The organism is Hymenobacter koreensis (assembly GCF_039541855.1).
GTDB lineage: Bacteria > Bacteroidota > Bacteroidia > Cytophagales > Hymenobacteraceae > Solirubrum > Solirubrum koreensis.
Window position 1 is genome coordinate 1 of sequence record NZ_BAABHA010000008.1, and the last position, 230686, is coordinate 230686.

194 protein-coding genes and 3 pseudogenes (1 of these 197 cut by a window edge) are annotated in these 230686 nt (G+C 59.4%); 115 read left to right on the forward strand and 82 right to left on the reverse strand.

Features of this window, described 5'->3' with window-relative positions:
• Positions 1 to 477, reverse strand: a pseudogene (locus ABD903_RS12470) (hypothetical protein); the annotation flags it as partial.
• A gap of 186 nt (positions 478 to 663) precedes the next feature.
• Between ABD903_RS12470 and ABD903_RS12475 the strand changes: the two are divergent.
• Together ABD903_RS12475 and ABD903_RS12480 are read left to right on the forward strand one after the other, a co-directional pair.
• Complete coding sequence (locus ABD903_RS12475) at positions 664 to 798, forward strand: hypothetical protein (RefSeq protein WP_345224688.1); 135 nt, start codon at positions 664 to 666, stop codon at positions 796 to 798.
• Between the two features lie 228 nt (positions 799 to 1026).
• The gene (locus ABD903_RS12480; RefSeq protein WP_345224691.1) at positions 1027 to 2136 is read left to right on the forward strand and encodes a glycoside hydrolase family protein; all 1110 of its coding nucleotides are present in this window, start codon (positions 1027 to 1029) and stop codon (positions 2134 to 2136) included.
• A 1784-nt stretch (positions 2137 to 3920) separates the two neighbouring features.
• Here ABD903_RS12480 and ABD903_RS12485 read toward each other — a convergent pair.
• A complete protein-coding gene (locus tag ABD903_RS12485; RefSeq protein ID WP_345224693.1) occupies positions 3921 to 6044 on the reverse strand; it encodes a prolyl oligopeptidase family serine peptidase in 2124 nt (707 codons plus the stop codon).
• 339 nt (positions 6045 to 6383) lie between these two features.
• On the opposite strand from ABD903_RS12485, the gene ABD903_RS12490 reads away from it, so the two are divergent.
• From ABD903_RS12490 to ABD903_RS12525, 8 genes are all read left to right on the forward strand, one after another.
• Positions 6384 to 6707 (forward strand): ArsR/SmtB family transcription factor, encoded by a 324-nt coding sequence (locus ABD903_RS12490; RefSeq protein ID WP_345224695.1) that lies wholly within the window; start codon positions 6384 to 6386, stop codon positions 6705 to 6707.
• Between the two features lie 69 nt (positions 6708 to 6776).
• A complete protein-coding gene (locus tag ABD903_RS12495) occupies positions 6777 to 7592 on the forward strand; it encodes a sulfite exporter TauE/SafE family protein (protein WP_345224697.1) in 816 nt (271 codons plus the stop codon).
• Positions 7593 to 7664: 72 nt separating this feature from the next.
• Positions 7665 to 9020 carry a rhodanese-like domain-containing protein gene (locus tag ABD903_RS12500; protein WP_345224699.1) on the forward strand — a complete coding sequence of 452 codons (1356 nt, stop codon included), beginning with the start codon at positions 7665 to 7667 and terminating at the stop codon, positions 9018 to 9020.
• 107 nt (positions 9021 to 9127) lie between these two features.
• The gene (locus ABD903_RS12505; RefSeq protein WP_345224702.1) at positions 9128 to 9466 is read left to right on the forward strand and encodes a rhodanese-like domain-containing protein; all 339 of its coding nucleotides are present in this window, start codon (positions 9128 to 9130) and stop codon (positions 9464 to 9466) included.
• A 34-nt stretch (positions 9467 to 9500) separates the two neighbouring features.
• The gene (locus ABD903_RS12510; RefSeq protein ID WP_345224703.1) at positions 9501 to 10061 is read left to right on the forward strand and encodes a YeeE/YedE family protein; all 561 of its coding nucleotides are present in this window, start codon (positions 9501 to 9503) and stop codon (positions 10059 to 10061) included.
• Positions 10062 to 10069: 8 nt separating this feature from the next.
• Positions 10070 to 10480: a DUF6691 family protein gene (locus tag ABD903_RS12515; RefSeq protein ID WP_345224705.1), complete on the forward strand. Its 411-nt coding sequence runs from the start codon at positions 10070 to 10072 to the stop codon at positions 10478 to 10480.
• A 90-nt stretch (positions 10481 to 10570) separates the two neighbouring features.
• On the forward strand, positions 10571 to 11929 hold the full coding sequence (locus ABD903_RS12520; protein WP_345224706.1) for an MFS transporter: 1359 nt from the start codon (positions 10571 to 10573) through the stop codon (positions 11927 to 11929).
• Between the two features lie 215 nt (positions 11930 to 12144).
• Positions 12145 to 12585 carry a hypothetical protein gene (locus ABD903_RS12525; RefSeq protein ID WP_345224708.1) on the forward strand — a complete coding sequence of 147 codons (441 nt, stop codon included), beginning with the start codon at positions 12145 to 12147 and terminating at the stop codon, positions 12583 to 12585.
• 153 nt (positions 12586 to 12738) lie between these two features.
• On the opposite strand, the pseudogene ABD903_RS12530 reads toward ABD903_RS12525, so the two are convergent.
• Positions 12739 to 14252, reverse strand: a pseudogene (locus tag ABD903_RS12530) (SulP family inorganic anion transporter).
• Positions 14253 to 14606: 354 nt separating this feature from the next.
• Here ABD903_RS12530 and ABD903_RS12535 point away from each other — a divergent pair.
• The 3 genes from ABD903_RS12535 (at position 14607) to ABD903_RS12545 (ending at position 18295) form a co-directional block, all read left to right on the forward strand.
• Positions 14607 to 15323: a GAF domain-containing protein gene (locus ABD903_RS12535; protein WP_345224710.1), complete on the forward strand. Its 717-nt coding sequence runs from the start codon at positions 14607 to 14609 to the stop codon at positions 15321 to 15323.
• A gap of 298 nt (positions 15324 to 15621) precedes the next feature.
• Complete coding sequence (locus tag ABD903_RS12540; protein WP_345224712.1) at positions 15622 to 16245, forward strand: NAD(P)H-dependent oxidoreductase; 624 nt, start codon at positions 15622 to 15624, stop codon at positions 16243 to 16245.
• 199 nt (positions 16246 to 16444) lie between these two features.
• Positions 16445 to 18295: a pyruvate kinase gene (locus tag ABD903_RS12545; RefSeq protein ID WP_345224715.1), complete on the forward strand. Its 1851-nt coding sequence runs from the start codon at positions 16445 to 16447 to the stop codon at positions 18293 to 18295.
• A gap of 110 nt (positions 18296 to 18405) precedes the next feature.
• Here the strand turns inward: ABD903_RS12545 and ABD903_RS12550 are convergent, their stop codons facing one another.
• From ABD903_RS12550 to ABD903_RS12565, 4 genes are all read right to left on the reverse strand, one after another.
• Positions 18406 to 19083, reverse strand: a complete 678-nt coding sequence (locus ABD903_RS12550; protein ID WP_345224716.1) for an ABC transporter ATP-binding protein — start codon at positions 19081 to 19083, stop codon at positions 18406 to 18408.
• A 2-nt stretch (positions 19084 to 19085) separates the two neighbouring features.
• Positions 19086 to 20345 carry an ABC transporter permease gene (locus tag ABD903_RS12555; RefSeq protein ID WP_345224718.1) on the reverse strand — a complete coding sequence of 420 codons (1260 nt, stop codon included), beginning with the start codon at positions 20343 to 20345 and terminating at the stop codon, positions 19086 to 19088.
• Positions 20342 to 21496, reverse strand: coding sequence for an efflux RND transporter periplasmic adaptor subunit (locus tag ABD903_RS12560; RefSeq protein WP_345224719.1), 1155 nt, complete (start codon positions 21494 to 21496; stop codon positions 20342 to 20344). The genes ABD903_RS12555 and ABD903_RS12560 overlap by 4 nt, the downstream gene beginning before the upstream one ends.
• Before the next feature lie 266 nt (positions 21497 to 21762).
• Positions 21763 to 23046, reverse strand: a complete 1284-nt coding sequence (locus ABD903_RS12565) for a hypothetical protein (protein ID WP_345224721.1) — start codon at positions 23044 to 23046, stop codon at positions 21763 to 21765.
• Positions 23047 to 23185: 139 nt separating this feature from the next.
• On the opposite strand from ABD903_RS12565, the gene ric reads away from it, so the two are divergent.
• From ric to hmpA, 11 genes are all read left to right on the forward strand, one after another.
• Positions 23186 to 23923, forward strand: a complete 738-nt coding sequence (gene ric, locus ABD903_RS12570) for an iron-sulfur cluster repair di-iron protein (protein ID WP_345224723.1) — start codon at positions 23186 to 23188, stop codon at positions 23921 to 23923.
• 108 nt (positions 23924 to 24031) lie between these two features.
• Positions 24032 to 24739, forward strand: coding sequence for a Crp/Fnr family transcriptional regulator (locus tag ABD903_RS12575; RefSeq protein WP_345224725.1), 708 nt, complete (start codon positions 24032 to 24034; stop codon positions 24737 to 24739).
• A 22-nt stretch (positions 24740 to 24761) separates the two neighbouring features.
• Positions 24762 to 25289, forward strand: coding sequence for a c-type cytochrome (locus ABD903_RS12580; protein ID WP_345224727.1), 528 nt, complete (start codon positions 24762 to 24764; stop codon positions 25287 to 25289).
• Positions 25290 to 25356: 67 nt separating this feature from the next.
• A complete protein-coding gene (gene nosZ, locus ABD903_RS12585; protein ID WP_345224728.1) occupies positions 25357 to 27354 on the forward strand; it encodes a Sec-dependent nitrous-oxide reductase in 1998 nt (665 codons plus the stop codon).
• Between the two features lie 176 nt (positions 27355 to 27530).
• Positions 27531 to 28169 carry a hypothetical protein gene (locus ABD903_RS12590; protein WP_345224730.1) on the forward strand — a complete coding sequence of 213 codons (639 nt, stop codon included), beginning with the start codon at positions 27531 to 27533 and terminating at the stop codon, positions 28167 to 28169.
• A gap of 38 nt (positions 28170 to 28207) precedes the next feature.
• The gene (locus ABD903_RS12595; RefSeq protein WP_345224732.1) at positions 28208 to 28660 is read left to right on the forward strand and encodes a nitrous oxide reductase accessory protein NosL; all 453 of its coding nucleotides are present in this window, start codon (positions 28208 to 28210) and stop codon (positions 28658 to 28660) included.
• Positions 28632 to 29897, forward strand: coding sequence for a nitrous oxide reductase family maturation protein NosD (locus ABD903_RS12600; protein ID WP_345224733.1), 1266 nt, complete (start codon positions 28632 to 28634; stop codon positions 29895 to 29897). The genes ABD903_RS12595 and ABD903_RS12600 overlap by 29 nt, the downstream gene beginning before the upstream one ends.
• Positions 29894 to 30625 (forward strand): ABC transporter ATP-binding protein, encoded by a 732-nt coding sequence (locus tag ABD903_RS12605; RefSeq protein WP_345224735.1) that lies wholly within the window; start codon positions 29894 to 29896, stop codon positions 30623 to 30625. Before ABD903_RS12600 ends, ABD903_RS12605 begins: the two co-directional genes overlap by 4 nt.
• 4 nt (positions 30626 to 30629) lie before the next feature.
• Positions 30630 to 31397, forward strand: coding sequence for an ABC transporter permease subunit (locus ABD903_RS12610; RefSeq protein ID WP_345224737.1), 768 nt, complete (start codon positions 30630 to 30632; stop codon positions 31395 to 31397).
• A 273-nt stretch (positions 31398 to 31670) separates the two neighbouring features.
• Positions 31671 to 32120 carry an RrF2 family transcriptional regulator gene (locus ABD903_RS12615; protein WP_345224739.1) on the forward strand — a complete coding sequence of 150 codons (450 nt, stop codon included), beginning with the start codon at positions 31671 to 31673 and terminating at the stop codon, positions 32118 to 32120.
• A 54-nt stretch (positions 32121 to 32174) separates the two neighbouring features.
• The gene (gene hmpA, locus ABD903_RS12620; RefSeq protein ID WP_345224741.1) at positions 32175 to 33386 is read left to right on the forward strand and encodes an NO-inducible flavohemoprotein; all 1212 of its coding nucleotides are present in this window, start codon (positions 32175 to 32177) and stop codon (positions 33384 to 33386) included.
• A 285-nt stretch (positions 33387 to 33671) separates the two neighbouring features.
• Here hmpA and rnk read toward each other — a convergent pair whose 3' ends face one another.
• The 7 genes from rnk to ABD903_RS12655 all read right to left on the reverse strand — a co-directional run bounded on the left by rnk (position 33672) and on the right by ABD903_RS12655 (position 43362).
• On the reverse strand, positions 33672 to 34094 hold the full coding sequence (gene rnk / locus ABD903_RS12625; protein ID WP_345224743.1) for a nucleoside diphosphate kinase regulator: 423 nt from the start codon (positions 34092 to 34094) through the stop codon (positions 33672 to 33674).
• 402 nt (positions 34095 to 34496) lie between these two features.
• A complete protein-coding gene (locus ABD903_RS12630) occupies positions 34497 to 35939 on the reverse strand; it encodes an efflux transporter outer membrane subunit (RefSeq protein ID WP_345224745.1) in 1443 nt (480 codons plus the stop codon).
• 246 nt (positions 35940 to 36185) lie between these two features.
• The gene (locus ABD903_RS12635) at positions 36186 to 39371 is read right to left on the reverse strand and encodes an efflux RND transporter permease subunit (RefSeq protein ID WP_345224747.1); all 3186 of its coding nucleotides are present in this window, start codon (positions 39369 to 39371) and stop codon (positions 36186 to 36188) included.
• 108 nt (positions 39372 to 39479) lie between these two features.
• Entirely contained in the window at positions 39480 to 40625 is a 1146-nt protein-coding gene (locus ABD903_RS12640) for an efflux RND transporter periplasmic adaptor subunit (protein ID WP_345224748.1), read from the reverse strand.
• Between the two features lie 68 nt (positions 40626 to 40693).
• Entirely contained in the window at positions 40694 to 40963 is a 270-nt protein-coding gene (locus ABD903_RS12645) for a hypothetical protein (protein ID WP_345224749.1), read from the reverse strand.
• 158 nt (positions 40964 to 41121) lie between these two features.
• On the reverse strand, positions 41122 to 42504 hold the full coding sequence (locus tag ABD903_RS12650) for a sensor histidine kinase (RefSeq protein ID WP_345224750.1): 1383 nt from the start codon (positions 42502 to 42504) through the stop codon (positions 41122 to 41124).
• Between the two features lie 183 nt (positions 42505 to 42687).
• Complete coding sequence (locus ABD903_RS12655) at positions 42688 to 43362, reverse strand: response regulator transcription factor (protein ID WP_345224751.1); 675 nt, start codon at positions 43360 to 43362, stop codon at positions 42688 to 42690.
• Between the two features lie 333 nt (positions 43363 to 43695).
• Between ABD903_RS12655 and ABD903_RS12660 the strand changes: the two genes are divergently transcribed.
• Positions 43696 to 45204 (forward strand): serine hydrolase, encoded by a 1509-nt coding sequence (locus tag ABD903_RS12660; protein ID WP_345224752.1) that lies wholly within the window; start codon positions 43696 to 43698, stop codon positions 45202 to 45204.
• 368 nt (positions 45205 to 45572) lie between these two features.
• A complete protein-coding gene (locus ABD903_RS12665; RefSeq protein ID WP_345224753.1) occupies positions 45573 to 46805 on the forward strand; it encodes an isocitrate dehydrogenase (NADP(+)) in 1233 nt (410 codons plus the stop codon).
• Positions 46806 to 46875: 70 nt separating this feature from the next.
• Here the strand turns inward: ABD903_RS12665 and ABD903_RS12670 are convergent.
• From ABD903_RS12670 to ABD903_RS12685, 4 genes and pseudogenes are all read right to left on the reverse strand, one after another.
• Positions 46876 to 47682: pseudogene (locus tag ABD903_RS12670) on the reverse strand (carbohydrate kinase family protein); the annotation flags it as partial.
• A 59-nt stretch (positions 47683 to 47741) separates the two neighbouring features.
• Positions 47742 to 48092, reverse strand: a complete 351-nt coding sequence (locus ABD903_RS12675; protein ID WP_345224754.1) for a hypothetical protein — start codon at positions 48090 to 48092, stop codon at positions 47742 to 47744.
• A gap of 174 nt (positions 48093 to 48266) precedes the next feature.
• A complete protein-coding gene (locus ABD903_RS12680) occupies positions 48267 to 48962 on the reverse strand; it encodes a LytR/AlgR family response regulator transcription factor (protein WP_345224755.1) in 696 nt (231 codons plus the stop codon).
• An 11-nt stretch (positions 48963 to 48973) separates the two neighbouring features.
• On the reverse strand, positions 48974 to 50050 hold the full coding sequence (locus ABD903_RS12685) for a sensor histidine kinase (RefSeq protein WP_345224756.1): 1077 nt from the start codon (positions 50048 to 50050) through the stop codon (positions 48974 to 48976).
• A 434-nt stretch (positions 50051 to 50484) separates the two neighbouring features.
• Between ABD903_RS12685 and ABD903_RS12690 the strand changes: the two genes are divergently transcribed.
• The 11 genes from ABD903_RS12690 (at position 50485) to ABD903_RS12740 (ending at position 62559) form a co-directional block, all read left to right on the forward strand.
• Positions 50485 to 51396 carry an ABC transporter ATP-binding protein gene (locus ABD903_RS12690; RefSeq protein ID WP_345224758.1) on the forward strand — a complete coding sequence of 304 codons (912 nt, stop codon included), beginning with the start codon at positions 50485 to 50487 and terminating at the stop codon, positions 51394 to 51396.
• Positions 51393 to 55013, forward strand: a complete 3621-nt coding sequence (locus tag ABD903_RS12695) for an ABC transporter permease/M1 family aminopeptidase (RefSeq protein WP_345224760.1) — start codon at positions 51393 to 51395, stop codon at positions 55011 to 55013. The genes ABD903_RS12690 and ABD903_RS12695 overlap by 4 nt, the downstream gene beginning before the upstream one ends.
• A 386-nt stretch (positions 55014 to 55399) precedes the next feature.
• Positions 55400 to 55852, forward strand: a complete 453-nt coding sequence (locus ABD903_RS12700; RefSeq protein ID WP_345224761.1) for a carboxypeptidase-like regulatory domain-containing protein — start codon at positions 55400 to 55402, stop codon at positions 55850 to 55852.
• Between the two features lie 369 nt (positions 55853 to 56221).
• The gene (locus tag ABD903_RS12705; protein WP_345224763.1) at positions 56222 to 56611 is read left to right on the forward strand and encodes a c-type cytochrome; all 390 of its coding nucleotides are present in this window, start codon (positions 56222 to 56224) and stop codon (positions 56609 to 56611) included.
• A gap of 25 nt (positions 56612 to 56636) precedes the next feature.
• Positions 56637 to 57245 (forward strand): YceI family protein, encoded by a 609-nt coding sequence (locus ABD903_RS12710; protein WP_345224765.1) that lies wholly within the window; start codon positions 56637 to 56639, stop codon positions 57243 to 57245.
• Between the two features lie 14 nt (positions 57246 to 57259).
• Entirely contained in the window at positions 57260 to 58171 is a 912-nt protein-coding gene (locus ABD903_RS12715) for a DUF5777 family beta-barrel protein (protein WP_345224766.1), read from the forward strand.
• A gap of 10 nt (positions 58172 to 58181) precedes the next feature.
• Complete coding sequence (locus ABD903_RS12720; RefSeq protein WP_345224768.1) at positions 58182 to 58613, forward strand: hypothetical protein; 432 nt, start codon at positions 58182 to 58184, stop codon at positions 58611 to 58613.
• Positions 58614 to 58643: 30 nt separating this feature from the next.
• The gene (locus ABD903_RS12725; protein WP_345224770.1) at positions 58644 to 59126 is read left to right on the forward strand and encodes a group I truncated hemoglobin; all 483 of its coding nucleotides are present in this window, start codon (positions 58644 to 58646) and stop codon (positions 59124 to 59126) included.
• 87 nt (positions 59127 to 59213) lie between these two features.
• The gene (hemA, locus tag ABD903_RS12730) at positions 59214 to 60494 is read left to right on the forward strand and encodes a glutamyl-tRNA reductase (RefSeq protein WP_345224772.1); all 1281 of its coding nucleotides are present in this window, start codon (positions 59214 to 59216) and stop codon (positions 60492 to 60494) included.
• Positions 60495 to 60760: 266 nt separating this feature from the next.
• The gene (locus tag ABD903_RS12735) at positions 60761 to 61813 is read left to right on the forward strand and encodes a LacI family DNA-binding transcriptional regulator (RefSeq protein WP_345224774.1); all 1053 of its coding nucleotides are present in this window, start codon (positions 60761 to 60763) and stop codon (positions 61811 to 61813) included.
• A gap of 206 nt (positions 61814 to 62019) precedes the next feature.
• Positions 62020 to 62559: a hypothetical protein gene (locus ABD903_RS12740; protein WP_345224776.1), complete on the forward strand. Its 540-nt coding sequence runs from the start codon at positions 62020 to 62022 to the stop codon at positions 62557 to 62559.
• A 175-nt stretch (positions 62560 to 62734) separates the two neighbouring features.
• Here the strand turns inward: ABD903_RS12740 and ABD903_RS12745 are convergent, their stop codons facing one another.
• The 3 genes from ABD903_RS12745 to ABD903_RS12755 all read right to left on the reverse strand — a co-directional run bounded on the left by ABD903_RS12745 (position 62735) and on the right by ABD903_RS12755 (position 67373).
• Positions 62735 to 64420, reverse strand: coding sequence for a sodium/sugar symporter (locus ABD903_RS12745; RefSeq protein WP_345224778.1), 1686 nt, complete (start codon positions 64418 to 64420; stop codon positions 62735 to 62737).
• A gap of 66 nt (positions 64421 to 64486) precedes the next feature.
• Positions 64487 to 65815 carry a xylose isomerase gene (gene xylA / locus ABD903_RS12750; RefSeq protein WP_345224780.1) on the reverse strand — a complete coding sequence of 443 codons (1329 nt, stop codon included), beginning with the start codon at positions 65813 to 65815 and terminating at the stop codon, positions 64487 to 64489.
• Positions 65816 to 65852: 37 nt separating this feature from the next.
• Complete coding sequence (locus tag ABD903_RS12755) at positions 65853 to 67373, reverse strand: xylulokinase (RefSeq protein ID WP_345224781.1); 1521 nt, start codon at positions 67371 to 67373, stop codon at positions 65853 to 65855.
• A 706-nt stretch (positions 67374 to 68079) separates the two neighbouring features.
• Between ABD903_RS12755 and ABD903_RS12760 the strand changes: the two genes are divergently transcribed.
• Entirely contained in the window at positions 68080 to 69219 is a 1140-nt protein-coding gene (locus ABD903_RS12760; protein ID WP_345224783.1) for a glycoside hydrolase family 43 protein, read from the forward strand.
• Between the two features lie 87 nt (positions 69220 to 69306).
• On the opposite strand, the gene ABD903_RS12765 is transcribed toward ABD903_RS12760, so the two are convergent.
• Complete coding sequence (locus tag ABD903_RS12765) at positions 69307 to 69732, reverse strand: response regulator (RefSeq protein WP_345224785.1); 426 nt, start codon at positions 69730 to 69732, stop codon at positions 69307 to 69309.
• Positions 69733 to 69786: 54 nt separating this feature from the next.
• Complete coding sequence (locus ABD903_RS12770; RefSeq protein WP_345224786.1) at positions 69787 to 72339, reverse strand: PAS domain-containing protein; 2553 nt, start codon at positions 72337 to 72339, stop codon at positions 69787 to 69789.
• 297 nt (positions 72340 to 72636) lie between these two features.
• Between ABD903_RS12770 and gntA the strand changes: the two genes are divergently transcribed.
• Positions 72637 to 73329 carry a guanitoxin biosynthesis heme-dependent pre-guanitoxin N-hydroxylase GntA gene (gntA, locus tag ABD903_RS12775; protein WP_345224788.1) on the forward strand — a complete coding sequence of 231 codons (693 nt, stop codon included), beginning with the start codon at positions 72637 to 72639 and terminating at the stop codon, positions 73327 to 73329.
• Positions 73298 to 73915 (forward strand): DUF1989 domain-containing protein, encoded by a 618-nt coding sequence (locus ABD903_RS12780; protein ID WP_345224790.1) that lies wholly within the window; start codon positions 73298 to 73300, stop codon positions 73913 to 73915. Before gntA ends, ABD903_RS12780 begins: the two co-directional genes overlap by 32 nt.
• A gap of 122 nt (positions 73916 to 74037) precedes the next feature.
• On the opposite strand, the gene ABD903_RS12785 is transcribed toward ABD903_RS12780, so the two are convergent.
• The 3 genes from ABD903_RS12785 to ABD903_RS12795 form a co-directional block, all read right to left on the reverse strand.
• Entirely contained in the window at positions 74038 to 76464 is a 2427-nt protein-coding gene (locus tag ABD903_RS12785; RefSeq protein WP_345224792.1) for an ABC transporter permease, read from the reverse strand.
• Between the two features lie 42 nt (positions 76465 to 76506).
• On the reverse strand, positions 76507 to 77196 hold the full coding sequence (locus ABD903_RS12790) for an ABC transporter ATP-binding protein (RefSeq protein WP_345224794.1): 690 nt from the start codon (positions 77194 to 77196) through the stop codon (positions 76507 to 76509).
• 237 nt (positions 77197 to 77433) lie between these two features.
• Positions 77434 to 78738 (reverse strand): efflux RND transporter periplasmic adaptor subunit, encoded by a 1305-nt coding sequence (locus ABD903_RS12795; protein WP_345224796.1) that lies wholly within the window; start codon positions 78736 to 78738, stop codon positions 77434 to 77436.
• Between the two features lie 265 nt (positions 78739 to 79003).
• Between ABD903_RS12795 and ABD903_RS12800 the strand changes: the two genes are divergently transcribed.
• The 8 genes from ABD903_RS12800 (at position 79004) to ABD903_RS12835 (ending at position 86329) form a co-directional block, all read left to right on the forward strand.
• Positions 79004 to 80386, forward strand: coding sequence for a sigma-54-dependent transcriptional regulator (locus tag ABD903_RS12800; RefSeq protein WP_345224798.1), 1383 nt, complete (start codon positions 79004 to 79006; stop codon positions 80384 to 80386).
• Positions 80376 to 81728: a sensor histidine kinase gene (locus tag ABD903_RS12805; protein ID WP_345224799.1), complete on the forward strand. Its 1353-nt coding sequence runs from the start codon at positions 80376 to 80378 to the stop codon at positions 81726 to 81728. The genes ABD903_RS12800 and ABD903_RS12805 overlap by 11 nt, the downstream gene beginning before the upstream one ends.
• A 186-nt stretch (positions 81729 to 81914) precedes the next feature.
• The gene (locus tag ABD903_RS12810; RefSeq protein WP_345224801.1) at positions 81915 to 82508 is read left to right on the forward strand and encodes a TetR/AcrR family transcriptional regulator; all 594 of its coding nucleotides are present in this window, start codon (positions 81915 to 81917) and stop codon (positions 82506 to 82508) included.
• Between the two features lie 52 nt (positions 82509 to 82560).
• A complete protein-coding gene (gene paaA, locus ABD903_RS12815) occupies positions 82561 to 83559 on the forward strand; it encodes a 1,2-phenylacetyl-CoA epoxidase subunit PaaA (protein ID WP_345224803.1) in 999 nt (332 codons plus the stop codon).
• A gap of 96 nt (positions 83560 to 83655) precedes the next feature.
• Positions 83656 to 84330, forward strand: coding sequence for a phenylacetic acid degradation b (locus ABD903_RS12820; RefSeq protein ID WP_345224805.1), 675 nt, complete (start codon positions 83656 to 83658; stop codon positions 84328 to 84330).
• Positions 84331 to 84339: 9 nt separating this feature from the next.
• Entirely contained in the window at positions 84340 to 85095 is a 756-nt protein-coding gene (paaC, locus tag ABD903_RS12825) for a 1,2-phenylacetyl-CoA epoxidase subunit PaaC (protein WP_345224806.1), read from the forward strand.
• A 77-nt stretch (positions 85096 to 85172) separates the two neighbouring features.
• Positions 85173 to 85652, forward strand: a complete 480-nt coding sequence (paaD, locus tag ABD903_RS12830) for a 1,2-phenylacetyl-CoA epoxidase subunit PaaD (protein WP_345224808.1) — start codon at positions 85173 to 85175, stop codon at positions 85650 to 85652.
• Positions 85653 to 85735: 83 nt separating this feature from the next.
• On the forward strand, positions 85736 to 86329 hold the full coding sequence (locus ABD903_RS12835) for a hypothetical protein (protein ID WP_345224810.1): 594 nt from the start codon (positions 85736 to 85738) through the stop codon (positions 86327 to 86329).
• Between the two features lie 107 nt (positions 86330 to 86436).
• Here ABD903_RS12835 and ABD903_RS12840 read toward each other — a convergent pair whose 3' ends face one another.
• On the reverse strand, positions 86437 to 88179 hold the full coding sequence (locus ABD903_RS12840; RefSeq protein WP_345224812.1) for a M3 family oligoendopeptidase: 1743 nt from the start codon (positions 88177 to 88179) through the stop codon (positions 86437 to 86439).
• 220 nt (positions 88180 to 88399) lie between these two features.
• Positions 88400 to 89509, reverse strand: a complete 1110-nt coding sequence (locus tag ABD903_RS12845; RefSeq protein WP_345224813.1) for a 2Fe-2S iron-sulfur cluster-binding protein — start codon at positions 89507 to 89509, stop codon at positions 88400 to 88402.
• A gap of 251 nt (positions 89510 to 89760) precedes the next feature.
• Here ABD903_RS12845 and ABD903_RS12850 point away from each other — a divergent pair, with 251 nt between their 5' ends.
• Positions 89761 to 90459: a peptidoglycan DD-metalloendopeptidase family protein gene (locus tag ABD903_RS12850; RefSeq protein ID WP_345224815.1), complete on the forward strand. Its 699-nt coding sequence runs from the start codon at positions 89761 to 89763 to the stop codon at positions 90457 to 90459.
• 108 nt (positions 90460 to 90567) lie between these two features.
• Here the strand turns inward: ABD903_RS12850 and ABD903_RS12855 are convergent, their stop codons facing one another.
• Positions 90568 to 91716 carry an ABC transporter permease gene (locus tag ABD903_RS12855; RefSeq protein ID WP_345224816.1) on the reverse strand — a complete coding sequence of 383 codons (1149 nt, stop codon included), beginning with the start codon at positions 91714 to 91716 and terminating at the stop codon, positions 90568 to 90570.
• A 118-nt stretch (positions 91717 to 91834) separates the two neighbouring features.
• Between ABD903_RS12855 and ABD903_RS12860 the strand changes: the two genes are divergently transcribed.
• The 4 genes from ABD903_RS12860 (at position 91835) to ABD903_RS12875 (ending at position 95323) form a co-directional block, all read left to right on the forward strand.
• Positions 91835 to 93082, forward strand: a complete 1248-nt coding sequence (locus ABD903_RS12860; protein WP_425555482.1) for an exo-beta-N-acetylmuramidase NamZ family protein — start codon at positions 91835 to 91837, stop codon at positions 93080 to 93082.
• Positions 93083 to 93207: 125 nt separating this feature from the next.
• Complete coding sequence (locus ABD903_RS12865) at positions 93208 to 93756, forward strand: hypothetical protein (protein WP_345224818.1); 549 nt, start codon at positions 93208 to 93210, stop codon at positions 93754 to 93756.
• Positions 93757 to 93803: 47 nt separating this feature from the next.
• A complete protein-coding gene (gene fmt, locus ABD903_RS12870) occupies positions 93804 to 94754 on the forward strand; it encodes a methionyl-tRNA formyltransferase (protein WP_345224820.1) in 951 nt (316 codons plus the stop codon).
• Positions 94755 to 94834: 80 nt separating this feature from the next.
• Complete coding sequence (locus ABD903_RS12875; protein WP_345224823.1) at positions 94835 to 95323, forward strand: dihydrofolate reductase; 489 nt, start codon at positions 94835 to 94837, stop codon at positions 95321 to 95323.
• A 9-nt stretch (positions 95324 to 95332) separates the two neighbouring features.
• On the opposite strand, the gene ABD903_RS12880 is transcribed toward ABD903_RS12875, so the two are convergent.
• The 3 genes from ABD903_RS12880 to ABD903_RS12890 form a co-directional block, all read right to left on the reverse strand.
• On the reverse strand, positions 95333 to 96574 hold the full coding sequence (locus tag ABD903_RS12880; protein ID WP_345224825.1) for an acyltransferase family protein: 1242 nt from the start codon (positions 96572 to 96574) through the stop codon (positions 95333 to 95335).
• A 152-nt stretch (positions 96575 to 96726) separates the two neighbouring features.
• Positions 96727 to 101928 carry a putative type IX secretion system sortase PorU2 gene (gene porU2 / locus ABD903_RS12885; protein WP_345224827.1) on the reverse strand — a complete coding sequence of 1734 codons (5202 nt, stop codon included), beginning with the start codon at positions 101926 to 101928 and terminating at the stop codon, positions 96727 to 96729.
• 70 nt (positions 101929 to 101998) lie between these two features.
• Positions 101999 to 103108, reverse strand: coding sequence for a putative type IX sorting system protein PorV2 (locus ABD903_RS12890; protein WP_345224828.1), 1110 nt, complete (start codon positions 103106 to 103108; stop codon positions 101999 to 102001).
• Between the two features lie 394 nt (positions 103109 to 103502).
• Between ABD903_RS12890 and ABD903_RS12895 the strand changes: the two genes are divergently transcribed.
• Both ABD903_RS12895 and ABD903_RS12900 read left to right on the forward strand, forming a co-directional pair.
• Positions 103503 to 103856 (forward strand): PadR family transcriptional regulator, encoded by a 354-nt coding sequence (locus ABD903_RS12895; protein WP_345224830.1) that lies wholly within the window; start codon positions 103503 to 103505, stop codon positions 103854 to 103856.
• Between the two features lie 56 nt (positions 103857 to 103912).
• Positions 103913 to 106546 (forward strand): PspC domain-containing protein, encoded by a 2634-nt coding sequence (locus ABD903_RS12900; protein ID WP_345224831.1) that lies wholly within the window; start codon positions 103913 to 103915, stop codon positions 106544 to 106546.
• A 302-nt stretch (positions 106547 to 106848) separates the two neighbouring features.
• On the opposite strand, the gene ABD903_RS12905 is transcribed toward ABD903_RS12900, so the two are convergent.
• Entirely contained in the window at positions 106849 to 108288 is a 1440-nt protein-coding gene (locus ABD903_RS12905) for a CCA tRNA nucleotidyltransferase (protein ID WP_345224833.1), read from the reverse strand.
• A gap of 176 nt (positions 108289 to 108464) precedes the next feature.
• On the opposite strand from ABD903_RS12905, the gene ABD903_RS12910 reads away from it, so the two are divergent.
• On the forward strand, positions 108465 to 109208 hold the full coding sequence (locus ABD903_RS12910) for a DUF2306 domain-containing protein (protein WP_345224834.1): 744 nt from the start codon (positions 108465 to 108467) through the stop codon (positions 109206 to 109208).
• Between the two features lie 88 nt (positions 109209 to 109296).
• On the opposite strand, the gene ABD903_RS12915 is transcribed toward ABD903_RS12910, so the two are convergent.
• Entirely contained in the window at positions 109297 to 109872 is a 576-nt protein-coding gene (locus tag ABD903_RS12915) for an L-threonylcarbamoyladenylate synthase (RefSeq protein WP_345224835.1), read from the reverse strand.
• A gap of 292 nt (positions 109873 to 110164) precedes the next feature.
• Here ABD903_RS12915 and ABD903_RS12920 point away from each other — a divergent pair, with 292 nt between their 5' ends.
• The gene (locus ABD903_RS12920) at positions 110165 to 114685 is read left to right on the forward strand and encodes a beta strand repeat-containing protein (RefSeq protein WP_345224837.1); all 4521 of its coding nucleotides are present in this window, start codon (positions 110165 to 110167) and stop codon (positions 114683 to 114685) included.
• Positions 114686 to 114752: 67 nt separating this feature from the next.
• Here the strand turns inward: ABD903_RS12920 and mce are convergent, their stop codons facing one another.
• Positions 114753 to 115178 (reverse strand): methylmalonyl-CoA epimerase, encoded by a 426-nt coding sequence (gene mce, locus ABD903_RS12925; protein ID WP_345224839.1) that lies wholly within the window; start codon positions 115176 to 115178, stop codon positions 114753 to 114755.
• Positions 115179 to 115343: 165 nt separating this feature from the next.
• On the opposite strand from mce, the gene ABD903_RS12930 reads away from it, so the two are divergent.
• The 5 genes from ABD903_RS12930 to ABD903_RS12950 all read left to right on the forward strand — a co-directional run bounded on the left by ABD903_RS12930 (position 115344) and on the right by ABD903_RS12950 (position 118818).
• On the forward strand, positions 115344 to 116558 hold the full coding sequence (locus tag ABD903_RS12930) for an IscS subfamily cysteine desulfurase (RefSeq protein WP_425555474.1): 1215 nt from the start codon (positions 115344 to 115346) through the stop codon (positions 116556 to 116558).
• Between the two features lie 111 nt (positions 116559 to 116669).
• Positions 116670 to 117086 carry a Fe-S cluster assembly scaffold IscU gene (iscU, locus tag ABD903_RS12935; protein ID WP_345224841.1) on the forward strand — a complete coding sequence of 139 codons (417 nt, stop codon included), beginning with the start codon at positions 116670 to 116672 and terminating at the stop codon, positions 117084 to 117086.
• 86 nt (positions 117087 to 117172) lie between these two features.
• Positions 117173 to 117580, forward strand: coding sequence for an ATP-grasp domain-containing protein (locus ABD903_RS12940; RefSeq protein ID WP_345224843.1), 408 nt, complete (start codon positions 117173 to 117175; stop codon positions 117578 to 117580).
• Between the two features lie 84 nt (positions 117581 to 117664).
• Positions 117665 to 117991, forward strand: a complete 327-nt coding sequence (locus ABD903_RS12945; protein WP_345224845.1) for a HesB/IscA family protein — start codon at positions 117665 to 117667, stop codon at positions 117989 to 117991.
• A 167-nt stretch (positions 117992 to 118158) separates the two neighbouring features.
• Entirely contained in the window at positions 118159 to 118818 is a 660-nt protein-coding gene (locus ABD903_RS12950; RefSeq protein WP_345224846.1) for a hypothetical protein, read from the forward strand.
• Between the two features lie 128 nt (positions 118819 to 118946).
• On the opposite strand, the gene ABD903_RS12955 is transcribed toward ABD903_RS12950, so the two are convergent.
• The 5 genes from ABD903_RS12955 to murI all read right to left on the reverse strand — a co-directional run bounded on the left by ABD903_RS12955 (position 118947) and on the right by murI (position 134550).
• Positions 118947 to 121442 carry a T9SS type A sorting domain-containing protein gene (locus ABD903_RS12955; RefSeq protein ID WP_345224848.1) on the reverse strand — a complete coding sequence of 832 codons (2496 nt, stop codon included), beginning with the start codon at positions 121440 to 121442 and terminating at the stop codon, positions 118947 to 118949.
• A gap of 696 nt (positions 121443 to 122138) precedes the next feature.
• Positions 122139 to 124328, reverse strand: coding sequence for a T9SS type A sorting domain-containing protein (locus ABD903_RS12960; protein WP_345224854.1), 2190 nt, complete (start codon positions 124326 to 124328; stop codon positions 122139 to 122141).
• 188 nt (positions 124329 to 124516) lie between these two features.
• Entirely contained in the window at positions 124517 to 128431 is a 3915-nt protein-coding gene (locus ABD903_RS12965) for an IPT/TIG domain-containing protein (protein WP_345224855.1), read from the reverse strand.
• 984 nt (positions 128432 to 129415) lie between these two features.
• Positions 129416 to 132568 carry a T9SS type A sorting domain-containing protein gene (locus ABD903_RS12970; protein ID WP_345224857.1) on the reverse strand — a complete coding sequence of 1051 codons (3153 nt, stop codon included), beginning with the start codon at positions 132566 to 132568 and terminating at the stop codon, positions 129416 to 129418.
• Between the two features lie 1136 nt (positions 132569 to 133704).
• The gene (gene murI, locus ABD903_RS12975) at positions 133705 to 134550 is read right to left on the reverse strand and encodes a glutamate racemase (RefSeq protein ID WP_345224859.1); all 846 of its coding nucleotides are present in this window, start codon (positions 134548 to 134550) and stop codon (positions 133705 to 133707) included.
• A gap of 264 nt (positions 134551 to 134814) precedes the next feature.
• Here murI and ABD903_RS12980 point away from each other — a divergent pair, with 264 nt between their 5' ends.
• On the forward strand, positions 134815 to 135054 hold the full coding sequence (locus tag ABD903_RS12980; protein ID WP_345224862.1) for a hypothetical protein: 240 nt from the start codon (positions 134815 to 134817) through the stop codon (positions 135052 to 135054).
• 29 nt (positions 135055 to 135083) lie between these two features.
• Here ABD903_RS12980 and ABD903_RS12985 read toward each other — a convergent pair whose 3' ends face one another.
• Both ABD903_RS12985 and ABD903_RS12990 read right to left on the reverse strand, forming a co-directional pair.
• Positions 135084 to 135284 (reverse strand): helix-turn-helix transcriptional regulator, encoded by a 201-nt coding sequence (locus tag ABD903_RS12985; RefSeq protein ID WP_345224864.1) that lies wholly within the window; start codon positions 135282 to 135284, stop codon positions 135084 to 135086.
• Positions 135281 to 135649, reverse strand: coding sequence for a hypothetical protein (locus ABD903_RS12990; protein ID WP_345224866.1), 369 nt, complete (start codon positions 135647 to 135649; stop codon positions 135281 to 135283). The genes ABD903_RS12985 and ABD903_RS12990 overlap by 4 nt, the downstream gene beginning before the upstream one ends.
• A 146-nt stretch (positions 135650 to 135795) precedes the next feature.
• Between ABD903_RS12990 and ABD903_RS13000 the strand changes: the two genes are divergently transcribed.
• Both ABD903_RS13000 and ABD903_RS13005 read left to right on the forward strand, forming a co-directional pair.
• The gene (locus ABD903_RS13000) at positions 135796 to 137718 is read left to right on the forward strand and encodes an ABC-F family ATP-binding cassette domain-containing protein (RefSeq protein ID WP_425555477.1); all 1923 of its coding nucleotides are present in this window, start codon (positions 135796 to 135798) and stop codon (positions 137716 to 137718) included.
• Positions 137719 to 137959: 241 nt separating this feature from the next.
• Positions 137960 to 138484: a DUF2911 domain-containing protein gene (locus tag ABD903_RS13005; protein ID WP_345224868.1), complete on the forward strand. Its 525-nt coding sequence runs from the start codon at positions 137960 to 137962 to the stop codon at positions 138482 to 138484.
• Between the two features lie 197 nt (positions 138485 to 138681).
• Here ABD903_RS13005 and ABD903_RS13010 read toward each other — a convergent pair whose 3' ends face one another.
• Together ABD903_RS13010 and ABD903_RS13015 are read right to left on the reverse strand one after the other, a co-directional pair.
• Positions 138682 to 139047: a DUF952 domain-containing protein gene (locus ABD903_RS13010; protein WP_345224870.1), complete on the reverse strand. Its 366-nt coding sequence runs from the start codon at positions 139045 to 139047 to the stop codon at positions 138682 to 138684.
• 94 nt (positions 139048 to 139141) lie between these two features.
• On the reverse strand, positions 139142 to 139522 hold the full coding sequence (locus ABD903_RS13015) for a hypothetical protein (RefSeq protein WP_345224872.1): 381 nt from the start codon (positions 139520 to 139522) through the stop codon (positions 139142 to 139144).
• 163 nt (positions 139523 to 139685) lie between these two features.
• Here ABD903_RS13015 and hppD point away from each other — a divergent pair, with 163 nt between their 5' ends.
• Positions 139686 to 140819 carry a 4-hydroxyphenylpyruvate dioxygenase gene (hppD, locus tag ABD903_RS13020; protein WP_345224875.1) on the forward strand — a complete coding sequence of 378 codons (1134 nt, stop codon included), beginning with the start codon at positions 139686 to 139688 and terminating at the stop codon, positions 140817 to 140819.
• A gap of 240 nt (positions 140820 to 141059) precedes the next feature.
• A complete protein-coding gene (locus ABD903_RS13025) occupies positions 141060 to 142046 on the forward strand; it encodes a LamG-like jellyroll fold domain-containing protein (protein WP_345224877.1) in 987 nt (328 codons plus the stop codon).
• Positions 142047 to 142140: 94 nt separating this feature from the next.
• Here ABD903_RS13025 and ABD903_RS13030 read toward each other — a convergent pair whose 3' ends face one another.
• Positions 142141 to 143847 carry a Hint domain-containing protein gene (locus tag ABD903_RS13030; protein WP_345224878.1) on the reverse strand — a complete coding sequence of 569 codons (1707 nt, stop codon included), beginning with the start codon at positions 143845 to 143847 and terminating at the stop codon, positions 142141 to 142143.
• Positions 143848 to 144075: 228 nt separating this feature from the next.
• Between ABD903_RS13030 and ABD903_RS13035 the strand changes: the two genes are divergently transcribed.
• On the forward strand, positions 144076 to 145824 hold the full coding sequence (locus ABD903_RS13035; RefSeq protein ID WP_345224880.1) for a phospho-sugar mutase: 1749 nt from the start codon (positions 144076 to 144078) through the stop codon (positions 145822 to 145824).
• A 73-nt stretch (positions 145825 to 145897) separates the two neighbouring features.
• Here ABD903_RS13035 and ABD903_RS13040 read toward each other — a convergent pair whose 3' ends face one another.
• Together ABD903_RS13040 and ABD903_RS13045 are read right to left on the reverse strand one after the other, a co-directional pair.
• Positions 145898 to 146191, reverse strand: coding sequence for a hypothetical protein (locus ABD903_RS13040; RefSeq protein ID WP_345224882.1), 294 nt, complete (start codon positions 146189 to 146191; stop codon positions 145898 to 145900).
• A gap of 83 nt (positions 146192 to 146274) precedes the next feature.
• The gene (locus ABD903_RS13045) at positions 146275 to 146577 is read right to left on the reverse strand and encodes a hypothetical protein (protein ID WP_345224884.1); all 303 of its coding nucleotides are present in this window, start codon (positions 146575 to 146577) and stop codon (positions 146275 to 146277) included.
• Positions 146578 to 146730: 153 nt separating this feature from the next.
• Here ABD903_RS13045 and ABD903_RS13050 point away from each other — a divergent pair, with 153 nt between their 5' ends.
• Together ABD903_RS13050 and ABD903_RS13055 are read left to right on the forward strand one after the other, a co-directional pair.
• The gene (locus ABD903_RS13050; protein ID WP_345224886.1) at positions 146731 to 147219 is read left to right on the forward strand and encodes a hypothetical protein; all 489 of its coding nucleotides are present in this window, start codon (positions 146731 to 146733) and stop codon (positions 147217 to 147219) included.
• Between the two features lie 50 nt (positions 147220 to 147269).
• Positions 147270 to 147806: a hypothetical protein gene (locus ABD903_RS13055; RefSeq protein ID WP_345224888.1), complete on the forward strand. Its 537-nt coding sequence runs from the start codon at positions 147270 to 147272 to the stop codon at positions 147804 to 147806.
• A gap of 131 nt (positions 147807 to 147937) precedes the next feature.
• On the opposite strand, the gene ABD903_RS13060 is transcribed toward ABD903_RS13055, so the two are convergent.
• The 9 genes from ABD903_RS13060 to ABD903_RS13100 all read right to left on the reverse strand — a co-directional run bounded on the left by ABD903_RS13060 (position 147938) and on the right by ABD903_RS13100 (position 158992).
• The gene (locus tag ABD903_RS13060) at positions 147938 to 150085 is read right to left on the reverse strand and encodes a hypothetical protein (protein WP_345224889.1); all 2148 of its coding nucleotides are present in this window, start codon (positions 150083 to 150085) and stop codon (positions 147938 to 147940) included.
• A gap of 204 nt (positions 150086 to 150289) precedes the next feature.
• Positions 150290 to 151975, reverse strand: a complete 1686-nt coding sequence (locus ABD903_RS13065; protein WP_345224891.1) for an ABC1 kinase family protein — start codon at positions 151973 to 151975, stop codon at positions 150290 to 150292.
• Between the two features lie 375 nt (positions 151976 to 152350).
• On the reverse strand, positions 152351 to 152884 hold the full coding sequence (locus ABD903_RS13070; RefSeq protein WP_345224893.1) for a phasin family protein: 534 nt from the start codon (positions 152882 to 152884) through the stop codon (positions 152351 to 152353).
• Between the two features lie 186 nt (positions 152885 to 153070).
• Positions 153071 to 154078, reverse strand: coding sequence for an alpha/beta hydrolase (locus ABD903_RS13075; protein ID WP_345224896.1), 1008 nt, complete (start codon positions 154076 to 154078; stop codon positions 153071 to 153073).
• 287 nt (positions 154079 to 154365) lie between these two features.
• Positions 154366 to 155541, reverse strand: coding sequence for a lysophospholipid acyltransferase family protein (locus ABD903_RS13080; RefSeq protein ID WP_345224897.1), 1176 nt, complete (start codon positions 155539 to 155541; stop codon positions 154366 to 154368).
• A gap of 241 nt (positions 155542 to 155782) precedes the next feature.
• A complete protein-coding gene (locus tag ABD903_RS13085) occupies positions 155783 to 156988 on the reverse strand; it encodes an aspartyl protease family protein (RefSeq protein WP_345224899.1) in 1206 nt (401 codons plus the stop codon).
• A gap of 159 nt (positions 156989 to 157147) precedes the next feature.
• Positions 157148 to 158215, reverse strand: a complete 1068-nt coding sequence (locus tag ABD903_RS13090) for an o-succinylbenzoate synthase (RefSeq protein ID WP_345224901.1) — start codon at positions 158213 to 158215, stop codon at positions 157148 to 157150.
• A gap of 102 nt (positions 158216 to 158317) precedes the next feature.
• Positions 158318 to 158569 carry a hypothetical protein gene (locus ABD903_RS13095; protein ID WP_345224903.1) on the reverse strand — a complete coding sequence of 84 codons (252 nt, stop codon included), beginning with the start codon at positions 158567 to 158569 and terminating at the stop codon, positions 158318 to 158320.
• A 102-nt stretch (positions 158570 to 158671) separates the two neighbouring features.
• Positions 158672 to 158992, reverse strand: coding sequence for a hypothetical protein (locus tag ABD903_RS13100; protein WP_345224905.1), 321 nt, complete (start codon positions 158990 to 158992; stop codon positions 158672 to 158674).
• Between the two features lie 283 nt (positions 158993 to 159275).
• On the opposite strand from ABD903_RS13100, the gene egtB reads away from it, so the two are divergent.
• The 5 genes from egtB (at position 159276) to ABD903_RS13125 (ending at position 164157) form a co-directional block, all read left to right on the forward strand.
• Complete coding sequence (gene egtB, locus ABD903_RS13105; RefSeq protein WP_345224907.1) at positions 159276 to 160589, forward strand: ergothioneine biosynthesis protein EgtB; 1314 nt, start codon at positions 159276 to 159278, stop codon at positions 160587 to 160589.
• Positions 160590 to 160710: 121 nt separating this feature from the next.
• Complete coding sequence (gene egtD, locus ABD903_RS13110) at positions 160711 to 161712, forward strand: L-histidine N(alpha)-methyltransferase (RefSeq protein ID WP_345224908.1); 1002 nt, start codon at positions 160711 to 160713, stop codon at positions 161710 to 161712.
• Positions 161713 to 161792: 80 nt separating this feature from the next.
• The gene (locus ABD903_RS13115) at positions 161793 to 163169 is read left to right on the forward strand and encodes an MATE family efflux transporter (protein ID WP_345224910.1); all 1377 of its coding nucleotides are present in this window, start codon (positions 161793 to 161795) and stop codon (positions 163167 to 163169) included.
• A 42-nt stretch (positions 163170 to 163211) separates the two neighbouring features.
• Positions 163212 to 163787, forward strand: coding sequence for a DUF922 domain-containing protein (locus tag ABD903_RS13120; RefSeq protein WP_345224912.1), 576 nt, complete (start codon positions 163212 to 163214; stop codon positions 163785 to 163787).
• Positions 163788 to 163812: 25 nt separating this feature from the next.
• Positions 163813 to 164157, forward strand: coding sequence for a tRNA-binding protein (locus ABD903_RS13125; protein ID WP_345224914.1), 345 nt, complete (start codon positions 163813 to 163815; stop codon positions 164155 to 164157).
• Between the two features lie 27 nt (positions 164158 to 164184).
• On the opposite strand, the gene ABD903_RS13130 is transcribed toward ABD903_RS13125, so the two are convergent.
• Positions 164185 to 164553, reverse strand: a complete 369-nt coding sequence (locus ABD903_RS13130; protein WP_345224916.1) for a DUF4296 domain-containing protein — start codon at positions 164551 to 164553, stop codon at positions 164185 to 164187.
• Between the two features lie 107 nt (positions 164554 to 164660).
• On the opposite strand from ABD903_RS13130, the gene ABD903_RS13135 reads away from it, so the two are divergent.
• The 5 genes from ABD903_RS13135 (at position 164661) to ABD903_RS13155 (ending at position 168892) form a co-directional block, all read left to right on the forward strand.
• On the forward strand, positions 164661 to 165578 hold the full coding sequence (locus ABD903_RS13135; protein ID WP_345224918.1) for a DUF58 domain-containing protein: 918 nt from the start codon (positions 164661 to 164663) through the stop codon (positions 165576 to 165578).
• Positions 165578 to 166528, forward strand: a complete 951-nt coding sequence (locus ABD903_RS13140) for a hypothetical protein (protein WP_345224920.1) — start codon at positions 165578 to 165580, stop codon at positions 166526 to 166528. Before ABD903_RS13135 ends, ABD903_RS13140 begins: the two co-directional genes overlap by 1 nt.
• A gap of 100 nt (positions 166529 to 166628) precedes the next feature.
• A complete protein-coding gene (locus tag ABD903_RS13145) occupies positions 166629 to 167678 on the forward strand; it encodes a VWA domain-containing protein (RefSeq protein WP_345224922.1) in 1050 nt (349 codons plus the stop codon).
• Between the two features lie 83 nt (positions 167679 to 167761).
• Positions 167762 to 168439, forward strand: a complete 678-nt coding sequence (locus ABD903_RS13150; RefSeq protein ID WP_345224924.1) for a YggS family pyridoxal phosphate-dependent enzyme — start codon at positions 167762 to 167764, stop codon at positions 168437 to 168439.
• A gap of 72 nt (positions 168440 to 168511) precedes the next feature.
• Positions 168512 to 168892 carry a DUF423 domain-containing protein gene (locus tag ABD903_RS13155; RefSeq protein WP_345224926.1) on the forward strand — a complete coding sequence of 127 codons (381 nt, stop codon included), beginning with the start codon at positions 168512 to 168514 and terminating at the stop codon, positions 168890 to 168892.
• A gap of 84 nt (positions 168893 to 168976) precedes the next feature.
• Here the strand turns inward: ABD903_RS13155 and ABD903_RS13160 are convergent, their stop codons facing one another.
• The 5 genes from ABD903_RS13160 to ABD903_RS13180 form a co-directional block, all read right to left on the reverse strand.
• Positions 168977 to 169486, reverse strand: a complete 510-nt coding sequence (locus tag ABD903_RS13160) for a DUF1573 domain-containing protein (RefSeq protein ID WP_345224928.1) — start codon at positions 169484 to 169486, stop codon at positions 168977 to 168979.
• Positions 169487 to 169598: 112 nt separating this feature from the next.
• Positions 169599 to 169778: a hypothetical protein gene (locus ABD903_RS13165; protein ID WP_345224930.1), complete on the reverse strand. Its 180-nt coding sequence runs from the start codon at positions 169776 to 169778 to the stop codon at positions 169599 to 169601.
• A gap of 257 nt (positions 169779 to 170035) precedes the next feature.
• Positions 170036 to 171484, reverse strand: a complete 1449-nt coding sequence (locus tag ABD903_RS13170) for an ATP-dependent DNA helicase (protein ID WP_345224932.1) — start codon at positions 171482 to 171484, stop codon at positions 170036 to 170038.
• Between the two features lie 108 nt (positions 171485 to 171592).
• Positions 171593 to 171814, reverse strand: a complete 222-nt coding sequence (locus tag ABD903_RS13175) for a hypothetical protein (protein ID WP_345224934.1) — start codon at positions 171812 to 171814, stop codon at positions 171593 to 171595.
• An 81-nt stretch (positions 171815 to 171895) separates the two neighbouring features.
• Positions 171896 to 172366 carry a PaaI family thioesterase gene (locus ABD903_RS13180; RefSeq protein WP_345224936.1) on the reverse strand — a complete coding sequence of 157 codons (471 nt, stop codon included), beginning with the start codon at positions 172364 to 172366 and terminating at the stop codon, positions 171896 to 171898.
• 224 nt (positions 172367 to 172590) lie between these two features.
• Between ABD903_RS13180 and ABD903_RS13185 the strand changes: the two genes are divergently transcribed.
• The 4 genes from ABD903_RS13185 to coaD all read left to right on the forward strand — a co-directional run bounded on the left by ABD903_RS13185 (position 172591) and on the right by coaD (position 175281).
• Positions 172591 to 173196 (forward strand): DUF4126 domain-containing protein, encoded by a 606-nt coding sequence (locus ABD903_RS13185; protein ID WP_345224938.1) that lies wholly within the window; start codon positions 172591 to 172593, stop codon positions 173194 to 173196.
• A 111-nt stretch (positions 173197 to 173307) separates the two neighbouring features.
• Positions 173308 to 173802, forward strand: a complete 495-nt coding sequence (locus ABD903_RS13190) for an NUDIX domain-containing protein (RefSeq protein ID WP_345224940.1) — start codon at positions 173308 to 173310, stop codon at positions 173800 to 173802.
• A gap of 60 nt (positions 173803 to 173862) precedes the next feature.
• Entirely contained in the window at positions 173863 to 174753 is an 891-nt protein-coding gene (locus tag ABD903_RS13195; RefSeq protein ID WP_345224942.1) for a DUF3822 family protein, read from the forward strand.
• 51 nt (positions 174754 to 174804) lie between these two features.
• Entirely contained in the window at positions 174805 to 175281 is a 477-nt protein-coding gene (coaD, locus tag ABD903_RS13200; protein ID WP_345224944.1) for a pantetheine-phosphate adenylyltransferase, read from the forward strand.
• A gap of 2 nt (positions 175282 to 175283) precedes the next feature.
• Here the strand turns inward: coaD and ABD903_RS13205 are convergent, their stop codons facing one another.
• Both ABD903_RS13205 and ABD903_RS13210 read right to left on the reverse strand, forming a co-directional pair.
• A complete protein-coding gene (locus ABD903_RS13205) occupies positions 175284 to 175763 on the reverse strand; it encodes a hypothetical protein (protein WP_345224946.1) in 480 nt (159 codons plus the stop codon).
• 48 nt (positions 175764 to 175811) lie between these two features.
• Positions 175812 to 176501 carry an NUDIX hydrolase gene (locus ABD903_RS13210; protein ID WP_345224948.1) on the reverse strand — a complete coding sequence of 230 codons (690 nt, stop codon included), beginning with the start codon at positions 176499 to 176501 and terminating at the stop codon, positions 175812 to 175814.
• Between the two features lie 258 nt (positions 176502 to 176759).
• On the opposite strand from ABD903_RS13210, the gene ABD903_RS13215 reads away from it, so the two are divergent.
• Positions 176760 to 177275, forward strand: a complete 516-nt coding sequence (locus tag ABD903_RS13215; RefSeq protein WP_345224951.1) for a metallophosphoesterase family protein — start codon at positions 176760 to 176762, stop codon at positions 177273 to 177275.
• Between the two features lie 124 nt (positions 177276 to 177399).
• On the opposite strand, the gene ABD903_RS13220 is transcribed toward ABD903_RS13215, so the two are convergent.
• Complete coding sequence (locus ABD903_RS13220; RefSeq protein WP_345224952.1) at positions 177400 to 177705, reverse strand: hypothetical protein; 306 nt, start codon at positions 177703 to 177705, stop codon at positions 177400 to 177402.
• 308 nt (positions 177706 to 178013) lie between these two features.
• On the opposite strand from ABD903_RS13220, the gene ABD903_RS13225 reads away from it, so the two are divergent.
• On the forward strand, positions 178014 to 179033 hold the full coding sequence (locus ABD903_RS13225; protein ID WP_345224954.1) for a threonine aldolase family protein: 1020 nt from the start codon (positions 178014 to 178016) through the stop codon (positions 179031 to 179033).
• A gap of 100 nt (positions 179034 to 179133) precedes the next feature.
• On the opposite strand, the gene nhaA is transcribed toward ABD903_RS13225, so the two are convergent.
• A complete protein-coding gene (nhaA, locus tag ABD903_RS13230; RefSeq protein ID WP_345224955.1) occupies positions 179134 to 180291 on the reverse strand; it encodes a Na+/H+ antiporter NhaA in 1158 nt (385 codons plus the stop codon).
• A 92-nt stretch (positions 180292 to 180383) separates the two neighbouring features.
• Here nhaA and ABD903_RS13235 point away from each other — a divergent pair, with 92 nt between their 5' ends.
• Genes ABD903_RS13235 through ABD903_RS13250 form a run of 4 tightly spaced genes read left to right on the forward strand, consistent with a single transcriptional unit; the run spans position 180384 to position 184155 of the window.
• Positions 180384 to 181649 (forward strand): cation:proton antiporter, encoded by a 1266-nt coding sequence (locus ABD903_RS13235; RefSeq protein WP_345224956.1) that lies wholly within the window; start codon positions 180384 to 180386, stop codon positions 181647 to 181649.
• A gap of 13 nt (positions 181650 to 181662) precedes the next feature.
• Entirely contained in the window at positions 181663 to 182142 is a 480-nt protein-coding gene (locus tag ABD903_RS13240) for a GNAT family N-acetyltransferase (RefSeq protein ID WP_345224957.1), read from the forward strand.
• A 56-nt stretch (positions 182143 to 182198) separates the two neighbouring features.
• Positions 182199 to 183455 (forward strand): serine hydrolase domain-containing protein, encoded by a 1257-nt coding sequence (locus ABD903_RS13245; protein ID WP_345224958.1) that lies wholly within the window; start codon positions 182199 to 182201, stop codon positions 183453 to 183455.
• 58 nt (positions 183456 to 183513) lie between these two features.
• The gene (locus tag ABD903_RS13250; RefSeq protein WP_345224959.1) at positions 183514 to 184155 is read left to right on the forward strand and encodes a DNA-3-methyladenine glycosylase family protein; all 642 of its coding nucleotides are present in this window, start codon (positions 183514 to 183516) and stop codon (positions 184153 to 184155) included.
• 5 nt (positions 184156 to 184160) lie between these two features.
• On the opposite strand, the gene ABD903_RS13255 is transcribed toward ABD903_RS13250, so the two are convergent.
• Positions 184161 to 184364, reverse strand: coding sequence for a hypothetical protein (locus ABD903_RS13255; RefSeq protein WP_345224961.1), 204 nt, complete (start codon positions 184362 to 184364; stop codon positions 184161 to 184163).
• Positions 184365 to 184385: 21 nt separating this feature from the next.
• On the reverse strand, positions 184386 to 185306 hold the full coding sequence (locus ABD903_RS13260) for a DUF58 domain-containing protein (RefSeq protein WP_345224962.1): 921 nt from the start codon (positions 185304 to 185306) through the stop codon (positions 184386 to 184388).
• Between the two features lie 254 nt (positions 185307 to 185560).
• On the opposite strand from ABD903_RS13260, the gene ABD903_RS13265 reads away from it, so the two are divergent.
• From ABD903_RS13265 to ABD903_RS13285, 5 genes are all read left to right on the forward strand, one after another.
• Complete coding sequence (locus ABD903_RS13265; protein WP_345224963.1) at positions 185561 to 185929, forward strand: DUF3276 family protein; 369 nt, start codon at positions 185561 to 185563, stop codon at positions 185927 to 185929.
• Between the two features lie 260 nt (positions 185930 to 186189).
• A complete protein-coding gene (gene ychF / locus ABD903_RS13270) occupies positions 186190 to 187287 on the forward strand; it encodes a redox-regulated ATPase YchF (RefSeq protein WP_345224965.1) in 1098 nt (365 codons plus the stop codon).
• Positions 187288 to 187378: 91 nt separating this feature from the next.
• Positions 187379 to 187945 (forward strand): hypothetical protein, encoded by a 567-nt coding sequence (locus ABD903_RS13275; RefSeq protein ID WP_345224968.1) that lies wholly within the window; start codon positions 187379 to 187381, stop codon positions 187943 to 187945.
• 137 nt (positions 187946 to 188082) lie between these two features.
• Entirely contained in the window at positions 188083 to 188637 is a 555-nt protein-coding gene (locus ABD903_RS13280) for a hypothetical protein (RefSeq protein ID WP_345224969.1), read from the forward strand.
• A 149-nt stretch (positions 188638 to 188786) separates the two neighbouring features.
• Complete coding sequence (locus ABD903_RS13285) at positions 188787 to 189059, forward strand: hypothetical protein (protein ID WP_345224971.1); 273 nt, start codon at positions 188787 to 188789, stop codon at positions 189057 to 189059.
• Between the two features lie 117 nt (positions 189060 to 189176).
• Here ABD903_RS13285 and ABD903_RS13290 read toward each other — a convergent pair whose 3' ends face one another.
• The 4 genes from ABD903_RS13290 to ABD903_RS13305 form a co-directional block, all read right to left on the reverse strand.
• Positions 189177 to 190169 carry a 2-hydroxyacid dehydrogenase gene (locus ABD903_RS13290; protein WP_345224972.1) on the reverse strand — a complete coding sequence of 331 codons (993 nt, stop codon included), beginning with the start codon at positions 190167 to 190169 and terminating at the stop codon, positions 189177 to 189179.
• A gap of 48 nt (positions 190170 to 190217) precedes the next feature.
• Positions 190218 to 192971 (reverse strand): cation-transporting P-type ATPase, encoded by a 2754-nt coding sequence (locus tag ABD903_RS13295; RefSeq protein WP_345224974.1) that lies wholly within the window; start codon positions 192969 to 192971, stop codon positions 190218 to 190220.
• A 251-nt stretch (positions 192972 to 193222) separates the two neighbouring features.
• Positions 193223 to 194656 carry a M48 family metalloprotease gene (locus ABD903_RS13300; protein ID WP_345224976.1) on the reverse strand — a complete coding sequence of 478 codons (1434 nt, stop codon included), beginning with the start codon at positions 194654 to 194656 and terminating at the stop codon, positions 193223 to 193225.
• 208 nt (positions 194657 to 194864) lie between these two features.
• Positions 194865 to 196328, reverse strand: a complete 1464-nt coding sequence (locus tag ABD903_RS13305; protein WP_345224978.1) for a M48 family metalloprotease — start codon at positions 196326 to 196328, stop codon at positions 194865 to 194867.
• Positions 196329 to 196482: 154 nt separating this feature from the next.
• On the opposite strand from ABD903_RS13305, the gene ABD903_RS13310 reads away from it, so the two are divergent.
• A complete protein-coding gene (locus tag ABD903_RS13310) occupies positions 196483 to 197037 on the forward strand; it encodes a hypothetical protein (RefSeq protein WP_345224979.1) in 555 nt (184 codons plus the stop codon).
• Between the two features lie 91 nt (positions 197038 to 197128).
• On the opposite strand, the gene ABD903_RS13315 is transcribed toward ABD903_RS13310, so the two are convergent.
• Complete coding sequence (locus tag ABD903_RS13315; protein ID WP_345224981.1) at positions 197129 to 198508, reverse strand: type IX secretion system plug protein; 1380 nt, start codon at positions 198506 to 198508, stop codon at positions 197129 to 197131.
• Between the two features lie 231 nt (positions 198509 to 198739).
• On the opposite strand from ABD903_RS13315, the gene ABD903_RS13320 reads away from it, so the two are divergent.
• Genes ABD903_RS13320 through ABD903_RS13330 form a run of 3 tightly spaced genes read left to right on the forward strand, consistent with a single transcriptional unit; the run spans position 198740 to position 203670 of the window.
• On the forward strand, positions 198740 to 200923 hold the full coding sequence (locus ABD903_RS13320; RefSeq protein WP_345224983.1) for an alkaline phosphatase PhoX: 2184 nt from the start codon (positions 198740 to 198742) through the stop codon (positions 200921 to 200923).
• A gap of 3 nt (positions 200924 to 200926) precedes the next feature.
• On the forward strand, positions 200927 to 201853 hold the full coding sequence (locus ABD903_RS13325) for a leucine-rich repeat domain-containing protein (RefSeq protein ID WP_345224985.1): 927 nt from the start codon (positions 200927 to 200929) through the stop codon (positions 201851 to 201853).
• Entirely contained in the window at positions 201850 to 203670 is a 1821-nt protein-coding gene (locus tag ABD903_RS13330; RefSeq protein WP_345224987.1) for a cytochrome-c peroxidase, read from the forward strand. Before ABD903_RS13325 ends, ABD903_RS13330 begins: the two co-directional genes overlap by 4 nt.
• Before the next feature lie 78 nt (positions 203671 to 203748).
• Here the strand turns inward: ABD903_RS13330 and ABD903_RS13335 are convergent, their stop codons facing one another.
• Entirely contained in the window at positions 203749 to 205695 is a 1947-nt protein-coding gene (locus tag ABD903_RS13335) for an ABC-F family ATP-binding cassette domain-containing protein (RefSeq protein WP_345224989.1), read from the reverse strand.
• A 138-nt stretch (positions 205696 to 205833) separates the two neighbouring features.
• On the opposite strand from ABD903_RS13335, the gene ABD903_RS13340 reads away from it, so the two are divergent.
• Positions 205834 to 206646 (forward strand): hypothetical protein, encoded by an 813-nt coding sequence (locus ABD903_RS13340; RefSeq protein ID WP_345224991.1) that lies wholly within the window; start codon positions 205834 to 205836, stop codon positions 206644 to 206646.
• Positions 206647 to 206801: 155 nt separating this feature from the next.
• Here the strand turns inward: ABD903_RS13340 and ABD903_RS13345 are convergent, their stop codons facing one another.
• Positions 206802 to 207125 carry a hypothetical protein gene (locus ABD903_RS13345; RefSeq protein ID WP_345224993.1) on the reverse strand — a complete coding sequence of 108 codons (324 nt, stop codon included), beginning with the start codon at positions 207123 to 207125 and terminating at the stop codon, positions 206802 to 206804.
• Between the two features lie 382 nt (positions 207126 to 207507).
• Here ABD903_RS13345 and ABD903_RS13350 point away from each other — a divergent pair, with 382 nt between their 5' ends.
• On the forward strand, positions 207508 to 208473 hold the full coding sequence (locus ABD903_RS13350) for a sodium-dependent bicarbonate transport family permease (protein ID WP_345224995.1): 966 nt from the start codon (positions 207508 to 207510) through the stop codon (positions 208471 to 208473).
• Between the two features lie 884 nt (positions 208474 to 209357).
• The gene (locus tag ABD903_RS13355; protein ID WP_345224996.1) at positions 209358 to 210068 is read left to right on the forward strand and encodes a GAF domain-containing protein; all 711 of its coding nucleotides are present in this window, start codon (positions 209358 to 209360) and stop codon (positions 210066 to 210068) included.
• 32 nt (positions 210069 to 210100) lie between these two features.
• On the opposite strand, the gene ABD903_RS13360 is transcribed toward ABD903_RS13355, so the two are convergent.
• Positions 210101 to 210973 carry a sulfite exporter TauE/SafE family protein gene (locus tag ABD903_RS13360; RefSeq protein WP_345224997.1) on the reverse strand — a complete coding sequence of 291 codons (873 nt, stop codon included), beginning with the start codon at positions 210971 to 210973 and terminating at the stop codon, positions 210101 to 210103.
• A gap of 104 nt (positions 210974 to 211077) precedes the next feature.
• Complete coding sequence (locus tag ABD903_RS13365; protein ID WP_345224999.1) at positions 211078 to 211833, reverse strand: acyl-CoA desaturase; 756 nt, start codon at positions 211831 to 211833, stop codon at positions 211078 to 211080.
• 432 nt (positions 211834 to 212265) lie between these two features.
• Here ABD903_RS13365 and ABD903_RS13370 point away from each other — a divergent pair, with 432 nt between their 5' ends.
• Positions 212266 to 215016 carry a S8 family serine peptidase gene (locus ABD903_RS13370; protein ID WP_345225000.1) on the forward strand — a complete coding sequence of 917 codons (2751 nt, stop codon included), beginning with the start codon at positions 212266 to 212268 and terminating at the stop codon, positions 215014 to 215016.
• Between the two features lie 261 nt (positions 215017 to 215277).
• Here ABD903_RS13370 and ABD903_RS13375 read toward each other — a convergent pair whose 3' ends face one another.
• Positions 215278 to 217449, reverse strand: a complete 2172-nt coding sequence (locus ABD903_RS13375) for an AsmA family protein (RefSeq protein WP_345225002.1) — start codon at positions 217447 to 217449, stop codon at positions 215278 to 215280.
• Between the two features lie 187 nt (positions 217450 to 217636).
• On the opposite strand from ABD903_RS13375, the gene ABD903_RS13380 reads away from it, so the two are divergent.
• The 9 genes from ABD903_RS13380 (at position 217637) to ABD903_RS13420 (ending at position 223910) form a co-directional block, all read left to right on the forward strand.
• Positions 217637 to 218239 carry a DUF1572 family protein gene (locus ABD903_RS13380; protein WP_345225004.1) on the forward strand — a complete coding sequence of 201 codons (603 nt, stop codon included), beginning with the start codon at positions 217637 to 217639 and terminating at the stop codon, positions 218237 to 218239.
• Between the two features lie 6 nt (positions 218240 to 218245).
• Entirely contained in the window at positions 218246 to 218794 is a 549-nt protein-coding gene (locus ABD903_RS13385; RefSeq protein WP_345225006.1) for a 2'-5' RNA ligase family protein, read from the forward strand.
• 74 nt (positions 218795 to 218868) lie between these two features.
• Positions 218869 to 219336 (forward strand): hypothetical protein, encoded by a 468-nt coding sequence (locus ABD903_RS13390; RefSeq protein ID WP_345225009.1) that lies wholly within the window; start codon positions 218869 to 218871, stop codon positions 219334 to 219336.
• 142 nt (positions 219337 to 219478) lie between these two features.
• Positions 219479 to 219943, forward strand: a complete 465-nt coding sequence (locus ABD903_RS13395) for a hypothetical protein (RefSeq protein ID WP_345225011.1) — start codon at positions 219479 to 219481, stop codon at positions 219941 to 219943.
• Between the two features lie 155 nt (positions 219944 to 220098).
• Complete coding sequence (locus ABD903_RS13400) at positions 220099 to 220266, forward strand: hypothetical protein (protein ID WP_345225012.1); 168 nt, start codon at positions 220099 to 220101, stop codon at positions 220264 to 220266.
• A 134-nt stretch (positions 220267 to 220400) separates the two neighbouring features.
• Positions 220401 to 221297 (forward strand): DUF3667 domain-containing protein, encoded by an 897-nt coding sequence (locus ABD903_RS13405; protein ID WP_345225014.1) that lies wholly within the window; start codon positions 220401 to 220403, stop codon positions 221295 to 221297.
• A 95-nt stretch (positions 221298 to 221392) separates the two neighbouring features.
• Positions 221393 to 222304 (forward strand): DUF3667 domain-containing protein, encoded by a 912-nt coding sequence (locus ABD903_RS13410; RefSeq protein WP_345225016.1) that lies wholly within the window; start codon positions 221393 to 221395, stop codon positions 222302 to 222304.
• 111 nt (positions 222305 to 222415) lie between these two features.
• Entirely contained in the window at positions 222416 to 222973 is a 558-nt protein-coding gene (locus tag ABD903_RS13415) for a hypothetical protein (RefSeq protein WP_345225017.1), read from the forward strand.
• A 343-nt stretch (positions 222974 to 223316) separates the two neighbouring features.
• Positions 223317 to 223910, forward strand: coding sequence for a hypothetical protein (locus ABD903_RS13420; protein WP_345225018.1), 594 nt, complete (start codon positions 223317 to 223319; stop codon positions 223908 to 223910).
• Positions 223911 to 223985: 75 nt separating this feature from the next.
• Here ABD903_RS13420 and ABD903_RS13425 read toward each other — a convergent pair whose 3' ends face one another.
• Both ABD903_RS13425 and hslV read right to left on the reverse strand, forming a co-directional pair.
• Positions 223986 to 224957, reverse strand: a complete 972-nt coding sequence (locus ABD903_RS13425; RefSeq protein WP_345225019.1) for a deoxyhypusine synthase family protein — start codon at positions 224955 to 224957, stop codon at positions 223986 to 223988.
• Positions 224958 to 225084: 127 nt separating this feature from the next.
• Positions 225085 to 225627, reverse strand: a complete 543-nt coding sequence (gene hslV / locus ABD903_RS13430; RefSeq protein ID WP_345225021.1) for an ATP-dependent protease subunit HslV — start codon at positions 225625 to 225627, stop codon at positions 225085 to 225087.
• A 294-nt stretch (positions 225628 to 225921) separates the two neighbouring features.
• Between hslV and ABD903_RS13435 the strand changes: the two genes are divergently transcribed.
• On the forward strand, positions 225922 to 226398 hold the full coding sequence (locus ABD903_RS13435; protein WP_345225023.1) for a hypothetical protein: 477 nt from the start codon (positions 225922 to 225924) through the stop codon (positions 226396 to 226398).
• 78 nt (positions 226399 to 226476) lie between these two features.
• On the opposite strand, the gene ABD903_RS13440 is transcribed toward ABD903_RS13435, so the two are convergent.
• The gene (locus ABD903_RS13440; RefSeq protein WP_345225024.1) at positions 226477 to 228243 is read right to left on the reverse strand and encodes a pyruvate dehydrogenase complex dihydrolipoamide acetyltransferase; all 1767 of its coding nucleotides are present in this window, start codon (positions 228241 to 228243) and stop codon (positions 226477 to 226479) included.
• A 94-nt stretch (positions 228244 to 228337) separates the two neighbouring features.
• Positions 228338 to 228952: a histidine phosphatase family protein gene (locus ABD903_RS13445; RefSeq protein WP_345225026.1), complete on the reverse strand. Its 615-nt coding sequence runs from the start codon at positions 228950 to 228952 to the stop codon at positions 228338 to 228340.
• Between the two features lie 103 nt (positions 228953 to 229055).
• Here ABD903_RS13445 and ABD903_RS13450 point away from each other — a divergent pair, with 103 nt between their 5' ends.
• Together ABD903_RS13450 and ABD903_RS13455 are read left to right on the forward strand one after the other, a co-directional pair.
• On the forward strand, positions 229056 to 229505 hold the full coding sequence (locus ABD903_RS13450; RefSeq protein WP_345225028.1) for a hotdog fold thioesterase: 450 nt from the start codon (positions 229056 to 229058) through the stop codon (positions 229503 to 229505).
• Positions 229502 to 230686 carry the 5' portion of a chorismate-binding protein gene (locus tag ABD903_RS13455; protein ID WP_345225030.1) on the forward strand. Its footprint extends 12 nt past the window's final position, so 1185 of the gene's 1197 nt are visible here — the first part of the coding sequence; it begins with the start codon at positions 229502 to 229504; its stop codon lies off the right edge, out of view. The genes ABD903_RS13450 and ABD903_RS13455 overlap by 4 nt, the downstream gene beginning before the upstream one ends.

Below are 230686 nucleotides of genomic sequence, written 5' to 3' on the forward strand. Positions count from 1 at the left end.
CTCCGTGGCCCGCAGCTGCGCCTCCTGCGCCCCGCGGCGGCGCTCGGCCCCCACCGCGTAGCGCGCCATCCAGTAACCGAGGCTGGCAAACAGAAAAAAGAAGCCGCGGTGAACCGACAGCACCCAAAGCTGCCCGTAGCTCATGCCGGGCGGCGGGGCCCAGCCCGTGAACCGGGCCAGGCCCAGGTTCAGCTCGCAGCGCAACGCGGCGTAGCCGGCCAGCGCCGCCAGGGCCGCCAGGGCGTAGAGCAGGTAGCGGCCCCGCCCCGCCAGGCGCGGCAGCAGCAGCTCGCTGTTGGCGTAAAACAGCGCCGCGTGCGGCAGGTAGTACAGGCCGAAGCTAAGCCGTTCGGGATTCGCGACGTTTATAAATAAAAAGGTGAGCTGTTCGTACAAAGCGAAGCCGAGCCAGACCAGCACGTGGAGCACGGCGGGCCGCCGCAAGGCCCGCCGCCAGTCATTAGAGCCTAATTGCATGCGGCAAAAATAAGCGGAGCGAGTGGTGGGCACTGGGGGCCGGCCCATGAAAAGAGGCCGAATTGGCCAGGTTGGTACCGCCGAACGGGGGATTGGTGTAATATTTTCCGCAGTGTACCGGGGCTAGAGTACGTTTGTTTCAAGCAACGCATCACCGCAAAATACTCTTCTACTCCTATCAATCCCATGAAAAACCTCAACGCCTCCCTCAAATTCAAAATCACCAAGACCGTTGTAACACGCTTTGCGCCGGCCCAAACCGGCAAGCGTTTTGGTGACACCACTCTTACGGATACTATCACCAGCATAAGCGGCTTTTAAGCAGACACGAGCTCCAAGCTCCACTGCTTACCCTTCCGGCTCGCCCGCGCTTTTAGCTGCGGATCCGCCGAACCGGCTGCTCCTGCTTCCCGGCCGCTTTCCGGCCGTTTCGCCTACCGGTCAGCCGCTACCATTATTCTAATGTCCTCTTCTTATCCGCCCATCGCTTCTCCCAACGGAAGGCTTCAGCCCAACAAGCCGCCGGCGCCTCCCTCACGCCTTAGCCTCATGCAAAGCTGGCGGGCCCTTCACGCCTGGCTGCTGCGCGCACACGAAGCAGGATTTACCCCGGTATCCAATGCCGACTTTACCATTTATCGCTACTGTGTCGATAAAGCGTCCGGCCACGCGCCGGACGCTGCTTTAGCCCAACGCTTCGATCAACAGTTGCCCGAACAGTTAAGCCCGCTACCACCTCCGGAGCTGGCCCGCCAACTCGAAACGCTCTGCGCAGCCGCTTGGCTTCATACTGCCTGGAGTGCCGACGGCATGGCCAGCGCAGGCGCAAGTGCCCGTATGGTGCAGCTCGACCAAGCCGTGCAACAACAAGCCCGGCAACTCGGCCACGCGCCCGAGGGCGAAAGCCGCCGCAATTTCTTTCGTAGCGTGCGCTACCTGCGCCTGCGTCTGCCCACCTCGGCGCCGCTGCTGCGGCAGCTGCTCGAAGCCAGCCTGCCGGCCCTGCTGCCGCCAGACCTCCCGACAACGCCTCCGCAGCCAGTGGAACTGGGTCTGGATGGTGGCCTGACCGCGGAGCTATTGCAATTGCTACAACTGCACCGAAGCGGCGTGCCCGTACCGGGCCTGGAGCATCACGTGCGTACGAGCCTATTGCAACTGCTGGGGGTAATGCAGCGCGTGGACTTCCAGGAAGGCCACTACTCGGTGTTTCCCTACCAGCTGCATGGGCTGGCGGGCGCCCCCACTTTTAGCGCTGAACTGAGCTGGCACCGCGGCGACCTGGGCCAAGCCCTGCTGTTTTATGAGGCACACGCTTTGCTGGGCGACAATGAATTGATTAAAACAGCGGAATTGGTGGGGCTCAACACCCTGCTGCGCACTTCGCTGGCCGCTACGCAGGTAAACACCCCCCGATGGGACCGGGGAGCCTCCGGTCTGGCGCACCTCTACGCTAAGATTCATCGCTTAAGTGGTCACCCCGCCTACTTAGCTGGTTGCCATTATTGGCTGAACCAAACGCAGCAGTGGTTACCCCAGGAGCTAGGGGCAGATCGGCAACCAACCGCTGACGCCTTATCAGATATAATCCGGGTTGGTTTAGTGCTGCTGACGGCCCTTTCCGAAGACGAATTAGCTTGGGACGCGATATTGCTGTAAGGCTTAGCTATTTAATAGTTAATTATTGAAGACGGCTTGGCGTTTTGGATACGCAGTTGCGGCCCCAGCAGCTGGGCCCTTGCATGCCGTCGTGTTAACGTCCCTGTTGGGCACCTACCAGACGACCACGGAGCCCTCGCTAGTGCTGAGCATATTTCCCTACCCCATACTAGCCCGGAGCCAGCAAACCAGCTTTGGCATTTCGGTGGCGAAAGCCGGACCAGTACCGGTCACCGTACATGCCCAAGCCGGCACCCTAGTCCGTACTCTTTCCCCGAGCCAAATGCCGGTCGGACCATATTGTACTGGGATGGTAAGTCCGACATCGGGCAGGCTGTTCATCTCGTTACCTATTTAGTTCGGTTCCATATGAACAAAGCCCCGCCACTTCCCTGTCAATTACTAGTGGATTAAATAGGTCCCGTCAAGCCTCTGGAAGCACCGGATTTCTCCGTCTGATAAACAGCACATTTGTCTAAGTAAGAACTGCGCACTAAATGGCTTGCCGTTGGCAAAAGAAAAAACACCAACGGTTTTGGGCAAAAAAGCCAACGATTGAGAGTGGAGCAGTAAAGCTAAAGCATAAATAGATGCCAGTAATAGGCTTGACAATAATCAGAAGCTAAACCCAGCGGCTTCACTAGAAGCCCCGTTTGGAAGCTACAAACGGGGCTTTTTCTTTAGCGGGCATGCAAACCCCGAATTACTTACCTATGATGACCCAAGCTGACACTAGCTCCAACCTGCTTGGTAGGTAAATATGTTCAATCAGAACTTCCGAGCGGTCAAACAGTGTGATGAAAAACGCATTTTTATCAACCCGCTATTTGACCGCTCGAAAACGGCCGTTTGGTTTCGTGATGGGCTTTGCTTTTGCGTACTTTCAACAGGCCTCTCCCCTAGTTTTTTGTAACCCACAAAAAATGGGTATTGCTGACCACCGCAGATGTTTGCAGTGGAATGGAAGGTCATCCGCCAAACCCTATTCCGTTGGGAAACAAGGCGGCCAAAATAGCGACCGATACGCCGAGCGAAACCGCGGAGCCCACGCCCCAGCCCAATAGTGCCCGCCCTCTTTTTTTTCGGTTGGATTGGTGTTCGTATCCGCTGCGGTAGTCAGGGTCCTGCAGCAGTTCAGGCCGCGGAACTTGGGCGAGCAACTGCGGCGCGCGTGGCGGAACCACCCCCAGCACCACCGCGCAACCGGTTGCCCCGGCCGCAAGCCCGGCTTGGCCGCTGATAAAGAGCGGCGGAGTTACAAAACCCAGGGCCGCGCCCGTCCAAAAAACACCCTTGGCCGGGCGGTAGTGTTGTTTGGCATCGGCGCGCCCTTGTTGCTGCCGTTGTGCAACCGAAAGGCCCCGCAACGAAACTGCGGGGCTATCCGGGGAAGATGAGGTTACAACCGGCGGTAGCGGCTCAATAGCTTCAGCTACTGCCACCGGGGAGGTGATGGCAGCATTAACTTGAGTGGCGGGTTTCGCAGTTGCGGTATCCGATTGGGCGTGGGCGCGCTGGACGCAGAGCACCACCATCCACCATAGCAAAAGCAAAAAGGACCGATACATATTAGGGGCAGAAAAATCAGGTTAGGAGAACTGCCTGAAGGATGCACTACCGCTGCCTATGGTTGGTCGCCTCGCATACATATGTGAGGACCAAAACAAAAGCAGCGCGGCCAGCATCCTGCAACACGCCTCGTGAGAAGTGCGTTGCGGATGCTGGCCGCGCTGCTTTTGGCGCACCTTCGCCGCCTGCCCGGCCGGGCAGACGGCGAAGCGCCGTTAGTTGTTCTGGTAAGGCAACACGTTCATGTTCTGGAACATGAAGGCCCACTTGTCGGTCTGCTCGCTGATTACCTGAGCCGTGGAGCGGCCTGCGCCGTGGCCGGCCTTGGTTTCTACCCGAATCAGCACCGGGGCCGGTCCCTGCTGCGTTTCCTGCAGTTTGGAAGCGAACTTAAACGAGTGCGCAGGTACCACACGGTCGTCGTGGTCGGCAGTGGTGACCATGGTGGCGGGGTAGTTAGCGGGCTTTAGGGCGTGGTAGGGCGAATACTTGTAGAGGTACTCGAACATTTCCTTGCTGTCCTGAGCCGTGCCGTAATCATAGGCCCAGCCGGCGCCGGCCGTGAACTGGTTGTAACGGAGCATGTCCATCACGCCCACCGCCGGGAAGGCCACTTTGAACAAATCGGGGCGCTGTGCCATTACGGCGCCCACCAGCAAGCCACCGTTCGAGCCGCCGGCCATGGCCAGGTAGTCTTTCGAGGTGTAGTTGTTCTTCACCAAATACTCGCCGGCGGCAATGAAATCGTCGAACACGTTCTGCTTCTGCATTTTGGTGCCGGCGTTGTGCCACTTCTCGCCGTATTCGCCACCACCGCGCAGGTTAGCTACTGCGTAGATGCCGCCGTTTTCGAGCAGCACAATGTTGGAGGTGCTGAAACTTGGCGTTACGCTGCTATTAAAGCCGCCGTAGGCGTAGAGCAGCGTGGGGTTTTTGCCGTTCAGAGCCAAACCCTTTTTGTGGGTGATGATCATGGGCACCTTCGTGCCGTCTTTGGAGGTGTAGAACACCTGCTTCGACTCAAACTTGCTGGGGTCGAACTGCACGCCGGCCTTCTTCCACACCGTGGATTTGCCGGTGGCAATGTCGTACTTAAAAATGGTGGGCGGGTAGGTGTAAGAGGTGAAGGTGTAGTAGGTTTCCTTCTCCTCTTTCTTGGTGCCGAAGCCGCCGGCCGAGCCCACCGAAGGCAGGGCGATGCTGCGCTCCTTCTTGCCGTTCATGTCGTACTGCTCAATCAGGGCGGTGGCGTCCTTCAGGTAGTTAGCGAAGATTTTACCGCCGCCGGTAGTGGCGTTGAGCACGTTTTTGCCTTCGGGAATCAGGTCTTTCCAATTGGCGGGCTGCGGGTTAGCAGCATCCACAGTTACTACGCGGTTGTTGGGCGCGTTCAGGTTGGTTTGAATGTAGAGCTTGCTGCCCACGTTATCGAGCACACCCACGGTGCTTTTCTCGTTGTCCACCACCTGCACGATGGGGCTACCGGGCTTGCTCAAATCCTGGAGGTAAAGCTCGTTACCAGTGGTGGTGTTGCGAGCCGAAATAACCAAGAACCGCTCGTCTTCGGTGAGGTAGGCGCCCACGTAGCGACGGGGTGTTTTCTCGCCGCCGAAAATCAGCTGGTCGGCACTTTGCGGGGTGCCCAGCTTGTGGTACATCAGCCGGTGAATCTGGGTTTTGCCGGCTAGCTGGCTGCCCGTAGTGGGCTTGTCGTAGGAGCTGTAGTAAAAGCCGTCGTTTCCGCGCCAGGCCGTGCCCGAGAACTTCACGTTCTTGAGCGTGTCGCCCACGAGGGACTTGTCCGCGGTCTTCATCACAATCACCTTGCGCCAGTCGGAGCCGCCTTCCGAGATGGAGTAGGCGGCCAGGCTGCCGTCTTTGGTGAAGCTCAGGCCCGCCAGCGAGGTAGTGCCGTCTTTCGAGAACTTGTTGGGGTCGAGGAATACTTCGGGGGTGCCCTTGCCCACCTGCCGGTACAGCACCGACTGGCTTTGCAGGCCGGTGTTCTTCGAGAAATAGGTGTACTTGCCTTCCTTGTAGGGCGCGCCGTACTTCTCGTAGTTCCACAGCGTTTCGAGGCGCTTGCGGATGGCGTCGCGGTAGGGAATCTGGGCCAGGTAATGCTGGGTTACCTTATTTTGCTCCTGCACCCAGCCTTTGGTGTCGGGGGCCTGGTCGTTTTCCAGCCAGCGGTACGGGTCGGCTACCTTGGTGCCGAAGTACGTGGTCACGGTGTCCACCTTTTTGGTCTGCGGGTAGGGCAGCCGCTTAACGGGCGCCTGGGCATGGGCTGGCGCACTGAGCAACGCGGCGCCCAACAGGGCAAAGAAGCTTCTCATAGGAGTTGCGTTTGGCACGGGTTAAAATTGAGTCGAACGTGAAGATCGACAAATTACAGTTCTCCCGGCTTCCTGAAGTTGCCGATAGAAAATTACGGCACCGATGCCCCTCCCAGGCACGAACCAAGCCGGGCGCAGTCCAGGGCCAGTGCGGTAGAAATCGGCTGGGGCACAGCCTTTGGCACATCCTGAATAGAATGCATAGCGCCTGGCAAGGCCCCTTTTACCCACTTGCTCGTTAGCGGCGGGCGTAATAAGAACTGAATTCAGAGCGAAGTGGAACCAACCAATGCACAACACTTGTATAAATGAACAACTGTTCATAAGTTTGCATCAACAATGACTTCCTCCACCTCGACTAGCTCCGCTGACATGAACCTCTCCGTCGAGAAAATGGAGAAGGTGGCCTTTATTCTCAAGACGACGGCCCACCCCACGCGCATTGCCATTGTGCAGCTGCTGGCCAGCCAGGAGCGCCTGTCGGTGACCGATATCAGCGAAAAGCTGAACGTAGAGCAAAGTCTGCTCTCCCACCACCTCTCGGGCATGAAGCTTAAGGGCATTCTGAGCTCCCACCGCGAGGGCAAAAACATTTACTACGCCCTGAAGATGCGCGAGGTAGTAGACGTTATTCAGTGCCTGGCCACCTGCACGTTCCTGTAGCAGTCGTGGTTTTTTTTGACCGAACACATGAACAATCTATCATAAATTCATACGTCTACCTTCCCTTCCATGTCCCAGCTCATCGGCTACTTCGCAGCCATCTTCATCGGCCTTTCTCTGGGCATTATGGGGGGCGGGGGCTCCATTCTCACCGTGCCTGTGCTGGTGTATCTGATGGGCGTAAATCCGGTGCTGAGTACGGCTTACTCGCTGTTTGTGGTGGGCTCGACCTCGGTGGTGGGGGCTTCGGGCTACTTCCGCAAGGGACTGGTGTCGATGAAAACCGCCGTGGTGTTCCTGCTTCCTTCGCTGCTGGCCGTGTTTGCGGTGCGCAAGCTGCTCATGCCGGCCATTCCGCAGGAGCTCTTCACGGTGGCCGGCATTGCCTTCACCAAAGACCTGCTGGTGCTGGTCGCCTTCGCGGCGCTGATGGTGGTGGCCGCGGCGTCGATGATTCGCAGCAAGCAGGCCGAAGAAGTATTGGACGAGGAGCTGCACCATCGGCACGCCTTTAACTACCCGCTGGTTTTGGGCATTGGTTTGGCGGTGGGTTTGCTCACGGGTTTTGTGGGGGCCGGCGGCGGTTTTCTAATCATCCCGGCCCTGGTACTGGGGGCACGCTTGCCCATGAAGCTGGCCGTAGGCACCTCGCTGGCCATCATTGCCCTGAATTCGCTTATCGGCTTCACCGGCGACCTGAGCGTCGGCACGCCCATCGCCTGGGGTTTCCTGCTCGGCTTCCTGGCTTTTGCGCTGGTGGGTATCGTGCTGGGCACCTACCTGTCCCGCTTCATTCCGGGTGCCAGGCTCAAGCCGGCCTTCGGCTGGTTTACCCTGGCCATGGGCACGTTCATTCTGCTGCGCGAGCTGGTGTTTACGCCGTAAGGCCCCGCTTGCTGCCTGATTCCCCAAGCCATTTTCTACCTGCGTTTCTTCACCTTTCCGTTGAGTTTTCTTATGAAAATCGAACAGTTTGAAGACAAGGGCCTGGCCCACTTCTCCTACGCCATCCTGAGCGAGTCGGCCCGCGAAATCGTGCTCATCGACCCGGCCCGCGACCCGCAACCGTACTACGACTTTGCCCAGGCCCACAACGCCCGCGTTGTAAGCGTAATCGAAACCCACCCGCACGCCGACTTTGTATCGTCGCATCTGGAAATTGCGCGGGCTACCGGCGCCACCATTCGCGTGAGCCAACTGCTGGGGGCCGACTACCCGCACGAAACGTTTGACGAGGGACAATCCTTCACCGTCGGGCAGCTCGCTTTTCGTGCTTTGAACACGCCCGGCCACTCGCCCGACTCCATTAGCATTGTGCTCAGCCGCGAAGGCAAAGATGTGGCCGTGTTTACCGGCGACACGCTGTTCATCGGCGACGTAGGCCGCCCCGACCTGCGCGAAAAAGCCGGCAACCTCACGGCCAAGCGCGAGGAACTGGCCCGGCAGATGTATTACTCGCTGCGCGAGAAGCTGATGGTGCTCGACGGCGCCGTGCTGGTGTACCCGGCCCACGGCGCGGGCAGCCTTTGCGGCAAAGCCCTGAGTGGAGCCAACAGCAGCACCATTGCCGACGAAAAAGCCAGCAACTACGCCCTGCGCCCGATGAGCGAAGAAGGCTTCGTGCAGGAGCTGATGGCCGATCAGCCTTTCATTCCCAAGTACTTCGGCTACGACGTGGCCTTAAACAAAGCCGGGGCCCCGGCCTACGCCCCCAGTGTGCAGCAGGTGCCTCGCCTAGCAGCTGACACCCCCATTGAGCCCGGTGTATTGGTGGTAGACACTCGTCCCGAAGCCGCGTTCAAAAAGGGGCACGTACCCGGCGCCCTCAACATTCAACAGGGCGGCAAGTTCGAAACCTGGCTGGGCTCCATAGTGGGGCCGGAAGAACCCTTCTACCTGGTGGCGGCCGACGAGGCAGCCCGGGAAGAACTGATTCAGAAGGCTGCCAAAATTGGCTATGAGTCCCTGATTAAAGGTGCCCTGGTGGGCACACCCGCAACGCAGGCAACGCTACCGAAGCTGGACGTGGAGCAGTTCCGCCAGCACCCGGAGGCCTACACCATCGTGGACATCCGCAACGCTTCGGAAGCTAAGGCCGAGCCGCTGTTTGCCGGTGCGCTAAACATTCCGCTGCCCGAGCTGCGCGAACGAGTACAGGAAATTCCCCACGGCAAGCCCGTGGTGGTACACTGCGCCGGGGGCTACCGCTCGGCTGCCGGGGCCAGCATTCTGGCGCCGGCCCTGCCTGGCACGCCCGTGCTCGATTTAAGCGAAGCTGTGAAGACCTTTCTCCCGGCCATTTCCGGCCACTAATTATCCCGGTTTCGGACGAGCCGCAGCCTGCGCAACCCAGCGGCTCTTCCAGCCTGCTCGCCGTGGCTTCTCTGCATCAGCTAACGTTCCCGCTTTTCCTTTCCGCCATGTTTGGTCTTTTTCAAGGTTCCGCATCTACTTATAAAAACCTCACTCCCGCCCAGTTCTCTGCCGCGTTGCGCCAACCCGGCGCGGTGCTGCTGGACGTGCGCCGCCCCGACGAGTTTGCCGCCGGCCACCTGCCCGGCGCGGTTAACCTGGACGTGACCAGCCCGGACTTTACCCGCCGCGTGGCGGCGCTGGACAAAACCCAACTCACCTACGTGTACTGCCGCAGCGGGGCCCGCTCCGCCACCGCGGCTGGCCAGCTCACCAAGGCCGGCTTTGGGCAGGTACACAACCTGCTTGGCGGGGTGCTCGACTGGCCCGAAAAGCTGATCCGCTAGTAGGCTCTTCGTACTCCCTCAACCCCACTAATTCATGCTTGACTTTCTTCGCCAGCCCTGGCCCTGGTATGTAGCCGGCCCGCTCATTGGGCTGACCGTGCCGGCGCTGCTGCTGCTGGGCAACAAGGCCCTGGGCATCAGCTCTTCGCTGCGACACGTGTGTGCCGCCTGCCTGCCGGCGGGTATTCCCTTCCTGAACTACAACTGGCGGGCCGAAATCTGGAACCTGTTTTTCGTGCTCGGCATTGGCATCGGCGGTTTCCTCGGCTACCAGGTGCTGGGCCACCCCGACACCATTGCTATTTCCGACGACACGGTGCGCGACCTGAAAGCGCAGATGGGCTTGACCGATTTCTCCGGCCTCTTGCCCAGGGAATTGTTTTCCCTCGAAAACCTGACCAACTGGAAAGGCTGGGTGTTTCTGGTGCTGGGTGGCTTCCTCGTCGGCTTTGGCACGCGCTACGCCGGGGGCTGCACCTCCGGCCACGCCATTTCGGGCCTCTCAAACCTGCAATGGGTGTCGTTGGTGGCCGTTATTGGCTTCTTCGTGGGCGGCCTGTTAATGACCTGGGTGTTTTACCCGCTGCTTTTTTAATCAGTCAAATGAAGAACCTGAAGTACCTGGTGCTGGGCGTGTTGTTCGGCATCATTCTTACGAAAAGCGAAGTTGTGAGCTGGTGGCGCATCCAGGAGATGTTCCGCTTTCAGAGCTTCCACATGTACGGCGTCATTGGCTCGGCCATTCTGGTGGGGCTGGTGTCCATTCAGCTTATCAAACGCTACCGCCTCCGGACCATTGACGGCGAAACCATCGCCCTCGCCGACAAACAATACAACCACGGCGTGTGGATTGGCGGCATCCTGTTTGGGTTGGGCTGGGCCCTGACCGGCGCTTGCCCCGGACCCATGTTTGCCCAGTTGGGCAGCGGCGTAGCGGGGGCGGCAGTGCTCATTCTGGCCGCGCTGGCCGGCACCTGGACCTATAGCGCCCTGCGCGAAAAGCTCCCGCACTAGGCCGCTGCCTAACGGTTTACGGCTCCGCCTGCTCTTCACCTGGATTACGGACGCCATCCGGTTTACCTTTCGGCGTACCCCGTCTTTGTTATGACGCATCAACTCGGATTGCGCGAAAACTGGCCCCAATTCAGCCTCTTGGTGCTGGTAAATGCCTTCGTAGGCGGCATGGTGGGACTGGAGCGTACCATTCTGCCCCGGCTGGCCGAGCAGGAGTTTCAGCTGGTGGCGCATTCGGCCATCCTCTCCTTTATCGTGGTATTCGGCCTGACCAAGGCCGCTGCCAACTACTACGCCGGCGCCTGGGCCAGCCGTGTGGGGCGCAAAAACCTGTTGCTGCTGGGCTGGCTCTTTGGCTTGCCGGTGCCGCTGCTCCTGCTTTGGGCGCCGTCCTGGGGCTGGGTGATTTTCGCTAACGTCCTGCTGGGCCTTAACCAAGGGTTGGCGTGGTCGAGCACGGTGGTGATGAAGATAGACCTGGTAGGTGCCAGGCAGCGCGGCTTGGCTATGGGCCTGAACGAGTCGGCTGGGTACCTGGCCGTGGCGGCCACGGCCTTTGCGTCGGGCTGGCTGGCCACCGAATACGGCCTGCGTCCCTACCCGTTTTACCTGGGCCTCGGGCTGGCCGTAATGGGGCTGCTAAGCTCCTTGCTGGTGCGCGACACCCGCCACCACGTAGCCCTGGAAGCCGCCCAGGCCCCGGCCGGCGCGGCGGGCCCTCCCCTCTCGTTCTGGGACGTTAGCTGGCGCCACCCCAACTTGGGCTCGGTTACGCAAGCCGGCTTGGTCAACAACCTCAACGACGGCATGGTGTGGGGCCTGTTGCCGTTGTTGCTAACGGGCAAGGGTTTTACGCTAACCCAAATTGGCACCGTGGCAGCCGTGTATCCGGCCGTTTGGGGACTGGGCCAGCTCCTGACCGGGCCGCTGGCCGACCGCCTTTGCAAAAAAGACCTGCTGTTTTGGGGCATGCTGCTGCAAGGCGTAGTGCTGCTGGCCATGCTTTTTACTTCGTCGTACCCCACGTTTGTGCTGCTGGCGGCCTTGCTGGGAGCGGGCACAGCGCTGGTGTACCCCACGTTTTTAGCCGCCATTGCCGAATACGCTCCCACGGCCCAGCGGGCCCACAGCGTAGGCATTTTCCGCCTGTGGCGCGACGCAGGGTACGCGGTGGGTGCCCTGCTAACCGGTGTGCTGGCCGATGCATTCGGCCTATCCGCCGCGCTGGTGGCCGTGGGCGGCCTCACGCTGCTCTCGTCGCTGATTATTCGCCGCCGCATGTACTGCTTACCGGCAACCGCGCCCGCGAAGGCGCCCCCGCAAAGCTGCGCCCGGCCCAGCGGCCTCGCCCTGTTTGCCCGATTCCGTTACGCAAGCTCCCTCTACCTCTCGGCTGAGTTTTGCCGCCGCCCGTTACCAACGACGCGGTTTTCGGGACCAACGGCATAACCAGAGGCGTACAATAACGCTTAGCGCTATTCTGCTCTTCCGCCACTACCCACGCTGCCCCCGCCGACGGTGTAGCGCGGGCCTATCAGCATGCGGGCGCCGGCCAAGCGCCAACCCGACCCACAAGCTTAGCCGGAACCCAGATGGTGCTGGCACACGCCGCAGGCCCTACCACCAACTCGCGAAAGTTTTATTACTTTTATTAAATTTTTACTATGCACCCATTGGAAGCCCCCGTTCTGTCTCGGGAAGTCCAGAACATCTTCGGCCGGGTGTTCTACCGTATTGAGTACCATGAGCGGACCAACATCGTGGAAGCCACGTGGTACGGCGCAGCTACCCAACAAGACTTAAAAAACGCCGTAGTGGCCGGTCTGGCCGTGCATGAGCACAGCCGCTGCGCTTACCGGCTCAACGACAACACCGGGTTTTCGGGGCCCTGGTCCGACGCCGTAGCGTGGCTTGAGGAAGAATGGTTGCCGCGGGCATACGCCGCCGGCATTCGGTACCTGGCCCACGTGGCGCGTCCGGGCTCGTTTGGGGAACAGGGCGGTGAGGCGATGCTGCGGGGAAAAATTGGCTCGCAGGTGGAAGTGGCCCTGTTTACCGACAAGGCTGCAGCCGCCGCCTGGCTGACCGCCAAACAAAAAGCGTAACCCCCGGCCGCCCGGCCCTGCCGTAGCCGATCTGCGCCCATGTCCGCAAGGAGTCTGATGTTCACCCAAAGCTGGGACGGCCAGTTAACAACCTGAAGCCGGTTGAAGTAACAGGCCAACAAGTGTTGCAAATATTTACGGGAGGCCTTTTGGCTAGTACAACACGTTAGCTCCCGTAACGATGTAGCGCGGATCTTCCAGGATGTTGACGTCGACCAAGGCGCCGGCATTGCCCAGCAGCCGGCGGCAGTCGGGGCTGAGGTGGCGCAGGTGCACGGTTTTGCCGGCCCGGTGGTAACGCTCGGTGAGTTTGTGCAGCGCCTCCAGGGCCGACATGTCGGCCGCGCGGCTTTAGCGGAAATCGATGATTACTTCTGCGGGGTCGCCGGCCACGTCGAATTTTTCGCCAAAGCCCTGCACCGAGCCGAAGAACAGCGGCCCATAGATTTCATAATGCTTCACGCCGGCTTCGTCCGTGTACTTGCGGGCCCGGATGCGCTTGGCGTTTTCCCAGGCAAAGACCAGCGCCGATACCACCACTCCGAACAGCACGGCCAGGGCAAGGTTCTGCGAAACCGCGGTAACCAACGTCACTGTACCATCACCAGCACATCGGTTAGCGGTATGCGGCACAGAATGCGCAGGCTGGCCCACTCGAAGGTACCGATGACCACCATAAACATTACGCCCACCAAAGCGGCCAGCGGCAGGCGCATAAACAAGCCCGAGCCCACCACCACGAACAGGCCCAGGGCCACGGCGGCCACCACGCCCGAAAGCCGCCCGCGCCCCCGTGACTCCAAGTTAACCATCGTCTGCCCGATCATGGCGCAGCCGCCCATGCCGCCCGTCAGGCCCGAGGCCACGTTGGCCAGGCCCTGGGCCAGACAATCCTGGTTGCCGCGGCCGCGGGTATCGGTCATTTCATCGACCACGGTGAGCGTGAGCAGGCTTTCGGTGAGGCCCACCAGCGCCATAATTACGGCGTAAGGCAGCACTATAACCAGCGTAGACCATGCCAGGGGCACCCGCGGCAGGTGCGGCGTGGGCAGCCCGCCGGCAATGGAGGCAATGTCGCCCACCGACTTGGTATCGAGCCCGCCCACAATAACCAGCGCCGACGCCACCACAATGGCCGCGAGCGAGGCCGGCACGGCCTTGGTCAGCTTGGGCAGAAAATAGACAATTGCCATGGTCAGCCCCAGCATCAGCGCCAGCAGTACGCCCGTAAGCCAGTGTTCGTGCCCGGCTGCATCGGGCACCTTGAACTGCTCCAGCTGGGCCATGAAAATAATCAGGGCCAGACCGTTAACGAAGCCGTACACCACCGGCTGCGGCACCAGCCGAATAAACTTGCCGAAGCGCAACAGCCCCACGGCTACCTGAATCAGGCCCATGAGCACCACGGCGGCAAAGAGGTACTCCACCCCGTGCTGCACCACCAGACTCACGATGACCACCGCCACCGAACCCGCTGCACCCGATATCATGCCCGGCCGGCCACCAAATACACTGGTAACCATACAAATAACAGAGGCAAAACCAATGCCCACCAGCGGGCTGATGTGAGCCAGCAGGGCAAAGGCTACCACTTCGGGCACCAAGGCCAGTGCAGTGGTCAGGCCGGCCAGGATTTCATTTTTAACGTTGACTTTGTACGGCAACAGATACTAAGCTACGGAGGACATATTCACGCTAAAACGGGGCAAAAGAAAAGCCGCGCGCTTTTGAGCAGAAGCGGCGGCCAGGGCAATTTACGCCGGTTGTCAGCGTGGGCTGAGCCTGAAAACGGGCAAATAAAAACTAAGCATGTAGCAGGCAAAAACAAGAAAGGGCCACCCCCCGCACGTTTCCGGCGCCTGGCGGCTGGGCACGTGCCCACCATTCGGACCTGAACCGGGAACCGGTTAATGCACTTTGTTCAGCCCCAGCCCGCCGGCAACAGCCAGGAGGAACCCGGCATTTCTTGGCACAAGCAGTTGCGTTTTAAAGTTTGTAGCTTGCTGGTGCTACCCTGTGCTATGTCCGTGTCTTCTGCTGCCCTGCCGCCCAACAACGAACCCGACCGCCTGCGCAGCCTGCGCGCCCACGAGGTGTTGCCCACCCTTATCGAGCCCATCTTCGATGAGTTTGTGGCCCTCACGGCGCAAGTATTCAGCCTGCCCATTTCCCTGATTTCCGTAGTGGAGGAAGACGAGGTGTTCTACCCCGCGAACCACGGCATGCCCGGCAACGAGCGGCAGCCCCGCGTAGAAGCCATTTGCTCTACCGCCGTGCAGCAGTCCCGGGCGGTGGTATACCACGATGTGCTGCTGGAGCAAGTGGCCACCTTGCCGCCGGAAGCCGTTCAGGCCGCCCAGGCCAACGACCTGCGCTTTTACGCCGGGGCCGTGCTGCGCCTGCCCGATCAGCACCCCATCGGCACCCTGTGCATCATCGACCGCCAGCCCCGTTCCTTTAGCGCCACCGAGCAGCAGGTGCTGGACCAGCTGGCCGCGCTTATCAGCCAGACCATTGCCGTACGCCACACCTGCCTAAGCCAGGCCCGTACCGTACCCGACCGGTGGGAGCAGCTACGCACGCTACTGCAGGAGGAGCTGCGCGAACTCACTGCCTTGGTGCGCTACCTCTACACCCGCCACGGCGTGCAAATTCCCGTATCGGCTGAGCTGCTGGCGCAGGTAGAACGCCGCCTGAACGACTTGCACGCCCTGTTAGGCGAATACAGTTGTTCGTAAGCCAGACCGGGTAGTAGTTGGGCCTGTTACCGGAAGAGGCTCTTTGCCGATGCGCATCCGGCCAACGGCCAAATGTGCCGCTGTGGCGTGAAAAAACGGTTTGAAATGCTTCGGGCGTTTGAGCAACGCGGTACGCTTTCGGCTTCTGCGGCCACCGCTGAGCCAGGCCATTACCGGCCGGAGGCCTGATGTTCGTCATTGCCCGAATGCGCTTCAGCCCCTTACTTGCCGCGCTGTAAGCCCACGCAACAACCCTTTGCGGTTTTGCGGCCTCTCTCCCATCCAAGCTCGAAAACCGATGCGCATTTACCTGCTCCTGGCGCACCCCGACAAGGACAGCTTTAACGGCCGGCTCGCCGATGCCTACGAAGCCGCTGCTACGCGCAACGGCCACGAGGTGCGCCGCCAAAACCTGGGCGACCTGGATTTCGACCCCATCCTCTGGAAGGGCTACAAGCAGGTTCAGGCGCTGGAGCCCGACTTGCAGCTGGCGCAGCAGCACCTGAGCTGGTGCGAGCAGTGGGTGATTATCTACCCGATCTGGTGGGGCTCGGTGCCGGCGCTGCTCAAGGGCTTTTTCGACCGGGTGCTGCTTTCGGGCTATGCTTACCGCTACCGGCAGCAGGGCCCGTTCTGGGATAAGCTGCTGCGGGGACGCTCGGCGCACGTAATCACCACCTGCGACGCCCCAACGTGGTGGATCTGGTGGCAGTACCGCAACAGCGACCTGAACACCGTTAAGCGGGCCGTACTGGAGTTTTGCGGCATTTCGCCCGTGCGCGTTACCCGCATTGGGCGCATGCGGTACTTAACCGCCCAGCAGCGCGAGGACCAGCTCGCAAAGGTTATACGTGCCATTCCGCTGGCTAAAAAGCCGGTTGACCAAGTAGGGCAGCCCGTGTTGGCAGCCCCACAAGCGTAAGCTACCGGAGCGGCACGTTCCTGCTTCTGCCAGTTAGTTAAAGCGGTGTAGCTGCGCGCTGCGCTTCCTGACAAAGATGGTTCGGAGTAGGATTCTGAAGCTGTTGCCAACGCTGTTGTAACCTGCTTAATCTGATCGTACGTACCACACGGGCGCACTTCGGCCCTAGCTTGGCTTCGGAAACCCTTATCTATTGCTTGTGACAGTCGATTCTGCTTTTCTTACCTCGTTTGCCGGCCAGCACGCCCCCGAACTCGACGAGCTGATTGCTGAACTGACGGCCGTGCGCCAGGATATGCTCCGGTTAGCCGCGCAGGCGGCCGACCGCCTGCAGGCAGTGCACCCCGACTTTCAACTCAGCGCCCGCAACCTGCTGCACTATTTGGCCTTGCGCCGGCAGGACCTGCGCCCCTTGCAGCAGCGCCTGGCCGCGCTGGGCCTCTCGTCGCTGGGCCGGGCCGAGGCGCACGCGCTGGCCACCGTAGATGCCGTGTTGGGCGTGCTGCACGCCCTGCGCCACCCCCAGGCGCCCGTGCCGGAGCCACCCGCCGAAAAAGCCCCGGATTTCAGCAGCGGCCCGCGCCTGCTCACCGAGCACAGCAAGGCGGCGCTGGGTCCCGCCCCTGCGGCGCGCGGCGTACGAATTATGGTTACCATGCCGGGCGAAGCGGCAACCGACTACGACTTGGTGCACGAGCTATTGCGCCACGGCATGGACTGCATGCGCATTAACTGCGCCCACGACGATGCCGCCGCCTGGCAGCAGATGATAGCGCACCTGCGCCGGGCCGAACAGGCCTTGGGCAAGTCCTGCCACGTAAGCATGGACCTGGCCGGCCCCAAATTGCGCACGGCCGGCCTGCCACCTGCTCCGGCCGTGCTGCCCGTCGGCCCCCGGCGCGACGCTTTCGGGCGCATTCTGGCACCGGCTCGGCTGTGGCTAACGGCGCAGGAGCAGCCCCAGCCCGCGCCCGAACCGGGCACGGCCACGCTGCACTTCCCGGCTACCTGGCTGAACCAGTTGCAGCAAGGGGAAACCATTCGGCTGGTAGATGCGCGCGGCAAGAAGCGCAAACTGCGCCTGCATAGTATGGGCCCGGCGGGCAGCTGGGCCGAGCTGCGCAAAACCGCTTACCTCACGCCCGAAACCCGCTTTCAAAGTGCTTCCGCCGCCGCAACTCCGCTGGGCCTGCCGCAGCTGGAAAGCCTGCTGCTGCTCCATACCGGCGACCGGCTCCGGCTCACTCGTTTGCCCCTCGCGGAGCTGGCTTCTCTGGAAACGCCGGCCATTGGTTGCACCTTGCCGGAAGTACTCGACTACGTGCAAGTGGGGGAAGCCATTTGGTTCGACGACGGCAAAATTGGCGGCGTGGTAGAGCTGGCGGAGCCCGGCACCCTGCTGGTGCGCATTACGCGGGCCCGCGCCAAAGGCGAAAAGCTGCGCAACGACAAAGGCATTAACCTGCCCGACAGCCAGCTACCGGTTTCGGCCCTGACCGACAAAGACCGGCAGGACCTGGTCTTCGCCGCACAGCACGCCGACATGGTGGCCCTTTCGTTTGCGCGCACGGTGCAGGACGTGGAGCAGCTGCGGCTGCACTTGGCCCAGCTAACCGACCGGCCGCTGCCCATCATCCTCAAAATTGAAACCCGCCAGGGCTTCGATAACCTGCCGGCGCTGCTGCTGAGTGCCATGGCGGCGGGCTCCTGCGGGGTGATGATTGCCCGCGGCGACTTAGCCGTTGAATGCGGTTTCGAGCGCATGGCCGAGGTGCAGGAAGAAATGCTGTGGCTGTGCGAAGCGGCCCACGTGCCGGTTATCTGGGCCACGCAGGTGCTGGAGAGCCTGGCGCGCGGCGGCTTGCCTTCGCGCGCCGAAATTACCGACGCGGCCATGGGCGACCGGGCCGAGTGCGTGATGCTCAACAAGGGCACCCGCGTGGTGGAAGCCGTGCAAACCCTGTCCAATATTCTGCAGCGGATGCAGGCGCACCAGAGCAAGAAAAGCCCTATGCTGCGCCGCCTGCACGTAGCCCACGCGCTTACCTGAAGCATGCCGGCACCTGGCCATCAACTACCGCCAGCTCAGGCCAAAGAGAGCGGTGCAACAGCCCCGTCACTCCCCTTTCCTGCACGCTATTCGGGGAATTCTGCGGCCATTTACCTGATAATACGCCCGTCTTCCATCTCAATGACGCGCTGGGTTTTGGCGGCAAAATCGGGGTCGTGGGTCACGATGAGCAGGGCCTGCTGGTGGGTGTGAGCCAGCTCCTGGAAGATGTCGAACACCACCTCGCTGTTCTTCTTGTCGAGGTTGCCGGTGGGCTCATCACCCATGATGATGAGCGGGTCGTTAATGAGCGCCCGGGCAATGGCCACGCGCTGCTTCTGGCCGCCGGAGAGTTGGTTGGGCAGCTTCAGGGCCTCGTCGGCTATGCCCAGGATGCGCAGCTTCTCATAGGCCCGGTGCTCCAGCTCCGGCGCGGCCAGGCGCCCCAGTTTTTCGCCGGGCAGCATCACGTTGCGCAGCACCGAAAACTCGTTGATGAGGTAGTGAAACTGAAAGACGAAGCCGATTTTCTCGTTGCGCACGCGCGCCAGCTCGGTTTCCGTCCTGGTGCCCATCACCTCCCCGTCGATTAGCAGCGTGCCCTCGTAGTCGGTGTCCATGGTGGAGAGGATGTAGAGCAGCGTGGATTTGCCGCAGCCCGACTTGCCCACCACGGAGGCAAACTCGCCGCGGGCCAGCGCGAAGCTGATGTCGCGCAGCACCTGCACCCGCACCGGGTCGGCGAAATACTTGCTGATGCCGCGGGCTTCCAGTACTGGCGTGCTCATGGTTACTTGCCGCGAATGATAACGACCGGGTCGATGCGGCTGGCCTTGCGGGCCGGAAAATACCCCGCCAGAAAGCTCGTCAGCACCGAAAACACCGCCCCGATGACGTAAAAAACCGGGTTGAAATCGATGGGGTACGTGCGCACGGCGGGCAGGGCGGCCGTGTGAAACGGCAGCTGCCCGATGAGCGCCGACAGCCCCAGCCCCAGCACCAAGCCCAGCGCCCCGCCAAATACCCCGATGGACAGGGCAATGAGCACGAAGACCCGGCGCACGTCGCGGCCCGCAAACCCGACGGCCTTGAGGATGGCAATGGAGTCCATCTTCTCGTAAATCATCATGTTCAGGATGTTATAAATACCGAACCCGGCCACGGTGAGCAGCGTCACGCCCACGGCGTAGGAAATCAGCGTGCGGATGGAGGTGCCGGTTTCAAAATCGGCGTTGGCCTGCTGAATGTCCATGGCCTGCACCTGGTAGAGCCGGCGGTACTCGCGGGCCACGGCCGGGGCTTGGGTCAGGTCGTGGAGCTTCACCTGAATATCGGTCACGTAGGCATTGGACTCGCCCAGCAGCTTGCGGGCCGTGGCCAGCGACGTGTAGCTCTGCACCTTATCGATTTCGAGCAGGCCCGACTGAAACAGCCCCACCACCTTCAGCTGCACCCGCTCGCCCTGGGGCGTGGTCACCTGCACCACGTCGCCGAGGTCGGCCAGCATCAGGTCGGCGGCGCCTTTGCCCAGCATGATGCTGTTGGGCACCGTTTGCAGGCTCTGGTAGTTGCCGGCCACCACATAGTCGCTGAAAGCAAACAGGGCGTTTTCCTCTTCCACCGCCACGCCGCTGATGGTGCCGTTGAGCGTGAGCGTGCCCACGTTGTAAAACACCTGCGTCTGGATCTTGGGCGCCACGCCCAGCACCCGCGGGTCGCGGCGGATGGCGGCCATCACGGCGGCGCTGTTGCGGATGCGCGGCAGCTCCTGGCGGGGCTTGATGGAGCGGATGAAATTGTGCTGCCGCCGGCCCTCGGTGTACAGGTCCACGGGCTGCCGGGCGGCGGGCTTCAGCTCGTTGTACAGCCGCACGTGGGGCGTACGGTTGAGCACCAGCCCGTCCAGCATCTGGTTCAGGCCCGACATGAAGCTGAGCAGCGCGATGAACGCGGTGATGCTGAACGTGACGCCGATGGCGGCCACCAACGACTGCCCCCCTCGCGCCCGCAGCAGCGAATACGCCACGTCGTAGAGCAGCGGCAGCTTCATGGCGCGGGGGGCGTAAGCGCGTCGTCGGGGCCCAGGCCGGCCAGTATTTCCACCATCTGATAATCGCGCAGGCCGGTTTTTACCCGCACGGGCTGGCCCTCGGCGTTCAGCACCGTGGAGTCGTTCACCAGCAGGCGGCGCGGAACCAGCAGGGCCCGGGCCTTGGTGCGCAGCACGATGCTGGCCTCGAAACTGAGCTGCGGGTAAAGCACCGGCGGCTGGCGCACAAACGCGGCCTCCACCACGAAGGTCTTGCTGTTGGCGTTCATCAGGGGCACCACGCTGGTTACGCGGGCCGTAAACACCTCGCCGGGGTAGCTGTCCAGGGTTACCAGCACCTGCTGGCCGGGGCGGATGCGCACGATGTCGGCCTCGTCGACCTGCATTTCCAGCACGAAGTGGCGCGCGTTGCCCAGCAACGCTACCGGCGTTTGGGGGCCGATGGCCTCGCCCTGCTTGGGGTACAGCTTATAGACCACGCCCCGCACCTGGCTGCGCAGCACAAAGTCGCGGGCTTGCTGGCGGGCAATCTGCAGGTTGGTGCGGGCCTGCGCCGCCCCAAAATCCAGCCGCTGCTGCAGGGTGTGGTAGCGCGCCGCCGCCGACTGGTACGCCGTGCGGGCGGCCGCGTACGCCAGCTCCCGCTGCTCCAAGGCCAGCTTCGTGCCGATGCCCTGGGCCCAGAGCCGGCGCTGCCGCGCAAGCTGCAGCTCGTCGTTTTGCATGGTGCGGCGCTGCAGGTCCAGTTGCTCCCGGGCTTCGCGGAGCTGATCCTGATTGGCGGCCACGGCCGCGTTGCGGGCCGCCAGCGCGGCGTTTTCCACGTTCAGCTGCGCCACGTCGGCGGCTATGGCCAGCAGCGGCGTGCCTACCTGCACGGAGTCGCCCTCCTGCACGTAGATTTCCTTTACCAGGCCGCCTACGCTGGCAAACGCCTGGTACTGCCCGGCGCTTTTCACCGTGCCGGTGGCGTATACGCTTTCGGAAATAGCCGAATACACTGGCCGCACGCGCTCGGCTTTTGGCTGGCAGCCGCTTAGCCACAGGCCCAGCAGCAGGCACCCCAGCCAACGCAAGGCGGGCAGCGCCTGCCGCACGCTCGGCAACTGGCGTACAGCCCCGGAGCTGGTTTGCGTGCTGGCCGCTCGCAAAGGGAGCAGATACCGATTACCGATCATTCCTGAAATGAATACCGCCTTAAGCATATCGGCACGGCCCTTCCGTGGCGCACACCGGAGAAAAAACGCAAGGAGCGCGGTTCCAGCAGCGCTGCCATATCGGACCCGAAGGACTGGAATATATTTCTTGTAATGAATGATTTTAGTCACCCGCAGCCCCCTTCGTTGCCTGCGGTGTTGAGTACGGCGCGTACGAACTTACGTGCCGGTATAACGACCCTTTGTAGGCCCCACAGTCATTATTCTGCTGTACGGATTGGGTGCAGGCTGGCATTCGGGCGCGGGCCGTGCGGAGCTGCCGCTTCAGCCCGGGATGCCCTAACGCTTGCTAGTAGCAGCAGCGCGCCGGCGGGCAGTGGCAGCGAGGCCAGCAGCAGCAGCAGATAATAGTGCGGCAGGAAGCTCCAGTTTAGCCAGAACATGCTACCCTGAACAAACAGCAGCGCCTCGGTGAGCAGAAAGCCCGCCAGCAGCAACCCGGCGCCCACCCGGGCTGCCGGCCGCTGCAGGTGCAGTGCCCCCACCTGGTGCAGCAGCCCCAGCAGCGTGAGCGTGGTAGCGCCCAGCGTAACCAGGTGCACGAAGCCGATAACGTAGTTGCGAACCGTAAAGGCCATAACGGCCACGTAGGGCACCGCTACCGCAGCGTGAATAAGTCCCTTAAACGCAAAGGAGCCCAGGCCCACGGCCCATAGTGCCCGCAGCAGCGGCGAGAGGCGCGGCAGCAGGGCCAGCCAGGCGGGCCACACGGCGCGTAACCAAGTGGCCAGCCCCAGCAGCTGCAGCACCACCCCCACACCCGTAACGGCATACACCAGCGGGTGACGCTCGGCCCAGGCCACGGCCAGTCCGTAGGTTAGGAACGTACTGGGCACCAGCAGCCAGAAAGCCCGCCGCAGCAGCCCGCGGTGTAGTGGCAACTGCTGCGCTTCGAAATAGCTGAGCACCAGCCCCAGCACCCCGAATGCAAACCAGCTGTTCAGCTGAAAGTGGAGAAAAAACTGAATGGCCAGGTAGTAGAGCTCAGTATTGGGATGAGGCCGGCTCATGATACCAGCCAGCGCCCAAAGCCCCAGCGTGGATACCACCACGCTGCCCAGCCCCGCCAGCAGATAGGGCAGCGCGGCCCGGCCGGCCAGCTGCCGGCGCAAATCGGGCCAGAGCAGCACCACGGCCCCGTAGGAAAGCAGCATGTGCGCGGTACTCAGGGTAATGGAAACCGCGCCGTAGCCCTGCCAGCTAAACGCCACGAACATGCCTAGCACGGTCGCCTCGGCGGCCCAGAACACGCGCCGGTACCAGCGCAGGCGCCCGGCCGCGGGCTGGGCCAGCTGCATGTAAGCGGCAAACAGCGCCAGAAACACCCAGCCCAGCATGGCCCCGTGGCTGTGCGCGTGCATTACGTTGCGGTACTCCACCCCGGGAACTTCGTGCAGAAACACAAAGCGCAGCAGCGCGCCCAGCGCCGCGGCTATGGCCAGGTTAAGCAGGGCTACGGTAAGCCATCGGGCGGGTATGAGCATAGCGGAAGCAAACTAAGAACGGTGAGCCCAGTCGCGGACGGCCGCCCAAAGCTACCTCCACACCATATGGCTCGGTATGATCTACGTCATAACCAGGCCGGGGAGGCGGCCTCTAGTTTTGAGCAAACCTTCAACCGCTATGAATCCCAACGTTCTTGCCACCCTTACCACGGCCCCGCTGCGCGAGCTGCTGCGCGCCGACATCCGCCTCACCGACGTGTTTTACCGCCACAAGCTGGACTTCTGCTGCGGTGGGCACCAAACCCTGGCCCAGGCCGCCGAGCGGGCCCACGCCCCGCTCGAGCGCGTGCTCGAAGACCTCGAAAACCAGCTGCGCTTTGGCTCGGGCAAGCCCCTGGGCGCCGAAAAGTGGCCCCTGCACTTTCTGGTGGAATACATCGAGCTGATTCACCACGCCTACACCCGCGATGCGCTGACCACCCTGGCGCCGGCCGTGGCCAAGGTGCTGCAGAAACACGGCCGCCTGCACCCCGAGCTCGATACCGTGGCCGAACTGTTCGTGGCCCTGAACGAGGAGCTGCAGGCCCACCTCCAAAAAGAAGAGCGGATTCTGTTTCCCTACATCGTGCGGCTGGAGCAGGCGGCCGCGGGGCAGCCGTTCGCGCCGGCTCCTTTTGGCACGGTGCAAAACCCCATTCGCATGATGGAGGCCGAACACGACGACGCGGGCCGGTTGCTGGAGCAGCTGGCCGAGGTAACCGGCCAGTTCACCCCTCCGGCCGATGCCTGCAACACCTACTGCTTCGTGTATCGCCGCCTGCAGGAGCTCGATACCGACCTGCGCCTGCACATTCACCTCGAAAACAACATCCTCTTTCCGCGGGCCCTGGCCCTGGAGCTGCAGCTCAGCGCTTGATACCTCACCAACACAATTGATTTTAAACAAGATCGACCTGATAGAAATCATTTTTCAGGACCTCAAACAAGTAAACCTTGTCAGCTCACTCACCGCATCTAGTCGCCGATGCTTTCAGCTGCCCACCTCACCGCCGCGCGTGCCCGTTTGCGCCGCTACCCTGCCAAGCACACCATTTACTGGGAGGGCGAGCCAAGCAGCTTTTTTTACCAGCTCCAGGATGGCGCGGTACGGCTCTATAGCTGCGGGCAGCGCCAGGACTTCGTTCACAGCCTGGTGTTTCCGGGCGAGACGTTCGGCGAAACCGTTATCGGCACCAACCCGGTAGCGCCCAGCTCGGCCGAAGCCCTTACCGATACGGCCGTGTGGGTGGTGGAGCGGGCCGAGCTGCTGGAGGTATTGCGCCAGCACCCGGACCTGCACGCGCAGTTCACCCGCCGGCTGGTGGACCTGCTTTGCTTCCATACGCACATGCGCAGCAACACCACACTGCTGCCGGCCGCCGAGCAGATTCTGCAGCTGGTTAGCTACTACGCGCATAAAATGCTGACCCGGCGAAACGCAGGCAACTGCGGCACTACCTCGGCGCAGCACTGCTGCTTCTGCGAGCGGCTGTTAGAGCAGGCCGATGGCTACATCTCGGTGCCTTTCACGCGCCAGCAAATAGCCGATATGCTGGGCCTGCGCGTGGAAACCGTGATGCGCACGGTAAAAGAGCTGGACGCCGCCGGCCGCCTGCGCCTGCACGAGCACAAGCTCTACTACCGCACGGCCCAGCCAGCTTTGGCCGGCTCCGCTATTCCCATCCTTTCCTAATCCTTCCCTAACCCCCTTTTTCATGAAAGTACTACCCACAAAGCTGCGAGGCCTGGCGGCCGCGCTGGCCACCGGCACGCTCCTGCTTGCCGCGGCCTGCGGCGGCAACGACAACACCGCTGCCGAGAATACCACGCCGGAATCGGGCGGTTCGATTTACGAGTCGGAGGCCTACAAGAAAGCCATGGAAAATGCCGATGCGGGCGGCGCCAAAGCGGCCACCGCGGGCCTCATTACCAAAGACGACGTGAAGCTCAGCCCCACCATCGACCAGGCCATGGTTAGCAAAGGCAAGAGCATTTCCGAGCTCAAGTGCCTATCGTGCCACAGCATGGGCGACAACAAAGTGGTGGGCCCCGGCTGGAAGGGCATTACCTCCCGCCGCGAGCCGGAGTGGATCATGAACATGGTGGTACACACCGACGCCATGCTGGAAACGGACCCCGCCGCGCAGAAAATGCTGGAGGAATGTCTCGTGCGCATGCCCAACCAAAACCTCACCCAGGACGAAGCCCGGCAGGTACTGGAGTACATGCGCACCCTCAAGTAAAAAGAAGTAGCGGCTACTGCTGGCAAGGGCCAGCGGCGTGACTCATTATTCCCCAACGCCAACTACCATGAACTCCTCCAAATTGCTGCTTACCCTGGCTGGAGCCGGGGCCGCAGTGGCTACCCTGCTGTATGTGCCGCAGGGGTGTACCCCTCATAAGTCGCCGGCGGCCGGTGCCGATGCCCAGGCAGCCGAAAAAGTATATGTAGCACCGGGCAAGCACGACGAGTTCTACAACTTCGTATCGGGCGGCTTTTCGGGCCAGATGTCGGTGTACGGCATTCCGTCCGGGCGCCTGCTGAAAGTAATTCCCGTGTTTTCGGTGAACCCCGAAAACGGCTGGGGCTACAGCGAAGAATCCAAGCCCATGCTGAACACCACCCACGGTTTTGTGCCCTGGGACGACAGCCACCACGTGCAGCTCAGCCAGACGAACGGCGCGCAGGACGGCAAATGGGCTTTCATTAACGGTAACAACACGCCGCGCATCGCCCGCATCGACCTGAAAACCTTCCGCACCACGGAAATTCTGGAAATTCCCAACAGCGCCGGCAACCACTCCTCGCCCTACCTCACCGAAAACACCGAGTACCTGGTGGCCGGCACCCGCTTCAGCGTGCCGCTGGGCGAAAACCAGGACGTGCCCGTGGCTTCCTACAAGAAGAACTTCAAGGGCACGCTTTCCTTCATTAAGGTGCGCCCCGAAGACGGCCGCATGAACGTGGCCTTCCAGATTCTGACGCCGGGCGTGAACTTCGACCTGAGCCGGGCCGGCAAGCAGGGCTCCCACGGCTGGTTTTTCTTCTCGTGCTACAACACCGAGCAGGCCTTTAACCTGCTGGAAGTAAACGCCTCGCAGAAAGACAAGGACTACATTCTGGCTGTGAACTGGAAAAAGGCCGAGGAATACCTGAAAGCCGGCAAGGGCAAGCGCCTGAAGTCGCCGCACGCCCACAACGTGTGGGACGAGAAAACCCACTCGGGCACGTCCACCATCGAGCAGGACATCGTGCAGCTCGACCCCCGGGAGCTGCCCGGCCTGTGCTACTTCATTCCCTGCCCCAAGAGCCCGCACGGCACCGACGTGGACCCCACCGGCGAGTACATCGTGGGCTCGGGCAAGCTGGCCGCGGTGGTGCCGGTGTTCAGCTTCCGCAAGATGCTGGCCGCCATCGAGAAAAAGGACTACGAAGGCCAGTACGACAGCATTCCGGTGCTCCAGTACGAGAACGTGCTGCACGGCGAAGTGAAGAAGCCCGGCCTGGGCCCGCTGCACACCGAGTTCGACGCCGAGGGCAACGCCTACACCAGCATGTTCGTGTCGAGCGAGATAGTGAAGTGGAATGTGAAGTCGCTGAAAGTGCTCGACCGCTTGCCCACGTTCTACTCCATCGGCCACCTGAGCATCCCCGGCGGCGACACGCGCAAACCCCACGGCAAGTACATGATTGCCTACAACAAGATTACCAAGGACCGCTACCTGCCCACCGGCCCCGAGCTGGCGCAGTCGGCCCAGCTCTACGACATTTCGGGCCCGAAGATGAAGCTGCTGCTGGACTTCCCCACCATTGGCGAGCCGCACTACGCCCAAAGCATTCCGGCCGCGCAGGTAGCGCCCAACTCGCTGAAAGCCTTTAAGCTCGAAGAAAACCAACATCCCTACGCCGCCAAGGGCGAAAAATTTGCCCGCGTGGAGCGCAAAGGCAACCAGGTACACGTGTACATGACGGCCATTCGCTCTCACCTCAACCCCGACATTATTGAGGGCGTGCGCGTGGGCGACGAGGTGTACTTCCACCTCACCAACCTGGAGCAGGACTGGGATGTGCCCCACGGCTTTGCTATTAAAGGCGCCGCCGAAAACGCCGAGTTGCTCATCATGCCCGGCGAAACGCAGACGCTGAAGTGGCAGCCCAAGCGCGTGGGCATCTTCCCCTTCTACTGCACCGACTTCTGCTCGGCGCTGCACCAGGAAATGCAAGGCTATATCCGCATTTCCCCGGCCAGCAGCAACGTGCCCCTGATGTTTACCGGGGGCCAGCAGCAGCCCGCCGCGCTGCAGTAAACCAAAGCTGTTATCTGTCAGCTGCTGGCTGTTAGCCCATGGCTGACGACAGCAAGCAACAGCTAATTGTAGCGGGTCGGGCGGTAATGACCGTCCGACCTGGGGTACGCCGACCCTAAATCGGATATAAAAGCTAACAGCTCATAGCTGACAGCTAACAGCTTTATTCCATCGCCATGTCTTCTGCTCCGCTTACGCTGGCCATGCGCCTGCTGCTGGGGCTGGGGGCGCTGCTGCTGCTGGTCACCTACTGGGTGCCCGTGTGGCGCATCGACCTCTTCGCCCCGCAATATCCCGAAGGCCTGCAGATGACCATCTGGCTGGACCATTTGAGCGGCAACGTCGACTCCATCAACGGGCTGAACCACTACATCGGGATGCGCTCCATCGATGAGAACATGTTTCCCGAGTTCAAGGTGCTGCCCTACGTGGTGGGGGCGCTGGCCGGCTGGGGCCTGCTGGCCGCGGCGCTGGGCCGGCGCTGGGCGGTGGGCGTGTGGCTCACGGCGCTGCTGGTGTTCCTGGCCGCCGCCATGGTCGATTTTTACCGCTGGGGCTACGACTATGGCCACAACCTGGACGAGCACGCCGCCATCCGGATTGAGGGCATGACCTACCAGCCTCCGCTGATCGGCTACAAGCAGCTGCTCAACTTCGAGGCCTACTCCCTGCCCTCCTATGGGGCCTACCTGATAGCCGGGGCAACCCTGCTGGCGGCGCTGGTGCTGTGGCTCAGTCGCCGGCGCAAAACCGTGGGTTCGGCCCCGGCGGTACCGTTGCCCAGCCATGCCGGCGTGGTCCGTAATCAAGCGTAAGGCACCCGGCCTTTCTCCTCACCCAACAACCCACTTCCGTGTTTCGCCCGCTGCTCCTTTTCTTACTGCTGACCGCGGTGCTCGGCCTGGGCAGCTGCCAGTCGGGGCCGCGGGCGGTGCGCCTGGGCCAGGACGAGTGCGCCCACTGCCGCATGACGGTGGTTAAGGCCGAATTTGCCGCCCAGCTGGTGACCGGCAAGGGCCGGCAGTACGTGTTCGATGACCTGCTGTGCCTGGCCAGCTTCCTGCGGGAAAACCCCGAGGTAGCCGGCCCGGCGCCCCAGCTGCTGGTGGCCGATTTCAGCGAGCCTGCTACCTGGCTGCCGGTGGAGCAGGCCCAGCTGCTGCGCAGCACGGCATTTCGCTCGCCCATGAACGGCCAGCTGGCCGCCTTTGCCACGGCCGCCGCCGCGCAGGCTGCCGAAGGGAAGCTCAGCCAGCCGGCCAAAATAATTTCCTGGAATGATGTGGGCCAACTACAAGTACACTAGCCGCTACCGGGCGCTCTGGCTGGCCCTGCCCCTGCTGCTAATGGCAGTGGGCACGCAGGCGCGCACGCTGCACGTAGGCGCCGGGCAAACCTATTCCCGCCTGCGCCCGGCCCTGGCCCGCGCGGCCGCCGGCGACACCGTGCTGGTGCACCCCGGCGTGTACCGCGAAGGCAACCTGGTACTGAACCGGCGCGTGGTGCTGCGCGGCGTGGGCTGGCCCGTGCTCGACGGCCGCCACCGCGACGAGCTGCTGACCGTGAAAGCCCACGGCTTCGAGCTCAGCGGCTTTGTGCTGCGCCGCTCCGGCCAGGGCAGCATGATCGACTACGCCGGCGTGAAGGTGTACGACAGCCGCGACGTGTACATTCACCACAACCGCCTGCAGGACTGCTTTTTCGGCATTTACCTCTCGGGTTGCGCCGGGGGGCGCGTGGAGTACAACACGCTGCAGGGCAACCCCGACCACCAAACCCAGAACGAGTCGGGCAACGGCATTCACCTGTGGCGCTGCGCCGGCATGCAGGTCCGCAACAACCGCGTCAGCGGCCACCGCGACGGCATCTACTTCGAGTTTGTCACCGATTCGCGCATCGAGCGCAACCTGAGCGAAAACAACCTGCGCTACGGGCTGCACTTTATGTTTTCGCACCAGAACACCTACCAGCGTAACACTTTCCGGCGCAACGGCGCGGGCGTGGCCGTGATGTACTCGCGCGGCGTACGCATGCAGCGCAACACCTTTCTGGAAAACCGCGGCGCCGCCAGCTACGGCCTGCTGCTGAAGGACATCAGCGACAGTCACATTTCCGACAACGTATTCGAGGGCAATACCGTGGGCGTGCAGCTCGAAAGCGTGAGCCGCTGCACCCTGCGCCGCAACCGCGTGGCGCGCAACGGCTGGGGCATGCGCCTTACCGCCAGCTGCGACGCCAACTGGCTGACCGGCAACGCTTTTATCGGCAACACCTTCGACCTGGCCACCAACGGCACGGTGATGCTGAACGTGCTGCGCGGCAACTACTGGGATAAATACCGGGGCTACGACCTGAACCGCGACCAGGTGGGCGACGTGCCCTACCACCCGCTTTCGGCCTTCAGCTACGCCGTGGAGCAGCTGCCGGCCGCCATCATCTTTTTCCGCAGCCCCATGGTGGAAATGCTCGACCGTACCGAGCAGCTGGTGCCCAGCCTCACGCCGGCCGCCCTTACCGACCCTCGCCCCCGCATCCGCTTATGATACGCATCGAAGGCCTGACCAAGAAGTTCGGCAAAACCGAAGCCCTGCGCGGCGTAAGCGTGCAGCTCGAAGCTGGCCGCGTGGTGGTCATCATGGGACCGAACGCCTCCGGCAAATCTACCCTGCTCAAATGCATTCTGGGGGTGGTGCAGCCCAGCGGCGGCGACATCCGCGTGCTGGGCCAGCCCATTGCGGGCCAGTGGCAGTACCGCGCCGACATCGGCTACATGCCTCAGCTCAACCACCTGCCCGAAAACCTGACCACGGCCCAGCTTTTCGACATGATTCGGGCGGTGCGCCAGCCCCGGCCCGGGCAGGCGCTCGACTACGAGCTGTATGAGCAGTACGCGCTGCGGGACTGGCAGAACAAGCGCCTGGGCACGCTCTCGGGCGGCACCCGGCAGAAGATAAACGCCGCGCTGGCTTTCCTGTTCGCGCCCCGCATCATCGTGCTCGACGAGCCGTCGGTGGGCCTCGACCCCGTGGCCGTGGAAATTCTAAAAGCCAAAATCCGCAAGTGCCGGGCCCAAGGGCGGCTGGTGCTGCTCACCTCCCACCTATTTGCCGAGGCCGAGGAGCTGGGCGACGACCTGCTGTACCTGCGCGACGGGCAGGTGCAGCTCGACACGCCCATTGCCGATTTCCTGGAGCTGACGCAGCAGGCCACGCTTGGCGCGGCCGTGCTGGCCTACTACCACCGCCCTTCTGCCACCTCTGTAACCCGCTGACCGTATGCTGAACCTGCTGGCTTTTATGCTGCGCGACCTGCTACGCAACCGCACCGTGCTGGCTTACGCGGGCCTGCTGCTGCTGCTCAGTACCGGCCTGTGGTGGCTGGACCCCGCGCCCGAGCGCCTGGCCCTGAACCTGGTAAACGTGACGCTGCTGTTCGTGCCGCTCTACACGGTGATTTTCACCATCACCTACTTCCACAACTCGCGCGACTTCACCGAGCTGCTGGTGGTGCTGCCGCTGCCGCGCCGGGCCGTGCTGCTGGGCCAGCTGGGCGCCGTGCTGCTGGCGTTGTCCGCCGCGCTGCTCGTCGGGCTGGGGCTGCCGCTGCTGCTGCTGGCCGGCAGCTGGCGCACGCTCACGCTGGTACTCACCGGGGTGGGGCTGACGTGGGTGTTCGTGGCGTTGTCGTACGCGCTGGTGTTGTTCGTGCCCGAAAAAATCAAGAGCATCGGCCTGGGGCTGGTTATGTGGTTTGCCCTGGCCGTGCTCTACGACGGGCTGGTGCTGGCGCTGCTCTACTGGTTCAGCGACTACCCCATCGAAGCTTTCGTGGTGCCCGTGGCCAGCCTGAACCCGCTGGATTTGGCCCGCATTGTGGTGCTGCTGCAGTTCGATACGGCCGCGCTCATGGGCTACACCGGCGCCGTGTACCAGGATTTTTTCGGTAGCCACCTGGGCATACTCGTAGCCAGCACGGTGCTGCTGATCTGGGTGGCCGTGCCGCTGCTGGTGGCCGTGCGCCGGTTTAAAAAAATGGATCTGTAGGCCCGCCGTAGGTGCTGGAAAACACTTCAGAACCTGCAGGCTTCGCGCCTTGAAACGCGGTGTTAACCCAAGGTACCGGGCCGGGAGCATGGCATCTCTCTGAACAACCTTGCGCGGCATAATGAAAGGAAGAAAGGTAAATCGTAAGCCGTATAGGCCTTTCCCAGTCTTACCGTGCTGTACCGGGCCGGGCACCCGGCGGCAGACAAGTTCACCCGCTTTATACCGGATAAATTTGTCCCTTATAAAATCAGGCAGTACCTTTGCCCCACCATGGCAATGTTCTCCAAAGCATGTGAATACGGAATTCGGGCCGCGATTTACATCGGCCAGCAGTCGGCCGACTTTGGCCGCCGCGTGGGCCTGAAGGACATTGCCTCGGAAATCGGCTCGCCGGAAGCGTTTACCGCCAAAGTGCTGCAGCAGCTGGTGCGCGAGCGGCTGGTAACGTCGGTGAAGGGCCCTGCCGGCGGCTTTGAACTGACGCCCGAGCAGCTGCGCACCGTTACGCTACGCCAGATTGTGGTGGCCATCGACGGCGGCGCCATGCTGCAGGGCTGCGCCCTGGGCTTGCCGCAGTGTTCGGCCCGGCAGCCCTGCCCCCTGCATTACCAGTTTTTGCCCATCCGCGACCAGCTTAACGAGGTGCTTGGCAGCCATACCGTTGGCGAGCTGGCCGGCAAGGTGCACGACGGACTGGGCTTTTTGAAACAGTTGAGCTAACCCTTTTTTTGCCCCTATGCCGGACAAATTTATCCGGTAATCATTCCCCTTTCTATGACTCCAGATCAGAAAGAACTCGTTACCGCAACCGTAAGTACCCTGAAAGAGCACGGCGTGCTGCTGACCACCCACTTCTACCGCCGCATGTTCGAGCACAACCCCGAGCTGAAGAACGTCTTCAACATGGGCAACCAGCAGAACGGCAAGCAGCAGATGGCCCTGGCCCTGGCCGTACTGGCCTACGCCGAGCACATCGAAGACCCGTCGGTGCTGGTGCCCGCCGTTACCAAAATCGGCCACAAGCACGTCAGCCTCGACATCCGGCCCGAGCACTACGCCATTGTGGGCCGCCACCTGATAGCCTCCATTGCGGAGGTGCTGGGCGAGGCCGCTACCCCTGCCCTGCTCGACGCCTGGGCCACGGCCTACGGCGAGCTGGCCAGCCTGATGAGCGGGCTGGAAAGCGGCTTGTACCAGAAAGCCGTAAACCAGGAAGGCGGCTGGACGGGCTGGCGCCCGTTCACGGTGAAGCGAAAAGTGGAGGAATCGGCGGAAATAACCTCGTTTTACCTCTACCCCACCGACGGCGGCAAAGTAGCCGACTATTTGCCCGGCCAGTACGTGAGCCTGCGCCTGTTTTTACCCGAGCTGAACCTGTTCCAGCCGCGGCAGTACAGCCTCTCCAGCGCCCCTAATGGCGAATACTACCGCATTTCGGTGAAGAAGGAAGCCGGTAGCCAGCACCCCGACGGGCTGATCAGCAACCGCCTGCACGACTTCGTACCCGAGGGAGGTATTGTGGAGCTGGGCGCGCCGGCCGGCGACTTCACCCTGGACGTTACCAAACCCACACCGGTGGTGCTGGTGAGCGGCGGCGTGGGCCAGACGCCGCTGCTGAGCATGCTCGACTACCTGGTAACGTCGGGCAGCAAGCGCGAAGTGGTGTGGGTGCACGGCAGCCGCAACCCGCGGGTGCACGCCTTCCGCGAGCCAGTGGCCGCGCTGGCCGCCCGCCACGAGCAGGTGCAGCACCATGTGTTTTACGATACGCCGGCTACCGGCTCCGACGAGGCAGAGGCAGGCCATTACGCCGGCTTTGTAGACCTGCGCAAGCTCAACGGAGGCACCCTGATGCCCGAGGCCGACTACTATGTGTGCGGTCCGGCTCCCTTTATCCGCAAGCAGGTGCAGGATTTGGCCGCGTTGGGCGTACCGCGCGAGTCCATTCACTTCGAGGAGTTTGGCCCGGCTACGCTGAGTGTGTAGCTTTTGGCAGCCCGCGCCAGCCGGTAGCGTAACACGCGGCTTCCGGCCCATTCGGTATAGGCTGCTCTTGTAACCTTCCCGCGCTTTGGGTTGAGCAAGGAGCATTGCTTCGCCGGACCCCTGATGAAAGAAGCAACGCGGAAGCAGCGCCCCAACCCGTCGTTTTCCTGGCCCCGGTTGGCTTATCCGGCATGTCGGACAAGCCAACCGGGGCCAGTACGCTTGCAGTCAGGTGTCGTTTCACATGCCAGAGCAACCCGGTACCCGCCGGGGCAAGTCCGCACATTAGCTTACCCAGTCGCCGGCGGCTTCGGGCTGGTGTAGCACTTTCTCCACCAGGTACGTTGCATTTCCATTGGGCACGGGCCACTCCACTACGTCGCCCACGCGGCAACCTAGTACGGCCGTTGCTACGGGGGCCAAAATGGAAATTTTCCGGTTGTTGATGTCCGCGAATTTGGGGTAGGCCAGGGTAATTTCCAGCTCCTTGTTGCTGCTCATGTCGCGGAGCTTCACCCGGGAGTTCATCGTCACTACATCCGGAAGAATGTCGTGAGAATCCACCAGCTGGGCGCGCTTGAGCTCGTAGCTCAGGCCCGCCACTCGGCCATTGCCGTGGACCTGGCGCTCCAGTTGTACCAGTTGCGTAAGCCGGTCGTAGTCTACCCGGGTGATGTAGATGGGGTTTCGGTGATACGATGCGTCCATGTGAGAAAAGGTGAAGGTTGGAAGTCAGGCACTGAATTTTCTCATCGGCGGCACTCCGGAAGCCGGACTCGGGTACCGGGCACCCCGCCGAAACACGTTATAAAGCTGATGCACTGCGGAATGCGGGCGCCGCGCACCCCTTTGTTCTACGGTGGCCTTAACGGTTTCCCACAACCCCGGCCCTCGGCCGAAAGCCCTGGCCGCAGCGGCAAAGCCGGCCAACACCTCGGCTGAATGCATTGGAATTGGCAGGCCGTCATACACGAGCGCAGCAGAATATTTCGGAGAAAAAAATCCGCGTAACGCGCCTGCAGGAGCGCTACGCAGCAATTCTTTCGGCAGGCAGAAGCAAAAAACCCGTTTCGCAGCGCGCCATGCCGTCGGCGTGTGTTTCAGCCCCGCCTATTGCCAGCCGCCGCCCAACGCCCGGTACAGATGCACGCTTTGCAGCAGCTGCGCCTGGCGCGACTCGGCAAGGCTCAGCTCAGCTTCGAGCACGCTGCGTTGCGCGGTAATTACTTCCAGGTAAGTGGCGTAGCCGGCCACGAACAGCTCATTCGAGGTGGTTACGGCGCCGGTCAGCAGGTTTACTTCGCGCTGGCGTGCGGCGGCGGCGGCGCGGTAGTTTTCCAGCCCTTGCAAGCCGTTCACCACCTCCCGAAAACCCGTTTGCAGGGCCTGCTGATAGCGGTAATAGTTTTCGAGGTTGCCGGCCACGGCCTGGCGGTAATCGGCCTTGAACTGGGCCCGGTTGAGCAAGGGACCCGCCAAGCCGGCCAGGGCACCATAGGCAAGGGAAGCCGGATCGAACAGCACGCCGGCGCGGTAAGCGTTAAAGCCGACGTAAGGCGTGAGGGTGAGCGTGGGCAAAAAAGCAGCGCGGGCAGCGTCTACATTGGCGCGGGCGGCCTGCAGCTCCAGCTCGGCCTGCCGCACATCCGGGCGACGCAGCAAGGCCGCGGCGGGCACCCCGGCACCGAGGCGAGCGGGCAGCTCCTGATTCAGCAACGGCCGCCCGCGGGTAATGGGCCGACCAAAGCGCCCGAGCAGCTGGTTTAACGCGGTTTCGGCCTCGGTAACGCGCTGCCGTGCCTCGTGCGAAAGGCTTTCGGTGCGCTCTACCTGGGCCCCAAACTGCTGCACGGCCAGCTCGGTGGCGCGGCCGGCCTGCTTTTGCACGCGCATCAAGCCCAGCGCCTCGCGTTGCAGGGCCGTGTTGCGGGCCAGCACGGCCAGCTGGTTGTCGGCCGTCAGCAACTCGTAATACAGGCGCGCCACTTCGGCCACCACGGTAGTGGTAACCAGGTTACGGCCTTGCTCCGAGGACAGCACGCGCAGGTACGCGGCCTTGCGCTGGCTGCGCAGCCGGCCCCACAGGTCTATTTCCCAGGAGCTGCGCAGGCCCACGAAGAACTCGGGCGTGACCGGGCCCGGAATGCGCTGCTGCCCGTCGATGTTGGGCGAGAGGTTGGTATCGAAGTTGCCCACGCCGTTCAGGGTGTAGCGCCCGAAACGGTCGGCGCCGGCCGATGCTACGCCGGATACGGTGGGCAGCAAGGCGCCACGGCGGGCCAGGTAGCCGGCGCGGGCGCTTTCCACGCGCTGCAGGGCCACCTGCAAATCCAGGTTTTGCCGCAAAGCCGTGTCGATGAGCGCGACCAGCGCCGGATCCTGGAAGTACTGCCGCCAGGGTCGGTTGCCAGCATTCAGGGTGTCGGCCGCGGCGGTGGGTTTGGTGAACGTAGCAGGCACAGCCGGGCCCGCGGTGGGCTCGACGGGGGCGGCCACGCGGCAGCCGGTGGCCAGCAAAAGGGAACCAGCAATAAAAACGGAAAACAGGCGCATGTATCAGGGTGATTTTCGTGAAGGCGAGGGCTCACGCTGGCACGAGTTTAGCGCAGCGTAACTCGTGACGAATAATGAGGTGGAGGCTGCGCCTCCACTGCCGCAAAAGCGGCAATGCGGGACCAGCTCGGCAGATTCGTGCTAGCTGGCATCGTTCCGGCGGGCCGTTCTGATGCGAGGCGCAGCCTCGCCCGAATAGTCGGCACGAGTTACGGCTTCGCCTAAACTCGCGCCAGTGAAGCCTGGCTAATGCGCCACCAGCTGCCGTTCCTCCCGCACTTCCTTTACTTCTTCCAACTCGTCCTCGTCCAGGTTTTTCACCTTCTCGAAGGAGGCAAACAGCACGTACAGGCCCGGAATGAGCACCATGCCGAACAGCGTGCCGATGAGCATGCCGCCCGCCGCCGCCGTGCCGATGGAGCGGTTGCCCAGGGCGCCGGCGCCGCTGGCAATAACCAGCGGAATCAGACCCGCAATGAAGGCAAACGACGTCATGAGGATAGGCCGCAGGCGCGACACGGCGCCTTCCACGGCGGCATCGAGCACCGAAGCTCCCTGGCGCCGCCGCTGCTCGGCAAACTCGATGATGAGAATGGCATTCTTACCCAGCAGGCCCACGAGCATTACCAGCGCCACCTGGGCGTAGATGTTGTTTTCCAGGCCCAGCAGCTTCAGGCTGACAAAGGCGCCGAAGATGCCCGTGGGCAGGCTCAGCAGCACGGGCAGCGGCAGCAGCAGGCTTTCGTACTGCGCGGCCAGCAGCAGGTACACGAAAATGAGCACCACCCCGAACACGTACAGGGCCTGGTCGCCGCTCAGGATTTGCTCCCGCGTCATGCCGCTCCACTCGTAGGCGTAGCCGCGCGGCAGCTCCTTGGCCGCCACTTTTTCGATGGCCGTAATGGCGTCGCCGGAGGAGTAGCCGGGGGCGGCGTCGCCGTTGAGCATGGCCGAGGTGTACATGTTGTAGCGCGTGAGCTGGTCGGGGCCGAAGACGCGCTCCAGCTTCACGAAGGTGGAAAAGGGCACCATCTCGCCGCGGTCGTTTTTCACGTGCAGGGCCAGCAAATCTTCGGGGCGGCTGCGGTACTGGGGGCCGGCCTGCACCATCACCTTGTACATCTGCCCGAAGCGAATGAAGTTGGAGGCGTAGTAAGAGCCCATCAGCGTTTGCAGCGTGCTCATGGCCGCGTCGATGGTCACGCCCTTCTTGGCGGCCATGTCCTGGTCGACGTGAATGAGGTACTGCGGGAAGTTGGGGTCGAAGCTGGTGAAGGCGCCGCCGATGGCCGGGTCCTTGCGCAGCGCCGTGAGGAAAGTCTGCGACACTTCGGCGGTTTTCTGTAGGTTGCCGCTGCCCGATTTGTCGAGCAGGCGTAGCTCGAAGCCGCTGCTATTGCCGAAGCCCGGCACCGTGGGCGGCGGCAGAAACTGAATATCGGCGTCGCTGATGCCTTTGGTTTTCTCCTCCAGCTCGGCAATGAACTGGGCCACCGACTGCTCGCGCTTATCCCAGGGCTTGAGGTTAATCATGCCCATGCCGTAGCTGGAACCAGCCACTTCGTTTACCAGGCTGTAGCCGGCCAGCGTCGATACCGACTCCACCGGGCCCAGCTTGCTGGCAATGCGCTGCACCTCGTCGAGCACGGCCTCGGTGCGCTCCACGGTGGCGCCGGCGGGCGTGGTCACGTTCACGTACACCATGCCCTGGTCCTCAGTCGGGATAAAGCCCGAGGGCAGAATCTTATTCACGCCCCAGGTGGCTACACAGAAGCCAATGAGCACGGCCAGCGTAACCATGCGGCGCCCGGCAATGGCCCGCAGCAAGCCCTGGTAGCGGCCCGAAAGCGCATCGTACCGCTTATTAAAGCCCGCGAAGAAGCGCGCCATGACGCCCTTGGGCTCGGCGCCGGCCTCCGCCGGCGTGTGCTTGAGCAGCAGCGCGCACAAAGCCGGCGTCAGCGTTACGGCGTTAATACCCGATATGACGATGGAAATGGCCAGCGTGAGCGAAAACTGGCGGTAGAACACGCCCACCGGCCCGTCCATAAAGGAAACCGGGATGAATACGGCCGACATGACGAGGGTAATGGCAATGAGCGAGGAGCTGATTTCGCCCATGGCCTCGAAGGTGGCGGCCCGCGCCGGCAGGTGCTTTTCCTGCATCTTGGCGTGCACGGCCTCCACCACCACAATGGCGTTATCGACTACAATACCAATAGCCAGCACCAGCGCAAACAGCGTGAGCAGGTTGATGCTGAAGCCCAGCACCTGCATGAAAAACAGCGTGCCGATAAGGGCCACTGGCACGGCCAGCGCCGGAATAAGCGTGGAGCGCCAGTCCTGCAAAAACACGTACACGATAACGAACACCAGCAGGAAAGCCTCGATCAGCGTGCGCAGCACCTCATTGATGCTGGCGTCGAGGAAGCGCGACACGTCGTAGGCAATGCTGTACTTCATGCCGGGCGGGAAGGAGCTGGTTTGCAGCTCGGCCATGCGCTTTTTCACGTTGGCAATAACGTCGGAGGCATTCGAGCCGGGGCGCTGCTTGAGCATGATGGCCGCCGAGGCCTTGCCGTCGGTTTTGGAGGCCATGCTGTAGGTGAGCGAGCCGAACTCCACGTCGGCCACCTCGCGCAGGCGCAGCACCGAGCCGTCGGCGTTGGCCCGCACCACGATGTTGCGGTACTGGTCGGGCTCGAAAAATTTGCCGGTGTAGCGCAGCACGTACTGCATGGATTGGGCCTTGTCGGCGCCCGAGCTTTCGCCCGACTTACCCGGGGCGGCCTCTACGTTCTGGGCCCGGATGGCGGCCACTATTTCGTCGGTGCCCACGTCGTAAGCCGCCATGCGGTCGGGCTTGAGCCACACCCGCATGGAGTACTCGCGGGAGCCCATGATTTCGGCAAAGCCCACGCCATCAATGCGCTTGAGCTCCTGCAGCACGTTGATGTCGGCGAAGTTGTAGATGAACTTCTCGCCGGCGGCCTTGTCGTCGCTCGTGATGTTGAGGTAGAGCAGCATGGAGTTGACCTCCTTTTCCGTGGTCACGCCGGCCTTGATAACCTCCTCCGGCAGCTCGTCGAGAATGGTCGTCACGCGGTTCTGCACGCCCACGGCGGCAAGGTCGGGGTCGGTGCCCACCTTGAAGAAAATGGTGATGAGCGTCACGCCGTTGTTGGAGCTTACCGAGTTCATGTAGGTCATGCCCGGCACGCCGTTGATGGCGCGCTCCAGCGGCGTGGCCACGGCTTTGGCACACACCTCGGCGTTGGCGCCGGTGTACTTGGCCGTTACCGTTACGGAGGGCGGCACGATGTCGGGGAACTGGGTGATGGGCAGCGACACCAGGGCCAGGCTGCCCAGCAGCACCAGGAACACCGAAATTACCAGCGAGAGAATCGGCCGTCGGATGAAAATATTGAACATAAGCAAGTAGCGCGGACTTTGCAGCCCGCGTCTAAGTGGATGTTTGGGAGGGAAAAAGCCCTATGCGGGCGTGGCTTTGGGCGTTACAACTGCGGACTTGCGGCCGGTTTACTGCGCGGCCAGGAGCGAGTCCAGCGCCACGGGGCGGGGCATTATGCGCTGCCCGTTTTTCAGGCTGGCTGCCCCCTCGTACACCACCTGCTCGCCGGGTTGCAGACCGGCTTTTACCACGTAAAAATCCCCCGTGCGGGTTTGCGGCGTAATGTTTCGCATGTGTACCGTATTGGCCTTGTCTACCACGTACACGTAGTTTTTGTCCTGAATTTCGAACACCGCTTTCTGCGGCAGCAGCAGGGCCGCCGGCAGGGTATTGGTCAGGCGGATGCGGCCTGAGGCGCCGTGCTTAAGCATGCGCTTCGGGTTTTCGAACCGTGCCCGGAAGGCCAGGGAGCCGGTGTTGGGGTCGAACTCGCTTTCGGTGGTTTCGATGCGGCCTGCCTGCGGGTAGAGCGTGCCGTTGGCCAGGGTGAGGCGCACCGAGTCGGAGTGACGCTCGGGGTGCAGCTGCCGCGATTTTACGTACTCCAGGTACTCGCTCTCGCCCACTTTAAAGTAGGCGTACACCTGGTGCAGGTCGGATACCGTGGTTAGCAGAGTGCCTTCCTCTACCAGACTGCCCATTTTAAGCGGAATCCGGTCGATGATGCCGTCGAAGGGCGCGCGAATGAGGGTGTAGTTCAGGTGAAGCCGGGCGGCGGCTTCGCTGGCCCGGGCTTCGGCCACGCGGGCTTCGGCATCCTGTACTTTGCTGGTGGCCAGGGCCAGCTCGGTTTTGGTAATTACGTTTTTATCGACCAGCAGCTTCACCCGGTCGCGCTCTACCCGGGCGGCGGCGGCCTGGGCCTGGGCACCGGTTAAAGCCGCCTGCGCCTGGTTTAACTTGTTTTGGTAAGCGCTGGCATTGAGGCGAAACAGCGGCTGGCCTTTTTTAACGGGCCGTCCTTCATCCACATAAATATGCTCCAGAAACCCTGCTACCTGGGCCCGCACCTCTACGTTACGCACGGCCTGCACATCGGCCACGTAGTCGTGAAACAACTCCTGCTCGGTGGTTTTCAGGGTTACCACGGGCAGCACGTCGGGGGTGGCGGCCGTTTGCGGACTCTTGCCTTCAACCGAACAGCCGCTTATTCCGGCCGCTACTACAGCCGCCAATACGCCCGCCCAATGCCGCGGGCGGAGCGGGTTTTCCATGGGTTTCAAAACGGAATACGTGCGTGGTTTCAAGGGCGTGAAGCTCATTAGAGGGCTGAAAAAACAGGTTATTGCTCGGCCAAAGCAGGTCCCGGCATTTGGGACCGGAGCAGCACCAGAAGGCTATCCTGCTGCTGGTGCTGCTTTTGGCACTGGGCCAGCAGGCGTTGGGTTAAGTGGAGGTCGGCGGTGGTGGCGGTTAGCTCGTGGTTGGGGTCTTCGGGCCAGGGCTCGGGGTTCACGGTGAGCAGCAGCACATTTACCCCAAACGACACCACCAAGGCCCCGCCAAACAGCAGGGTCAGAAAATGAGTAGCCCGGGGGGAGTTGCGCAGCATAGCAAGTGAGGCGGGTAGTGCCAATGGAACGTGGCACAAAGGAGTAGCTGGCACATGAAAATGAGATGAGAACTATATTAGAAAACATGAAAGCCCGAGCGGCCGCGCACAACTTGGCGCGGCCGCTCGGGCTTGCGGGGAACTCGCGGCAGGGTGGCTTACAGCGGCGTGGCCGGCAGCCAGATGGAGGCGGTGGTGCCCTGCCCGAGGGCGGAGGTAATTTCCAGCCGGCCGCCGTGGCGCTGCACAATGCGCTGCGTAAGCGAGAGGCCCAGGCCGTAGCCGGGCCGGGTGAGGGCGCCGGTGGCCCGGTACAGGGGCTCGTAAATGCGGTTAAGCTCGTTGGGTGCAATGCCCGGCCCGGCGTCGGTAATGCGCACCAGCAGGGTACGGGCGTCGGCGTAGTCTACTTCCACCCGCACCGGGTTAGCGGAGTACTTGCCGGCGTTATCGAGCAGGTTTAGCAGGGCCGTGGTGAGCAGCTCGGCGTTGCCGGGCAGCATAAATAAATCGGCCTCGGTTTCGGTGGGGAGCGTGCCAAACACGAGGCGCCACTCGCGGCCGGGGTAAGTGGCGCGCACTTGTACCAGGGCCTGGTTCAGGCACTCGTCGAGGCGCACGGGGGCAAAGGCGGGCAGTGCCCCCTCGGCCTTGGCCAGGTTCAGCAGGCCGTTGGTGAGCGAGCTGAGGCGGCGAGCGGCATCGAGGCTCTGGGCCATGCTCTCTTTGGCTTCGGGTAAACTGGTATCGTACTCCAGGGCGGTTTCCAGGGTGCCGGTGAGGGTGGTGAGCGGGGTGCGCAGCTCGTGCGAGGCGTGGGCCAGAAAGCTTTTCTGGCCTTCAAAGGCCTGTTGCAGGCCGCGGAGCATGGAATTGAACACCCGCGCGAGCTGGGCCAGCTCGTCGCGGCCGTTGCCTTCGGACAGGCGCCGGCCCAGGTTGGTGGCCGAAATGCGGCCGGCCTGCTGGGTAATGCGGGCCACCGGCCGCAGGGCCGATTCGGCAAAAAACCAGCCTGCCAGAATGGTGAGAATGAGCGCACCCAGGTTGCCCAGGCCCAGCAGCAGCGCCAGTTGCCGCAGGTGCGCCCACCCAACCTGATCAACGGCCGATACGATAATGCGGTACTGCTCGCCGTTGCCCGTGTCGGAAAACAGCAACCCCACCGTTTCGCGGCGGCCTTCCCGCGGAAAAGCCACCACGGGCTCCTTCACCATAAGCTGCAACCGCGCCCGGTTCATGGCTTGGCTGCCGGCATCGGCGTTGCTGTAGCGCAGGGTATTGTCGGGTCCGTAAATGCTGATTTGCTCCTGCGGCAAGGTGAGCAGGTCGGCCCAGCGCAGGCTGTTGAGCATGCGCGCTTCCAGCTTATAGGTACGCACCAGAATGCGGCCGGCCAGGGTGCCGCTGTTGGCCAGCCGGTGCTCAAAGCGCTGCGCCCGCGTGCTGGCGTTGAAGTAGTAAATAAAGGCTGAAAAGCTGAGCTGAATACCCAGTACAAGCAGGGTAAACCGGAGCATCAGCTTGTTGCGAATCAGCATAAGCAGTGAGCGTTATTCGTTGTCAGTTGTTCGTTGTCCGTTGTCAGGTTCGCTTAAGAGTCTGTCTGACAACCACCAACGCACAACCCGTTTACTGTTAAACGACTTCCTAAACGAGGGGGCCGTGCCCAAACCAGGCCGGCTGGCACGAACAGGATGGCACGCGACAAAGGGCCTCCGCTCCTACTGCTCGCGCATGACGTAGCCCATGCCCACCACGGTGTGAATGAGCTTGGGCGAAAAATTCCGGTCGATTTTCTTCCGCAGGTAGCCCACGTACACGTCGATGATGTTGGTGGTGGTGTCGAAATCCACTTCCCACACCCGCTCGGCAATATCCACCCGCGACACGATGCGGCCCTGGTTCAGCAGCAGGTGCTCGAGCAGGGAATACTCGCGGGTGGTGAGGTCGATGCGCTGCCCGGCCCGGCTCACGATTTTCGAGTCCAGGTTCAGCTCCAGATCGGCCAGGCGCAGCACTTGCGGCGTGCTCGTTTCGGCGTACCGGTTGGTTAGCGCCCGCACGCGCAGCAGCAGCTCGCGGTAGGCAAAGGGCTTGCTCAGGTAATCGTCGGCGCCGGCTTCAAACCCGGCTTCTTTATCGGCCAGACTATCGAGGGCGGTGAGCAGCAGCACGGGCACCCGCGGGCGCCGCCCCCGGATGCGCTGGCACAGCTCCACCCCGTTCAGGTAGGGCAGGTTCACGTCCAGAATCACCACGTCGTAGGGCTGCTGCTGGTAGAGCGACCAGCCCGAGCGGCCGTCGTAGGCAATGGTGAGTTCGTAGCCCTCGTTCTCAAACCCCTTCTTGACAAACGAGGCTACTTGCGGGTCATCTTCAACCAGTAGAATCTTCATGCGAACGTTTCAAAGCCAAGGCCGCTCGCCAATAAGGCAAGCTGGTTTCTGCTGATGCCCCGCAAAGGTCGTGCATCGGAGGAAAGTCAACAGCTGAAGACCCCAATTTGTGCTTTCCCGCTGCCCGGATTACCGCGCAGCTTACCGCCAGATGCATTCGGCACACCCTTTCGCCGCTGGCTCCTTTGCCGTGCCTTGCGGTGAAGCCGCCGCTCTGATTTGTTTTTACATTCAGGCAACCGAATATAAAGCCGCCCCATCTACCCCCCAGTTGCACACCGCCGGCAGAAGGCCTGGTAGCGGCTCTGCTCCTTCTCCCCTTCCCCATTCCCTATGAAGACCTCTACCTTCCGCGGCCTGAGCTACCGGTTAACCACTCTGCTTTGCGTGCTGCTGTGGAGTTTCGGGCCGATAGCCGCGGCCCAGGCCCCAGCCGACGCCCTGGATACGTTCCTGAAAGCCAAAATGCAGGAACGCCGCATTCCAGGTTTGCAGCTGGCCGTGGTGCGGCAGGGCAAAGTGGTAAAGCTGGGGCAGTACGGGCTGGCCAATTTGCAGGATTCGGTGCCGGTAACGCGACAGTCGCGCTTTTTCCTGAATTCCATTACCAAGGCCTTTGTGGGCGTAGCCGTTATGCAGCTGGTGGAAGCCGGTAAGCTGGACCTCGCGGCTCCCGCCTCCCGGTACCTCACCGGCCTGCCGGCCGCCTGGCACCCCGTTACCGTGCGGCAGCTACTTACCCATACCTCCGGCCTGCCCGACATTATGCCCGAGGACGAGATGGTGACGGAGGGCAACTTCGGCGCGGCGTGGGCAAAAGTGCAAACCCAGCCGCTGGCCTTTGCGCCCGGCGCGCAGTTTGCCTACAACCAAACCAACTACCTGCTGCTAGGCCAACTCATCGATCAACTCAGCGGCCAGCCCTTTGCCCGCTTTATTCAGGAGCGGCAGCTGAACGTGGTGGGGATGCCGCGCACCACCTCCGGCGACGCCCACGACGTGCTGCCCAACGCTGCCCGGGGCTATACCTACGCGCACTACGTGGACGGGCAGCGGCGCCGCAGCAGCCAACCCCGCAACCTGTTCGAGGTGTTTCCGCCCATGCTGCGCACGGCTGCGGGCATGAGCTCATCGGCCGAAGACGTGGCCCACTGGCTGGTGGCGCTGCAGCAGGGCAAGCTGCTGCAACCCAACAGCCTCGTTGAGCTCCGGACGCCCGGTGTGCTAACCAACGGCACGCAGCGCGGGTTCAGCAAGCTGCTGAACGGCTACGCGCTGGGCTGGCCTACCATCAACCGCTCCGAGCACCCCGCCATGGCCGCCGTGGGTGGCGGCCGCTCCGCCGTGTTCCTGTATCCCCAGGACGATATGGCCATTGTGGTACTGACCAATTTGCAGGGCGCGAACCCCGAGAGTTTCGTGGATGAAATTGCCGGCTTTTACCTGCCCGACATGCGGGCTGCCGCCGGCTTTGGCCTGCCACCCGCCATCCGTACGCTTCAGGCCGATTTGCGCCAGCGCGGTTTCGACAAAGCCGTGGAGGCCGCGAAACAGGCGAAAAAGAACGACCCAAGCTTCCACCTGGCCGAAGATGAGGTTAACGCCTGGGGCTACACCTTGCTGCAACAGAAGCAGATGAAAGATGCGCTGCAGGTATTTAAGCTGAACGTGAGCCTGTACCCCGGCAGCGCCAACACCTACGACAGCCTGGCCGAGCTTTACGCCGAGTTGGGCGACACCGCTTTGGCCCGCAAGAACTACCAACGCGCCCTCGCCCTGAACCCGAAGAACACCACCGCCGCCCAGTACCTGCAAATAACGGGCTCCAAAGCCAAGAACTAGGATTATGGCCGCCGCCTCCAGGCAGATGCTTTGCGGGCACGCGTAATGAGAGAGGTCGGTGCGAGGCAACCCTATGCATTAACCAGCATTCGGGTGCCCCGTGGCCGATATTTCACCCGCCCGCGCTACTTTTCTTGCCTTCTATTCGCCCGCCGAAGCGTCTTCAAATCTGGGACTTGAAGCCCCTTGCCAGGAATGTTCTTCGAAGTTCCAGGAGGGTGGCGTACGGTTAGCCGGTAATTCTCTATTAATATTAGCGCCCGCATTGGCCCCTGCAACGGCACGGCGCTGTGGCGGGAACACCGTGTGCCTCTAACACCGGCCCACCCAAATCCGGACACCTTACCCTTTACAATTGCCCCGAGGAAATGACCAAAATCAAAGTAGCAAACCCCGTTGTGGAGCTGGATGGCGACGAAATGACGCGCATCATCTGGAAATTCATCAAAGACAAACTCATTACCCCGTACCTCGACCTCGACATCAAGTACTACGACCTGGGCATTGAGTACCGCGACGAAACCAACGACCAGGTAACCATTGACGCGGCTAACGCCATTCGGCAGTACGGCGTGGGCATTAAGTGCGCCACCATCACCCCCGACGAGGAACGCGTAAAGGAGTTCAACCTCAAGCAGATGTGGAAGTCGCCGAACGGCACCATCCGCAATATCCTCGACGGCACCGTGTTTCGCGAGCCGATTGTGATGAGCAACGTGCCGCGCCTGGTGCCCAACTGGACCGCGCCCATCTGCATCGGCCGCCACGCGTTCGGCGACCAGTACCGCGCCACCGATTTCGTGACCAAAGGCAAGGGCAAGCTCACCATCACGTTTACGCCCGAAGATGGCGGCGCCGAGCAGTCGTTTGAGGTGTACAACTTCAAGAGCGACGGCGTGGCCCTGGCCATGTACAACACCGACGAGAGCATCCGGGGCTTTGCCCACGCCTGCTTTAACCAGGCCCTGATGAAAGGCTGGCCGCTGTACCTCTCCACCAAAAACACCATTCTGAAGAAGTACGACGGCCGCTTCAAGGACATTTTCCAGGAGATTTACGAGCAGGATTACCTCGCCAAGTTCAAGGAAGCCGGCATCACCTACGAGCACCGCCTGATCGACGACATGGTGGCCTCGGCGCTGAAGTGGAACGGCAACTTTGTGTGGGCCTGCAAAAACTACGACGGCGACGTACAAAGCGACACCGTGGCCCAGGGCTTCGGCTCGTTGGGTTTGATGACCTCCACGCTGGTTACGCCCGACGGCAAAACCATGGAAGCCGAAGCCGCCCACGGCACCGTAACCCGCCACTTCCGCGACCATCAGAAAGGCAAGCCTACCTCCACGAACCCCATTGCCTCCATTTTCGCCTGGACGCGCGGCCTGGAATTCCGCGGCATCCTCGACGGCAACCAGGAGCTCATCGACTTCTGTAAAGCCCTGGAAGCGGTGTGCATCGAAACCGTGGAAAGCGGCAAAATGACCAAGGACTTGGCCGTTTGCATCCACGGCAACAAAGTGGAGCACGGGCGCGACTACCTTTACACCGAGGAGTTCCTAGAGGCCCTGGACACCAACCTGAAAGCCAAGTTGAGCAAATAAGCCGCTTTTGTTTCGTTGAAAAGCCCGTTCGGTTACCGAACGGGCTTTTTTTGTGGCCTCTCCGCTGCCCCTACTTCGCCAGCAGTTGCGCTACGTCGGCAGCGGTGAAGGTGGGGGTAGCGCCGGCGCGGGTAGCCACCAGTGCGCCGGAGGCGCAGGCAAAGCGCAAGTTCGCTTCGGGCTGCTGGCCGGCTAGCCATCCTTGCAGCAGCGCCGCCAGAAACGCGTCGCCGCTGCCAATGGTGTCCTGTACGTTCACCGGCACGCCGGGCGCGCGGTGCAGACTGCCGTTGGTCCAGAGTAAGGCGCCGTCGGCGCCGCAGGTTACGCACACGGCCTGCAGCCCGAACCGCTCGGCCAGCCACGGCAGGACCACGGAGTACTCGGTGGGCTGCCCAAACCAGTCCATGATTTCGGTCAGCTCGTGGTGGTTTAGCTTTACCAAATCGGCTTTACCCAGCAGGTATTCCACGCCGGCGCGGGTGTAATGTGGTGGCCGCAGGTTTACATCGAACACCCGAAAGCGGGCCTGCCCGAGCAAGCGGTGGAGGGTTTCGCGGGAAACCGGACTGCGGGCGGCCAGGCTACCGAACACGAACAGCTCGGCTTGGCTTACCAGTAAATCCAGCGCTGGGTCGGGCTGAATGTAGTCCCAAGCCACGGGCTGCACGATGTGGTAAGTCACCTCGTGGGCATTGTTCACGTTGGCTTGCACCACGCCGGTTGCGTGGGTGGAGCTACGCTGCACGAACCCGGTGCGCAGCCCTTTGGCAGCGGCAAAGCCGAGCAGCTCAGCCCCGAGTTCATCGTGGCCCACGCAGCTGATGAGCTGAACCGGTACGCCAAGCTGGTGCAGGTGAACCGCCACGTTAAACGGCGCGCCGCCGGGCTACTTGCCGGTGGGCAGCACGTCCCACAGGGTTTCTCCGAAACAAACTACTGGGGCGTCTGGCATGCGGATACCCATTTTCTGGCGGTGGTCATTTTCTGGGCCGAATACTCGATGCCCCAAAACACGAACTCGGTGCCACAGCCCACGCCTTTTTCGCAGAAGCGGGTGCGCTCTATCTCGTCCAGAACCGTGGTCAAGTAGGCGCCGTCTACTGCGTCGGGTTGCGGGAAGCAAGCCGCCAATACCGCCGGTATTTCCGGGGCCTTGCTGCTGGCAAAACGGTACGCTAGTTCCTCGGCAAACCCTGCTTCGTAAGGCTGCGCTTCGGTACCAGGTGGTGCGGTTTGCTGCGCGGCAAGCTGCTGTCGGTCGGCTATTGTTGCGGGTCGCTCCATGTTTCGTGTGAACCGTGCCGCTGGAACCCGGCGGTGGGTTTTGGGGAATTTTTCCTGCGCGGCTCAACTGATTTTACTGCCGCTGCTAGGTTTCCTTTAACGAGTAATTCTGCTACCCGCGTTGAGCACCGAACCCAATCCCCATAAAGGGAAGCAGGTATGCTTCTAAGCGGCCTAGCGCGGCTTGGTACCCATAAGCTGAAGCTGAGCCACGTACGATGCCCCCACCGGCACGCTAGCGCTGCCGATGCCTAGCTGGTGGCGCTCCACTTTGTCAATTTTGTCGTTAGCCACTACAAAGGAGCGGTGCACGCGCGTAAACTGCTCACGGGGCAGCAGTTCCAGCACTTCCTGCATGGTTAGGCGGGTAAGCAGGCGCTTGCCGGTGAGTACAAAGGTGACGTAGTTGCCGGCGGCTTCCAGGTACAAAATCTCCTCAAACCGCACCTTTACCTGCTCGGTCCCAATCTTCAGAAACAAGAAATCCTTGACCGGCGGCGCCGCAGTTTGGGTGCGTAGCTGCAGCTGCTCCTGCGCCTTGTTGCAAGCCTTAACGAAGCGCGCCAACGAAAACGGCTTGAGCAGGTAATCCACGGCATCGAGCTCAAAACCGGTAACGGCGTGCTCGGCGTAAGCAGTGGTGAAAATTACGAGGGGCTTTTTAGACAGACTGCTCACGAACTCCAGCCCCGAAATATCGGGCATGTTGATGTCCACAAACAGCACGTCCACGGTTTCGCGCTGCAGGTATTCCAGGGCCTGAAAGGCATCGTTAAAACAGGCCTGCAGCTCCACAAACGGCACTTTGGCAGCCAAGGAACGCAGCACGTCCAGCGCAATGGGTTCGTCGTCGATGGCAATGGCTTTCACGGGCGCGGGTGTTACAGGTCCAGGGTCAGGTGCACGAAATACTCACTGGCCGTTTCGCGAATTACGAGCTCGTGCCGGCCGGGGTACACCAGGGCCAGGCGCTGCTGCACGTTAGCCAGGCCTACGCCGGAGTGCTCGTCCAGCCGGTCCTGCTCGGGCCGGGGGTGGGTGCTGTTGTACACGTCGAAAAACAGCTTGTTTTGGGTGTGGTACAAGGTCACTTTAATCCATGACTTGCGCTTGAGGCTGATGCCGTGCTTAAAGGCATTTTCCACAAACGGAATCAGCAGCATGGGTGCAATCCAGCTGGCCGCGGGAGCTTCTTCGAAGTGAGTTTCGATGCTGATGCTGGGCGAGGACACAATGCGCAGGCTTTGGAGCTCCATGTAATTGCGCAGGTACTCAATTTCGCGGGCCAGCAGGATGCGGGGCTGGTGGTTTTCGTGTAGCATAAAGCGCATCATGTCGCCCAGCATCTGAATGCCCTGCGCAGTTCGTTCGCTGTTTTCCTGCAGGGCCGTACCGTAGAGCGTGTTCAGGGCATTGAAGAGAAAGTGCGGGTTGATTTGCGAGCGAAGCGAGTCCAGCGTGGCATTCGACTGCCCCAGCTCTTGCTTAAGCCCCGCCAGGGCCTGCTCCCCGCGCGTGCGTCGCCGAAACAGCACCCAGCTCAGCGGCGCCGTGAGCAGCAGGTGCACCACCACGTGAAACAAGCTGTAAATCCCTAGCATGTCTTCGTCGTTGGTGGCTAGCATCAGCAGGTAGCCCAGGAGCAGCGCGGAAGCCGCCAGCAGCAGCAGCACCTTTAGCAGGTAGCGCAGAAAAGCGCGTTTGTGCCCCAGCACCGACGGAATTAAGGAATAAGCGGCGTAGCAGTGCAGCAGAATTCCCGAGCCAGCCAGCATGGTCCAGAACAACAGCAGCTTGCCCATGGCCTCGGCGGCCAGCAGCAGCAGCATGCTCAGGCCCCACAAGCCCACGCCCACCACGGCATCGCGCCAGATGATTTGTGAGGACGACGGCGGGTTTTCGCCTTGCGGCCGTAAGAACGCCCCAATCCGGTGGGCAAAGGGTGGTAAAGGAAGCATTGGGCAGAGGGAGTCAGAAAGTTAAGTAAACGACTGCCGCTCGCAGCGGCTGTGCCGGATTGGGCCGAAATGGAATTGTCGGCCGGTGGCCAAACGCTTCCGGCAGCCCTTTCATCGGCAAGGTTAGGCAGCCTGCCGCGCACCCTCAACCCAATGTGATGAATGACCCAAACAAAGTGACGAATTCCGCTTTAGGGCTGCGCTCAACGGGCCGCGCATGGCGGAAAGCTCTGTATTGCTTCGTTCTGGAAGCAGATGGCAAGGGCTCGGGAGTAAGCCGTTGGCTTTGCAGTGCCGGCGGCAGCGTCTGCCCCGGCTTTGTGGGGCTTCGTCACATTTAGTTTAGGCCGGTTGCGGTGTGGCCTATTCTTGCTCCCGGTTGGCGGCACTTCTGACAGAAGCCCCAAACGGCCCTATCCTTCACCCCAGAGCAAATGGACCTGACTATCCGCAACGTTTCCAAGACCTACGCCAACGGCACCCAGGCCCTGCGTAATGTCTCCCTAACCATTCCGCCAGGCATGTACGGACTCCTGGGCCCCAACGGCGCCGGTAAATCCACGCTCATGCGCATCCTGGCCACGCTGCAGGAACCCGACACGGGCGAGATTCACCTGGGCGGTATCGACGTGGTGCGCCAGAAACATGAGCTGCGCGGCACCTTGGGCTACCTGCCCCAGGAGTTTGGCGTGTACCCCAACATGCGCGCCGAAGAATTGCTCGACTACTTCGCCCTGCTCGAAGGCATCAGGGGCCGTCTGGCACGGCGCGAAGTGGTGGAGCGGCTGCTCCGGCAAACCAACCTCTGGGACATGCGCCGGCAAAAGCTGGGCGGCTTCTCAGGCGGCATGCGGCAGCGGTTTGGCGTGGCCGTGGCCCTGCTGGGTAACCCCCGCCTGATGATTGTGGACGAGCCCACGGCCGGCCTGGACCCGGCCGAGCGGGTGCGCTTCCTGAACCTGCTCAGTGAGTTGGGCGAAAACAGCGTGGTGCTGCTCTCTACCCACATCGTGGAGGATGTGGAGGAATTATGCACGCACATGGCCGTGGTAAATCGGGGCGAAATTCTGTTGGAAGGCGAGCCGCTACGAGAGGTGCAGGCGTTGAGCGGGCACATCTGGCGCCGGCTCATTACGCGAAACGAGCTGCCCGTGCTGGAGCAAAACCACGCGGTTATTTCTACCAAAATGCTGGGTGGCCGCACGCTTGTGCACGTCTACAGCCCTGAGCAGCCCAGTCACGCTTTTGAGCCCGTGGAGCCGGATTTGGAAGACGTGTATTTCACGGTCATGGCGGGGCTCCGCGGTCAGTCTGTTAACCAGCCGCAGCCGGCCCTCGCGCTATGAAACTCTGGGGAATTTTCTGCTTTGAGCTGGCTTATCACCGGCGGCGCCCGGCAACTTGGGTGTACCTAGCCGCTTTTCTGGGCTTGGCCACCTGGGTTACTTCCGGCTTTGTGGGCGACGCCCGCGAAGGCGGCTTTCACTTTAACGCGCCCCTGCTGGTGGCGGCCGTTACCGTTATTACCAGCTTAATCGGGCTGCTGGTTACCGCTGCACTGGCCAGCGAAGCTGCTACCCGCGACCTGCAAACCCGCCTAGCGCCGCTGCACTACACCGTGCCCGTGAGCAAAGCCACCTACCTGGGCGGCCGCCTACTGGGCGCCGTTGCCGTGAATGCGCTGTTGCTGGCGGCCGTGCCGCTGGCTATGCTGGTGGTTGCCCGCTTGCTGAAACTGGAGCCCGAGCTGATCGGCCCCTTTCGGCCGGGTGCCTACCTAAGCGCCTACTTGCTGCTGGCCTTACCGAACGCCGTGGTGAGTACCACGCTGCTGTTTGGCGTGGCGGTGCTCAGCCGGCGCGTAATGCCCGCCTACGCCGGGGCGGTGGTGTTGTTTGTGCTCAGCTTGGTCAGCAAAGAATTCATTGCCGATCATTTGGGCCAGTGGACCTTGGGCAAACACCTCGACCCCATGGGTTTCACGGTGCTAAGTGCACTCTGGCACAGCTGGTCTCCGGCGCAAAAGAACACGCATTTAGTGGGACTGGGCGACGGTTTGCTTACCAATCGGCTGCTGTGGCTGGGCCTGGCTTTGGGCACCCTGGCCCTGGCGTACCTGCGTTTCCGCTTTGCGCACCACGCTCCCGGCAAAAGCTGGCTTGCCCGCATCCGCCAACGTTTCACACCTCACTCGGCCGAAGCAATGCCCACTCGGGAGCCAGTCCGATTTTATCCGTTGGTGCCGCGCGCTTCCGCGCCTGCCGTGCCCGCTGCTACCGGTGTTACGCGCGCGCTCCAGGTGCTGGGTGTGGCGCGGCATTCCTTGCAGGCTATCCTAACCGGTTGGGGCGCCTTGGTAGTGCCGGTGCTGGCGGTGGGGCTGGTTTTGTTGGGCCCCGAGCTGCTGGAGGAAGAATTGGGCACGCCCAGCTTGCTTACCACCGGCCGCATAAGCACCCTCACCGGACACCTGATCATTCGATTAATGGTTGCGGCCCTCACCACCATGTACGCGGGCAAACTGGTGTGGCAGGAACGCGAAGCCGGCCTGAGCGAACTAGCCGATACCGCACCGGTGCCCAGCTGGGTGCTGTACACGGGCAAGTTCTTAGGGCTAGCGCTGCTGCTGGCTGGTCTACAGGTCTTGTTTATGGCCGGCGGCATGCTCATGCAAGCCCTGGACGGGTACTTCCGCTTCGAAGTGGGCTTGTACCTGCGCCTGCTGTTTGGGCTGCGGCTGGCCGATAACCTGTTGTTTGCGGTGCCGGCCTTTGCCGGGCACGTGCTGGTGCGCGACAAGTATGTGGGTCATCTGCTGGTGTTCCTGCTCTACCTGTTCACGGCCTTTGCCGAGCAGCTGGGCGTCGGGCATCACCTGCTGGCCTACGGCTCCGACCCTGGCTGGCGGTATTCTGCCATGAACGGCTTTGGTACCAGCCTCGGCCCCTGGCTGTGGTTTAAGCTGTACTGGTTTGGCTGGGCTTTGCTGCTCGGTATGGTGCTGATGCTGTTCTGGACGCGCGGACGGGAACCGAGCCTCGGCTGGCGGCTCCGGCTGGCGCGCCGCCGCTTCACGCCTGGCATTGCTGCGGCAACGCTGGGCGCGGGAGTACTGGTAGTGCTCAGCGGCGGGTTCATTTTCTATAACACCAACGTGCTGAACCATTACCGGCCCGAAGCCGCGCAACACCAACACAAAGCCGAATTCGAACGCCGTTACGGTGGGTACCGCAACGTGCCGCAGCCGGTGCTCACCGGTACCCGGCTCCATGTAGAGCTGTATCCGCAACAGGCCCGGGCGCAAGTGCGCGGCACCTACCGGCTCGTTAACCAAAGCCACGTTGCCATCGACTCCATTCACGTGGTTTCACACCCCGAGGTGCGTACCCAAGCCCTCAGCTGCGACCGGCCCACGCGCCTGGCGTTGGCCGACGAAACGCAGGGCTACCATATTCTGGCCCTTTACCAGCCCCTGCAGCCCGGCGACACGCTGCGTTTGCACTTCGAGCAGCACATTGGCACCGTGGGTTTTGCCAATTCACCCGGTAGTATAGGCGTGGTGCCCAACGGCACCTGGCTCGAGAAGGACTGGCTGCCCGCCGTTGGCTACCAGCCGAGCCGCGAGCTGCACAACGCCGGTCTGCGCCGGCAGCAGGGCTTGCCGGTGCGCCCGGCCATACGCTCGGTACACGATGCAGCGGGGAGGCAAAGCGCCAGGGGCCGGGAGCGAATCGACTTCGAGGCCACCATTGGTACCGACGCCGACCAAACGGCCGTGGCGCCCGGGGCGCTGCGCCGCAGCTGGCAGGAACGAGGGCGACGCTATTTCCATTACGCCACCCAAGCACCCATTCGCAACATTTACGCCCTGTTTTCGGGCCGTTACGCCACGCACGAGGCGCAGTGGCAAAACGTCCCGATTCAGGTTCTCTACCACCCCGGTCACGCCCACCTTGTGCCGCGCCTCGTGCGCAGCGCGCAAGCCTCGCTGGCGCACTACAGCCAGCACTTCGGACCTTACCCGCTCGGCCAGCTGCGGCTGGTGGAAACCCCGGGGGCCAGCGGCGGCATGCGCCTCACGGCCTATTCGGGCACTATTATGTACACCGAAGGCTTTGCCCTCACCAATCCCGGCAACGACCCGCGGCACCTGGACCTGCCCTTTGCCGTAATGGCGCACGAGGTTGCGCACTTGTGGTGGGGCCACCAGGTAGTGCCCGCCTACGTGGAGGGTGGCGCTCTGCTCACCGAAAGCCTGGCCTGGTACAGCGCCCTGAACGTGGTGGAAGCTTCCGACGGCCCCGAGCGCCTCGCCCACCTCATGCACATGATGCGGCGCGAATACCTCACGCCGCGCGAAAGTGCCGCCGTACCTCTGCTACGCGCCACCGACCATTTCGACGTGTACCGCCGGGGCCCTTTCGCCATGTACGCCCTGCGCGAGTACCTCGGCCACGACCAGGTGAACGGCGCCCTGCGGCAGCTGCTTCGTAAGCACGGTTCAGGCCGCCCGCCCTATCCTGTTTCCCTCGACTTGTACAACGAACTGCAAGCCGCTACCCCCGATTCGCTTCGGTACTTAGTGAAAGACCTGCTGGCCGCCAACACATTCTGGGAGTTGAAAGCCATCAAGGCCCACGTTGAGCCTGCGGGTGCTACTAGCTGGCGACTCAGTTTGACCATCAACGCCCGGAAGGTAACCGTAGACAGCGCAGGCCAGGAAACCCAGGTTCCGCTGAATGACTTCGTGGAAGTGGGCGTGTATGCCGCCGGTGAAAACGGTGACCAAGGCCGGGAATTATACCGGCGTCAGCACCAAATCCAAGCCGGAACCCAAACCCTGACGGTAACCCTCCCGCACAAACCCGCAAGTGCCGGCATCGACCCGCGCCGTTTGCTCATCGACCGGAACATAGATGATAATTTCCAGCAGATAAAGTCAGAGCAAGCGCGTAGCCTTTAAGGATAGCCCCTGTGGCCTAGTCTTGGTCAGGGGGCCTCCAAGAGTTACTGCTTCAAGCGCATGTATTCTTTGCGGATATTTTTTCGAAAAAAATCCAAACAAAATTGTGGCTTCATAAGTATTGATGCTGGATTCCCAAAACGGGAATTCCGCACCGATACCAACGGGCACCAGCAGGACTGGGCAGTTGATGCCCAGCCACGGCAAGGCCCCGTTGACATACGCTACCGCTTCCATTAGCGAAAACCTATACCTCCGCGTAGCAGGTTAGCGTGCTTGCGCCGGCTTAGCAACACCGTATCCGCATTGATACGTGGCCGCTAACCGGCAAGGCAAGTCCTTCCGAAGATCCACAATTCTCGTTTTCGAGGCTTTTTCTTTCTCCAATGAAACATTTCTGCTCCCTATTGGCTCTGGCTCTCTTTTTCGGCTCGAACTCAGCCATGGCTCAAACGGAAACGGCTCAGCTGACCGGTTCACTGGAAACAGATACGGAAACCATGTCCGTTGCCGGCTCGGCTAAACGCTTGGCCTGCTCACAGCTGGAAGGCCGGGTGCTCAACGCCGAAGGTAAGCCCCTGATTGGCGCAACCTTACTGGTAAAAGGCACGCAGTACATAACCATTACCGATCAGGATGGCCGATTTAAGCTGGAAGCGCCTGTTCAGGAAAAGCAAATACTCACGGTGGAAGCAGCCGGTTACACGCCCCTGCTGCTGCCCTTAGCGTCGTGCTCTTTACCCGATTTAACGCTGGAGCGCGACGCTTCCACGCGCATTAAGCGCAGCGGCAAGCGCGCCGGGCAAGTTACCCGTGTTGGCGACGCCTTCCTGCAATAAATTGTATTTCCCTGCTTTGCCCTCGGCGTAACCTGCTACCTAGCAGATTTCGCCGAGGGCAAAGCAGCTTACACCAAGTTCGTTTAACCTGATTTTAATGCGCTAAACGGCCTTCTACCATACCTAGTAGCCCATTTAGCGTGTGGGCCGTGGGCATTGAATTATCTAAAGATTCTAATACTTAAAAATCGTGGTAGGCCTGCGCTTATTTTAAAGAAGGAAAGCCAACCTTCAACGAGTTTATTCCCGCTTTGAGCGAAACTTTCCCGTTATGGGAATGTTTTATTTCAGCTTTACAGGACTTTTCTAATTCAGGACTGCCATACGGCTCCCTTTGGTCGAGCCCCAAACCACGTTTTTTTCAGAATAATGCAAAAAGCTCTACTCAGTACTGTGACCAAAGTCATCAGTGGCGCGTCTCTGGGCCTGCTTGTTTTGGTGTCGGCTTGTAGCTATTCCAACGGCGGCGACCCGGCTCCTTGCAATGACCCGACGCCGGTGACTTATGCGGGCGTTATATCCCCCATTTTCGACACCAACTGCCGCTCCTGCCACGGCGCCGGAGTTTACCAGACCTTAGGCGGCGGCAACGATTACAGTAGTTACCAAGCCATTAAAAACCAGTCGGCGCGGCTCATTCTGGGCTGCATCTCGCACGAAGCTGGCTACAACCCCATGCCCAAAGGCGGCGCCAAGATTTCGGCCTGCGACATTGCCCGCATCAAGTCCTGGATAGATGCCGGCCAGCCCAATAATTAAGCGGGCTGAGCCAAGCACACGTGCTATGAAACCGGGACCGGTCTGCTACTTATTGGGCTTGCTGTTGGTGCTGCTGGTTGTTTCGCAACCGGGCTGGGCGCAGGCTAAGTACATGACCAAAACGGGCCGGGTTAGCTTCTTCTCCACCAGCATCATCGAGGACATCGAAGCCCACAACACAGCGGTGGCAGCGGTGCTGGACCTGGGAACGGGCCAAATGGCGTTTTCCGCCCCCATTAAAGAGTTTACGTTCAAGCGCAGCCTAATGCAGGAGCACTTTAACGAGAACTACATGGAGTCGGGGAAATTCCCGCGGGCTACGTTCACGGGACGTTTTACGGGCGCCGACGCGGCCATGCTGGCCAAATCGGGCAGCCACCCGGTGCAGGTAGAGGGTACGCTCACGCTGCACGGCGTGGCCAAGCACGTAAAGGTGGCCGGCACCATGGAACAGAAAAACGGGCAGGTTCTCGCCTTCGCTTTTTTCAGCGTGGCCCCGGCCGATTACGGCATTGATATTCCCATGCTGGTGCGCGAGAACATTGCCAAGATTGTAAGCATCAAAGTAAGCCTGACCTGCGACCCCGCGGCAGGAAACGCGGCGCCGTTACCCAGCGCCACCAATTCCAACTGACTTTCCGAGCGTTTATGAAACCACGTCGACTCCGTTTTTCCTTTTTGCTGAGCCTGTGCGGTGCATTACTGGCCCTGGCTCCGGCGGCCCAGGCGCAGGACGACCTGCTGGGCCAGCTAGAAAAAGAAACCACCGACCCGCTTAAGCGGGAAGTGGTTACGGCTACGTTCAAGGGCAACCGCATCATCAATTCCCAATCGGTGGAAATGCCGTATGCGGGTGCCATGAGCTTCCTGATTCAGCACCGCTTTGGCACGCTGAACAGCGGTGCGTACAACTTTTTTGGCCTCGATCAGGCCGTACTGCGCCTCGGGTTAGAATACGGCCTCTCCGACCGGTTCACGGTGGGCATTGGACGAAGCTCACAGGAGAAAACCTTCGACGGTTTCCTGAAGTACCGCGCCCTGCGCCAGACCACCGGCCCTCGCCCGGTACCGGTAACGGTGGCGCTGGTAGCCTCATCGGCCATTACCACCCTCAAGTTCAACACTCCCGCGGAGCGCGACTTGTCCTCGCGCGTGACGTACGCCTACCAGGTGCTGATTGCCCGCAAGTTTAATGAAGGCTTGTCGGTGCAGGTGATGCCCACGCTCATCCACCGCAACTACGTAACCAGCTCCGTTGAAGACAATGACGTGTACGCCCTGGGGGCAGCCCTACGCCAGAAAATCACCAAGCGCACGGCTTTAACGGCCGACTATTACTACCTGCTCTCGGACCATACTGCCCAAAACTTTCGCAACGCCCTCGGGCTGGGCGTAGACCTGGAAACCGGCGGCCACGTGTTTCAGTTGCACGTGACCAATTCGCTGGGCATGACGGAGAAGTTCTTTGTGCCCGAAACCACCGGCCGCTTTTTCTCCGGCGACATCTACTTCGGTTTTACCGTGGCGCGCAACTTCACCATCAAGCCAGAACGGCGCTAAGTTTTTCTTCGTGCTTACCAAGCCTTTTTACCGCCGGCGCCGCTGGTTGGCCGGCGCAGCCATGGCCGCAGCCCTGTTTACGTGGAGTAGTTGGGAAGAGCCCAGCCTGCACGAATACGCCCCACCCACTGAATTTATTACCCTGAGCGCTCCGGCGCTGCAGGAAGGTCCGGCGGCAGTGCAGCTTCAGGCGCGGGCCCAAGCCCTGCCCGGCGTTACCGCTTGCGCGCTGCGCCCGCAGAAGCAGCTGCTCACGGTGGCCTACAACCCCGAGCGCCTAAGCGCAGCGGAGCTGTGCCGGGAGTTGGGCAACCTGCGTCCCTTGCCCGTAGCCGCACCCGACCCGGCCGGGCGGCAGTGCCCGGTGCCGCCCGGTTACGTGCAGGCCATGGAGCGCGTGCGCTTCGCGCTGAACCTGCGCCGACTGTACGTATCCATCTGATTTCCTCTTACTCCACTTTACTCCTTCCCTATGAAGCGTTCCTTACTCTTCGTTAGCCTGCTAACCGGCACCCTGCTGCTTAACTCCTGCGGCAAGCAAGAAGAAACCCCCAAGCTGTACGACCGCCTGGGCAAAACCGAGGGCATTGCCAAGATTGTTGACGGCCTGATTGCGAACGTGGGCGCCGAGTGCGGCACCCCTAACTCGCTGCTTTTCCGCACGCACGAAGCCCTGCTCGAATCGACCAAGCCCGGCTCTACCGACCCCAACCGCCTGCAGCGCCTGCGCAACCACTTCATCGACCAAGTGGGTGAGGCCACCGGCGGCCCGCTCACTTACAAGGGCCAAAGCATGCTGTCGGCACACACGGGCATGGCCATTACCCATGCTGAGTTTGCCGTGTGGCGCACCCAGCTGGAGGCTTCGTTGAACAGCAACGGCGTATCGGAAGCCGACAAAGCCGAGCTTTACCTCATCATCGACAAAATGCATAACGACGTGGTAGGCCACTAATTGGCTGACCCGGCACCGCCTACAAATTCTGTCGGCGGTGCCGGGCTGCCGAGTGCCCTTACCCTCGATTTCAACTTCTTTTGCCCCATGCACCAGCCATTTAAGGCCGTCAGTTTAACCCATAAGCACGCCCCTTTGGCCGTGCGGGAGCTGCTGTCGCTCGACGAAGCTGCGTGCCGCCGCTTATTGGGCGTGCTGCACAACGAGCTGGGTTTGCAGGACGTGCTTGTGCTGAGCACCTGCAACCGCACGGAAGTATATTACAGTGCCCCGCACGACTGCCGCGACGCCATTGTGGCGGCTTTGTGCCGGGTGCAGGGCTTGGAAGCGAATCCGCAATTCCCCGGCTTTTTTCAATCCCTGCCTACAGCAGCGGCCGCCGCGGAACACCTGTTTGAAGTGGCCATGGGCCTGGACGCGCAAATCGTTGGCGACCAGCAAATCAGCAACCAGGTGAAGCGCGCCTATCAGTGGGCCGTGGATGAACAAGCGGCCGGCCCGTTTCTGCACCGGCTGCTGCACACCGTGTTTTTCGCTCACAAGCGCGTGGAGCAGGAAACCAGTTTCCGCGACGGAGCTGCCTCCACCTCATACGCCACGCTGGAGCTGGTAACCCGACTTACGGCACACCTGCCAGCCCCCAGGGTGTTGGTGGTGGGCACGGGGGAAATAGGCGCCGATACCTGCCGGCATTTCGGCGCCAGCCGCCATTTCCCGCACGTAACCGTGTGCAACCGCACGCGGGAGGCCGCCGAAGTCATTGCTGCCGAGTGCGGTTTGCAGGTGCTGGACTTTGCCGATTTAGCCCAGGGCCTGCAGGATGCCGATGTAATTATATCGACGGTAGCCACCAGCAAGCCACTCATTACCGAGTCCCTGGTAGCTGACCTCGATATTCTAAGCTACAAGTTCTTGGTTGATCTTTCCATGCCGCGCAGCATTGAGCCGGCCGTGGAAAACGTGCCGGGCCTGTTGCTTTATACCCTCGACGAGGTGCAAACAACCACCTCGGCCACGCTGGAACGCCGGCTGGCGGCCGTGCCCCAGGTACGCGCCATCATTGCCGATTGCCTGGCCGAATTACGCACCTGGAGCGACGAAATGCTGGTTTCACCCACCATTCAAAAGCTAAAAAACGCTCTGGAGCAGCTGCGGCAGGAAGAGGTAAGCCGCCATTGCAAAAACCTGTCGGCTGAAGAGCTGGGCCGGGTAGAGGAACTCACCCGCTCCATGGTGCAAAAGATGCTCAAGAAGCCGGTGCTGCAACTTAAAGCCGCCTGCCAGCGGGGCGAACCAGGCCCGTTGGTAGAGGTATTAGCCGCCCTTTTCGACCTGGAGAGCCAGCCCGTCACGGCGTCGGGTTGGTAGCCTGGCTTGGGCTCATTCCTGCGCATCTTGACGTAACGCGACCCTGGTACAGTCGTGTTTTTGCGGCAGAACCTCGGTTATTTCGAATGTTTCTTCTAGCGTCAACGGCTGCGCTCCTTCAACGGTAAACCGCATTCGTGGCAAATACCCGCACGATGTTTGGCGCACGAAACTGAGCCAAAGTGTACCGGCCGCGGGTTTAGGCAGGCGGGCTTGCTTATCTTGCAGGCCGGCCTTTCAGGGCCGTATTCCCTGTTTTTGCTGCCATGGCCAAGTCAAACAAGCGGACTTCTATTGCCGACCTTGCACAGGAGCTGGGCCTCTCCGTTTCCACCATTTCGCGGGCGCTGAACAACGCTTTCGACGTTAGCGAAGCCACCAAAGCCCAGGTGTGGGCCCTGGCTGAAAAGCTGAACTACCAACCAAACAGCCTAGCGGCGGCCCTGCGGCGGGGCCGCAGCAACATGCTGGGCGTTATTGTGCCGCACATTAACGGCGCGTTTTTTCCGGCGGTGGTACACGGCATTGAGGAAGTGGCCAGCCAGGCGGGGTTCAGCGTGCTGATCTGCCAGTCGACGGAAGATGTAGCGCGCGAGAAAAAGCACGTGGAAGCGCTGCTGAAGGCGCAGGTCGACGGAATTCTGGTGTCCATGTCGAACACTACCCAGGACTTTGCGCATTTCGAGCGGGTACGCAGCCAGGGCACGCCCCTCGTGTTTTTCGACCGCATGCCCGATTTTCCCCAGGCCTGCGGGGTGGTGGCAAACGACTACCGCGGCGCCTACCAGGTAATGGAACACCTCATTGCGCAAGGCTGCCGCCGCATTGCCCACCTGGCCGGCCCGCAAACCGTTAACACCACCCTCGACCGTTTCCGCGCCTACCAGGATGCCCTATTGGCCCACGGCCTGCCTTACGACCCTTCCTTGGTAGTACCGCTTGCCAACTCCGGCGTAGAGGCTGGCGGCGCTGCCATGCAGCAGCTGCTGCAGCTCCCCTCCCGCCCCGACGCCGTGTTTTCGGCCTACGACTTTCCGGCCGGCGGCGCCATGCAAGTACTGGAGGAACGGGGCTTCCGGGTGCCGGAGGACATTGCCCTGGCCGGTTTCAGCAACGAGCCGTTCACGACCATGGTAAAGCCCAGGCTGACGTCGGTAGACCAGCGGGGCAAGCAAATGGGCGAAGCCGCGGTGCAGCTGTTTCTGCAGCTGGTCAAGCGCAGCGAGGTCTTCACCGGCCAGCGCATCGTGCTCAAGCCCCAGCTGGTGGTGCGCGAGTCGTCGTTGCACAAGCAGAAGGAACCGGTGCTACCCAGGTAAGGGCTTTTGGTCCGGCGTACTATTAGGGGGCACTCAGAAAACAGAAACTGTAACGCGTCAAGGGCTAAAAACGACGCTGCCCGGGTTGGGCGTCGACGCAAAGCCTGCGAGTTAGAGGTTTTTTCAATAGTTTAAGCCTATTTGTTTAACCTACAAGCTGTAACGGGTTGCCGGTAATTATTCCTCAATTTGAAATCATTTGCACCATGCAAAATTCTATGCTCCGCTTTGTGTTACTTGTTCTTTTAGCTGCCTGCTTTGTAACAGGCTACGGGCAAATCCCTCCAAGGGCCCAGCGGCTCGAAAATTTACCGGGGCCCCTTATTTTGTTGAACTCCTCTATTATTGCTAATGGCCTCTATGATCAACTCAATCCGCAGGATTTTAGGGCGATGAAAGTTTACAGAGGACAGGACATGCCTAGTTCCTTACAGAACATCAGTTTCACCGGCCTTGTCGACGTAACTTACGATAAGCCGATAAGCAGTCAACCGCTTATGGAACTCCGCAACCAGCGCGGCTTGGCTGGCCCTGTGGTGTTTGTGCTCAATGGGAACAGGCTGACCGCCGCACAAGTAGCCTTCTTGCGCTTCGTGCCCGAAGCTATTGGACAAGTGCAGGTCAGTCCTGCAAACGCCACGAATATGGAAACGGTAATCAGTATCCAAACCAACACCACTAAACCGCCTAGACAAGCTATGCCTAATGATCCTTTGACGGGCAAACCACAAGTAATTCTGCGCTAATAGCTGGCAAGGGGCGGTCAAATTATTTTACATGTTTGGGTGTGTTAATAGGCCCAAACCTTAGACTCGCATGTTTTGCATCGAATTACCGCATCGGCCCCGGCCGGCCCCTAACCCCTATTGCAGGTTAGAGGCTAGCCGGGGCCGATGCGGTTGGGCCAGTTCCTTTCGGGCTCTACCAGTAAACCGTGTAGAGCACCGTTATCAGCACGAAAACCACGGCCGAACCAATGACGAAGCTGCGCTGGGGTTTAAACATGCTTGGGTCGACTTCGAGGCCGTTGGTTTTTACGCCGCGGCTGGTTTCCAGCAGGCTGATGAGCACCATCACCAGCACGCACACTACGAACACGATGCCCATGCGGTCGAGGAAGGGAATTTCGTAGACCCCGGCCGGATTGGGCACCGCAAATCCGAACGGTGCCAGCCCTGCAAGGTTCACCATCGTGGGCAGGAACTTCAGCAGCACTGACAACAAAAAGCCGCCGATGGTGGCAAACAGGGCCGCGTTCGAGGTCGTTTTCTTCCAGAAGAAGCCCAGGATGAACATGGCAAAAATGCCCGGCGACACAAAGCCCGTGTACTCCTGAATGTACTGGAAGCCGCCTTTCTTGTCGATGCCCAGGTGCGGCGCTATGAGCACGCCCAGAATCATGGCCACCACCACGGCAACCTTGCCCATGTTCACCAGCGTCTTTTCCGACGCGTTCGGGTTGAACACCTTCTTGTACACGTCGAGGGTGAAAATGGTAGCAATGCTGTTGGCTTTGCCGGCCAACGACGCTACTACCGCCGCCGTTAAGGCCGCAAACGACAACCCTTTCAGGCCCACCGGCAGAATGCTCAGGAGCACGGGGTAGGCGCGGTCGGGATTTACCTCGCCGTCCTGCATCATTTCGGTGCTGAATACGTCGGCTTTGAAAAGCACGAAGGCCGCAATGCCGGGCAGCACCACGATTACCGGCATCAGGAGCTTCAGAAATGCCGCGAACAACAGGCCGGCGCGGGCCGTGGGCAGGCTGGCGCCCAACGCGCGCTGGGTAATGTACTGGTTGCATCCCCAGTAGTTGAGGTTCACAATCCACATGCCGCCGATGAGCACCGTAAGGCCGGGCAAATCGAGGTAGTTGGGGTTGTCGCGGTTGAAAATCATGTGAAAATGGTCGCCGGCTTGCTCGGTTAGCAGGTTAAATCCGCTTAGCACGCCGCTGCTGCCGTACTGCTCGGCAACCAGGTTCAGGGCCAGGTACGTGGTGGCCAAACCGCCCAGAATGAGCACAAACACCTGAATTACGTCGGTGTAGCCGATAACTTTCATGCCACCGAGGGTAATGACGATGGCGAAGACGGCCAGGGCATACATGCAGAACTCCAGGTTCAGGCCCGACACGCTGCTGATGGCAATAGCGCCGAGGTAGAGAATGGACGTCAGGTTCACCACCACGTAAAGCATCAGCCAGAAAATGGCCATAATCATGGCTACCGTGCCGTTGTAGCGCTGCTGCAGAAACTGCGGCATGGTGAAGATGTGGTTCTTCAAATACACCGGAATGAAGAACACCGCCACGATGATGAGCGTGGCGGCGGCCATCCATTCGTAGGTGGCAATGGCTAGTCCCATCTTAAAGCCCGAGCCCGACATGCCCACGAACTGCTCGGCCGAAATGTTCGACGCGATGAGCGACGCCCCGATGGCCCACCACGTCAGGGAGCCTTCGGCCAGGAAATAGTCCTTGGAGTCGCCTTCCCGCGTGCCGTCGTGCCCCGTTTTGCGGCGGTAGATCCAGATGCCGTAGCCAGCCACGATCAGGAAGTAGACGAAAAACACGATGTAATCGAGCGTGGAGAGCTGGTGCTGCATAGAAGCGGGCGAAAAGCAGATGAACCGGGGCAGGACGTGGCCCTGCCCCGTGGGCAAAGTAAGGCCTTAAATAAAGCGGTTGATGAGGTTTTCCAGGTATTCCTGACGGCCACTCACCACGGCTGGCTCGCCGTTTTGGGCCGCAAAGTCGCGCAGATCTTCCAGGCTCAGTTGCCCTTGCTCAAACGCCTGGCCGGGGCCGCCATCGAAGGAAGCGTAGCGCTGCCGGCGAATCTGGCGGTAATCCGACTTCTCTAGAATGGCGTCGGCGGCAACCAGGGCGCGGGCAAACAGGTCCATGCCGCCGATGTGGGCGTGAAACAAATCCTGCGCGTCGGTGGAGTTGCGGCGGATTTTCGCGTCGAAATTAATGCCGCCGCCCTGCAGGCCGCCGGCCTCCAGAATCACCAGCATGGACTCGGTCAGCTCGTAGAGGTTGTTGGGAAACTGGTCGGTGTCCCAGCCGTTCTGGTAGTCGCCGCGGTTGGCGTCGATGCTGCCGAGCAGGCCCGCGTCGGCGGCTACCTGCAGCTCGTGCTGGAAGGTGTGGCCGGCCAGCGTGGCGTGGTTTACTTCCAGGTTCAGCTTAAAGTCGTCGAGCAAATCGTACTGACGCAGGAAGCCGATGACGGTGGCCGCGTCGTAGTCGTACTGGTGCTTGGTGGGCTCCATGGGCTTGGGCTCGATGAAGAACGTGCCCGTGAAGCCGTTGCGGCGGGCGTAGTCTTTGGCCGTGTGCAGAAACCGGGCAAAATGCTCCTGCTCGCGCTTCATGTCGGTGTTCAGCAGGGTCATGTAGCCTTCGCGGCCACCCCAGAACACGTAGTTTTCGCCGCCGAGGGCAATGGTGGCGTCGATGGCAGCCTTAACCTGCGCGCCGCCGTGGGCCAGCACGTGAAAGTCGGGGTTGGTGGCCGCGCCGTTCATGTAGCGGCGGTGCGAAAACAGGTTGGCCGTGCCCCAAAGCAGCTTAATGCCGGTTTCCTGCTGTTTCTCCTTGGCGTAGGCCACCATGGTTTGCAGGCGCCGCTCGTTGTCGGCCACATCGTTGGTGTAGTCCACCACGTCCACGTCGTGGAAGCAGTAGTAGGGCAGGCCCAGCTTGGTCAGGAACTCGAAGGCGGCGTCCATTTTGGCGCGGGCCCGCGCAATGGGGTCGGCTTCGGTATCCCACGGAAACAGGTGGGTCGGCTCACCGAAGGGGTCGGCGCCCGAGCCGTTAAACGAGTGCCAGTAAGCGCCAGCAAAACGCAGCCACTCCTTCATGGGCTTACCGGCCACCACGCGCTGGGCATCGTACCAGCGGAACGCCAGCGGGTTGTCGGATTGAGGACCTTCGTATTGAATTTGAGGAATGGCGCTGAACAGGGTTTGGGCGCCGATGGCTACACTCATGGTTTCGTTGGTTTGTCGGTTTGCGGAAAACCGGCCGTTAAGCCGGGTTAAATTCAATTTGAACGGTTGATTTGAGGCTGGGCAAATGCGCCAGGAGCTGCTCTTTCCACTGCTGGTACACGGCATCGTACACCGCGGCTTCCTCGTTGGGGTGGATGCTTTGCAGGCACTGCATGTGGCGGAAGGCGTCGTCGGGGCTGGCGTACACGCCCGCGCCAATGCCCGCGCCCAGGGCCGCGCCCACGCTGCCGTCGGTTTGGTAGAGCTCCACCGTAAGGCCGGTGGCATTCACGAAGGCCTGCGTGAATACCTCGCTCAGGAACATGTTGGTTCGGCCGGCTTTCACAACGGTGGGGTGCAGGCCGTTTTCCCGCATCAAGTCCAGGCCGTAGCGGAAGGCAAAGGCCACGCCCTCCTGCGCTGCCCGTAGCAAATGATTGGCCGTGTGAACGTTCAGATCGAGGTTAAGGAAATGTGCACCTACCTGCTCGTTGGCCAGCATGCGCTCCACGCCGTTGCCGAAGGGCAGGCACAGCAAGCCCTCAGAGCCGGCCGGTACGGAAGCGGCGCGCTGGTTGATTTCGGGGTAGCTCAGCTCGTGGCCCACGGCCTGCTTTACCCAGCGGTTCATGCTGCCCGCACCGTTAATGCACAGCAGCACGCCCAGCCGGGGCTGCTGCGCGGTGTGGTTTACGTGGGCAAAGGGGTTTACCCGCGACTGACGGTCGACAAACAGCTGATCGGTAACGGCGTAAATAACGCCCGAGGTGCCGGCCGTGGCCGCCACTTCGCCCGGCCGCAGCACGTTCAACGACAGGGCATTGTTGGGCTGGTCGCCGGCTTTGTAAGTCACCGGAATGCCAGAGGTCAGGCCCAGCTCCTCGGCCACGGACGTCTTTAGCTGACCGTGCGGCACAAATACGTCGCGCACCGGCGGAATGTGCCCGCGCTCGAAGCCAAAGAAGCGGAAAACGTCGTCGGAGAGTTCGTGGCGGGCAAAATCCCAGAAAATGCCTTCCGAGAGGGCCGAAATGCTGGTGGTGGCTTCGCCGGTGAGTTGCAGGGCAATGAAGTCGCCGGGCAGCAGCACCTGGTGGATGCGGGCGTACACCTCGGGCTCGTGCTGTTTTACCCAGGCCAGTTTGGCAGCCGTGAAGTTCCCGGGCGAGTTAAGCAGGTGCGTCAGGCACCGCTCCGCCCCAATGGCTTCAAAAGCCTGCTCGCCGAAGGGTACAGCGCGGCTGTCGCACCAGATGATGGCGTCGCGCAGCACGTGCCGGTGCTTGTCTACCAGCACCAGCCCGTGCATTTGGTAGGCAATGCCAATTGCGCCAATGTCCTGCGGATTGTAGCGCTGCGTGGCGTGGGCCTGCAACACCGCTTGTTTGGCATCCTGCCACCATTGCAGCGGCTGCTGTTCGGCCCAGCCCGGTTGCCGCGTCAGGATTTCCCGCTCGGTTTCGGGGTAGCTCACCGAGGCCAGGCACTGCTGGGTTTGGGCATCCACCACCGATACTTTAACCGATGAGGTGCCGATATCAATTCCAAGGAGCAGCATGGGTAACCGGGGAAAGTTGGGTGGATTGGTAGCGGGGCAAAACAAGGAAGCTGGCGGTAAGCCCGCTTCCGAACCGAGACGATTTGCTAGCTGGCGAACAAGGCGCCTGCCTGCGGCAGCCGACCCATAAGGCAAGCCAGCAAATGGTATTTGTGGCGGAAATATAAGGCAAATCTATAAAATTGTTCTAATCGGAAACGTTTCCGCAAATACATATAAAACTTAGTTAGCTCCTTCAAAAAGGAGATATACAAGCCTAAGCCCAGCCGATAAGCCACGAGGAAAAGGCATTTATATCAGCAAGCCTGCAGCAGCGAAACGTGTAACCACGGGACTAACAAAAGGAAGAAATGAAGCCAATTTTCAACATCAACACACTTAAAATTAATAAATTAGTCACGAGCACTTCCGCACAAACAATGTGCAGAGCTCTGCTCGAATCAATAATAAACCCAACAACATAATCCAGAACCTGCAAACTTCCGGCAACGTTTCCGATAGTTTTTTATTTCAAAATAATTGACCTGCTATAGTTCTATTCTACTTACTTGACTTTATTTGTCCGAAATCGGTTTACTGGCTCTGGCTTTCGGCTTGCGCGGGGCTAACCGGTTGCTGCGCTACAAGTCTTTTTCGCAATACCCAAAACGAAACGAACGCGCCGCCTTTTGCCTGTTCCTTTCCATCGCACTACGCTTTAACCCACGTGAACCACTCCTCTCCTTTCCTGCTCGCGCGCGTTGCCACGCTTGGCTGGCTGGCCCCGTTATTATTAGCCGCCGGCTGCCAGGGTACTTCTGCCCCGGAAGGTGCTGCCGATGCGCAAGCCAACGCCGCCGACTCCACCGCACAGGCAGCCGCGGACAGGCCGACCTTTCTCTCGAAACCGCTCATCAGCGACATTTATACAGCCGACCCCTCGGCGCACGTGTTTAACGGCCGCATTTACATTTACCCCTCGCACGACATTGAAGCGGGCGTGGCGGAAAACGACAACGGCGACCATTTCGCCATGCGCGACTACCATATCCTGTCCATGGATAGCGTGGGCGGCAAGGTGACCGACCACGGCGTGGCCCTCGACGTCAAGAACATTCCCTGGGCCGGCCGGCAGCTGTGGGCCCCCGACGCCGCCTTTAAGAACGGCACCTATTACCTCTACTTCCCGCTGAAGGACAAGCAGGATGTATTTCGCATTGGGGTAGCCACGAGCACCTCGCCCACAGGGCCGTTTAACGCCGACTCCAAACCCATTCCCGGGTCTTTCAGTATCGACCCGGCCGTATTTACCGATACCGATGGGCAGAGCTACCTGTACTTCGGCGGCATTTGGGGCGGGCAGCTCCAGCGTTGGCGCACGGCGGCCTACGACTCCACGGTGGCGCCCAATCAGCCAGCGGCCGAGGTAGCCGTTGGCCCGAAGGTGGCGCGCCTGAGCAAAGACATGCGCACGTTTGCCGAGCCGGTGAAAGAGGTGCGGATTCTGGACGAAAACGGCAAGCCCCTGCTGGCCGGCGACACCAACCGCCGCTTTTTCGAAGGTGGCTGGCTGCACAAGTACAACGGCAAGTACTACTTCTCGTACTCCACCGGCGAAACCCATTACCTGGTGTACGCCGTCGGCGACACGCCCTACGGCCCCTTTACCTACCAGGGCGTTCTGATGAACCCCGTGCAGGGCTGGACCACGCACCACTCCATTGTGGAACACCGGGGCAAGTGGTATGTCTTTTACCACGACACCGAGCTGTCGGGCAAAACCCACTTACGCAACGTAAAAGTGACCGAGCTCAAGCGCACGGCCGACGGCCGTATGGAACTCATCGAGCCGATGACGAAGGGATAAAACAGGCGTGAATCGTGTAAGCAAAGGGCCCCGGCTTTCTAATAGCCGGGGCCCTTCGTGCGTTCATGGCCGCCCGCCGGCCTGCGGTTATACTGCTGGCAGCTCCCACTGAAAATGCTGTTTGAGCAGGTCGTTCAGCTTGTTAGGGGTGAGGGGCTTATCGAGAAACCCATCGACGGGGAACTGATGCACCTGGGCTACGTCGCGCGGGTGCAGCGAGGTGGTGAGTACTACCACCACGCATCGGCGTTTTTGCACCGGCACTAACTGCTGATAAGCCGCCAGAAATTCGATGCCGTTCATGCCGGGCATGCTGATATCGAGCAGCACCAGGGCGGGACAGGCGGTGGAGTCAGCCGAAGCGCAATATTCCTGAAGCAACGCCAGGGCCTGCGCGCCTTCCTGCGCCACCAATACCTGCTCGGCCACTTCCAGCCGGCGAAGCAACGAGGCGTTTAGAAAGTTGGCCGTCTGGTCGTCGTCAACCAGCAACACGCAAGGAAGCTTTTTCATCGATAAACCGTAGCAGGTGGGGCTTTTTAGCGTCCCGAAACCAGCATACGGCATTTACCGCGGGAAGTAGACCGAAAAAACGGAGCCTGCCCCCAGTTCGCTTTCCACGCTCACCTTGCCGCCGGCGTTTTCCACGCTTCGCTTTACCATGTACAGCCCCACGCCCGAGCCCTCCACGTGGCTGTGCAAGCGGCGAAACATAGTAAACAGTTGCGCGTGCTGGTGCGGCTCCAGCCCCAGGCCGTTATCCTGCACCGAAAGCACCGTGTACTGGCCCTCCTCGCGGCAGTAAATGCGCACCAGCGGAGCCCGGTTGGGGTGGCGGTATTTGAGCGCGTTGCTGAGCAGGTTGTATACTACGGAGCGCAGGTTACGGAGCGAAAACGACACGCTGGGGCACCGGCTTACATCTACTTCTACCTGCGCCCCGGTTTCAGCAATGAGCGGCTGTAGGTCCTGGCATACATCGTCAATCACGTCGGCCAGCCGAATGTCGATGGGAAGCTGCTCATGCTCTTTTTGCAGCTTGGTCACGTCGCTCAGGTAATCTATGGTGCGTTTGAAACGGTCCACGGAGTCCTGCATCATGGTTAGCACGGGCGCTACCTCGGGGTCGTTCAGTACCGAATCGGGCAGCTGCCGCTCCAGCACATCCAGCAGCCCCTCGATGTTGGTGATGGGCGCTTTCAGGTCGTGCGAGGCGCTGTAAATAAAGTTATCGAGGTCGATGTTGGTGTGACTGAGCTGCTGGTTTAGGGCATCGAGCTCGGCGTTGCTGCGGCGGAGCTGCTCGTTGGTCTCGGCCACGTATTGCCGGGCTTCCACCTGTTCCGTTATATCGGTTACCAGCGTGTAAAAGCCGGCTACTTCACCGTTTCTGATTTCGGGAATGTAGCTGGTGTGAATGTATTTGGTGAAGCCTTCCCGGTAGGGCATACGGGCTTCAAAATCCTGCCGCTGGCCGGCCAGCGCCCCTTCAATGTACTTGAGCACGGCACTGTACGCCTCCTCGCCCACTACCTCACGTACGGGCCGCCCCAGCAGCGCGCTGGGTTTTTGGTTAAACCAGGCTTCGTAGGCGTGGTTAGCAAATTGGTACTTCTGCTCTTTGTCGAGGTAACCGATGAGCACTGGCAGCGCGTCAGTTAACAACCGCAGCTGCTGGGCACTGGCGTCGCTGGCCTGCCGCGCCTGTACTTGCTCCGTTACTTCGAAGGCAAACACCAGTACCCCGTCGATGTGGCCTTCCTCATCGAAGCGCGGTTGTTGAACGTAGTTGAAGTACCGGTCTTCCAGTACGCCGTCCTCGGTTCGCACAACGGGAACGTGCATTCCCAGTTCCTCGTGCGTGATGCCCGTGCGGAAGATGCGGCGAAATACCTCCACCGACGAATGCTGGGCCAATTCCGGCACGGCTTCCAGGAAGGGCCGGCCCAAGAGCCGGCGCCCGGGCAGCAGGCGCTGGTAAGCCGGGTTTACCAAGTCAAACACCAAGTCGGGCCCCGAAAGGATGCAAATGGCGGCCGGCGCCTGCATGAACAGGCGTTCGAGGTTGGCACGTTGCAACTCGGCTTCGGCGCGGGCCTGCTGCGCTTCGTGGGTACGTTGCGTTACCCTGATTTCCAACTCCTGATTCAGGATTTGCAGCTCCTGTTGGGCACTCTGCAATTCGGCGTTGTTGGAAAGGAATTCTTCGTTGGCGGCGTACAACTCTTCGTTGGCGGCCGCTAATTCCTCGTTCAGGTTTTGCACATGCTGGCGGGCTTCCACCTGCTCGCTCACGTCGTAGGCAAAGATGAGGACACCGGTAACATTGGCCGCTCCGTCCTGAATGGGCTGGTAAACAAAGTTGAAATAGCGCGGCTCCAGGCGGCCCGTGCCTTCAATATCCAGGTAAGCCACCTGCTCACTACCATAAATAGCCTCACCAGTCCGCAGCACTTCCTCCAGCATATCGAAAAAGGGCTGGCCTTCTATTTCGGGCAGTGCATCCCGTATCGGCAGACCTATTACATCTCGTTTTCCGATTAACCGCTGGAGCAAGGGGTTAATCATGGTGTAGCGAAGCTCGGGGCCTTCCAGCTTGGCAATGTAGGCCGGGACGTTCCTAAACAATTCCTGGAGCTGCTGCCGCTGCGTTTCGGCTTCGGCCAAAGCTGCTCGCTCACGGGCCTGGCTTTCGCGCAAGGCTTCTTCCACCGGCGTGCGGTTCTGGTCGGCGGTGTCGGTAAAGCTGACCACCAGCAGCTCGCCGTGGCGCTGGGCCGATATACGGAAGTAATTATCGAGCCCGTCGTACTGGTAGTTAACGGCGTGGCAGCCCGCTTGCCCGGTTTTGTACATGTGCCGGTAGAAATCCATCACGCCGGTCTCCTCGGTACTGGGAAAGTATGTGCGGAAAGACTGCGGAGGGCGCTCTGGCAGCCCCAACATGCGCTGACCGGCTGGGTTCAGGTATTCCACCGTAAAATCGGCCGGCCCCTGGCTCCCGGACTCTGTATTTGGACGCAACAGCATAAAGGCTGTCAGCGAAACGTCGAGCAGGGTTTGGGAAAAGCCATCGGGGGCAAAATTCCGTGGCGCCATCGGGTCATTGTTTTCAGCCATATACCAATCCAGTACCCGAAGATAAGCGGAGGAACACGGCTCATACGGCCAGAAGCCGTTTTAAGGGTGAAGTGCCCAACACAAGGACTCGGAAACAGTACCGAACAAAAGATTACCGCTTTTTTCGACTGGCTTGAGCTTCAGTTCACCCAGAGGTTGTTCAGGTTAACCGAAAAACAAGCTCGTCATTACTAATATTCAATATTATCAATTAAAAACAACAATACAAGGCGGGGCGTACAGGAGGATGTGGTGTTTAACAAATAGCCACAAAATGTTTAACACAACCATACTGTTATGCTGCCATCCGAAGCCCAAGCTATATCAGAGGAATACTTAGCGTTCATCAACAACAAGGAATTCCCCTGCGTAGCCGCCAAAACCGCCCTTACCTGGAATCAAATCCACTGCCTTGTCGTCGACCACCTGGCTTGCCCCAAAGACGACGCGGATATTCTGCAGTTCGTGTACCAGTTCGTGGATGCCTACCGCAAGTCGGATAAGCTTTACCACAGCGCTGCGGTCATTTTTAAAGGACCCGAAATGCCCACGGAGCCCATGTTTGCCGACTTGTTCTGGCAACGCCTGCAGGCCCTCTCCAACCTCGATGCCCGGCAGTACGGGTACGACCCGCGCGTGGTATCCGACCCGATGTCGCCCGACTTCAGCTTCAGCCTGAAGGAGGAGGCTTTTTTCATAATTGGGCTGCACCCCGGCAGCAGCCGGCCCGCCCGGCAATTCCGGTACCCCACCATGGTGTTTAACGCGCACGCCCAGTTTGAGCAACTGCGCGATACGGGCCGTTACGAAACGCTGCAGAATACCATTCGTAAGCGCGACGAAGCGTACTCCGGTTCCGTAAACCCCATGCTGCGCAACTTCGGCCAAGCCTCCGAAGCCTACCAGTACACCGGTCAACTCCTCGAAGACGCCTGGAAATGCCCTTTTTTAAGCCAACATGGACGAACTGACCATCATACCGCCGCGTAGCGGCACGGCCTTCGAGTTGCGCAAAGGCCAGCGCCTGCGCGTGGTGGACGTGCAGGGCGAGCAGGTGTCGGATTTCGTGTGCTTTAACCGCCACGATGTTGCCGAGTACCTCTCCTCGGGCCGCACCATCGACTACGCCGAAACGATTTTCCTGACCACCGGCCACCCGTTCTACTCCAACCGCTCGAACGTGATGTTTGAGTTGGTAGAGGACACCGTGGGCCGGCACGATTTCCTGCTCACGCCCTGTTCAGCCGACACGTTTCGTATTATTTACGGCCACGAGCACCCGCACCGCGGCTGTTTTGGCAACCTAAGCGAAGCCTTGGCGCCCTATGGCATCAGCCCCGATGCTATTCCCATTTGCTTCAACATTTTCATGCACGTGACCGTGGATGGAGAAACGGGTAAAGTGGGCGTGCTGCCGCCCAAAAGCCGCGCCGGCGACTACGTAGTGCTGGAAGCCACAATGGACTTGATTGTGGGCATGACGGCCTGTTCGGCGGAAATGTCGAACAACTACGCCTTCAAGCCGATTGGCTACCAACTAGAGTCCGAAGCCCACGCCTCTGCTGGGCAAGCGTAAGCCTACTCGAAGCTCCTCCGAGCTACGTAAAACCGAAGCCCCTCTCCTGCTCCGTTGGTGTTAACCGCCGGGGCGAGTGAGGGGCTTCGGTTGCTCAGGCCAGAAAGACCGGCGTGTGCAACTCAGTCGGTCCGCAGATTCTTGATGGGATTAGCTGTGGCGGCTTTCACGGCCTGGAAACCTACCGTAAGGAAAGCCACAGCCGCCGCCAGCAACCCGGCCGCTAAGAACGCCCACAGCGGAATATCAATGCGGTAGGCGAAGTCCTGCAGCCAGCGGTTCATGGCCAGCCACGCGGCCGGGAAGGCAATAATGGCCGCCACCAGCACCAGCACCAAAAATTCCTTCGACAGTAGACCTACGATGTTGCCCACGCTGGCACCCAATACTTTCCGGATGCCAATTTCCTTTTTGCGGCGCTCGGCCGCGTAGGTAGCCAGCCCGAAAAGCCCCAGGCACCCCACAAAAATGGCTACGCCCGTGAACGTCCACAGCAAGGCTTTAAGCTTGTCCTCGGCTTTGTACATCTGGTCGAAGTTCTCGTCCAGGAACTTGTATTCGATGGGGTTGTCGGGGCTGAACTTACTCCACACCTGCTTCACGCCGTCCACCGAGCTGGCTATGTTGTCGCCCTTGATTTTCACGGCCACTTTCCAATATGCGCCGGGGAATATTTGCAGCACGGCGGGCTCCAGTTTGTCGTAGAGGCTCTTGTAGTGGAAGTCCTTCACCACCCCGATAACCTTGCCTGTTTTCAAGGAATCGGGGTTCGTGTCGCTCCATACCTGCCACTGCACGGTTTTACCCAGGGCTTTTTCCGGCGTACCGAAGCCGAATTCCTTGACGGCCGTTTCGTTGATGATAAACGCTTGGTCTTTGTCGGTTTTCAGCTCGCGCGAAAAGTCACGGCCGGTAATGAGCTGTAGGCCCAGCGTTTTGATGTAATCGTAATCGACCATCAGCTGCGTAACGCCGTAGCGCTTTTGCTCACCGTTGGTGGGCACAATCAGGCCGTCGCCGGCCACCTGGTCGCCCGGAAAGCCGTAGCCAATACTGGCCGACGCAACGCCGGGCACTTGCTGCAGCTCGTTTTTAAAAGTCTCGTACTGCTGGGTCATGTTGTCGCCGCGCATGGGGAAAAACATGATTTGGTCGCGGTTAAAGCCCAGGTCTTTGTTGTGGAGGTACGACACCTGCTTGTACACCACAAAAGCGCAGATAATCAGGAACACCGACAGCGAGAACTGCACCACAATCAGCCCGTGGCGCAGCCATTGCACCCGGCCAAAAATGCCATCCGTTACCACCGCGCTTTTCAGCACTTTCACCGGCTGAAAGCTGGACAGCACCAGCGCCGGGTAAAAGCCCGCCAACAACCCAATTACCAACGTTAACAGCGCCAGCAAACCCAGCAGAGCGGGGTTCTGAAGCAGGTTGAACGTCATGATTTTGCCGGTAAACTCGTTGAGCGACGGCAGCAGCAGCGCCGTAAGCACCGCCGACAGCGCCACGCTCACCAGCGTAAGCAGCACCGTTTCACTGAGGAACTGCAGCATGAGTTGCTGGCGGCTGGCCCCAATGGTTTTGCGAATGCCCACTTCCTTGGCCCGCTGCATGGACTTGGCCGTAGCCAGGTTCACGAAGTTAAAGCCAGCAATGAGCAGGATAAAGGCAGCAATAAAGCTCAGCGCCTTCACGTAGGTGATGTTTCCCTTAACAGATTGGTCGTACTTGAAAGTCGACGAGTACAGGTGCATGTCGTGCAGCGGCTGCAACAGCGGTACGTACTTCAGCGGCTCGGCGCCCATGGTGGGCTGAATTTTCTCCGTGATGTAAGCTTGCAGCTTCTTCTCGGTCTGCTTGGCATCGGCGCCGGGCTTGAGTTTTACATAGGTAAAAAACTGCTGCCAGCTCCACCGCTTCATGCGCTCGGGTGGTAGGCCCGCCGCTGCCATGGGCACCACGTAATTGATTTTCAGGTGGAATTTCGACAGGCTGTTTTCCAAAACGCCGGTCACCTGGAAGGTCTCTTTGCTGATCTTGATTTCTTTACCCACCGGGTTTTGGTCGCCAAAAAAGCTTTTGGCTATGTCTTCGGCCAGCACTACCGATTTAGGGTTATCGAGGGCCTTGGCTGCCGAACCGTATTTGAACGGCAGATCAAACACGCCGAAAAAGGTAGAATCGGCAACGCGGCCGTCTTCCACGTAGATCTTCTTTTCGCCCACCTCCAGCAAGTTGAGTGCGCCGGTCATCAGGACGCGCGTGGTTTGCTCAACCTCGGGAAACTCTTGCTTGAGCGTGGGCGCAAACATGGGCGACACCGGGCTGATGTACTCCGTGGCGTCTTCGTCTTTTTGCTCGGTATACACCCGGTAAATTCGGTCGCCGGCGGGCACAAACTTGTCGTATTGCAGCTCGTCGGCCACAAACAGGCCGATGAGCAGGCAGGCCGTTATGCCCAGGGCAAGGCCCGCAATATTAATGAAGGAGAAGCCTTTGTGCCGGACGATGTTCCGGTAGGCTACGAGAAAGTAGTTCTTAAACATGGCTTGGGGCTGAGCATGGTGCAGAAAGGATCAGGCGCGGGCTCAGACCGTGAAAGGCTGCTGCATGTTTTCCAGCACCACCTGCCCGTCGAGCAGCCGAATAACGCGGTGGGCGTAGCGGGCGTCGTGATCGGAGTGGGTCACCATCACAATGGTGGTGCCGGCTTCGTTAAGCTCGGTGAGTAGCTCCATTACCTCGTTGCCGTTGCTGGAATCGAGGTTGCCGGTGGGTTCGTCGGCCAGAATCAGGCGGGGGCTGTTCACCACGGCGCGGGCCACGGCCACGCGCTGCTGCTGCCCGCCCGAGAGCTGCTGCGGAAAATGGTTGCGGCGGTGCATGATCTGCATTTTCTCCAGCACCTTCTCCACTTTTTCCTTGCGCTGGGCCGCGCCTACGCCCAGGTAAATCAAGGGCAACTCCACGTTTTCGGCCACCGTCAGTTCCTCAATCAGGTTGAAGCTTTGGAACACGAACCCGATGTGTTTTTTCCGCAGCTCGGCGCGGCGACGCTCGTTCACGTTGGTTACGTCTTGGCCGGCAAAGGAAAAGTGGCCGCCGTCGGGTTCGTCGAGCAGACCGATGATGTTGAGCAGCGTGGACTTCCCGCAGCCCGAAGGCCCCATGATGGCCACGAATTCGCCTTCGTTGACTTCCAACGACACGTTGTTGAGCGCCTTGGTCTGCACTTCTTCGGTGCGGTAAATTTTCTCGAGATGTTCGATCTTAAGCATGGTCGTAAGGTTTCGGCGGGCTGAGAGTTATGGGAAGGGAGTGGTTTATTAATGGCACTCCAAAAGAGTTTTTTTGAGAAAATCCGTCCTGCTCATCTGGCGTCCGCTTGACGAAGCACCTCTGCTGCTTCGCCAGCACCCATTCACTCAACTAAATGCATCTGACTACTATCGGCAGAGATGCTTCGTCAAGCGGACGCCAGATGAGCAGGACGGTCAGTTATCAGTTCCTGTGCTTTAGTCCACTTTGGGTTTGAGCGTTAACTCGCCCATAGTTTCAAAGCCTTCGTAGCTGGACGTCACCACTTTGTCGCCGGGCTTCAGGCCTTCTAGCACTTCGAAGTACTCGGGGTTCTGGCGACCCAGCCGGATGTCGGTGCGGTAGGCTTTGGTGCCATCTTCGTTCACCTTGAAAATCCAGTTGCCGCCCGTTTTTTGGTTGAAGCCGCCCCGCGGCACGCGCACGGCCTGGGTTGGGTCGCTCAGGGCCAGGCGCACCGGCAGGGTTTGGCCGCGGCGCACATCGGTCGGCGCGGTGCCGCTGAACTCCAGGTCTACTTGCAGGCCGCTGGTTACCTGCGGAAAAATCTTGGTTACGCGCAGGTCGTAGGTCTTGCCGTTGAAGACCACCTGGGCTTTCTGGCCGGGGAAAATGCGCGAAATGTAGTATTGGTCGAGGGTGGCGCGCACTTTCAGGCCCGAGAGCATATCGAGCTGCCCGATGCGCTGGCCGCGGGTTTTCAGCTCGCCTATTTCGGCGTTTAGTGACGTTAGCCGCCCCGCCGCCGGGGCCTTGATGGTGAGGTCTTCCAGCTTGCGGCGCATCAGGGCCAGGTTGCTTTGCATGCGCCCCACCGACTGCTGCATTTGCCCGATTTGCTGGCCCATGGTGAGCGAATCCTGGCGCAGGGAACGGCGCGTGAGCTGCTGCCGGCGCTGCTGGTAGCGGTAGTTGTTCTGGGTTTGCAGAAACTCCTGCCGCGAAATCACCTTCTGCTCGTATAGCGACGAGTTCAGGTCGTGCAGGCGTTTGGCTTCGCGCAGCTGAAAGTCGATATCGGCCATTTGGTTGAGCTGCTGAATGCGGTTTTGCTGTAGCAGGTTGCGCGTGTTGTGCAGGTTGTTCATCAGGTCGAACACGGCCGTTTCGCGGTTCACCATTTCCAGCTGCAAATCGGTATTCGCCAGCTGAATAATGGGCTGTCCGGGTGCTAGCGTGGCGCCGTCTTCCACTAGAATGCGTTGCACGGTGCCGCCTTCCGGCGCATCTAGGTAAATGGTTTTGATGGGCATTACCACGCCATCAACCGGCACAAATTCCTGGAAATCCCCCCGGCTCACCGGGCTAATGGTCAGCCGCTCGGGGTCCACGTTCAGCTTGGCCGGCCCAGCCGACGACATTAATGTCGCCACTACCCACACCACTGCCAGCACCGCTATACCCAAGAGCAGTAGTTTAATTGGTGTCCAGGTCTTTTTTTGAATGGGTACGTCCATGATCTTCTTAACCGTCCGGATCGACTTCAGAAAGACGGTTGCCAAGAGCCTAGTAAGAACGATGCCATTATATCAAACAACTGTATTTCAGCTGCTTAATTTAAATCAACCTATTCTTTCCTACCAAAGTGTACGCTTTCGATACACCTAACCGTCCGGTTGTGATACACCTGTGCGCGTCCTGACTGGTGTAAAGTTGCTTTTCCCTCGCTTCAGGCAGCTTTTTCGCGGCTAGTACAGTTTATGATGGGTAACTTGGAGCTTGTCTTTCCGACAAGCAGCCGGCCCCTCGTTGAATCCCCTCGTTCCCATGGTTCTGAAGAAAGCACGCGTATTAGTTATCGACGACGACACCGACGTGCTCTTCGCCATGCGCATGCTGCTCAAAACCGAAGTGCAGGAAGTAGTAACCGAGAAGAACCCGGAGCTGCTCCTGTCCCTGCTCAGCAAGCAGACCTTCGATGTCGTTTTCCTCGACATGAACTACAAAAGCACGTTGGGCAGCGGCAACGAGGGCCTGTATTGGCTGGGGCGCATTCGCGAAAAGGACCCCACGGCCACCGTTATCATGATAACAGCCCACGGCGAGGTAAGCACCGCCGTGCGCTCCTTGAAAGCCGGCGCCACCGATTTTATTGTGAAGCCCTGGCATAATAAGCAGCTGCTGGAAACCCTGGAAGCAGCCCTGCAGCAGCGCGCCACTACCGGCAAAAATTCCGCAGCCGGTTCTGCCCCCCGTCGTCCGGCTTCTTTCGCCGAGTTCGACTTGCTAGGCCAATCCGAGGCCATGCAGGAAGTGTTTCACAAGATTGAGAAGGTGGCGCCTACTGAAGCCAACGTGTTGCTGTTGGGCGAGAACGGCACCGGCAAAGAGTTGGTAGCCAAGGCCCTGCACCAACGGTCTTTCCGCGCCGCCAAGCCCTTTATCACGGCCGATTTGGCCGCCATGAGCGAAGGCATTTTCGAAAGCGAACTATTCGGGCACAAAAAAGGCTCGTTTACCGACGCCCGCGAAGACCGCGTGGGCCGCTTCGAGGCCGCCACCGGGGGCACTTTGTTTCTGGATGAAATCGGCAACATTTCGCTACCGCAGCAGGCCAAGCTGCTTACCGCCCTGCAAAACCGCCAGGTCATTCCCTTGGGCAGCAACGTGCCGGTGCCCGTGGATATCCGATTGATTTCGGCTACAAACGCGCCGCTCTATGAGTTGGCCGCCCGCAACGAGTTTCGTAAGGACCTGATTTACCGCCTGAACACGGTGGAAATAACGCTGCCGCCGCTGCGCGAGCGGGGCGACGACGTGCTGCTGCTGGCCAAGCACTTTGCCGGACTGTACGCCGCCCGCAACCGCAAGCCCACGCCCACCTTCGAGCCCGAGGCGCTGCAAAAACTCAAGCAGCACGGCTGGCCTGGCAACGTGCGGGAGCTACAGCACGCGGTGGAGCGGGCCATTATTCTGGCGGAAGGCGACGTGCTACGCGCCCAGGATTTCCGCTTCTCTGCCATGGAAACGCCGGCACCACCTTCCGCCGCTCCGCTTCTTCCCGATGGACCTTTGCAGCTCAGTGAAGTGGAAAAAAGCACCATTTTGCGGGTGATTGAGCGCCACAACGGCAACATTACCAAAGCGGCTAAGGAGCTCGGCCTTACCCGCACCGCCCTCTACCGCCGCCTCGAAAAGCATGACCTCTAAGCGGCTGGAACTAGGCATTGCGTTGCGCCTGATCGGGCTGCTGGCGTTGCTGTGCGCCGGCCTGTATGCCCAGCAGCGAGCGGCCTACACCCTTATGGCCGGCGCCGTTGTGCTGCTGGCCGGGGCCGTTTGGGAACTGGCCCGTTACGTTACGCGCAACAACCGCGCTCTGGCCGATTACCTTCTGGCCGTGAAGTACCGCGACTTCTCCCAGTTCTACAACGAGGAGCACTCCGACCTTTCGGTACGGCCTCTGTATGCGGCCTTCAACCAAATTAACGGTACTTTCCGGCAGCTTAGCGCCGAGCGGGAAACCCAGTTCACGTACCTGCAAACGGTGCTGCAGCTCATCGATACCGGCATTATTTCCTACGATGCCGTGGGTGAAGTAGAATGGGTAAACGAGGCGTTCAAACAGACGCTGGAACTACCGTATCTAAAGAACATCAAGGCCCTGCAAAAGCGCCTGCCCGCGCTCTACGAAGCCATCGACCAACTGCAACCGGGCACGCCCGTCGTTGTAAAAATCACCGTGGGCGATAAAACCATGCAGCTGTTGTTGTCGGCCACTTCGTTTAAGTTGCAAAGCCGCGTGTTTACGCTGGTAGCCTTCAAGAATGTCAGTCACGCCCTCGACGAAACCGAAACGGCGGCTTGGCAAAAGCTGCTGCGCGTGATGACCCATGAAATCATGAACTCGGTGGCGCCCATTGCCTCCCTGGCCGATTCATTGCGCCGCAACCTCCGCCACGAACTAGAACAGGTATCAGCACCAGCTCAAGCCGAACGCGTCCTGCTCGACGACATTGCCGAAGGCATCGGTATCATTCAAACCCGCAGCGAAGGGCTGTTGCGCTTTGCCCAGGTGTACCGCGACATCAGCACCATTAGCGCGCCGCTACTTACTACGGTGTACGTGCAGGAGTTATTCGGCAGCATTAAAGGTCTGATGACTCCGCAGCTGCGCGAATCCAGCATTGATCTGTCGACCATGGTGGAGCCCGCCGAATTGCAGTTCCAAGTCGATTCCCGCCTGATGGAGCAGGTACTTATTAACCTCGTGCTAAACGCCGCTTATGCCGTGCGCGAAACTGCCCAGCCGCGCATTCAGCTTCGCGCCCGCCAAACTGAGTCTGGTCAGGTCATTATAGAAGTAACCGACAACGGCTGCGGTATTCCGGCCGAGGTGATGGACAGCATCTTCATTCCGTTTTTCACCACGCGCCGCAACGGCACGGGCATCGGGCTGAGCCTCGCCAAGCAAATTATGCACTTGCACAAAGGCAGTATCAAAGTGCAGTCGGTTGTAGGTCAGGGAACCGTATTTAGGCTGGAGTTTTAGTAGTTCATGTGCGTAATACAGATCGATTTACGCTGTTTTTGACCACGGGCACTTCAGCTCGGTAATCATTGATGCTACCCGATCTGATTTCCCAGGCGGTAACGTATTACCGGCTTCCTATAAATACCCGAAACCTCTCTTGCTAACGAACGTTAGGAACCATACATTTGTTAGCCTCAATACCCTATGGAAACCTCTGCTCCCACCCTTTCGCGCAAAGCCCAAATCGACCAGACGGCCACTCGGCTGTTTCGGCGGCGGGGCTATGCTGCCACGAGCATGAGGGAGCTGGCCACCGAATTGGGCATTGAAGCGGGCAGCATCTACTCGCACATCCGCTCCAAAGAGGAAATCCTGCACCGCATTTGCTTTCGGCTCGCCGACGAGTTTATGCAGGGCTGGCGCAACGCCACCGCCGATGCCCACGCCTCGGCTGCCACGCAGCTGCGCCGCGCCATCGAAAGCCACGTGCACGTGCTCATTCACAACGTCGATGCCTCGGCGGTGTTTATGCATGAGTGGCGGCATTTGTCGGAGCCCGCCCACGGCGAGTTTCTGCAGCTGCGCCACCGCTACGAAGCTAATTTTCGGGAGCTGATTGCCCGCGGCGTAGCAGCCGGCGAGTTGCACACGCCCGATCCTGCCTTCGCCGCTCTCACCCTGCTGGCCAGCTTGGCGTGGTTGCCCTCGTGGTACCGCCCCGACGGCAAGCTGGGCCCTGAACAGATTGCCGAACGCCTTGCCGACCAGCTTTTGGGCGGCTTGGCTCCTGCCGGGTAGCCGGTTTCATTTCCGTTACCCATTTCCCCATCAACACCACACCACCAAAGCCATGTACGGATCCGCAAGCACCCACGACATTCCGGCCAACGCCTCCACGGGCCTCGAAAACGAGGACCCGATTCTGCTGGCCGAGTTTGAAGCCCGCATTGCCCGGGGCGAGAAAATCGAGCCCGACGACTACATGCCGGCCCTGTACCGCAAGCAGCTCATTCGCATGATTGAGCAGCACGCGCACTCCGAAATCATCGGCTCGCTGCCGGAGGGCACCTGGATTACCCGTGCGCCGGGCTTCCGCCGCAAAATGGCTCAAATGGCCAAGGTGCAGGACGAGGTGGGCCACGCACAGCTGCTGTACTCGGCAGCCGAAACGCTGGGCAAAACGCGCGAGGACATGATTACCGACCTCATCAACGGGAAGTCGAAGTACTCGAACGTGTTCAACTACCCCACGCCTACGTGGGCCGACTCGAACGTTATTTCCTGGCTGATTGACGCCGGCGCCATTGTAAACCAGCTGGCCAACGCCAAAGGCTCGTACGGCCCTTACTGCCGCGCCCTGGAGCGGATTTGCGCCGAGGAATCCTTCCACCTGAAATACGGCCACGATGCCGTGGTACACATGGCCACGGGCACGCCCATTCAGCGCCGTATGATGCAGGAAGCCCTAAACCGTTGGTGGCCGCCCATTATGACGTTCTTTGGCCCGGCCGACAAAGCCAGCCAGCACACCGAAATTCTGATGCGCTGGAAGGTAAAAATGGCTTCCAACGACGACTGCCGCCAGCAGTTCCTGGACATGTACGTGCCCAAGATTCACGAAATCGGCCTGACCATTCCCGACCCGAACCTGCGCAAAAACGAGGAAACCGGCCGCTGGGAATACACCGAGCCCGACTGGGAAGAGCTGAAGCGCGTGATTAACGGCGACGGCCCCTGCAACAAGGAACGCCTGGCCGTACGCCGCGCCGCCGAGGTAAACGGTGCCTGGGTGCGCCGGGCCCTGAAAGCCAAGCAGCCCGCGGTGAAGCACGTTCGTCCGCTGGCGTAATTCACTTCAATGAGCGAATGGCTGAACCAGCTTTAAGCCTGCGGCCGGAGGTTTTCCCCACTTCGGCCGCGGCTTGGCTCGTTCAGTCATTCACTCATGATTTCCCCGCTTATGCTTACTTCCCTCGACCCGCGCATTGCCCGGCTCGGGCTGCCCGAAACGCAGCCTTCCATTGAGCCCAAAGAGGCGCTGGACCAATTTGAAACCTACGAGGTCTTTCACCAGAAGAAAGAGGGCACCGCTTACGCCTACGTAGGCCCGGTGCACGCGCCTTCGCCCGACGTAGCGTTTCTGTTTGCCAAAGAGCAGTTCAGCCGCCGCTTTGCCTGCACAGGCATGTGGGTTACGCCCACGCGCAACATCAGCCTAACGCGTTACGTGGGCGACACCGAATCGGTATACGACACGATAACCGAGGCACTTCCCGCTGATGCTACGCCCGCTCCCGACGAAAGCGTGCAGCAGGCCGAAGCCTACGCCCGCGGCGAGGAAGACTACGCCATTTTCCACCTTAAGCGTCGTGGCAAGGCTCATACCCACGTGGGCATGGTGCGCGCCGCCTCGCCCGCCGAAGCCCTGCTGCAAGCCAAAGCCGTGTTTGGCGAGCAGCGCCCCGTGGTAAACGTGTGGGTGGTGCGCTGGGCCGATGTGCTGACCTCCGACGACGAGGACCGCGACATTTGGAGCACTACGCCCGAAAAGAAGTACCGCGACGCCATTGCCTACAAAGTGCAGGACCGCATCGACCGTTTCAAGCAGGAACAGCTCTAATACCGCCCCATGAACCCCGACGCGCTCAAAGACCTGCTCTACCGCCTTGCCGACGACCAGCTCATCCTCGGCCACCGCAATTCCGAGTGGAATGGCCTCGGCCCCATTCTGGAAGAAGACATAGCGTTTTCGTCGATGGCTCAGGACAAGCTCGGCCACAGCCTGCAGCTCTACGGGCTGCTGCACCAGCTGGGCGAAGCCGAACCCGACACCGTGGCCTTCACGCGCAACGCGCCGCAGTTTCATTGCACGCAGCTGGTGGAGCTACCCATCGGCGACTACGCCTTCAGCCTGATCCGCCATTTCCTGTTCGACCACGCCGAACTGCTACGCTTCGAGATGCTGGCCACCAGCAGCTACGAGCCGCTGGCGCAGGTTGCCCGCAAACTGAAAGGCGAGCTGAAATACCACGTGCTGCACGCCAATACCTGGGTGAAGCAACTGGGCACCAGCACCGAGGAAGCCATTGACATGCTGCAAGGTGCCTTGAACTACACGCTGCCCTTCGCGTTAGGCTTGTTTGAAAAGACCGAGTTTGAAGCCGACATCGTAAGCGGGGGTATTTTTCCCGGCGAAGACGAGCTGAAAGCCCGTTGGCTGGAAAACATCAGCAAAGTGCTCAGCCAAACCAACCTGGAACTGCCCGATTTGACTACCGTAACGCCCGTGTTTGGTGGCCGCGGCGGGGAGCACACCGAGCACCTGCAGCCGCTGCTGGATGAAATGGCCGAAGTATTCCGCCTCGACCCCACTGCCGACTGGTAGCATCGGTTGTCAGTTGCGAGTTGTTCGTTTTCAGCTCGCTTAGCAATTGCCTGACAACTCTAAACTGACAACTAACCATGGACAAGGCAACCGTTCTTACGTGGCTCGACGCGGTGAAAGACCCGGAAATTCCGACGATTTCACTGGTGGACCTGGGCGTTATCCGCGATGTGCGCATTGCGGACGACGGCCACGTAACCGTGCGCATGACGCCCACGTTTTCGGGTTGCCCGGCCATGGACTACATGCGCCGCGACGTGGAGCGCGTGCTTACCGAGCACGGCGTGGAGCGGTTTACGGTGGAAATGACCATGGAAGAAGCCTGGACCAGCAACTGGGTAACCGAACGCGGCCGCGAGGCGCTACGGGCGCACCGCTTGTCGCCGCCACCGCAGCACCAAGGCATTGTGGATATCGACATCCTGGAGTATGCCGAGTGCCCCAATTGCGGCTCTACCAACACTACGCTTCGCTCACCTTTTGGCCCTACATTATGCCGCGCCCTGCATTACTGCAACGACTGCCGCCAGGGCTTCGAACAATTTAAGCCGGTATAGGTAAAGTAGCTGGTCTACATTTTCTTTCCCGAAGGCATCGGCAACGGAATATTCTTGCCTTGCGCTGCGTTGTGCTCCTTGCTATGCGTAAACTACTTCTTTACCTGCCCCTGCTGCTGCTGCTGGCGGCAGCTTCCTGCCGCAAAACGGGAGACACTCCGGTTTCTTTCGACCCTACTTCGCCTGCTGCCGCTCGCTTGCAGATTGACGTATTGCGCGACACCGTGGACCTGCGCTGGAAGCAGATGATCGACAGCGACAACCAGAAAGTGGTGGCTACCAAAGCCGTTCTTTCGGAGCTGCAGCGCCTGCCCGGGGCAAACGTAGCCCGGGCCAAGCAGTTGGATGCCGTGAACGACAACTTGCTCAGCTTGCGCTACGACCAGCAAACAATGTCGGTTTCCGAGCGCATTGATGCCTACGACATGGCCCAGGACTCTGTCCTCCGGGCTTTATACACCATCACGCAGCCGCACCTGTCAAAAAGCAAGGACGTGGAGTCTCTGACCGAGACCATAAAAGTGGCCGATAACGAAGTAGCCGGTTTCCGGGTTCGATACGACCAAGCGGCCCGCATGTACAATAATTACCTGCAAATGCACGCTGAAACCCTGAAAAAAGCCGGCCGCAAATATGCTCGACTGCAGCCCCTGCCCTTGTTCGAATTGAAGGACTGATTAGCGTTTCACCTACATAAGAAAAGCCCGGTCCTTGAAGGACCGGGCTTTTATTTTGCTCAGCGTTTGGTGCAATCTGAACCGTTTTCGTTAGCTCAAGCCAGGTTTTACAGCTGAGCCATTTCAGTACGCACGAAATCGGCGAGGCTGCGCAAGTACTCGGTGCTAAAATCGAAGCGGATGCCGGCCGCCTCGTAAATCTCGCCGATGGTAGCCGTGTAGCCCAAGGCCAGGGCCCGCTTATAGGCTTCCAGGCCGGCGGCCGGGTTATGGCGGTAGTTCCGCCACACCGCAATAGCGCCTAGCTGGGCCATGGCATACTCGATATAATAGAACGGCACTTCGTAGAGGTGCAGCTGCTTTTGCCACAGCCAGGGCTTGTATTCCGCCAGCCCCTGCCAGCTTACGGTGCGCTGGTTGAACTCGTCGAACACCTCTACCCAACGGGCCTGGCGCTGCTCCGAGGTATGGCTGGGATTTTCGTATATCCAGTGCTGAAACTTATCGATGGTAGCCACCCAGGGAAACGTTTCGAGCACCGACTCGAGGTGGGTTTGCTTGGCGCGGCGCAGTTCGTCGGCATCATGAAAAAACACGTCCCAGTGGTCCAGCGAAATCAGCTCCATCGACATGGAGGCCAACTCCGCTACCTCGCTTGGCGGGTGCTTGTCGGCGCCCATGGGCAGGCGGCGCGTGAGAAAGGAATGCACGGCATGGCCGCCTTCGTGCAGCATGGTCACCACGTCGCGCAGGGAGGAGGTGGCGTTCATAAAAATGAACGGCACGCCGGTTTCGTCGAGCGGGTAGTTGTAGCCGCCGGGTGCCTTGCCCTTACGCGACTCCAGGTCCAGGTGGCCCATTTCGCGCATGGTGCTCAGACAGTCGCCCAGGAACGGGTCGAGGCGCTGGAATACGGTAATGGTTTTTTCGAGCAGTTCCTGGCCGGTACCGAAGGGACGCAACGGCGCCTTGCCCGAAACATCCACGTCCAGGTCCCAGGGGCGCAATTCGTTCAGGCCCAAGTCGCGGCGACGGTGCTGGTCGATTTCGTCGATCAGCGGCACCACCGTGTCGTGAATGGCCTGGTGAAAGGCGAAGCAGTCCTCGGGCGTGTAATCGAAGCGGCCGAGAGCAGCGAACATGTAGTCGCGGAAATTCGGGAAGCTGGCATTCAGCGCCATTTGGTGCCGCAATTCCACAAGCTCGGTAAACAGCGCATCGAGCGGCTGACGGTCCTGCACGCGTCGCGTCTGAATGGCCATCCAAGCCTCTTCGCGCCGGGCGCGGTCGGTATCTTTTAGGCGGTCAGCGGCGCGCTGCAAGGTCATTTCCTCGCCGTCGAGGGTCACCGTCATGGCGCCCACAATGGCGGCGTACTGCTGCTGTTTGGTGCTGATGTCGGTTTTGAGCGGAATGTTCTCGGCGCGGTAGATTTCCAGCGCCCGGCGCACCGAGCGCAGAAAGATGCGGTAGCGCTGCGGGTCGAGGCCGGCGGCGAAAGGCGAAGCCACCAGCTTTTCGTTGAGGGCGTGGTCGTAGGGCGCGGTGTTCGGCTCTATCTCGCTCACAAAGTACTGGAAAGCGTCGCTGCGGGGCTGGTCCTGGGTGTCGCAGGTCATGCGGATGTAGCGCCAGGCCAAGTCTTCGCTCAGCACCGATTCCAGCTCGGAGCGGTCGAGCAGCCAGTTTTCCAGTTCCTCGGCCGAGTTAATGGCTCGGTCGCGCAACTCAATGAAATAGGGCTCAATGGTAGCCCAGTCGGTTACGGTGAAGGACTCAGGCAAGTAGCGGCGCGGCGGGCGGGCTTGAGTTGTTACGTCGGCGGCGAGTTCCGGTGTGGTGTAACTCATAGGAATAAGAAAGCAGCTCTACGGAAGGGAATCCATTTTCTACGCAAAAACCGATGGCATGGCAACGGGCCCGGCGCGAAATATACCGCAGTTGGTGAAGGTAAGAAGTCTGGCGGGTAACGCGGTGCATCCCAAGCCACGCTACTGCGGTGATGGCACGAAACACCAAACCCGAACGGGCCTGTCGACCTGCCCGGGTTTGGCAATGCTAATACGCAGGTTAGCCGATTTCGATAACCACGTCGGATGTAAGCGGATGCCCCACGCACACCAGCACGTAGCCCTGCTTCAGCTCCGAGTCGGACAGGCCTTCCCGCTCGTCGAGATGCACCTTGCCCGAGAGGCACTTGCCGCGGCAAGCGGTACACAGGCCGGCCTGGCAGCTGTAAGGCAGGTCAATATCGAGGTCGAGGGCAGCTTCCAGAATGGTCTGGTTGGGCTGCACTTCCACTTCGTAATCGGTGCCTTCGTACTGAATGGTAACGGTGCGGGCCGTAATGGCGTCGTTGTCGTCGGAGGTAACAGTACCGTGCCCGTCGGGCTGATTGGCAGCGGTTTCGGCCGAGTCGGCAGAGGCCACGAAACTCTCGCGGCGGATGCGGTTAGCGGGTACGCCCAGCAGTTCCAGCGCGGCACGGGCCTCGGCCATCATGCCCTCGGGGCCGCACATGTAGTACTCGGCTTGCTCGGCCGGGAATTGGTGGCGCTGCTCCAGAATACGCAGCAGCATGGTGCGGTTCAGGCGGCCTTTGAACTGATGCGCACCGCCCGGGTTTTTCGGCTGGCTGTACACGTGCTCCACCTGGAAGCGACCGGCGTACTGCTGCTCTAATGCTTCGAGCTGGCTTTTGAAAATCACTGAATCTTCGCTGCGGTTGCCGTACACGAGCAGAACGTGGCTTTGGGGCTCGGTTTGCAGCACCGTTTTCAGAATGGCCATGAGCGGCGTAACTCCTGAGCCGGCCCCAATGAGCACCAACGAGCGGGCCGTGCCGGGATTGGGCTGCACCGTGAAGTTGCCCATGGGCGCCATTACTTCCATTTGCTGGCCCACCTGCACGTTATCGAGCAGGTAGTTGCTCACCAAGCCGCCGGGCACGCGCTTCACGGTTACGGAAAGGCGTGGCGCTTCGTGCGGGGTGCTGCTAAGCGAATAGGAGCGGCGCTCCGGACGGCTGCCGGAGCCGCAGGGCACGATTAGCGTCAGGAACTGGCCGGGCTGGCTGGCAATGGGCTGACGGTCGGGGCGTTCGAGGTGAATGGTAACGCAGTCGTCGGTTTCGTGCGTCAGGTCGACGACGTTCAGGGTGAGGTACGGGCTGGTGCTCATGCGGTTCTCGGCCGGCGCGTAGCGCCGTGAAAACGGGGTTCGGTGGAACAGAGGGAAAAGACCGCGGACCGGGTTTTGCGCCGCGGTCCGATGTGTGTGCAAGGTACGGCAAAAGGCAGCAAAAAGGCTGAATCCGGTGCATCTTCGCATTCAGTATTCGGCCCTACACAACCTGCCGGTCGTCCGTTCCGGCAATTCCTTGCCTGCAGGGCCGCCGACTGCCGACCGCAGACAACCCAATTCCGCCATTTATGTTCGCAGCCCTTCCCGCTTTACTCCGCCGTCACCAAACCCACTTTGGCCCGGTGCTGCCCGTCGATTTAAACGGACCCGACGTCACCCGGCTCGATTTTACCGCCGCCAACCCCACCGTGCGCGACGCCGACCTACGCGACACCGCCGCCTTTAACGATTTGGTAGATGGTTTGCTGGCCGCACAAAACGCCCGTATTGGCGTGGGGGGCTACCTCGAAAACCGCGTTATCTACCGCCGCAGCCCCGGACTGTTCGGCGACCCCACCATTCCTGCCCGCTCCATGCATTTAGGGGTAGACGTGTGGCTGCCCGCTGGTACGCCCGTTACCGCCTTCATGCCCTCGGTTATTCACAGCGTGGCCGACAACAACCACTTCGGCGACTACGGCCCCACCGTAATCCTGGAACACGAGCTGGAAGGCACCCCGTTTTATTCGCTCTACGGCCACCTCAGCCGCCTGGAATGCGCCGACTTGCGCGCTGGGCAGCAGCTGGCTCAAGGTCAGGCATTTGCCACCGTTGGCCCCTGGCCCGAAAACGGTGACTGGCCGCCGCACCTGCACTTTCAGCTCATGGCCGATTTACAGGGCCGCGTGGGGGATTTTCCGGGGGTAGCGTTGCCCCAAGAACGGGAGCTGTGGGCTGAGCTGTGCCCCAACCCAAACCTAGTGCTGCAGAGCCACTGGTTGGATTAGCCACAAGCTGCCCGTGCTTAAAAGCCCGCTTATTCAAGCCCCTTATCGCAAAGAAAAGCCCGCCGAAACCTGTTCGTTTCGGCGGGCTTTTCTTTGCATCAAGGGGCTTTAGTCGAACTTAATAGCCACCACCGGCTTAATGCGCGCAATGAGGTAGGTGGGCACTAGCACGGCCAGCTGCGAGGTCAGGAACACGGCCAGGTTAATAAGCAGGATTACCGAGGGGTCCCAGAAAATGGGCACACGGTCCATGTAGTAGTTCTCGGGGTCGAGGGGAATGGGGTGGAAAAAGTACTGGATGGTGCAGAAACCCAGCCCCACCAGGTTGCCCCACAGCATGCCTTTGATGGTCAAGTCCAAGCCGCGGAAAAAGAACATGCGGCGAATCTGGTTGTCAGTTGCGCCGATGGCTTTCAGAATGCCGATCATGTTCGTGCGCTCCAGAATCATGATGAAAATGGTGGCCACCATATTAAACGTAGCCACGAAAATGATCAGCAGCAGGAAGATGATAACGTTGCGGTTCAGCAGCTGCAGCCAATCGAACAGCTGGGCGTACTGGTCGGTAATCTTATCGAGCTTCAGGTCGTAGCGGAGCGTGTTAAGCATAGTTTCGGCCACGGGCTCCAGTTGGCGGAAGTCGCGCAGCACCACCTCGTAGCCGCCCACCAGAGAGTCGTTCCAGCCGCTGAGCTCCTGCACCTGCCGAATATCGCCCATCACGTATACCTCGTCGAATTCGTCGAGGCCGGTTTGGTAGATGCCGGCAATAACGAATTTGCGGACCCGCGGCGGGTTCTGGATGAAGTAGAACAGCGCGTCGTCGCCAACTTTCAGGCGCAGCTTGTCGGCCACCTTGCGCGACACCATTACCTGCTCGGAAGCGGCGGAATCGGGGAAGGTGAGGAACTTGCCGGCCACCAGGTTGGCGCGCATCGGCGAGGGCCCCATACTTTCGTTGATGCCCTTCAGCACCACGCCCAGCACTTCGTCGCGGGTTTTAATGATGGCCGTTTTGCGGGCAAACGGCTGCGCGCCGCTGATTTGCGGAAAGCGTTTCAGTTCCTTGGTCAGCTCCGCCCCGTTAATGGGCTCGACTTCCAACGAATTGTTGTTGTCGTACTTGCTGATGGTCAGGTGTGCCCCAAAAGAAAAGATCTTGGATTGGATTTCGTTTCGAAACCCTTCCAGGATGGCAAAGGACACGATCATGACGGCCACCCCCAGCGCGATGCTGATGATGGCTATCTTTGTCACCGACGAGGTAAATGAACCTGAGTCGGCTCCGTCAATCTTGTTGGAAATGTACCGCGAGACGTTCACTGGCCGTAAAGCTACACGAACGGGCTCAGTTTCACCTTCCCCCCTTCGCATGATGGCCTCATACGTGATTTTTAGCGCTTGTTCGCTGTTTTTATCTTTTTCTGAATGCGCCCGCCCCGCAGCTACGGCTCCGGCGGCCGCACCGGCCCAAGCTTCGGCACCGGTTACGGCGTCAGCCTCAGCCGCTAACCCAGCGGCTGCACCCCTGCAAATGGGGGCCGAGCAGTTCGAAAAATACCTGCCCCTGCTACGCGGCAAGCGGGTGGGGCTGGTGGTTAACCAAACCTCGCGGGCCGGCGGCAGCCACCTCGTGGACACGCTGCTGGCACAGGGCGTAAGCGTAAAAACAATTTTCTCGCCCGAGCACGGCTTCCGCGGCGAAGCGGCCGACGGAGCTACCATCAAAGACGGCAAGGACGCTCGCAGCGGCCTTCCCGTTCGTTCGCTCTACGGCACCACTAAAAAGCCCACCGCCGAAATGCTGCAGGACCTGGACGTGCTGGTGTTCGACATTCAGGACGTGGGGGCGCGGTTTTACACCTTCATCAGCACGCTGCATTACGTGATGGAGGCCGCCGCCGAGCAGGGCAAAACCGTGCTCGTGCTCGACCGCCCCAACCCCAACGGCCACTATGTTGACGGGCCGGTGCTCGAAGCTCAGCACAAATCGTTCGTGGGCATGCACCCCATTCCCATCGTGCACGGCCTGACGGTAGGCGAGCTGGCCCAGATGATCAACGGCGAGAAATGGCTGGCCGGCGGAAAACAGGCGGCCCTTACCGTGGTGCCCGTGCGCGGCTACACCCACGCCACGCCCTACGCGCTGCCCGTGCGTCCCTCCCCCAACCTTCCCAACGCCCATTCAGTGGCGCTGTACCCCACCATCTGCCTTTTCGAAGGCACCGATGTAAGTGTGGGCCGCGGTACCGAGGCGCCGTTCGAATTCATTGGCGCGCCCACGCAGCCTACCTCGCGGCCGTTTAAATTCACGCCGCGCCCCATGCCCGGTTCTCCCACGCCGCCCCAGAACGGCAAAGAGTGTTACGGGCTGGATTTGCGGAAGCTCTCCATGCAGGAGTCGGCGGGTTTCTCACTGCGCTACCTGATCGATTTCTACCAGCAGAGCACGGCCAAAGACAAGTTTTTCGGCAAGTATTTCGAGCAGCTCACGGGCACCTCGTCCCTGCGTCAGCAGATCATTGCGGGCAAGCCGGAAAAGGAAATCCGGCAGTCGTGGGAGCCGGCGTTGGGCCAGTACAAGGCGCTGCGCAAGAAGTATCTGCTGTACCCGGAGGGGTAGAGCCTCGCCCGCATTAAGAATGCCACAAAACGAAGTGCCACATTTTAAAATGTGGCACTTCGTTTTGTGGCATATCCCGTTACTTCGCTTTTAACACGGGCTCGCACAGGCTACGCTTTTTGTTTATGGCTGACTACACACGCGACTACTTCGGGTTGACCCAGGAACGGCTGGCCTCTTGGTTGGGGGTTGAGCGGAGTGTATTGGCCCATGCCGAAATTGGCCGGCGCCCATTACCTCCGGGCTATTGGCAACAGGAGGCCCGCCTCTTGCAGGCGCGCTTTGGGTTGGTGCTGCAGGTGCAAGGTACCACCTCACCTGCCCCACCGCCGCTGCCCTTGCCGGTACCGGCCAGCGACCCGCTGGAGGTACGCCTGGACTATTGCCGGCACCATGCCCGTAGGTTGGCCCATCAGCTGAAACGTATGCGGACCAAAGCAACCGTGTACGAGGCGCGCCTGCGGGCCGTGCCTGCCCTGCGCGCCTGGACCGGCCCGGTGCCTGACCCCGCTCGCGAAGAAAACTGGCTGGCTTTGTTTGAGCAGGAAGCCGAAAACGCCCTGCTCCACGATTGCGGAGCCGGTCCCCAAAGGCTGCTGGAAGCGCGCCTAGCCGGCTTGGAGCGTGAAGCCGAACTGCTAACGGATTTCCTAAACACGCTACCCGGCGCGTAGAAAGGTCGGTATGCGGCGCTACTTTTACGCGCTCATCCTCGTCGCTAATGTCTGAAACTGCTCCCCTCCGAATCGTTTTTATGGGCACGCCCGAGTTTGCGGTGCCCACCCTGGAAGCTTTGCTGAGCTGGCCCGGCTGCCAAGTGGTGGCGGTACTTACAGCACCCGATAAGCCCGCCGGCCGGGGCCAGCAGCTGGCCGAATCGGCGGTGAAGAAAACGGCGGTGCAGCACGGCGTGCCGGTGCTGCAGCCCACCAACTTAAAAGCGCCCGAATTTCAGGAGGAGCTGCGCGGCTACGCGGCCGATTTGCAGGTGGTGGTGGCGTTCCGCATGCTGCCCGAAGCCGTGTGGAACATGCCGCCCATGGGCTCGATCAACATCCACGCCTCGCTGCTCCCGCAGTACCGCGGCGCGGCGCCCATTAACTGGGCGCTGATTCACGGCGAAAAGGAAACGGGCGTTACGTCGTTTTTCCTGCGCCACGAAATAGACACCGGCAATCTGATTTTTCAGGATGCGGTGCCCATTGCCGACGACGACGATTTCGGTACGCTCTACGAAAAGCTGAAAACGACCGGCGCGGCCCTGGCCCTGCGCACCGTGCAGGCCATTGCGGCGGGCACGGCGCCCAGCGTGCCGCAAGTTGCTTCGGCCGAGTTGCGCTCGGCTCCCAAGATTCAGAAGGAAACCGGCCGGCTCGACTTCCAGCGGCCAGCCACCGAGCTGGCCAACCTCGTGCGGGGCCTCTCCCCCATTCCCACGGCCTTCGCCACCCTGCCCGACGGCCGCACGCTGAAGGTGTTCCGCGCGCGGGCACTGGCCGAAGACGCCGCCGAAGCCACGCCCGGCCGCTGGGTTTCCGATGGCCGCACCTACCTGCGGGTGCAAACCTCGGCCGGCCAGCTGGAGCTGCTGGACGTACAGCTGGAAGGGAAAAAGCGCATGGCCGTGGCCGATTTCCTGCGCGGCTTCAATCTTTCGACCCTGCTTGGCTAACGCCAGGATCAGTCTGACGTCGCGCTTGCGGCGCGCTAGGGAGGGACGAATCAGTATTTACGCTAATTGAATAAAGGAACATGGTGGCATTGGTGGTAGCAATGGCTGAAAACGGGGTAATCGGGCGCGACAACCAGCTGCCCTGGCATTTACCGGCCGACCTCAAGCACTTCAAGCAGCTTACGCTGGGCCACCCCATTGTGATGGGGCGCCGCACGTTCGAAAGCATTGGCAAGCCCTTGCCCGGCCGCCGCAACATTGTGGTGACGCGCCAGCAGGACTGGCAGGCCGCGGGCTGCGAAACGGTGCATTCGGTGCTGGGCGCCATCGAGCTGGCCCGGGAAACAGATGATCAGGTTATGATTATTGGTGGGGCCGAAATTTACCGCCAGGCCCTGCCCGCCGCCGATACCGTGTACCTCACCGAGGTACACCACAACGTGGAAGGCGACGCCGTGCTGCCGCCCTTCACCACCGACGAGTGGCGCGAGGAAAGCCGCGAACGGCACGAACCCGACGAGAAGCACGCGTTTCCGTACAGCTTTGTAACGCTGCGCCGCCACAGCTAGCGGGCCTTGTTACGGCGCTGGCTGCCGTGCCGGTTCTATGACTTTGGGCTGAAACCACCGCTCGTACAAGTACCGCGACAATCGGTTGCTGGGCCGGATAACCCAGCGGTTCATGGCCATTGATGCCAGCACCAGTACCGGCCAGGACACCAGCACCATCAGCCCAAAGCTTAAGTGGTAGCTGAAATGCTTTTGCAGAGCGAGGAAAACCGCCGCCGATACCGAACCCAACACCAAAAAGTGCAGCAGGTAAAGGGCGAAGGAAATACGCCCCAGAAACAGCAGCCACCGGGCCTGAAAAGCACGGCGCAACCCACCCGAGGAGAGCAGTGCCGCCAGGAGCAGTGCGGCGGCCGCAATGTGAAACAGCTCCTCGGTGCGGTCGAGGCTCAGGAAAGGCAGCTTCAGCCAGCGGTAAGGAGAATCGGCCCAGGCCACGAAATACGACGTGGGAAAGGAGCCCAATACCACAAAACCCAGCACCAAAGCCGCGGTAACAAATCCTCGATTGCGTGCTGCATTCCAGCGTGGGCCGTGGCGCCGGTAATCATTCAGAGCCAGCCCCACCACGAAAGCCACCAGGTAAAAGCTCCAGGTAGACAGGCTGATCAGCAGCACGGTTACGGCGTAAATAAGCCCCCGGCGGCGGGCCGAAGCAAAAAAGGCCAACAGCGCAAACACCAGGAACGAGCCCATCAACTCCAGGTGCAGCGTCCAGAGGACAGGATTGTAAGCCGGTTCGCCGCTTAGCGGAATGTCCACCACTACGTCTTTCGCAAACTGCAGTACCGAGGGCTGCGTCTGCCAAAAACGACTGAACCAGGCCGCACCGCTGGTGGCGACTACCTCGTCGTTCAGAAACCACCCGAGCCGCAGCCCCACAAACCCCAGCAGTGCCGATACGGCCACCGGCAGCATCAGACGCACGTAACGGCGCGCGGCCTGGGCCTGCAGGCCCAGCGCACCGGGACGAGCGAAGTAGGCTTCACTCAGCACAAAGCCGCTCAGCACAAAAAACACGCACACTCCCACCCCGTTGCTGCGCAGCAAATTCAGCGGACTGGCGGCCATTGCTACCTCCGCGCCTGGCCATTGCACCACATGGGCCTTGGCTGCTTCGCCCGTGAGCATGGTGGGGTAAAACGCCGTGAGGTAGTGGTTCACCAGAATGGTGAGGGCCGCTAAACCACGCAAGCCATCGAGGTAGGGTAACGGGCGGCTTGAGTGGGCAGAAACAGCGGGAGCAGTCAAGTTGAGGCGGGGTTCGGAAGGAAGCAAAGGTAACAAGCCGACTTTCCTGGTGCGCTGTCGGGCATTTGGGTTACTCTTTGTCGGCAGTAAACGGCAAACGCCCACCGGAGGCCGGCGGGCGTTTGGGAATGGGTAAGGTAATCCGATGAGTTTTAGCGCAGCAGTACCAATTTGCCCCAGTTCTTTTTGAACGCCCAGTCGGCGGTCGTGCGCCGGTGCTCGAACTGCTTGCCGGGGTCGTCCATGAGCACGCGGTAGAGGTAAGTGCCGTTGGCCAGCCGGTCGCCGTATTCGTCGGTGCCGTCCCAGGCGTATTCGGTGATGTTGTTACCGATGCGCAGCGGGCCTAACTCGTGCTGCATGATTTCGCGCACCACTTTGCCCGTGAGGCTCATGATCTGGATTTTCATGTTGCGCGGCAGCTCGGCCCCGGTCAGCGTAAACACAAAGCGCGCTTTGCTGATGATGGGGTTCGGGTACGGATAAATATTGGAGATGGACGAGGCATTAATCACCTTGAAATCGACGGCGTAGCGCTGCTGGCTGGCGGTATTGCCGGCCATATCGGTGGCCTGAGCCTCCAGCTTGTAGTCGCCGTCGGGCAGGGTGCCTGGCTTGAAATTCACCCGGGCTCTACCAGCAGCGCGGTCCACGCTGAAGGTAACGGCAGAGTTACCCGTCATCGAAATTCGCTCGGGGGTTTGGCCAGGGCGCGTCAGGTAAAGCTCGATCTTGTTGGGGTCGTCGAGGGGAATCCGTACGTCTTCGTACTTCACGTCCACCACAATTTCCGGGTTCGGCGACACGATGTCACCGTTCAGAATGCGCGTTCCATCGAAGGCCACGTCCACCACCGGCGGCAGGTTAATGCTGGGCGCGGTAAAGGTGAGGTTTACCTCGTTGTTGAAGTAGTGCAGCTCGGGCAGCAGGCCGGGGTTTACTTCTATCCGAATGCGGCCCTCGCCCTTCACCCGGGCCAGGTTAATGCTGAAGTTGTAGGTAACCGTGGAGTCGGCCTTTAGTGCGCGGGTAGATACCAAGTTCACGGGAGCTACTGTGCTGTTGTCGGCCATTTGCACCGTGGCGCGGGCCGTTACCCGGTCGGGGAAATCTTCAGCCGACACGTTCTCGAATACCACGGGGAAGGTGATAACGCCGGTGGTGTTCAATTGCGCGTTCAGCACAGCGGGCGTGTAGGCGTTGGCCGGCGTTACCCGGTCGCGGCGCACTACGCCTTCGGGCAGGCCTTTATAGGTAACCAACCACTGCTTGAGCTGCGGAGCCGTGCGGTTCACGGAGTCCCAAACCATGACTTCCAGCGCCAAGTACGGGTATTGCTGTGCCGATACATTCGCCAGCGAGTAGCTGCGGCTGGTCACGTTCGGGTTCAGCACGGTGCGCTGGTTGGTGGCGTTGTAGCCAACCAACCGCAGCCGGTAGCCGTCGGAGGCTTCGGGTAAGCGCATGGTATGGTAAAGCGTTTGCCACTCCTGCACCGGCCCAATACGCGTGCTGGTGATGGTGCCCGCCACGCCGCGTACCCGCAGGTTCTCGGTTACCGAAACCACTTGCTGGTTGCGCGGCGTACTGGCGTTGGGGTCGGCGGTAGCCTCCTTAACAGTTGCCGGATTGCCCTTCTGGGCCAGCAACACGAACGGGTCGCCGTCCTGCAGCTGGTTAACTACCCGGGAGCCCAGCGCCGTTAGTTGAGCCTTCAGGGCCGCCGAAGCGGTGCTGAAGTTCACGCGGTTTGCGCTTACCACTGCTACGTAATGGCCTGCCGGCACATTTTGTAGCAGCTGGGCTAACTGCGCCTGCCGCGCCGCTGCGTTGATGTTGTCGTTACCAGAATTTCCAGCACTGAAGAAAAAGTATGCATCGTTTCCGGAACCACACACCTGGTAAGGTCCACCCGTAATGTTGGTAGTAACCTGCAACGTAGTGGGGTTGAACACAGCCACGTAGATGTTGGGCAGCAGTTGTCCGCAGAACGTGCTTATGGGTGTATTGTTCGATACAATACCCTGGTTACCGGGCACAAAGGTGGCAGCGGTACCCGCACCACCTCCCGTGGTACGTAACACCAGGTTGCGCACTTCTTCCGGAAACTCCCATTTGCCCGATGGCACCAGCTGGCGCACATCGGTGAGGGTGTTGCTGGCAAACTGCCCGTGGTGGCTTTGCGACCAGCCGCCCCGACTGTTGTTAATATGGCGGAAGGAGCTGGTTACCCAAGAGCCGTTTTCGTCGGGCTGCACGCTGCCGGGCTCGTAGCGCACGCGCCAGTAGTACACCACCGAGTCGCGGCCGGCTACCGGCGTGGGCAAGCCGGGGCGCCATTCGGCCACATCGATGGCGGAAATGGTACGACGGCGGGCAGCGGTGAGGAAGGGCGAGTTGAACGTGGCTACGGTGTCAATTTCAAACTCGTAGTTGCGGGCTTGTGCCTGAGGCAGGTTGCTTTGGGCCACCAGGCGCACATCGGTACGGCCTACTATGCCGAACTCCGTGGGGTTGAGAATAGTAACACCACCCTGCAGGAAGGTGTAGACCAGTTCGGCGGTATTGTTGTTTTCGTCCAACTCGGCAATACGGTTGCCGGGGTCTACTTCTACCCGGAAGGTATTGCGCCCAAAAACGGCTGCCGCGCTGGGGTTGGTAATTTCCAAAGTCAGCACGGTGTCGCGCACGGGCGAAAGGAAGCCGTAACGAACCGTCTGTGGTGCCTGGCCTTGCACGGTACGGGTAAGGCGCACGTACACCGAGTCGTTATAGCACGAGCTACCCGTTTGCTGCACGGGTACGCGCAGCGCGAAGCGAGGCGTAGAGGCCAGCACCGGGCCCGTAGCGCCGGAGCTGGCAGTATGTGCGACGCTGAGGTTGCTGCTGCTAACGGCCAGATCGGGTAGCGTTGGCGACTCCAGCTTCACGGCCGGGTCGCCCTGCCAGGTGGTGCAGAGAGACGTGATAATGGCATTCCGGTTATTGGAGCCAAAATGGGCTAGTATTCGCCGCGAAACCTCAGCTTGCACCACTGCAATGGGTTTACCGTACCATTGTGGCTCGTTAAAGAGAGTTCGGTATAATTCGGTGCTGTATTTGTCTAGTTCCGCCTCGTAGCCAAAGTCGGAGTTGGCTAAAAAGCCGATAGCTCCACGATTAGGAGCCAATACCCATTGTTCGGCGGTGGTTATAGCAGAGACAAAGGATCGGCCACCGGCACAGCCGTTATACACCATTACCGGGTATTTGCCGCGGTTGTTGTAGTTATTGCCAGGGTCATTGGGGTCGCCCAGGTTCAGATCAAAGGTGGTATTTGACCCGTGCCCGAAAAAGGTAATCATGGCCAACCCAGCATTTAGCTCGTTGGCAATGTTAATGTTTACCGGCAGGGCATCGTACTGCCCGACCGTGGTACGAGAATATGTTTTGACGACATTCCCGGAAAAGCAAGGGCGTTCTGCTATTCGCTTGTAGCCGTTCACGTTAGCCAGGAAGGCTTGTTGCTCAGCAGCATCACCGCCCCCTGATAGGTGAAGCAAATTCTTACGCCAGGGCTGAAAGCCTGGGGCTTCGTGTTCCTGGAGCTTGTTAAGGTAGTCCATCACCTGCTGCGGCGTTTGGGCCATTATCCGGCCGGTAGCCATTTGCGGGATGTACTGCCCTTGGTCCCAGCGCGCCGAGAAAAAGATGTCAGACGTAGCACGGCTGCTACTGGGTACCAAGTCCTTAACCGCTAACAGGTGCCCGCCCTTTCGATGAAAGACGGGCACAGGTTGTGTTGCTCCGGGCGGCAAATAAGTACCACCAGTCATCGGCTCCAAACCCTTACCTAACAGCAACAAGTACTTTTGACGCGTATTGTTAGCCACCATCCACAGGGCAAAGTGCCGGATGGCTATGGGCGATTTTTCGCCGTAGTGAAACTGGTCATACAGTTGCGGAGTGGTGACAACCAAAGTATCGTGTCGGCCACCGGCCGCCGACGCACGGTAATTGGCATAGGCCCGCACAGGATTAGTTACTGCCCCGGCTGGCCGCATTAGCACGCCATGGGTTACAATCAGGAAATTGTGTGCAGAAGCAGTTATGTTACGGAAGCGCACTTGACGTGGAGGCAACGGCGCGAGTAATTGCGCAACATCAGCCGCCACGTATCGGCGAGTAGTAGGCAAAGCGGTAGTATTGAAGACTAGCAATTGCTGTCCGCCTGTTAATGCTTGGGCAGGATGCCGCGTTACGGTATATGGATCGGTAATATCGTAGCCAACTGTTTGGGCTGGCGCATTACTCAATGCAAAAGCCGAAGGCACATTCGTAACGGTGGAATCGTTTTGAAAGAAATTATGACCTCCATTTATCCACTGGTTGGTTTGGGGGTAGGTAACTTTAAAATAAGAAACCCGCAACAAGCTGGCAAGTGTGCCTGGAGTAGTTGGAGCTTCAACAACAAATTTAACGTTTAGGGTGCCGTCGGCATTAATATCACTGTGTTGCAATTGGTACCTAACCCTCAGCGGGTTAAATCCAAAGAGCGTCGCTCGGCCCAAAAGCCGATCAGTGCCACCAGCCTGTACCGCATAAGTGTTAACGATATGCTGGTCGCGATACCAGGCACCGTTTAACATTATTTCAAGCTGAGGAAGAGGCCCGTTGCGGTCGTAATTGCGTAGGGAGTCAATTCTAAATGTTCCTAGCGTGACACCACTTGTGCGCCAGCCAAAGCTGGTGCTAAGAAAACCTTCTCCACCTTCAAACCATGGAAAAAACGTTTCAAATGGAGGTGGAGAACCACCATCACCCGTGTCTACGCCGGCGTTAACAGTCAGCTGGGTTCGCGTAGCCATATGGTAAGTGGGCGTAGCTACATTACCTAGGTTCAAGTTTGGTTGCGCCATGCGCTTGTTCCCGGTAGTGGCCGTGCGCCACGTTAGGAAATATGCGGCCGTATCGGTGTAGAGACTGTAGAGCTTGTTATGCCGTTTGCTCTGGTCTTTGTACATCTCCCCATCGAGCTGACCATCATTACGCTGGCCGTAAAACTCCACGAACGTGGTGGCATCTACGCTGCTGGTGTTGCCACCCACGTGAATGGCTACTTCGCGGCCCCGCCGGAACAGCTGCAGGCGCCCGGGGTTTAAGCCGGCGGGCACGCCGGCCTGCTGCAGGTATTGGTTATCGAGGCGGTAAATACCGTCTTTCAGCACCGGTATTTTGACGTACTGCTGGCTGTAGTTAATCCACTCGTTGCCGTACAGGCCGGATTGCGCCGCGGCCGAACCGGCCAGCAAGGAGCACAGCGCGCCCATCACTATCACCAGTCCCCGCCATAATCGGGAGTATTGTTGTTTCATACAGATCTATCAGTGAATGAGGCGGGCAGCTCATCAGCCCAAAAGCTGCTGCCCGCACCCACATGTGGTCTTACTTAAAGCCGTAACCCAGAGAAACGATGATGGAATTAGCCTGGCCGCTCTGCCCCAGCGACTCCACGGCAAGCCGCGTAAGCGCCAGGTCAAGGCGCAGGCCGTTGGTGGCCACGCCCACGCCCATGGTGGGTTGTACGCGCCACTTTTCCTGCCCGTCGAATGCTTTTACCTGCTGGGCGTTGCTTACGCCGCCGCGCAGGAACACCAGTTGCTTATAGCCGAGTTCCAGCCCACCGTGCGGCGCAATGCTGATGAGGCCGGTGGAAACGGGCGCGTTACGGCGGCCGTCGGTGGTCATTTCCAGATCGAGAGCGGCCAGGGCCGAGAACTGCCCCGGCAGCTGCACCGTGCGGCCCACGCCCAGGATAAAGCGGGGCAGGGTTACTTCGGTGCTGTTTTTAGGAATGTCTTCGCCCGCTGCGGCCAGGGGCGCAAACTCTTCGGGGTTGTACGACCACGCCGTGAAGGTGGTGGTGATGTCGCGGGCCATGAGGCCGAGCTGCCAGTTGTTGCGCTGGTACTGCACCCCGGCGTCGATGCCAAAGCCCCAAGCGTTGCCAAAGTTGCCGTAGTTGCGGTACACCACTTTGGCGTTTGCCCCGGCCTGCAATCCTTCAATAAAATCGAGCTTGCGGGCGTAGGATAGCAGCAGACCGTAATCGGCCACCGAGAAGCGGGTAATCTTGCTATAATCGATAAACCCGGTGAACGTGTCCACCAGGTTGAGCGTGTTGGCAATATCATCGACGCCCACGCGAATAACCGTGGCCCCAATGGCGCTGCGCTCATCGAGGGGCATGGAGAAGGCCGCGTAATCGTTTTTCACGATGCCCGAAAACAGCTCGGAGTGCATGACCACACCGTCGTACTTGGTTTTCTGACGCAACAGGCCCGCCGGGTTCCAGTAGCCGGCGGTGGCATCCTGGGCCAGAGCTACCTGGGTATTGCCCATGGCCAGGGCGCGGCCCCCCACCCCAATGTGCAGAAACTCATTGCTGTACTTGGGCGTGGCATCGGACGACGATGATTGGGCCTGAGCGGCACTGGTGGCACCAACCATAGCGCTCAGCAGCACAGCAAAACGACGCGGGAAAACGTGTGGCATAGAGGGATGAAAAGGAAGACCAGGATAAAGCTGGCTCCACAACGCAAGTTATTTATTTATAGTGCGGCAGGCGGGCCCGACTTCAAGCAGAAACCGCACCATGCTTGCCGCGGCTGCGGAGTGGCCCAACCTGGCAACAGCGTCGGCTAGAGTACTTACGGCCCCAACCCTGCCGCTGTTGAGCCCAGTTATAACAAAAATACGGTCGCATTTCCGGTCGAGCACACGCAAGTATTGAAATATTTTGCTTAGCAGCTATTAATTAAAATACTGAAAGTCAGCATTATGAAATAAAAAACATTCATCCTAAACAAATATTTTGAAACAGTACCTTGCGTTACAAAGTACCTGCCTTTATATTTGTACCATACTTCACCGACTACCGCCGAAGCCAATGAAAGTCGAAAACACCCAAGTGCAGATGCGGAAGGGCATTCTGGAATTCTGCATACTGGAAATCATCGCGCGGGGAGAGGTTTACGCCTCCGACATGCTGGAAGAACTTACCGCCGCCCGCATGCTCGTGGTCGACGGCACGCTTTACCCGCTGCTGACCCGCCTCAAGAATGCCGGCCTGCTCGATTATACCTGGAAGGAATCGACCAGCGGACCACCCCGCAAGTACTACACCCTCACGGCAGTGGGTCAGGATTTCCTGCACGAGCTGCGCCTGACGTGGGAGGAGATTGAGGACTCGATCCGCATCATCCGCACCAATCCAGGCCCTGCGGCACGGGCTGTTCAGTAGCACCGCCCCGCGCATTCCTAAATTGACTCACCGCCACTTCTAGTTGCAGCATTGCGATGAAAAAGAATATCAGCATCAACTTGCAGGGCCTCATCTTCCACATCGAAGAGGACGGCTACGAGGTACTCCAACGATACCTGCAGGACGTAAAAGCGCACTTCAATACCTACCGCGGACACGAAGAAATTGTGGCCGACATTGAAAGCCGCATTGCCGAGCTGTTTGCCGCTCGCCTCTCCACCACCAAGCAGGTTATTACCCTGGAAGACGTGGACGCCATGGTGGCCAAAATGGGCCGCGTGCAGGATTTCCAGCAGGCCGGTTCCCTCGATGACGACGACGATGCCGCCGACGTAGCCAGCTACGGAGCCCCCGTGGGTGCCGGCGCCGCTAGCGGTTACGCCGCCAGCAGTAACGCTGCCAGCACCGGCACCGCCGCCGATACCGAGCCCCGCCGCCTGTACCGCGACATGGCCAACCGCAAAATAGCCGGCGTGTGCGCTGGTTTGGCCCGCTACTTCGGCATTGAAGCTTTGTGGGTACGCCTGGGTTTCCTGATTTTCCTGATTGCCCTGCCCATTCTGTTCGACAACATCGGGGCCGACCACCTCGACGAGCAGTTTCCGCTCTGGACCGTCTTGGCTTACGTTATCCTCTGGATTGCTCTGCCCAAGCGTTACGACGGTACGCCTGAGTCGCACGAAGACCCCACGTTCAAAAAACTATTCCGCGACACCGACAACGGCAAAGTAGGTGGGGTATCGGCCGGTTTGGCTGCGTACTTTAAGATTGACGTGGTGCTGGTGCGCATCTTGTTCATCCTCTTCGTGTTTGCCGGTGGCTTCGCCATCCCGCTCTACATCGTGCTTTGGATACTGGTACCCGAAGCCAAAACCGTAGGCGACAAAATGCGCATGCGCGGCGACGCGGTAACGCTGTCCTCGCTCGACGAAACGGCCCGCAACAATGCCTTTGAAGCTGGCTATGTAGACCGCACCAACCGCCCGGTGGGAACGTTTCTGGAGGAGTTGGCCCGTAACCTTCGTCCCCTGGTGAATTTCCTGGGCACGGCCATCCGCTGGTTTGCCGCCGCCATGCTCATCATCTTTGGTTTCTCGCTGCTGGTTGGCCTCATCACCATGATGGGGGTATTCCTAGGCTGGATTCCCGAGTCGCAAAACATTCAATTCGGCGACGCCCCTGCTTTTGCTATGCTGGCCGGCGTACCCGGCTGGATGGTGGTGAGCAGCTTCCTCGCCGCGGGTATTCCCATTCTGCTGATGCTGTTGCTCGGCGTGGGCCTTATTGCCCGCCGCTCCATCGTGAGCCGCACAGTAGGCTTGTCGTTGCTGGGTTTGTGGCTACTGGGGGTGCTGGGCGCCATTATGGGCGGCATGCACCTCAGCCGTGAGTTTCAGGAGCGTGGCTCTTATACCGTAGAGCGCAACCTGGGCAACCTTGCCTCGCCCACCCTACTGCTGACCACCCGTTCGCTCGATTACGACCACGACCGCACACCCGATCTGCGCATTGTAGCGGCCGATAGCGGCAACCTGGTGCGCCTGACCGAGGAATACCAGGCCGAAGGTCCCGACGAGGCTACCGCCTCTTCCACGGCCCGCGCCAGCATTGGCTACCGTGCCACGGTACGCGACTCCAGCGTGATACTCGACGACCGTTTCACCTTCAAAAAGGGCGCGGTATACCGCAACCAGGAGCTGGCTCTTACGCTCCGTTTGCCCCGTAACAAGCGCTACCGCCTCAGCCAGGACTTTGTGTACCTGCTGCCTTCCGAAGCCTTTGTAGACGGAATTCAGCCCGAAGACGCCTGGAAACACGTGTACCAGCTGCGCGGCAACGAGCTGGAGTGCCTCGACTGCACGGCTGAAGACCTGAGCAATGGCCGCGACTCCGAAGACGATGAAGATGACGAAGACCGCGACGAGCTTGACATTAACGTGAACGGTGAGCGGGTGCGCATTTCCATGGACGGCGACATCGAAGACGAGGATGTTTCGTTCAGCACTTCGGCCGAAGAATATGGTTCGGCCCGCCGCAACTTCTCCGAGCAAGGCTTTCAGCGGCTCGACGTGTCGGGGGCTTACCGGGTGGTAGTGCGCGAAGGCAGCACGTTCCAAGTGAAAGCCGCAGGCTCGGAGCGCCAGCTGAACGACATGGAAGTAAGCCGCAGCGGCAGCGAGCTGGTGATACAGCCCCGCCGCAAAGGCATGTTTGGCAACTGGAAAAACAAGGACGACCAGCGGGTACTCGTGGAAATTGAGATGCCCACCCTGCAAGGCCTTGAAGTGTCGGGCGCGGTGCGCACCAAGGTCATGGGCTTCGAGAACCTGAACGACCTGCGCGTGAGCCAGTCCGGCGCCAGCCACCTCTGGTTCGAGGGTGACTGCCGCACCCTGGGCCTGGATTTGTCGGGAGCCTGCTACACCAACCTGAAGGGCCGCGCCAGCAAGTTGCGCCTCAATGCCTCGGGAGCTAGCCGCGTTCTGGCCGCCAGCTTCCCGGTGGAAACCGCTAGCGTAGACTTGAGCGGCGTGAGCAAGGCCCGCCTGGAGGTGTCGCAAAGCCTCGAAGCCGAGGTATCCGGCGCCAGCGAAGTACGCTACAGCGGCAACCCCAACAGCGTACGCACTGATGATTCGGGGGCAGGCAACGTGCGCCGGGTAAACTAAGCGCCACTCGAATTGTTACTAACAATCAGCTGCTTGCCTGGAGTCATTTCTCCCTTTTCGGCAGGCAACCTTTGGGCGCAGCGTCCCATCTATGCTGCAAATGCCAAGAGTTTTGGGTCGCTCCACTGTGGTGAGTGAATGGTTGACCCAGGGAGGCGCTAAGTAAAGCCGAGCTGCAACAGGCCTGCTTAGCCCTCCCCTAACTCCGGTGAAAAAAGGTTGATTGCAACAAAGAAGGCGCGCCCATTGGGCGCGCCTTCTTTGTTGCAATCAAGTTGTGAAATGTCTGTTTACTATTCGCCTCAGGACTCCGTTGAAGGCGCGGGGGTAGCGTGGTGGGTGAGGCCTTTGCGGCTGCCCAGCTCCAGCAGAAAGGGAAAGGCTTCGGCGAATTCGTTGCGCACCTTGCCGTCGAGGATAGCCTCCAGTACGGCATCCTTTAGCTCCCCTACCGTGCGCGAAGGCGCTAGGCCAAAGGTTTCCATGATGACCTCGCCCGTAATAACCGGCTTGAAGTTGCGCAGGTGGTCTTTTTCTTCCACCTCTTTCAGTTTCTCTTCTACCCGCCCGAAATTGGTGAGGTAGCGCGCCACGCGCTGGTGGTCCTTGCTGGTAATATCGGCACGGCACAGCAGCATCAGGCGGTCGATATCGTCGCCGGCTTCGAAGAGCAGACGGCGTACCGCCGAGTCGGTAACGGTTTCCTTGACCAGGGCAATGGGCCGCAGGTGCAGCTTCACCAGCTTTTGCACCATGCGCATTTCTTCGCCTAAGGGCAGCTTTAGCTCGGTGAAGATTTGCGGCGTCCAGCGGGCCCCGCGGTCTTCGTGGCCGTGAAAGGTCCAGCCCACTTTGGGGTCGAAGCGCTTGGTGGCGGGCTTGGCAATGTCGTGCAGAATGGCGGCCCAGCGCAGCCACAAGTCGCCGCCAGCCGACACCACGTTGTCGAGCACTTGCAGGGTGTGGTAGAAGTTGTCTTTGTGCGCTTGCTGCCCGCGTTTTTCCACGCCCTGAAGCAACGCCATTTTGGGGAAGATGAGCGTAAGCAGGCCCGAGCTGAACAACAGCTTAAAGCCGTAGCTCGGCTTGGGCGTCATGATAATCTTATTCAGCTCGTCGGTGATGCGCTCCTGCGACACAATCTTGATCCGCTCCTTGTTGCGGATAATAGCATCAAACGTATCGGGGTCGATGTCGAAATTGAGCTGCGTGGCGAATCGCACGGCCCGCATCATGCGCAGCGGGTCGTCGGAGAAGGTTATGTCGGGGTCGAGGGGCGTGCGAATGGTTTTGCGCTGCAAGTCGCCCATGCCGTCGTACCGGTCAACGAGGGCGCCAAAATCAGCAGCGTTCAGGCTCAGGCCCAACGCATTGATGGTGAAGTCGCGCCGGGCCAGGTCTTCTTCCAACGTGCCGGCTTCCACCTCGGGCTTGCGGCTCTCGGCGCGGTAGCTTTCCTTGCGGGCGCCCACAAATTCCACCTCAATATCGGGCGTGGGCAGCATGGCCGTGCCAAAGTTCTTGAACACGGTTACACGCGGCCGTCCCGGCAACTTGCGCCCCACAGCCTGCGCCAGCTGAATGCCGTCGCCCACGCACACTACGTCCACATCTTTGCTCGGGCGGGCCAGCACCAAATCCCGCACGTAGCCCCCAATAACGTAGGCAGGGAAGCCTAGCTCGCCGGCGGCATCGGCAATGGTTTGAAACAGCGGGAGGTCGGGCAACTGCGGGTTCTTCATGGCGCAAAGTTCGGGAACCGCGCGCTAGCAACCATACGGCGCGGGGTAAACTGGTGCTCGGTCATCCGGCTCAATTGCCGGTTCATCCGCCTGATCCGACGCTTCGGGACCGGACAGTTGGCGGCCGCGCTAGAATAGCCCAGGTTTACAACGTTTCCGTTAAACCTGCTACGGCTATGCCACTCGTTCTGCTTGACGCCCCGTTTTTTGCCTTGCCCGCCACTGCTCTACCCGTTCGCCTGGTGCTGGGACTGCACATAGCGGCTGGTACCACGGCCTTGCTGACTGGCCTTGTCCCCATGCTAGGCCGTAAAGGCGGCCTTACCCACGTGCGGGCGGGCCGCTTGTACGTGTATTGCATGTTCACGGTGGCCGTCACGGCCGTGCTGCTGTGCCTGCTGCAGCCACTCAACCTCGGCAGGCTGTTCCTGATGGGTGTGGCCCTGCTGAGCTTTTACCTGAGCTTCAGCGGCTGGCGGGCCGCCCGCCGCCGAAGTCCGGTGCCGGCCGTATTCGACATGCTGTTGGGTGCCTTTACGGCCCTGGCAGGGCTGGTAATGGTGGGCACAGGCATTTGGCTGAAGGCGGTGCTCTTCGCCTTCATCGGTGGACTGCTCTGCGTATTTGCTGGCCTGGACACCTGGCGCGCGCTGCGGCCGGTAACGGCTACCGCGGCCCAGCCTTGGGTATACCGGCATTTCATCCGGATGGGTGGCTCCTACATTTCGACCGCCACGGCTTTCGTGGTGGTGAACCTTGGGCGCTGGCTGCCCGAGGACGCCCCGCAATGGAGCGGACTGGTTGGCTGGATTGCACCCACGGTACTGGGCAGTGTGCTCATAGCGCGCACCGTGCGTCACTATAAGCGCCGCCTTCATCCCACAGGGATACCGACGATTCGCCCCGCTAGTCCTGTTTAACCGGCACGGGAATGCTCACAGTTAAAAAGGCTTCCAGCGAGAAGACCCCGCGTAAAGCGGCAGGTGCAGAATCAACTCGGTCAGGTGCTTAATCGCGCAGTACCTCCACTGAGCCATCGGGCAGCACCCGCACCACGCGCGACGGCACGTTGCGCGTTTCGTCGTCTTGTCCAATTCCCACCACGTAATCGGCCCCGCGCACAATTGAGGGGTCGATTTCTTTGTAAGTGGCCGGAGTGGGTTGGCCGCTAATGTTGGCTGATGTGGACACCAAGCCGTGCCCGAGACGGCGCAGCACTTTAAAGCAGAACTCGTGGTCGCGCACAATGCGCAGGCCTATGGTGCCGTCTTCGGCCAGCAGGTTAGGCGCCAGGAAACGGCTGCCGGGCACCACGTAAGTTGTGGGCCGTTGTTGCGCGGCCAGCAGCTCGGGTAAATTGGCGGGCACGGTTTGGGCGTAGCGGGCAAACATGGCCTCGTCGGCCACCAGTACAATGCTCGCCTTTCCGGCGGGCCGTTGCTTGAGTTTATAAATGCGCTCTACCGCCGGCGGAACTTCGGCGTCGCAGCCCAGCCCCCACACGGTATCGGTGGGGTACAGAATAACCTCCTGCAACAACAGGGCCTCTACGGCGGCTTCAACTTCTTGGTGGAACAGCTTCATGGGAAAGACAGGACGGGAAACGCAAAAATAGAGCGACTGAGTTTAGTAACGGGTGGCGTTTAAGCTCCTGCGTATTTGGCGTGTAAACCTAAACGCTGTACATTATGGACTTGAAATAGGCCCGTTTTGTAACGGGATGCATCCACCCCGTTTTCGCACCTGCTTCAGCCTTTTTCCATTGCCATCGGCCCAAAGTTGCAGGCCGGAGGGCGAGTTGCGCTCAACTACGGGAACGGTACCGTGCCTTTTTCCTTTTTGTTGCTTTTTCTTTTTCCACCCAACCTTCTCTTCTATGCCCCAAACATTACCCTGTACAGGTAGCACCCCCGTTGTGCACCCACCTGCGCATTCCCGCAACCGGCCCTGGTGGCTAATGGCCCTGCTGTGGCTGCTGGGTAGCACCGGCGCCTATGCCCAGGTCAGTGTGTATTCGTTCACCCAAACGACTGGCACCTATACCGCCGTTACGGGCGGTAACGTGGTGGGCACTACCACGAGCGACGATCAGCAGTTTAACGACCCGACCGTTCCGGCGGGGGTAACCACGGCTACGGCCGGCCCGGGTTTGCCCATCGGGTTTACGTTCCGCTACAACGGAGCTAACCACAACGTTTTTGCCATCAACAACAACGGCTGGATTGCGTTGGGCAACAGCAGCGCGGGAGCTACGGCCGTGGCCGCCCGTTTTGCCGCCGGTAGCAATTACACTCCCCTGAGCAACACCAGCACGTCAACGACCAACATTATTGCACCTCTGTCGCGCGACTTGCAGGCACAGGCCGGCGGTGAACTCAGCTACCAGACTATTGGCACGGCCCCCAATCGTACGCTGGTGGTACAATGGACCAATTACCGGCGTTTCGCGGGAACGGGTCAGTCTTACAACTTCCAGATTCGGCTGAGCGAAACCACCAACGTGGTAAGCTTCGTGTACGGCACGTTTACCGAAAGCTCCACGGTTAACGGGGCTCCTCAGGTGGGCTTGCGCGGCGCCACGGCTTCGGATTTTCTGAACCGTACGGCCGTTGCCACTGGCAGTTGGGCGGCCAGCACACCGGGCACGCTCAACACCGACGCAATGCCCCTGACCACCACGGTCTTCCCGGCCAGCGGCCTGACGTACACGTTCACGCCGCCCTCGCCTACGGCTTGCCTTCAGCCTACGAACTTAGCGGTAACCGCCATTACGTCTTCTTCGGCGCAGCTAACCTTTACCGCCGGGCAGTCGGCTACTTCTTACACGGTTACCTACACGCCGCAGGGCGGCAGCGCCCAAACCGCAACGGGCACCGGTTCGCCCATTACGCTTACGGGTCTCACGCCCAGCACTTCGTACTCGGTTTCCGTTATCAGCAACTGCGGCGGCAGCCAAAGCACGGCTGCGGCCTCGGCTACCTTCCGGACGGCCTGCTTGGCGGCGCCCTATGCTACGCTGCCCGTTAGTGAGACCTTTGAAAACACGTGGATCAGCGTTTGCGGCACGAACGACGTGCCCACCAACAACTGGCGGAGCACGCCCTCGCCAACCGACCCCGATGCCTCCTGGCGCCGCGACGACGACGGCGCGGCCGGCGGCTGGACCAGCCCCACGCTGGGCATGTACACGCCCGCCGGGGCTAACGGCAGCGCCCGTTCGGCCCGATTCCACTCGTACGGTGCCACCACGGGTACCATTGGTACGCTCGATCTGCACGTGAACCTGAGCCCGACCGGTGCCAAGTTCGTGACGTTCGACCACATCAACACGTCTGGCTCGGACACCCTGACGGTACACTTATCCACCGACGGTGGTGCCACGTTTGGCCCGGCTCTGGCGCGCTACACCACAGCCGCCACCTGGACGGGCCGTACGGTAGCGCTGCCCACTACGGCTTCTGCTACGGCGGTTATCCGCCTGCGGGCCCGCAGCGACTTCAGCACCACCGACATTGGCATCGATAACGTACAGGTGCAAGTGGTTACCACGGTTCCTGGCTGCGCTACCAACCTGCAGCCGGCTAACAACGCCACCGGTTTACCACGCCCGGTAACCATTTCCTGGGCTGCTGGCACGGGGGTTCCCAACGGATACGATGTATACTTTGGTACCACGTCTACGCCGCCCCTGGTTTCGGCTAACCAAAGCGGCACCACGTACACGCCAGCCACGCCCTTGGCCGCCAACACCACCTACTATTACCAGGTAATACCGCGCAATGCCAACGGAGCTGCTACTGGCTGTGCCGTAAACCAATTCACTACCAGCGGCACGTTCGCGTACTGCAACACCAACCTAGGTGACTACTGCGGCACTGCCGACATTACGACGGTGGCCATTCAGAACACCTCGCTGAACAACGCGGGCACAACCTGCAGCTCGGTTAACGGCAGCAGCTACACATCGTACCCGGCTTCGGGCAGCACCACGGCTACGGTTTCGCCGGGCTCTACGTACCAGTTTGCGGTAACTACCGCTGCTGCTGCTATTCTCTCGGTATGGATTGACTACAACCAAAACGGCACCTTTGAAGCCACCGAGTGGACCCAGGTGACTACTACCTCCACCGCCAACCAGGCCGCTACGGTAAGCATTACTATTCCTACTTCGGCTGCTATGGGCCAAACGGGCATGCGTGTGCGCAGCCGTAGCACCGGCAGCCCGAACGGCGCTTCCGATGCCTGCGTGCAGTTCTTCTCGGGTGAAACCGAAGACTACATCATTACCATTGCACCGGCAGCTCCTTGCACTGCACCTCCTACCCCCGGTGCGGCCACGGCCAGCAACACCAGCTTCTGCTCACCCCGCTCGGTAACTCTGGGCCTGCAGGGCGCTTCGTTTGGTACGGGCCTAACGTACCAATGGCAGCAGTCGAGTAACGGCACCACCTTCACTAACATTGCCGGCGCCACCAGCAGCAACTTCACCACGCCGATTCTCACGGCTACCACGTATTTCCGAGCCGTACTTACCTGCTCAGGCCAGTCGGCAACTTCCACGGCCGTTACGGTTTCGCTGAATGCTCCTACCTACGCCACTCTGCCCGTTATCGAGAGCTTCGAAAACAACTGGGTTGACGGTTGCGGCACCCGCGATATTCCCACGGCCAGCTGGCGGAGCACGCCCTCGCCAACCGACGCCGACGCCTCCTGGCGCCGCGACGACGACGGCGCGGCCGGCGGCTGGAGCGGCCCTACCCTAGGCATGTACACGCCTGCTGCCAGCCAAGGCTCGCGTTCGGCGCGTTTCCACTCCTACAATGCCTCCTCGGGCACGGTGGGCTTCCTGGATCTGTACGCAAACCTAAGTGCTGCCGGCACCAAGCGCCTGACGTTTGATTTTATCAACACCTCGGGCAATGACTCGCTTACAGTACACCTTTCCACCGACGGCGGCGTAACCTTCGGGCCGGCGTTGCTGCGCCTAGGCCAGAGCGGAACGGTTGCGGCGGGCTTCCAGAACCAAACGGTTAACCTGCTTACTACTTCTGCCACGGCCGTTATCCGATTCCGTGGCCGCGGCGACTTTGGCGTCACCGACATCGGTCTGGACAACGTGCGGGTAGAATCAGCTACGGGCTGCTTGTCGCCCACCAACCTCGTGGTTAGCTCCTCTACCTCTACGTCGGCGGTTATCACCTGGGCTTCGGCAGGCAGTGGTACCTATGTGGTGGAATACGGACCATCCGGCTTCACGCTGGGCTCGGGTACCACCATCCCCGTAACCGGTACTACCACCACGCTCACCAACCTCACGGCCGGCGTAACATACCAAGTGTACGTGCGCCAGAATTGCGGCGGCACGTTCTCGGGCAACGCTGGCCCGGTAACGGTGTCCACCGGTGCTTGCCCGGTGCCCACTGCCCCCATTGCCCGCAGCGTAACCAGCAGCACGGCCGTGCTGGAATGGGCTGGCGCTGCCAGCAGCACCGCTACGTTCACGGTTGAATACGGCCTCTCGGGCTTTACCGTAGGTACGGGCACGGTGGTTACCAACATCACCGGTTTAACTACTACCCTCACCAACCTGGCAGCCAACACCAACTACTGCTACTACGTGAAGCAGGTTTGCGCACCCGGCAGCACCAGCACCAGCCAGAACGCAGGTCCCATCTGCTTCCGCACGGCTCCTACTGCTGCGCTCAACAACGAGCCTTGCGGCGCTCCGGCCCTAACGGTAAACGCCAGTGGAGCTATTACTCCGGTCAGCGGCTCGAATGTGGGCGCTACGTTTACTTCCCTGCCCGGCATTGTTACGCCAGCTTGTTCACCAGCCAACGCCCCGCGTGATATATGGTACACGCTCACCATGCCGGCCAACACCACTTCGCTCGCCTTCGGCATGACAGGTGCGGCTACGGGCATGGTACGTTTGTACACGGCTGCCACTTGCTCCACCGCCTTCACCCAGGTGGCCTGCCGGGCCTCTTCCGGGGCTAACCAGTCGGTGGGCAACGTAACCTTCACTGGCCTCACCGCTGGCACCACGTACTACCTGGCAATTTCCGGCTATGGCAACGGCGATACGCAGGGCAACTTCACCCTTGGCACAGTTCTCAGCAACCGCCGTAGCCTGTCTACTGGCGTTGTTGATGTATTCCCGAACCCTACTAGCAGTGGCGAGTTGTCGGTACGCATCAGCGGTGCCGGCGCAGCTCGCAACGGTCAAGCCACGCTAATCAACGCGCTGGGTCAGGTTATGCGCACGCAGCCGCTTACGCTCACCAACGGCGGTGTGGAGCAAAAGCTTTCGACGGTTGGCTTGAGCACCGGGGTTTACACCCTGCGCCTGCAGGTAGGCCAGGAATTGGTTACCCGTCAGGTGGTAGTAGAATAAGCTACTGCACTTCACAAAAAAGGCCCGAACAGCTGTTCGGGCCTTTTTTCTTGTTCTCTTGCGTGGGCTACTCCACGTCTAAGTCGGGCGAAGTCATTTCCTGGCAGAGCTCCACCAGCACGCCGTGGGCGCTTTTGGGATGCACGAAACAGACCAGCTTGTTATCGGCGCCGCGTTTTGGCTCTTCGTTGAGCAGGGTAAAGCCTTGTTCGCGCAGCCGCTGCATGGTCGCCCGGATATCGGCTACTTCAAAAGCCACGTGATGAATGCCCTCCCCTTTTTTCGCCACGAATTTGGTAATGGCACTGTCTGGAGTAGTGCCGCCCAGCAACTCAATTTTCGAACCGCCTACTTTAAAAAACACGGTATCCACACCTTCGCTCTCCACGCTTTCGCGCTTGTAGGGCTCCATTCCGAGCAACGTAGTGTACAGAGCCGTAGCGGCTTCCAGGTCGTTTACGGCCAAGCCGAGGTGTTCCAGATTCGTGAACATAAGCGCGGGGGAAAAGTCGTTGACACGGGTAGTACCAACGTTGTTTGGATTGTGTCTACTTTTGTGCGGTAAAAGTAAACCTCCGGCCGATTTCTGCTGTTCTAGAAGCGAATCATTCTCCGCTAGCTACCTTTACGCTACCGTTCACCAGCACCACGAAGCACCATGCTGAAGCTGCCCATTTACCTCGACAACAACGCCACCACACCCATGGATCCGCGTGTGCTCGAGGCCATGCTGCCCTATTTTACCGATCATTTCGGCAACGCGGCTTCGCGCAACCACCCTTTTGGCTGGCAGGCCGAAGAGGCCGTGGATTACGCCCGCGAGCAAATTGCGCAGCTCATTAACTGCGACCCGAAGGAAATTATCTTCACCTCGGGCGCTACCGAGTCGGATAACCTCGCTATTAAGGGGGTATATGAGATGTACGCCCAGAAGGGCAACCACATCATTACCGCCACCACCGAGCACAAAGCCGTGCTCGATACCTGCAAGCACCTCGAGAAGGTGGGCGCCCGCGTTACCTACCTGCAGGTAAACGACGAAGGCCTCATCAACCTCGACGAGTTGGAGGCTGCCATGACGCCCCAGACCATTCTGGTGACCATCATGTACGGCAACAACGAAATCGGCGTGTTGCAGAACATCCGCGCCATTTCGGCCATTGCCAAAAAGCACGGCGCGCTGTTCTTCACCGACGGCACCCAGGCCGTAGGCAAGATTCCGGTGGACGTAATTGCCGACGGCATCGACCTGATGGCCTTTACCGGCCACAAAATGTACGGCCCCAAAGGCATCGGTGCTTTGTATGTGCGCCGCAAGAACCCGCGGGTTAAGGTAACCGCCCAAATGGACGGCGGCGGCCATGAGCGCGGCATGCGTTCGGGCACTCTGAACGTTCCCGGCATTGTGGGTTTGGGCAAAGCCTGCGAGCTGGCTCGCCTCGAAATGGAAGCCGACACCCAGCGCATCAGCGCCATGCGCGACCGGTTGGAGCGTGAGCTGCTGACTTTGGAAGAAAGCTACGTGAATGGTTCGCGGGAAAACCGCCTGCCGCACGTAACCAATATCTCCTTTAAATATGTGGAAGGCGAAGGCCTGATGATGGGCGTGAAGGATCTGGCTGTGTCTTCGGGCTCGGCTTGTACGTCCGCTTCGCTGGAACCTTCGTACGTACTTAAGGCCCTGGGCCTGAGCGACGACCTTGCTCACTCCTCGCTGCGTTTCGGCTTGTCGCGCTTCACCACCGACGAGCAGATTGACTATGCTATCGGCCACGTTAAGGAAGCCGTAACGAAGCTGCGCGAAATGTCGCCGCTGTGGGAGATGTTCAAAGAAGGCATCGACCTCAACTCCATTGAGTGGGCCGAACATTAATATTTAGCGTTGTCAGTTGCGAGTTATCAGTTGCCAGTCAATTTCTGACAAGGACCTGAAGCTCGATCTGGCTGACAACTCGCAACTGACAACTGACAACTGAAAAAAGCCATGGCTTACTCCGATAAAGTAATCGACCACTACAGCAACCCCCGCAACGTGGGCACGCTGGACAAAAGCAAGAAAAACGTAGGTACCGGTTTGGTGGGTGCTCCTGAGTGCGGCGACGTAATGCGCCTGCAAATTGAGGTAGACGAAACCACCAACGTGATTACCGACGCCAAATTCAAAACCTTCGGCTGCGGCTCGGCCATTGCGTCGTCGTCGCTGGCTACGGAGTGGCTGAAGGGCAAATCGGTTGACGAGGCCCTGAGCATCGACAACATGGAGATTGTGGAAGAGTTGGCGTTGCCGCCGGTTAAAATTCACTGCTCGGTGCTGGCCGAAGACGCCATTAAGGCTGCCATTAACGACTACCGCGTGAAAAACGGCCTGCCGGAACTGGAAGCCGCTAAGTCGCACCATTAACATTGTTGAATGAGTGAATGGCAGAATGAGTGAATGGACGTTTGGTTCACTCATTCTGCCATTCACTCATTCTGCCATTGAACCCGATGGAAGTTTCCAACGACGTACACGTCGAAAGCGCCCGCATTCAGCGGCTGATTGAAGACGCGCTGGGCTTGCAGCCCGGCAACCTGGTGTTCGACTTCCGCCAGCTCGACGGGCAAGTGCGCCTGGACCTGATTACCGTCAACCCGCGCCACCACCAGAGCTTTCTGTTTCGGTACGAAGTGGGCTACGACAAGCTTGATGCGTTGCGGAAGATGCTCAGCTACGTGCAAACGTCCCGCGACACCGAAAGCTCATACACCCTGCAGTGGCGCGCCCGCGGCGACAAGGAGTTGCAAACCTCGTACTTCCGGGCCCACAACGTGTACGAGGCACTCGACAAACTTTACTACGGCCGCGACCTGAACACCATTACCGTGTTCAGTGTGGTTCTGAATCCTTCTTCCTAGGAAGTTGTTAGCTAAATAGCTGTTGGCTATTGGCCTCGTTCAAAGCTGACAGCTATTTGCCTTCAGCCAAAAGCAACCAAGATCATGATTACCGTTTCCGACAAAGCGAAAGAGAAAGTAGAGAAGCTCATGCACGACGCTTCCCTCACCGACGCGTTCCGCCTGCGTGCCTCCGTGGCTGGCGGTGGCTGCTCGGGCCTCTCCTACCAGCTGGACTTCGACGACGAGGTGCGCCCCATGGACCAGGAGTTCGAAGACAAAGGCGTGCGCGTAGTTGTCGACATGAAAAGCTTCCTTTACTTGGCTGGCACCGAACTCGACTTCTCTGACGGCCTGAACGGCAAAGGGTTTTACTTCAACAATCCAAATGCCTCCCGCACCTGCGGCTGCGGCGAAAGTTTTTCGGTGTAGCGGTTCACCAGTAAACCTACCCCATGATGCCCTTTTCACCTATCGGTGGAAAGGGCATTTTGCTTTAACCACCACGCGCAAATCCCATTGCTACACTTCGCCATTGGTGAGGCGGCCGGTTATGGTTACCTTGCCGGCTTTATTTCTCCTGCTACTGCTAGCACCGTATGAAAAATGAATTGGTTGAAGCCCGACTTCGCCGCGACGCCGACTTGGTTTCTTTTTTAAATACTGAAGTCGAACAGTATGCCGACATCGAGGACGATGTGGCACCTCTGCGTCAACTGCTCAGTAGTTCTCTGAGCCAAGCCAGCAGCCTGGCTACCCAAGCCTTGACGCAACCGGAGGAGGCGGAGCGCGGAAAAGGACTTCGCAACCAACTTACGCAACTACTGCGCCGCCTAACGGCCGGACTGCACGCTGTAGCCGCAAGTACCAAAGACAACCGCTTGCTGGCCTTGGCGGGTAATGTTAACCAGTTACCCAAGCTAACCGAAACCCGGTTTGCTGAAGAAGCTCGTCGTTTGCTCAGCCTTGCGCCGGAACGCAGTGGCCCCCTCAGCAAGCGGCGCTTCCTGCCCACCCATTACCAGCAAGCCCAAGCCCTACTGGGAGAGTTGCGTAGAGCCAGCAGCAACGAAAACCCCACCGACCGTCAGTCGTTGGAGCGGTTGCTCAAGCAAAACGAACGCACCATTGAGCAGTTGCGCACTTACTTTCGCATTTTTGAGCAAGATGAACCCAGCGTGTGGCTTGGCTTTCAGGCTGCTGCAAAAGTAAAGAAGCCTACCGGTAGCGTAGCTGCTGTTACGGAAGCCCATGTTTAAAATTACGCGGGCGCTTACCAAGGCACAGACTGCTTGTAATTAAAGCTCCTGTTAAACCACAGAGCACTAAAAAAGCCTCTTCCCGACTAGGAAGAGGCTTTTTTTAGTGCCTGATATTAATATTCAGCTTAGTTCAGGTGTACAACTTTCTGCACACTGCGCTGACCGGCGCGGTTGATTTCGAGCAGGTATGTGCCAGCAGGCAGGTTCTGCAGTTCAATGCGGGTGTCGCCGGCTGCGGTGCCGCTGCTCAGGCTACGGCCTTGCAGGGTTAGCAGGCGCCACTGTACCGGCTCGGCACCAGCTTGCAGACGCGTGTACTTGCGGGCGGGGTTCGGGTAAACCGAAGCCACCAACGTTTCGGCCTTCTTAACAGCCACCACACCCGAAAGCGTAGCGGTGCCATCGGTGTCAACCTGGCGCAAGCGGTAGTAAAGCGTGCCGGTAGCCGAGGTAAGGTCGAGGTAGTTGTAGCGCAGGAGCGAAGCGCTGTTGCCGGCACCTTTTACCGAACCAACGGTCTGGAATTCGCCGCCGTTGATGCTGCATTGAATCTCAAAACGGTCGTTGTTCTTCTCCGAAGCCGTAGACCACGAAACCATTACGCCGTCCTTCTTCGAATCAGCGTTTAGGCTGGCCAGGGATACGGGCAGCGGGTTGTCGCCGTGCGTGCGGGGTACAATCGTGCTGGCTAATACAAAGGTTCCTAAAGCCGCGAAGGGGTTCGAAGACGTGATGCTGCCCGTGAGGTATACAGTACCGTCGGCAGCTACAGGAGCCGAGAAGCCTAAGTTCTCCCAGGCACTAGCGTTGCCGAGGGCAATGCGGAGTTTCGAAGGAGCGTCTACTTCATCGTCTGGGCCGTAGTAGAGTTTGATGCGACCTGCAGTGAAGGCCGAAGCGCCCGACGAAGTCAGATTGTAGTAGCGTACGCGCGAGACGCGCTGAATGTCGCCGCCCAAAGTGCGGGCAGCGGGTTCACCACGTACTGCCTCTGCGGTGTAGCCCGTAGACAATGCCGAGGTCTGGTTAATCGTAAGCGTAACAGGACGGTAGAAAGTACGCTCCCCGATGGGGAAGAACAAACCGGTACCGTTCGATTCGTCGGTGGCAACCAAACCAGAAGCCGTTTGCACCCGCGTCATGGGACCGTTCACAAACGAAGTGTTGTTCAGGTTGGTAGAGCCATTCACTACTATTACTGCAGAGGTAGCAGGTATACTTAGGATGTTAGTAGCAGAAGTGTTCAACAACCCTTTATCTAAATACAGACTTCCTTGTGATATAACTGGTCTTTGCAAGGTTACTCCACTTGCATTTACAATCCCCAAAACCACGTTAGTACTAAACGAAAGAGGAGCATTGCCGCTGATAAACTGTTCAGCATTACCTAAAAAGAACACTGCAGAATTCACCGACGGAGCAAAGGATAAGGAGCCCCCATTCACGGCAAGGTTTCCGTAAATCAAAGTACCATTGAGTGAGCCTTGACCATTTACATTCAGGGCAACCACTCCAGAAGTGACTGTCAGATTATTTAGAATAATTAAGTTTGGAGTGTTATATGGAGCACTGACTGTGGCCGATGCCTGGAACTCAAGGTTACCATACTGCTGACCGATAGACGAGAAAGTGCCTCCGATATAAACGTAGGTGCTGCCCGCTAGAAACGATGTAACATTAGAAGCGCCATTACCAAAGGGGTGCAAACCACCACGATGCTCAAAGCGCGAACCCGACTCGAAGGTAACTGAGTTAGCGGCCGCGGCTACGTCACCACTGGTGTTAGCGTTTCCTGCTGGTATGGAGCCGGTAGTGCCAAACGGGAAACCAACTACACTCTGTCCGTTGTACACCGAGCCGCTGATGAACCGAATTGCACCCGCATCTTCAGCAAAAAAGCGGTGAGGCACGATGGTGCTGCCACCCGACGCAGCGTTCATAGCAAATGTACCGCCAATGCTGGCCGTAGCTCCCGATGCGATGTTAATGTATGCCGGGCGGTTATCGGTATTGGCTCCGGAAGTAAGGTTGAGCGAGCTACCACCTTCCGTCACGAAATCATCACCCTCGGTCGAGTTGTTACCGATTACCAAAGACCCCTCACGGTTGGCGTTGCCCGGACCGTATATGGTTACGTTGGCATTATTCACCACGTAGAGCTGACCAAACACCTGTCCTTGTGCCGGTACCCCGGCGTTAGAGGAGCGGTCAATCTCGGTCAGCGACGTTCTGTTAAATACCAGCGCGTCATTCGCCGAAGGAGCAGCCCGGTTGGGCGTCCAGTTGCTGGCCGTGGTAAAATCACCAATCGTGGTGGTGGCAGCGTTCCAGGTATAGGTGGGCAACGCCGCAAAAGCACGCGTAGCGGGCGAGGTTTGACGGTAGTTGGTAACAGGCGCCACACCGTCTTGGTTGTAAGCGTACACGTCGATAACATGGCCGGAAGTGGCCAGCGAAGCGTACGTTAATCCTGTTACGGTAATTTCGGTGGGCGAAGCAGCGGGACCGGAAAACACTACAAAGTTGCCGGTTCCGGTAGTAGTTCCTGTTCCGTATACAGGGGTGCCCAAGTAAACAGCACCATCGGTGGGAGCAACAGCAGCTACGTTGCTACGACGCACTACTACTAAGTAATGCGTGGCATCACTGCCTGAAAGCTTTATCACTGCACGAGGAGCATTGGCAGTTGCTCCACTCGCAGGTTGGTAAACCAAAGAAGGCTGTGAGGTAGGCTCGGTAGCAGCCCAACCAGCTGTGGGCACTGCGGCCAGGGCCAGTACACACAATTGCCTCCTTAAGGCGTCAAAAATGCTTAAGGACGGAGTAGTTAGTTTGTTCATGCGAAAGTGGTAACAGAGGTTTCGGGTTTCTCAGGCCGGGTGTTATGAATGCGCAAAGGTAAGTCTCGATCAAGCTGCTTGACGATCCAGAAGGAATAGACAGGCTAATAATAACTTGCTAAGATGCTTTTTTTCATTCAAATGGACTCGTTTAAAGGTTGCAGCAGCATCATGAAAGCTGCTACTTACAAATAAACTACGCAATATTACAAAACAATGATGACCCGTAATACGTATTGCACTTTTTTTCAACTGAATAACTGTATTATCATATGCATAATAACGCTACTAAAGCCTCTAATAAGACATTCTCAAGCGCAGCTATCAGGTTCTTTCTCTCGGAGGAGCCCATATATTAGCACAAAGCAATTTGATTGTACACAATGGCTTGCAAATGAAATCGAAATTCCACAAAAAAGCCCCCGCGTTTGCGGGGGCTTTTTGCTAAGCCGCAGGATACAAGCCGACTGCTTGCTCCTACTGCTTTACCAGTTTCTGCACGTGGCGGCAGGCACCGGTGCGTGTTTCCACGTAGTACACGCCTGCGGCCAAGTTGGCTACATTTAGAGTGATGGTGCTAACTGCGGTGCCTTGCAGCAGCACCTGGCCCAATGTGTTGCGTACCCACCACTGCGCAGTGCTTCCGGTTTCCAGCGTCAGCAATTCGCTTGTTGGATTAGGGTATAATAACGGCACCAAACCAGTTTTACCACCGACCACTGCAATAGGAGAATGCGCCACGGTTCCGTCCAGGTCTATTTGGCGCAGGCGGTAATAGAGTATGCCGGAGGGTGCATCTGCATCAAACCAAGCATAGCGCCGAGGGATACTGCTGCTGCCTCCAGCTTCAAGGGTTGCGAAGGTGGTAAAAAGGCCACCGTCGAGGCTGCGCTGTACTTCAAAACTGGCGCTGTTTTTTTCCGAAGCCGTTTCCCAGGTTAGTGCCGATCCTTTCTCCTGCCGAGTGGCGGTGAAGTATTTCAGCTCCACGGGAAGCGGGTTGTTTCCTGGGTCGCGGGAAACCTCTGTGCTGGCTAATACAAACGTAGCCGTAAACGTAGTCATGGGTACGGTGGAGGTTATGGTTCCACTAGGAGCCGCGGTGCCCACGCCGCCCAGACTCACCCAAGCAGCACCCGAGCTTTGGGCAATGCGAAGCTTGGCAGGAGCGTCCACCTCGTCGTCGGGGCCATATTCAATGGTAACGGTACCGCTTTCTAGGTTGGGCTGCGAGCTTTCCACGGTAAAATGACGCACCCTCGATACCCGTTTAATGTCGCCGGTGTAAGTGCGGGCAGTCGGAGCCCCCGGTAGCATTTGGGCCGTGTAAATGGTATTAGCGGTGTTGCTGTGTTTCACCACCAATGTAAGGGGACGGTAATGAGAGTCGGTACCAAAAGGAAACGTAAGGGTTGTGGTGTTCACGGTGTTGATGGTTCTAGCCATGGGCCCGTCTACAAAACCGGCGCTGCTGGCGGTAATCACGCCTGAAAACGGAATGGACAAAATATTGGTAGCTGTAGTGAATAGCCGACCGTTAAGCAAGTTTAACGCGTTCGGGACCATTAAAGGCCGTTCCAGCATTACCCCTGCGGCGTTATTTATTACTACCGTTACATCGTTGCCAATCGTAAGCACCCCTACTCCCCGAACAGCCTGTAGAATAGCGCCATTAAACGTGAGATTAGCTGGAGTAGGCGGCGTAAAGGTTAACCCGCCACCCACTACTTCTATGTCTCTGCCTATGGCCACGCCACCGGTCAGGTTCATGGCTAACGTGGCAAGATTGGTTGTCGGTAGTCGCAAACTATTCAGTACCGTGAGCTGCCCCGCGCCGTTTATGCTCAGCACAACGGTCTGCGGAATATCAATTACCAGGTTTCCGTACGTACGCCCCGATGCATCCAGGTTGCCGTTGATGCTTGCGTAGCGGTATATACTTCCGCTTTGGAAGATGGCAGCCGGAGTGGCACCCGTACCAAATGGGCTGGCGCCGTCTTCCTGCACCAAGGTCGCGCCTGCCTGAAACGTGGCAATAGCACCTGCGCCCGGGTTACCGAATGGGTTTCCCTCGGCCCCCTCTGCGAGGCGAAGGGTGCTGCCGTTTGCAAAAACCACAGACCCAGTTCCTCCAACCAAACGGTGGTCGGAAATGCGGTTGCCGCTACCTGGTGCTGTGTTTTCGAAAATCAGAGTGCCGGCAATAGCTGCCGTGGCTGGGCCGTTCTCCCCACTAGTGACTAAGTTCACCGTCAGCTCATCGTTGCGGGTAGTTGAACCAAACCGCACCGTGGCGCCTGCTGCCACTACAAAATCATCGGAAGCGCCGCCATTCACGATAATGGTACAGTCGACGGAGGGTACGCTCAAGCGGGCATCTATTCCGTTTATAAAGCGTAGCTGTCCTGCATTAATGTTAACGGCAGGGTCCAGTATAATGTTGGCGGCTGATATTACAGAACCGTTAAATACCAAGACGTCTTCGGGGTCAGCCAAGGTACGCGTGGGGCTCCAGCTGCTGGCTTGGCTGAAGTTACCGCTGGCAACGTTCCAGGTATATGTGCCCTGAGCGTGGCTTTGTAGTGGGAAAGTAAGTAGGGTCAGCAGTACAACTAAGGGGCCAACGGTAAATGACAAGTGGGCGAGGCAGCGGTCGGTGTGTGTCATAGTTGAGCAGGTTTAAAGAATTGATGTATTCTATTGAAATATAGGCTTTAACCTTGGCGTAATGTTAAATTTTATTCAATTTTATATTAGAATTATATAAAATAATATGAGTGCAAACACAAAAAAGCCCCCGCGCTTGCGGGGGCTTTTTTGTGAAACATAAGGTAAGGTTCTAGTTTAATGCCGGCCTACTGCTTTACCAGTTTCAGCACGTGGCGGCGGGCGCCGGTGCGGGTTTCCACGTAGTACACGCCTGCGGGCAAGTCGGCCACGTTCAATGTGGTGGAGCCCGCCGCGGTGCCTTGCAGCAAGACCTGGCCCAGAGCGTTGCGCACCCACCACTGCACCGCACCCACACCTGCTAGGGTTACACGCTCGGTAGCAGGGTTCGGGTAGAGCGCGGGAGGCAGCGAGGCTTCGGTGCTCACGGACACAACCTGCGAAAGCGAAGCCTTACCATCGAAGTCTACCTGGCGCAGACGGTAATAAACGGTGCTAGCCGCGGCCGGTAATGCATCCAGGTAGCTGTAGTGGCTAGGGCTGCTGGTATTGCCCTGCCCTTTTACATCGGCCAAGCGGCTGAACTCGCGGCCATCGAGGCTGCGCAGAACCTCAAACCGGTCGTTGTTTTTCTCCTGGGCCGTGGCCCAGCGCAACAGCGTGCCCGGCTTGGTTAGCTCGGCGGTAAAGGCCGTGAGCGACACGGGCAGCGGGTTCTGGCTGTTGTCGGCATCGGTAGAGGCCAGGGCAAACTCACCGAATGCGTTGATCAGGCCCGAGGTGAGCGTGCCCGACACAAAGGCGTTGGTATTGGCCGTGCCGGTGCTGCTGGCGCGGCCTGCGTTTTCCCAGCCGCTGCCCCCGTTACGGGCTATTACCAGTGAAGCAGCACCCGGGTCGTTCACTTGGTCACTGGCCTCGAAGGACAGGGTAACAGAACCGCTGAAACCGGTGGGCTGGGCATCGGGGGTGATGGTGAAGTAGCGCATACGGGATACGCGCCGCAGGTCGCCGGTAAGTGTTTGGGTAGCCGAACGGCCTTCGGTTTGCTCCACGGTGTAGGTGGTGGTGGAGGTTTGCGCGGCAATGGTAAGCGTAACGGGACGGTAGCTGGTGGTTTTGCCTACCGGGAAAAGGGCAGTTGCCGCGCCGGGCAACGTTACACGCGCCACAGGGCCGCTCACGAAGCTGGTGCCGCTGCCGCCCGTTACCGTAGCGGCCGGGTACAGCGTGAGCAAGTTGGTGGAATTAGTAGTCAGGCGGCCGTTGGTGAGCGTGAGTGCGCCTTCCAAGTTTACCGGGCCGGCCAGCGTGGTTTCGCCGGCGTTGTTCAGGTTCAGGCTAAAGTAGTTGCCGGCGCTGATTATACCTGGCGTGGTGTATATCGGACGGCTAACAGCGGCACCCCAACCGGTGGCTATGCGTAATCCATCCAAGGTGAGCGTAACGGCGCTGCTGCCTCCTTGGCGGAGCGCAATGGCATTCAGCGCCAGACCGGCTTCGGTTTGAGTTGCTGTGAGTAGCGGAACACCTGGCTCAGCTTCAGTAGCTGCTCCGTCCACCATGTATAGGCTGTAGGTATTGCTGGAACCTTGCTGCTCATACTTAAGCACAACCTGGTAGTTCTTGAACAAGTCAAACACCTGGGTGCTGTATGTCGCCGTGCCCGATGTAGCCAGGCCTACCTGGAAGCCACCGGTGGTGGTACGGATAAACACGCGGCCGCGGAAAACCGTAGTTCCGGCCTCGCTGAAGTGCAGGAAGTAGTCGCCGTTTCGTGCTTCTGTTACGCGCACAATGGCCGAGGCGTAAAGCGTGGTAGCACCCGTGGGCAGCGTGAAGGGTTTAAACACGTCCTGACCTCCAGTAGTCATTTGCACCCGGCGGGAGGTAGTAGAATCCACTGCTCCAATAGTATAGTTGGTGAAAGCATTGTTGTGCGCAACCACTACCACGTTGGGACTAGCGGCCCCCTGCTCCAGCCAGCCGTTGGCGGTTAAATCGGTGCCAGCCGGGTAGTTAAAATCGTCTTCCAGCACCAGTGTGCCGGGCGCCGGGTTCTGAATGGGCGGCAGGTTTCCAAAGCCCGTAACGGTGAAGCTGTAGGAGCCCTCGTTGCTGTCGTTGTTGAAAATGATGATGGTAGCTGTGCGGGTGCCTGCTGCCGAGGGCGTGAACGTAATGCTGAACGGCTGGCTTCCGTTGGGGGCAATCGACGAATTCACGGGCTGGGTTGCGGTGAAATCGGCGCTGTTTGCGCCCGTTACCTGCACCCGCGGATTGGCGGTCAGGATCAGGAACGCGTTGCCCCTGTTCAGAATGGAAAACGAAGCCGCGCTGCTGCTGGCACCCACCAGCGTGGCGGGGAAGCTGTAGCTGCCGGTGCCACTGGGCAGCGACGCGCCGCCCTGCGTTACGTCGATTTCGGGAGCGGGAGCAGCCGTTTGCACCGTACCAAAGAGGTTGACGTTGTCGACGCTGTATGTGGACGTTGTGGACGAAACCGCATAATAAAAGCGGAACTCGATGGGCGTGGCCTCGGTAATGTTTGTGAAACCAGTTAACGCAATCGACTTGCTGCCCCCGTTGGTTGTTCCCGTCTGCAAAGCCGTAGCGAAGTTATCTAGACTAGAACGCACTTCATAGTCTTGGTTGCCGCTCGCAGAACGCTGGTCAACAAATGCGAGAGAAGTCAACGTAGCCTGATAGCCACTTTGGGGCGAAAAGGTGAACGACACGTATTTCCCTGCATTAATTGTAACAGCCCAATCACGGGAATTAAAGCGGCCTGTTCCCGCATTAGCAGTTACGCCAGTACGGCTAAATGCACTACCACTTACGTTAGCAGCGACTGTGGAAGGATTATCCGGATTGGTCGCCGATTCAAAATCGTAACCCAGCAGCGGCGAAACAGTCGTTGCGAAGGTTTCGTCGGCGCCATAAACCGTACCTAGGTTGCTAACTACATAGGCGGCCACGTAGTACGTGGTGCTGGGCGTGAGGCCGGTGAGGTTGGCCGTAAAAGGACTGGCTGTACCCGCAACCGCCAGTTGCTGCACCCCTGCCCCACCAATGCGCGGATTAGGCGCGGTTCCGTACACCACCCCCCGGCTGCTAATGGTAGCGCCGTTGGCGTTGGTGAAAGCGCCGCCGGTGGTAGCCGAGTTGAACGTAATGGCAGTGGCCGCCGTGGTGGAAACCGTGGGCGGTGCCGTTACCGTGAAGCTGCCGGTGGCCGTGTAGGTAGTGGCACCATCGGAGAGAACAACCGCGCCGGCCCCCGCTGGCGTGCCCGCCGCCACGGTAGCCGTTACGGTGGTAGCCGTGGCCGAAACGTTGGTGGCAGCCGTGCCGCCAAACGCTACATCGGTAACGGTGCTCAGGTTAGTGCCCGATATGGTTACCACCGTGCCCACCGGACCCGATGCAGGCGAGAAACCGGTAATAACCGGCCCCGGAGCCGTTACCGTAAAGCTGGCAGCCGAGGTACCCGTGCCACTTGGCGTGGTTACGGCAATGCTGCCGGTGGTAGCCCCGGCGGGTACCGTGGCCGATATCGTGGTGGCGTTGGTAACCGAGAAGGTAGTAGCGGCAGTGCCGTTAAAGGCAACGGCTGTGGCGCCGTTAAAATCGGTGCCGGTAATGGTAACCACGGTGCCCTCCGGGCCGCTGGTGGGCGTGAAGCTGGTAACGGTGGGCGCGGGTACTGGTACGGTTACCGTACCCAATAACGCCACTGTTGCGCCATCGGTGTCGCCACCACCGGCAATGGTGATGTTTACCGGCGTGCCCGCAGTGCCTTGGGCTCCGCTGCCACTGCCGCTCAACCGAACGTAAACGGTTTGGCTGGTGCCATTGAACGCCGTGAGAACCAATGGCGTGGTGGTAAAGCCGCTGCCACTCGTTAATGACAGTTCGTAGTTAGCTGGTGGCGTAAGCGTAACGTCCGTGCCATTCAGCGTGGTGCCGCTCAGGGCAAAGCTTTGCTCAGCTGAAGGTGTGCCCTGCGTGGTGGAGAAGCCAGAAAGGGTAGCCGGAGTTGCGGTGAGTGATGGAGCCGGGGCAGCTGTAAAGGGGGTTAGTGAAAAGTCATCTACTGCCAATCCATCATCAGAGTTGACGACATCAACATCAATCCATCGAATCCAAAAGGTCGCACCATTTGCAATGTTTAGGCTCGTAATAGTTGAACTGATAGAAGTGCGATTAGCTACAGCATTTCCATTGAAAGCTCCTACCGTACCAGTTGTATTTGGAGCCGTGAAAGTAAGTGCTGTTACAGCGGTCCAAGTACCATTGATAAGGCTAGTAGCATTAGTACTGTACTCGAAGTCTAATCTGTCTGCCCTACCAGTTGCACCCAGTCGCCACTGCTCGCCGATATAGGCAACATCAAGAGAGGTAATTGTTGAGCCGGTATTATTCGTGAAGGCAGCACCAATAGTTGGTACCGCTGTACCACTGCGTAAGCCTCCAAGAGCTCGATCGGAATTGCCTGCAGCTCCGTAGCTGTATGTATCTCCAGTATTAGAGCCACCTGCATCAACGGCGTATTGTTCATTGTCTCGGATTCCTCCTCCCGTTTCAGTTAGAAACCACCCCGTTATTATCAAGTCATTTGTGGTGGTACCGGCAGTGGAAGAAAGGGTATTGAAATTCTGACTAGCGGCTGCTCCTGCTGTCGTCAGGCTGACAGCCTGCCCCCACCCCACTAGCGGCAGCAGCAAAGCAAACAAAGCAAGAATCCACTGGCGGGCCGCTGGGCGAGGAGTACAAAGTCGGTTCATGCAACGCGTAAAATGGATGGATTGAATAGGACGTGACGAAGCTTCAAATATATAAAATCGGGGATACATCCTCTCCTCCAGCCCTGGTTATCTATTTATTACGCTTCGGCTTGTACTACTCAGCAAAGCCCCTCACCATACCGGCAAGGGGCTTTTTGCTTTCCAAGAGACGCGTTTACCCGCAGTACTTTTTTCGGTTGGCCAAGGGTAAGAGGATAGGTTAGACAATACCGGTGGGTACCAACGCAAACCGCCCCCTTGCCAGGTGGCAAGGGGGCGGTTTTACGAGAGTAGGTTAGCTTATTGCTTCACCACTTTGCGGCTCAGGCGCTGCTTGCCGTTCACCACGTTCACCAGGTAGGTGCCGGGCTTCAGGGTGCGCAGGTCTACTTGGCCGTTGGCGGGCAGCGGCTGGCTCAGCACCGTGCGGCCCAGCAGGTCGCTCACCGTTACACGGGCATCGGCAGCAGCGTCGCCCAACGTGATGTTCAGCACATCTACCACCGGGTTCGGGAACAGGGCCATTTCGGCGGCGTCGCCCACCACCACGGCTTGCACCGGCGAGAGGGAGAAGTTACCGTCGGTGTCCAGCTGCTTCAGGCGGTAGAACGAGGTACCGTTCAGCGGAGCGTTGTCTACGTAGTTGTAGGCGGTGCGGGCCGAAGTGGTACCGCGGCCTTCCACGAAGCCAATCTTGCTGAAGTTGCGGCCGTCGCGGCTGCGCAGTACTTCAAAGCCCTGGTTGTTCTTCTCCTGAGCAGTTACCCAGTCGAGTACCACGCGGCCGTTGCGGGCCTTAGCCGTGAACGATACCAGCTCCACCGGCAGCGGAACCTGCGGCTGGTTGTTCGGCACTTTGTAGTTCTCGGCGTTCAGCAGGCCGTCGTCGTTGAATTCGAAGGCGTAGAAGTAGTAACGTACGTTCGGGTCGAGGTTGCCCACGGTGAAGCTGTTGGCTGCACCGCTAAACACCACGTAGGTGTTCGAGGAGGTTTCGATAGCCGAGCCGCTACCAAACTGGTAGTTGCCGCCCACCGTGATACCCGGCGTAAAGTTCTGCTTGATTTGCGGGAACAAACGTACCGGCAGCTGCGAGTAGGTAGTAGTGGCAATTACCAAGCGGTTCTGACCGTAGCTCTGGCCCGCGGGCGGGTTGTCCAGGTCAAACGTAATGGTAGCTACCGTAGAGCCAGGAGCCCGCACGATGATAGCCGTCGATTGCGCACCGGGTACTTCAGCAATGGCAAAGCCACTGGCCGTACCGTTGCCGCTGGGTAGCGTGAAAGGAGCATTGCTGTACAGCGCAGCGTTCTGGAACGTTAGCGACTGGGTAGAAGCACCTACACGGGTAGGAGCGTAACGCACCAGCAGGTTGATAACGCGGTTGCCTTCTACGTTGTTGAGCAGCGTGTCGCTCTTCACATAAGTAGCACCACCATCGGTCGAAAACTCAAACTGCGGCGTGCGGTCGGGGTTACGCTGGGGGTCTTCGTTATCGTCGGGGAAGCTCAGGTTCAGCGGGCCGGTTAGCAGGAATGCCTCCAGACGTACGCTCTTCGCTGCCGACTTCGTGTTTTTCACCACGGCGTCGCCAAAGAAACCCAAAGGCTGCACCAAGCGCACGGTTGGTTCGCTGATACCCGTTACGGATACGTCGCGGTCGGGAGCAGGCGAGCTGGTGGCGCGAATCAGGGCGTTAACCGTAACCGCGTCGTTGCCGGGCACAAAGCGTACGTAAACCGGCGCCTGCAACACGTTGCCTTGGTTGTCACGACCGAAGGTAATGGACTTCGAGTAGGTGATACCGTCTTTCGACACCTCGAAGTAGAAACCGCTCGGGCCCGTTGGGAACACCGTAATGTCTTGCAGCAGGTTGGTGCCCGAAATCAGGAACGTCTGCGCTGCCGAAACCGTGGTGGGACGCGTAGCGAAGGTAAAGGTGTTGTTGTTCGGGTTCGTGATGGAAATATCCGATACGTTACCGTTCGAAGTAGCCGTAATCAACACCGTAACCGCATCGGCACCGGGGCTCGTTACCAGAATGTTCTGGTTAAAGGCGCCACCGGCAATCGGGGCCACCAGGCGCACTTCAATGGTGGTAGGGCTTACCGTACCAACCGACGAGGGCAGCAGCAAGGCCGAACTCGAGAAAGCACCACCAGCCGAAGCGTTGCGGATCTGGATATTGGGGTTCGAGGGGGTAAGGGTAATGGGGTTCGTACCAAGGCGCGTACCGCTTACCGTAAGGGTCAGGATGTTGGCCGAGCCGCTCTGGGTTACGTCACCGAAGTCCAGAGTAGTGGGCGTTACGTTCAGGGTAGCACCCTGGGGTGCCTGCGTGCCCTGGCCCGTTACGTTTACCACTTGTGTGGGGGCGTTAGCCGCCGCTACCGTAATGGTTTGGCTGCGGTTGCCGGTGGTAGTTGGCGTAAAGCGTACGTCAACGGTTACGTTGTTAACGGCGCCGCTTACGGGTGCAATGGTAGCCGTGGAGCTAAAAGCACCCGTACCAACGCGCACCTGGTAGTCGGAAGGAGCAGTAATAACAACCGGGTTAGAACCCAAACCAGCTGCGTTTACCGTGAATGACAGCGGCTGTGAAGCAGTGCCTTCCTGCGTGGCAGGAAATGCCAGCGGGTTCGGCGAGTAAGTTACCGTAAGCGAAGCCGGCACCGATTGGCCCTGACCAGATACCGCAATCGACTTGGACTGGGCGTTGGCGCTGTTCAGGATGATGTTCGAAACGAAGTTACCTACCTGCGAAGGCTGGAAAACCACGTTCAGAATACCGCCCGAAGAAGGCAAGGAAACAGTAGAAGCGTAAGGGCTGCCGTTGTAGCTTACCAGGAAGCCGGCCGGCGCCACCACATCAATGGGACCGGTGAGCGAGTTGCTGGTAACCGTAACGCTCTGCGGAGCCGACTGCGTGTTTACCACTTGCGGCTGGAAAGCCACGGCGGTGGGATTCACGAAAATCTCGGGCGGAGCCTGCAAGCCAGTACCAACCACCCGAATAGCGTTAGAGTTAACGGGGGGCGGGTTGTAACCAGCAGTCAGGAAGTCATCGTAACCTGTTGCTGCGCTGGGCGCAAAACGCAGGTAAATGGTAGTGTTGGCCAGGGTTTGTCCCGAAGTACGCGGCACCGTAATAATAGCGCCGGTGTTATCGGTGTAGCCCGTGGTGGCGTTCAAGCTACCTTGGAAGCCTTCGGGAATAAACACGTTCACCGAACGGTTTAGGTTACTACCCGACAGCGTGTAGGTTTTAGGAGCCGAAACCTGGCCAACCGTGATGGAACCGAAGTCCTGCGGGTCGCCGGCTTGGTTAGGCGTGAGAGTGATGACAGCCTGTTGTGCTATGCCCGCGAACGGGAGCATCAAGAAGATGGCCAACATCGCGCAAAGGCGAGACCAACTGGTCTGGCTCAGGGCGATTATGTAAGCGTTTTTCATATGTAAAGGTGAGTAATGGTTACAAAAAAAAGACGCGCGGCATTGTGCTTTGCTCGTCGGGTGTCCTTACGCAAGGGCAGAGAAAAGGATTGTTGAAATCAGCAATTATCATTGCAATTTTTTTAGACTCAACTACACTGCCGCGCCGGGAGGCAATCCGCGCAAACACCATAATTCGTGCCAACTCCGTGGAAGTAAGCCAAGTCAGAGTTATTTAGTCTTGAATTATTGCTATATACACCGCTTCTTCCCAACAGACTCCGACGCAAAAACGAAATATTCATATTTATTTATGATCGATTTGCCGGCGCAAAGTTGCAGTGAAAAACTGAAATCATCCGCTGTGTGCGTGTGTCCAAGTTTAGCGGCGCTGCACATACGGTCGGTTTAACACCATGGATGTTGATTGGTTCCGCATTGCCACCAGCAAAAGCAAAAAAATTACGTTGCCCCTAACGCCCCACAAAGCAAATTCGTGTCGCTGGGTTGGTAAAATTAAGAAGTCTTCACTGTTTACCTGCAGTTAATTTACACAATATCAATATCTTATATTTCAAATTCTTTACAGGCAGCCTTCCAATCGGCTGTGACAAGGAGGTTATCACGTAGTTGAACTCTGCCCCTGGCTTCTTAAAAAAACTGCACAGTATAATAAGCTGCCTCGGTCAACAAGTACGCGACAACAACCGCACTCTGACTACCACACCACTTCGGTATGTATGCCCTGGAAGGAAACTGATTGGCAAAACATAAGACACATAACGTCTAATGCTGATTAAAACACAGTTGCTTGCGGCCCTAAACCACAGTAGTCGTCATCTTACTAACTAATGGCCACCCGACTTTAAACTCCAGCAATGGATATACTGTGATACCAGATGCATAAATATTTCAATTACTCATTTACCTTTATCTATACCTGGCATCCTGTTCCAGACTCATGAAAACGCCAAATGAAAACACGGCGTTAACGTTCATGAGTTTAAACCAATGCCAGCGCACTCCCGAGCAAGCTGTTTATAAATCTGAGGTAGATAACGGAGGGGGTTGATGACTTTGCAGATTCGCTACCCGCGTCAGCCGAGCAAAGCGAATCTGCAAAGCCTAGCTAGCTGCATTTGTGCTGCGTGGTTGCTTTATTCCCACAATGGGTAATGCTCCAAATCTACTTCCTGCCCGAAAAACAAACGGGTGCTTTCTTCAAAGGAGGGGGTGAAATCCGATACATAGAAATGGTGCTTCGGCGGCCGGGAGGCTGGCGGAGCTTCCAGGCCGTGTGCCTGCAGCAAAGCTTTGAGCGCGGCAGCCACCGTATCGGATGGATCCAGCACATCGGTACGCCCCTGGTAGTACTCCACAATCTGCTCCCGAATGAGAGGATAGTGTGTGCAGGCCAGCACCAAGGCTTCGATATCGTCTAAAGCAGGATCGGAGAGGTAATTGTTAACCACACTTTGACTAACGGCATTGTGCACAAAGCCTTCCTCTACCATGGGCGCCAGCAACGGCGTAGCCAAGGCCTGGAGGGTAATGCCGAGGCCGAGGGCATCAAGCTTCTTGCGGTACACATTCGAGCCTACCGTTTGCTTGGTACCGATAAGACCTACCGTACGACCTGCGTAATGCTTGCCCACGTACTGCACAATGGGGTCAACCACATTAAGCACACGGGCTTTGGACCCTACGTATTCGCGCACAAGCTCGTAAGCCGCCGCCGAGGCCGAGTTACAAGCAATGAGAATGACTTTGCACTGCTGGCGCAACAGCAGGTCGCATATCTTAATGGAGTAGGCCTGAATGGCGGCCGTGCTTTTGTCGCCGTACGGTAGGTGGGCCGTATCGCCGAAATACAACAGCCGCTCGTGGGGCAGCATATTGCGCACGGCCCGGGCCACGGTAAGGCCGCCAATGCCGCTATCAAATACCCCGATGGGACGTGAATCGGAGGCCACGGAAAGGGACGCGGAAGCAGGGTCAGACATGGCCCGAAGATAAATGGTTTTGCCTCTGTACGGGGCCAATAGCGTATAAGCCCCATTCTTGTGGCGGCGGCCTGCACTTTTCTGCCTGTTGTTTTTAGCTGCCCTCATCCGCAAATAACCAGCTGATTTGCCTGCTACTACGCGACTGAACTAGGAGCGCGAGCCGCTATTAAATTGACTGAAAATTGTATTATGCAACCCCGCGCACCGTGTCGGTGTCGTGAAATGCGTATGTTGGCTTCTTCTTTTTACGTAAAACCCAGTATGACCCGCAGCGTCATTCTCGACGAAATCGACCAGGCACTGACCTCTTTTGATGCCGGCCGTGGCCGCCCGGTAGCTATTGAGCTTGGCGAGCGTAAGTACACGCAGTTGGTGTTAGACGTGGCTGCTTTGCACAGCGACGGCGGTAACCTCACGATGAATACCGGCCGACCATTGGCGTACCGCGGCCTGGAAATACTACGCGACGACGTGCACGTGGACCGGGTGCGGGTGATATAAAACCCGCATTACGCAGGTGCTGCCCGGCGCTACTCTCCGGGCTCAAGCGCAAACAGGGTCTCGACGGGCATGGCCAGGAAGGCCGCCAGCTTGAGCGCCAGCACGGCGGATGGCACGTACTTACGGCTCTCAATGGCCAGGATAGTTTGCCGGGAAACCCCTACCGCCTGCGCCACATCCTGCTGCGTAAGGTTGCGGCGGGCACGCTCAACTTTCAGGCAGTTGGTCACGATTGCACCCGGGGTTTGATGCGTAATTCGTAGTAAAAGCGCGCCAGGTAAGCGAGCAGCACCAAGGGCAGCACGCACAGCGTGGACGGAATTGCCTGGGCGGTGTCAGCCCACAGTACCACCATCCAGACGCTTACCCACAGGGCGTAAACGGCAGCGGCGGTAAACAACGCCTTGGAGCGACACCAGACGGTTCGCTCGTCTTCGTTGGACTCGGCACTCAACAGCCACAGCAGAGCACCGCCGGTCAACGCCAACGCGTTGAGGTTACCGAGCGTGCCGGGCAACAATAAATCGAGAAGGGGCACGAGCAGCAAGGCCAAGCCCAAGCGTTTGCCCCAAGATGGCAGCAGTAATTTTTTCATGAGAGAAGATTGTACGGACGCTCAAATGTAAATCACACTTTACATTTAGTCAACATTCCTTTACAATTATATGCCATACCAATGATTTTGGGAGTTGGTAAGACTCTTTTAACGTCCTCACATCGTGCCTACCGTACCTTTGCGGCATGAATCTGCTTTCGGGAGAAAATCTTTCTAAAAATTACGCGGACCGCTGGTTGTTCCGCGAACTGGGTTTCGGCCTGCAACAAGGCCAACGCGTGGCGCTGGTAGGCATTAACGGCTCGGGCAAAACCACGCTGCTGCGCATTCTGGCCGGCCTGGAGCCGCCCGATACCGGCTTGGTGAGCGTGCGCAAGGGCATTAGGGTAGCTTTCCTGGGCCAGCAGCCCGTTTTCGACGAAGACCTGACGGTGGAGCAAACCATTTTTGCTTCGCAGAACGATACCCTGGCCGCCATTCGCGACTACGAACACGTGGTGAACGACCCCAACCACAAGTCCGATGACTTGCAGCGGGTGATGGAGCAGATGGACGCGCTGAACGCCTGGGACTACGAGGCGCAGGTGAAACAGATCTTGGGCCGCTTGGGTATTTTGGGTCCGCTGCTGGAGCGGCAGGTACGCAACCTCTCGGGTGGGCAGCGCAAGCGCGTGGCTTTGGCGCGCGTGCTTATCGAAGAGCCCGAAGTGCTGATTCTCGATGAGCCTACCAACCACCTCGACCTCGATACCATTGAGTGGCTAGAAAACCGCTTGGCCTCCCCCACCCTCACCCTGCTAATGGTGACCCACGACCGTTACTTCCTAGATAAGGTAGCCAACGAGATTGTGGAGCTGGACCAGGGCCGCGTGCACCGCTACCAGGGCAACTACTCCTACTTTGTGGAGAAGAAAGCCGAACGGGAGCAAATAGAGGTGGCCGAAGTGGAGAAGGCCCGCAACCTGCTGCGCAAGGAGTTGGAGTGGATGCGCCGCCAGCCCCAAGCCCGCGGCACCAAGCAAAAAGCCCGCATCGACGCGTTTTACGAAACCCAGGAGAAGGCCAAGACCAAGATTGGCGGCCCGCAGCTAGAGTTGAGCGTGAAAACGACGCGTCAGGGCGGCAAAATCATTGAAGTCGAACACCTGCACAAGCAGTTCGGCGACAAAGTGGTGTTGCAGGACTTCAGTTACGTGTTCAAGAAAAAAGACCGTATCGGCCTCATTGGGCCAAACGGCGCGGGCAAGTCTACGCTGCTGAACATGCTCACGGGCAAGCTGCAGCCCGATTCGGGTACCGTGGATGCGGGCCAAACCACCGTGTTCGGCTACTACACCCAAACCGAGCTGGTGTTCGACGAGACGCAGCGCGTTATCGACATTGTGAAGGAAGTGGCCGAAGTGGTGGAAATGGCCAACGGCGACGTGGTTACGGCTTCGCAGTTTCTGCAGCACTTCCAGTTTCCACCGGCTCAGCAGTATACGCTTGTCAGCAAGCTGAGTGGAGGCGAAAAGCGCCGTTTGCAGTTGCTGCGCGTGCTCATCAAGAACCCCAACTTCCTGATTCTCGACGAGCCGACCAATGACCTCGACATCATTACCCTTAATATCCTCGAGGACTTCCTACTCAACTTCACCGGCTGTCTGCTCATCGTTTCGCACGACCGGTACTTCATGGATGCTTTGGTAGAACACGTGTTTGTGCTGGAGCCCGGCGGCGAAATCCGTCAGTTCCCCGGCAACTACACCGACTACCGCGAGTGGCAGAAGGAGCACCAGAGCGAGGAGTACGCCCGTGAGCAGGCCCGTACAGCTAAGGCCGCAGCCGGCGTAGCCCCTTCGGCAGAAACCAAGGCGGCTCCTGCCCCAGCGGCATCAACCGCAGCGCCCAAGCGCAAGGCCACGTTTGCGGAGAAGAAGGAATACGAAACGCTCGAAAAGGAGCTGGAAAAGCTGGAAACGCAGAAGCAGCAGCTTATAGAAAAGCTAAACGCCGGCAGCGGCACCCACAAAGAATTAGCCGACTGGGCCGCCGACCTCAAGCGTACCGACGCCGAGTTAGACGCCAAAGGCGAACGGTGGCTGGAGTTGGCCGAGTACATGGATTAACTCCCGCTTTGTTTGAAAAGCCCTGCCGTAGTAATTCGGCAGGGCTTTTTCAGCATTAATAACGTCTGGGTTCTGTATGGTGCTGGCTCCTGCAGAACTTCCGGCGACATGCTGCCGCAATAAAAAGCTTGAATGTGCAGCCTCGGTTGCTTGGCGTTGTCGGTTAAAACATTCCGGACCCGGGTTGCTTTTTGGGTAGCCGACGTTGGTACTGTTTCAACTCCTTCAACATTTAACCGCCATGAAAAACCCGCATTTGCTTTCCCGTTTGTTTGTGATGCTGCTTAGCTGCCTGTTGTGGTCGGCAGCCGGCCAGGCCCAGGACAAGCCGGCTCCAGCAAGCCCACCTGCCACGGCCACCGGTAAGGCGGGCAAGGCCAACGTAACGGTGAAGTACAGCAGCCCTGCCGTAAAAGGCCGCAAGATTTGGGGCGGCCTAGAGCCCTACGGCAAGGTATGGCGCGCCGGGGCCAACGAGGCCACCACCGTTACCTTCGACCAGCCCGTTACCGTGGAAGGCAAGGCCCTGCCGGCCGGCACCTACTCCTTCTTCGTTATTCCCACGGAACAGGACTGGACGGTTATCTTCAACAAGACGGCTAATCAGTGGGGCGCTTACAAATACGATGAGAAGCAGGATGCCCTACGCGCTACGGTAAAGCCACGCAAAGCCGCCACCATGAACGAGCGGCTGACCTACACCGTAGCCAGCCCCGGTTTGATTTTGCGTTGGGAAAACGTGGAGTTGCCCGTGGCCATTAAATAAGCCCGCTGCACCGACGCGTAACACCCAACTCCGTACAAAAGCGCGCCCCGCCGGATTACTCCGGCGGGGCGCGCTTTTGTGCTTTAGCCGTAAAAACCACCATTGGGCCCCGATCTACCCGCTTTCGGATTACGGACGGGCGCCATAACTCCGCAGAGTTGCGCGTACTTCACAACAATGGGTTGAGCTATTCGCCGCTAAACAAGCTCAGCAGGTAAAGTAAACCCGCCATTTGCCTGGGGAACAAGCGGGAAGATTCGCCCGATGGCCGTTAACGGAATGGGGCCGAAAACGTGCGCAAATTCCTGCTGACGGCTGGCTACAAACTCACGTTTTACCGATATGCCCGCGGCCTGCACTGCTTTTTCATCCAGTTCCAGCAACAGCATATCCGCCCGGCCCGCGTAGTAGCGGTTGGCGGTTTCCACTACCTGGTACAACTCCGAGGTATGAATAAAACCTTCGGCCTTCAGATCGGGACTGGCAAAAAAGCCGGTTTGTTGGGCTTGCTGCCAGTCGGCCGGCTCGGCAATGCGGTAGAGCATGGCGTGGGTATGGTTCATCAATTCCAGGTTGGGTGGCTGTAGGTGTAAAAAGCAGAAGCCAGCTGTCGGTCTTGCGACGGACAACTGGCAGCCACAAACTAGCAACTGAAAATTACGCCTTCCAGAGTTCGTGCTGCTGGCCTTTGCCGGTGTTCAGCACGAGGCGTACGGGGTTGGGCAGCAGCACCAAACGCACCTGCTTGCCTTGGTACTTCTCCGAGTCTACCCACACGCCGTCTTCGGCCGTGGGCTCGGGGTTGTTGGGCAGGTAGGCGGTGGGCAGCAGCACGTCGGTGTCGGAGCTTAGGTCGCCGTGCACTTTTTCCAGCGCCTTTTCCAGGTAGTCGCCGTACTCCTCGTTGAAATCGTCTTCGAGGTCGTGCAGCTCTTCCTCAATATCGTCGTAGCGCGAGTCGCTGTAAGCGAGCTGGTGCAAGTCGTGTTTCTTGGTCAAAAGGGCCACGAGGGCCGCGTTTAGGGCGTTGGTATCCATAAAAAAAGAGTATGCGTAGGGGTGGCAACTGCTACAACAAAGGTGAGAAAAAACCTTAAAACGTACTCATTGTATACGGCGGGGCACTAATTACGCTGAAACCGTATTTTTACCGCTGTATTTCCCTGAGTCGCGAATTTCCCACCCCTACTTCCCCAGCATTATGGAAACGATGACGCCGGCCGCTGCCGCCACCCCCGCCACCGCCGATTTTCTGCCCCTCAATGGCACCGACCACCTCGAGTTTTACGTCGGCAACGCCAAACAATCGGCTTACTACTACCAAGCCGCGTTCGGTTTTGAGCTGGTGGCGTATTCGGGCCCCGAAACCGGCGTGCGCGACCGGGCTTCGTACGTGCTGCAGCAAAACAAAATACGGCTGGTACTCACCACGTCGCTCCTGCCCGACTCCGACATTACCCGCCACGTGGCCAAGCACGGCGACGGCGTGAAGGTTATGGCCCTGTGGGTAGACGACGCCCGCAAATCGTTTGAAGAAACTACCAAGCGCGGCGCCAAGCCCGCTTTCGAGCCCTACACCATTTCCGACGAGCACGGCGAGGTGACCATGGCCGGTATTTACACCTATGGCGAAACCATTCACACTTTCGTGGAGCGTTCTAAGTACAACGGGCCGTTTCTGCCGGGCTTCGTGGCCAAGAGCAGCAACGTGCCGCAGGGCAACCCGGTGGGTTTGCAGTACGTGGACCACTGCGTGGGCAACGTGGGCTGGGGTCAAATGAACCAGTGGGTGAAGTTTTACGAAGATGTAATGGGCTTTAAACTGCTCATTACCTTCGACGACGACGACATCAGCACCGAGTACTCGGCCCTCATGTCGAAGGTGGTGTCGAACGGCAACGGCTTCGTGAAATTCCCCATCAACGAGCCCGCCGAAGGCAAGAAAAAGTCACAGATCGAGGAATACCTCGACTTCTACCACGATGCCGGCGTGCAGCACATTGCCATCATCACCCACGACATTCGCACGACGGTAGCCGAGCTGCGTCGCCGCGGCGTGGAATTCCTAACGGTACCCGCCACGTATTACGACGACCTGCTGGACCGCGTGGGCGCCATTGACGAGGAACTGGAAAGCATTAAGGCCCTGAACCTGTTAGTGGACCGCGACGAGGAAGGCTATCTGCTTCAGATTTTCACCAAGCCGGTGGAAGACCGCCCCACGGTGTTCTTCGAAATCATTCAGCGCAAAGGAGCCAAGTCGTTCGGCAAGGGCAACTTCAAAGCCCTGTTCGAAGCTATTGAACGCGAGCAAGCCCTGCGCGGTAACCTCTAAGCATAACTTACTTCAACCTGAAAAGGCCACAACCCCAACGGTTGTGGCCTTTTTGTTTGGCGGCAGTTTCTGTGAATCACCCGAATATGTGATTGAAGTGCTTGGTGCTAATGGCTTGATTTGAATCAGGGAATAAACGCGAATAACCAAAAGGCAACATCCTGTTATTCAGCATTTAATTCCGCAAAAACCCTCACTCGCACTTTGGCTTGCCTATTCTTCACTTCTTCCCCTTATCACATGAAATCAGTACTTCGCAGAGCCGGCCTGTTAACGCTTCTGGCGTCGGGCCTCGCCGTGAGCAGCCATGCCCAACGCGGCGGCAACTTCCTCGGCTTCACCAGTACCGAAGCCGACCAGGTAACGGTAAATAACTTCTCGTTGCCTGCTACCGGCCCGTTTAGCTTAGAAGCTTGGGTGTATTTCAATGGCAACTCGTTTTCCGCCCGCGGCACCTACAACACCGTAATGGAGTTCGGCAACGATTCCCCGTGGTTTGGTGTGAATTCCAGCGGCGAGGTCGAGTTTTACCCTTCGCTGGAAGGTGGCACCGTGCCCATTCGTACTTGGTCGCACATTGCCTATACCTGGGACGGCGCCACCGGCACCATTTACCTGAACGGAACGGCCGTAGGAACTTCTACCGCCGCGCCCGGCCGCACCGGCACGGAACTGGGCATCGGTTTCAACTCCGGCGACACGGGCTGGCAGGGCTACATCGACGAGGTAATGGTGTGGAGCACGGCCCGCACGGCCGCCCAAATTCAGAGTGACCGGAACACGGCCCCTCCTTCCAACAGCCCCGGCTTGATGGCCTACTTCAAGTTCGACGAAGGTTCGGGCCAAACCGTGGCCAACCAGGTTGCCAGCGGCCCTATCGGTTTGCTGGGTACCACCAACGCCGTGGAAACCAACGACCCCTTGCGTACCAACGCCGTGGTGAATTCGGCCCGTAACCACGCTGTGGCGACAGGGCAGCTTCAGCCCAATTACCCCAACCCCTTCTCGGGCAGCACTACTATTCCCTTTGTGCTTCGCCAAAACGGCCACGTGCGCCTCACGCTAACGGACCTAACCGGCCGGGCCGTGGCCACCCTGCTCGATGAGAAACGCGCTGCGGGTTCGTACACACTTCCTTTCACGGCTCCGAACCTGCGCAGCGGCATTTACCTCTGCCAGCTAACCATCAACGGCGAGACGGTGACCCAGCGCCTTGCCGTTCGCTAAACGGCAGCAACGCAACAAACAAAGAAGCCCTGGCTATCCAGCCAGGGCTTCTTTGTTTGTTGCGTTGCTCAGCAAGGGCGAGTAAGGTTTGGCATTATTTGGAGCCAACGAGTACCCCGCTCATAAAGTAGTTGCCGGTTCCGGTGCGGAGGTTGTACACCGCGTTGGTCTTGCCTGCTGGCTGACGGTCGGCTAGGCGTGTCAGCTCCACAGCGTCGGAACGCAGCATTAGCAGGTCGTCGGAAGGTTGGATTTGATCGGCTCGCAGAGCCTGTTTCTGCGCTGTCAGCACGGGATGGTTGGGCGTCAGTACCAATTCCACAGCTTCTTTGCCCGCATGTAGTGGCGCGGCTTCGAGGCCAGCATACACAGCTGGGGTACCAATGGTAAGCTGTACCAGTTCGTAGGCCTTTTCATCATCGTGAATATCGAGACGCTGCACGCGGGTAGCCACGGTGCGGCCCGTAGCGGCATCATAGCCCAGCACTTCCATACCGGGACGCACCTTACTGATGGGCACTTGGCGGCCATCGGCCAGCGTAACGCGAGCAAAGGCCGGAAAGCAGGTGGCTAACTCACACTGGAAGGGTTGGTCGTACGACTTTTTCAGCTCGCAGTATTCTTTGTTCAGGTCGTAAAGCAAGCTGGAGTAACCGGCTAGCTGCCCTACTTCCTGCAGCACAAGCTCCTGCCCTCCCGCCAGTTGCCCGATAAGCTTTTTCTCCTCCGGCCGCTTGATGTCGTCGCCGTAATGAATTCGGGCCAGCTCGGCATGAAAAGGGGTTACGCGCGTTTTCAGCAAGGTTTTGTGTGATGCCCAAGCGGTGTTTAGTTGGCCTATGTATTTGGCTATAATATCCAGCCGCTTCTTCTGAAAGCTGCGGTAGTGCTGAAACACCTTTTCCTGTCCTGCGCAGTCGCCTTCGCGGGCTTCATCCATGGGACGTGCTTCCAGGTCACGCTTCACAGCTTCCAGGTCGCGCTGCATCTGGTCGTGCATGCGTTGGAAAGTGCTGCTATTACGTGCCTCGGTGGCAATGTCGTCGCCGAGCTTTACGTAGGCTTCCATGGCCCGCGTAGCCACCAGTGGCGCCATAGGAGCAGCCGGCGCCTGGTTACCGGCAATGGCCTTCATCTTCCTCTCGTCTAAGCCGTGTTTCCGCATCAGGGAGGCCATGTGCGCTTCCTGCTCTGCTTCCGATTTCTTGTCCCAAGCCTGCTTAAAGCCAGGGTTCTTCATTTGCTGCATAAACTCCGCCTGCGCCGACTGAAAAGCGGGGTCGTTAACCATGCGCTGGCCGGGTGTGTTGGGCGAGGCCATCATTTTCTGCACGTACACGGCCTTTTCTTGCTCGCTCATTTTGGCAAAGCGTGCCTGAAAAGCGGGGTCCTGCATTTGCTGGGCCAGCTGCATGCTTTGCGCGTTGTAACCGGGCATGCTGCTGCCTTGCTGTTGCATGTAGGCGAGCTTTTGCTGATCGGTCATCTTATCCATGCCTGCCGCGGCAGCTTGTTTGCCCATAACCTGCATATCGGCCTGCTCCTTGGCTTGCTCGGCGGTAAGCCCCATCCCGATGGCCTGCACCAGTTGAGTCATTTGCTTATCTAGTTCAGCAAAGCCGGCAGGCCGTTTTAGGGCGCAGCTGGGCGCTGCGGGCGGAGCGGGCACTTTATCGAACAGCGGCAGTAGTTCGGTTTTGATGGGCTTTTGGGCCAATGCCACAGCCACCGGCACCAGCAAAATGAGCAGCAGAGCTACCAAGAAAAGCAGGGCACTTACAAGACGGTGAGGAGTTTGCATGGGGTAAGGCGAAACGGGTAACCAGGGTAAAAGCGCAGTCGATATTTCCCGTTGGGCCGGCTTGGTGTGCACTGACTTGCCAACGTGCTGATTTGCCGATGCAAGTGCGGCAAAATCCCGACGCAGTTCAATAGCATGATAATGTGAGGTTTACCCTAGCCTCGGTTTCGCGTAACCGAACTATCCTTTTCTTTGGCGTATAAACCCGCCCAATCGACCCATCTGGCTATGGCTTTTCCCGAGAACGTTCAACAGAAAATCAACACCTGGCTTACCGGCAACTACGACGACGAGAGCAAAGCCGAAATCCGCCGCCTGCAGGAAACCGGCGACGAAGAGGGCCTGAACGACGCCTTTTACCGCGACCTGGAGTTTGGTACCGGCGGCCTGCGCGGCGTGATGGGCGTGGGCTCGAACCGCATGAACCGCTACACCCTGGGCATGGCCACGCAGGGTTTGTGCAACTACTTGCTAAAGTCGTTTCCCGGCCAGGAAATCAAGGTGGCGGTGGCCCACGATTCGCGCCTGAACTCGCGGCTCTTTGCCGAAACCGCCGCCGGCATTTTCTCGGCTAACGGCATTACCGTGTACCTGTTCGAGGCCTTGCGCCCCACGCCGGAGCTGTCGTACACCATTCGCCATTTGGGCTGTCAGAGCGGAGTGGTGGTTACGGCCTCGCACAACCCCAAAGAGTACAACGGCTACAAAGTGTACTGGAACGACGGCGCCCAAGTAGTGGCGCCGCACGACAAGAACATTATTCAGGAGGTTAACGCCATCCAGAACGTGGACGACGTGAAGTTCACGGCTGATCAGTCGAAAATCCACCTCATTGGGGCTGAAATCGATGAAGCGTACTTGGGTGAAGTAAAGAAGCTCAGCATCAACCCCGAAGCTATACAGCGCCAGCACGACCTGAAAATCGTGTACACGCCGCTGCACGGCACCGGCATTACCATGGTGCCCAAAGCCCTGGAGCGCTTCGGCTTCGATAACATCCACATTGTGCTGGAGCAGGCCACTCCTGACGGGAATTTCCCCACGGTAAAGTCGCCGAACCCCGAGGAAAAAGTGGCCATGCAAATGGCGCTGGACCAGGCCAAGCAACTGGATGCCGACCTCGTTATTGCCACCGACCCCGACGCCGACCGCGTGGGCATTGGCGTGAAAAACACCGCCGGCGAATGGGTGCTGGTAAACGGCAACCAAACCGCGGCCTTGCTCACGCATTATCTCGTGTCGGCCCGCGAAAAAGCCGGCCAGCTGAACAAGGAAAAGGATTACATCGTGTACACCATTGTGACGAGCGACGTGCTCGGCGACGTGGCCAAACACTACGGCATTCGGTCTTACCAAACGCTTACCGGCTTCAAGTACATTGCCGGCATCATCCGCGACCTGGAAGCTCGCAACGAAGGCCACCACTACATTGGAGGCGGCGAGGAAAGCTACGGCTACATGATCGGCTCCTTTATCCGCGACAAAGACGCGGTATCGGCTTGCTGCCTGATTGCCGAAATGGCCGCCGTGGCCAAAGACCAGGGCCGCACGCTGTACGAAGAGATGGTGCAGATGTACCGCACCTACGGCCTCTACAAGGAAGATCTGATTTCCTTGACCAAGAAAGGCCAGCGCGGCGCCGAAGAAATTCAGGAAATGATGGCCCAGCTGCGCCAGAACCCGCCCGCTACGCTCGGCGGCTCGCCCGTGGTGCAGCTGCTCGACTACCAGCAGCAAGTAGCCCGCGACCTGCGCACCGGCCAGCAGACGCCACTGGAGCACGAGCGCAGCAACGTGCTCCAGTTTCTGACCGCAGACGGCTCCAAAGTTTCAGCCCGCCCTTCGGGTACCGAACCCAAGATCAAGTTCTACTTCAGCCTCAAGCAGGAGTTCAGCAACGGTCAGTCGTTCGAGGAAGCCCAGCAGCAACTAGACGGCCGCATCAAGCAGATCATTCAGGAAATGCAGTTGGGTTAGTCCGCCATTGCATCCACACAAAAAGCCCGTTGCCTTTCTCAAGCAGCGGGCTTTTTTGTATGTAGTCAGAAGTTTAAAGCGTCCACTTATCTAGCATGTCGCCCAGGTCGCTCACGCCTAGGGTGAACTGAATGATGACGATGCCGAGGAGAATCTTTACCAGCCCGGGAATGCCAAAGCCGACTTTCTCCTTAAGAAAAGTATTGGTGGGAGGAAAATACAGCAGCGACACCAGCAAGTAAGCAGCACCGGGCACGGCATGCACCAATAGCAGGTTGAGCACACCTATTATAACTACCACCACGCCAAAAATCCAGCTGAGCACGTTTGCGGGTGAGGTTTTACTTTTCAAGATCTTTTCCGCCATGGTTTTCGAGTAACAAATTGACTATCAATTAATTTCCCCCGGTTTGTGGCAGGCTGCCGCGTGGGCGACTGAGGCGGAGCTTCTTAGTTAAAGCTGGCCATCATCAAGTCTATCTTATCAAACAATTCTCCTACGCCCAACGACGACCAGAGGATAAACAGCGCCAACAACACCTTTACCAGCCCCGGAATGGCAAAGCCGGTCACCTTCTTGGTCAGCGCACTTATCGGCGGAAAAAACACCGTGGCTACCAGAATGATGAACATCCCAAATCCAGGGTCGTTGCCCCAGAACGTGTTGACTACGCCAATTGCCAACGCAAGCAAGCCAAACAGCCAGCTGATTACGTCGAAAACCGTGTTGGAGGAAGTTGAGGTGGTGTTCATGGAATCTGGTTTCGCTATTTTAAAGTACTTTGTTATTCAAAGTTAGTAAACCGATATTTCAGCACAAGCATTTGTGGAAAAAATTATTGTGCCCTGCTGACTTATGTTTCGTTGCTTTTTCCGACGAAGCCAGAGGTCGAGTAGATTCGGGGAATGGAAATACTTACCAATCCCGCCCCCACAGCCTTCACTTGGCTACGGGCGCTATTCCTTATCGGATTAGGCATCTTCTTTCGCCAGCCCGTGATGAGTGGCATTTGCTTCACGCTTGCCGCTTTACCCTTTTTCACGGCCAAAGGAGTGGCCTTCGATATTCCCAACCGGCGGTATCGGCACTTCAGCAAGATTGGCGGCTTACGAATCGGTAGGTGGGAACAACTGCCCAGCGTCAGCCGGGTCGTGGCCAAGTACTTTTCGCAACTGGGCACTTCCGGTAAGCCCGGCCGCATGCGTACCGACCGCGAAGAATACCTGGTGGTGATGCTGTCGGTGGAAGGGTCTGCCACGGGAATCATCGTGGAGCGCCTGGCGCTGGAAGCCAAATCGGAAGCCCTCGAACTAGCCGAGGACTTAGCCAGACCGCTCGGCATACCGGAGGTATATGTGCCCCTGCAGGAAGCGGCACACGGAGTATCAGTGTAATCAGGTTCCACTTCCACCGAAAACCCTTTCACCCGAAGCCACCCACCACGATGGGCAAAAATGCATACGACGGAATACTCAGGCGGCATTTCCTTTCTGAGCACTGGCACAAGGGAATTGCCTCAGCAATGGCAGCTTGGCTTCCTGCTTATTTACTTGCTCTCAGCCTTTTCACTGAATCCAGCACTGTAGCCATGGTATTTGCCAGCGCCATCGGCGTACTGATAATACTGGCCGTGTTTACACACTACGAAGGTTTCACACTTGAACTGGCGCCGCGTCGTTACCGGCGCTATACTTGGGTGCTGGGGCTGCGTTTCGGCCGGTGGTACCCCCTGCCCGTAATTGTACGCATCCAGGTTAGGTCTTTGCAACGAAGGCATCTCCTGCCGGTGGAGCACGTTCCGGGTCAACTAGGCTTAACAGCTACCGAGCGTGGCTGGCAGGTACTGTTGAGCGTTTCCGGTTCCTCGATTGGTATTGTAGCTGCCTATACCAAGCTGGCAAAGGCCCAGACAATTGCCCATGAACTGGCCCATTTACTGATGCTTCCAGTGGTACTATCCACTGATGAGATTTTGCAGTGAGCTATTAACAGAGAAAAGGAGTCAGCCGGCTAAAAGGCACCGGTTGCTGCACCCATCAGCAAGTATTGGTATAGGCCTCTCGCTTGTGAAGTGGAGATATTGGCAGGTGCTGTTGATACCAATCAATACTATTACAGCCTGACCCCAATGCCTGGCCCCAGCATGTAAAACCACTTTTTGGCCGACAGGAAATAGCCGCCGCCCAAATACAGCGGAAACGTAAGCTTGGCCTCCCGGCGTGTGGGGTACACCGAACCAAGGATTACAATGCCCAAGTCGCGTTTCACGCTGTTGTCGGAAGTCAGGTTAAAGGCGTTCAGGGCCACGAAGCCCGCGCCGATTTTGTAAGGTCGCAGGCGGTTGATTTTCTCGGGGTGGTAAAAGCTGAACTGCGCCAGGGTGGCCAACGAAATACCGCTGAACGACCCGTAGCCCGTTTCGCCCTGCCGCTTGGTGAGCAAGCCCGCCGGGAAGCTCACGTCGATATCGAACTTAAACTTGCGCTTGAGCACCAGCTCCACGGTTTGGGTATAGCCGGTTTCGCCGCTGTACTGGGCCGCTTGGTGCTTCACGGTTACTAAAATGCGGCTCCATTCATCTAAATCGTAGGTTTTGCGCGATAGTAGGCTATTCAGGCTCAGCGGATCGGTGCGGCAGGCTTTGTCTTGGTAGAAGGCAGCGCGGGGCGAACTTTCCCCCGGGCAAACCACCAGGTTGTCGAGGGTTCGGATTTCGATTAGCTCCCCTTTCGCGTTCAGGGTGCGTATCTCAAAGCTGAGGAACTGCTTACCAAACAGCTGCGCGTCTTTGTCGATGCCGTTGGGGTTGAACTGAAATACCACGTCGCGAATGGTGTGCTCGTAGAGCACCGGCCCACCCAGGCGCGTTATGGGCCGGGCCGATTCGCCATAGCCTACCGTAACAAAATCCAGCGGGTGGGGCCGCTGAAACTCCCGTACGTTCAGGGCAAACCCGGTGGGCTGCCCCGTGTTCAGCAGGGTGCTTTTGCGCTTGTCGTAGGTAACGGGCACTTGTACGCGCAGCACCACCCGCGCATCCGTCCGCACCGCCGAATCGGAAGGCACGACCTGCAAATCCTCGAGGTGAAAACGAGCTTTCTGCAACCCCTCCCCTTCTATGCGCACGTCCACGGTTTCGCCCGGGCTTACGTTGAGCGAAGACGTCCAGTCGCCGCCGCGGTGCAGCAGTTGCACGCCGCTGATGGTGGTTTTGGGCGTGATGTCGAGGTTGGTGACGTAACGCGCCTGATCCTGGTCTTTTATGTATAGGTAGCCCTCGGTTTGGCGGTGGGTGTTGTAAGGCCGCAGGTAGCACAGCACCCGGTCGTTGGTGAGGTATTGGCGCGTGAACAGCTCAGCCACTAGTGCTCCACCCGGTTCTTCCTGGTCCTCTATGCGGTAGGTGCGGCGCAGCTCAAAGGCGCGGCCGTTGTCTAAAATCAGCTCGATACCGCGGCGTCGGCTTTGCTCATCGAGCGTTACGCTGCGCTTATCAGGCGACAGAAAGCGCAGCCGACTGGCTTTCACGGTAAACTCCTGGCGCAGTACCGGCAACTGGTAGTTCAGCTTGCCGCCGGCCTGCAACGTAGGCCGCTCCGACTGCAGCTTTACCACCAACGCACGTCGGCCTAACTGATTGGGCAATACGTGCAGGCGCAGCACACCGCTTTTATCGTTGGTGAGCCGGTAATCAAAATCGGTACCGCGCACCCATTCGCCAGTGGCGCGGATGTTTCGCGGGTTTGAGCTGGTCAGTTCCAGCACCTTTTCTTCGCCTACGTACAGCTCCTCATCGGCTACCCGCAGACCCACGGTGGTACGGGCAAGCGGCAACAGCGGCACCACATCGCGGCGCGGCTCTTGGCCCGGGGCTTCGGCGGGCTGCTCAATTACCAAGCGCACGAATTGGGCGCTGGTCAGGTCCTGAAACTTCAGGCGGGTGCGGTAGGAGCCGTCGGCTTCGCGGGTGAGCGAATCGAGCTGCCGGAAATCAACCGAGCGGCGCAGGCGCAGCAGCTGTGGGTTGGTCGTCCGTTCGGGCATTAGCCGTAGCTCTACCGTCTCGTCGTCGCGCCGAAACCAGAAATACAGCGCCGGTTCGCCTTGTACAATGGTGGTATGCCTGCTAAGCTGGTAGCTGGCGGTGTCGGTGTTCAGAATTACTTCCCGCAGCAGCGGCACCTGTGCCTGAGCAACATTCGAAAACAACAGCCAGGCACACAGCGCCCCTAACCAGCGAAAAGCAAAAGATAAACGCACAGCGCAGAACCCAAGCGCCAGCCCGTTCGCAGGGTTGGCCGATGAGGCAGCAAAGTTCACTTCTGAATAGCGGAGCTGCAACCCGCTTCACGCGAAAAATCAACGGGCTGCCTCGCCTGGGTCAGCTTAGGTTTCGGCATGCAGTTGTCTGTGCTCCGTTTTCGGAGTTGCTCGAACCTGACTAGATAAAGCCCGTCTTTCCTGTTAGGGCTTTTCCCGTCGAATGGTCAGAATAAACAGCACCATGAGCCAGAAGCCGGTAGCCCCCAGTCCCCACCACGTTATGGCGGGCAAGCCGCGGTAATACGGCATTTGGGCCGCAGGGTAATTGCCCAGCAACGACAAGCCCGAGAACAGCAGAAAGGCCACCGCCAGCAGCGTAATAATGGTGCGCGACACCAACCTTTCGGCCGTGCGTAACAGCGGCGCGTAGCCGCCCAATTGGGCCTGCACCCGCAAGTCACCCTTCGAGAGCTTGCGCACAATTTGGCGCAAATCGGTGGGCAGGGTGTAGAACAAGGCCAGGAGCTGCTGCCCCGTATACTGCAGCTCGGTGGTTACGTTGCTCACCGAATACTGCTCCAGTACCAGCCGGCGCCCGTAAGGCCGCACAAACTCGAACGTGTTAAACGCCGGGTGCAGCACTTTGCCAATTCCTTCGAGAATTACCAAGGCCCGCAAAATCAGAAACACCGAGCCCGGCACTTGCAGCTTGTACTTGTAAATGACGTTTTGCAGGCGCTCGGCTAGGGCGCTCATACTCATTTCCTTTACATCGAGCCCCGAAAAGTCATCAATGAGCTGCTGCAAATCCCCTTCGAAGGCGCGCATGTCGCGGATATCGGAGGTTAGGGCCAAGCGGCGGAAGTTCAGGGCCATGCCGCGGGCGTCTTGCTGGCCCATGCAAATAAACACGCCCGCAAAGGCGTACTTCTGCTGCTTGGTGAGGCGCCCCACCATGCCAAAATCGATGAGCACCACGGTGCCGTCGGGGCGCACGAGCACGTTGCCGGGGTGCGGATCGGCGTGGAAAATACCGAACTCGAAAATCTGGGTCAGGTAAATGTCCATGCCCGTTTCGGCCACCGTGGCGGGGTCCAGGTTCCAGCGCAGCAGCTGTTCCTTGTCGGTAATCTTGCAACCGCTCACGAACTCAATCACCAGCACCTTGCTAGTGCTCATTTCGCGAAACGGCTTGGGCACGTAAAACGTGGTGTAATCGGCGTAGAGCTTGCGGAACTGCTCCATGGCGCGGGCCTCGGAGGAGTAATCCAGCTCCAGCATCATGCTCCGCTCGAAAGCCTCTACTATGTCCTGCGGGTTGCTCAGGCCGTGTTTGCGCAGGTAACCGGCCGTCAGCCGCACCAGCTCGCGCAGCAAGCCCAGGTCGGTAGTTATTTTCTCGCGGGCCGTGGGCCGCTGCACCTTCACCACCACATCGGTACCGTCCAGCAAGCGGGCCTTGTGTACTTGCCCAATGGAAGCTGAACCCAGCGGCACGTCTTCGAACTCGCTGAAGACCGCGTTTAGGGGCTTGCCTATCTCGGCTTCGATGATGCGCTTGGCATCGGCTACCGGGAAAGGCGGCACGTTGCTTTGCAGCTTTTCGAACTCGGCTACCAACTCGGCCGGCAACAAATCGGCGCGGTTACTGAGTACCTGGGCTAGTTTGATAAACGTGGGGCCCAGCTCCTCGATTACCATGCGCACCCGCTCCCAGCGCGACATTTCAAACACGGGCTGGTTGCCGTGCTGCCAGGTTTGGCGGTTGCGGTTGGGCACCAGCCGGCGCAACGCCGTGGTGGTTACCGCATCTTCAAAGCCGTAGCGCAGCAGCACCTCCGCCACTTCGCGGATGCGCCCCAGGTTGGTAATCGTGTTTTTGAACATCAGGCGTGAAAATGGGAAATCTTCAGGGGTTTGCGAGGTTGTGGGTTTTCAGCAGGGCTGCCACAACGAGCACGGGTGATTAATCGGGGCTGCGTTTCTGTTCTAAGAGCCCATCCGAAAAGTCAAGCAGCGGCAACTACAGAACCTCATGTCGCGCTTGTCGAGACATCTCGCGTGCTGATACCGGATACTAAACCGCGTCGCTCATCGAGAAAACTACTATCCAGCGAGATGTCTCGACAAGCGCGACATGACCTTCTGGCTTTTTCGGATAGACTCTAAACTACTTACAAACCTTCGTCTCCCACAGCCCAAACACAACAAACCCTGCCCGCGAATTGCGCGGGCAGGGTCGTTTAGCTGAAAGCAATAACCTTACGCGTTGCTGCTCGAGGAGCCGCCTTCCGACGAAGCGCCCGAAGCCGTTGACTTCTTGGCCGTAGCCGCACCGCCTTTGCTGCCAGCTGCCGATTTCTTAGCGGCAGTAGAAGCCGCACCAGCGGCTTTCGTAGTTGCTTTGGCCGCAGTGGTGGCTTTGCCAGCCGCCGCAGAACTGCCCGAAGCCTTCTTGGCGCCGCCGGTGCTACCCGTAGCAGCTTTCGACGAAGCAGCCGATGACTTGCTGCTGCTCGAACCACCTCGCACAGCTTTCTTTAGCTCGGCCACGTCTGCGTCCGATGCTACGCCCATACCCTTCATCACGCGCTTGGCAATGCTGCCGAGCTGGGTTTCAAACTCCTTGCGCTTGGTGTCGGTGTTCTTCATGAGCTCGGCCATGATCTTTTCGCCTTCCGACTGCGAGAGTTTGTTCTCTTTCACCAACTGGTTGATGGTGTCTTGCACGCGGTCGTTGGTGCGCGAAACGAAGCCCACGCCGGCGTAGATGAACTTTTTAAAGAGGTCTTCCATGAGCTTAAAGAAAATTGAGGGGGTGACAGGTAAGCAAAAAAGCCAGCCAGGCGGGCTAGCATCGGCAAATATAGTATGCATGCCGAACAACTAGCACAAACCTACGAAAAGGTATATATACGTGGGCACCTGAGCCCCAATTTTTTGCAGAAAAAATTCACGCCTTGTTCACCATTTCTGAGCAGTTCACGAAACAGCCTGTACCACGGCCCGCATCTGCATTTGCTTGGCCTGTTTCTGGCGGTGAACAGTTGCGGTAGCTAGCGCCTGCGCGTCGGCTTGCGCACGCCAGATGCCCTGCGTAAAGTCGGCAGCCTGGGTTAGGGCTACCTTGGCCTCGGGTACCGTGCGCCAGAATAAATGCCACCAGTGCACCAAGCCTTCAAAGGTTTGCACCGTAACCGGTACGCCCGCGGCGCGGGCTTTAGCAGCTAGTTGCAGTGTGTCGTGGTAAAGCAATTCCGCATCGGAAACCTGCAGCAGCAGCGGCGGCAGGTCGTGCAGCTCGGCTAGCAGCGGGGAAAGGAGCGGGTTGTGCAGCGGCGTTTCGGCGGCGTACAGACGGCCCCAAGCGCGTATTTCCAGGGCTTCTACCAGTTTGGCTTCGTCGGGCAAGCCATCTAAGGCATAGTCTTCAATGGCAGGTATCGTGAGGTCAGTCCAGGGCGAGAGGCAAAGTGCTGCGGCCGGCAGCGGCTGCCGGATATCGCGCAGGTGCAGCAACAAGGCCAGCACCAAGCCCCCGCCGGCCGAGTCGCCGGCCAGTACGATATCCTGTGGGCGGTAGCCCTGGTCGAGCAGCCAGTTCCAAGCGGCAGCGGCATCGTGCAGGGCCGCGGGAAATGGGTTTTCGGGGGCTTTACGGTAATCGGCGGAGAGGGCGCGCAGGCCGCAGCGCTGCGCCAGCGCCCCAATGAAGCCCCGATGGGTATTTAACGAACCCATGACGTACGCACCGCCGTGCAGGTACAGCAGCACCCGGTTTTGATCGGCACCTTTGGGCTCAATCCATTCAGCTACAATGCCTTCTTCAGTGGGTACGCGCTCGAAGTGCACGTTCCAAGGCATGAACTGCAACAGGGTACTGACTTCCAGCCCTAACCGCAAGGAATTAATGGTAGGCCGACGCCGGGCTATGGGGCCGGCAGCGGCAGTAAGCAGGGTTTTAACCAGCTGATGCTGAAACGATGGCATGAGAAGGGGAAACGGGAATCACTTGGCGTGAGCGGTGTAGCACTCTTGTAGCCAAGCAGAACGAGTATGGCAATCAGCGGCTTAACCCGTAAACGCAGGATGCGTGCACGAGGTTAATAAGGTAGTAATATTTGGCGGCCTTTGGTTTTTTAGCCGAATAGTATTTTACCTTACAGTAAGCTAACCCAAGTATCCCACCTAATCTTCAGGTAGAACTATGCAAGGTTTAGGCGTTGTGCAATGGCCGCAAGGAATGATGTTCAGAAGCCGTACAAAGCCTTCGGCCTTTATTGCCCCGGTAGCTTTTGACCAATGCGGTTTTTGTAATACCCGCGGATGGCAATGGGAATCCAGCCCAGCAAGGGAATAAAGAAGCTTATCACGAACGGATTTCGCCAGATGAGCCGCATTGTGGTTCCGAAGCCAGAAAGGCTCATTTTGAAGTCACGGCGGCCCTTTTTGGTATACAGCCGCTCGAACTCGTGGAAGATAAGCGGCCAGAACGAGGGCAGGAAAAAGGGGAAGTACCGCATGTTTTCCTTGATGCGTTGCCACAATTCACCAGCCTTGTAGGGCTGCTGCCCGTATTGCGCCACGGCCGCATCAAGATCTTCCTGCATCATGCCGCGCACCTGCTCCGATAATGCCTCGTACTCCTCGCGGGAAATTTGGTCGTGCGGTTTATCGGTTAGTTCGTAGGGCTTTATGCGGCGGCCCAGCACAAAGGTGAGCTTAGCCGGAAAGGCCATATAAAACATCCAGGGCTGCAGCAGAATAGGAATCAGCAGCCAGGTAATGGGAATGAACGGGATGCCGATTTTCTTGCTTTTGCGGTTAACCCAGTCCCAACTGTACGCGTGCGGGTTCAGGTATTCCCCGTTCACAGTGGAGAAAAACACCAGATCGGTACGGTGCTGAATACCCAGCCGGATGATGCTGGTAGCCAGCCGCTGCAGCTTGTACTTGTTGTTAAACCCCTTCCCAATGCCGGGTACGCCCTCGGGGTACAACATCAGGTTGTGGTCGTTGTAGTACATCATCGTCTCGAAATTGAGCGTGGTGGCGTCTACACAGCCGCAGCGCTTCCAGAAGTTGCGCAGCACAAAGGGGTTCATAAGAGCCGAAGCTGACAGCAACGGAGCGGACAATGGCCGGGGTAGGTCGTGGGGCTGCGGTATGCGGCGGTACAGGTGCGAAAGGGCCACCATGGCATCCCAGGGGAAAGCCATGCCCGAGTGGTTCGAGCAGAAAATAAGGGGGCGCTCAGGGTTATTGCGCTGCGGAAAATTCTCCAGGAACCCCACCAGTTCGGAGCGAAACCACACCCTGTCCAGCAATTGCAGCACATTCTCATCGAGGGTACGCACGAATTCCTCGTCGAAGAAATCGTCGTAGATGTGCTGGTTGGCCTGGATGGCGGCCGAAGGCGGCGGCAGAGCGGCGGAAGGGGAAACCAGAGACATGAGAGCAAGTACGGCAAGCAACCAATGGCCTCGGTTGCGCTACGGGGGCGTTTCTAAGGTAGGTGTTTGGCCACACATTGCCCAATAAGCTTAGCCATTGCATGCTGCTCCATCTTCTCAACCCCGCAACACTAGGGCTCCATTACGTGCGTCCGCCCCCCTTGAAACACCACAGCACACGCCATGCTTTTACCTGAGAAAACGGCTAGCGGAACGCTTGGAACAGTTGATGGCCTTATCTTTATATCTGCCGCTTGAGTTTGATGCGCGCCACCACCATCTCGCCATCGGTGCGGCGCACGAGCAGGAACAGTTGCCGGCCGTCGGCGGAGTGAAGCAGCCGCCCTATTTGCGTGAGCGACATGGTGTTGGCCGGCACGAGGTTAATGGAGATAATTTCGTCATCGAGCTGGAGGTTGGCGGCAGCGGCTGGCGAGCCGGCTTCCACGCGCTTAATGATGTAACGCCGATAGTTGCCGCCGGTTGCCAGCAAATCGATGCCGCACATGTCGTGCTCGAACGGGTCGCGGTAAAGCGAGTTGGGCCGGAGCAGCAGCTGGTTATGGGGGTAGTCTATAACAACGTGAAAGCGCTTGAGCAGCTCGAAACCCAGGTTACCGTTGCGCGGCACTCCCACCCGGGCCCGCACGGACTGCTCATCGGGAAAGGACGTGATTGGGAATTTAACCCGATACTGGCCCAGGTACAGCCCACTCACGCGGCCGAGGTACCCGTGAATTTCGCCGCTGAGGCCGCGGCCTAAGAGGGTACGCAGGCGTTGGGGGGGTAACTTAATGCGGGCATCGGAGCCGGTTTCGAGCGACAGGGCGTGCCCGGCACCGGTATCGAGCACCAGCCGCAGCGGCACTTCCACCGAATCAAGCAGAGTGACCTTGGTCTCCACGTAGGCTTTGCTGCCTTCAATGGTGATGGGCAGCCGCGCCCAGCGCCGGCCCCACGGCCGCCTAAATTTTTCCGGCCGGGTGAACGTGATGGTGCGGTTTTCCGGCTGAATCTCGACCACGAAGTTGCGGAATACATCGGACCCCAGAATGCCGTGTACAGGCAACCCCACATACGACGAGAGGTTGAAAACATCAGCCGAGAGCAGCAGCATCGACATGTTGGGGGCCACTACTTTTCCATCGCCCAGTTCCACCTTTACACCATCGGTTTGGAAAGCAGTAAGGGGTGCCTCTTCTCCTACTCCGGCTACCATGTACTGCTGCCCGATGCGCAACCCGAGGGTTTCGCGCAGGGTGGGGTCGGTAATGATGGATGCGTCGGCCCCTGTATCGAGCATGAAGTAGTAAGGACCCCGGCCGTTAAGCTGCACCGGCACCACCACCAGATTGCGCTCCAGCTGAAAAGGCATGCGCACGCTGTTGCGGCGCTGCGGGTGAAACTGAAAAACGCTTTGCCCCTCGGCCAGCAACGGCAGTAACATAAGCGCCAGCAACATACTCCGCAGAATTAACCACCGTTCTCGGCCGGTACGGAAGCGGGTAAGCAACTCAGGCGGAGCCATAGCTGGCGGGAAAAGCAAATCAAGGATAGGCGGTATAATATACTAAACATCGGTCGCTTCCCTGTGTTTTTGCCTCTTTCATACTTCCCACTGACCGTGGGAATCGTAGTGCAGCAGCCCGCCGCTCACCCGCAGCGGCGAGGCCACGTTGTTATGGTAGAGCTGGCCCGTTCCCAGGCCCTGGGCCATGTTGCCCAGCGCGTATTGCGCCGTGAACTGACTGATGGCATTCAGGCCCACATTCGACTCCAGCGCCGACGTCAGCCACCACCCAATACCGCGGGCTTCTGCCAGCTCAATCCAGTGCGCGGTGGCCGCTAAGCCGCCCAGCAAAGTGGGTTTTAGGACTATGTAAGCCGGCCGGGCCGCCTCGAGAAGAGCTACTTGTTGGGCTGGGTTAGTTATACCGATCAGTTCCTCATCGAGGGCAATAGGCACGGGCGAACTGCGGCAAAGGGCGGCAAGAGCTGCGGGCTGGCCAGCCGCAATGGGCTGCTCGATGCTGTGCAAGGAGTATTCGGCCAAACGAGCCAGCTTGCCGGGGGCTTCGGCGGGGCTGAAGGCACCATTGGCATCCACGCGCAATACCAGCTCTGCGGGGCTGGCCGCCTGCCGAATACGAGCCAACAGCTCCAGTTCGGTGACAAAATCGAGGCTGCCGATTTTGAGCTTTAGGCAGCGGTAGCCTTGGGCCAGTTTCTGCTGAATCTGGTCGCCCATAAACGCCGCGTCGCCCATCCACACCAGACCGTTAATGGCAATGCCCGCCTCGCTGCGACTGAACGCGTTGTCGAACAGCCGGTGTTGCCCGCCGCCCTGCCAATCCAACAAGGCCGTTTCCAGTCCGAAGCGCAAGGCAGGCCATTGCGGCTCCACCCAGGCCTGAGCATCTACTTGCCCAGCTTCGGTTAGCTGTGCGCGGTTGAAATCGGTGCACAGGGTATGCAGCCGCGCTTCGAATTCGGGAGTGAAATCGGGGCTGAGCCCGGCCAGCGGCGCCGCTTCGCCCACGGCCCGCTGGTCCGGCTGGTTGGTATCGGTTAGGTGCAGGTACCAAGCCACGTGCTCGGTGAGGGCGCCGCGCGAAGTACGGGCGGGGAAATTAAAGCGCAAGGCGCGGCGCGAGTAGTGCAAACGTAGCGGCATGGGACAGCAGATGAGTTCGGGCAAAAGTAAACGCCGCGCCGCTGCTCTTCGCGGTAAGCGAAAGAGCGGCGACGCGGCGTGCAGCCGAAGCTGGTGGGGAGCTTAATCGATAACGGGGCCGGTGGTGGCTTCCGGGTTGCGGTTGATGGGCGTATGCGCAGCGTCAGGCGAGGCTTCGCCAGTGGCGTCGGGCGCATTGAGGGCTTGGCCGGTACGCTTCTGCTCGCGTTGCATGGCCTCGAGCAGGGCGTCGTCGGTACGGGTCGACATGCCGCTGCTGCTCTGGCTGCCCGGGCGGGTCATGGCCTCGGCGTCTTCTTGTTGATCGGCACGATTTGCTGGTTGCTCAGCCATAAACAGGGAATTATCAGGGGAAAACATGACGGCGCCGCCGCCGCTCCGGGTGCGGAGCGTTACGGCATACGCCAAAAGCTCGTCGGACGTTGAGCGGAGGGCTTAGCCCTTGTCGTTGTTTTGGCCGGCCGTATTGCTTTGCCGGCCGCCCTTGTTACTGGGGGCCGTCATGCCGGTCCCCCGGCTCAACGACGGGTTTTGCGGGTCGTACTGGTCGTCGGCATGGTGTCTGTCGCCCACGCGGTGGGGGCGGCTAGCCTGACCCGAGAGGCCACTGCGCACCGACCGGTCGCCATCGGTAGAACCGCCGGACTGCGCTTGCGGCGTGGACTGGTTGCTCTGGCTCTGGCCGCCGGCCGAGTTCTGGTTTTGGGCGGCATTCTGGTCGTTTTGACTGCGTTGGCCTTGCTGTTTATTTGCCATGGTGGGTACAGATTAAAAGTTGGAACCAACCACCCGTAGGCTTCGGCAGCCGCTGCTTTCATGGAGTCAAACTGCCGGTGCCGCCGGGTGTCATGCGTGCCTTGGTTTACGCCCAAGCAGCGGTTGGGTTGAGGCACAACGGCTAACGCCTCACTTGTATTCAATAGTCACTATACATTAACAATCAGTTATTTACCATTCTCTCCACAGGGAAAGTGGTCCGTTAACAAGGCTATCCTCCGGCTGGTTACGTAGTTTACTCGCACCTGCTAAGCTCAAAATCATGTTGGACTCACCCGCCGCTGTACTCACCGCCCCCGCCCAAAACCGGGCTGCCCGTTACGCCGCCGTACGCAGCCAAACAGCCGAAATATGCCGCCCGCTGCTGCCCGAAGACACGGTGGTTCAGCCCGTAATTGATGTAAGTCCGCCGAAGTGGCATTTGGCCCACACCACGTGGTTTTTCGAAACGTTCCTGCTAGCCAAGCACCTCCCCGGCTACCAGGTATTTCACGAGCAGTACGCGTTCCTGTTCAACTCTTACTACAACTCGTTGGGCAGCCGCGTAAACCGCGCCGACCGCGGCACTTTGTCGCGGCCGCCGCTGGCCGACGTGTACGCTTACCGTGCCTACGTTGACGAGCACATGGCCCGGCTGCTCGCGCCCTACGCCGACGCCTCCGATGTGCCGTTTGCGGAGTTGTTTGAGTTGGGCCTGCAACACGAGCAGCAGCATCAGGAGCTATTAGTCACCGACATCAAGTACATTCTGAGCACCAATCCGCTGGCGCCGGCTTACCGAACCGATGCCCCCGCGCCCGGCAACGCAACGGCTCCGCCGCCCGCCTGGCTACGGGTTTCCGGCGGCATCGGCACCATCGGCTACCAACCCACGAACGGCGACGCTCCCGGTTTTTGCTTCGATAACGAGTTGCCGGTGCACCGCACGTATGTTGATGATTTCGAGCTGCAAAACCGGCTTGTGACCAACGCCGAATACCTGCAGTTTATGGCAGCCGGCGGTTACCAGGATTTCCGCCACTGGCTGGGCGAAGGCTGGGACCTGGTGCAAGCTGAAGGCTGGCAGGCGCCGCTGTATTGGGTGGAGCGCGATGGGCAGTGGCTGCGTTACACGCACCACGGCCTGCAACTACTCGATTTAGCCGCGCCGGTAACGCACATCAGCTTTTACGAGGCCGACGCATACGCCCACTGGGCGGGTGCCCGCTTGCCTACTGAGGCCGAGTGGGAACTAGCAGCCCGGCATTTCTCACCGAATATTGAAAACGGCAACTTCCTCGAAAGCAGCCGCTTTGACCCGGCCCCGTTAGCTGCCGATGCCGCCGATGATGAGTGCCACCAGCTCTTTGGCGACTGTTGGGAATGGACGTACTCGGCCTACCATCCTTACCCCGGCTACCAGAAAGCAGCGGGGGCTTTAGGCGAGTACAACGGCAAGTTCATGATCAACCAAATGGTGCTGCGGGGCGGTTCGTGCGCAACGCCCGTTAGCCACATTCGGACCAGCTACCGCAACTTCTTCCACGCCGATAAGCGCTGGCAATTCAGCGGGATTCGCTTGGCGCGGGGCCTGTAAGCCGTGTTTCTACGCACGTCGGTTTTCATGCAAAAACCGATAGTGCTGCCCGAACGGCCCTGTGCCCATTTCGGTCAAGTCAAACTTACTTCCTCTTCGGTCGCTTGTTTAGCAAGCCACCATGCCCTCCCCCACTATGCCCGACCTCGTTTCTAGCTCCGCTCCTGTTGTTCTCGATACGCCGCTGGCCCGGCACGTGCTTAGTGGCCTCAGCCGCCAGCCCCGCACCCTCTCGTCGATGTATTTCTACGACGAGGTGGGCAGCCGGCTGTTTCAGCAAATCATGGAGCTGCCGGAATATTACCCCACCCGCACCGAGTTCGGCCTACTGAGCCGCCACCGCGCAGCTATTGCGGCCGCCCTTACACCGGTCGACGGCGCGCCCTTGCACTTGCTGGAACTAGGTGCCGGCGACGGCCTGAAAACCAAGATTTTATTACGCGAGTTACTGAGCAACGGCGCCGACTTCACGTACGCGCCGGTGGATATTTCGCCTTCGGCCCTGCAGGAGCTAAGCCAGAGCCTAAGCCTGGAGCTGCCCACCTTGCGCGTGCAGCCGCTCACGGCCGAGTACACCGCCGCCCTGCCCGCGCTCAGCCAGGTACCGGGCCGCAAAGCCGTGCTATTTCTGGGCTCGAACATCGGTAATTTCCTGCCGCCCGACCGCCTGACCTTTTTGCAGCAGTTGGCTAGGCACCTGGCCCCCGACGACCGGCTGTTGTTCGGCTTTGACTTACGCAAAGACCCCCGGCATATTCACGCCGCCTACGACGATTCGCAAGGGGTTACCGCTGCCTTCAACCTGAACCTGCTTACCCGCCTCAACCACGAGCTACAAGCCGACTTCGAGCTGGAGCAGTGGCAGCACTTTCCCCAATACGACCCATTGGAAGGCGTTATGCGCTCCTTTTTGGTGAGCCGCCGCGCCCAGCAGGTACACGTTGGTGCGCTCGGCAAAACGTTTTCCTTCGCGGCCTGGGAAGCTATTCACACCGAAAACTCCTACAAGTTCACTCTGCCGCAAATAGAAGCTCTTGCGCAGGCGGCCGGCCTGCGGGTTCAAGAAGTATTTACCGACGAGCAGCACTGGTTTGCCGACGTGCTGCTGGCCCCGGCAGAGTAAGCCCCGAACATTCACGAAGTCCGGCACGTGGGCGAGGGTCGCGGCCAAGCTACCTTTGCGGGGAATTTTCTGTTTCTGATATGGCCCTGGCCGACCTTCGCCCGCACCTTCGCCCCACAGTGCTGCTTGCTTATCCGGTGGTGCTCAGCCAGCTGGGCCACGTTCTCGTGAACGTGGTCGACAGCGTGGTGGTGGGCCACACGGGCAAAGTGCCGCTGGCCGCCGTGTCGCTGTCGGTGGACATCGTCAGCGTGTTCATGATGATGGGCCTGGGCCTCTCGATGGGCATTACACCGCTGGTAGCTACCGCCGACGGCCAGCGCGACGTGCACCGCATCGGGCAGTTGCTCACGAGTGGCGTGCTGGTTTGCACTTTCGCCGGCTTTTTGTTGGCGGCTGCGGGTTGGCTGGCTTTGCCGTTTCTAAAGTACCTGAACCAGGCGCCGGAAGTAGTCGAGCTGGCTATTCCCTGGGCCCGCGTAATGTTTCTGTCGCTGATTCCGCTCATGGTGTTTCAGGGTTTCCGGCAGTTTGCCGAAGGCCTCGGACTTACGCGGCAGGCCATGCAGCTTTCCATTCTGGCTAACGTGCTAAACGGTGTGCTGTGCTACGCCTTCGTATTTGGCAAGCTGGGCTCCCCCGCCTTTGGCATGATGGGTGCCGCGTGGGCTACACTCCTGGCCCGCGGCCTTATGGCGGCACTGATGGCTGCGTACGTTTTGCGGGCCTCGCGGCTGCAGCCCTACCGAGCCGCCGCCAGCTGGCGCGCCGACTGGGCTACCCAACGTCATTTATTTGGAATTGGGCTGCCCATCGCGGCGCACCTGGTATTTGAAGTAGGCGCTTTCAGCGTGGCCGGTATTATGGCCGGTTGGCTGGGTCCCAGCACGCAAGCCGCGCACCGCATTGCCCTGAACGTGGCCTCGGTAACGTTCATGGCCGTGAGCGGTATTGCCACGGCGGCCACCATTCGTGTGGGTAATTTGCGCGGCATCGGCGACTGGCTGGGAGCCCGCCGGGCCGGATTTGCCGCGTACGCTTTCACTTTCGCGTTTATGGGTGGCTGCGGCCTTTTGCTGATTCTGTTCCGCCACTACATTCCCACGCTGTATAACTCCGACCCAGCCGTACTGGCCCAGGCCGCCACACTGCTGCTGGTAGCGGCCCTGTTTCAGGTTTCCGATGGGCTGCAAGTGGTGGGCCTGGGCGCATTGCGCGGCCTGCACGACGTCAAAATTCCGTCGTTGGTTGCCCTGCTGGCGTACTGGGTGGCGGCCCTGCCTTTGGGATATTTTCTGGGATTTGTCTTAAACTGGGGGGCGCCGGGCGTGTGGCTGGGCTTGCTGCTGGGCCTGTCGTTGGTAGCGGCGCTGCTGCTGTTCCGCTTTTCGGTACTCAGTACGCGCTCCGTAGCCCGTAGCCTGGCGGTGAACGAACCCACCGAAGTTTTGCGTTAAGCCGGCACACCAGCCCCGTAGGCTGCTTTACTTTTCGCTGTTATGCATTCGTTGCTACTGATGGTACTGCCGCTGCTGTTCATGCCGCAGCAGGGTCCGAAAACCGCTCCGCCACCCGCTAAAGCGCAGCCCGAGCTCCTGGTGTGGTCGGCGCGCCGCCCGCTTACCTGGGCCGACTTCAAGGCCAAGCCTACATCGGCCGACCCGTTGCACGCCCTCACTACGGCTAACATTGGGGCGCAGGTGGGCTGCCAGGACTATGTGTTTTCCTCCACTGTGCAGGCCACGTTTACGCCTTCCGAATCGTGGGTGAAAACGCCGAAAACGGCTTCGGCGGCCTTGCTGCGTCACGAGCAAACCCACTTCGACCTCACGGAAGTTTACGCCCGCCGTATGCGGCAGCGCCTTAAGGAAACGAAGTTTGATTGCGAGCATTTGCAGCCTGCTTTCAACAACCTCATGAAGCAAACCATTTGGGAGTGGAAGCGCGAGCAGCAACGCTACGACGTGGAAAGCAACCACGGTCTGAACCTAGTGCAGCAGCAAACCTGGGAGAAGAAGGTGCAAACCCGCCTCACCGAATTACAGGCTTTTGCGCTGGCCGAGCCCGCCGAGTAAACGCCCAGCCGCGTACCTTGCCCACATGACCGACACTCCCTTAAGCTGGGCCGAGTTTGAGCGCGTGGAGTTGCGCGTGGGCACCATTCTGGAAGCCAACCCGTTTCCCGCAGCCCGCAAACCAGCGTATCAGCTGCTCATCGATTTTGGTCCGGAACTAGGCCGCCGCAAATCCAGCGCCCAGATAACGGCCCTGTACACCCCCGAAACCTTGGTGGGCCGGCAAGTGCTGTGCGTGGTCAATTTTCCGCCGAAGCAAATCGGGCCGTTTCGCTCCGAGGTGCTGGTGACCGGTGCCCCCGACGCAGAAGGTCGCATTGTGCTGGCTACCCTGGCCGCGCCTGTACCCAACGGCAGCCGCTTGGCTTAGCCGTTTTTCAGCTTAACATACCCGGGGTTATTTGCTGCCGGTAGCTTCGTTGAGCTTTATTTCCCGCTGCCCCAGACTGTCGATAACCGTGGCGTAGAGTTGCTCCAGGTCTTTGTCGTGCACGGCGTAGTATTGGTAGCTCTGGCGGAATACGTCCTCCTCTACCTCATGGCGCCAGTAGATATCCTTCAGCTGCTGGTTGAACAGGGCCCGGGCCGAATCGGCCTGCATGGAGGCTGCTTCTACGCGCGCCTCCAGCAAATGAATGTCGATAAGCAGCGCCACCATCTTGTCTTGCGGCACTAATTTGGCCGGCGGCGTGGGTTCTTCGGGGCGGCCGCATTGGGTAAACAGCCCGAGCAGCAGGAGCAGGAACGCGAACAGCGAAATTTTCACAGCCCAAAGATAACACCTTGGCGGCCTTGCCGTAGGTGCAGGGCGTTAGGCAAGCGCAACGGCCTGCACCTACGGCTTGGGTTTGGCTGCGTATTTTAGCCCTCTCGATGAGTAGCCCCGCCCCCGAAACGTCGCTCCAACAGTTGCTTCGCCGCTTGCGGCAGCTGGAAATCCGCATCCGCAAGGTGGTGGATGCTCAATTGCAGGGCGATTTTCACTCCGTATTCAAGGGCACCGGTTTGGAGTTCGACGACGTGCGCCTTTACCAATACGGCGACGAGGTTCGGGCCATCGACTGGGCCGTTTCGGCCAAGGGTCACGGCACGTTCGTGAAAACCTACAAAGAAGAGCGCGAGCAATCGGTGCTGTTGCTGCTTGACGTAAGCCGTTCGCAGCTGGTGGGCGCCGAGGGCCAGCGCAAGCTTGACGTGGCCCGCGACATCTGTGGCATTCTGGCCCTGTCGGCCACGCGGCAGGACGCGCAGCTGGGCGTGTTGGCTTTTTCTGATCAGAAGGAATTGTATTTGCCGCCCGGTAAAGGCATCCGGCACGCGTACGCGCTCATCAAATCGTTGTTCAGCTTGCAACCCAGCAGTCCGGGCACCAATGTAGCGGCCGGAATTCGGCAGGCCCTGGGCTTGCTCAAGCGCCGCACACTGGTGCTGCTGCTCTCCGACTTCATTGACGTGGACTTTGAGCGGGAGCTAACGATGCTGGCCCGCAAGCACGATTTGGTGGTGGTGCAGCTGCTCGACCGCCGCGAGCAGGAATTCCCCCCCTTGGGCATTGTACCGCTGCGCGACCAGGAAACCGGCCGCACGGTGTGGGTAAACACCTCCTCCAAAGCGTGGCGGGCGCGCTACCGCCTCACCTACGAGCAAAACCGTGACCGGATTGGCCAGATTTGCCGGCGCCAGAAAACCGCGTTCATTTCCATTTCCACCGACAGCGACTACGTACCCCAGCTGGTAAACTTGTTTCGCCTGCGCAACCGCCGCGGCCCCGCCCGGCCCAGCTCTTCCTGATGACGCTGGCCCTGGTTTCCTCGTTTCGCTGGTTGACCTGGCTGGGGGCTTTGCTGCTGCTTGCCGGGTCTGCCTCGGCGGCCGTTAGCGCGTCCGACACCCTGCCGCAGGGTCGTTTTCTACGGCCCGAAGTGCGCATAGGCGAGCTGATTGAGTTTGAGCTGACGTTTCGCCACGACCCGGCCCTGAACGTGGTTTTTCCCGACTCCACGGCCGACTTTAAACCATTTGAGTACGTGTCGCGGCGCTTCTGGCCTACCCGCACGCGGCAGGGCGTGAGCGTAGACCGCTGCCGTTACACACTGCGCACTTTCTCCATCGACTCCGTATTGCAGCTGGCCCCATCCGTTACCGTACTCCGCGGCCGCGATACGCTGCAGCTGCGCCCCAACCCGGCCATCGTGCGTTTACACTTTACCGCGCCGGCCCTGGCACCCGATGCAGACCTGCCACCGCTACGTCAAACCACCGCGCCCTTGCCCATCGAGCCGCGGTTTAACTATCCATACTGGATAGCGGCGGCCGTTGGCTTGCTGGCGTTGGCCGGTATTGTCTGGTGGAGCTTCGGGCGGCGCTTGCGGCGGCGCTTCCAACTCTACAAGCTGCGTCGTAACCACTTGTACTTCCTGGCTCAGTACGCCCGTCATCTTGAACGTTTTGAGCTCAGCCGTTCCCTGACCAACATGGAACGCGCCATAACGCTCTGGAAAAACTACCTGGCCCGTCTCGAAGGCAACGCCCTGAACACGCTTACTACGCGCGAAATCGTGACGCATTACAACAACGACCCCGCTGTGCGCAAAGCCCTGCAATTTGCCGACCGCGTTATCTACGGCAACCAACTGCCCGACGACGCGGTGGCCGAAACCGATGAAGCGCTAACGGCCCTGCGCCAATTTGCCGACCGCCGCTACGACGCGGTAGCCGACGCATTCATGGGCCGGCAGTAAGGTCTGGTTGGTAAGTTGGCAACTGAACTCCGGCAGCAACAGGACAAAGCCCCGCGCCTAACTCCTTACCTTTAACCGCCTTTTTTCGGTACGCCGCCGCATGCAGCAGTTTTGGCAACAGGTATTGGTTCCCCTTTTCGACGGTCTGCGCTACTCCACGCTGGCGGGTTACTCGTGGGCGCACCCGCGGTTGCTGCTGCTGCTGCCGGTTATTCCGCTGTTGTTTCTGCTACGCGAACTACTGGCCCAGCGGTGGCGCAGCAAACTGGCGGTGGCCTTTGTGCGCGGCCAAGCCCGCGGACATTGGAGTGCTCTGCTGCGCTTTCTGCCCGATCTGGTACTGGCCTTTAGCCTGGCATTTGGCGTGCTGGCGCTGGCCCGACCCCAGCGCACCGATGAACGCATTGAGCAAAGCGGCCGGGGCATCGACATTGTGCTGGCCGTGGACGTGTCGGCTTCTATGGAGCTGGGCGACCTGCTGCCCAACCGCCTGGAAGCCGCCAAACGCGTTGCCCGCAACTTCGTGCGCGGCCGCCGCGGCGACCGTATCGGGCTGGTGGTGTTTGCCGGGGAGGCCTACTCGGTGCTGCCGCCGACCACCGATTACGAACTGCTTGACGAAGAGCTGCAGAACCTGCGCCTGGGCATGATAGCCGCCGACGGCACCGCCATTGGAACGGCGCTGGGCGTGGCTACCAACCGCTTGCGCGACGCTCCCGGCCGCTCCCGCGTGTGCATTCTGCTCTCCGACGGCGAAAACACGGCCGGCAACCTCGCCCCGCTTACCGCCGCGCAGCTGGCGCATGCTTTCGGCCTGAAGCTTTACACCATTGGCCTGGGCAAGGACGGCATCGTGCCCTACGGCGTGGACGAACAAGGCCAGCCGCGCTTCGTGGAAACCCAACTCGACGAAACCACCATGCGCCAACTAGCCGCGGCTGCCGAAGGCCAGTTCTTTCGGGCCACCGACGAACAAGCCCTGAAAAGCGTCTTCGGTCAGATTGACCGCCTTGAGAAGTCGGAGATACGGCAAACCCGCTACCGCAACACGCACGACTACTACCGTTTTTACCTCTACTGGGCGGTGGGCATGTGGCTGCTGTGGCTGGGCCTGAAAAACACTTTCCTGACCAACGCGCTGGAAGACTGATTGCGTTTTTACCTGTTACCCATTCGGCCCAGCAGTTTCCTGATGCCTTTGGGCAGACTTTCTCGCTTTAATTCCGCTGTTTCATGATCAAAGACGCCTTAGCGCAGTTTCAGCAGGCCCTTTCGGGTAGCAACTGCCGGCTGGTAGCCGTTTCGAAAACTCACCCCGTGGAGCTGATTCAGGAGGCCTACGAGGCCGGTCAGCGGCTGTTTGGTGAGAACCGGGTACAGGAGCTCGTAGCCAAGCAACCCGAGCTGCCGGCCGACATTGAGTGGCATCTTATCGGGCACTTGCAAACCAACAAGGTGAAATACATTGCCCCGTTCGTGCACACCATTCAGAGCGTAGACAGCTTGAAGCTACTGCTGGAAATTGAGCGGCAGGCAGCCCGGCATAACCGCGTGGTGCGGGTGCTGCTGCAGTTTCACATTGCCGAGGAGGAAACCAAGTTCGGCCTGTCGTTGCCCGAAGCCGAAGCGTTGCTGCGCGACGAGGCGGCCCGTACCCTGTCCCACGTGCAGATTGCCGGCGTAATGGGCGTGGCCACCAATACCTCCGACGAGCAGCAGCTACGCCACGAGTTCGGCACCCTACGGGGATATTTTGAACAGTTGCGCCGTGAGTTTTTCGCCGACGACGAGGCGTTCCGGGAAATTTCGATGGGCATGAGCGGCGACTTCCGCCTCGCCATTGCCGAGGGCAGTACGCTTATACGGGTGGGCAGCGCCATTTTCGGCAACCGGGCGTATCCGGCGGCTTAGCCCACGGTAATTTCTTTTCTTCAAGGGTCAACCCACGCTAAAACCCCGTTTTTGCGCGGTACCTTTACGGCCATGTCTACCCGAATCATCCTTCTTATTGCCGCTATTTCAGGTGCTGTGGGCGTTTCACTTGGTGCTTTTGGAGCGCACGCTCTGCGGGCGCACCTGGAAGCTACGGGCCGCCTCGACACGTTCGAAACCGCCGTCCGCTACCAGTTTTACCACACGCTGGCCTTGCTAGCCCTGGGTATTCTGTACCTGGTACGTCCCGACGCGAGCAGTCTGGGCACCATCGGCTGGCTCTGGACCGGCGGTATTCTCATTTTCAGCGGCTCACTGTACCTGCTTTGCTTCACCGGCATGCGCTGGCTGGGGGCAGTTACGCCCATTGGTGGCGTGCTGCTGATTGCCGGCTGGGTGCTACTGGCCGTGGCCGTGGTGCGTCTCACATAACCACGGCCCGGTACCACCCACAAGAAAACGGCCCGGCTGGAAGCTTCCAGCCGGGCCGTTTTCTTGTGGGTGGTACCTCGAAGCTTACGACTTTTTGGCTTTAGCCTTCAGCTTGGTTTCGCCGTCTTTGGCCTTCACTTTGGTTTCGGGTGCCGCAGCAGAGGCATCAGCCGAGGTAGCGTCCAGCACTTCGCCTACCATGGCCACGGCAGCGTTGCCGCTAGCCGAGTTCGATTCGATGGTCAGCACCTTGTTCTGCATGCCCAGCTTACCGGCCGAGTTGAACTTAGCCGTAATGGTGCCCGATTTACCCGGCATAATCGGGTCCTTCGTCCAGTCGGGGGTGGTGCAGCCGCAGCTCGTGCCGATGTTGGAAATGATCAGCGGCGCGGTGCCCGTGTTCTTGAACTTAAACACGTGCTCGGCCACGTCGCCCTGCTTGATCTTGCCGAAATCATACTTCATTTCGGTGAACGTAATCTGCGGGCCGTTTACCTTTTCCTTGGCGTTGGCCGGTTGTACGGCCGTCGATTGAGCGTGGGCGGCAACGCCAGACAGCGCGAGCGACAGCGCCAGTACAAGTGCTTTTTTCATGACGTGAGTGGAATTAAGGACGTTGAGGGTCAACAAATTTAAGATTTTTGAACCGCTAGCCAAGAATCGGACCAGCTAGCAAAAGGTTGCATGAAGGCGTGGCAAAACCGGCTCATGGAATGCGCACCATCTTGTGTTTCCGGTGTTTGCGCGCGTAACGGCGCGGGTCGGGGCACTGTTCGTACGCCAGGCGGTCCTGCCGCGAAAGCGGCGGCGCAGTTGGCGCCACCTGCGGCACGTTACGCCAGGTACTGGGCGCCGCGGGCCGCGGTACTGCGGGCGGGGGTTTCATGCGCTGCCGGTTGCTTAGCTGCGCGGTAGCCGAAACCACAACCCCCATCAATAACAAGCTAACACATAGAGCAAACCGAAGGAGCATCAGGCGAAGGGTATTCTTTCTGGAATGGCAACGTCAGCTACCCGCTAATCATTCCGCTGACCTTGCCGAAATGAAACTGTATTTCGACGCTTGTCGCTCTCCTGAAGCAAAAGAGCCGCCACGCATCAAGCCGCTCCACGACTGTGGCCACTTCTTTCAGCAACAAGCCTTTATTCAGGTTCTTCTTCTACCAATTTGGGGTTGAAATTCAGCAGGAAAAGCTTCTCCGAGGCGCGCGTAACGGCCGTGTACAGCCAGCGGGCAAACTCGGCGTTAATCATGTCTTCCTTCAGAAAGCCGTGGTCGACGAACACGGCGGGCCACTGGCCACCCTGCGCTTTGTGGCAGGTTAGGGCGTAGGCGAACTTCACCTGCAAGGCGTTCAGGTACGGGTCTTGGCGCAGGGCCTGGGCCTTTTCCTTTTTGGTAGGCAGGTGGGCGTAATCGGCTTGCACGGCCTCGTAAAGGGCCTTGTTGCTGGCGGCGGGGAAGGCCGGGCTTTCTGATTGCAGCGTATCGAGCAGCAGGCGGGCTTCCAGCTCGGGCTCGTCGGGGTAGTCCACAAGGCGCAGGCGGGCGTCGGCGAAGCGGCAGCCGAACTCCTCGATGCGGCGCACGATTTTGGTCACTTCCACGAAGTCGCCATTGGCTAGAAAGCCAGCCTCCGACTCGGGCGGCAGCCACGTGTAGTTGTTGCGCACCACCATGAGGTAGTCGCCGGCCTCAATCTCGTCTTCGGCCTCGAAAAGCACGCGCCGGATGAGCTGGTTGTACTGGTTGGCGTTCTTGTTCGAGCGGCAGATGATGGTGGTATTCTCGTGACCGAAGTGCTTGTAGGCCCAGCGCAGGCCGTCTTCAAGCTTGTCGCCGCCCATTTTATAGATGTCGGGGTAGCCGCGGGTCACGAACTTGATGTCGGGCATGGCCTGGGGCGTGCCTTCGGGCGACTCCTGGGCCGCGCTCAGTTCCTCGCGCAGCACGGTGGCGTTCATCAGAATACCCGACGACTCGGCCTGGCGCATTACCTGGCGCAACTCCACCATGCTCACGTGGCAGCGGTACGAGCTGGCCATAACCCCGGGGTCCAGGGCCGGACTGATGCTCTGGCCCACCGGCGGCAGCTGGGCCGTATCACCGACGAGCAGCAGGCGGTTGGTGGTTTTTTCGAACACATAACCCAGCAAGTCGTCGAGCAGGGCGCTTTCGCCGAAACTCTTCTCGTTGGTTATCATCGAGGCCTCGTCGACGATGAAGATGGTTTCGCCGGAGCGGTTGGGCTGGCGGGTGAAGGCCATATTGCTCTCGGAGCCGCCGGCTTTGCGGTAAATGCGCTTGTGAATGGTGCTGGCCGGCACGCCCGCGTACTGGGCCATAACCTTGGCGGCGCGGCCGGTAGGCGCCATCAGCACGTATTTGCGGCCCATTTTATCGAGCCACTTCACCAAGGCGCTGACGACGGTGGTTTTGCCGGTACCGGCGTAGCCGCGCAGCATAAACACCTTACGGCCGGGCAGTTGGTCTTTCAGAAACCCATCGAGCTGCCCGAAAAGCGTGGACTGGTCCTCGGTGGGGTCGAAGGGAAAGTAGTTGCGAACGGAGGGTATGCGGGTTGTTAACATTCGGGGCGCTGCATTCAGCTCTTAGAACAGCAAATTAGGCAGGGTCATTCGATACAGCGCGGAAATACCTTGTCAAGCGCACCAAAGAATTTCCTTTTGTTTCGCCGCCTATAACAGCTGTTTTTTTTCAGTTTTGACCTTATTACTGACCCACACGTGCAGGCCAAGCAACATAGTCGCAAGCATCAAAAGAATACCAGTTTCAACTTTACAGGTCAGCAGAGTCGCGCACAAATCCCGGCCTGTTACATCGGAAATGCACTGTCCAGGATTTTGAGTTTCGTATTTCAGGCTAACCATCGTGTTGAGGATGCCAAAACCAGTAATCATGGCGGCTGTATATAGCAGTACTATCACCCATCGAGCCCATCCAGAATCTAACCACTTAATCATCAGTAACACTGAAACGACCTACTTAAAATCTACAGGCGCAGGCTCTATAACCGCCATCGTCGCCGTGGCCTTCGCAATCAGCAAGCCTTCTTCGGGATTCTCGCCGCCAAATGCTCGGACTTCGGCTTCGCAGAAGTGTAGGCGGCGACCGGCTTTCAATACCCAGCCGGTGGCAATGAGCTTGTCGCCGAGGCCGGGGTGCAGGTAGCTGACTTTCAGCTCTACGGTTACCAGGCCGTGGTCTTCGGGAATGAGAGTTACACCGGCGAAACCGGCCACCAGATCGGCCATGGTGGCTACTAGGCCACCGTGGGCGAAGCCGCGCTGCTGCTGGTGCTGCTGCAGCAAGGGCAACTCGGCCTGCACGCGGCCCGACTCGATGGTGGTTAGATCGGCCCCAATCAGGTGCATGAAATGCTGGCGTTGGAGCTTACGGCGGATTCGGGCGGTGAGGTCGGCGGCGGTTTCGGAGGCGGGTGCAAGTGACATTAAGGCAAAGGTACCCTTTGGGATGCGGCCGGGGCAAGCAAGGCCCAAAATGCTATTTGGTGAATAAATTGTACTACGAACGAGGCCTTTTTTACTTTGCGCTAAGGTCGGTTCGCGCCAGTTACGAGCTGTATTGGCTCTGTTAGGATGGGTTTACAGTTGGAGAGTAACTGTTGAGCGTGCTTCGTGCGTATGGGTTGTCGGGAACACGCTTTCTACTTGCCATGAGCTCAGCCGACTACCTTCTTTCCGGCGCCCTGGGGCTGGCGCTGGCCGCGTGCAGCGGTTTTCGGGTGTTTGTGCCGCTGCTGGCGGCCAGCATTGCCTACCGCACGGGGTTTCTGACGCCCTCGGAGGGCTTCGCGTGGCTGGCGTCGTGGACGGCGCTGGGCGTGCTGGCCACGGCCACACTGGCCGAAATGCTGGCCTACTACTTCCCCGTCGTCGATAACTTCCTGGATTCGCTTACCACACCAGCCTCCTTTATTGCCGGTACCCTGCTGATGACGGCCGCCCTGCCCGGCCTCGACCCGGTGTTGCGCTGGGGCCTTGGTGCGCTGGTGGGTGGCAGCACGGCCGGCATCATTCAAACCGGCACGGCGGTGCTCCGGGCAGGCTCCACGGTAGCTACCGGCGGACTAGGTAACCCGGTACTGGCCACTGCCGAAAACGTGCTGGCCGTAGTGGGTACGGTGCTGGGCTTGCTGCTGCCGCTGCTGGTAGCGGGGCTAGCCGTGGTGCTGGTAGTATACGTACTTAGCCGCTTGCGGCGCTGGCGCGAACGGCGCCGTGCCCGCACTTCGGTTTCGGCACCCAGCGGCCAAACATGAACAAATGTTACGCGGTTGCTACGTTGGCCGTGCGTTTGCTGGGTGCTGCAGTGGCAATATTGCACGCTGAAACCCCGCTCCTGCCTCTCCACACACCTTTTTCCTTTCGCTTTGCCTACTTCTTTACTGGCCGCTTACGCCGAACGCGCCCGGGTACGTGTGTGCGGCTTGCTGGTGCACCGCGGCGCGTTATTACTTACCTCTCACCGGGGTTTATTGCCTAACCAGCAACCGTTCTGGTCGCCGCCGGGTGGGGGCTGGCACTTTGGCGAAACCCTGCGCGAAGGCGTGGCCCGCGAGTTTCGAGAGGAAACCGGTCTTGAAGTAACCGCTGGCCGCTTCCTGCACCTGCACGAGTACCACGGCGACCAGCTTCAGGCGCTGGAGGTGTTTTTCGAGGTCCTGCCCGTGGATGCCACCCTGCTCGATGCCGACCTACAGCTTGGCCACGACCCCGAGCATGCCCCCGATCGACAACTGCTCACGGCCTTGGCCTGGCGCACCCCGCGCGAGTTGGTAACGCTTCCGCCCCAGCAGGTACACCCCATTTTACGCGACTTAATCAGTACCGACGACGCCTACATTCCGCAGCTGCGCCTAAAATAACGCGGCCTCAGTTCCGCCCCTCGTTGTACCTTTAGCGGCTCACAACCCAGTTGCTTGCCCGTGACTCCTGCCGCTTCTGTTGCTGCCTCCACCACGCCCACCCCGGCCCTGCTGCGCCTGCGCGACGAAACCCTCGACGCCGACCAGCTAGCGGGCTATAACCTGTACCTGACGGCCGGCTCGGCGGGGGTACGGGTAGGCGTGGCCGATGCGCGCCGCAACAAATTCGTGTTGCTCGAAGATTACGCCCCGCAGCCTGCCACTTCGCTGGCCGGGCAAGTGCAGCAGCTGGCCGTCCACCACGATTTACTGGGGTTAAGCGGCTGGAACCGCGTGCGCCTGGCTGTGCAAAACCGCCACTTTACGCTCCTGCCCGCTCCGCTGTTCCGCGACGGCGACGAAGCCCGCTGCTTACAACTGCACCATCACCTCGATGTGCAGCACGAAGTAGTTCGGCGGTTCCGCCACCCCGGCCAGGAAATGGTGAGCGTGTTTGCGGCCGAAAAATCGTTAGCCGAGTGGTTTGAGCGTACATATCCTGGCCAGAAGCTTTTGCACCAAACCAGCGCCTTGGTGGAAGGGGCGCTGCACCAAAGCGAGCGGCAAGGAGCCCGCCGCATGTTCCTGAGCGTAGGCCCGCAGGAGCTAAGCGTGGTGGTGGTGCGCGACAAGCAGCTGGAATTCTGCAACGTATTTGCCTTCAGCACGCCCGAGGACTTCATTTACTACACCATCCTGGTCATGCAGGAGCTCGGCCTAAACCCCGACGAAGACCACGTGACCGTATGGGGGGACTTGCTGCACGATTCCGTGCTGTTCAACGTGCTGCGCAAGTACATCCGCCACGTACGCTTCGGCAACCGGCCCTACGACCTCACCTACAGCTACCGCCTAAACGACGTGTTCGAGTACCGGTACTTCGAGCTCTACAGCCTACACCTGTGCGAATAAAGCTTTCTGCCGATTGGCGTAGCTTCACCCGACTGTTTACATAGCTTCTCGATGCGCACTGCCCTTTTCCCCGGCTCGTTCGACCCTTTCACTAACGGCCACCTCGACGTGGTTCGGCGCGGCACAGAACTCTTCGACCACATCATCGTGGCCATTGGAAACAACAGCAGCAAAACGCGCTACCTGCCGGTCGAGCAAATGATTGGCATTATCGAGGAGGTATTTCGCGACGAGCCAAGGGTTTCGGTGCAGTCGTACAAAGGCCTAACGGCCGATTTCGCGCGAGAAACGGGCGCTACATTCTTGTTGCGCGGCTTGCGCAACACCACCGACTTCGAGTACGAAAACACGATTGCGCAGGCCAACCGGCACATTTACCCGCAGTTGGAAACCGTTTTTCTGATTACCTCACCGGCTTTGGCAGCCATCAGCAGCACCATCATCCGCGAAATTCACCGCTTCGGCGGCAGCGTCGACGACTTTGTGCCGTTCCCAATGCCCCCTGCGGTTTCGCATCGGGAAGCCTAGCCTTACTTGCGGGCTACCACGCGCACCCCGGTAATTTTGGTGGGTGCGGTAGGATTGTTTACGGGCAGCACCACGTAATCGGTGCTGACGAGGCTCAGCTGGCCACGTCGCATGAGTTCCTCTTCGTCGGTGCCCACCAATACTAGGTCGCGCACTTTACGGGTGCGGGCGTTAAACGTAACTACAATCGTGGAGCCCCGGTAATCGAAGGTATTAATCCAGTCTTCGCCTTTAGTGGCGCGCATCTGGTCTTTGGTCGGCTCGGCCCCAATGGTTTGCCCCTCCTCCTGTGGCCGACCCAGGGTACGCCGCACTTGGTCGATATTCCGCCCTACCAAGGCCGAAATATCAATGTTATTGCCCGAGCGTACGTCGGCCGGCGACGGACCAGCTTGTTCGTTCGAGGGCGTGGAGCGGGTACAGGATGCGGCGGCACAAAACAAGACCACCAGGCACCACAACAAGGGTTGAAAGGAGCGCATATGCAGAGGGAATAACTATGGGGCAGTACGCTCTTGGGGCTTGCGTGGTTACTTGGCTTCGGCCGGTGTGCCCGCCATTTCACTGAGGTAGTGGCGTACCACCAAGGCAATGGAGGCGTATGACTCCTCTAGCGACTTGAGGGCCTCCTGGGGTTGCATCCAGCGTACTTCTTCAATGTACTCCTCGGCTTGCGGCTTCATCATGGAGTCGTCGAGGCAGCGCATCACGTACCAGTTGGTTTTCTTCAACATCTTGTTCCCGTTGTAGGCGTACGAGTGCCAGGTGCTGGGCAACTCTTCGGCCAGACTCACCTTAATGCTGCATTCTTCCTCTACTTCGCGCAGGGCGCCCTGGGCAGGGTCTTCGTCGCGCTTGAGTTTGCCTTTGGGCAAATCCCACTTTCCGAGGCGGTAAATCATCAGCACCAAGCCGTCTTTCACCACCAGGCCGCCAGCGGCTTTGGCAATGCGAAATTGGTCTTTCAGGTGCAGAATCAACGCTTTTTTCTTGCGCGCCATCAGCGTGAGCGACTTCAGCTTTTTCAGCTTTTTGACCTCCATCAGCCGCAGCAGGCGGTCGAGGAATCCTGGAGTTACATCGCGCACCAGCACGTCGCCCGTCAGGTCTTTGGACGTAAACTCGTCCTCGGCAGCCAAAATCAGGTCGTAGCGGTGCTTGTAAACCTTCTCAGAGGTCTTTTTGATGATGATCGGAATATCGTTGATGAAGACGTTCATCGCGGCAAATCGGGAAGAAGAAGGAGCTGATTGGGCAACGCCAGGGCTGCAAAACACAGCATTAATTTCGGGATACAAAAGCATGGGCCCAGCGGCGGACCTTTCTGGTGTGGTAGCCCGTCAGGCCGCATACGGCTGCGGGCGGGAAAGGTAACACGCCCCCGGCGAAATCGAAGGTTTTCGCCGCGCTCTGGCCGCTGTACCTTGCAGCCGCACCGTTTCCACGCTGCACTTTTCTTCCCGCTACGTACTTCCCCTATGCGCATTGGCTTGCTTTCCGACACCCACGGCTACCTCGACGACCGTATTCTGCACCATTTGCGCGACTGCGACCAAATTTGGCACGCCGGCGACATTGGCGACGAAAGCGTGCTGGATCAGCTGGCGGCCGTGGCGCCGCTGCGGGCCGTGTGGGGCAACATCGATAGCCGCCCGGTGCGACAGCGCTGCCACGAAACCCAGCTGTTTACCCTCAATGGCCTGCGGGTACTCATGATTCACATTGGCGGCTACCCCGGCCGCTACTCGCAGGGCGTGCGCAGCCTGCTGCAGCGCGAGCGGCCGGGCCTGTTCATATGCGGGCACTCCCACATTCTGCGCGTAATGCCCGACCGCCAGCTTGGCCTGCTGCACCTGAACCCCGGGGCGGCGGGGCGGCACGGGTTTCACACGGTGCGCACCCTGCTCAAATTTGAGGTGGAGGCCGGGAAAGTAACAAACATGCAGGCCGTGGAGCTTGGCCCCCGCTCTTCCAAGGAAGAGCCCGCATTATAACCCGGCTGCGCTTTAACGCCGACCCAAACCCATAAGCAACAAAAAGCGCCTTTTCCGCCTGTATGGGCAGAAAAGGCGCTTTGTGCTATGCTATGGCAGCAGCCGACCGGCCGCGGCTTAGTGCTTAGAGAGCAATTTCCGGCTTCGGATGCTCGCCAGCCTGGCCCTCTTCGGTAACCGGCTTGGTAACGGCTTCGGCGTCGTCGAACGCGGCGGCGTTGTCGGCGGCAGTGGCGGTTTTGGAAGCTTTAGCGGCTTTAGCAGCGGGTGCAGCAGCGGTGTTGCCACCTTTGTTGAAACCAGCCTTCAGCTCTTCGATGTCGACGTTCTTGAGAACGGGCGTACGGAGCAGGTCTTTGATTTCTTGCACTTTGTTGTTAGCACGGGCAATGTTCTTGCGGTGCTTGCGCTTGAGACGGGTAACGGTCATGACGCGGTCGGTTTGAGTCTATTCAGCAGAATTGAGCGGGCAAAGGTAAGGAAAATTCTGGCAGATTTTGCCCCTCACCGTATGATTGTTACCGCGATGTACCCAGAAGTTGTGGCATGCTGCCGGTTGCGGCCGTAGTTTGGTACCCGAAAGCGTGAGGGATGGGTAGGGCCACGACGCAAGGAGCGGGTGCGCAGGCGTTAGCCGAAGCACCGCAGCGCAGCGAAGCCCGGTACAGCCCGGCCCGCAGGGACACGCCCCCATGAACATTAACTGCACTGGCCCGAGAGCCACTTTCTGCTTTATCCATGATTGATCTGCGTTCTGACACCTTGACCCGGCCTACAGCGGCCATGCTCGATGCCATGTTTCGTGCCTCCGTGGGCGACGACGTGTACGAGGAAGACCCAACCGTGCGCGACCTGGAGCAGGAATGCGCCAGTCGCTTTGGCCTGGAAGCTGGTTTATTTTGCCCTTCGGGCACCATGACCAACCAAATTGCCATTAAGGGCCACACGGAGCCTTTATCGGAGGTTATTTGCGAGCAGACCTCGCACATTTACCTCTGGGAAGTGGGTGGTATTGCGTTTCACTCGGGCGCTTCGGTGGCGCTGCTGCCCGGCGACCGGGGCCGGGTGACGGCCGCACAGGTGGCCGCGGCCATTCGCAGCGAAAACGTGCACTACCCCACCACGCGCCTCATCAGCCTCGAAAACACCCACAACCGCGGGGGCGGCAGCTGCTACGACTGGAACACGCTCACCGAAATTGCGGAGCTGGCCAAGCGGCAGCGCATTCCGCTGCACCTCGACGGGGCGCGCATTTTCAACGCCCTGGTGGCCACCGGCCAGGACAGCCGCGAGTACGGCCGCTTATTCGATACCGTATCCATTTGCCTGAGCAAAGGACTGGGCACGCCGGTGGGCTCGGTGCTGGTGGGCAGCCAGGATTTTATTCGGAAGTGCAAGCGCATTCGCAAGGTTATGGGCGGCGGCTGGCGCCAGGCGGGCTACCTGGCCGCGGCCGGTTTGTACGCCCTGGAAAATCATGTGGAGCGCCTGGCCGACGACCACCGCCGGGCCCGGCGGCTGGCCGAGGCCCTAGAAACGGCACCTTACGTGAACTTTGTGCTGCCCGCCGAAACCAACCTGGTCATTTTCCGGCTTCGCGACGGGCTGACGGAGGACCGATTCTTGGCGCACATGAACGAGCACGGCATTAAAGCATCGGCTTTCGGACCGCAAATGGTGCGTTTCGTTACCCACCTCGACGTAGACGACGCCGGCATCGAACGCGTGCTGGCAGCGCTGCAAACGGTTCAGCAGTAATGGCCCGGCGTGGCGCTACGACTTTGAGGCCGTAGTACCACGCCGGTGCTTATGATGCATGCGGGCTCCGCAACTCAGATGGTGCCGTAAGCTGGTGGGCTTAATCGTCGATGCCGCCTTCTTCGGTGAGCTTGCCGGGGGCCAGAATAAGGGTGCCCACGAGGGCCGAAATAGCGGAGCCAATCAGTACGGCCAGCTTGGCCAGGTCGACTGCCTCCGGGGTTTGGTACGAGAGCGTGGCAATAAAAATGGCCATGGTGAAACCGATGCCGGCCGTGAAGCCCAGACCAATGAACCGGCGCCAGTTTACACCCGTGGGCAGCTGCCCCCAGCCCAGCCGCACCACCACCCAGGTAACGCCTACAATACCTAGCGGCTTGCCCAAGAACAACCCCAGCCCCACCCCCAAGGCCAGCCCAGAGGCCAACTGCGGGAGAATATCGGCCGACAGAGCAATGGCCGTATTGCAAAGCGCAAACAGCGGCAGCACCACGTAGTTAACCGGCCGCTGCAAAGCCAATTCCAGGTCTTCGAGCCGCTCGGTGGGAATAGCCAGGGCCAGCAATACGCCGGCAATGGTAGCGTGCACCCCCGACTCCAGTACGCAGAACCACAGGGCCACACCCAGCAGCAGGTAAATGGGCAACGGCTGAACCCGCAGGCGGTTGAGCACCACAAGGCCGGCAAAAATACCCGCCGCCGCCAGCAGGTAGCCCATGTGCAGGCCCCCGGTGTAAAAGGCCGCGATGATGATGACGGCCAGCAAGTCGTCGATGATTGCCAGAGCCGTGAGGAAAACGCGCAACGCAAAGGGCACTCGGTCGCCGAGCAGGGACAGAATGCCCAGGGAAAAGGCAATATCGGTGGCCGAAGGAATGGCCCAGCCCGAGGAGGCGGGCGTGCCATAGGTAAAGGCCAAATGAATGCCCGCGGGCACCACTACACCGCCCAGGGCTGCCAGGGCCGGCATAAGGGCCACGCGTGGCTCCGACAGCTCGCCATGCAGCACCTCACGCTTGATTTCGAGGCCCACCATGAAAAAGAACACGGCCATCAGCCCGTCGTTTATCCAGTGGGAAATGGACTTATTCAGCGCCCCGAAGCCCACGTGTTCTTCCCAAAAAGCCAGGTATTGAGGCCCCACCCCGCTATTGCTGAGAAACAACGAAACGGCGGTAGCCATAATCAACAATACACCAGCCAGCTGACCGCGGTCGGATAGTTCGCGAATGGGGCTGATGATACGGCGAATGGGCATGGGCAAAAGCAAAAAGGGTGCGCGCAGCACCGACTGCGACGGGCAAATACGACGTAAAAGTGACAATTTTCGTCCGTGAACCGGAAAAGAGTATGCCCCTATACGATGTTTTTGCCCTACTGCTGGTAGCTGCGGCGGTATTTGGATACCTCAACCACCGGATTCTGCGCCTGCCCTCCACCATCGGCCTGATGGTATTGGCCTTGCTTTCCTCGCTTATTTTGGTGGGCCTGGGCCGCCTGGAGGTGGGCGGGGTGCTGCAAATTGTAACGGCCGTAAAGCAGATCGATTTTCACGACGTGCTCATGCAGGTGATGCTGAGCTTTCTGCTTTTTGCGGGGGCCATTCACGTCGATGCCGGGCAGCTGGGGCAGCTCCGGCGCCAAGTGGGCTCGTTGGCCGTATTCGGCACGCTCATTTCTACGGCGGTAGTGGGCCTGACCATGTTTTTTGTGCTGCCGTTGCTGGGCCTGCCCCTGCCTTTGCTGTACTGCTTGCTGTTTGGGGCGCTCATCTCCCCCACCGACCCCATTGCCGTGCTCGGAATTCTCACTCAGGCAGGAATTCCCAAAGACCTTGAAACGAAAATCGTGGGCGAGTCGCTGTTCAACGACGGCGTGGGCGTGGTCGTGTTCGTGGCTATTCTGCAACTCATTACCGCCGGCGACACCTCGCCCGATGCCGGCCAGTTGGCTATCCTGTTCGCCCACGAGGCCCTTGGCGGCGTGGCTTTGGGCATAGCGCTGGGCTATGGCACCTCGTGGCTGTTGCGCACCATCGACCACTACAAGGTGGAGGTGCTCATTACCCTGGCTCTGGTAACGGGCGGTACGGCCCTGGCAACTAATCTGCACACCTCGGCGCCGCTGGCCATGGTGGTGGCGGGCCTTATTGTGGGCAACAACGGCCGCACCCTGGGCATGTCGGACACGACCCGGGAATACGTGGACAAGTTCTGGGAACTGCTCGATGAAATTCTGAACGCCGTGTTGTTCGTGCTCATCGGCCTGGAAATGTTGGTGGTACAGTTTGAAAAACAATATTTCGTGGCCGGCATCATTGCCATTGTGGTGGTGCTGCTGGCCCGGCTGGTTGCGGTAACCGTGCCCACGCTGGTGCTGCGGCAGTGGGCTGACTTCACCAACCGCAGCCTGCCTGTGCTAACCTGGGGCGGCCTGCGCGGCGGCATTTCGGTGGCTTTGGCGTTGTCGCTGCCGCCCAGCCCGGCGCGCGACATACTTGTGGCCGTCACCTACATTGTGGTGGTGTTCAGTATTTTGGTGCAGGGCCTGACTATTGGTCCGCTGGTACAGCGCTTGGGCCTCGGTAACCCGAACGCCGCACCTGCTCCCCACTAACCTTTTGGCAAGTATGGCTTCCCTCCCGCTTCTTTTCCGGCCTTTTGAGGCCGACCGCGACACCGAAGCCGTGGTACAGCTTTTTCGCAGCAACCTCGACCCGTATTTTATTCCTGAGGAAGAACAAGAGCTACGTGATTTTATAGCGCAGCCGCTCCGCTACTTCGTGGCCGAAATTGCCGCAGGTCACTCCGAAACCGGGCGCCTGGTAGCCGCCGGTGGCTATGCCCTTAATAACCCGTACGCCGTGCTAACCTGGGGCATGGTAGACCGAAAGCTGCATGGGCAGGGCCTGGGCCGCGATTTTACCGTGTTTCGGCTGAACGAGTGCCGACGCGCATACCCCGGCAAAGCAATAGAAATTCACACGGCGCAACTCACGGCCGGCTTTTACGAAAAGCTCGGTTTTCGTACCCTATTGGTAGAAAAGGACAAATGGGCGCCCGGCCTCGACCATTGCCACATGCTGCTCGACGCCGACGTAAACCTGTAAGCCGCAGCGGCGCTAAACAGTGGCTTTTGGTTGCGCCGCCGCTTACCTTCGTCGGTATGCATATTCTCGTCGGGCAACGGCTGTGTTTTAGCCTTTGCATCATCAGCTGCCTGTTCTTTTCGCCCGCTTCCGGGCAGAAAAAGTCGCCTAAAAACCAGTATTTCCCGCCGCCCGGTACCTGGGAACAGCGCCGCCCCGAGCAAGTAGGCATGAACGCCGCGCTGCTGCAGGAAGCCGTGCAATTTGCCGTAGCCAACGAAACCAAGGCCCCACGCGACCTGCGCGATGCGCACTACGAAAGTGCCTTCGGCCGGGAACCGTTTGGCTACCCCATTGGGCCAATGAAGGAACGCGGGACTCCCTCCGGCCTAGTCATCCGGAACGGCTACGTGGTGGCTCAGTGGGGCACGCCGGAACGTGTGGACCTTACGTTTAGCGTGGCCAAAAGCTTTCTGTCGACGATGGTTGGGCTGGCCCAGCAGGACGGCCTCATTAAGAGCATCGACGATAAAGTGGCGCCGTACATGGCGCCCATTATTCCCTTTGCCCCTTGGAACCAGTCGGTCGACAAAGCCGATGAACTGGGTCAGACCGATGTAATTGACCTCTTCGCCACCGAGCACAACCGCCAGATTAGCTGGGACCATTTGCTGCGCCAAACCTCCGACTGGGAAGGCACGCTGTGGGGCAAACCCGACTGGGCCGACCGCCCCCAAGGCAAGCCCGAAGAATGGCGCACGCGGCCGCGCAACGCACCCGGCTCGGTGTACAAGTACAACGATACCCGCGTGAACGTGCTGGCCCTGGCTACCATGAACCTGTGGCGCCTCCCCTTGCCACAGGTGCTTAAAGAACGCATCATGGACCCCATCGGTGCTTCCAGCAGCTGGCGCTGGACGGGTTACGAAAACTCCTGGGTAATTATGGACGGCGTGCCCATGCAGGCCGTGAGCGGCGGCTCGCACTGGGGCGGTGGGCTCTTTATTTCGGCCTGGGACCAAGCCCGGTTTGGACTGCTGACGCTGCGCAACGGCTCCTGGAACGGCCGTAGCCTGCTCGCGCCCGACTGGCTACGGCTAGCGCGCACGCCCACTCCCGCACAGCCCACCTACGGCTTCATGAATTACTTCTTGAACACCGACCGTAAACTGTACCCTAGCGCCCCGGCCACGGCTTTTGCCCACATCGGAGCCGGCACGAACATGGTGTACGTAGACCCCGAAAACGACCTGATTATTGTGGCCCGGTGGATTGAAAACAACGCCTTGGATGGCTTAATAGGGCGGGTATTGAAAAGCCTTCAGGCGAAATAACTCTGACTTTCGGCTTTACAGATCAAGACCGAAACAGCATCGTATACAGTAACTATTCATGGCCGAACCATCTGATTCTTCTGTTTCGTCTGCCGCTCTGGACCATCTGCGCCAGGCCGATCCGGTGCTGGCCCGCATCATAGCGCAGGGCAAGCCCATTAGCCCCTCAGCCCACGAAGACTTGTATCTGGCCTTGCTCAAGGCTGTGGTTAGCCAGCAGATTTCCACGAAAGCCGCTGCTGCCATTTGGCGCAAAGTGGAAGCCCTGTTCAAGCCCGACGGTTACCCCGAGCCCAACGTGCTGGTGCAGCTAACCGACGATGAGCTGCGGGCCGCCGGCATTTCCCGGCAGAAAGCCGGCTACCTGCGTGCCATTGCCGAGTTTAACCTGGCCGGCCAGCTCGACCACGCCCACTTAAGCCAGCTGCACGAGGATGCGTTTACTCTTCACCTTACCCAAATCAAAGGCGTGGGCCGCTGGACCGCCCAAATGCTGCAGATGTTTGCCCTCGACCAGCCCGATGTATTTGCTGAAGGCGACCTGGGCATTCAAAACGCCATGCGCAAGCATTACGACCTGGCCGAAACCGGACGCGCCCTGCTCAAGCGCATGATTGAAATTGCCGAGCCCTGGCGGCCGTACCGCACCGTGGCGTGTAAGTATTTATGGCAGTCGTTGGACAACGCGCCCGGTTCTTAGCTTTCCTATTCCAGCGTTTCGCCCCGGCTTTCTGCTGCTTTATGCTCGCGGTACACCACAATCATGGCCACGAAAATGGAGACGTACGGCAGCAGCATACCGATGATGAACCAGCGCCAGAATGGTTTGCCCTGGGCAATGTAAGTGGTGAGCAGCGCGCTTAATACCGTCAGGAAAAAGCAGATGATCAGGAGGGTGATAAGCGACATAGGGGTGGCAAAAGCGGCTCGTTACTTTACTTTTCCGCGCTTCACCAAATAGGCGTATAGCACCTTATCGAATGGTTCGCGGATGTCAACGGGCACGAAATCAATTTTGTACTGGCCGCAGCGCAGGGACAGTTCGTGGGTGTAATCCTGCATGGCTTTGCGGTATTGCTCCTGTACCTGCGAAGGACTGAGCTTTACCTGCTCGCCGGTTTCCACGTCTTCGAACACGTAGGGGCGCTCGGCAAACTCAAACTCCTGCTCGGTGGCGCGGTCCATTACGTGAAACAGCAGCACCTCGTGGTGCTGGTGGCGCAGGTGCTGGAGGGCCGCCAGCATCTCGGTTTGGTCTGCCTGAGTACGCCCAAGCATGTCGGAGAAAATGACCACCAACGAGCGTTTGGGTATTTGTTGCGCTATTTGGTGAATCACACCGGCCGTATCGGTGCCGCCGCGTTCGGTGGGCGCGGGGCGTTCCATGAGCTGCTGAAGTTGCAGCAGAAGCGTGTGCCGGTGGGTGCCGGTGGAGCGCACGGGCGTTTGCAGCTCTACTTTGTCGGCGAAAGTCACGAGCCCCACGGCGTCGCGCTGGCGCTGCAGCAGCGTGGCCAGGGCGGCGGCGCACAGCACGGAGAAGTGCAGCTTGTCGTGGCTGGGGCGCGGGTAAAACATCGACGGCGACACGTCGAGCAGCATATGGCAGCGCAGATTAGTTTCCTCCTCGTAGCGCTTCACAAACAGCTTATCGGTGCGGGCAAACACCTTCCAGTCGAGGTGGCGCGTGCTTTCGCCGGGGTTGTAGAGGCGGTGCTCCGAGAATTCCACCGAAAAGCCGTGGTACGGCGACTGGTGCAAGCCGGTGATAAACCCATCGACAAGCTGCCGGGCCAGGAATTCCAGGTTTTCGAAGGAGCGGACGGCAGCGAGGTCGAGTGGTTGGGCCATAGCAGCGAAGGCAGGTATGCGGGGAATGACTGCGAAGGTAACGCGGCCGTTGCGGCGGCCGTGCCATAAACCGCCCAAAAGGCGGAATTGTACCATGTTTGCTGGCTTTCCAGCCGGTTTAACCTTGGGTTTACTCAATTTGTTGGCAGCAAATTTTTATCTCCCAAGGCAAAAAGGTAGTTTTAGCCGGAGATTTTCAATCGTCTCAGAATAACCCAATCACCCCCATTCAAACACTTTTACCCGTTGGCCCCGTGGAAGACCGCTACGAACAGGAAGAAATTTATTCACAGCGCATCAAAGCCGGTAAGCGCACCTATTTTTTCGACGTGAAAGCCACCCGTGGCCAGGACTACTACCTGACCATCACGGAGAGCAAGCGCCGCCTGCGCGACGACGATACCTTCTCCTACGAGAAGCACAAAATCTTCCTCTACAAAGAGGATTTCCTGAAGTTTGCTGAGGCCCTGCAGGATGCCATTGGATACGTGCGTGAAGAGCTGCTCTCCCCCGATGAAGTAGCCGAGCTGGACCGCCCCCGCCCCGAGTTTAACGACCCCAACCGCTACGACGGCCCCGAGTTCAACGGCAACGTAGCCGACAGCGGCGCCGGCACTTACTAAGCCGGCCCAATCTTTCTCACGCAACGCGCTGCTTTGCTGGTTTCGGCCCGCAAGCAGCGCGTTGTTGTATTTAGCAGCCTTGAGAACGGCAGCTTCTCTACTCCTAAAAGCGAAGGAGCCATGGCTTCATACGCACCGGAAGCGGGGAGCTTTGTTCCGGCGGGGCGTTCAACCACCGGTCGGGCTTCGTACCTTTGCCCCCGAATTGGGCCTAGCCTGCATTCTTCCCTTCGCATTCAACATTCAGAATTCCAATACCTATGGGTCTTCGCTGCGGTATCGTCGGCTTGCCTAACGTGGGCAAATCCACCCTGTTCAACGCGCTGTCAAACGCCAAGGCCGAATCGGCCAACTACCCTTTCTGCACCATCGAGCCGAATGTGGGCGTGATTACCGTGCCCGACGAGCGGCTTCAGATTCTGGAGAAGCTGGTAAACCCCAAGCGCGTACTGCCTACTATCATCGAGTTCGTGGACATTGCGGGCCTGGTGAAAGGTGCTTCCAAGGGCGAAGGTTTGGGCAATAAATTCCTGGCCAACATCCGCGAGGTAGACGCCATCATTCACGTGGTACGCTGCTTCGACGACCCCAATATTGTGCACGTAGCCGGCGGCGTCGACCCCGTGTTCGACAAGGACGTAATCGACACCGAGTTGCAGATCAAGGACCTCGAAAGCGTTGATAAGAAGCTGCAGAAATCGGAACGCTCGGCCAAAGGCGGCGACGCCAAAGCCAAGAAAGAAGTAGCGGCCTTGCAACGCTTCAAGGAACACCTGGAAGGCGGCCAGAACGCCCGCTCCTTGCAGGCCAACGAGGAAGAACTGGAAGCAGTGGAAGACCTGCAGCTGCTCACCATTAAGCCGGTGATTTACGTGGCCAACGTAGACGAGGCCAGCATTACAAACGGCAACGCCCACGTGGCCGCGCTGCAGGCCCACGTGGCCCAGGAAGGTGCCGAAGTGGTAATGGTGTCGGCTGCCATTGAGTCGCAGATTGCCGAAATGGAAGACCCCGAGGAAAAGGAGCTATTCCTGGGCGAATACGGCCTTACGGAGTCGGGCCTGAACCGCCTCATTCGCGCTTCGTACTCGCTGCTGAACCTGATTACCTACTTCACGGCTGGCGTGCAGGAAGTGCGTGCCTGGACCATTCACAAAGGCGACAAAGCTCCCGCGGCCGCCGGCGTTATCCACTCCGATTTCGAGAAAGGCTTCATCCGTGCCGAGGTCATTAAGCTGGCCGATTACCAGGAGTACAAGACCGAAGTAAAGATCAAAGAAGCCGGTAAAATGGCCGTGGAAGGCAAGGATTATGTGGTGCAGGACGGCGACATTATGCACTTCCGCTTCAACGTTTAATTCCGCATCTTCATAGCGTTATTGACGCTAGAGCCTAATTTCAACGCCCCGGCCGGTATTCGGTCGGGGCGTTTCGGTTTAGTGACAAGCCATGAAAGAACTTCTGCAACAACACATTATTCAGCCGCTAAACAATGTCGTGGGCCGCATGCTGGAAGCCGTATTTTACCACGATGTTTTTCCGGGGGCTGACCTCACTACCAACGGCCACATCGATATCATTTTACAGCAATTAGAACTCGTATTTGAAGGAGAAGCTGTGGTGTACATCAGTTGGGCGACCATTCCTGGGTGGATGCAGTATAGCCTAAGCGTATCACATGAGTCCTTCTGCATTCGCTCTGAGCGTTATGCACCGGCTTCCGCCTACTGGCAACAATGCAAAGGCAAGCCATTGGCCGATTTCGAGGTGTACGGCTATGATAAAGAGACGGTTATAGAAGCAGGAGCTGATAGCAGAAAGGAAGAAACCTATTATAATGAGCCCCATTTGGTGATACTCCACTTTGCTGATCATCGAATAGGTGTGGCTAATTGGTATGCTGAAGAAAACTTCATACCGCGTCTGCCAATTGGCGACGATGTATGGATTTTGTTCGATGAGCAAGAGGTTTCGCACTTTATCGAGATTCTGAAGCTCGACAGACTTCATCCTTAATCAGCAACTCCGCGCCCCGGTCGGATTCGGGCGGCGCGTTTTTGATAATGTTGGCGGAGGACTGATTCGCTCGATAATACACCGCACTTAGTGCAACCAACTGACCTTGCGGTAGCCTCCTATTCTAAACCCACCCTATGAAAAGGCTTCTGCTGCTTAGCGTTTTCCTGCTTCCGGTAACGGCCAGCGCCCAGCACAAGCTACGCCCCTACGCAGGCCTGCACGCCAGCGGCGACGCCCAAATGTATTACCTGGGACCATCCGGGCAGATAGGGGCCGATTACCGCATCAACCATTCCTTCGGCCTTACTACCTACATCCACTATTTCCGCCGACGCATTGATCGGACCGAAGCCAACAACGGGTTTGAAAAAGGACGCTTCGACTGCCTGACGGGTGCCGTTTTAGCGCAGGTCCATTTGGGCCAGAAACCAGAGCGCGGCCTCTTTGTGGGTGCGGGAATAGCCGCTCAGCGTTGGGAAGACAAATTTGAAAGTGACTGGACCAGTGGCTGGCATACCATCCGCCGGAACGTGCTGCCCGCCATTCGGTTTGGGTATGCTTTTCCAGTTGGTCAGCACCACCTCACGGCCGAGTTAAACGCCACGGGACCTTACCAAGAGCGCACGGCGCAAGGTTCCTATACCGAGCTGATTACGCAGCTAAGCATCGGTACGCGCTTCGTCTGGTAGTACTTGTTTGTCTGTTCTCAACCTATTTCGGTCGTTGCTTAAAGCGACGAATGGTTCGGGAGACCAAACAACTTTCTGCCCTGCCACACCCCACTGCTTTCTTACAAATCCCCGGAACCAATACCGGTCCCTCGTGTTAACTTGCCTGTATGAGCCAAGAAGTAACCAACCTGACCTGCGCCGAAGCCACCGCCTCGCTTCCGGTGTTGCATTACGCCCGCTGCGTAGACGCCGGCCAACGCCCGGCCAACCACGTGGGCGACTGGCCCGAGGAAGGCCAGGTTTACCCGGTTCGTTTCGTTGACAGCCGTTTGGAAGGCTTGCCGCTGGTTCACGTATTGGGGTTTGAAGCCAACGCGCCCTATTTCAATGCCTTTGCGCCGCACCGTTTCGAGGTGGTAGAAGAGGTTTGGCTGAACTAGCTCAGGCCGCGCTTTTTTGCTGGCGGGGCCTGCCCTTGGGTGCCGGTATCGGCTATTGAGACGCGCTTTGGCGGGGTCAATAGCTAAATAAACCAGCACAGCAGCTCGGACGGGTTGCTACGGTAACACTTGGTTCGTGAGGGCCTGTCCGTGCTCAAAGTCGCTGATGTTTTGCAGGGTGATGTGGGCAATGTTCTGCAGGGCATCGGAGGTTAGGAAGGCCTGGTGGCCTGTGATGAGCACGTTGTTGAACGAGAGCAGGCGCATAAACACGTCGTCCTGAATGACTTTAGCCGACATGTCCTCAAAAAACAGGTCGCCTTCTTCCTCGTACACGTCGAGCCCCAAATACTTGATCTTCTCGCACTTCAGGCCCTTAATCACGGCCTTGGTGTCGATGATGGCCCCGCGGCTGGTGTTGATGAGCATCACGCCGTCCTTCATCTTGGCAATGGCCTCGTCGTTGATCAGGTGGAAGGTGTGTGGCGTGAGCGGGCAGTGCAGGGAAATAATGTCGGACTGGGCGAACAGCGTATCGAGGTCGGTGAATTCCACGCCGATTTCGTCGGCTTCCGCCTCGTGCTGAATGTCGAAGCCCAGCACCCGGCAGCCAAAGCCCTTGAGGATGCGCGCCGTTACCAGCCCAATTTTACCCAGCCCAATTAGCCCCACGGTGCGGCCGTGCAAATCGAAGCCCATGAGGCCGGTGAGGGCGAAGTTGCCCTCGCGCACGCGGTTGTAGGCGCGGTGGGTTTTGCGGTTGAGGGTGAGAATGAGGGCCAGGGCGTGCTCGGCCACGGCGTGGGGCGAGTAGGCCGGAACGCGCACCACTTTCAGGCCCAACTCGGCAGCGGCTTTCAGGTCTACGTTGTTGTAGCCGGCGCAGCGCATGGCAATGAGGCGGGTGCCGCCTTCGGCCAGCAGGCGCAGCACGGCGGCATCGGCGTGGTCGTTCACAAAGGCGCATACGGCCTCGGCATCCTTGGCCAGCACAGCGGTGTGCTCGTTGAGCGGCACTTCCAGAAACTTAAGCTGGTGCCCGAACTCCGGATTGGCGGCTTCGAAGAACTGTTTATCGTAGGGCTTGGCGTTGAAGAAGGTGACGTTCATGGAGAAGGGCGAAGCCGGTAAGGCGTGAAATTTTTTCGCAATAGTTGCTTAAGCGGGCTGGGCGTTTTGTGGGTTACGCATGCGCAGGTGCTTTTCCACGGTTATAATGAGCACCAGCACCACGGCGGCGCCGAAAATGCGCAGCAGCTGCCCACCATCGAGCGGACTGGTACCAAACAAACGGTTTAGCAGCGGCGTGTAAATGAAAGCGGCCTGGCAGAGAAACATGGCCCCGATACCGTAAAACACCCACGGATTGGTGAAAAAGCCGATGTCGCGCATGGGTCGTACCAAGGAGCGGCAGTTAAGCAAGTAGCCTGCTTCCAGCACCACCAGCGCCGTGGCGGCCACGGTTTGGGCCTGCGCGGTGGTAGCGCCGTGCTGCATTTCGTAGAGATACAACCCGAAAGCGGCCAGCAGCATGAGGGCGCCCACCAGCAAGGTGCGCATAATTAGCTCGCGGTTGAGAATGGGCTCCGACGCCGGCCGCGGCGGCCGCTCCATAATGTTCGGCTCCTTGGGCTCGAAGGCCAGGGTGAGACCCAGCAGCACGGCCGTGGTCATGTTAATCCACAGGATTTGTACCGGCTGCACGGGCAGCTGACTCCCGAACACGATGGCCGCCAGAATGGTCAGGCCTTCGCCGAGGTTGGTGGGCAGCGTCCAGACGATAAACTTGGTAAGGTTGTCGAACACGCCGCGGCCTTCCTCCACGGCGCCCTCGATAGACGAAAAGTTGTCGTCGGTCAGAATCATATCGGCGGCGTCCTTGGCCACGTCGGTGCCGGTAATGCCCATGGCAATGCCAATGTTGGCCTGTTTCAGGGCCGGGCCGTCGTTTACGCCGTCGCCGGTCATGGCCACCACTTTGCCGCGGGCCTGCAGGGCTTTCACCAGCCGCAGCTTCTGCTCGGGCGACACGCGCGCAAACACCGACACCCGTTCCGCCACGTCCTGCAGCTCCGGCTCCGGCATTTGCTGCAGCTGCTTACCCGTTACGGCCACCAGCTTGCCGTGCTGGTGCCGGCCCTTCAGCCCGATTTGGGTGGCAATGGCCGCGGCGGTAATGGCATGGTCGCCGGTTATCATTTTCACCTCGATGCCGGCCTGCTGACACAGTTTCACGGCCTCCACCGCCTCCCGCCGCGGCGGGTCAATCATGCCCTGCAGCCCCAGAAAAACGAAATTCGTGGCGGTGTGGCTGTGGTCGATGTGGGTTTGGTGTTCGGCGGCCGGGGCCGTGGCGAAGGCCAGCACGCGCAGCCCGTCGCCGGCCATGCGCGCCACGTGCTCGTTAATGGCTTCGCGGTTCAGCTCGCCCGCGCTGCCATCGGCCAGCATGGCGCCGGTGCAGCGTTCCAGCACAGCTTCCACCGAGCCTTTCAGGTACATAACGCGGCGGGAGCCGCCGTGCAGCGTGGCCATGTATTGGTATTCCGATTCGAAGGGAATTGCGTCGAGGCGGGGTTGCTCCTGCTCCAGCTGGGTGCGCTGGAAACCCACTTTTTGCGCCACCACTTCCAGCGCGCCCTCGGTAGGGTCGCCCTCAATGGTCCACTTGCCTTCTTTCTCCACCAGGGCGCTGTCGTTACACAGCAAGCCGGCCTGCAGGCACAGCTTTAAGGCTTGGTTTGAGGCCAAGGCTACGGGCTGATTGCCGGCTTGAATTTCGCCCTCGGGTCGGTAGCCAAGGCCGGTAACCTGGTAGAGTTGATTGCCGGTTACCAGTCGCTGCACCGTCATTTGGTTTTCGGTGAGCGTGCCGGTTTTATCGGAGCAAATGACGTTGGTGCTGCCCAGGGTTTCCACAGCCACCAGCCTGCGAATAATGGCCTGCCGCGCGGCCATTTTCGACACGCCCAGGGCCAGCATAATGGTTACGGCCACCGGCAGGCCTTCGGGAATAGCGCCCACAGCCAGCGCCACGGCCACCATAAAGGTTTCACCGGCATCCTCACCGCGCAGCAAGCCCACCCCAAACACCGCCGCCGACAACGCCAGAATCACCCACAGCAGCAGGTGACTGAACTCCCGAATTTTGCGGGTGAGCGGCGTTTCCAGGCTCTGCGCTCCGGCAATAGACTGCTGAATCTGGCCCACTTCGGTATGGTCGCCGGTGGCTACTACCACGCCTTTGGCCTGCCCGTAGGTGACCACCGTAGACGCAAAGCCCATGCACAGCCGGTCGCCCAGCATGCTGTCGGGTGCCACGGGTGCCAGGCTTTTTTCCACCGCCACCGATTCCCCCGTCAGCGCCGATTCGTCGGCCTTCAGGTCGCGTTCCTGCACCAGGCGCACGTCGGCGGGAAACTTGTCGCCCGACTGTACCAGCACAATGTCGCCGGGCACCAGCTCCTGGGCGTGAATGTTCTGACGCCGCCCGTCGCGAATCACCAGCGCTTTGGCCGTCATGCTCCGCGCCAGCGCATCAATGGCTTCCAGCGCCTTCGACTCCTGCACGTACCCGATGACGGCGTTTACGAACACCACCGCGAAAATGACCACCGCGTCGGTGAACTCGCGCAGGAACAAGGTAACCACCGTGGCAGCAAGCAGGATGTAGATGAGCGGCTGGTGAAACTGCAGCAGAAAACGCAGCAGGGCACTCTGCTGCTTGCTCACGGTCATGGTATTGAGGCCATGCTCGGCGCGGCGTTGCGCTACCTCGGCACTGCTCAAGCCGTTTTCCATCGACACCCGCAGCTGGGCCAGCACTTGCTCGGCTTCCAGGTTATGCCAAGGGCGCCGTTTGCCCGCTCGCGTGGGTGCGTGGCGCGGCGTTTTCTCTGCTGTCATGCTCATGGCTACGTCGGGTTTGGCCAAAACGGCACTCGGGCTTTCGGACTACTTGCGGTTGAAGTGGCCCATCTGAAATCGGACCCAATGCAAAAGTGGTTATGTGGCTCAGCCCCTTAAATGACGTTGGTCAGGTTCTGGGAGTTTTATTTCCTCCTGTGGCTTTCCAGTAGTGAGGAAGCCCCTTTGCATGCAAAATGCCCGGCCCCCTCTTACCGAGGGAACCGGGCATGGCTCGAGGCGAAACTTGCCTGTAGTTATTTACCCACCACCTTAAACAGCATGCCACCCGTCATTTTATCGGTGGTTTTCATGCCGTTCAAAATAGCCATTTCGTTGTGGCGGCTGGAGGGTACCCCGTTGGCGGCCAGGGCCTGCGCCAGCGTTTGGCCGGCCTTAGCTGTTCTGATGCGGATGCGCTCGGGCTGACGGTTGATCTTGCTGGCATCAGTGAGGCGGGCAAAGCCCTGGGCCGTGCGCTGGAACTGCGGCGCATAGGTATCGAAGGTGGAAGGCGCGGTGAGGCCCACCAGGGCGTAAATGGTTTGGCCGTCCTGAATCAGGTAAGTGAGCGTGCGGGCGGTTACGCCTTGCTGGCCCATCTGGTCGCCCTGAATGGCAATGGCCGGGAAGCTATTGATGGTGGTGCGGCTGGCCTGCGGCGACTGGAGGTTCAGCTGCTTGGCCAACGCCTCGGCGGCCGCGTCGAGGGTGCCGTTGCCGGCCGGAATAAGCACGATAACGGCCTTGCCGCTGGGCTCGGCCATCTGGAACTGCGAAGGCGAATTTTGGGACTTCCAGCCCGAAGGCACCGGGAAGCGGAATTTCAGGTCGGGATGGTAGAACACGCCGCCTTCCACGTAGCCTTCGCGCGGGTTGTCGCCGTAGGCCAGGCCCTCGATGAGCTTCAGGTATTGGTCGCGGTTAACGGCCAACTGGCGGCCGGCTTGCTGCTCGGCCGCGGCAGCCATCTTCTTCACGTTCTGGTAGCGGTCGGCGGAGTTGGGGTGCGACGACAGGAAGGTGGGAATGGTGGCGGCGCCGCTGCTTTGCTCGGTGCGCTGCAGCGTCAGGAAGAAGTCGGCCATAGAAGCCGGGTCGTAGCCAATCTTCGAGGAGTATTTCACGCCCAGCTTGTCCGACTCGTTTTCATCGTCGCGGCCGTATTTAAGCAAGCCCAGGCCCACCACCTGCGAAGCCGGTTGGGCAATGGAGGCCACCCGCTTCGAGAGAATGGAGCCGAGAATCAGCGCCCCGTTGGCCACGGTAGAGCGCGTCTGCTGTTTCTGGCCGTGGCGGGCCGTAATGTGCCCAATTTCGTGGCCGAGCACGCCCGCAAACTGCGCTTCGTTGTTAAAGTGCGCCATAATGCCGCGCGTGAAGTACACGTGGCCCTGGGGTGTGGCAAAGGCGTTGATAATGGGCGAATCGACGATGGTAAAGCCCTTTACATCGGCGGGGCGGTCGGACACGCGCCCCATCTGCATGCCTTTTTCGTCGATGTAGCGCTGCAGGGCCTGGTTATCGAGCAAGCCAAATTGGGCAATAACCTGCGGATCGGGCTGGGCGCCCTGCACGGGCGCGGCGGCTTTCGTGGGGCGTTCCAGGGCTGGGCTGGTAGAGCTGACCAGCGGCATCAAAAACAGCAGCAAGGCACCGGTGTGCAGGCTGCGGCGGAAGGTAGGAGTCATGGCGAAAAACGATTTGTGCCGCGCCGGGCGCGGCCGTTGAGCTTGCAACGCAGGCGGGGGGGCTTAGGGTTACGCAACCCCGCTCCCCTGCCGTACACTGCCTGGAGCCGCCCACAAACGTAGCGGCTACCATAAATAACCAAAAGCTGTGCCGCATGGCTTCGGCCACCTAAAAACGGAAGCCCGCACGCGGCAGCCCGGAGGCGGCTTACTTCTCTACTACTTTAATTAACGAGCCGGCGTTTACCTGCTCGTTGAGCTGCATGCCATTGAGAATAGCCATTTCCTCCAGGCGCTTCTCGGGCACGTTGTAGGTGCGCAGGGCTTTTTCCAGCGTGCTGCGCAGCTTCAGGGTTTTGATGCGCACGTGCTCGGGCTGGCGGTTGAGCTTTTCGGCATCGGTGAGGCGCTGGAAAGCTTCGGCAATGCTGGTGAACTGCGGGGCGTAGCCGGCAAAATCGGTGGGCGTGGACACGCCCATGAGCGCGAAAATCGTTTTGCCGTCCTGAATCAGGTAGCTCAGCACGCGCACACCGGCCACTTGCTGACCGGTTTGCGGGTCCTGCTGCACCTGGTCGGCTACGAAAGCCAGGGCCGGGAAGCCGTTTATCGTGGTACGGCGCGACTCAGTGGGCTGCAGGTTCAGCTGCTTGGTCAGGGCCTGGGCGGCTTCGTCGAGCGTGGCGCCGGGGGCCAGCATGAGCATCATGAGGGCTTTGCCGGCGGGGTCGGCCATCTGAAACTGCTGTGGCGTGTTCTGGTGCTTCCAGCCAGCGGGCACGGGAAACTGAAACTTCAGCTCGGGGTGGTAGAACGTGTTGTTTTCCACGAAGCCCTGCTTGGGGTCCTCGCCGTACACAATGCCGTCGATGAGCTTCAGGTACTGGTCGCGGTTTACTTTCAGGTTCTGGGGGTTGCCGTTTTTCTGCTTCCACTGCTCGGCCAGCTGATGCACGCGGTTGTAACGGTCGCCGGGATTGGGGTGGGTAGATAGGAAATCGGGAATGGCTTCGGTTCCGCTTTTGGCTTGCTCGCGCTGCAGCGTTTGGAAGAAGTCGGCCATTTCCTTGGCGTCGTAGCCGATTTTGGAGGAATACTCCACGCCCAGCTCATCGGACTGGCTTTCGTCGTCGCGGCCGAATTTCAGGAACAAGAGCTGCATGCCCTGCATGGCCTGCTCGCCGAACTGGGCAATACGCGGCGAGGCAATCATGGCCCCCATCAGCCCCACTTGCCCGATAATGGCGTTGGTTTGCTGCTTGGCCGAGTGGCGGGCCGTTACGTGGCCGATTTCGTGGCCGAGCACGCCCGCGAACTGGGCCTCGTTATTGAAGTGCGCCATGATGCCGCGCGTGAAGTACACGTAGCCGCCGGGAATGGCGAAGGCGTTAATCACCGGCGAATCGACGACGCGGAAAGTATAAGTGAGGTTGGGCTGGTGCGAAATGGCGCCCATTTGCTTGCCCTTCTCGTTGATGAAGTTCTGCAGCTTTTGGTCGGGGTAGAGGCCGAACTGGGCCGTTACGGCCGGGTCCGACTGCTGCCCCATGGCCAGCTCCTGCCCTTTCGAGACAAGCATGACTTCGCGCTTGCCCGTTACGGGGTTGGTAGCGCACGAAGCCGCCACGAGCAGCACGGCAGCGGAGCATATGGTTCGGAAGTAGGTGTGCATGGACAATCGGGGGTTTGGTAAAGGCTGGCCGAAGCCTGCCTGCGAAGGATCAATAGACAAGCTACGTGCCACGCCTGCGCAACGGCTATATAATGCCCGCGGTTGCGCCACATAGTTCGCGTTCCTGCCGTACTTGCAGGCTGCAATACTACTCATGGACATCCAGCACATCATCGCGCACTTCGAAACGCTTAGCGAGGAAGAGCAAACCAAGGAAATCTACGCCCACTACGGCCTGGCGCTGTATTTCGGGCAGGCCGCCGAGCAGCAGGTGGCCCACATGCTCATCTTCGACAAGCTGTTTCAGGTAAAGCCCGAAACCGGCGAGCAGTACACGGCTTTGTTCGAGGAGTACGCCGCGGCCGCTAAACCCGCCGGCATCCTCGCCATTGAAACCCAAATGGCCTACCAGCTGGCCGACCAGGACCGCGACGAGCTGCAGCAGGTGCTGATGCTGCGCGAGTACATGGCCGGTACCTACTTCAAGATTCACGCCGCCCTGGTGCTGCAGCCCGAAGGCAAACGCAAGCTCCTCACCGACTTTTCGGCCGTGCAAAACCGTTCCCGCGCCCTGCACGCCCGCCTGCAACAGTACCAGCGCGAGTACGTGGAACGCACTGGCGTAGAACCGGAGCTGATGCAGCAAACCTGGGCCACCGTGGTGCGCGACGCGCAGCGGGTGCTGGCCGCACAGGCCGGTGTGGAATAGTCCACAACCTTTCAAAAGAAAAAACGCCGCGCCCGGCCCGCATGTAACGGAGCCGGGCGCGGCGTTTTCGGCAATGCCCAAAAGCGTTGGTTTACCGGAACAGCCCGCCGCGGCGCAGCTGCACTTCCTGCCCGTTGGCCACCACCGTGCGGTAGCCGATGAGTAAATCGGCGCGGGTGCCGGGTGGGCGGTAGTACACCAGCAAGTCGTATTGGTTTTCGGTGAGTTGGTAGCTGCCTTCGAAGTAAGCGGCGTCGGGTGGTTGCGGAGCGCTGCGGCCCACCACGTAGTAGTAATTATAGTAGCCTTGCTTGAGTAGGGCGCGGCCGGTATAAAGCTGCTTTTCGGCGTTGTACGTGAGCTTGAAATCGGGTTTCAGCTTCCAGTCGGAAAGGGCCCCGAAAACGTAGACGGGGCCGGGCGCCACGCTTTCGGCGGCGAGCTGGAAGGTGGTCCAGACGTAGTCAGCGTTGGTGGCACCGGGGCCGGTGAAGTCGCGGCTCTCGAACACGCGCTGGCCGTTGGCATCCTCGTACTGGGTGTAGGCCCGACTGGCGCGGCTGGTTTCGGGCGCCAGCAGAATCTCGCGCGGCGAGGACTGCTGGTTAATGCCGGCTACGCCCACGCCAATGGTGCGCAGGGAGCGGATATCGGCAAACCGAAACTCGCTTAGGGCCGGAAAGGCATTTTCGTAATTGAAGTATTGGTAGTCGAGCTGCTGCTCGGCGTCGCGCACGAAGGTGGGGCGCAGGCCGTACTTGGCGTTGTCCCAGCGGAAGTTCTGGCGCAGCACCACCTTGGTTTCTACGGCCGGGTTCACCAGCGGAAAGGCCCCGTAGCGAATCACGAAATCGACCTGCTGCATGGTGTAGCGCGCCGAGCCGCCGGGCGGCAGCCCCAGTTGGGCCTGTACTTCCACGCGGTTTTCGTACACCAGTATCCGGCGCGAAATCAGGGGCTGACGGCCTTGGTCCTGCACCACCAGCAGGTAATTGCCCGAAAGCTTCACGGGCGGAACCTGCAGGCGGTAGTGGTAATACGGCACCTGGGTGCCGGTGGAAGTGCGGTAATCGGTGAGGTTAAACTCGTTGATGTCGTTCAGAAACTGCAGGTCAGTCAGGACCGAGGGTGTCCAATCGGCGTTGCAGTGCACCAGGCGGGCGGTGAGGCGGCGGCCCTGGTTGCCCAGAATATCGAACTCCAGCATGATGGGCTGGCCCTGGTCCAACGCCACCACGGGCGGGCTGAATATTTCCGTGGGCTGCCCAGTGCGCACGTAGCACTGCACGCTCTGCACATCTTCCTCGTAAATGGCGTCCTCGAAGCGCAACTCGCGGTTGGCCTGGGGCGCTTGCACAGCGCTGCTTTGGCCCGGCTTGCCGGCGTTGGGGTCAGTTATGGGCGTGCCAAGCGGTACGCAGGCAGCGGCGGTACAAAGCAGAAAAAACAGACGAATGGAACGACGAAGCATAAGCGAATGTAGCGCGATTTGAGCATCAGATGGCTGATAACAGCGGTAAACAGCGCCTAAGGGCAGCACGCGCCGCAGCCACTGGCTAAACGCGCGTAACCGGCGCTTTGATCTGGTAACAATTATTCAACACCTGCGGCTCAATTTTCACACAGGCTTAACTCCGACTTAAATTAGTGGCAATAGGGCCATTCTAGCTTGCGGCGTCATTCATCCACTGTTTAAGCCTACATGAAACAGACCTCTACCCTCCTGCTGCTGGCGGCCCTATTCGGCAGCAGTCAGGCCCACGCCCAAAGCACCACGCCGCTGCTGCCGCTGAACAGCACCTGGAAGTACCTCGACAACGGCACCGACCAGGGCACGGCCTGGCGCACGGCCGCGTTCAACGATGCCGTTTGGGCGTCGGGCAACGCCGAGCTGGGCTACGGCGACAACGATGAGGCCACGGTGGTATCGTTCGGCCCGAGTTCCTCGAACAAGTACGTTACCACCTACTTCCGCAAAACCTTCTCGGTAAACAGCCTCGCGGGCCTTAGCGGCGTGAAGCTGCGCCTGCGCCGCGACGACGGCGCCGTGGTGTACATCAACGGCACGGAGGTGTTCCGCTCGAACATGCCCGCCGGCACCATTGCCTACAACACCTTCGCCTCGGCTACCGTGGATGCGGCCAACGAAACCGCCTTTTTTGAAACCTCGCTGCCGGTCTCGGCGCTGAGCGTAGGCGCCAACACCATTGCGGTGGAAATTCACCAGGACCGCGCTTCCAGCTCCGACATCAGCTTTAACCTGGAGCTGCTGCCCGAGCAAAGCACGACGGCCACGCCCTGCGCCCCCCTAGCAGCCAATTTCATCAGCAACTTTACCTCGGTACAGCCGGGCACCCAAATGCAGGATTTGCGCCTGCCGGCTACGCACACCTTCCAAATGCTGGCGCAGGGCGGCATGCCTTACGCCAACGCGGCCGACGGCGTGGTGAAGGAAAGCTTCGACTTTACCGGCTACGTGCCCATTGCCGGCAGCAGCGCCAACGGCTACCTGTCCATTAACCACGAAGGTTCCTCGGCGGCTACCTCGGGCGTGACCATGCTGAACATGCAGCTGAACGCGGCCACCAAGCTGTGGGAAGTAACGGCCAAAAACCCGGTGAACTTTGCGCCGGTGGTGGGCACCTACAACAACTGCTCGGGCGGCATTACGCCTTGGAACACGGTGGTAACCTCCGAAGAAAATACCCCCACCGCGCCCACCGACAGCAACAACGACGGCTACATGGACTTCGGCTGGAACGTAGAGCTGGACCCCGCCACGCGCACCGTGAAGGATATAGACGGCAACGGCACCCCCGATAAACTCTGGAAACTGGGCCGCTTCAAGCACGAAAACGTGGTCGTAGCCGCCGACCGCCGCACCGTGTACCAAGGCGCCGATGAAGGCAGCCTGAGCTTCGTATACAAGTTTGTAGCTACTACCGCCGGCAACCTGAGCGCGGGTAACCTGTATGTGCTGAAGCTGGACGGCGCCGGCCTGGGCACCGCCACCACCGGCACCTGGATTCAGGTTCCCAATGGCACACCCACCGAGTGCAGTAACACCACGGCACTGGCCCAAGGCCTGGGCGCCACCAACTTCAACGGCGTTGAGGATGTGGAAATTGGCCCCCATGATGGCAAAATCTACTTCACCTCGAAAAACAACAGTCGTGTGTACCGCTTCTTGGATGCGCCCGCCACCGTTAGCGCCTTCGAGGAGTTTGTGGGCGGCCAGAACTACACCATTAACTACGGCACCGGCACCGCCGCCGAGGCCTGGAGCAGCGGCAACGACAACCTCACCTTCGACTCTCAGGGTAACCTGTATGTGCTGCAAGACGGTGGCCGCAACCACATTTGGCTGGTGAAGCCCTGCCACACCGCCGCTAACCCGGCCGTGGAGCTGTTTGCCGTAACGCCCGCCGGCTCCGAGCCCACCGGCATGACCTTCTCGCCCGACGAGCAGTTCATGTTTCTCTCTATTCAGAACCCGAGCTCTACCAACACCCTGGCCACCACCGATGCCGCCGGCCAGCAGGTGGTCTTCAACAAATCGACGGCCCTGGTAATTGGCCGCCGCGGCACGCTGGGCACGGGTGGTGTTACCGCCGCTAAAAACGAGCAAGCTGCCTTCGAAAAAGCCGACGTGTACCCGAACCCGGTGGGCCAGGAGTTGACCGTGGAACTAACGCATACCCGAGCCGAAGCCGCCACGCTGCAGGTATTCAACAGCGTAGGAGCTTTGTTGCTGGAGCAATCGGCCACGCTGCGCCAAGGCCAGAACCGCTTGAAGCTGCCGGTGGGCAAGCTGCGCGCCGGGCACTACAACCTGGTTATCAAAGCGGCTTCCACCAGCACCAACCGCGCCTTTATCAAGCAATAAACAGTGAGCTTACCGCGCGTTATCCTATCCGCTATCATCGGTATTGCCCTGCAGGTATTCCTGCGGGGCAATGCCTGTTTAGCACAATGCCCGGCCTCGCCGGCTGCCTTTACCATGGCCGATGCCCTCGGCCGGACGGGCTGCGTGCTGGAACTGAACCTGCGCCTGCAAGACCTGGAACAGCTACCAACCGGCTTGGCACAACTGCCGCGCTTGCGCAGCCTGCACGTGCAGAACAACCACCTCCGCTACCTACCCGCCGAGGTAACGCGCCTCGACAGCCTGCGCGAGCTGTTTGCCAACGAGAACAAGCTCTTGAGCTTACCCACCGACCTGGGCAGCCTGCGCCAGCTGCGTCAGCTGCAAATCGATAAAAACGCCCTGACCGAACTACCAGCCAGCGTCGGCCGGCTCGACAGCCTGCGCTACCTAATACTGGCTTGGAACAACTTTGCGTCCCTGCCCGAGCAGCTGGGCCAGCTCCGGCAGTTGGAGTACTTTGATGCCTCGCACAACCAGCTGCTGTTTCTGCCCGCCACGCTTGGCCAAATGCGGCGCCTGCGCTACGTGATGCTCAGCGACAACAAGCTCACGAGTTTACCCGCGCAACTGGGCGGCTGGCAGCAGCTGCAGGAGTTGAACCTAGCCAACAACCAGTTAGAAGCTCTGCCTGCCACCATTGGGAGTTGTCGGGCGCTAAAGTCATTGGTGCTGACCAATAACCAGTTGAAAGTGCTGCCAAAGAGCTTGGGCAAGCTTACCAACCTGGAAATGCTCGTCATCAGCGACAACCAGCTAACCGCGTTGCCGCGCTCCATAAGCAAGCTAAAAAAGCTAAAAACCGTGATTCTGCGCAACAATGCATTCACCGCCGAAGCCCGAGTGCAAGCCCAGGCGTTGCTGCCCGGCACTAAATTTTACTTCGAATGAAAACCCGGTTGTTTCGTTTACCTGCCTTGGGTCAATGGGTATTACTGGGTTTAGCGGCGGTGTTGTTTTCCTTTACCGCGCTACGCCCCGCACCCACCGGTCAAGTCAAAGCCTATTACACCGACCACCTGACGCGGCTGCATGAGGCCCTCACGCGCTTCCAGGCCGATGCCTACCGCGCAAACGCGGCCGGCTTACGCACGCATTTTGCCGCCTGCCGCGCCGAATACAAGCACCTCGAATTTGCTGTTGAGTACTATTACCCGAACGCCGCCCAGCGCCTGAACGGCGCTGCCCTGCCCGAAGCCGAGCCTAGCGAGCCAAACGAACCCACGCTGCCCACTGGGTTTCAGGTACTGGAAGAGCACGTGTACGCCGATCGGCTCGACCGCCCCACGCAGGACCTCATTCGACTGGAGCTCGATAACCTGTTGTTCCAGGTGCGCTACCTGCAGGCCCAGGCTCCCGCGCTGGTTTTCATCGAAGCCGAGGCATTCGATGCCGTGCGCCTGAACCTATACCGGCTAGCGGCCAAGGGCGTTTCCGGCTTCGATTCTCCCACGGCCCGCCGTTCGTTGCCCGAGGCTGCTGTTACGCTGGAATCGGCCCGCAGCGTGGCCGCTTGCTTTAACGCCCCCGCGCCGCTCATGGCGGAATTACAACGTGGCATGGCTTTTCTGCGCAAACCCGGCGTCGATTTCGTGAGCTTCGACCGCGCTGCCTTTTTCGTGCGGCATTTTAACCCCATTCTGAAAGAGCTGCACCAAACTCAAGTCCAGTTGAACGTGCCTTTTGGGCAGGTACGCCGAGCCGTACGCCCGGGCACCGCCAGCTTCTTCGCCCCCGACGCCTTCGACGCTACCTTCTTCGCCCCAACCGATGCTGCCGCGCCTACTGCCGCTGTCCTGGCCCTCGGCGAGGCGCTGTTTCAGGAACCTACGTTGTCGGGCCGCGGTGGCCGCTCCTGCGCCAACTGCCACGCGCCGGATAAAGGCTATACGGATGGCCTGCGCGTGAACCGTTCTTTGCTTGCCGACACCGAAATCGAGCGCAACACTCCTACCTTGCTAAACGCCGCCCTGCAAGCCGACCAGTTTTACGACGGGCGCGTGCACACGCTCGAGGACCAAGTGCACGCCGTGGTGTCGAACAAAGCCGAAATGGGCGGGAAGCTCAGCGAAGTTTCGGCGGTGCTGCGCAAAAGAGGCAATTACGCCAAGCAATTCGCCCAGGCTTTTGCCGATGAAAAATCCCCAGTCACCGAGCGCAACATTCGCCGCGCCGTGGCCGCGTACGTCCGTTCCCTGGTGCGCCTCAACAGCCGTTTCGATGGCTACCTGCGCGGCGACACTACGCTCCTGACCGCGCAGGAAGTGCAGGGCTTTAACCTGTTCATGGGCAAAGCGCAGTGCGGCACCTGCCATTACATGCCCCTGTTCAACGGCGCCGTACCCCCGCTGTACGAAAAGACCGAAAGCGAAGTCCTGGGTGTGCCTGCTACCCCTGACACCTTGCACCCGCAGCTGGATAAAGACCAGGGCAAGTACTTGCTGCACCGCATTCCGCACCAGCAGTACGCCTTTAAAACGCCCACCGTGCGCAACGCGGCCCTTACCGCGCCTTATATGCACAACGGCGTGTACCAAACGCTGGAACAAGTGCTGGATTTCTATAACAAAGGCGGCGGGGCCGGCCTGGGCCTGAACGTGCCCACGCAAACCCTGCCCGAAGACAAATTGAACCTAACAGCAGCCGAACAACAGGCCATTATTGCCTTTATCAAGTCGTTGAACGATGCGCGTGAAGTAGCCTACTAAGTGATTCACACACTAAAAAGCGCCGCCGTGGTGAACTGGGCAGTTCGCACGGCGGCGCTTTTATATATGTGGTCGAGTTTACTTCACTTGACCTTCTAGTTCCTCTACTTTCTCGGCTAGCTCACTCCACTGGTCGTTTACCTTGTTCAGCTCCTTCTTTACCTGCTCGAACTTCACCGTGGCATCCTTTAGCTGGGCGGCGTTGTTGTAAATGTTCGGGTCGGCAAGCTGCTTTTCGTAACCGGCCAATTCCAGCTCCAGCTTGTTTACGCGGGCTTCGGTTTCCTGAAGCTGCTTGCTGAGCTGCTTTAGCTCACGCTGCGCGGTTTCCCGCTCGCCCTGGCTGAGTTGCTTTTTGGTTTCTGGCTTGGGAGCCTGCTTAGCGGGAGCGGCTTGGCCATTGGCCGCGGCCTTCTTGGCGTCCTTGGCACGGTCTTCCTGCCACTGCTCGTACTCGTGGTAAGTGCCAGGGTATTCCTTAAGCTGGAAGTCCTCGATGTACCAGATTTTGGTGGCCACGTTTTCCACGAAGTAACGGTCGTGGCTGATGACGATGAACGTGCCCTCATACTGCTCCAACGCCTGGATGAGGATGTTCACCGACTGCATGTCCAAGTGGTTAGTCGGTTCGTCGAGCAGCAGGAAGTTGGCTTCCGAAATCAGGGTTTTGGCCAAGGCCACGCGGCTTTTCTCGCCGCCGCTCAGCACCTTGATTTTCTTGAATACCGCCTCGCCCGTGAACAGGAACGAGCCCAGCACGGTGCGCAATTCCATTTCGTTGCGCTTCGAGCCGGCTTGCACCAGTTCCTGCAGCACTTCGTTGTCTACGTTCAGGCTTTCCAGCTGGTGCTGGGCGTAGAAGGCCATAATCACGTTGTGGCCCAACTGGTGCGTGCCGCTGGTGGGCGCTTCAGTACCAGCTACGAGGCGCATGAGCGTGGATTTACCCTTACCGTTGGCACCTATCAGGGCGATTTTGTCGCCGCGCTCCACGTGCACGTTGGTGTCGCGGAAAATGAGCTTGTCGCCGTATTTCTTCGTCACGTGCTCCATGCGCAGAATGTGGCGGCCGGGCTGCACCGAGAAGCGGAAGTTGAAATTCACCTTGGCTGCTTCGGGGTCCACGTCGTCGATGCGGTCGAGCTTGTCGAGCATCTTCTGGCGGCTTTGCGCCTGCTTGGCTTTCGAGGCTTTGGCCTTGAACCGCTCAATGAACCGTTCGGCCTGCCGAATCTGCGACTGTTGGTTTTCGAAAGCACCTTTCTGGATGAGGTTGCGCTCCTCCTTCTCCTCCATGTAGTAGGAGTAGTTGCCGGCGTAGGGCACCAGCTTGCCGTTGGTCACCTCCACGGTGGTGTTGGTGGTGCGGTCGAGGAATTCTCGGTCGTGGCTCACAATGATTACCGCGCCTTCGTAGCCGGCGAGGTAGTCCTCAATCCACTTGATGGATGGCAAGTCCAAGTGGTTGGTGGGTTCGTCGAGCAGCAGCAGCGAGGGTTGCTGAAGCAGGATTTTGGCCAGCATTACGCGCATGCGCCAGCCGCCCGAAAACAGCTTCAAGGGCTTCTGCAGCTCTTCGGTGGTGAAGCCCAGGCCTTCCAGAATTTCCTCGGCGCGGGCCTGCATGGTGTAGCCGCCCAGCGCCTCAAAACGCTCTTGCAGCGTGGCCAGCTTGTCCACGAGGTCGTCGGTGTAGTTCTGCTCGAACTCCAGCAGCACCTCGTCGATTTTCTTTTGCAGGTCCAGCGCCTCGGCAAAGGCTTGCATGGCCACGATGAGAATGGGCTCGTGCGAGTCGTAACTGAGCAAATCCTGGTTCAGGAAGCCCAGGCTCACGTCTTTGCTCATGGAAATACTGCCGCCGTCGGGCTTGTATTCGCCCACCAGAATGCGCAGCAGCGTGGATTTACCCTGACCGTTCAGGCCAATAAGGCCGATCTTGTCTTTGGGCTTGATGTGGAGGTTGGCGCCGTCGTAAAGGGTACGCGCACCAAAGTGGAAGTCGAGGTCGGAAATGGAAATCATGCAGCTACTACCTTGCGGGAAGGAACTGCAAAGGTACGGCGTTTGGGCGGAGGGAATGCTGTTTAAGCTTCTTGTTCATCGTGAACCATCATATATCCTGATCTTCTTTTATATTACATTGCGTTTAACCCGCTTGATATGCCATTCATAACAGTAAACAACTCTAAAAGAATTATTGGCAGGATTGACTTCAACGCTGTTCCTAAGCTCAAAGGTGATTTGTACAATAAACCTATCGACTTTTTTGGCCCAAAAGAGGTTCAAAGGTTATTGGCTCTAAATATGTTCTTTTCAGAACCAAATACCTTCATAGCTGATTATTATAAAAAAGTCGATATAACTGATGATTTAACAATGGTTTATGAACCTAAGCCACCTTCTTATCACAGTTCTCCTACTTGCGAAAGAATGCATTCTAATTATAAAAATTTTGAAATACCGATCGAAATAAGAAAGAAGGGAGAACAAGAATCAATACGGTATAGGAATTGGTTTAAGAACAATATTCATTTAACTGATAACCCAGAAAGGCTAGTTGGAATAATATTCACTGCTTTCGGTGTAAAAGTAAATGCCAAAGGCTTCGAATTGAAGAATTCAGGCCATATAACCAAAGAAAACCTAAGCTTGAGCGAATTAGAATTATGTATTGATAAAATACTAATTAAACATGGATATTTTTTTAGGGATAATGAAGACAAAAGAAATATTATAAAACAGTTTCAAAAAATAACTTTTCTTGCTTATCACAACAAAGAGATTTATGCGAATGAGACTGGAATATCAGACGAGGATTTAAAAAAATTTTTAAGGTTTTATCAAGAAGAATTTAAGGATCCAACAAAGGATTATCTTATCGAATACTATCGTATCATGAATAATGAATCTCTTGAATTCGAGGGCCGGCTACTTGAGCAACTCAACTTCACTCCTTGTAGTTTTTGCCGATAAGGATTTCACATAAACTGATCTACAGATTTTGACAAACCTTTTCAAGCAAAGAATCAGAGATGATTGTTCATCTTCTTCTAAAAACACAGGGCGGTGTTCTTATCGAAAGAACACCGCCCTGTGTTTTTAGAAGAAGATCTGGTAAAACTTCTTTGCTAGCTAGGGTCCGGAGTTTCCGGGCGCGGGCCGCTGCCGTAGCGTGGGTCGTCCTCGGCCCAGGCTTCGCGCTGCTCGGTGTAAGGAGCGTTTTCAGCGGCTTGCACGGCTTCGGGGTTCTGGTTCTGCTCTACGTGGCCGGGCTGCTGGGCGGGGTCGGCCTGGCGGCTTTCGCGGGAATAGTCTTCGGTTGAGGAAGAGCCGGGCTTGCGGAATTCGCTGAACTCGTCGGGGTTGTCGTTGGAGCCGTCGTTGGTGCGCGGTGCAGGATTCTTGTGGGCCTCCTGCTCGGAGTTGTTTGAGTGGTTGGTGGGGGTAGCCATGAAATACGGACTTGAAGAGGAAAATGCGGCGCCCTCATTCGCAAACCGGACGCGCTGCCTGCTTATACGAGCAATGGCCGAGCTTGGCCAATCGGTACCTCGGTCCCCCAACTGGTGCGAACTTCCAGTGCGTGCCCCGCCGGGCCGCTTGCCTGTACCTCTTCCAGCAAAGTACGTGGGTACTTGTTTCCCTTCTACTTCACAGGCAAAAGCCGTATTTAATAGTTTTACTATCAATAAAAATAGCAAGCGTTCCATTCCGCGGAATTCCGTTTAATTTTGCGCCAAAATTGGCGTTGGGCCCAACCTTGTGCGAGGCACCAAAACCTGCTCATCAGTCACCCCGCTGGCTTTTTCGCCGCTTTTGCTACCCCGGTTCCGCATGGATGCACCCTTACTGATTTCGAACCTGACCAACCCCACGCTGCTCTTCTTTATGCTTGGCATTGTGGCTACAATGGTGAAAAGCGACCTGGAAATTCCGCCGCACACCGTCAAGTTCATTTCCCTGTATCTGCTGTTTTCCATTGGCTTCAAAGGCGGGCAGGAACTGGCACACAGCGCGTTTAGTGCCGAAATTCTGTACTCGCTGGGCTTTGGTCTGCTGGTAGCGGGCCTTATTCCGCTCTACACCTTTTTCGTGCTGAAGCGGCGCCTGAGCGTTGCCGATGCCGGGGCCGTGGCTGCCGCCTACGGTTCGGTGAGTGCCGTTACGTTCGTGTCGGCCGTGTCGTTTCTGGAGGCGCAGCAGCTGCATTTCGGCGGGCACATGGTAGCCGTAATGGCCCTCATGGAAGCTCCCGCCATTATTGTGGGCGTTATTCTGATGATGCGCTACGAGGACGCCGCCCGCCACGATGCCCCCAAGCTGGGCGCCATCGTGCAGCACTCGTTTACCAACGGCAGCGTGCTTATGGTCCTGGGCAGCCTCGTCATCGGCCTCATTGCCGACACCAAGCAGGCCGACGGCATCAAGCCCTTCACCACCGATATTTTCAAGGGTTTTTTGGCCATTTTCCTGCTCGAAATGGGCATGGTTACGGCCCGGCGCTTCGCGGCGTTTCTGCGCTACGGCCGCTTCGTAACCGCCTTTGCCGTGCTTATTCCGCTGCTGAACGGCTGCCTGGTGGCGGCTGCCAGCCATTGGGTAACCGATAGCGTAGGCAACCGCTTCATCTTCGCCATTCTGGCCGCCAGCGCCTCCTACATAGCCGTGCCGGCCGCCATGCGCCTCGCCGCACCTAAAGCCGACCCCGGCCTGTACCTGCCCATGGCGCTGGGCGTAACGTTCCCGCTCAACATCACCATTGGCATGCCGCTCTATTTTGCCGTTGTGCAAAATTCCTGAGTCTGGCCCTTCCCCGGCCGGATACCCAAACGCTACCTATTCGGTTAACGGTGTACAACGGCTAAGGGCAGTATTCAGCTCCGCGCTACACCGAATACCTAACCGCATTCGGCCTCAAAGGCGGCACCCATTACCTCCGAGCTCTTTTTTATCATCTTAAGCTTACCCAGCTTACTTGCCGGGGCAGGCCTGCGGGATCGGCGCGTAAACGGGGAAGTAGCTACTTCCGTACCGCTGGCATCCCGAAACCGCACGCAGTATTCGGGAACAGCACCCTCGTGCAGCTGAACCGAGTCGAGAAGGGGACTTTGCGCGTTGCGGGCCACGCACTCCCAAGGCTGCCCGCCGTGGCGGCGGAATACGTAGGCAAAACCGCCCGGACAACGCTCGAAATCAAGACGACGCCCAGCAGGCACCAGGTGTAATTGCACCGAAGGTTGTCGTTGCACCGAGGTTGGGGTAAGCATATTGATCAGCCAATAATATTCAAGAGGAGGGCCAGTTGCCGTTAAGGCATTCTAAATACTGGCGCCAGGTAAACAACCGTCCTTCCGGCAGGCAGCTAAACGGCTTCCCCCTGCCAGGGCTTCCGAATTTCTACGGAATCTGGCCTTCGGCAAACCCGTATTTTTGGGCTCGAGCAGTACGTGGCACGCTTTTCAGCCTAGAAAAAGTCCCCGTAATGCATTTGGCTGGTTACGTGCTGCACCGGATGGAAGCCAGAGTACGCCTACAGGTCCAAACCACGCCGCTCTTGTCGAAGAGCCGAATATACAAGCCTAAACTCTTGGTAATGAAGCGACAATGCACCTTTAAAAACTCACGTAACCTTGCCGGTGTACTCAGCGTATCGGGTAACCTTACCTGAACTGTGCCGCGAGAGAATGCCCGTAGATAGAAAACTTCTTGTTCCTGTTCACGACAAGGAGCGCCTGCAAGCTTTAGCCCGGTACCGCATTGCCGGCTCTGCCCCCGAAAAACTGTTCGACGACCTGGCCCAGCTGACCGCCAAGCTGTTTGGTGCGCCCATGGCCTTTGTGTCGTTGGTAACTGAAGATACCGTGTGGTTTAAGGCGAGCTATGGAGCAGCCGGGGCCGAGCAGGTGCCGCGCGAGAACAGCATGTGCTCCGTGGTGGTGCTGCGCACCGCACCGGTAGTAGCCGAAGATGTGGTACAAAACCCCTCGCCCCTCGTTAACCCCGACGTGGCCACGGACCTGAACATGCAGTTTTATGCGGGCGTCCCGTTGAAAGATGCCGGCGGCCAGGTATTGGGTAGCTTATGCATTGTCGATCAGCGCCCGCGCACGTTCTCCGAACAGGAGCTGCTGTTGCTGAGTCGCCTGGCCGAAGTAGTGATGCGCGCCATTGAGCTGCGGCTGGCCTCTTTGCAGGCCGGCGAAACGCCTAATGCCCAGTTGCAGTTGGCCTACGACGCCCTCTATTACTCCCTCGACCGCATCACCGACCTCGGCCGAACATCCCAAAGCAGCTCCAACCTGCCAGCCCGCGACACCGAACACGTTTACCGCGTTGCAAGTGAAATCGTGGATTATGTGAACCGCTTTGTGGGCGGCACCCTGCAGCTGGTGTAACAATGCTTGGCCGCCGGCTACCCCAGGGGCGGTTAAGTGAATAACACATGCAAGCGCCACAGGCTCCATACAATAACCATGGTGCCCACGCCCACCAGCATCCAGCGCACGGGAATCAGCCCCACTAGCCTGGCGGCCAACGGCGCCGCCAGCACGCCGCCCACAATCAGCCCCAGCACCACCGGCCAGTGGCTTACACCAATCAGCGAAACAAAGGTGAGGCTGCTGGCAAACGTGATGAAGAACTCGGTGAGGCTAACCGTGCCAATAACGTACTGCGGCGTGCGCCCCCGGGCAATGAGCGTACTGGTGACCAAGGGCCCCCAGCCCCCGCCCCCAAACGAATCGAGGAAGCCGCCGGCCGCCGCCAGCCAGCCCACGTGGCGCACTTTGGCGCGCCGGGCGCCTTGGGCCTGAAACGCTTTGCTCAGGATGCGCAAACCCAGCAACAGCAGGTACACCGCCACAACCGGGCGCACCCAGCCGCCCGGCGACTGTCCGCCGGCGTACGCCAGCACAAACGCCCCTCCGGCCGCCCCCAGCACACCGGGAATGATTATGGCCTTAAACAAGCGGCGGTTTACGTTGCCGAATCGGTAGTGATGGTAGCCGGCGGTTCCACTCGTGAACATTTCGGCCGTGTGAATACTCGCGCTTACAGCCGCGGGGCTCATGCCCAGCGTGGTGAGGCTCATGGCCGTAATTACCCCGTAGCCCATGCCCAGTAACCCGTCAATGAGTTGGGCCAGAAACCCCACTGCCACAAACTGGTAGAATGTGGTTGAAGTAGACAACTCTTTCCACAGCGCCGCCCAGGCCGGGCGCGGCAACCACCACGCTACGCCTACAGCAGCCACGGCCACCAGCCACCCAATGAGCCGAAGTAGAGTTGCGCGTTGCATCATGTGCCGGGGTACCCGTTAGGGGTAGGCGCCCCAAAATAGCCAAGGCCGCGCTATGGCGCGGCCTTGGCAGGATATCTATTACTAAAAAAGCGGTGCAGCGCGGGTTATGCGGCAATGCGTACCTTGTTGGCTTTCGGCTTATTAAGCTTAATAATGCCCACTTTGTCGAGGGTCCAGATAACGGGGTACGTGGGGTCAAACTCCCACCACTTCACCCCGAAATTAGCACGGCTGGACAGTTTGTGGTGGTTGTTCTGAAACAGTTCGCCGCCGGTCAGGAAGTCGAATACCAAAGAATTGCGCGACTTGTCGTTGTTGTCGAAGTTCTGGTAGCCGTACTTATGACCGCCCCAGTTTACGATGGCACCGTGCACGGCCCCCATCATAAAGTGAATGGGCAGCAGCAGGTACTGCCACCATGCCGTGGCAAAGGCCACATAGAACGCCACGTACACGGCGCCCCACCCCACCCGCACGTACCAGCGGTGCCCAAACTCCTCCAGGCTAACCCACTCGGGGTAATTGCCTTCGAAACGGTCGGCCGCCGGGCTAGTACGCAGCCAAATTTCCTGGTACACGTTGCGCGTTTGCCACATCATGGTAAAAGCGTTCGACGAGTAGTGCGGTGAGTGGGGGTCCTGCTCGGTGTCGGAAAAAGCGTGGTGCATGCGGTGCATGAGCGCATATCCGCGCGGCGACATGAACGAGGAGCCCTGAGTAAAGAAAGTGAAGAGAAAGAAAAACCGCTCCCACAGCCCGCTCATGCTGAACATGCGGTGGGCAGCGTAGCGGTGCTGAAAGAAGGTTTGCGCAAACAGGGACAAGTACCAGTGCGCGACGAAAGCAACGAGAATGATCATAAAGCGGCGGCAAAAAAAGGACTCGAAACAGGTGTGGAAAGGAAACCTGGAGACCTTAGGGGAGTTGGCTCACTCGCTTCAGTTCAGTAACTGCTTCCTAAAAATACGGAATATGCTCGAGTACGGCTTTGGGGACGGGTACACTTGGCTCCCCTTTGGCAGCGACACTCTCACATCAAACCTTATTTCAGCGGAAACCATCACGTATGCCTTTTATTCAAGCTTATTAAAAAAACACAAATATAAATTACGAGCAAAAAGAAAACGGCGTTGTACGAGCGTCTCACTAAAGAGGTTGTTTATTGACAAAATATATTGTATAATGATTATTATATTAATGATTCATCAATAAAAATTCTTTAAAACCACAAAAACCTCAATACGCAGGAGCACCGTAAGTCAGGCCAGACACCCTTAATTTACTTGCTCCACATGAAAAAAACCTTACTCGGCCTGTTGCTCTTTATGGGCAGCACCGGGGCTTCATTTGCCCAGGCCTTTATCGACCCACACCTGCAGGCCACGCTGGCTAACACCGTAGGTCTGCACGAAGTGGTGGTAACCTTCCGCGGAAACAGTGCCCCTACCCTGGCCAACCGCACTACCTTAACTTCCCTAGGCATTGTGCGAGGCGTAACGCTGCGAGCATTGCCCGTGGCCGGGGTTTTGGCCACCAACGCCCAAATCAGCCAACTGGCCGCGAATCCCAACGTGGTTTCGGTGTACCTGAACCGTTCCTTGGTGCGCGACAACGATGGCGCCACTGCCCTGACCGGGGCCCAGCGCGTACGCCTGGAGCCCACATTTACGCAGCGCAATGGCGGCTTGCCCGTTTCGGGCCACGGTATTGGGGTGCTGGTGAACGATTCGGGCATCGATGGCACCCACCCGGACATGAAACTCGGGCAGAACCTGAAACAGAACGTGTTAGGCACCACCAACCTCTACGCCCAAAACGCGCTGCTGCCGGTTACTTATCTTGAAAACGTGCCGAACACCGACCAAAGCGGTGGCCACGGCACGCACGTAGCGGGCATTGTGGGCGCTACCGGCGCCGCTTCAAACGGTAAATACGCCGGTGTTGCGCCCGGTGCCGATTTGATTGGCTACGGCACCGGTGCCGGCCTATTTATTCTGGATGTGGTGGGCGCCTTCGATTACGCCCTGGTAAACCAGTTCCAGTACAACATCCGCGTTATTACGAACTCCTTTGGCACTACATCGGACATTGCCTCGGATGTAAACCCGAACGACCCCATAACCATTGCCACCAAGCGTTGCGTGGACCGAAACATGGTCGTGGTGTTTTCGGCTGGCAACTCGGGCGCTGGCTCGGGCACCATCACCGGCAACTACAAGAAAGCCCCGTGGGTTATTTGCGTAGCCAACTCCGATAAAGCCGGTGTGCTGGCGCCTTCGTCGTCGCGCGGCCGCAAGGGCGTGAGCGGCACGGTAACCATCGACGGGCAAACCTTCCCCTGGCGCGACGAGCCCACGGTTACCGCACCCGGCACGGATATCGTTTCAACGCGGGCTATTTCGCCGGTGGGCTTGCTCAGCACCCAGCAGGATATCGAAACCATTGAAGCCGCGCACCTGCCATTTTACACCACGCTCACCGGCACTTCCATGTCGGCGCCGCACGTAGCCGGTATTGTAGCCCTGATGCTCGACGCCAACCCGGCCCTGACGCCGGCGCAGGTAAAAAGCATTTTAGAGCAAACCGCTACCAACCTGCCCAACCGCGAATCGTGGGAAATTGGCCAGGGCATGGCCAACGCCTACGCCGCTGTAGACCGCGCATACCGTGCTGCGGGCTACGGCCCCAGCGTGAATGCACAGCGCACGTTTAACAGCAGCGTAAACACCAGCCTTGCCAGCACGCCATTCACCATCAACTTTAACCCCGCTACCACCGCCACTAACTCCCAGACCTTCGCGGTGCCGGCTGGCACTACGGCCCTGGAAGTGAGCTGCAAAGTGACGGGCTTACTGGGCGAAACCGGCAACCCCGTTAACCTAGTGCTACTTTCGCCCAGCGGCGTACGTTACGCCTCGGGCATTTCGGTACTGTTTGCTACCAGCCCCGGCCGCGCCGTAGCCGTGGCTTCGCCCGAAGCCGGCACCTGGACGGTTCGCCTGGACGGCCTGCAAGGTGCGGCCTTACCCGAAACCGTGAACGGCACCATTACGCTCAACCAAACGACCGGCTCCACTGGCTTGGCCGATGCTGCCGGTCATCCCGCAGAAGCTTCGATTAAACTGGCCATCAGCAAGCGTCTGATGGATGGGCTTTCGAATGGCTTCAAGCCCGAGCAAGACCTGTCGCGCATTCAGCTGGCTGATTATCTGCTGATGGGGCAAGCTATTCGGCAGTACTTGCCGGTAAGCGGTGCCGTTTCCTTCGGCGACGTACCGGCCGCGCAACTCCTTTTGGCCGAATCGGTAACGGCCCGCGGCGCTGCCCTCCGCGACCGAAACCACGTGAACAACGGCGTTATGCTGCCCACGGCCTCCGGTACTTTCTCGCCCGCAGCCACGGTTACCCGCGCCAGCCTCACCTACTCGTTGGTGCAAAGCCTGGGACTTCAGAACAAAGCGCTGCAGGCCGGCAGCAACCCACTAACAGTAGAGGTGAACGGCCAGCGCATTGCCATCGACGACGAAGCCCAGGTTCCGGCCGAGTTGCGCGGCTACGTGCAAGTAGCCCTCGACATGAACATCATCAATGCCTACTACAGTATTGCGCAGGGCCCGAACGATTTGCAGCCTACGCTGCACGCCACGTTCAAACCCTTGCAAAAAGTGAAGCGCGGTGACTTTGCCGTTATCGTAACCCGCACCCACGACCAGTGGAACACCGTTCCGACTGACGCCACGGCTGCCCGCGGTGCCATGGCCGCCACCACCGCCATGCACGCTTCCGAAGCCGACGTATTTGCAGCTCCCAACCCATTCACCGAGCGGACGGTGTTGCATTATCAACTGGCCGAAGCCGCACAGGTGCAGCTCGATGTGTTCGACGTGCTGGGCCGGCGCGTGCAGAAGGTCCTGAACGAGTCGCAAGCCGCAGGTGTACACAAACAGGCTTTCGACGGCACCAAACTGCCAGCAGGAACCTACATGTACAAACTCTCGGTGGGCAAAACCACCAAAACCGGCCGTTTGGTGCTGACGCACTAAATTGCGCCGCACGCACTACCTGAAAAGCCCGCCCGGAATGTTCCGGACGGGCTTTTTTGATGAAGTGGATCAGAATGAAGTCGATTGTCTCCTAAACCCTTACGCAAGCAACCTAAGCAACGGTAGCGGGGCCGGCAAGCGTCGCTTGCCGGCCCCGCTTGGCCCCGCTTGGCTCCGCGCATTTCGCGCCGTAAGTCTCCGTTTATAAAGAGCCGGAAGTAATGGACACTCTTTAAATCAAGCGTACCGCAAATAGCCGGGCTACTGCTCGCTGATGGAGGTGGCCATTTTACGGGGCACGCCAAAGCTGTTGAGCATACCGCTGATCAGGCCTTGCTGCCAGAGGGCAAACACGGAATAGCGCGGCTCCCGGCGGCTTTGCATGGTACCGATTTGCAATTCGCCTTTGCGCGGGTTGTTGTCGCGGATAACGATGCCGTTGACCAGCTTCGATTTAACCTTCGTCACGAGCGTTTCCTTTTCCTGCGCCCCAAACTTGCGGCTTAGGTATTCCAGCTTCAGATCGGTATACCGCACCTGCATGGTGCCGCGGGCTTCCTGTCGGTTAAAAGAACCCTCAAACCGTACGCCCTGCACTTGCCCCTCCTCGAAGCGCACGTAACGCGTGGGCACGGTTATCGAGTTGAGAATGGCAAAAGGCGCTGGCCCGAATCGACCCACGATACGGTGCTGGCCGTTAGGTTCGCGGAGCGGAAACCACCCCGTGGCTTGCATGTAACACTGGTTTTGCAGATAGCCCGAGGCTTTTACAATGGCCGGCTGGGCCATGCGTTTTGGACTGTTGCTTAGGTTAGTAGCCGTACCGTTAAACCGCCGAATCTGCACGTTGCCGTTCTGCACGGCTTGCTTGCCCAGAAACGTGAAATACATGTTAGCGTTGGCAATGCGCAGCTGCCGGATGTCCACCGGGAAAGGCAGCTTACGGATGGACTCGGGCGTAACCACCGATGGTTTGGGGTTGATGGGATACTTTGAGTTGCCCTTCACATCCAGCCGCGCCCCGCTCAGGGTAACGGCTTGCACCCGCAAAGCCTGGTTGCGGGTCAGGGAACCGTAGTCGAGGCCGGAGGCCTGGAAGCGCGGCAGCTTCAGCGTAATGTGCGACACTTGGTGGCGTTTTCGCCGGGCCATGGCGTGCAGGGAAAAAGCCGGTTTCAGCAGCACATCGGCCAAACGCAGAGTGCCTGGCCGGCTGGCTAGGTGCATGTTTTGGTACGACAGGCGGTAGTACGGAGCGTCGAGGGTGAGTTGGGTGGGGCCAGTACGCACGTCCCAGGCGCGCGCGTACAGCACGCGCCGGGTGTCGCGGTAGCCCGCAGTATCCACCCGCACGTCGTTGGCACTTATGACGATGCGCTGCACGGTGGGCGCTTTATCGGTGCCGTGCAAACGTAACCAGCCGTTGGTTACGCGCAGTTCCTTGAGCTGCACGCGGCGCAGGTACGGAGCAAGCACCTCATGCGGCGGGGGCGGCGGCGTAGCGGGCAGCGTAAAGGTGAGCCGGGGAGCAGCCAGACGTAGCGTATCGGCCAGCAACAGGCGGCGGCCCAGTAGCTTAGTTCGCAGGCCGCTAACGGCCAGCTGCGGCAGCCACAAAGCCGTGCGGGCCGCGCCGGCTTTGCGCCCAGCAGCGCGGGGTTCGATGCGAAGGGAATCCAGCGTCAGCCGCTTTCCCTTCGATGAAAAGTACCCCGACCCGAGTTCCAACGTGTGGCCCGGTACCAAGGCCTGCAGGCCGGCGGCGCGCAGCTCCACGGTGGCGGCGTAGCCCAGGCGGCGGGCATCGGCACTGCCTTCGCGGCTTACCAGAATATCGGTGGCGCGCAGGCTGCCCTGCCGGAGTTGGGTGCTGGGGTTGCGCACCGGTCCAGAGCTTACGCGCACGTCGGTTACGTTCAGGTGCGCCAGCCGAATGCCCGCCAGGCGCTTGGGCAACTGCTTGTGCAGGGGGCCGCTCTGGCCCAGGTCGTCGGGCGTGTTCAGTACCCGCGCCCGCACCGTTTCAATGGCCAGACTGTCGACAGGCACAATTTCTTTGCGCAATAGGGCCCCGATACCAATGCCGCCCACGTGCAGACGGGCCACATCGAGCACCAGCCAGGGCGCGGGCAGCGAATCGGAAGCGCGGGCAGTGGTGGGGCGCAGGCGCAGGTTGCGCAGGGTAATGGAGCGTCGCTTGAAGTTGGTTTCCAGCCCGCCGATGCGCAACTGATAACGGCCGTTCGATTTTTCGGCCACCTGTTTTTCCAACGTCCGGCGCAGCCACGGGTCGAGCTGCCATAGTGCTACGGCCACCAGTACGCCCAGTAGCAACACAATTCCGCCCAGCCACCACAGCCAGCGGAAGCGGCGTCGGGGCGGAGCAGCGGGCAGGGTCTCCGACGGAGTGGTGGCGGTGTGAGGTGGCGGCACGGCGGTATAAAGAGGTTGCTTTTAACGGGTAAACCACCTAACCGGCCGAAAACGCCGGCGGTTTTGTGGTTCCCGGGAATCAGCTACTGCCTGATGCCGAACGGTATTTTTGCCCTAGAGCTGCGTCACCCTTCATGTAGTGGGCGGTGGTACCTTTGGCCGCCGCCCACGCCCTTTCTCCTTCGATATGCTTTCCTCCGAAGCCCTTGCCCCTGTACTGCTCGCGGCCGTTCGTCGCAGTTTCGTCAGTTACCAGCAGCTGGCCGATAAGGCCCTGGCCCAGCTTACGCCCGCGGAATGGCTGCACGTACCGGCACCGGGCGCCAACAGCGCGGCCGTAATTGTGCAGCACATGGTGGGCAACCTCCGCTCCCGCTTCACCGATTTCTGGACCACCGACGGCGAAAAGCCCGACCGCCAGCGCGACCAGGAATTTGAAGAGCCCGTTACCCTCGCGGCTGTTGCGCAGCTGCAAGTTCAGTGGCCAGCCGCCTGGGGTATTCTCTGGGCTGTGCTCGATGAACTGGCCGCCCGGCCCGAACGCTGGCTGCATACCGTTACCATTCGGCAGGAGCCGCACACGGTGCTCGATGCCCTCCAGCGGCAAGTAGCCCATTATGCCTACCACACCGGCCAATTGGTGCTGCTGGCCAAGCACCTGCGCGGTGAGCAGTGGCAAAGCCTGAGTATTCCGCGGGGCCAAAGCGCCCAGTTTAACGCCCGCATGCAGGCCCAGGCCGCGCAGGTTCCGGCAAATTTCCCCAACCCCAAAGGCCCTTTGGCAGTTTAGGGCGCTATGCTGGCAATTACTTCGCTGCTCAATCCGCAGAACGCTACGCGTATTAACGGCATCATTCAAAGTCTGGAAGACGAGTTTGGCCTCGACGACGTGCAGGCCACGCCCGACCCGCACATTACCTACCTGCTCGCCGGCGTAAACGAGCACGAGTCGCTGAAGGCAATGCTGGCCGACATTGCCGCCACCACGGCGCCGTTTCCTGCCTACACCACCGGCCTGGGCCTTTTTCCGGGGCCAAACCCTGTCATTTACATTCCCGTGCTCCGCTCGCCCGAGCTGAATGCCCTGCACATGCGGCTGGTATCGGCCACGGCGCCGCTGTGCCAGCGCACCGACCGGTTCAGCCAACCCGATTTGTGGCTGCCCCACATTTCCCTGGCCCTGCACGATACCACCCCCGACCTGCTCGGCCCCGTGCTGCAATACCTGAACGAGCAAACCTTTAACCTGCGCATCCGCGTCAGCAACCTGGCCATTCTGCGCCAGGAAGGCGAGCAATTTGTGCCCGAGGAAATCTATCCGCTCGAAGGCGACGAGCCGCAGTAGCTTCGTTTTTTGCCGCCACGCCTAGGATTTTCGCCGCCGGCTCCGACCTTTACCCCATCACCAACCCGCTGCTTATGTCTTCTGCTTACTCCATCGTTCTGGCGCTGCACTCCTGGTCGCGCTGGCTTGTGCTCATTTTTGGGCTGATTGTGCTGGTGCGCGCCCTCTCCGGCTGGCTGGGCCGCAAGCCCTACACCGGCGCCGACAACGGCATGGCGGCCTCGTTTGTGGGCTCCATGCACCTGCAGCTGCTGCTGGGCCTGATCCTGTACTTCGGTCTGAGCCCCTTCGGTTTGAAGGCCATGCAAACGGCCGGCGCCATGAAAGACCCCACCACGCGCTTTTGGGGCATGGAGCACATGGTAGCCATGATTCTGGCCGTCATTTTGGCCCAGGTAGGCCGCTCGCTGTCCAAGAAAGCCTCCGACCCCGTGCTCAAGCACAAGAAGGCGGCTATTTTCTTCGGTGTTGCCCTGCTGCTGGTGCTGCTCATGATTCCGTGGGGCATCTGGAACCCGGAACGGCCGCTTTTCCGCTTCTAACCCACGCCCTGGTTTCTTTAGCCCCGGTTGGCCCGCGCCACCGGGGCTTTTTTGTGCCCGCCCGAAAAGCTTTCGGGCGTTTCCAACGGAGGATTTCGTAAGTTGTACAGCCTTTCTTTGCTTCTTTTTTTAATGGTATTACATGACGCGTTTGGTGTTGGCTGCAGCCCTGTTTTCGTTGCTGATGGGTTGCGGCAAGAAGGACGATTTCGAAACCTGCCCCGACGCCACCGGCCCGGCTCCCGCCAACTACCGCGTTTTCCTGCGCCTGCGTGGCTTCAATAACGTGCAAGGCCAAACCGACCTGCGCCTGCTGTGCGAAGACTCCGAGAAGTATCCCTGCATTAATTACGCCCTGCAAACCAACCTCCACCGCCGCGACAACGACCTCACCCTGCGCGTGTGCGGCACCACTCCTGCCGCCCAGTGCCGGCCCGATACCACCGGCCCCGCCAACAGCAGCACCTCGGTAACGGGCTTGGTAGGTGGTCGTTATAATTTTGTGGTGAACGTACGAGGCCGCAGCACCGCCGGTGTGCTCGATTTAAGTGGCGCGCCATTCCGCATTACTCTCGACGATACCACGGTGGCTGCCGTGCGCCGCTAAACCTGTGCTTACTTCTCCGGTTTTACCTCTGCAACCCGAACACCAAACCAGGTATTACCCTGAACCTTGGATTATACCTGTAAACGGCGTACTCTTGCATCTGCGAACATTCATGGTTCCCGATATTCCTCTTCCCTTCTTTTTTCTTCCCTGCTATGCCTTCGTCTAAGGTCACGCGCTACAACCGGGAAGAGTTTGCCGAGCTGATTGCGGCCCGGTTACACCACTTGGAAGCCCAGCAGGAGGCCCAGCGCCAGTACAGCCACCTGCTGCTGGTATTGCGCGGGCAGCTCAACTCCTACCTGCAGGAGAAAAAACGCTAGGTCTGCGACCGAGCAGCGTGGCGCTGTTTTCCAGTGGCGCCCCATACGAAGTGTTGGCCGAAGCAGGCCCGGGAACGTGGAAGCTTTTTCTATCTTTCGCTTCCCCACCTGCTTATTTAAACGGCCGCTGCGATATGGAAAGTACCCTTGCTCACTCTCCCGTTACCGATTCAGCCCCGGTCGACCACGCCGCACACCACGCCTGCCTGAACTGTAGCGCGCCCCTCACCGACCAGTTTTGCGCCCGCTGCGGGCAGTCGGCCGCTACGCACCGCTTTACCCTGCGGCACCTGCTGTTCCACGATTTGCCGCACTCGGTATGGCACGTCGACAAAGGCCTGCTTTACACCCTGCCCCGCATGGTAACGCAGCCCGGCGCTACCATTAGCGAGTACCTGGCCGGCCGACGGGCGCGTCACTTTCACCCGTTCACGTATTTGCTGATCCTCGTGGGCGTTTCCGCGTTGGCACTATCGGCCGTACAGCTTAATCCGTACACCACCACGCCCGATCTGCCGCGCTTACTAGTGCTGACCATGGAGCGGTACATGGCGTCCCTCATTAAATACCCGGCAGCTATGTATGTGCTGTTGCTGCCTCTGAACGCCATCGTGGCCCTGTGGCTGTTACGCCCCACGCGCTACAACTACGCTGAGATGCTGATTAGCCAAGCCTTCATCATCGGCACGCTTGTTATTTTAACCCTGGGCGTAATGATTCCCTTGCTGCTGCTGCTGGGTAAAACGGCGCACTTTCAACCGGCCAGTCTGCTTATGCTGCTGCTAAGCTTGCTTTACCCGGCCTGGGTGTACGCGCAGCTGCTTGGCTCCACTGGCATTTCAGCAACTGGCAAGTGGGTGCGGGCCCTTGGCACCTCGCTGCTGCAAATGGTGGTTATGCTGTTATCCTGCATCCTGTTCATGGTTTATATCGGCGTTTCGCTGGCTCGGCAGGACCCGTCGCTACTCGACGAGTTCAAAGCCAAGTCCGCGCCCAAGCAAACCACAGCGCAGCCCGCGCCCCAACGTTAACCCTGTTCAGCCGTGCCTCAGCGCGTAGGCATTCCTGCCGGCGGTCAGTGAAAGCTACATTGCCTTACCTTTAGAAGCCGCTAATTCGCTTTATCATGAGTACCACCGTTACGTCCAGTCAGTCCACGCTACCGATGCAGGCAGCCGATACCACTACCCTACCGTCTGTACACCACTGCCTGAACTGCGGTTATGCGGTGCCGGAGCAGTACTGCGGCCGCTGCGGGCAGGATGTACACCACACCCACCGCATCACACTCCGCTTTTTGCTCTTCCACGACTTGCCGCATTCCATCTGGCACGTCGACAAGGGCATCGGCTACACCTTTCGGCAGATGATGACGCGGCCCGGTGCTATGCTGCACGAGTACATGGCCGGGCACCGTGCCCAGCACTTCCGGCCCATCTCCTACCTGCTGCTGATTACGGCCGTAAGCATGATACTGCTCTCGGCGGTGGGCATGGTTCCCGCAACCACCGCGCAGCAAGCCGACATGCCGCGCCTGCTGCAGCTGATGATGGAGCGCTACATGCAGCTATACGCCAAGTACCCGACGCTGATATATGTGGTGATACTGCCCGCAAACGCGCTGCTGGCGGCGTGGCTGCTGCGGCCCGCCCGGTTCAACTTTGCCGAAATGCTGCTCACCCAGGCGTTCATATCGGGCACTACCACCTTTATTTCCAGCGTAGTGATGCTGCCGCTGCTGCTGCTGACGAGGTATTATCCAGCGCTACAACCCTTCATGATGGTAGCCATGCTGCCGTACATGGCCTACGCTGCCTGGGTGTACCGCCAGCTGCTCGAGCCCGCCCGCATGCCCGTCGAAGACAAGTGGGTGCGCAGCATCGGCACCGTGGTGCTGCAAACAGTGGTGTTGGTAATCAGCCTTGCGCTGGTGCAGGTGGCCATTGTCGTCTCGCTCATTCGGCAAGACCCCTCGCTACTGGAAGACTTCAAGGCTCAAACCGCCCGCAAGGCGGCTACTGAGCAGCCACGCCGCTGAATGCAGTTAGCATACCCCCACGTAAATGAGCCTAAACAATTCGGGGCTAAACAATTAGAAATTGTTTAGCCCCGAATTGTTTAGCTTTAAGCAACTGTTGTCGTCAACCCTATGCATACTCCTGCCCTCCGCACGCTTTTCGGACTTAGTCAGAACATGCTGGCCGAGTGGCTCGGTGTGGCCCGTTCGAGTCTGGCCCTGACCGAACGGGGCTACCAATCGACCACCGCAATGCCGGGTACGCAGGCGCTGCGCCTGCAGCTGGCGGCCAAGGGCCTGGTGTACGATGGCGCGGGCGGCAGTTTTCCCGCGCCGCCCGCGCTGCCCGAGCCGCTGCCCAACCCGGAAGAGCTGGCGTACCGGCTGCAACAATGCCAGACCAAGATTCAGGGCCTGAAGCTGCAGCTCGACATACTGCACCGCCGGGCGGCTCCGTGCGCGGCGCGGCTGGTGGCCGCGCCGGCCCTGCGCGCCTACCCCGGTCCCGTGGAGAACCCACAGGACGAAGCCGATTGGATCAGCCTGTTTGAGCAGCAGGCCCGTCGCCAGCTCCGCTCTACCTGCGGGGCCACGGCCCGGCGCCTGCTGGAAGCCCGCCTCGCCGGCCTGCAGCGCGAAGCCGAGGTGCTGGCCGAAGGTTTGGAAAAAGACGCGGAGTCAGGAGCATAAGCCGGACCGCCACTTTCAGCCCAACAACAAGTAGCAACTGCTTAACCCGCCATTCCTCCCCTGTACTTCCCATGCTCTCCCCGCCGCAGTCGCTCGGCTACGCCGAGTGACACGTACGTATGAGAAGCTAGGCCCCAAATTAGCCTAGGCCGGAGCGCGGCTTGTTCAGGCGGCATGGGACACTCGCGGCCAGGCTGCTCCGGCGCAGGCATCACGCGGCGCAGCCGAGCGACTGATGCGAGGCAAGAACACATCAGATGCTGGCAGCAGGCCGCTGATCTTACTTACATTTTCTTTACGAAGGACTATTGAGCATTCAGAACACTCCCTTCACCGAATAACCATGAACAATAAGCTCATCCTCGTTGTCTCGCTTATCCTCTTCGCCTCGCAGACAGAATGCCAACTATCTAATAGCGTTCGGCCAATAAAGCAACCAATTGCTCAAAATAATTCATTTCGCCCAACTCCAAAAATGCGTGAAGCAATAGATGCTCGTCAGCACGACTTTTACTTGTATTTCTCTGCTGACCAAGCGAAAATAAAGCAATACACCTATCAGTTCATGCTTGATAAAATAGACAACTCACCGGAATATCACTACCTATTTATTGAAGAGTATCTGATAGCTGACCATTACCAGCCCATGATACCGCAACTTATCAACCGACTCACCAATGCCACCAAAGTCGGGCTTGAAAACTCCTTTGACTTGATAATTGATGAACGAATTAAATCAGGAGAACTAGAATCCTGGGGACATGGTGGCGTGGTAGAGGACGATTTATTTACAATTGCCGGCCGAGCTAATTTTTTACTTCGTCGAATTACCGACGAAGATTTCGGCCACGTTTCCATGTATTCATCGGCCAATGAATTGCGCCGTCTGCAACAGAAATGGGCAAATTGGTATTTAAAGCAAAGTATTGAGGAATAATTATTTCCGCTCAAATACAAAAAGGCCCGCCGCTGAATCCAGCGGCGGGCCTTTTTGTGAGCATTAAGCAGGGAATTACTGCCCCAGCACCATGGCGAAAATCAGCGGCGCCACAATGGTCGCGTCCGATTCGATGATGTACTTGGGCGTGTCCTGGCCCAGCTTGCCCCAAGTGATTTTCTCGTTGGGCACGGCGCCGGAGTACGAGCCGTACGACGTGGTGGAGTCCGAAATCTGGCAGAAGTAGCCCCACAGCGGCACGCTGGTGCGGCCCAGATCCTGGTGCAGCATGGGCACCACGCAAATCGGGAAGTCGCCGGCAATGCCTCCCCCGATCTGGAAGAAGCCTACTTTGCTTTCCTCCTTGGCGTTCTGGGTGTACCAGTCGGCCAGGTAAATCATGTACTCGATGCCGGTGCGCACCGTGTGCACGTTCTGAATGTCGCCCGAAATAACGTGGCCGGCGAAGATGTTGCCGAGCGTGGAGTCTTCCCAGCCCGGGCAAATGATGGGCAGGTTTTTCTCGGCGGCGGCCAGCATCCAGGAGTCCTTGGGGTCAATCTGGTAGTACTGCTCCAGCTCACCCGACTTCAGGATCTGGTAGAAGAACTCGTGGGGGAAGTACCGCTCGCCTTTCTTGTCGGCCTGCTCCCAGAATTTCAGCACCGAGTGCTCCAAGCGGCGCATGGCCTCCTCTTCCGGAATACAGGTATCGGTTACGCGGTTCATGTGGCGCTCCAACAAGGCCTGCTCGTCGGCGGCCGTCAGGTCGCGGTAGTTGGGCACACGCTCATAGAAGTCGTGGGCCACGAGGTTGAAGATATCCTCTTCCAGGTTTGCACCCGTGCAGCTGATGATCTGCACCTTGTCTTGCCGGATCAGCTCGGCGAGTTGGATGCCCATTTCGGCGGTGCTCATGGCGCCAGCCAGGGTAATCATCATTTTGCCGCCTTCGGCCAGGTGCTTGTTGTAGCCTTCGGCCGCGTCGATGAGGGCAGCGGCGTTAAAGTGGCGGTAGTGGTGCTTGAGGAAATTGGTTACGTTCATTTTTTTATCAGCTATTAGCTATCAGCTGTTGGCTGTTAGCTTAGGGAAAGCATGGCGAAACACGCAAAGTCCGCAAAAAAGTTCTGTACGAAAGCCAACAGCTAATAGCCATCAGCTGATAGCCCTTTTACCGCGTCGGTTCCTCGATGATGAGGTTGTGGTTGGTGTAAATGCAGATGTCGGCCGCAATGTGGAGGGCTTCTTCCACCATTTGGCGGGCCGTGAGGTGCGGCGCGTGCTTCTTAAGGGCCAAGGCGGCAGCTTGGGCGTACATAGCACCCGAGCCGATGGCGGCTACGTCGGAATCGGGTTCCAGCACGTCGCCGGTGCCGGCAATAATGAGCAGTTCGTCGGCGTCGGCCACCACCATCATGGCTTCCAGCTTGCGCAGGTACTGGTCTTTGCGCCAGTCTTTGGCCAGCTCAATAGCAGAGCGTTTCAGGTTAGCCCCAAACGCGCCGAGCTTTTCCTCGAAGCGTTCCAGCAGCGTAAAAGCATCGGCGGTAGAGCCGGCAAAACCGGTCACGACTTTGCCGCCGTGCAGCTGCCGGATTTTGCGCACGTTGCCTTTAGCCACGTGCTTGTCCATGGTGGCCTGGCCGTCGGCGCCCACGGCAATTTGGCCGTTGTGGCGCACACCAAGTACAGTGGTTGAGCGGATTCTTGTCATAGGAGGCAGGGCGCCGCTAGGGCAGCCGGGCCGCAAAGCTAGGACCCTTCGCTGAAAACTCACTTCGGCACGGCAAACTTCCGCGGCGGGCACGGCCCTCACATGATTGGGTGATTCGCGCAACCTTTTGGGTGGGCGACAACCTCTTTGCGTCGAACCTTTACCTCTACCCCATTTGAAACCCCATCTTCTCGTCCTCTTCCTGTCTCTGCTAAGCCTGACCCTAAGCAGCTGTGACCGAGACTTGGCCACCCCCAGCACACCAAAGCCTGGCTCAACCACGCCGAAGGCGACGTGCTGACCTTCCGCAACGCCAGCACCGGGGCTACCCTTACGCTAAAGACACAGATAACCGACGCCACCCATTCCCGGGCGGGCAAGTTTGACTTCCGCAGCAAGGACTTCCAGATCATCACGCTGAAGTATGTACTGCCGGCTTCACCCAACACCGAGCTGCTTCAGGTAGAATTCAACGGCGACGGCCAGGTGGACATGGGCTTCACGGTCAACAGAGCGTTTGAGCGCTGCGCCTTCGTTGACACGCACGCGAAAGCCGCCAAGGAAATGGTATATGGATCCGACCGCGCCGAAGCCGAAAGGCTGGACAACCTGCGTCTCGACGGCCGGACGTACGAACGCGTAGCCCACGTGACCTATGCCGGTAACGGACTGAACATGATGAAGGAGTACTGGTACTCCAAAGCCGACGGCCTGGTAGCCTTTACCGAACCCACCCAAACCGGCCTCCAGAACTGGTACCGCGTCTGGTAAGTTACCCCAAGCCCAATAAACAAAACGGCCCGACCTGCATGCAGGTCGGGCCGTTTTAGTTAACGAAAGCGTCCAGGCTCAGATGAGCATGCGCATGGGGTCTTCCAGCAAGCCTTTGAGCGTTTGCAGGAAGGCGGCGCCGGTGGCACCGTCCACCACGCGGTGGTCGCACGACATGGTTACTTTCATCACATTGCCGATGACGATTTGACCGTCGCGCACCACGGGGGTTTGCTTGATGCCGCCCACAGCCAGGATGCAGGCATCGGGCGGGTTGATGATGGCCGTGAATTCCTCAATGCCAAACATGCCCAGGTTCGAGATGGTGAAGGTGCTGCCTTCCCACTCGGCCGGCTGCAGCTTCTTGCTCTTGGCCTTACCGGCCAACTCTTTAACCTCGTTGGCAATCTGCGACAGGCCTTTCTGGTCGGCGTTGCGGATAACGGGCACCAGCAGACCTTCGTCCACGGCCACGGCCACGCCAATGTTCACGACTTTGTTCTGGCGGATTTTGTCGCCGAGCCACGAGGAGTTGATGGCCGGGTGCTGGCGCAGGGCCACGGCCGAGGCCTTCACCACAAGGTCGTTGAACGAGAGCTTCACCGGCGACAACTCGTTCATGCGCGTGCGGGCTTCCATAGCCTTGTCCATGGAAATTTCCATGGTCAGGTAGAAGTGCGGCGCCGTGAACAGGCTCTCGGAGAGGCGGCGGGCAATAACCTTGCGCATCTGCGACACCGGTGTATCGGTGTAGGTGCCTTCCTGGGGGCTGTTGGCTGTTGGCTGCTGGCTGCTGGCCTGCGGTGCCGGAGCGGCCGAAGCAGCGGCGGGCTGCGGCGCAGCGGCCGGAGCAGCGGCGGGTTGCGCTTGCGGGGCGGCCCCGGGCTTGGCGTTTTCCAGGTCGCGGGAAACGATGCGGCCGTTTTCGCCGGAACCCTTCACGGCGTTCAGGTCGATGCCTTTGTCTTGAGCAATGCGCTTGGCCAGCGGGGAGGCGAAGATGCGGCCACCAGCCGAAGCCGTAGCGGAAGCAGCCGGCGCTGCGGCAGCGGCGTTCGAGGCGGCAGGAGCAGCCGCTTCGGGCGCCTTTTCAGCCGCTGGTGTAGCTACCGGAGCGGGTTCTGCGGCCGGTGCGGCGCCGCCCGATTGACCGCCGATCAGGGCTTGAATGTCGGCGCCTTCTTCACCGATAATGGCCAGAATACCGTCAACGGCTACTGCTTCGCCTTCCTTCGGACCGATGTAGAGCAGGGTACCGTCTTCGTAGTTGTCCAGCTCCATGGTAGCCTTGTCGGTTTCGACTTCGGCCAGCACGTCGCCGGATTTTACTTGGTCGCCTACCTTCTTGAGCCACGAGGCAATGGTGCCTTCCGTCATCGTGTCGCTCATTTTGGGCATACGAATAACGGTGGCCTTTTTGCCGTTGCCGGCGGGAGCAGCCGGGGCTGCAGCCGGAGCCGGGGCGGGTACTGCGGGTTGAGCGGCTTTGGGCACTTCAGCCTTGGGTTGCTCGGGAGCAGGGGCTGGAGCTTCTTCGGCTTTGGGGGCTGCTGCCGGAGCGGCACCGCCGCCCTGTACCTGGCTTAGCAGCGCGGAAATATCTTCGCCTTCTTTGCCTACGATGGCCAAAACGCCATCTACAGCTACGGATTCACCGTTTTTCGGGCCGATGTATAGCAGAACGCCGTCGTCATAATTTTCCAGCTCCATCGTGGCTTTGTCGGTTTCTACCTCAGCCAACACGTCGCCAGACTTCACTTTATCGCCCACGTTCTTGAGCCACTGTGCAATGACGCCTTCGGTCATCGTGTCGCTCATCTTGGGCATTTTTATGATTTCGGCCATTGCAAGTCGTCAGTTGTGTTCAGGGCGTCAAAAATAGACCGGAATTATTAGGGGTACAAACCCGAATTTCCGCAAACGATACCGGAACTGCCCGTTAGCACAGGTGCCCGGTATCCAGGAAGGAACGCACACTAAACATGGATCCGGTGTAATGTACGCGGTACAGGCATAGGTTGCGGTGTTCAAACAAATCCATGGCGCTTAGCGGGTAGTTCAGCAACTGGCACAGCAGCACGCGCATGGCGCGGCCGTGCATGCAAACCAAAATGGTATCCTCGTCGGGCCGGCCGCGCAGAATTTCGTCGATAAACGGGCGCTGGCGGGCGGCTACGTCGTCGGCGCTTTCGCCGCCGGGCAAACCCAGGTGAGTGTCGCCGTGCTGCCAGGCGCGCAGCAAGCCGTGGTATTCAATATCCTCTTCGGGGGTAATGCGCGTGCCTTCGCGGTGACCCCAGCTAATTTCGTCGAGGGCGCGGTGCTGCTCGCTGGGCAGGCCGGCATCGAGGAATGGCTGCACCGATTGGTGGGTGCGCATGAGCGTGGACATGTACACCCGCTGAAAGGGCGTATGCGCGTAGGCCGCGTGAAACTGCGCGGCCTGCTGGTGGCCCACATCGTTCAGGGGCGCGTCGACGCCGCTGCCCTGTACGATGCCGCGCACGTTGAAGTACGTCTGGCCGTGGCGGATGAGGTAGATTTTCTTGAGCACGCAAATTCCGGCGTAGTTTTGCCGTACGGGGGCCGAAATTACCCTTTACGGCCCGATTCCGTTCCCCGTTGGTCTTCTGTTACTGCTGCTTCCCCATTTTACTATGTCCCTGCCTGCTTCTTTGCCTTCGGTAGCCGATCTTAACGCCTGGTGCCGCAACACCATGGGCGAGCATCTGGGCATGGAAATCGTGGAGGTGGGCGAGCGGTATTTGGTGGGCCGGATGCCCGTAGACAAGCGCACACACCAGCCTATGGGCCTGCTACACGGCGGCGCCTCGGTGGCCCTGGCCGAAACCCTGGGCAGCATTGCCGCGGTGCTGCAAGTCGACCGCAGCAAGCAAGCCTGCGTAGGCCTGGAAATCAACGCCAACCACCTGAAAGGAGTGCGCTCCGGCTACGTGGTGGGCCGCGCCGAAGCCCTGCACATTGGGCGCAGCACGCAGGTGTGGGAAATCAAGATTCGGCACGAAGAAACCGACGCACTGGTGTGCGTAAGCCGCATTACCATGGCCGTTATCGACCTACCGGCTGCCAAACCCGCTCAGGCGTGAACCACCCTCCGCTGACATCGGCCTTAACCGACACCCTACGCCGGCTGATGGCGCTGGCCCTGCGCCACAACGGGGCCGTGGCGCTGTGGCGCCTGCCCAATGCCGCCGCGCCCACGCTGCTGCTGAGCCTGCAGCCGCTGCACCTTTCGGGCTTGCCACCGGCCATTGAACCCACGGCCCCAGCTGGTTTTGCCTTCTATCCTTTTGAGGACGGCGACACCGCCGAAGCCATGCTGCTGCCTGCCGACGTGGTTTTCGACGAACATCAGCAGTTGCACCTCTCCCCCGCCCTGCCGCCCGAGGCCACAGCCGCCGTGCAGCGCGTAAGAACGGAAACCGATGCACCCACCGAGTTAGCCTGGCACGTAAGTCCGCAGCCCCTGCCCGCTACCGCCGACCGCGCTGCCTACGAGGCGCTGGTGGCCGAAGGAGTAGCCGCTATTCAGGCCGGTCAGGTGCAAAAAGTGGTATCGAGTCGGGCGGCGCTGCGGCCCTTGCCTACGGGGTTCGATACGCTAAATGCTTTCGAGGAATTGTGCCGGCAGCACCCACGGGCGTTTGTGTCGTTGGTAAGCGCGCCGCTGGCCGGCACCTGGCTGGGCGCTACGCCCGAGGTGCTGGTGGAAGTAGACGGCGCCGAGTTCCGCACCATGGCACTGGCCGGCACACAGCCTGTTACCGAAGATGTTACCCCGCACACGGCCATTTGGCGGCAAAAAGACATCGAAGAACAGGCCTTGGTGGCGCGCTACATCGTGAATTGCTTCAAGCACTTCCGCTTGCGCGACTACGATGAAACCGGCCCCCGAACCGTGGCGGCAGGCAATCTGCTTCACCTGCGCACCGATTTCCGCGTTGATCTGCGGCGCGTGGCCTCGCCCACTTTCGGCACCGATATGTTGCGGCTGCTGCACCCAACCTCGGCCGTGGGCGGTATGCCCCGCCAGGCCGCGCTGGACTTCCTGCGCCGCCACGAGCACTACGACCGCACCTATTACAGCGGCTTCCTCGGCCCGATTAACCTGCCGGCCGCTGGCACTTCGCGCCTATTCGTAAACCTACGTTGCATGCAGCTGCGCGCCACTGATGCCATTCTGTATGCCGGCACTGGTTTGACTGCCAATTCGGAGCCCGCACGCGAGTGGGAAGAAACCGAGCTGAAGCTGCGCACGGTGGGCTCG

Excerpts from the sequence above, each read along its gene's own strand:
- ABD903_RS12475 (WP_345224688.1), top strand. The coding sequence starts at position 664 with ATGAAAAACCTCAACGCCTCCCTCAAATTCAAAATCACCAAGACCGTT.
- ABD903_RS12480 (WP_345224691.1), top strand. The coding sequence starts at position 1,027 with ATGCAAAGCTGGCGGGCCCTTCACGCCTGGCTGCTGCGCGCACACGAA.
- ABD903_RS12485 (WP_345224693.1), bottom strand. The coding sequence starts at position 6,044 with ATGAGAAGCTTCTTTGCCCTGTTGGGCGCCGCGTTGCTCAGTGCGCCA.
- ABD903_RS12490 (WP_345224695.1), top strand. The coding sequence starts at position 6,384 with ATGACTTCCTCCACCTCGACTAGCTCCGCTGACATGAACCTCTCCGTC.
- ABD903_RS12495 (WP_345224697.1), top strand. The coding sequence starts at position 6,777 with ATGTCCCAGCTCATCGGCTACTTCGCAGCCATCTTCATCGGCCTTTCT.
- ABD903_RS12500 (WP_345224699.1), top strand. The coding sequence starts at position 7,665 with ATGAAAATCGAACAGTTTGAAGACAAGGGCCTGGCCCACTTCTCCTAC.
- ABD903_RS12505 (WP_345224702.1), top strand. The coding sequence starts at position 9,128 with ATGTTTGGTCTTTTTCAAGGTTCCGCATCTACTTATAAAAACCTCACT.
- ABD903_RS12510 (WP_345224703.1), top strand. The coding sequence starts at position 9,501 with ATGCTTGACTTTCTTCGCCAGCCCTGGCCCTGGTATGTAGCCGGCCCG.
- ABD903_RS12515 (WP_345224705.1), top strand. The coding sequence starts at position 10,070 with ATGAAGAACCTGAAGTACCTGGTGCTGGGCGTGTTGTTCGGCATCATT.
- ABD903_RS12520 (WP_345224706.1), top strand. The coding sequence starts at position 10,571 with ATGACGCATCAACTCGGATTGCGCGAAAACTGGCCCCAATTCAGCCTC.
- ABD903_RS12525 (WP_345224708.1), top strand. The coding sequence starts at position 12,145 with ATGCACCCATTGGAAGCCCCCGTTCTGTCTCGGGAAGTCCAGAACATC.
- ABD903_RS12535 (WP_345224710.1), top strand. The coding sequence starts at position 14,607 with ATGTCCGTGTCTTCTGCTGCCCTGCCGCCCAACAACGAACCCGACCGC.
- ABD903_RS12540 (WP_345224712.1), top strand. The coding sequence starts at position 15,622 with ATGCGCATTTACCTGCTCCTGGCGCACCCCGACAAGGACAGCTTTAAC.
- ABD903_RS12550 (WP_345224716.1), bottom strand. The coding sequence starts at position 19,083 with ATGAGCACGCCAGTACTGGAAGCCCGCGGCATCAGCAAGTATTTCGCC.
- ABD903_RS12555 (WP_345224718.1), bottom strand. The coding sequence starts at position 20,345 with ATGAAGCTGCCGCTGCTCTACGACGTGGCGTATTCGCTGCTGCGGGCG.
- ABD903_RS12565 (WP_345224721.1), bottom strand. The coding sequence starts at position 23,046 with ATGCTCATACCCGCCCGATGGCTTACCGTAGCCCTGCTTAACCTGGCC.
- ric (WP_345224723.1), top strand. The coding sequence starts at position 23,186 with ATGAATCCCAACGTTCTTGCCACCCTTACCACGGCCCCGCTGCGCGAG.
- ABD903_RS12575 (WP_345224725.1), top strand. The coding sequence starts at position 24,032 with ATGCTTTCAGCTGCCCACCTCACCGCCGCGCGTGCCCGTTTGCGCCGC.
- ABD903_RS12580 (WP_345224727.1), top strand. The coding sequence starts at position 24,762 with ATGAAAGTACTACCCACAAAGCTGCGAGGCCTGGCGGCCGCGCTGGCC.
- nosZ (WP_345224728.1), top strand. The coding sequence starts at position 25,357 with ATGAACTCCTCCAAATTGCTGCTTACCCTGGCTGGAGCCGGGGCCGCA.
- ABD903_RS12590 (WP_345224730.1), top strand. The coding sequence starts at position 27,531 with ATGTCTTCTGCTCCGCTTACGCTGGCCATGCGCCTGCTGCTGGGGCTG.
- ABD903_RS12600 (WP_345224733.1), top strand. The coding sequence starts at position 28,632 with ATGATGTGGGCCAACTACAAGTACACTAGCCGCTACCGGGCGCTCTGG.
- ABD903_RS12605 (WP_345224735.1), top strand. The coding sequence starts at position 29,894 with ATGATACGCATCGAAGGCCTGACCAAGAAGTTCGGCAAAACCGAAGCC.
- ABD903_RS12610 (WP_345224737.1), top strand. The coding sequence starts at position 30,630 with ATGCTGAACCTGCTGGCTTTTATGCTGCGCGACCTGCTACGCAACCGC.
- ABD903_RS12615 (WP_345224739.1), top strand. The coding sequence starts at position 31,671 with ATGGCAATGTTCTCCAAAGCATGTGAATACGGAATTCGGGCCGCGATT.
- hmpA (WP_345224741.1), top strand. The coding sequence starts at position 32,175 with ATGACTCCAGATCAGAAAGAACTCGTTACCGCAACCGTAAGTACCCTG.
- rnk (WP_345224743.1), bottom strand. The coding sequence starts at position 34,094 with ATGGACGCATCGTATCACCGAAACCCCATCTACATCACCCGGGTAGAC.
- ABD903_RS12630 (WP_345224745.1), bottom strand. The coding sequence starts at position 35,939 with ATGCGCCTGTTTTCCGTTTTTATTGCTGGTTCCCTTTTGCTGGCCACC.
- ABD903_RS12635 (WP_345224747.1), bottom strand. The coding sequence starts at position 39,371 with ATGTTCAATATTTTCATCCGACGGCCGATTCTCTCGCTGGTAATTTCG.
- ABD903_RS12640 (WP_345224748.1), bottom strand. The coding sequence starts at position 40,625 with ATGGAAAACCCGCTCCGCCCGCGGCATTGGGCGGGCGTATTGGCGGCT.
- ABD903_RS12645 (WP_345224749.1), bottom strand. The coding sequence starts at position 40,963 with ATGCTGCGCAACTCCCCCCGGGCTACTCATTTTCTGACCCTGCTGTTT.
- ABD903_RS12650 (WP_345224750.1), bottom strand. The coding sequence starts at position 42,504 with ATGCTGATTCGCAACAAGCTGATGCTCCGGTTTACCCTGCTTGTACTG.
- ABD903_RS12655 (WP_345224751.1), bottom strand. The coding sequence starts at position 43,362 with ATGAAGATTCTACTGGTTGAAGATGACCCGCAAGTAGCCTCGTTTGTC.
- ABD903_RS12660 (WP_345224752.1), top strand. The coding sequence starts at position 43,696 with ATGAAGACCTCTACCTTCCGCGGCCTGAGCTACCGGTTAACCACTCTG.
- ABD903_RS12665 (WP_345224753.1), top strand. The coding sequence starts at position 45,573 with ATGACCAAAATCAAAGTAGCAAACCCCGTTGTGGAGCTGGATGGCGAC.
- ABD903_RS12675 (WP_345224754.1), bottom strand. The coding sequence starts at position 48,092 with ATGGAGCGACCCGCAACAATAGCCGACCGACAGCAGCTTGCCGCGCAG.
- ABD903_RS12685 (WP_345224756.1), bottom strand. The coding sequence starts at position 50,050 with ATGCTTCCTTTACCACCCTTTGCCCACCGGATTGGGGCGTTCTTACGG.
- ABD903_RS12690 (WP_345224758.1), top strand. The coding sequence starts at position 50,485 with ATGGACCTGACTATCCGCAACGTTTCCAAGACCTACGCCAACGGCACC.
- ABD903_RS12695 (WP_345224760.1), top strand. The coding sequence starts at position 51,393 with ATGAAACTCTGGGGAATTTTCTGCTTTGAGCTGGCTTATCACCGGCGG.
- ABD903_RS12700 (WP_345224761.1), top strand. The coding sequence starts at position 55,400 with ATGAAACATTTCTGCTCCCTATTGGCTCTGGCTCTCTTTTTCGGCTCG.
- ABD903_RS12705 (WP_345224763.1), top strand. The coding sequence starts at position 56,222 with ATGCAAAAAGCTCTACTCAGTACTGTGACCAAAGTCATCAGTGGCGCG.
- ABD903_RS12710 (WP_345224765.1), top strand. The coding sequence starts at position 56,637 with ATGAAACCGGGACCGGTCTGCTACTTATTGGGCTTGCTGTTGGTGCTG.
- ABD903_RS12715 (WP_345224766.1), top strand. The coding sequence starts at position 57,260 with ATGAAACCACGTCGACTCCGTTTTTCCTTTTTGCTGAGCCTGTGCGGT.
- ABD903_RS12725 (WP_345224770.1), top strand. The coding sequence starts at position 58,644 with ATGAAGCGTTCCTTACTCTTCGTTAGCCTGCTAACCGGCACCCTGCTG.
- hemA (WP_345224772.1), top strand. The coding sequence starts at position 59,214 with ATGCACCAGCCATTTAAGGCCGTCAGTTTAACCCATAAGCACGCCCCT.
- ABD903_RS12735 (WP_345224774.1), top strand. The coding sequence starts at position 60,761 with ATGGCCAAGTCAAACAAGCGGACTTCTATTGCCGACCTTGCACAGGAG.
- ABD903_RS12740 (WP_345224776.1), top strand. The coding sequence starts at position 62,020 with ATGCAAAATTCTATGCTCCGCTTTGTGTTACTTGTTCTTTTAGCTGCC.
- ABD903_RS12745 (WP_345224778.1), bottom strand. The coding sequence starts at position 64,420 with ATGCAGCACCAGCTCTCCACGCTCGATTACATCGTGTTTTTCGTCTAC.
- xylA (WP_345224780.1), bottom strand. The coding sequence starts at position 65,815 with ATGAGTGTAGCCATCGGCGCCCAAACCCTGTTCAGCGCCATTCCTCAA.
- ABD903_RS12755 (WP_345224781.1), bottom strand. The coding sequence starts at position 67,373 with ATGCTGCTCCTTGGAATTGATATCGGCACCTCATCGGTTAAAGTATCG.
- ABD903_RS12765 (WP_345224785.1), bottom strand. The coding sequence starts at position 69,732 with ATGAAAAAGCTTCCTTGCGTGTTGCTGGTTGACGACGACCAGACGGCC.
- ABD903_RS12770 (WP_345224786.1), bottom strand. The coding sequence starts at position 72,339 with ATGGCTGAAAACAATGACCCGATGGCGCCACGGAATTTTGCCCCCGAT.
- gntA (WP_345224788.1), top strand. The coding sequence starts at position 72,637 with ATGCTGCCATCCGAAGCCCAAGCTATATCAGAGGAATACTTAGCGTTC.
- ABD903_RS12780 (WP_345224790.1), top strand. The coding sequence starts at position 73,298 with ATGGACGAACTGACCATCATACCGCCGCGTAGCGGCACGGCCTTCGAG.
- ABD903_RS12785 (WP_345224792.1), bottom strand. The coding sequence starts at position 76,464 with ATGTTTAAGAACTACTTTCTCGTAGCCTACCGGAACATCGTCCGGCAC.
- ABD903_RS12790 (WP_345224794.1), bottom strand. The coding sequence starts at position 77,196 with ATGCTTAAGATCGAACATCTCGAGAAAATTTACCGCACCGAAGAAGTG.
- ABD903_RS12800 (WP_345224798.1), top strand. The coding sequence starts at position 79,004 with ATGGTTCTGAAGAAAGCACGCGTATTAGTTATCGACGACGACACCGAC.
- ABD903_RS12805 (WP_345224799.1), top strand. The coding sequence starts at position 80,376 with ATGACCTCTAAGCGGCTGGAACTAGGCATTGCGTTGCGCCTGATCGGG.
- ABD903_RS12810 (WP_345224801.1), top strand. The coding sequence starts at position 81,915 with ATGGAAACCTCTGCTCCCACCCTTTCGCGCAAAGCCCAAATCGACCAG.
- paaA (WP_345224803.1), top strand. The coding sequence starts at position 82,561 with ATGTACGGATCCGCAAGCACCCACGACATTCCGGCCAACGCCTCCACG.
- ABD903_RS12820 (WP_345224805.1), top strand. The coding sequence starts at position 83,656 with ATGATTTCCCCGCTTATGCTTACTTCCCTCGACCCGCGCATTGCCCGG.
- paaC (WP_345224806.1), top strand. The coding sequence starts at position 84,340 with ATGAACCCCGACGCGCTCAAAGACCTGCTCTACCGCCTTGCCGACGAC.
- paaD (WP_345224808.1), top strand. The coding sequence starts at position 85,173 with ATGGACAAGGCAACCGTTCTTACGTGGCTCGACGCGGTGAAAGACCCG.
- ABD903_RS12835 (WP_345224810.1), top strand. The coding sequence starts at position 85,736 with ATGCGTAAACTACTTCTTTACCTGCCCCTGCTGCTGCTGCTGGCGGCA.
- ABD903_RS12840 (WP_345224812.1), bottom strand. The coding sequence starts at position 88,179 with ATGAGTTACACCACACCGGAACTCGCCGCCGACGTAACAACTCAAGCC.
- ABD903_RS12845 (WP_345224813.1), bottom strand. The coding sequence starts at position 89,509 with ATGAGCACCAGCCCGTACCTCACCCTGAACGTCGTCGACCTGACGCAC.
- ABD903_RS12850 (WP_345224815.1), top strand. The coding sequence starts at position 89,761 with ATGTTCGCAGCCCTTCCCGCTTTACTCCGCCGTCACCAAACCCACTTT.
- ABD903_RS12860 (WP_425555482.1), top strand. The coding sequence starts at position 91,835 with ATGGCCTCATACGTGATTTTTAGCGCTTGTTCGCTGTTTTTATCTTTT.
- ABD903_RS12865 (WP_345224818.1), top strand. The coding sequence starts at position 93,208 with ATGGCTGACTACACACGCGACTACTTCGGGTTGACCCAGGAACGGCTG.
- fmt (WP_345224820.1), top strand. The coding sequence starts at position 93,804 with ATGTCTGAAACTGCTCCCCTCCGAATCGTTTTTATGGGCACGCCCGAG.
- ABD903_RS12875 (WP_345224823.1), top strand. The coding sequence starts at position 94,835 with ATGGTGGCATTGGTGGTAGCAATGGCTGAAAACGGGGTAATCGGGCGC.
- porU2 (WP_345224827.1), bottom strand. The coding sequence starts at position 101,928 with ATGAAACAACAATACTCCCGATTATGGCGGGGACTGGTGATAGTGATG.
- ABD903_RS12890 (WP_345224828.1), bottom strand. The coding sequence starts at position 103,108 with ATGCCACACGTTTTCCCGCGTCGTTTTGCTGTGCTGCTGAGCGCTATG.
- ABD903_RS12895 (WP_345224830.1), top strand. The coding sequence starts at position 103,503 with ATGAAAGTCGAAAACACCCAAGTGCAGATGCGGAAGGGCATTCTGGAA.
- ABD903_RS12900 (WP_345224831.1), top strand. The coding sequence starts at position 103,913 with ATGAAAAAGAATATCAGCATCAACTTGCAGGGCCTCATCTTCCACATC.
- ABD903_RS12905 (WP_345224833.1), bottom strand. The coding sequence starts at position 108,288 with ATGAAGAACCCGCAGTTGCCCGACCTCCCGCTGTTTCAAACCATTGCC.
- ABD903_RS12910 (WP_345224834.1), top strand. The coding sequence starts at position 108,465 with ATGCCACTCGTTCTGCTTGACGCCCCGTTTTTTGCCTTGCCCGCCACT.
- ABD903_RS12915 (WP_345224835.1), bottom strand. The coding sequence starts at position 109,872 with ATGAAGCTGTTCCACCAAGAAGTTGAAGCCGCCGTAGAGGCCCTGTTG.
- ABD903_RS12920 (WP_345224837.1), top strand. The coding sequence starts at position 110,165 with ATGCCCCAAACATTACCCTGTACAGGTAGCACCCCCGTTGTGCACCCA.
- mce (WP_345224839.1), bottom strand. The coding sequence starts at position 115,178 with ATGTTCACGAATCTGGAACACCTCGGCTTGGCCGTAAACGACCTGGAA.
- ABD903_RS12930 (WP_425555474.1), top strand. The coding sequence starts at position 115,344 with ATGCTGAAGCTGCCCATTTACCTCGACAACAACGCCACCACACCCATG.
- iscU (WP_345224841.1), top strand. The coding sequence starts at position 116,670 with ATGGCTTACTCCGATAAAGTAATCGACCACTACAGCAACCCCCGCAAC.
- ABD903_RS12940 (WP_345224843.1), top strand. The coding sequence starts at position 117,173 with ATGGAAGTTTCCAACGACGTACACGTCGAAAGCGCCCGCATTCAGCGG.
- ABD903_RS12945 (WP_345224845.1), top strand. The coding sequence starts at position 117,665 with ATGATTACCGTTTCCGACAAAGCGAAAGAGAAAGTAGAGAAGCTCATG.
- ABD903_RS12950 (WP_345224846.1), top strand. The coding sequence starts at position 118,159 with ATGAAAAATGAATTGGTTGAAGCCCGACTTCGCCGCGACGCCGACTTG.
- ABD903_RS12960 (WP_345224854.1), bottom strand. The coding sequence starts at position 124,328 with ATGACACACACCGACCGCTGCCTCGCCCACTTGTCATTTACCGTTGGC.
- ABD903_RS12970 (WP_345224857.1), bottom strand. The coding sequence starts at position 132,568 with ATGAAAAACGCTTACATAATCGCCCTGAGCCAGACCAGTTGGTCTCGC.
- murI (WP_345224859.1), bottom strand. The coding sequence starts at position 134,550 with ATGTCTGACCCTGCTTCCGCGTCCCTTTCCGTGGCCTCCGATTCACGT.
- ABD903_RS12980 (WP_345224862.1), top strand. The coding sequence starts at position 134,815 with ATGACCCGCAGCGTCATTCTCGACGAAATCGACCAGGCACTGACCTCT.
- ABD903_RS12990 (WP_345224866.1), bottom strand. The coding sequence starts at position 135,649 with ATGAAAAAATTACTGCTGCCATCTTGGGGCAAACGCTTGGGCTTGGCC.
- ABD903_RS13000 (WP_425555477.1), top strand. The coding sequence starts at position 135,796 with ATGAATCTGCTTTCGGGAGAAAATCTTTCTAAAAATTACGCGGACCGC.
- ABD903_RS13005 (WP_345224868.1), top strand. The coding sequence starts at position 137,960 with ATGAAAAACCCGCATTTGCTTTCCCGTTTGTTTGTGATGCTGCTTAGC.
- ABD903_RS13010 (WP_345224870.1), bottom strand. The coding sequence starts at position 139,047 with ATGAACCATACCCACGCCATGCTCTACCGCATTGCCGAGCCGGCCGAC.
- ABD903_RS13015 (WP_345224872.1), bottom strand. The coding sequence starts at position 139,522 with ATGGATACCAACGCCCTAAACGCGGCCCTCGTGGCCCTTTTGACCAAG.
- hppD (WP_345224875.1), top strand. The coding sequence starts at position 139,686 with ATGGAAACGATGACGCCGGCCGCTGCCGCCACCCCCGCCACCGCCGAT.
- ABD903_RS13025 (WP_345224877.1), top strand. The coding sequence starts at position 141,060 with ATGAAATCAGTACTTCGCAGAGCCGGCCTGTTAACGCTTCTGGCGTCG.
- ABD903_RS13030 (WP_345224878.1), bottom strand. The coding sequence starts at position 143,847 with ATGCAAACTCCTCACCGTCTTGTAAGTGCCCTGCTTTTCTTGGTAGCT.
- ABD903_RS13035 (WP_345224880.1), top strand. The coding sequence starts at position 144,076 with ATGGCTTTTCCCGAGAACGTTCAACAGAAAATCAACACCTGGCTTACC.
- ABD903_RS13040 (WP_345224882.1), bottom strand. The coding sequence starts at position 146,191 with ATGGCGGAAAAGATCTTGAAAAGTAAAACCTCACCCGCAAACGTGCTC.
- ABD903_RS13045 (WP_345224884.1), bottom strand. The coding sequence starts at position 146,577 with ATGAACACCACCTCAACTTCCTCCAACACGGTTTTCGACGTAATCAGC.
- ABD903_RS13050 (WP_345224886.1), top strand. The coding sequence starts at position 146,731 with ATGGAAATACTTACCAATCCCGCCCCCACAGCCTTCACTTGGCTACGG.
- ABD903_RS13055 (WP_345224888.1), top strand. The coding sequence starts at position 147,270 with ATGGGCAAAAATGCATACGACGGAATACTCAGGCGGCATTTCCTTTCT.
- ABD903_RS13065 (WP_345224891.1), bottom strand. The coding sequence starts at position 151,975 with ATGTTCAAAAACACGATTACCAACCTGGGGCGCATCCGCGAAGTGGCG.
- ABD903_RS13070 (WP_345224893.1), bottom strand. The coding sequence starts at position 152,884 with ATGGAAGACCTCTTTAAAAAGTTCATCTACGCCGGCGTGGGCTTCGTT.
- ABD903_RS13075 (WP_345224896.1), bottom strand. The coding sequence starts at position 154,078 with ATGCCATCGTTTCAGCATCAGCTGGTTAAAACCCTGCTTACTGCCGCT.
- ABD903_RS13080 (WP_345224897.1), bottom strand. The coding sequence starts at position 155,541 with ATGTCTCTGGTTTCCCCTTCCGCCGCTCTGCCGCCGCCTTCGGCCGCC.
- ABD903_RS13085 (WP_345224899.1), bottom strand. The coding sequence starts at position 156,988 with ATGTTACTGCCGTTGCTGGCCGAGGGGCAAAGCGTTTTTCAGTTTCAC.
- ABD903_RS13090 (WP_345224901.1), bottom strand. The coding sequence starts at position 158,215 with ATGCCGCTACGTTTGCACTACTCGCGCCGCGCCTTGCGCTTTAATTTC.
- ABD903_RS13095 (WP_345224903.1), bottom strand. The coding sequence starts at position 158,569 with ATGGCTGAGCAACCAGCAAATCGTGCCGATCAACAAGAAGACGCCGAG.
- ABD903_RS13100 (WP_345224905.1), bottom strand. The coding sequence starts at position 158,992 with ATGGCAAATAAACAGCAAGGCCAACGCAGTCAAAACGACCAGAATGCC.
- egtB (WP_345224907.1), top strand. The coding sequence starts at position 159,276 with ATGTTGGACTCACCCGCCGCTGTACTCACCGCCCCCGCCCAAAACCGG.
- egtD (WP_345224908.1), top strand. The coding sequence starts at position 160,711 with ATGCCCTCCCCCACTATGCCCGACCTCGTTTCTAGCTCCGCTCCTGTT.
- ABD903_RS13115 (WP_345224910.1), top strand. The coding sequence starts at position 161,793 with ATGGCCCTGGCCGACCTTCGCCCGCACCTTCGCCCCACAGTGCTGCTT.
- ABD903_RS13120 (WP_345224912.1), top strand. The coding sequence starts at position 163,212 with ATGCATTCGTTGCTACTGATGGTACTGCCGCTGCTGTTCATGCCGCAG.
- ABD903_RS13125 (WP_345224914.1), top strand. The coding sequence starts at position 163,813 with ATGACCGACACTCCCTTAAGCTGGGCCGAGTTTGAGCGCGTGGAGTTG.
- ABD903_RS13135 (WP_345224918.1), top strand. The coding sequence starts at position 164,661 with ATGAGTAGCCCCGCCCCCGAAACGTCGCTCCAACAGTTGCTTCGCCGC.
- ABD903_RS13140 (WP_345224920.1), top strand. The coding sequence starts at position 165,578 with ATGACGCTGGCCCTGGTTTCCTCGTTTCGCTGGTTGACCTGGCTGGGG.
- ABD903_RS13145 (WP_345224922.1), top strand. The coding sequence starts at position 166,629 with ATGCAGCAGTTTTGGCAACAGGTATTGGTTCCCCTTTTCGACGGTCTG.
- ABD903_RS13150 (WP_345224924.1), top strand. The coding sequence starts at position 167,762 with ATGATCAAAGACGCCTTAGCGCAGTTTCAGCAGGCCCTTTCGGGTAGC.
- ABD903_RS13155 (WP_345224926.1), top strand. The coding sequence starts at position 168,512 with ATGTCTACCCGAATCATCCTTCTTATTGCCGCTATTTCAGGTGCTGTG.
- ABD903_RS13160 (WP_345224928.1), bottom strand. The coding sequence starts at position 169,486 with ATGAAAAAAGCACTTGTACTGGCGCTGTCGCTCGCGCTGTCTGGCGTT.
- ABD903_RS13165 (WP_345224930.1), bottom strand. The coding sequence starts at position 169,778 with ATGAAACCCCCGCCCGCAGTACCGCGGCCCGCGGCGCCCAGTACCTGG.
- ABD903_RS13170 (WP_345224932.1), bottom strand. The coding sequence starts at position 171,484 with ATGTTAACAACCCGCATACCCTCCGTTCGCAACTACTTTCCCTTCGAC.
- ABD903_RS13175 (WP_345224934.1), bottom strand. The coding sequence starts at position 171,814 with ATGATTACTGGTTTTGGCATCCTCAACACGATGGTTAGCCTGAAATAC.
- ABD903_RS13180 (WP_345224936.1), bottom strand. The coding sequence starts at position 172,366 with ATGTCACTTGCACCCGCCTCCGAAACCGCCGCCGACCTCACCGCCCGA.
- ABD903_RS13185 (WP_345224938.1), top strand. The coding sequence starts at position 172,591 with ATGAGCTCAGCCGACTACCTTCTTTCCGGCGCCCTGGGGCTGGCGCTG.
- coaD (WP_345224944.1), top strand. The coding sequence starts at position 174,805 with ATGCGCACTGCCCTTTTCCCCGGCTCGTTCGACCCTTTCACTAACGGC.
- ABD903_RS13205 (WP_345224946.1), bottom strand. The coding sequence starts at position 175,763 with ATGCGCTCCTTTCAACCCTTGTTGTGGTGCCTGGTGGTCTTGTTTTGT.
- ABD903_RS13210 (WP_345224948.1), bottom strand. The coding sequence starts at position 176,501 with ATGAACGTCTTCATCAACGATATTCCGATCATCATCAAAAAGACCTCT.
- ABD903_RS13215 (WP_345224951.1), top strand. The coding sequence starts at position 176,760 with ATGCGCATTGGCTTGCTTTCCGACACCCACGGCTACCTCGACGACCGT.
- ABD903_RS13220 (WP_345224952.1), bottom strand. The coding sequence starts at position 177,705 with ATGACCGTTACCCGTCTCAAGCGCAAGCACCGCAAGAACATTGCCCGT.
- ABD903_RS13225 (WP_345224954.1), top strand. The coding sequence starts at position 178,014 with ATGATTGATCTGCGTTCTGACACCTTGACCCGGCCTACAGCGGCCATG.
- nhaA (WP_345224955.1), bottom strand. The coding sequence starts at position 180,291 with ATGCCCATTCGCCGTATCATCAGCCCCATTCGCGAACTATCCGACCGC.
- ABD903_RS13235 (WP_345224956.1), top strand. The coding sequence starts at position 180,384 with ATGCCCCTATACGATGTTTTTGCCCTACTGCTGGTAGCTGCGGCGGTA.
- ABD903_RS13240 (WP_345224957.1), top strand. The coding sequence starts at position 181,663 with ATGGCTTCCCTCCCGCTTCTTTTCCGGCCTTTTGAGGCCGACCGCGAC.
- ABD903_RS13245 (WP_345224958.1), top strand. The coding sequence starts at position 182,199 with ATGCATATTCTCGTCGGGCAACGGCTGTGTTTTAGCCTTTGCATCATC.
- ABD903_RS13250 (WP_345224959.1), top strand. The coding sequence starts at position 183,514 with ATGGCCGAACCATCTGATTCTTCTGTTTCGTCTGCCGCTCTGGACCAT.
- ABD903_RS13255 (WP_345224961.1), bottom strand. The coding sequence starts at position 184,364 with ATGTCGCTTATCACCCTCCTGATCATCTGCTTTTTCCTGACGGTATTA.
- ABD903_RS13260 (WP_345224962.1), bottom strand. The coding sequence starts at position 185,306 with ATGGCCCAACCACTCGACCTCGCTGCCGTCCGCTCCTTCGAAAACCTG.
- ychF (WP_345224965.1), top strand. The coding sequence starts at position 186,190 with ATGGGTCTTCGCTGCGGTATCGTCGGCTTGCCTAACGTGGGCAAATCC.
- ABD903_RS13275 (WP_345224968.1), top strand. The coding sequence starts at position 187,379 with ATGAAAGAACTTCTGCAACAACACATTATTCAGCCGCTAAACAATGTC.
- ABD903_RS13280 (WP_345224969.1), top strand. The coding sequence starts at position 188,083 with ATGAAAAGGCTTCTGCTGCTTAGCGTTTTCCTGCTTCCGGTAACGGCC.
- ABD903_RS13285 (WP_345224971.1), top strand. The coding sequence starts at position 188,787 with ATGAGCCAAGAAGTAACCAACCTGACCTGCGCCGAAGCCACCGCCTCG.
- ABD903_RS13290 (WP_345224972.1), bottom strand. The coding sequence starts at position 190,169 with ATGAACGTCACCTTCTTCAACGCCAAGCCCTACGATAAACAGTTCTTC.
- ABD903_RS13295 (WP_345224974.1), bottom strand. The coding sequence starts at position 192,971 with ATGAGCATGACAGCAGAGAAAACGCCGCGCCACGCACCCACGCGAGCG.
- ABD903_RS13300 (WP_345224976.1), bottom strand. The coding sequence starts at position 194,656 with ATGACTCCTACCTTCCGCCGCAGCCTGCACACCGGTGCCTTGCTGCTG.
- ABD903_RS13305 (WP_345224978.1), bottom strand. The coding sequence starts at position 196,328 with ATGCACACCTACTTCCGAACCATATGCTCCGCTGCCGTGCTGCTCGTG.
- ABD903_RS13310 (WP_345224979.1), top strand. The coding sequence starts at position 196,483 with ATGGACATCCAGCACATCATCGCGCACTTCGAAACGCTTAGCGAGGAA.
- ABD903_RS13315 (WP_345224981.1), bottom strand. The coding sequence starts at position 198,508 with ATGCTTCGTCGTTCCATTCGTCTGTTTTTTCTGCTTTGTACCGCCGCT.
- ABD903_RS13320 (WP_345224983.1), top strand. The coding sequence starts at position 198,740 with ATGAAACAGACCTCTACCCTCCTGCTGCTGGCGGCCCTATTCGGCAGC.
- ABD903_RS13330 (WP_345224987.1), top strand. The coding sequence starts at position 201,850 with ATGAAAACCCGGTTGTTTCGTTTACCTGCCTTGGGTCAATGGGTATTA.
- ABD903_RS13335 (WP_345224989.1), bottom strand. The coding sequence starts at position 205,695 with ATGATTTCCATTTCCGACCTCGACTTCCACTTTGGTGCGCGTACCCTT.
- ABD903_RS13340 (WP_345224991.1), top strand. The coding sequence starts at position 205,834 with ATGCCATTCATAACAGTAAACAACTCTAAAAGAATTATTGGCAGGATT.
- ABD903_RS13345 (WP_345224993.1), bottom strand. The coding sequence starts at position 207,125 with ATGGCTACCCCCACCAACCACTCAAACAACTCCGAGCAGGAGGCCCAC.
- ABD903_RS13350 (WP_345224995.1), top strand. The coding sequence starts at position 207,508 with ATGGATGCACCCTTACTGATTTCGAACCTGACCAACCCCACGCTGCTC.
- ABD903_RS13355 (WP_345224996.1), top strand. The coding sequence starts at position 209,358 with ATGCCCGTAGATAGAAAACTTCTTGTTCCTGTTCACGACAAGGAGCGC.
- ABD903_RS13360 (WP_345224997.1), bottom strand. The coding sequence starts at position 210,973 with ATGATGCAACGCGCAACTCTACTTCGGCTCATTGGGTGGCTGGTGGCC.
- ABD903_RS13365 (WP_345224999.1), bottom strand. The coding sequence starts at position 211,833 with ATGATCATTCTCGTTGCTTTCGTCGCGCACTGGTACTTGTCCCTGTTT.
- ABD903_RS13370 (WP_345225000.1), top strand. The coding sequence starts at position 212,266 with ATGAAAAAAACCTTACTCGGCCTGTTGCTCTTTATGGGCAGCACCGGG.
- ABD903_RS13380 (WP_345225004.1), top strand. The coding sequence starts at position 217,637 with ATGCTTTCCTCCGAAGCCCTTGCCCCTGTACTGCTCGCGGCCGTTCGT.
- ABD903_RS13385 (WP_345225006.1), top strand. The coding sequence starts at position 218,246 with ATGCTGGCAATTACTTCGCTGCTCAATCCGCAGAACGCTACGCGTATT.
- ABD903_RS13390 (WP_345225009.1), top strand. The coding sequence starts at position 218,869 with ATGTCTTCTGCTTACTCCATCGTTCTGGCGCTGCACTCCTGGTCGCGC.
- ABD903_RS13395 (WP_345225011.1), top strand. The coding sequence starts at position 219,479 with ATGACGCGTTTGGTGTTGGCTGCAGCCCTGTTTTCGTTGCTGATGGGT.
- ABD903_RS13400 (WP_345225012.1), top strand. The coding sequence starts at position 220,099 with ATGCCTTCGTCTAAGGTCACGCGCTACAACCGGGAAGAGTTTGCCGAG.
- ABD903_RS13405 (WP_345225014.1), top strand. The coding sequence starts at position 220,401 with ATGGAAAGTACCCTTGCTCACTCTCCCGTTACCGATTCAGCCCCGGTC.
- ABD903_RS13410 (WP_345225016.1), top strand. The coding sequence starts at position 221,393 with ATGAGTACCACCGTTACGTCCAGTCAGTCCACGCTACCGATGCAGGCA.
- ABD903_RS13415 (WP_345225017.1), top strand. The coding sequence starts at position 222,416 with ATGCATACTCCTGCCCTCCGCACGCTTTTCGGACTTAGTCAGAACATG.
- ABD903_RS13420 (WP_345225018.1), top strand. The coding sequence starts at position 223,317 with ATGAACAATAAGCTCATCCTCGTTGTCTCGCTTATCCTCTTCGCCTCG.
- ABD903_RS13425 (WP_345225019.1), bottom strand. The coding sequence starts at position 224,957 with ATGAACGTAACCAATTTCCTCAAGCACCACTACCGCCACTTTAACGCC.
- hslV (WP_345225021.1), bottom strand. The coding sequence starts at position 225,627 with ATGACAAGAATCCGCTCAACCACTGTACTTGGTGTGCGCCACAACGGC.
- ABD903_RS13440 (WP_345225024.1), bottom strand. The coding sequence starts at position 228,243 with ATGGCCGAAATCATAAAAATGCCCAAGATGAGCGACACGATGACCGAA.
- ABD903_RS13450 (WP_345225028.1), top strand. The coding sequence starts at position 229,056 with ATGTCCCTGCCTGCTTCTTTGCCTTCGGTAGCCGATCTTAACGCCTGG.